A 230,686-nucleotide genomic window follows, 5' to 3' on the forward strand; every position below is an offset into this window, starting at 1 on the left:
GACCCGGCAGCTCACCGACGCCGACCGGGCCCGCATGGCACGCACCGGGCTGCTGCCCCTGTCCACCGCGACCGCGCTCGCCCACTTCGACGCCGCCCTGGCTCACGACGAACCCGTCGTGCTGCCCCTGAGCCTCGACACGCACGCACTGGCCGGGGCCGGGCCCGACGCACCGGCCGTGCTGCGCGGACTCGTGCGACACCGCGTCGACAGGCGCCGTACCGCCGCGTCGCTCACCTCGGGTGATGCAGGGCTCGCGGCGACATTGGGGCGGCTCGGGCCCGAGGAGCAGGGACGTGAGTTGCTCGGCCTGGTGCGCGGGCAGGTCGCCCGCGTGCTCGGGCACCGCCGTGCCGACGCCGTCGAGGCCCGGCGGCCCTTCCGCGAGCTGGGGTTCGACTCGCTCACGGCCGTCGAACTGCGCAACGGCATCGCCGCCACCACCGGCCTGCGCCTGTCCGCCACCCTCGTCTTCGACCACCCGACCCCCGCCGACCTCGCCGCGCATCTCCACGAGCGGCTGCTCGGCGGCCCGGTGGCCGCCGTGGACGTGGTCGCCCGGCCGGCCGCCGCCACTGACGATCTCGTGGCGATCGTGGGCATGGCCTGCCGCTTCCCCGGAGACGTGGCCTCCCCGGACGACCTGTGGCGCCTCGTGACCGACGGCGTGGACGCGATCGGCGACGTACCGGCGGAGCGCGGCTGGGAGGAGGCCAGGCGCGGCGGATTCCTCAGCCGCGCGGGCGACTTCGACGCCGACTTCTTCGGCATGAGCCCGCGCGAGGCGCTCGCCACCGACGCGCAGCAGCGGCTGCTCCTGGAGGTCTCCTGGGAGGCCGTCGAGGACGCCGGTATCGACCCGGTGACGCTGCGCGGCAGCCGCACCGGAGTGTTCGCCGGTGTCATGTACGGGGACTACGGCACGCTCCTCGCCGACGAGAGGTACGCGGGCCTGCGCGGCGCCGGCAGCGCCCACAGCGTGGCCTCCGGACGGGTGGCGTACACCCTCGGTCTGGAAGGACCGGCGGTCAGCGTCGACACCGCCTGCTCCTCCTCACTCGTGGCGCTGCACCTGGCCGCCCAGGCGCTGCGCGGCGGCGAGTGCACCCTCGCCCTGGCCGGCGGCGTGACGGTGATGGCGACCCCTTCGACCTACGTCGAATTCGACCGCCAGGGAGGCTTGGCCGCCGACGGCCGCTGCAAGGCGTACTCCGACACGGCCGACGGCGTCGGATGGGGCGAGGGTGTCGGCCTGGTCGTGCTGGAGCGGCTGTCCGACGCCCGCCGCAACGGGCACCCCGTGCTGGCGGTACTGCGCGGCTCCGCCGTCAACCAGGACGGCGCCTCCAACGGCCTCACCGCGCCCAACGGACCGGCCCAACAGCGCGTCATCCGGCAGGCGTTGGCCGCCGCCGGAGTCTCACCGGCCGACGTGGACGCCGTCGAGGGCCACGGCACCGGCACCCGGCTCGGCGACCCCATCGAGGCCCAGGCACTGCTCGCGACGTACGGACAGGAGCGGGCGCATCCGCTGTTGCTGGGTTCGGTGAAGTCCAACATCGGGCACACCCAGGCCGCCGCGGGAGTCGCCGGCGTCATCAAGACGGTCCTGGCTCTGCGACACGGCATCGTGCCGCGCTCCCTGCACACCGACACGCCTTCCACGCACGTCGACTGGGAGTCGGGCGCGGTGCTCCCGGTGCGTAGGGACACCGTGTGGCCGGAGACGGACCGGCCGCGCCGGGCAGCCGTCTCCTCCTTCGGCGTCAGCGGCACCAACGCCCACCTCATCCTGGAAGCCGCCCCGCCCCCGCAGCAGGAGGCCGAGCGGGAACCGGTCGCCGTGACACCGGCCGTGGTTCCGTGGGTGCTGTCGGCCCGCACCGCCGCCGCCCTCGACGCCCGTACGGCCCGACTCGCCCACCGCGAAGACATCCTGGACGTCGGCCTCACCCTGGCCGCCACCGCCCGCACCGCCTTCCCGCACCGTGCCGTGGCCCTCGCCACGGACACCGGCGGCCCCGTCGAGATCGCCCGCGCAGTAGCCGCCGAACCCGGCCCGACAGCATTCCTCTTCTCCGGCCAGGGCGCCCAACGCCTGAACATGGGACGCGAGTTGTACGACCGCTTCCCCGTCTTCCGCGCCGCCCTCGACGAGACGCTCGCACTGCTCGACCCAGGACTGCGGGAGGTGCTGTGGGGCACCGACGAGGCGGCGCTCAATCGGACCGGCGCCGCCCAGCCCGCCCTCTTCGCCGTCGAGGTCGCCCTGTACCGGCTGCTGGAGTCCCTCGGCCTGCGCCCCGATGCCGTCGCCGGGCACTCCGTCGGTGAGATCGCCGCGGCGCACGTCGCCGGCGTGCTGACCCTGCCCGACGCATGCCGCCTGGTCACGGCCCGGGCCACCCTGATGGACGCCCTGCCGGAAGGCGGCGTCATGGTCGCCGTCGAGGCCGCCGAGGACGACGTACGGCCCCACCTCGCCGCCGGCGCCTCCCTCGCCGCAGTCAACGGCCCCGCCGCAGTGGTCGTCTCCGGCGACCCCGTAGCCGTCGAGGCCACCGTCGCCGCACTCCCCGGCCGACGCACCACCCGCCTCCCGGTCAGCCACGCCTTCCACTCGGCGCACATGGACCCGATGCTGTCCGACTTCCGTGCCGTACTGGACACCCTGGAATTCCGGACGCCGCGCCTGCCCGTCGTGTCAGACCTGGACGGCGAGTTGACCGACCCCGGTCGCTGGGTACGCCAGGTGCGCGAGACCGTCCGTTTCGCCGACGCCGTCCGGAGCATGGCCGCCGCCGGGATACGGACGTATGTCGAGGTCGGCCCCACCGCCGCCCTGACGGCACTGGTCGAGTCGATCCTGTCGGAGCACGCCGGCACGCACACCGAGGGCGCCCCGGACGCGGTCGCCGTGCCGGTGCTGCGGTCCGGGCGGCCCGAGGAGGGCACGCTGGTCACCGCGCTGGCCCGGCTGTTCACGGCTGGTACGCCCATCGACTGGCCCGAGCTCTTCACCGGGACGGGCGCCCTGCGTACGCGGTTGCCCGGCTACCCCTTCCAGCACCGTCACTACTGGCCCGCAGCCGCAGCCACCGGCGGTGACGTCCGCGGCTCCGGACTCACGGCAGTGCACCATCCGCTGCTCGGAGCGGCGGTCCGCCTCGCCGACGCCGACGCCGCCCTGTTCACCGGCCGCGTCTCGACGGCGACCCATCCCTGGACGACGGGGCATAGAGTCGCAGGCCGGGTCGTCCTGCCCGGCACCGCCCTCGCCGAACTCGTCGCCCGAGCCGGCGTCGAACTCGGCCACGGCCGTATCGCCGAACTCACCCTCGAACAGCCCCTGTTCCTGCCCGACACCGACGCCCTGACCCTTCAGGTCTCGGTCGCCGAAGCCGACGACACCGGCCTGCGCCCGGTCACCGTCTCCTCCCGGCATGACGGCGACCCTGACGCGCCCTGGCTGCGACACGCAGTCGGCCTCCTCGCCGACGACACCGCCGCCGTACCCGCCACCGCCCCGGAACCGACCGGCACCGCCCCGTGGCCGCCGCCCGGCGCGGAGACCGTCGACCTCGACGCCTTCTACGCCGAACTGGCCGACACGGGCCTCACCTACGGCCCACCGTTCGGGGTGCTCACCTCAGTCCGGCGGCGCGGCGCGGAGGTGTTCGCCGAGGCCGCCCTCCCCGACGACACGGACACCGACGGCTTCGGCCTCCACCCCGCCCTGCTCGACTCCCTGCTGCACGCAGCCGCGTTCACGGGTGGGACGCCGGGGCTGCCGTTCGCGTGGCGTGACGTGGACCTGCGTCTGCACGGCAGCGCCACGGGCGCACGGGTGCTACGCGCTCACATCGTCCGCGACACGGAGACGGCTGGAGTCGCTGACGCTGTGCGGCTGACGGTTACCGACCCGTCGGGCACCCCGGTTGCGTCCGTGGGTTCACTCGTCACCAGGCCGCCGTCCCTGACCACGAGCGCCACGCTCCCCAACGCGCTGTTCCGACGCACCTGGGCGCCGGTGACGTACCCGGAGGCGTCGCGAACTCCTCGTCTCGCCGTACTGACCACAGGCTCCGTCCCGGCCTGGGCGCCACGGGACGCCGAGATCCTGCCCGGTCTCGACGGCAAATCGTCGGCTCCCGACCTCGTCCTCACGGAGATCACCGCCGGGGAACTGCACACCACACTCCGCCAAACCCTGGACCTCCTCCACACATGGCTCGCCACTGCGCCGTTCACGACGTCCCGCCTGGTCGTCGTGACCGCCGACGAGGAATCCCCGGTCGTCGAGGCGGTCAGGGGCCTGATCCGCTCGGCGGCGAACGAACACCCCGGCCGCCTGGCCCTGCTCACCCGCGACCCCAGCGAGCCCCAACTCCCGTTCCCGGCAGACCTCCTGAGCGCCTACGAGACCGGCGAGACGGAGCTCGCCGTACGCGGCACGGACCTGCTCGCACCCCGCCTGGCCCGACAAGAGCTCCGCACTCCGGAACACGCCCGGGACACCTGGACGGGCCCGGGCAGCGTGCTCATCACCGGCGGCACGGGCGGCATCGGCGCGGCCCTGGCACGCCACCTCGTCACCCACCACGGAGCACGCGAACTACTGCTCGTGTCCCGACGAGGGGAGGACGCCCCCGGCGCCGCCGAACTACGCACCGAGCTCATGGAGTTCGGCGCCCGAGTGGAGATCGCCGCCTGCGACGTGTCCGACCGCGGCGCACTGGCCGATCTGCTCACCGACCGCACCGTCGGGGCCGTCGTGCACACGGCCGGCGTCCTCGACGACGGCGTAGTCACCGCCCTGACCCCCGAACGTCTCTCCGCGGTCCTCCACCCCAAGGCCGACGCCGCCCGCCACCTGCACGAACTGCTTCCGGACGTACGGGCATTCGTCCTGTTCTCCTCGGCGGCAGGCACCTTCGGAGGCACGGGCCAGGCCAACTACGCCGCCGCCAATGCCTACCTGGACGGCCTCTCCGCCCACCGCCACGCCCTCGGCCTGCCCGCGACCTCCCTCGCCTACGGGCCCTGGGCGATGACCGACGGCATGACCGGCGAACTCGACCGCACCGACCGTGAACGCCTCGCACGCTCCGGCTTCCGTCCCCTCGATGTGGACGAGGGTTTGGCCCTGTTCGACGTGGCGACAGCCGACGAGAGCGCCTCACTGCTGCTGCCCGTACGACTCGACCACGCGGCACTTCGGTCGCGCGGCGACGTCCCGCCGTTGCTCCGCGGGCTGTTCCGGAGCCGTACGGCAACCGCCGGGGCGGGCGACCTTCGGCACCGCCTCGCCGGGAAGACCGCGGAGGAACAGCGGGCCCTGCTCCTGGCCGCGGTACGCGCTCGCGCCGCGGCAGTCCTGGGGCACGACGAGCAGGACTCCGCCTCTATAGAACCCCGACGTCCTTTCCGCGACCTGGGCTTCGACTCCCTGACGGCGGTGGAACTGCGCAATGCCCTCGCGGCGGCAACAGGGCTGCGTCTGCCCGCCACCCTCGTCTTCGACCACCCGTCGGCCGAGAAACTGGCCGCCCACCTGCATGAGCAACTGGTAGGCACCCAGTCGGCGCCGGAGGCGACTCCCACCGGGATGTCCCTCGCCGACGATCCGGTGGTGATCGTGGGGATGGCCTGCCGCTACCCCGGTGGTGTCTCGTCGCCGGAGGATCTGTGGCGGCTGGTGTCGGAGGGCGTGGACGCGGTGGGCGACTTCCCGTCCGACCGTGGCTGGGACCTGGAACGCCTCTACCACCCTGATCCGAACCACACCGGCACCTCCTCGACCCGGGCCGGTGGCTTCCTGACCGACGTCGCCGGGTTCGATCCGGAGTTCTTCGGGATGAGCCCGCGGGAGGCACTGGCGACGGACGCCCAGCAACGGCTACTGCTGGAGTCGGTGTGGGAGGCCGTCGAACGGGCCGGCATCGACCCGACGTCCCTGCGAGGCAGCCGGACGGGCGTCTTCGCGGGTGTGATGTACAACGACTATCGGGAGCTGTTGCCGGGGGAGGAGTTCGAGGCCTTCCGGGGCAACGGCAGCGCACCGAGCATCGCTTCGGGGCGTGTTGCGTATGCGCTCGGCTTTGAGGGGCCGACTGTCTCGATCGATACGGCGTGTTCGTCGTCGTTGGTCGCTCTGCATCTGGCTGCGCAGGCGTTGCGCGGTGGTGAGTGCTCACTGGCGGTGGCGGGTGGTGTGACGGTGATGTCGACGCCGACGACCTTCGTGGAGTCTTCCCGTCAGGGTGGGTTGGCGCCGGACGGCAGGTGCAAGGCGTTCTCGGATGCGGCTGACGGTGTCGGCTGGGCCGAGGGTGTGGGCGTACTTCTGCTGGAGCGGCAATCGGATGCAGTGCGCAACGGTCATCGGATCCTCGCCGTGGTGCGGGGTAGCGCGGTGAATCAGGACGGTGCCTCGAATGGGCTGACAGCGCCCAATGGTCCCTCCCAGCAGCGAGTGATCCGCCAGGCCCTCGCGTCGGCCGGGTTGTCGGCCGCCGAGGTGGATGCGGTCGAGGCGCACGGTACGGGTACGACCCTGGGCGACCCGATCGAGGCGCAGGCGTTGCTGGCGACGTATGGCCAGGATCGTGAACGGCCCCTGCTGCTCGGCTCGGTGAAGTCGAACCTCGGTCATACGCAGGCCGCTGCTGGTGTGGCCGGCGTCATCAAGAGCGTGCTGGCGATGCGGCACGGTGTCGTCCCGCGCACCCTGCATGCCGACGCACCGTCCTCGCACGTGGACTGGTCGGCCGGTGCGGTGGAGCTGGTCCGCGAGCCGGTTCCTTGGCCGGACAGCGACCGCCCGCGCCGGTCCGCCGTCTCCTCCTTCGGTCTCAGCGGCACCAACGCCCACGTCATCCTCGAAGCCGGCCCCGAGCAGGAGACTCCCGCCGACGATAATGAGCGCACAGTTCCTCTGGTCGTCACGGCACGTTCGGAAGCGGCACTGGACGCGCGAATACGGCAACTTCAGTCCTGCGAACCGTCGGTACACGCCGGATTGACTGCGGCGACCGGGCGGGCTTCGTTCTCTCACCGCGCGGTGTTGCTGGCGTCGGCGGAGGGTGTCTCCGAGGCGGCCAGGGGAGTGGTGGCCGAGGGGCCGCTGACGTTCGTGTTCTCCGGTCAGGGCGCTCAGCGTCTCGGGATGGGTCGGGAACTGTACGGCCGTTTCCCGGTGTTCGCCCAGGCTCTGGACGAGGCCCTGACTGAACTGGGTCCGGGTCTGCGTGACGTCATCTGGGGCGACGACGAATCCGTCCTGAACCGGACCGAGTTCACTCAGCCGGCGCTGTTCGCCATCGAGGTGGCGCTCTACCGTCTCGCCGAATCACTGGGCGTACGGCCGGACTTCGTGGCCGGTCACTCCGTCGGCGAGATCGCCGCAGCCCATGTCGCGGGCGTGTTCTCGCTCGCGGACGCCTGCGTGCTGGTGTCGGCACGTGCCCGGTTGATGCAGGCCCTGCCCGAGGGCGGGCTCATGCTCGCGGTCGAGGCCACCGAGGACGAGGTCACCCCGTACCTCACCGACGAGGTGAGCATCGCCGCGATCAACGGCCCGATGTCTCTGGTGCTGTCCGGCACGGAAGAGGCTGTCCTCGCGGTCGCCGCCGGCCTCCCCGACCGCCGCACCACCCGCCTGCGCGTCTCCCACGCCTTCCACTCCCCGCTCATGGACCCGATGCTGGAGGACTTCCGGGCCGCCATCACCGACCTCCGCTTCACCGAGCCCGGCATCCCCTTCGTCTCCAACACCAGCCCGGAGACCATCGACTACTGGGTCCAGCACGTCCGCGACACCGTCCGCTTCGCGGACAACATCCGCACCCTGACCGACCACGGCGTCACCCGCTTCCTCGAAATCGGCCCCGACGGCACCCTCACCCCCCTCATCGAACAGACCACCCCCGAAGCGGCCGTCGCGGTCGCCGCGCTCCGCAAGAACGGGCCGGAAGAAGAGGCGCTGGCCGTCGCGATGGGGCGGCTGTTCGTGCACGGTGTGCACGTCGACTGGGCGGCCTACTTCGCCGGAACCGGTGCCCGACTCACGGACGCCCTCCCCACCTACCCCTTCCAACGGCAGCGCTTCTGGCCTGAGCCGCGCACCGGCTTGGGTACCGGCGACGTACGGTCCGCCGGGCTCGTCCCGGCCGGGCACCCCGTGCTTGGTGCGGCGATGTTGCTCGCGGACGGCGACGGCGCGGTCTTCACCGGGCTCCTGTCGCCGCAGGCACAGCCGTGGCTCGCCGACCACACCGTGCTCGGCAGCACCCTGGTGCCCGGCGCGGCCCTGGTCGATCTGTTGATCCGGGCCGGTGACGAAGTCGGCGCCGGGTGTATCGAGGAACTGACGACGATCGCCCCTCTCGTGCTGCCCGACGACGGCGCTCCCGTCAGATTGCAGGTGCGGATCGGCGGCGCCGACGACGACGGGCGGCGCACCTTCGCGCTGCACGGACGACCCGAGCGGGCCGGTGCCGATGCCTCCTGGACGGCGTACGCGCACGGCATGCTCGCGCACGCCCCCGCCGAGGCGGCGACGCCGGGGACGGACGTGTGGCCTCCGGCGGGTGCCGAGATGATCGAACTCGGCGCTCACTACGACACGTTGGCCGACGCCGGGTTCGATTACGGCCCGTCCTTCCGCGCGCTGCGCCGGGCCTGGCGCAGGGGCGACGAAGTGTTCGCGGAGGTGTCCCTGGACGAGGCAGCCCTCGTGGATTCCGACTCGGGGTCAGCCGCGGCCACGCCCGTGGACACCGACGGATACGGCCTCCACCCGGCCCTCCTCGACGCCGTACTGCACGCCGCCGGCTTCACGGGCGCGGGCGGTGACGAAGGTGCGGCCCTCCCCTTCTCCTGGGAGGACGTGGCGCTCTTCGCCTCCGGTGCCAGGACCGTGCGGGCCCGGCTGGTGCGGACGGGCGAGCGAACCGTGCGTATCGCGGTCGCCGACACCGGGGGCGGGGCCGTCCTCAGCGTCGGTGGGCTGACCGTACGGCCCGTCGACGTCGATCAGATGGCTGGTGCCGGTGCCGGTGCCGGTTCCGGCGCCGCACCGGACGCGCTGCTGCGGACGGCGTGGACGGCGGTGGGCGAGCGCACGGCCGACGTGCCCGCCGAGGTCGCCGTGCTCGGAGAGCTGCCCGAGGATCTCGCGGGGGAGCTGGTCACGGCCGGCGTCAAGGTGGCGGCGTACGACGATCTCGCCGCCGTAGCCGGGCATCACGGCGTGGTGCTCGCTCCGGTGGGGGAGACCGGGGTCGATCCGGCCGGGTCCGCCCATGCACACGCGCGTGCGGCGCTGTCGCTCGCGCAGTCCTGGCTGGACGACGAACGCCTCGCCGGGGCACGGCTCGTCGCGCTGGTGCGAGGGGCCACGACAGGGGCGGAGCCCGGTGCCGCCGCGGCGTGGGGGCTGCTGCGGTCGGTGCAGAGCGAGCATCCCGGCCGGATCGGTCTGCTCGACGTGCCTGGGGATGCGGGCGGCGTGGCCAGTGCGTTGAACCTCGTGGAGCCGGAAGTTGCCGTGGTGGACGGCGAGGTGCTGGTGCCACGGCTGGAGCGGGTGTCCATGGACGGTCCTGATCGCCGGCCGGAGGACGATGCCTCGATCTCCCTCGGCGACGGGGGAGCCGTCCTCATCACCGGCGGTACGGGCGGTCTCGGTGCCCTCCTCGCCCGTCATCTCGTCGCCCGGCACGGCGTACGCGATCTGCTTCTGCTGTCCCGGCGCGGCGTCGACGCGCCGGGCGCCGGGGACCTCGTCGCCGAGCTGACCGGGCAGGGTGCCCGCGTCGAGGCGATGGCCTGCGATGTCGCGGACCGGGACGCGCTCGGTGCCGCTCTCGCCGGGCGTCAGGTCGGCCATGTCGTGCACGCGGCCGGCGTACTCGACGACGCGACCGTCGCGCATCTGACGCCCGAGCGGGTCGCCGCCGTGCTGCGGCCCAAGGCCGACGCCGCCCGGCATCTGCACGAACTGCTGCCGGACGTACGCTCGTTCACGGTGTTCTCCTCGGCCGCCGCTACCTTCGGCAACGCCGGGCAGGGCGCCTACGCCGCCGCGAACGCCTTCCTCGACGCCCTCGCACGGCATCGTCACCGGGCCGGGCTGCCGGGGCGGTCCCTGGCCTGGGGGCCGTGGCAGCAGGCGGACGGCATGGCCGGCACGCTGAGCGCACGGGACGTCGAGCGGATGCGTGCGTCCGGGTTCCCGCCGCTGAGCACCGAGGAGGGGCTGGCGCTCTTCGACCGGGCCGTCTCCGCCGCCGAACCCGTCCTGCTGCCGGTGCGGATCGACGTAGCGGCGCTGCGTGCCCGCGACGAGGTACCCGCGCTGCTGCACGGACTGGTGCCGGTGCGCAGGTCGGTGGCCCGGTCGACCGACCCGGGACTCGTGGCGCGGCTCGCCACGCTCGACGAGGACGAAGGGCGGGCGGCCGTACTGGAGTTGGTGCGGGAGCAGGCCGCCAGGGTGCTCGGTCACCGGCCCGGTGGCACCGCCGAGGTCGGGCCGGCGCGGGCCTTCCGTGACCTCGGCTTCGACTCGCTGATGTCGGTGGAGCTGCGCAACGCGCTGAGTACCGCCACCGGTCTGCGGCTGCCCGCCACGCTGGCCCTCGACCATCCGACTCCGGAGGCGGCCGCCGGGCATCTGTACGCGCTGCTCGCCCCGCAGGCCGAACGGACCGGGGCCGACGGCCTGCTGGCCGTCCTGGAGCGGGTCGAGCAACTGATCGCGGCCCTGCCGGAGCCGACCGCCGACGGAGCCGCGCACCGGCAGATCGCCGGACGGCTCGACGTGCTGCGCACACGCTGGTCGGCGCTGGCCGCACCGCACGCGGAAGCGGCCGTGAACGAACAGGAGAAGGCCGCGGAGTTCGACATGGACAAGCTGTCGGACGACGAGATGTTCGCCTTCCTCGACGACGAACTCGGCGACGGGTGACCGAGGGGTGGAGAGCTTCCACTGATGTCACCTGCCGCGCCCCGCCTAGCGTGGGCGAAACCGGTACACGAACGGCGGACCAGCGGCTCGGCCGGGTCCCTGAGCCGAAGAGGCGATGAGACGTGGGCATGGTCAAGACGGACGACGGTCCGGCCGTGGAGGTGCGTGATCTGGTGCGCGCCTATCGTGGCCGGGGCGGTGAACTCATCAAGGCCAACGACGGGTTGACGTTCAGCGTGCCGCGCGGGCAGGTGTTCGGCCTGTTCGGCGCCAACGGCGCGGGCAAGACGACGCTGGTCCTCCAGATGCTGGGGCTGGTGCGTCCGACGTCGGGCTCCATCACCGTGAACGGCATCGACGTGGTGCGCCACCCCGAGCTGGTGAAGTCCACCGTCGGGTTCCTGCCGCAGCGCGGCCTGTCGATGCGGCTGATCGAGGCCCGCCGGGCCCTGCACTACACGGGGCGGCTGCGCGGGCAGAGCGAGACCGACGCCCGCCGCCAGACCGACGAGCTGATCGAGGAACTGGGTCTCGGGCCGTACGCCGACCGGCAGGTGGAGCGGCTCAGCGGTGGCCTGATGCGGCTGGTGAACTTCGGCATGACCCTGATGGGCCGCCCCGAACTCATCGTGCTGGACGAGCCCACCAACGAACTCGACCCGCACAACCGGCGGTTGATCTGGGACATCGTGCAGCGCCGGGCCGCCGAGGACGGCACGACGATCGTCCTCGTCACCCACAACGTGCTGGAGGCGGAGAAGGCCGTCCACCGCGTCGCCGTCATGCACGGCGGCCGTATCACCGCCATGGGCACGCCCGGCGAGCTCAAGGAGCAGACCGGCGCCCAGGCGCGGCTTGAGCTGTTCGTCCGTGACGGAGGCAGTCTCACCGAGGCGGAGGCCGCGCGGCTCGGCCGGATCGGTGTCGTCTCTCCGGGCGACCGCAGCGGCAGCTACCTCGTCACCGCGCCGCCCGACCGGATCCAGCCCCTGCTGGAGGTCCTGGTCACCGATGTCGGCGTGACCCGCGTCGACGACTTCCGGTTCGCCCGGCCCACGCTGGAGGACGTCTACCTCAGCCTCAAGCCCGAACCCGGCGGCGAGCCGGAGAAGCCGGCCGAGCCCGCCCCGGCCCACCGGGCGCCCGATTCTTCCGAACAGCCGCCTCCTGTCAAGGAACTCGCCACCGTCGGTGCCCCCGGTGCCGAACCCGACGCCGCAGCGTTCGGTACTCCAGGTGCCGAACCCGAGGCCGCCGCGCCCACGACCACCCCGCCCGCCACCCGGCGCACCCCGCTGCCCGCCGCCCGTACTCCTCGGCCGGCGCCCTCGATCGCCCCGGCCCCCGCCCGGGTCCCCCGGCGCACCCTCGGGGCCCGGCTGGCCACCTTCGGCACGTCCTTCAAGTACCTGTGGTTCGAGCACATGCTGATCGTGCGGACGTCCTGGCACGTCCACATGGTCTTCGGCATCTTCATGCCCCTGACCATGGTGTTCGGGTTCTCCCGCATCGGCAGCGGCCTCACCGACCAGTCCAGCCTGCTGTACATAGCGAGCGGCTCCGGAGTGTTCTCCATCGCCGCGCTCGGGACCACCGCCATCGCCCAGCGGATCGGCGCCATCAAGGCCGAGGGCTCGATGATGTACTACGCCTCGCTGCCCATCAGCAAGGTGGCCTTCGTGACGGCGTTCGTCGCCGCCCGGCTGCTGCTCATCGCGCCCGGCCTGGTCACCTCACTGCTCGCCGTGGAGGTGCTCTACGACATCCAGCTCACGCTGTCGCCGACGCTGCTGTTCGTGTATCCGCTGACCGCCCTGCCGCTCGCCGCCCTCGGCCTCGTCATCGGCAGCCTCATCGACAAGATCGAGCTCATCTCCATCGTCACCTACATGCTCAACTTCCTTCTGCTGCTGGGCGCCCCGCTGCTCATCCCGCTGGAGTCCCTGCCGGTCGCGCTGCGCGTCATCAGCTACGTCATGCCGACCAGCTACGGCGCCGACGCCATCCGGCACAGCGTCACCGGCGACATCGACGGCACGTTCGCCCTGGACGTGGCCGTCCTCGCGGTCGCCTCGGTGGCGTCGCTGTGGATCGCCGACCGGGCGCTGCGCTGGCGCGCCTCCTGACGCCCGCGCAGGACCAGTGTTTTCCCCAGTGACCGCCTCACCGGGACGCCGATAGCATCCTTTCCGGATCCAGAGGGTGAATGTCCGACGGCCGTTCTCCGGGCCTGGTGCGAGACCGGAGAACGGCCGTACGGGTCCCTCGGAATCATTTCGGAGAACGGCAAGAACGGCACCGGAAAATCGGCTCGGCGCATTCGGGAAACCGGCGGGAACACCGGAAGAGGGAGCCGTCCCTTTTCATCTTCTCTTTCGTCTCCTTCCGGTCCTCCGGCTGTTCCGGGCCGGAGCGAACGGGAGCGACACCGGCATGAAATTCCAGGTGCTGGGCCCGCTGACGGTCCTCGGCGACAGCGGCCCGGTCGCGCTGAGCGGAGTCAAACAGCGCGCCACACTCGGCCATCTGCTGCTGCACGCCAACGAGGTCGTCGCGACCAGCGCCCTGATGCGTGCCCTGTGGGCCGGCGAACCACCGCCCACCGCCCGCAAGATGCTCCAGAACGCGGTCTCCGCCCTGCGCGGACTCCTCGCCGCCGACGACACCGAGGACGCCCACGGCGGCCCCGTACTCCTCACCCACGCCCCCGGCTATCTGCTGCGCGTCGACGGCGACGACCTCGACCTCACCGCCTACCGGGCCCTCGCCGACCGCGGCCGCGCCGACCTCGCCACCGGAGCCTGGTCCTCCGCCGCCCGTACCCTGCGCGCCGCCCTCGACCTGTGGCGCGGCCCCGTCCTCGCCGACCTCGCCGAGTCGGGCGCTGACTGGCCCGAACTGCGCACCCTCGCCCAGGCCCGCACGGCCACCCGCGAGGACCTGTACGAGGCCGAACTCGCCTGCGGACGGCACGACGACGTGCTGGCGGAACTCCGCACCCACGCCGAGCGCGAACCGGAGCGCGAGCGGCTGTGCGCCCAGCTGATGCTCGCCCTCTACCGGCGCGGTCACCAGTCCGACGCCCTCGACGCCTACCGCCGCACCAGGACCGCGCTGGCCTCCCGGCTCGGCCTGGAACCGGGCCGGGTGCTGCGGGCCGTGGAGCGCGCCGTCCTCGACCACGATCCCGTCCTCGGCCAGCCCGACGCGCTCGCCATCATGGCCCTCGACGGTGAACCCCGCCGCCCGCGGCCGACAGTGCGCACGCCCGGTCCGGCGGCCCTCGCCCCGGCCACCCCGGTCGGCTTCGACAGCCCTCCGGCACCCAGGCCCCCGGCCCCGCCGGCGCTCCCCGCACCGCAACGCGCGACCGCCTTCCCGTATCCCGCCGCGCCCGCCGGCGTCCTCACCGAGCAGCACAAGCAACTGTCGATGCTGCTCGTGCGGACCACCCTCGGAAAGGGACTCGGCGGCGACCCGGAGGACGCCGCCCGGCTCTCCGGAGAACTGGCCGCCGCCATCCGCGACGAGGTCGCCCGGCACGGCGGAAAGGTCTCCGGCGTCCTCGGACCCGTCACCTTCGCCCTGTTCGGCGTCGTCCGCACCCGCGAGGACGACGCCGAACGCGCGGTCCGGGCCGGCCGGGCGATCCTGCGCAGACTCCGCCAGTACGGCGCGGGCGGCCCCGTCCCCGTGCACGGCGGCTCCGCGCCCCGCGTGGCCGTGGCCACCGGCGACGTCGTCGTCACCTGCGCCGCCGACGGCACCGGCGCCGTACCGATCGTGAACGGCGCCGTACCGCAGAGCTGCGCCGACCTGCTTCGGACCGTGCCGCCCGGCGGCATCCGGGTGTGCGCCACGACCCGCTCCGGCACCGAACGCTCCCTCGTCTACGGCCCCGCCGGCCCCGACGGCGCGGCCGAACCGCTCGGCACCCGCACCGCCCGCACGGACACCCCGCCCGCCCTGGTGGGCCGGGACCGCGAATTGGCCCAACTGGGCGGAGCACTCGACGACGTGGCCCGCCGGCAGCGGCCCTGCCTGCTCACCGCACTCGGCGAACCCGGCGCCGGGAAGACCCGGCTCATGGCCGAACTCGCCCGGCTCGCCCGCCGCTCCCCGCACGGATACCGGGTCGTCACCGGCCACAGTTCCTGGTGCGACCGCGACCGGCCCCTCGCCCTCCTCGACCGCACCCTCGCCTCGGCCACCGGCACAGCCTTCGCCACGGCCACGGCCACGGCCACCGGCTCCGGCGACTGCGCCCGCGACGCCCTCGCCCGCACCGTCCACGCCCTCTTCGGCACCGGCGACCGCGGCACCTGGCTGCTCGACCGACTCGGCCCGCTCCTGCGCGCGGAGCCGCCCGTCCCCGCCGACTGGCCCGACCTCGCCACCGCCTGGCGGCTCCTGCTCGCCGGCCTCGCCGCCGAACGCCCCCTGCTCCTCGTCCTGGAGGACCTGCACTCCGCACCCGACCCGGTCCTGGACCTCGTCACCGAACTCGCCGACGCCGCCGGACCCGTACCCCTCCTCCTCGCCGTCACCGCACGCCCCGAACTCCTCGACCGCAGGCCCACCTGGGGCGGCGGCCGGCGCGACGCCCTCGCCCTCACCCTCGACCCGCTCGACGAGGCGTCCTCCGCCGCGCTGCTCGACGCCCTCCTCGCCGCCGGCGGCGCGCTCCCCGCCGAATCGCGGCGTGACGTCCTCGCCCGGATCGGCGGCAACCCCCTCTACGCCCTGGAGTACGCCCGGGAACTGGCCGGCGGTGCTCCCGGGCCTCCGGCGATGCCCCGTCATGTGCGGCAGGTCGTCGCCGCCCACCTCGACACCCTGCCGCCGCTCGCCAAGGCCGTCCTCGTGTGCGCCTCCGCCCTGGGCGGCGTCTGCTGCGCCGACGGAGTCGCCGCGGTCGGCGGCGTGGACCGTACCGAGGCCGCCCACTGGCTCGACCACCTGGAGCGCCGGGACTTCCTGCGCCGCTCCCGGCACCCCTCCGCCACCGGCGCCCTGCGCTACGCCTTCCGGCACCCGGCAACCCGCGAGGCCGTCGACGCGCTCGTGCCGCGCACCGTGCGCGAGGACCGCAGGCGCCGCGCCGAGGCCTGGACCGAAAGCACCGCCGCCCAGCTGACCGCGTGATCCGGATACCCGGCACGTCATTTTCCCGAACGACCGACAACGGCGGGGAATTCGTGTGCCCATTCCATCGAATTACCCGCCGATGGAAACACCCAACTGGGTCCATGTGCGCACAGCGCATAAGTTCGTCATCGAGCGGCGCGGAAAGCGCGCCGAAGACTCGGGAAAACACCGAGACCGGCGGCACATCATGACGTGTCCGGACGTCGCTTCCGCACGAAAGGAATGGTTGTGCGCATTCTCTGCAGCCTCGCGCTGTCGCCCTCCAACGCACGTGCCCTGCTGCCGCTGGCCCGAGCCGCGGCGGAGGCCGGCCACGAGGTCACCGTGGTCTCCCCGCCGGAGATGGCCGGTGTCTTCGAGGGCGAGGACATCAGCGTCCTGCCGCTGTTCACCGACATGGCCGAGATCGTGCTCAGCCTGCTCCAGCAGAAGCGCATCGACTTCGCCCCCGCCGACCCGTTCTCTCCGCAGACCCTCCTCGCCACGGCCTGCGGCCCGCACGTCACCGACGCCTACCGACAACTCCTCGACGTGGCACACGAGTTCAAGCCGGACGTGATCCTGCGCAGCGGCGTCGAGTTCGCCGGCTACCTCGTCGCTGAGACCCTCGGCGTCCCGCACGTCACCGCGCCCTCCGGCGGCGGCCAGTACCTCGACGCGAAGCTGGCCCTCACCGAGCTGAACCTGCGCCGCGCCGAACTGGGCCTGCCCGAAAGCGACTCGGCCGACGCGATCCACGCGCACGGCCGCTTCGACTGCATGCCGCCCGAGTACGCCTTCACCGCGCACGACATGGGCGGCACCTTCGCCTACCAGCAGCCGTCCGCCGTCGTGCGCGGCGAGACCGGCCCCGAGTGGCTGCGCGACCTCCCCGGCGACAAGCCGCTCGTCGTGGTCTCCAGCACCAACGTGTTCGCCTCGCTGATGCATCACTCCGTCTTCCCGCGCATCCTCGACCTGTTCTTCGACGGCGTCGTCGCCGGACACCTCTTCGAGGGCCTGGACATCGAGGCCGACCCGGCGCTCGTCGTGGGCGCGCTGATGCCCGGTGACGCCAACCCGCTCACCACCATCGTCAAGGGCCTGTCCCAGGTCGACTGCACGGCCGTCGTCGCCACCCGCGGCATGCCCGTCGACCCGGCCGCCGTCGGCGACAACGTGCACCTCTTCGAGAGCATCCCGCAGCCGCTGCTGCTGGAGACCGCCCAGCTGCTGTTCACGCACGGCGGCTACAACAGCGTCCGCGAGGCCGTCCGGGCCGGCGTCCCCATGGCCGTCCTGCCCGAACTCAGCGACCAGGCGCACAACGCGAGCCGCGTCACGGAGCTCGGGCTCGGCCTGCGCGTGCCCAGCGCGGGCGCCGACGACGTCGCCGGCACCGTCGAGCGCCTGCTCGGCGACCCGGGCCACACCCACGCGGCCCGCACCGCGCAGCGCCACATGCTCGCGCTGCCCCAGGTCACCGCCGCCGTCGACCACCTCGTCGCCCTCGCCGGCCACTGAACCGGAACCCAGACAGGAGCAGGAAGATGGACACGCAGTTCCTCCGGGCGTTCTACGACCTGGCCTCGTGGATCCGGCTGTCCCCGCTGCTGAACGGCCCCTACCTGCCGTTCTCCGCGTGGTCGCTGCGCCCCGGCGCCCTGATCAAGCTGCTCGACGACATCGCCCTGGGCGACCGCAAGGTCCTCGTCGAATGCGGCAGCGGCACCTCCACGATCGTCTTCGCCCGCTACCTCGCCCAGCGCGGCCACGGCAACGTGCTCTCCCTGGAGCACGACGAGAAGTGGGCCCGGTGGGTGAACGACCAACTGGCGCAGGAGGGCCTCACAGACGTCGCCCGCGTCGTGCACGCCCCGCTCACCGAACACCCGGCCGCCGTCAAGCGCGTCGAGTGGTACGAGCCCGCCGTCGTCGAGGACGAGGTCGGCGCCTTCACCGACAAGCACGGCAAGATCGACCTGCTGCTCGTCGACGGCCCGCCCGGCTGGGAGCAGGGCCGCAAGATGGCCCGCTATCCGGCCGTACCCGCCCTCAAGGACCACCTGGCGCCCGGCGCCACCGTGATGCTCGACGACGTCAACCGCTCCGAGGGCGTGGAGATCACCAAGCGCTGGGAGGACGAGTGCGGCCTCACCATGCAGCTCGACCCCTACGGCACCCGCACCGCGTTCGGCAACCTCCCCGGCTGACCGGCGCCACCTCCCCCGGAAGGAGAGGCCGATGCTCGCCCTGAACGGTGGGCCCAAGGTGCGGACGCAACCGTTCCCGCGCTGGCCCGAGTACGACGAGACCGAGAGCCTCGCCCTCGCCCGCGCCCTCCAGCAGGGCGAATGGGGCCGGCACGGCGGCAAGGAGGTCCAGGCGTTCGAGCGCGAGTTCGCCGAGTTCGGCGGCGCGCCCGCCGCGCTCGCCGTCACCAACGGCTCGCACGCCCTCGAACTCGCCCTGGAACTCGCCGGGATCGAAGCCGGCGACGAGGTCATCGTCCCCGCCTACACGTTCGTCGCCACCTCCACCGCCGTACAGCGGCGCGGCGGTGTCCCGGTGCCGGTCGACGTCACCCCGGACACCTTCTGCCTCGACCCGGCCGGCCTCGACGCCGCCGCCACCGACCGCACCCGCGCGGTGATCCCCGTCCACATCGGCGGCCACGTCGCAGACATGGACGCCATCACCGCCTGGGCCGCCGCCCGCGGCGTCACCGTCGTGCAGGACGCCGCCCAGGCCCACGGCGCCACCTGGCGCGGCAAGGGCCTCGGCGCCCTCGGCTCGATCGCCACGTTCTCCTTCCAGAGCACCAAGGTGATCACCGCGGGCGAGGGCGGCGCCCTGCTGCTGCCCGACGAGGAGACCTACGAGGCCGCCTGGACACGGCACAACTGCGGCCGTGACCGCGAACTGAACCTCGCCACCGCCTCCTCCAACTTCCGTGTCTCCGAACTCACCGCCGCCCTGCTGCGCGCCCAACTGGCCCGCTTCGCCGACCAGAACGCCCGCCGCGCCGCCCGGCACACCGAACTCGCCGCCGCGCTCGGCGAGATCCCCGGCATCCGCCTCCAGGGCCGCGACCCGCGCTGCACCGGCACCCCGCACTACATGACGACGTTCGTCCTCGACCAGGACGAGCTCGGCAGGCTCGACCGCGACACCGTCGCCCTCGCGCTGCTGATGGAGGGCATCCCCGCCTTCGGCAGCCACCAGCCCCTGCACCGCACCGACGCCTTCTGGACCGGCGCCACCGGTGGCGCCCGGCCCGAGGAACTCGCCGAACGCTGCCCCAACGCCGAACGCGTCGGCCGTGACGGCGTGCTCATCCCGCACCAGGCCCTGCTCGGCACCCGCCAGGACGTCGACGACGTCGCCACCGCCGTCGCCAAGGTCCTGGACGAACTGCCGCGCGACGGCACCTCCGCGGCCGGCTGACGCCGCCACCGACGACCCCGACACCGACTTCGCACACCCCGCGCCCGGCGCGGCGGTTCACAGGATGGGAACGAAAGCGATGACCAGCGACAACCCGGCCGGCCGGACCTTCGAGGTCCTCGTCGTCGGCAATGGTGTGCTCGGCCTGTCCCTGGGCCTGACCCTCGCCCGCCGTGGCACCAAGGTGGCCGTCCTCGGCCGCACCGACCGGCCCTGGGCCGCCTCCACCGCCGCCGGCGCCATGCTCGGCACCTTCGGCGAGGTCACCTCCACCCTCATAGCCAGCGAGCAGGGCCGCGCCAAGCTCGACCTCGGCGTCCAGGCCACCCGCCTGTGGGACGACTGGCTGGACCAGCTGGCCGAGGACACCGGCGAGCACGACGACCTGCGCTGCGCCGACGGCACCGTGATGCTGCTGAACTCGGTCGGCGTACCCGGCATCGACTCCGCCAACTACGCCGCCATCCGCAAGACCCTCGACGAGTACAAGGAGCCGTACGAGGACATCGACCCGGCCGAGCTCGGCTGGCTCGACCCCGACCCGCTGGCCCGGCCCCTGATGGGCATGTTCATCCCCGGCGAGCACGCCGTCGACTCCGGCCGGCTGCTGGCCCGCCTCCAGAGCGCCCTGCTGAAGGCAGGCGGCACCCTCCTCGACGGCTTCGGCGAGAGCCTGGTCACGGAGGGCGAACGCATCACCGGCGTCAAGCTCACCAGCGGCGACACCCTCACCGCCGGCCAGGTCGTCCTCGCCGCGGGTGCCGCCTCCCAGACCCTCCTCGACACCGTGCCCGCGCTCACCGGCAGCATCCCGCGGCTGTGCGCCGGCGTCGGCGTCTCCGTCGTCGCCCGCGTCGACCCGGCCGTGCCCGGCCCCACCAGCGTGCTGCGCACCCCCAACCGTGCCTTCGCCTGCGGCCTGCACCTCGTGCCGCGCGGCCAGGGCCACGTCTACCTCGGCGCCACCAACGCCATCGAGCCCGAGCCCGCCGACGTGCCGTCCATCCGCGACGCCACCTTCCTGCTCGGCTGCGCCCTGCGGCAGCTGCGCCGCGACCTCGACACCGCCGGCATCGAGAAGATCCAGGTCGGCAACCGGCCCGTCGCCTTCGACGGCTTCCCGCTGGTCGGCGCCGCCGGGCTCGACGGGCTGTGGATGATGACCGGCACCTACCGCGACGGCCTGCACCTGTCGCCGCTGCTCGCCGACGAGATGGCCCGCCGCATCCTCGGCGACGACACCCGCCACGACCTGTCCGTGTTCCAGCCCGTCCGCAGGCCCACCCAGGCGCACAGCCGCACCGACGTCGTCGAGACCGCCGTCACCCACCTGCTCGCCACCGGCTACGAGGACGAGTGGAAGATCCCCAACGCCTGGCCCGCCGTCATCGAGGCCCAACTGCGCGCCGGATTCACCAAGTTCGCCGACGCCCTCGACGACGAGTTCACCCCGCCCGCCGAGATCCTCGCCAAGGCCCAGATGAACCCGGCCTTCGCCCAGCAGGTCCGCGAGTATTACGCGGCGAGCCGCGCCGCCCACTGAGCGCACCGCGCGGGAAGTGCCGCGCCAGGTCGTCGGTCGTCCGCGGCCGCGTCGTGGCTGGTCGCGCAGTTCCCCGCGCCCCTTTGGGGCGCTGTCGTCACCCCCCACCGCAATGAACTGAAGGAGCGTCGCGTCACCATGAGCTGTCCCGAACTTCCGCCGACGGTCGACCTGCTCGTCGTCGGAAGCGGCCCGGTGGGGTCGGCCGTCGCCCGCCGTGTGTACGACGCCGTACCGCACGCCCGGATCCTGGTCGCCGACCTCGGGCCGCGCCTGACCGGGCAGGCCGGGCTGCACCTCGGCAACCTGCCCGCACCGGAACGGGCCGCGGCCCAGGCCCGTTCCCAGGGGCGCGATCCCGAGACCGCGCCCGGCGAGGACGGCGCCCTGGTGAAGAGGTACGCGGACCGCGGCACCCATCTGCTGCGGCCCCGCCGCGACGACGAACCGGAGCAGTTCGGCATGCCCGCAGCGGTCATGTCCAGCAACATCGGCGGGATGGGCGTGCACTGGGCCTGCACCGCCCCCCGCCCGCTGGACAGCGAACGGCTGCCGTTCCTGCCCGCCGGCGACCTCGACGCCGCCCTGTCCGTCGCCGAACACCTGCTGAGCGTCACCCGCGACGCCTACCCGGCCACCGAGGCCGGCGACCTCGTCCTGAAGACGCTCGGCCAGCTCTTCGACGGCGACTACCCGGCCGGTCGCGGCGTCGGCACCATGCCGCTGTCCTGCACCCCCCGCCCGGGACGCCGCCCGCTGTGGGGCGGACCCGACACCGTCCTCGGTCCGCTCGCCCACGCCGGCGCAACCGCCGGCGACGGACGGTTCCGAATCGCCGACGAGACCATGTGCCGGCGCCTGCTGTTCAGCGGACGCAAGGTCACCGGCGCCCTCCTCGAACACCTGCCGACCGGCACCGAGTTCGCCGTCCGCGCCTCCGCCGTCGCCGTGTGCGCCGACGCGCTGCGCACCCCGCAGCTGCTGTGGGCCTCCGGCATCCGCCCGGACGCCCTCGGCCGATATCTCAACGACCAGCCCAAGACCGTCAGTTCCGTCCACGTCAAGGACGGCCCGACGGCCGGGCTCGCCGCCCGCGGCACCGTCGAGTTCGGCGGCGACATCCGCGACCTGGAGACCGGCCGCTTCTGGGTGCCGTTCGCCGACCCCGGCCGCCGCAACCACGGCCAGGTCATGACCATCGACACCTCACCCCTGGAGGGTGTCGACCCGGCGCTGTTCGTCGGCATGGTCTGGTACGGCGCCAAGGAGATCCGGGCCGAGGACCGCATCGAGTTCTCCACCAGCGAGGCCGACGCCTACGGCATGCCCGACATGACCGTCCACTACGACCTCACCGAAGCGGACCTCGAAGGCGCCGAACAGGCCCGCGCCGACCAGGAAGCCGTGGCCGAAGCCCTCGGCGGCGAGTTCCTGGAACGGCCCGAACTGTTCCCCGCCGGCAGCTCCAAGCACTACCAGGGCACCGTGCGCATGGGGCCCGCCGACGACGGCACCTCGGTGTGCGACACCGACAGCCGCGTCTGGGGCTTCGACAACCTCTACGTCGGCGGCAACGGGGTCATCCCGACCGCCACCGCCGTCAACCCGACGCTGTACAGCGTCGCCCTGGCCGTCCGTGCCGCGGCGTCCATCAGCGCCCGGCTCATCGGCGTCTGACCGCAGCGAACCAACCGAGAATCGAGGTGGCTGCCGTGCACCGCCACACCATCGCCGTCATCGGCACCGGCTATGTCGGACTCACCGCCGGAGCCTGCCTGGCGTCGCTCGGACACCGGGTGGTCTGCGCCGACCTGGACCCGGTCAAGGTCGCGGAACTCAACCGCGGCGAAGTGCGCATCCTGGAGGACGGCCTGCCCGAACTGGTGCGGGCCGGTCTCGACGCGGGCCGGCTCCGGTTCGTCGTCGGCGCCCCCGACGCCGTACGCGGCGCCCGCACCGTGTTCATCTGCGTCGGCACCCCCACCGGACCCGACGGGCGCGCCGACCTCACCGCCGTCGACGCGGTCGTCGAGGAGATCCGGACCCTGCTGGAACCCGACAGCGTCCTGGTCACCAAGTCGACCGTGCCGGTCGGTACCGCCGCCCGCGTCACCGCCGCACTCGGCCGGCCCGACGTCGGCGTCGTCAGCAACCCGGAGTTCCTGCGCGAGGGCACCTCCGTCGCCGACTTCCTCCAGCCCGACCGGGTCGTCATCGGCTCCGCCAGCCCCTGGGCCGCCGCCCAGGTCGCCGAGCTGTACGCCGGTGTCGACGCACCCGTCGTCATCGCGGACGCCGCCAGCGCCGAGGTCGTCAAGTACGCCGCGAACTGCTTCCTCGCCGTCAAGCTGTCCTACGTCAACACGCTCGCCGAGCTGTGCGAGGAGGTCGGCGCCGACATCGGCCGGGTCACCGCCGCACTGGGCCAGGACCACCGCATCGGCGGCGCGTTCCTGCGCCCCGGACCCGGCTGGGGCGGTTCCTGCCTGCCCAAGGACACCCGCGCCCTGCTCGGCACGGCCGACGCGCTCGGCGTCGACTTCCCGCTGGTGCGGGCGGCCATCGACACCAACGCCCACCAGCGCACCCGTATCGCCGACCGGATCGCCCGCCTGTGCGGGGACGAGGACGGCTCCCTCGCCGGGGTCCGGATCGGGCTGCTCGGCCTCACCTTCAAGGCCGGCACCGACGACCTGCGCGACTCGCCCGCCCTCGCCCTCGCCGCCGAACTCGCCGGCCGCGGCGCCGAACTCACCGCCCACGACCCGGCCGTCCCCGCCACCCGGCACACCGAACTCCCAGCCGACATCAACGTCGTCGACGACCCCCACCAGGCCGCGAAGGGCGCATCCGCCCTGGTCCTGTGCACCGAGTGGCCGCACTACCGCGACCTCGACTGGCCCAGGATCGCCGCCGACCTGCACCACCCGGTCGTCGTCGACACCCGCAACCACCTCGACCCGGCCGCCCTCAGCGCCGCCGGCCTCGCCTGGCACGGCACCGGCACCAGCCCCGTCGAGCCCGCCCTGACCGCCGTATAGACCCTCCAGAGCCGCGAAGAAAGGTCCGTCACCATGCGGGTGCTGTGCAGCATCACCGGCTCGCCCTCCCACGCGCGCGCCTGCCTGCCGCTCGTGCGGGCCCTCGGCGACGCCGGACACGACGTCCTCGTCGTCACCGCCGACAAACTCGCGCCCGTCCTCGCCGGCGAGCGGGCCCGCGTCGAGGGCGTCTACACCGACATCACCGCCCAGGGCATGCGGCTGCTGTTCGAGGGCAAGCTGCCCATCCCCGAGGAGTTCAGCCGCTTCGCCCACGACCTGTGGGCCACCCTCGGCGCCGGACCCCAACTCGACGACGCCTACGACCTGTTGCTGCCGCTCGCCCGCGAGTTCCGGCCCGACGTCATCCTGCGCGACGGCTACGAGTTCGCCGCGCTCCTCGTCGCCGAGACCCTCGGCGTACCCCATGTCCCCGCGCCCTCCGGCTCGGGCCAGTTCCTCGACCCGGAACTGCTGCTCCCACTGCTGAACGAGCGCCGCCGCGCCCTCGGCCTGCCCGAGAGCGACGATCCGGTGGCCGTCTACCGGCACGGACGCCTCGACTGCATGCCCGCCCCCTACTCCTTCGCCCGCCCGCTCGCCCCCGACGCCGTCGCCTACCGCCAGCCCCGCACCGTCACCCGCGGCGAGAGCCTGCCCGACTGGTTCGACGAACTGCCCGCCGACAAGCCCCTCGTACTCGCCTCACTCGGCACGGGACTGCCCGGCACCGTCCTCGAATTCCTCGACAAGGCCCGCGAGTTCGGCGCCCCCATCCCCGTCTACGACCCCGCGGAACCCCTCGACACGGTCGTCGAGGCGCTCTCCGCACTGGACTGCGCCGCCGTCGTCTCCACGCTCGGCATGCCCGTGGACACCGCGAAGGCCGCGCCCCACGTCCGCGTCGTCGACCGCTTCCCGCAGCAACTCCTGCTCGAGCACGCCGCGTTGTTCGTCACCCACGGCGGCTACAACAGCATCCGCGAGGCCGTACGCGCCGGCGTCCCCATGGCGGTCCGGCCCATGTTCGGCGACCAGCAGTACAACGCGCTGCGTGTCGCCGGCCTCGGACTCGGCGAGCACATCGCGAACCGGGGCGCCGAACCGATGCTGGAGACCTGCCGCCGGCTCCTGGCCGACGAGAACGTCACCGACGAGGCCCGGCGCGCCCAGAAGGCGATGCACGCCCTGCCGGGCATCGACGCCGCCGTCACCCACCTGGAACGCCTGGCCGCCGACTGACGGCCCCTTCCGCAGATCCGCATCGACGCCGACGTGGCCCCCGTGGCCCCGTCGGCGTCGTCGTGATCGTGACGGGCGCGCCATCTCCTTGTGTTTCCCCCAGTCGTCCGTCCGAATAATCGAACCAGTTGGACGAACGGATCAGGCCACCCCCACTTCCCCGGCCGCCGCACGCCGACGCCCCCCACAGGCCCGGTCCAGCATCCGAAGACGTGGCGACGAGTCATCCGCGGGAGAGAACGTGTCCGATCAAGCTCGCTCCACCTCGGCCACCCGCCCGATCGCGGGCACCCCACGCCCCTGGCTCCTCACCGGACGGGGCACCCGGGCCGTACGGGAACAGGCCCGCATCCTGCGCGCCCTCGTCCACGACGGGGCGCCGGACGGGATCGCGGCCGCCCTGCTGCACGGCCTCGACCCGGCCCACCCCTGCCGCGCGGCCGTCACCGCGACCGGCCCCGACGAACTCGCCGCGGCCCTGGACGCCCTGGCCGACGGCACCCCCACCGACCGGGTCACCGAGGGCCGGACCACAGCCCGCGACAGCGGACCCGTCTTCGTCTTCCCCGGCCACGGCTCGCAGTGGCCCGGCATGACCCGCGAACTCCTCGACACCTCATCGGTGTTCGCCCGCCGTATGGACGAGTGTGCCGACGCCCTCGCCCCGCACCTCGACCACAACCCCGTCGACATCCTGCGCGGCGCACACGCGCTCACCACACCCGACGTCACCCAGCCCGCCCTCTTCGCCGTCATGGTGTCGTTGGCCGCGCTCTGGGAGAGCGTCGGCGTACGGCCCGCGGCGGTCGTCGGGCACAGCCTCGGCGAGATCGCCGCCGCCTGCGTCGCGGGCGCCCTCACCCTCGACGACGCCGCTCGCGTCGCCGCGAGCTGGGGCACCGCCCAGCTCGACCTGCACGGGCGCGGCGCCATGGTGTCCGCCCTGATGCCCGTCGAACTACTCCGCGAACGCCTCGCGCCCTGGCACGGCAGGCTCCACCTCGCGGCCGTCAACGGCCCCGACAACGGCGTGGTCTCCGGCGACACCGACGCCGCCGCCGAACTCCTCGCCGAACTGACCGCCGAAGGCGTCCGCGCCCGCACCGTCGACTACGGCGTCGCCGCCCACTCACCGCACATCGACGAGATCACCGACCGCATCCGCGCCGACCTCGCCGCCCTCACCCCAAGCCCGGCCCGCGTCCCCCTCTACGCCGCCTCGGCCGGCACGGCCCTCGACGGAGTGACCCTCGGCGCGGACCACTGGGCGGCCGCCCTGCGCGATACCGTCGAGTTCGTCGCCGCCGTCGGCACCGCGCTCGACGCGGGCCACCGCCACTTCCTGGAGATCAGCCCGCACCCGCTGCTCACCACCGGACTGGAGACCGTCCTCACCCGGGCGGGCGTCACCGGCACCGTCCACAGCACACTCCGCAGGGACGCCGGGAACGCCGACCGCTTCCAGCGCGCCGTGGCCGAGTACTGGTCCACCGGCGGCGACCCCGACTGGACCGCCCTGCACGACCCCGGCACCGTCCCGGCCGACCTGCCCGCGGAACTCGCCGCCGCGGCAGCCGTCGAGGACCCCGACACCACCGGCACACCCCTCGGGGTCCAGGCGGCAGCCCTCCGCGACCGTCTCGGCGACCTGCCCGAACCCGACCGGCGCGGCGCCCTGGTCGACCTCGTCCGCACCCGGCTCGCCGACCTGCTGGAACTGCCGGGCGGCGCGCCCGCGCACATCTCCTTCCGCGACCAGGGCGTCGAATCGGCCACCGCCGTCGCCCTGCGCGACCGGCTGCGCGCGGCGACCGGACTGCCCCTCGCCCCGACCGCCGCGTTCGACTACCCGACCCCCGCCGCCCTCGGCCACCACCTCTACGAACAGCTCTACGGCGCCACCGCCGACCCGGCCACCACCGCCGGGAACGCGCACTCCGACGAGCCGATCGCCGTCGTCGGCATGGCCTGCCGCTTCGCCGGCGACGCCGACTCGCCCGAGGCCCTGTGGCAGCTCCTGTCGGACGGCACCGACGCCGTCACCCCGCTGCCCGACGACCGCGGCTGGGACATCGAGGGACGCTACGACCCCAGCGGCACCGCACCCGGCGGCTTCCTCCAGCGCGAGGGCGGATTCCTGCGCGCCGCCGCCGACTTCGACGCCGCCTTCTTCGGCATCAGCCCGCGCGAGGCCCTCGCCATGGACCCCCAGCAGCGGCTGCTCCTGGAGACGACGTGGGAGGCGCTGGAGCGCGCCGGCATCGACCCGACGACGCTGCGGGGCACCGCCACCGGCGTCTACCTCGGCCTCATGACCGTCGACTACGACCGTGCCGCCGCGCACGCCTCCACCGACGTCGCCGGCCACGTCCTGACCGGCAACGCCGTCAGCGTGGCCTCCGGACGCATCTCCTACACGCTCGGCCTGGAGGGCCCCGCCCTCACCGTCGACACCGCCTGCTCCTCCTCCCTCGTCGCCCTGCACCTGGCCTGCGAGGCCCTGCGCAGCGGCGCCGCCAGCACCGCCCTCGCCGGCGGCGCGACGGTCCTGCCGAGCCTGGAGATGTTCGCCGAATTCTCCCGCCAGCGGGCCCTCGCCCCCGACGGCCGCTGCAAGGCGTTCTCCGCACGGGCCGACGGATTCGCGCTCAGCGAGGGCGCCGGCATGCTCGTCCTGATGCCCCTGTCCGCGGCCCACCGACAGGGCCACGAGGTCCTCGCCGTGATCCGCGGCAGCGCCATCAACCAGGACGGCGCCTCCAACGGGCTCACGGCTCCCAGCGGCCCCGCCCAGCAGCGCGTCGTCCGCCAGGCCCTCGCCAACGCCGGTCTGCGTCCCGCCGACGTGGACGCCGTCGAGGCGCACGGCACGGGAACCCGGCTCGGCGACCCCATCGAGGCACACGCCCTCGCCGCCGCCTACGGCCACGACCGCGAGGAGCCCCTGTGGCTCGGCTCGGTCAAGTCCAACATCGGCCACACCCAGGCCGCCGCGGGCGTCGCCGGCGTCATCAAGATGGTCATGGCCCTGCGCGCGGAACACCTCCCGCGCACCCTGCACGCCGACGAGCCGTCCGCCCACATCGACTGGTCGGACGGCACCCTGCGACTCCTCCGCGAAGACCGGCCCTGGACCCGCGGTGAGCGTCCGCGCCGCGCGGGCGTCTCGTCGTTCGGCATCAGCGGCACCAACGCCCACCTGGTCCTCGAAGAGGCACCCGGCACCGAGGACTTGACCTCCGAGGAACCGCTCACGCGGCTTCCCGTGGTGCCGTGGGTCGTGTCGGCGCGCAGCGAGCGGGCCCTGCGGGAGCAGCTGGACCGACTGACAGCACTCGACGCGGACCCGCTCGACGTGGCCCGGTCACTGGCCACCACCCGCGCGACGCTGGAATACCGCGCCGTCGCCCTGCACCCCGGCCCCGTCGTCTCGGGGACGGCCACGGAGGGCCGTACGGCGTGGATGTTCACGGGGCAGGGGAGCCAACGGCCCGGTATGGGGCGGGAGTTGTATGCCTCCTTCCCGGTGTTCGCGGCGGCGTTGGACGAGGTGTGCGGGCTGCTGGATGCGGAGCTCGGTTTCGATCGGCCGGTCAGGGATGTGCTGTTCGCGGAGGAGGCGGAGGACGGGACCGGGTTCGCGCAGTCGGCGTTGTTCGCCTTGCAGGTGGCGTTGGTGGCGTTGCTGCGGTCGTGGGGGACGGCGCCGGGTGTGGTGCTGGGGCATTCGGTGGGTGAGTTCGCCGCCGCGTATGCGGCCGGGGTGTTTGAACTCGCCGATGCTGTGCGGCTGGTGGGTGCTCGTGCCCGGCTGATGCAGGCGTTGCCCGAGGGTGGCGCGATGGTCGCCGTGGAGGCTTCCGAGGTCGAGGTCGGCGAGTGGTTGGTGGACGGTGCGGTGATCGCTGCCGTCAACGGGCCGTCCGCCGTGGTGGTCTCGGGGGCGGAGGTGGCGGTCGACACCGTTGCCGAGCGGGCCCGGGAGGCGGGACGGCGGACCAGCCGGCTGAAGGTGTCCCACGCGTTCCACTCACCGCTGATGGAGCCGGTGCTCGCCGAGTTCACGGCCGTGGCCGAACAGGTCCGGTTCAACCGGCCCACCGTGGCGGCCGTGAGTACGCTGACCGGTGCCCCGCTGTCCGAGGGCGACTGGACGAGTGCCGCCTACTGGGCCGAGCAGATCGTCAAGCCGGTGCGGTTCCACGACGCGTTGGAGTCGGCTCGCGCCCAGGGTGTCGCACGCTTCCTGGAGGTCGGCCCGGACCCGGTGCTGACCGCGCTGGCCGGGGACGTGTCCGCCGCCGCGACCCTGCGCAAGGACCGCCCTGAGACAGAGACGCTGCTGACGGGCATCGCCGAACTCTTCGTCCGGGGCGCCGAGATCGAGTGGGCCGCGCTGTTCACGGGGACCGGCGCGCGCCGGGTGGACCTGCCCACGTATGCCTTCCAACGGCAGCGGTACTGGCTCGGCGACCACGCCCGGCCGGCCGGGCGCGCGGAGGGTGTCGTCGACGGGGGGTTCTGGGAACTCGTCGACCAGGGGGACGCCGACTCCCTGGCGGAAGAGCTCGGCGTGGACAGCGGTGCTCCGCTGGACGCCGTCCTGCCGGTGCTCGCCGACTGGCGCCGCAAGCGCCGCGAGGAGTCAAGACTGGCCGGGCTGCGCTACCGGATCACCTGGCGGCCGGTCCGGACCCCGGCCCCGGGCCGCCTGAACGGCACCTGGCTGATCGCCGTCGACGAGAACACCCCCACCGAACTGGCAGACGCGGCCGCGGCCGCGCTGCGAGCCGTCGGCGCCGACGCGACAGTCAGGACCGGATGGGCTGTCGGCCCCGAGGCGGACGCGACGGCCTGGGCCGGATCGGCTGGCGATCCTGTGACGGACGCGACGGCCAGGGCCGGCTCGGCTGCCGATTCCGTGACGGACGCGACGGTCACGACCGGACCGGCCGCCGCCCCTGAGCCTCCGTACGCGGGCGTGCTGTCCCTGCTCGCCGACCCCGCGCACGTCCTGGCGCTCGCGCGGGCGCACCCGGAGAGCCGGCTGTGGTGCGTGACCTTCGGTGCCGTCGCGGTGTCCGGGCGCGAGGGGCCCGCACGTCCGGAGCAGGCCGCCGTGTGGGGGCTGGGCCGGGTCATGGCGCTGGAGCAGCCCGACCGTTGGGGCGGGCTCATCGACATGCCGGACGAACCGCGGGCCCGGCTCTGGCAGCGGGTCGCGGCCGTGCTCGCGGCCGGGGGAGCGGGTGAGGACCAGCTCGCCGTGCGCGCGAGCGGCGTCCACGCCGCCCGGCTGGTGCGCGACCGCTCCGCGCGGCCCACGCGGTCCTGGCAGCCGCGTGGCACCGTCCTGGTCACCGGCGCGACCGGCGCCCTGGGCGGACACCTCACCCGGTGGCTGGCGGCCGGCGGCGCGGAACACCTCGTACTGGTGTCGCGGCGCGGAGCAGACGCCCCCGGTGCCGCCGAACTCGGCGCGGAACTCCGCCGGTCGGGCACCGCAGTCACGTTCGTCGCGGGCGACGTCGCCGACCGGGAGACCGTCGCGTCGGTCCTGGACACCTACGCGCCGACGGCCGTCGTGCACGCCGCGGGCATCCTCGACGACGGACTCGCCGCCGACCTCACCCCCGAACGCCTCACCCGCGTCCTGGCCGTGAAGGCCGGGGCCGCCCGGCATCTGCACGAGCTGACCCGGGAGCGGGAACTGGACGCCTTCGTCCTGTTCTCGTCCGTCACCGCCGTCCTCGGCAACGCCGGACAGGCCGCCTACGCCGCCGCCAACGCCCGCCTCGACGCGCTCGCCCAGCACCGCCGCGCCGCCGGACTGCCCGCGACGTCCCTCGCCTGGGGCCCGTGGGGCGGTGCCGGCATGGCGGCCGACGAGACCGTCGCCGAACACTTCCGCCGCCAGGGCATACGGCCCCTGGAGCCGGCCCGCGCACTCGACGCGCTCAGCCGCGCCCTCGACGAGGACGTCACCTGCACGACCGTCGTCGACGTCGACTGGCAGCGCTTCGCCGCCGCGGCCTACACGCCGCGCCCGCTCCTCGCCGACCTCCCCGAGGCCGCCCCGCCCGCCATCGACGCCGGACCCGGCGCACCGGCGGCGGGCACCCTCGGCACCGAACTGTCCGGTCGCACAACCGCGGAGCAGGACCGGCTGCTGCTCGGCCTCGTCCTCGACCAGGTCGCTGCCGTCCTCGGGCACGCCGACCGGAGTGCCGTCGACGCCGGCCGTGCCTTCAAGGACCTCGGCTTCGACTCGCTGACCGGCGTCGCCCTGCGCCACCGGCTCGCCGCCGCCACCGGGCTGGCCCTTCCCACCACCCTCGTCTTCGACCACCCCACCCCGACCGCGCTCGCCGCGTTCCTGCGCACCCAGGTCCTCGGCGTCACCACCGACGAGATCGAGCGCGGCGGTCCCGCCCTCGCGCCGGTCGGCGCCGACGACGACCCGGTCGTCATCGTCGGCATGGGCTGCCGCTTCCCCGGCGGCGTGACCACCCCCGACCAGCTGTGGGACCTGCTCTCCTCCGCCACGGACGGCCTCACGCCGTTCCCCCGGGACCGCGGCTGGGACGTCGAGCGCCTCTACCACCCGGACCCCGGCCACTCCGGCACCACCTACGCCCGCGTCGGCGGATTCCTGCACGACGCCGCGGACTTCGACGCCGAACTCTTCGGCATCTCCCCGCGCGAGGCCCTCGCCATGGACCCCCAGCAACGCCTGCTGCTGGAGACCGCCTGGGAAGCCCTGGAGCGCGCCGGCATCGACCCGCTGTCCCTGCGCGGAACGGCCACCGGCGTCTTCGCCGGCACCAACGGCCAGGACTACCGCGACACCGCGAACGCCCCGGGCGAGGACGTCGAGGGCTACGTCGCCACCGGCTCGGCCGCCAGCGTCCTGTCCGGCCGCGTCAGTTACACCCTCGGCCTGGAGGGCCCCGCCCTCACCGTCGACACCGCCTGCTCCTCCGCGCTGGTCGCGCTCCACCTCGCCGCGCAGGCCATCCGGCAGGGCGAATGCCGCACCGCCCTCGCCGGCGGCGTGACCGTGATGGCCACGCCGGGCATCTTCGTCGAGTTCTCCCGCCAGCGTGCCCTGTCCGCCGACGGCCGCTGCAAGGCCTTCGCCGAGGGCGCCGACGGCACCGGCTGGTCCGAGGGCGCCGCCGTCCTCGTACTGGAACGCCTCTCCGACGCGCTCCGCGCGGGCCACCCCGTGCTCGCGGTGCTGCGCGGTTCCGCCGTCAACCAGGACGGCGCCTCGAACGGCCTGACCGCGCCCAACGGGCCTTCGCAGCAGCGGGTGATCCGGCAGGCCCTGTCGGCGGCCGGTCTGAACCCCGCCGACGTGGACGCCGTCGAGGCGCACGGCACCGGCACGAGCCTCGGCGACCCGATCGAGGCGCAGGCCCTGCTCGCGACCTACGGCCAGGACCGTGAGGAGCCGCTGTGGCTCGGGTCGGTGAAGTCCAACATCGGCCACACCCAGGCGGCGGCGGGCGCGGCCGGCGTCATGAAGATGGTCCTCGCCCTGCGCGCCGGGCAACTGCCGCCCACCCTGTACGTCGACGCCCCCTCCAGCCGCGTCGACTGGGACTCCGGCGCCGTGCGGCTGCTCACCGAGGCGCGACCCTGGGCACGCGGCGAACGCCCGCGCCGGGCCGGTGTGTCGGCGTTCGGGATCAGCGGGACCAACGCGCATGTGATCGTGGAGGAGGCGCCGCAGTCGGACACGGCGGCCCTTGGCGGCCCCGCCACCGAGCCACCGCGAGCGGGCACGCCGACCGTTGGCGCGCTTGCCGCCGGCCCGGACAATGCGCCGGTCGCCGGGGCAGGTCGAGCAGGCGTGCCGGCCGTCGACGCTCCCGACTACGAGGCATCGAACGCAGGCACTTCGACCGTCGCCGCCCCACCCAGCCCCGCAGGCGCCGTGGCCTGGATCCTCTCCGGCCGGACCCGTCAGGCCCTGCGTGCGCAGGCCGCCCGGCTCGTCGCGCACCTCGCCGAACGGCCCGGCCTCGACCCGGCGGACGTGGGCCGCACGCTGGCCACCGCCCGCGCCGCCCTCGATCACCGTGCCGTTCTGGTCGGCGACGACCCGGACGCCCTGATCGCGGCCGCCACCGCCCTCGCCGACGGCGACCCCACCGCCCCGGTCACCTCTGTCGCAGGCGAGGGCCGCACGGTGTGGGCCTTCACGGGGCAGGGCAGCCAGCGCCCCGGCATGGGCCGCGAACTGTACGACGCCCACCCGCTCTTCGCCCGCACCCTCGACGACACCTGCGCACTGCTCGACGCCGAACTCGCCGGCGCCGACGGCTTCGACACCCCACTGCGCACCGCGCTGTTCGCCACACCGGACAGCCCCGAGGCCGCCCTGCCGGCCCGAACCGGATACGCGCAGGCCGCGCTGTTCGCCCTCCAGGTCGCCCTCGCCGAACTGCTGCGCTCCTGGGGCCTCGCCCCCGACGCGCTGGTCGGCCACTCCATCGGCGAGCTGGCCGCCGCCCACACCGCCGGCGTCCTCGAACTCCCCGACGCCGTACGGCTGGTGGCCGCCCGTGCCCGGCTGATGCAGGCACTGCCCGAGGGCGGTGCGATGGCCGCCGTGGAGGCCGACCCCGAGGAGGTCGAGCCCTGGCTCACCGATGGCGCGGTCGTCGCCGCCGTGAACGGGCCCGCCGCCGTCGTGGTCTCCGGCACGGAGGCCGCCGTGGACGCCGTGCTGACCACCGCGCGCGAGCAGGGCCGACGCGTCACCCGGCTCAAGGTGTCGCACGCCTTCCACTCGCCGCTGATGGAGCCGATGCTGGCCGAGTTCGCCGCCGTGGCGAACGACCTCACCTACCGGCGGCCCCGAATACCGGCCGTCAGCACCGTCACCGGCCGGCCCCTCGCCGCCGACGACTGGGCGAGCGCCGACTACTGGGTACGGCAGGTGCGCCGGCCCGTCCTCTTCCACGACGCCGTACGCACCGTCATCGGCGAACTCGGCGCCACCCGCCTGCTGGAACTCGGCCCCGACCCGGTACTCGCCGCCCTCGCCCAGCGCACGGCCCCCGACCTGACCGTGGCGGTCGCCGCCCTGCGCTCCGGCCGGGCCGAGCCCGAGAGCCTGCTCACCGCCGTCGGTGAACTCTTCGTCCGCGGCACCCGTGTCGACTGGGCGGAAGTCTTCCGTGACACGGACGCCCAGCTGACAGACCTGCCCACCTACGCCTTCCAGCGCGAGCGCTTCTGGCTCCCGGACCGTGCCGCCCACCGCCCCGCCGACGATGGCTCCAAGGACGAGTTCTGGCAGCTGGTCGACACCGCCGACCCCGCCACCGTGGCCCAGGAACTCGGTCTGTCCGAAGGCGCTTCGCTGGACGCGCTGCTCCCGGCCCTGACGCACTGGCGACGCCGGCACGAGGAGCGCGCCGCGCAGGACCGCAGGCGCTACCGCGTGATCTGGAAGCCGGCGCCGTCACCGCGCACGGCGCGCCTCACCGGCCGCTGGCTGATCGCCGCCCCGGCCGGCGCACAGGACACCGACGCCTGCCTAGACGCACTGCGCACCGCGGGCGCCGACGCCGAGCTCCGCACCCTGCCCGCCTCGACGGAGACCGCGGAACTCGCCGCGCACATCCACGAGTACGGCCCGGACGGCATCGTCGTCCTCCCGGACACCGCCGATGCGCTCCCCACACCCCACCTCAACCTTCTCCAGGCGCTGGCGGCCGCCGAACTGAAGGTCCCGGTGTGGGCCGTCACCCGGTCCGCCGTAGCCGTCGCCGGGGAACCCCTCACCAACCCCGACCAGGCGCAGATCTGGGGCTTCGGCCGCACGGCCGCCCTCGAACTGCCCGGCCTGTGGGGCGGCCTGGTCGACCTCCCGGACGACGCCCGCCCCGACGACTGGCAGCGCCTCGCCGCCGTCCTCGCCGCCCCCGGGTGCGAGGACCAACTCGCCGTCCGCGCCTCCGGAGTCCACACCGCCCGCCTCGCCCACGACGAGGCGAACACCGGTGCTGTTCGCCGCCTCGCCCACGACCCGGCGAACAGCACCGGTGCCCCCGGACTGCCGGCGCCGCGCGGAACCGTACTGATCACCGGCGGCACCGGCGCACTCGGCGCCCATGTCGCCCGACGCCTCGCCGAGCGCGGCGCCCCACACCTGCTGCTGGTCTCCCGCAGCGGCGCCCACGCTCGCGGCGCCGACGCGCTGCGCGACGAACTCACCGCTCACGGCACCCGCGTCACCCTCGCCGCCTGTGACGTGGGCGACCGCGACGCACTGGCCGACCTGATCGCCGCGATCCCGGCTGAGACACCGCTGACCGGCGTCGTCCACACGGCCGGGCTCCCTCAGAACACCCCGCTCACCGACACCACCCCGAACAGCCTCGCCCAGGTGGTCTCCGCCAAGGTCACCGGGGCGGGGCACCTCCACGAACTGACCGCCGGCCTCGACCTCGACCTGTTCGTGCTGTTCTCGTCCGTCGCCGCCGTCTGGGGCAGCGGCGGCCAGGCCGCCTACGCCGCGGGCAACGCCTACCTCGACGCCCTCGCCCAGCACCGCCGCGCCCTCGGCCTGCCCGCGACCTCCGTCGCCTGGGGCCCGTGGAGCGGCGGCGGCATGGCAGCCGACGAAGCGGTCGCCGACCATCTCACCGGACGCGGCCTCGCCCTCCTCACGCCGGACAGCGCCCTCGCCGCCCTGGAGCAGGCGCTCCTCACGGACCGTACCTGCGTGACCGTCGCGGACGTGGACTGGGAACGCTTCGCCCCCACCTTCACCTTCACCCGGCCCAGCCCGCTCATCGCCGACCTGCCCGAGGTCGCAACCGCGCAGACCACGACAACCGACTCCCGCGACATCCCCGAGGGCGAACTCGCCCGCACCCTGCGCGACCTGCCCCCGGCGGAACAGCACCGCACCCTCCTCGACCTGGTCCAGTCCCAGGTCGCCGCCGTCCTCGGCCACGCCTCCCCGGCCGGCATCGACCCCGGACGCGCCTTCAAGGACCTCGGCTTCGACTCCCTCACCGCCGTAGACCTGCGCAACCGGCTCGCCGCGAGCACCGAGATCGCCCTGCCCACCACACTCGTCTTCGACCAACCCACCCCGAGCGCCCTCACCACCCACCTGCGCGACCGCCTCCTCGGCACGGGCGCAGGCCCGGACTCGACCGCTCCCGCAGCAATCGCCTCGGCGGACGACGAACCCATCGCCGTCATCGGCATGGGCTGCCGCTTCCCCGGCGGCATCCAGTCACCGGAAGACCTCTGGGACGTCCTGACCGCCGGCGAGGACCGCATGTCGCCGTTCCCGGACGACCGCGGCTGGGACGTCCCCGGCCTGCTGGAATCCACCTCGGCGGCCCTCGGCACCCCCTTCGCCGGACGCGGCGGCTTCATCCCCGACGTCGCGGGCTTCGACGCCGAACTGTTCGGCATCTCCCCGCGCGAGGCCCTCGCCATGGACCCCCAGCAGCGCCTGCTGCTGGAGACGGCCTGGGAGGCACTGGAGCGCGCGGGAATCGACCCGACCTCCCTTCGCGGCACGGCGACCGGCGTCTACGCCGGCGTCTCCGCCAACGGCTACGGCGGCTCCGTGCACGAGGCCGACGGCGACTCCGCCGGCTACCTGCTCACCGGAAGCACCCCCAGCGTCGCCTCCGGGCGCCTCTCCTACGTCCTCGGCCTCGAAGGCCCGGCCGTCTCCGTCGACACCGCCTGCTCCTCCGCCCTGGTCGCCCTGCACCTGGCCTGCCAGGCCCTGCGCTCCGGCGAGTGCGACACGGCCCTCGCGGGCGGCGCCACCGTCATGGCCAACCCCACGGCGTTCGTGGAGTTCTCCCGCCAGCGCGGCCTCGCCCCCGACGGAAACTGCAAGCCCTTCGCCGAGGCGGCCGACGGCACCGGCTGGTCCGAAGGCGCCGGCGTGCTGGTCCTGATGCGCCGGTCCGAGGCCGAACGCCGCGGCCACCGGATCCTCGCCCTCGTCCGAGGCTCCGCCGTCAACCAGGACGGCGCGTCCAACGGCCTGACCGCGCCCAACGGGCCTTCGCAGCAGCGGGTGATCCGGCAGGCCCTGTCGGCGGCCGGTCTGCGTCCCGCCGACGTGGACGCCGTCGAGGCGCACGGTACGGGAACCCGGCTCGGCGACCCGATCGAGGCGCAGGCCCTGCTCGCGGCCTACGGACAGGACCGCGACGAACCCCTCTACCTCGGGTCCGTGAAGTCCAACATCGGCCACACCCAGTCCGCCGCCGGAGTCGCCGGCATCATCAAGATGGTCATGGCGCTGCACGCCCAGCGCCTGCCACGCACCCTGCACGTCGACGCCCCGTCCTCGCACGTCGACTGGGAGGCCGGCGCGGTACGCCTGCTCACCGACGAGCACGACTGGCCGCGCGGCGAACGCCCGCGCCGCGCCGGCGTCTCCTCCTTCGGCATCAGCGGTACGAACGCCCACGTCATCCTCGAAGAGGCCACGCCCGCCCCGGCGGTGGAACCCGAGCAGGGGCAAAGCACACCGCCCGTCGTGCCTTTGGTCGCGTCCGCACGCACGGCCACCGCCCTCAACGCCCACATCGAACGACTGACCTCCCTCGACGCCGACCCCCTCCACATCGGCCTCTCCCTCGCCACCGGCCGCGCCACCCTCGAACACCGCGCGGTGCTCGGCCTGACCGACACGGCGGTCATGGGCTCGGTCGTCGAGGGCCGTACGGCGTGGATGTTCACCGGGCAGGGGAGTCAGCGTCCGGGGATGGGGCGGGAGTTGTATGCCGCCTTCCCGGTGTTCGCGGCGGCGTTGGACGAGGTGTGCGGGCTGCTGGATGCGGAGCTCGGTTTCGATCGGCCGGTCAGGGATGTGCTGTTCGCGGAGGAGGCGGAGGACGGGACCGGGTTCGCGCAGTCGGCGCTGTTCGCCTTGCAGGTGGCGTTGGTGGCGTTGCTGCGGTCGTGGGGGATGCGGCCGGACGTGGTGTTGGGGCATTCGGTGGGTGAGTTCGCCGCCGCGTATGCCGCCGGGGTGTTTGAACTCGCCGATGCTGTGCGGCTGGTGGGTGCTCGTGCCCGGCTGATGCAGGCGTTGCCCGAGGGCGGCGCGATGGTCGCCGTGGAGGCTTCCGAGGCCGAGGTCGGCGAGTGGCTGGTGGACGGTGCGGTGATCGCCGCCGTCAATTCGCCCACGGCGGTGGTGGTGTCCGGCACCGGGGCCGCCGTCCAGACGGTCGCCGAGCACGCGCGGGACGCGGGACGGCGGACGACCCACCTCAAGGTGTCCCACGCGTTCCACTCGCCGCTGATGGAGCCGGTGCTCGCCGAGTTCACGACGGTGGCCGAGCAGGTGACCTACCACCGACCGACCATCGCGGCGATCAGCACCCTCACCGGCGCCCCGCTGGTTGACGGGGACTGGACGAGTGCCGCCTACTGGGCCGAGCAGATCGTCAAGCCGGTGCGGTTCCACGATGCGTTGGAGTCGGCTCGCGCTCAGGGGGCCGCACGCTTCCTGGAGGTCGGCCCGGACCCGGTGCTGACCGCGCTGGCCGGTGACGTGTCCGCCGCCGCGACCCTGCGCAAGGACCGCCCCGAACCCGAGACGCTGCTCACCGCCTGCGCCGAACTCTTCGTCCGGGGCGCCGACTTCGACTGGTCCGCTCTCTTCGAGGGAACCGGCGCCCGCCGCGTCGACCTGCCCACGTACCCCTTCCAGCGGCAGCGCTACTGGCTCGAACCCACCCGTCCGGCCGTCGACGCCGGTGGGCTCGGTCTCGGTGCGATCCGGCATCCGATGCTCGGGGCCGCCGTACGGCTGGCGGGTTCCGACACCGCCGTCCTCACGTCGCGGCTGTCGGTGCGCACGCACCCGTGGCTCGGCGATCACACGGTCGACGGCACGGTCGTCGTCCCCGGCACCGCGCTGCTCGAACTCGCCGTCCAGGCCGCCGACCACATCGGTCTCCACGGCGTGGACGAGCTGACGCTGCGCGCCCCGCTGGTGCTCGCACACGACGCTGCCGTACAGGTTCAGACGTCGGTCGACCCGGCCGAGGCCGAGGGGACGCGCACCGTCCGGATCCACGCCCGGCCGGACCGAGCGCCCGACGACGAACCGTGGACGCTGCACGCCACGGGCACCCTCGGGGCGGCCCGGCCCACCGTGGCCGACTGGGATCTGCGCGTCTGGCCGCCCAATGGGGCCGAGCCCGTCGCGGTCGACGGCCTGTATACGCGTCTGGCCGAGACCGGGATGGTGTACGGCCCGGCGTTCCAGGGCCTGCGTGCGCTGTGGCGGGCGGGCGACGAACTGTTCGTCGAGGCGGAGCTGCCCGAGCACACGGCCGACGACGCGTCCGGCTTCGCCCTGCACCCGGCTCTCCTCGACGCCGTGCTGCACGCGCTCGGCATCGACGACACCGAGGCCGACACCCAGGCGGGGGAGGGGCGCCGGAAGGCGCTGCTGCCGTTCCTGTGGACCGGCGTGCAGCCGACGGCCGTCGGAGCGTCCGCCGTACGGGCCAGGCTGAGCGTCCGTGCCCCCGGCGAGGTCGGCCTGCGGATCGCCGACGCCGCCGGTGAACCGGTCGCCGACATCGCGCGGTTGGTACTGCGACCGGTGGCGGCCGGAGAGGTCGGAACCGGCAGGGCCCGGCATCTGTACCGGATGCTGTGGACGCCCGTGCCCGCGTCGCCGGCAGGCACGCCCAAGGAACTCGCCGCGCTCGGTGACGGCGGGTCCCTCACGGCCGCGACCGGGGTCACCGTCTTCCCCGACCTCGCTGCTCTCACCGCCGCCGAGACCGCCCCTGCGCTCGTCCTGCTGCCCGTACTCGCGGGGCAGGCGGCGTCCGAAGTGCTCGCCGCCCTCCAGGACTGGCTCGCCGAACCCGGCCTCGTCGGCGCCCGGTTGGCCGTCGTCACCACCGGTGTGCGCACCGAACCGGCGGCCGCCGCCGTATGGGGACTCGTCCGTACGGCGATCAGTGAGCACCCCGACCGGTTCGTGCTGGCCGACACCGACGGAACGCCCGAGTCGTGGAAGGCGCTCACCGAACGGCTGGGCGCGCTCGTCGACGCCGGAGAGACCCAACTCGCCTTCCACGACGGGCAGGTGCGCCGGCCCCGGCTCGGCCGGGTGACGGACACGGTGACCGGCGACCCGGGCTGGCCCGGCGACGGCACTGTACTGATCACCGGTGGCACGGGCGGGCTGGGCGCCCTGGTCGCCCGGCACCTGGTGACCGCACACGGAGTACGCGATCTGCTGCTGCTCTCGCGCAGCGGCGCCGAGGCGCCCGGCGCCGACGAGCTGGTCCACGAGCTCGCCGGCCACGGGGCCAGGGTCGCCGTCACCGCCTGCGACGTCACCGACCGCGCCGCGCTCGAAGCGACACTGTCCGGCGTGCCGTTGAGCGCCGTCGTGCACACGGCGGGCGTCCTCGACGACGGTGTGCTCACCGACCTCACCCCCGACCGGCTGGCGCGTGTCCTTGCCGCGAAGACCGAATCGGCCCTGCATCTTGAGGAGTTGACGGCCGACCGCGACCTGCGCGCGTTCGTGCTGTTCTCCGCCGTCGCCGGAGTCGTCGGCTCCGCCGGACAGGCCGCCTACGCCGCCGCCAACGCCGCGCTCGACGCCCTCGCCGCCCGCCGCCACGCGCGCGGCCTGCCCGCCACCTCCCTGGCCTGGGGCATGTGGGAACACACGGCCGGCATGGGCGGTCGCCTGACCGACGCCGACGTGGCCCGCATGCGCCGCCTCGGCTATCCGGCACTGGCCACCGACGACGCGCTCGCCCTCCTCGACGACGCGCTGCGCACCGGGGAACCGGCCCTCGTGCCCGCCGCCCTCGACACCGCCGCACTGGCCGCACGCGGCGACGCGCTGCCCGCCGTACTGCACGGCCTGGTCCCCGCGGCCCGCCGCAGGCGCCCGGCCCACCGCACCGCGGGCGGCGCGGACGTGCCGCTCGCCGCCCGACTGCGCGGCCTGCCCCGCGCCGAGCAGGACCGCGCCCTGCTCGACCTGGTGCAGACCCAGGTCGCCGCCGTGCTCGGCCATGTCGACGCCGCCGCCGTGGACCCCTCCCGCGCCTTCAAGGACATCGGCTTCGACTCGCTCACCGCGGTCGACCTGCGCAATCACCTCGGCAGCGCGACCGGCCTGCGCCTCCCGGCGACCCTCGTCTTCGACCACCCGAGTCCCAGCGCCCTCGCCGCGTTCGTGCACCGCGAACTCCTCGGCGGGGACCCGGCCGACGAGCCCGCCGCACGCCCGGCCGGCTCCGACGAACCCATCGCGATCGTCGGCATGGGCTGCCGCTACCCGGGCGGCATCACCTCGCCCGAGGACCTGTGGCGCCTGGTCGCCGACGGCGCCGACGGCATCACCGGCTTCCCCGCCGACCGCGGCTGGGACCTCGACGGGCTCTACGACCCCGACCCCGACCGACCGGGCACCGCCTACGTCCGCGAAGGCGGATTCCTGCACGACGCCGCGGACTTCGACGCCGAACTGTTCGGCATCAGCCCGCGCGAGGCCCTCGCCATGGACCCCCAGCAGCGGCTGCTGCTGGAGACCGCGTGGGAGGCACTGGAGCGCGCGGGCATCGACCCGACCTCGCTGCGCGGCAGCGACACCGGCGTCTACGCGGGCCTCATGTACCACGACTACGCCGCCCGGCTGCACACCGTCCCCGACGAGGTCGAGGGCTACCTCGGCAACGGCAACGCGGGCAGCGTCTTCTCCGGCCGCATCGCCTACGTCTTCGGGTTCGAAGGCCCGGCGGTCACCGTCGACACCGCCTGCTCCTCCTCCCTCGTCGCCCTGCACCTGGCCTGCCAGGCCCTGCGGTCCGGCGAATGCGGTACGGCACTCGCGGGCGGCGTGACGGTGATGGCCACCCCGCAGACCTTCGTGGAGTTCTCCCGCCAGCGCGGCCTGGCCGCCGACGGCCGCTGCAAGTCCTTCGCGGACGGCGCCGACGGCACGGGCTGGGCCGAGGGCGCAGGCGTCCTGGTGCTCATGCGCCTGTCCGAGGCCCGCCGCCGGGGCCACCGCGTCCTCGGTGTGGTCCGAGGGACCGCCGTCAACCAGGACGGCGCGTCCAACGGCCTGACCGCGCCCAACGGGCCTTCGCAGCAGCGGGTGATCCGGCAGGCCCTGTCGGCGGCCGGTCTGCGTCCCGCCGACGTGGACGCCGTCGAGGCGCACGGCACGGGCACCCGCCTGGGCGACCCGATCGAGGCGCAGGCCCTGCTCGCGGCCTACGGCCAGGACCGCGACGAACCCCTCTACCTCGGGTCGATCAAGTCGAACATCGGCCACACGCAGGCCGCCGCCGGAGTCGCCGGTGTCATCAAGATGGTGATGGCCATGCGCGCCGAGCGCCTGCCGCGCACCCTGCACGTGGACGAGCCGTCGTCGCACGTCGACTGGGAGGCAGGCGCCGTCGCCCTGCTCACCGAGGAACGCCCCTGGACACGCGGCGAACGCCCGCGTCGCGCCGGTGTGTCCTCCTTCGGCATCAGCGGCACCAACGCCCATGTCGTCGTCGAGGAACCCCCGCTCGCCGAGCGGACACCCGCCCCCAACGCCGGGCTCCCGCTCATCCCCTGGATCGTCTCCGCCCGCACGGCCGACGCCCTGCGCGCCCAGACCGAGCGCCTGACGTCCGCGACCGGCGACCCCCTCGACATCGGCCTCTCCCTGGCCACGACACGGGCCCGGCTCGAACACCGGGCCGTGGTTCTCGGCCCCGACAGCACCGCCCTGCACGCCGCACTCACCGATCCAGTGGTGAGCGGCGCGGCGATCGAGGGGCGCACGGCGTGGATGTTCACCGGGCAGGGAAGCCAACGTCCGGGGATGGGCCGGGAGTTGAATGCGGCCTATCCGGTGTTCGCGGCGGCGTTGGACGAGGTGTGCGGGCTGCTGGATGCGGAGCTCGGTTTCGATCGGCCGGTCAAGGATGTGCTGTTCGCGGAGGAGGCGGAGGACGGGACCGGGTACGCGCAGTCGGCACTCTTCGCCTTGCAGTCGGCGCTGGTGGCGTTGCTGCGGTCGTGGGGGATGCGGCCGGACGTGGTGCTGGGGCATTCGGTGGGTGAGTTCGCCGCAGCGTATGCGGCCGGAGTGCTTGAACTCGCCGACGCTGTACGGCTGGTGGCGGCTCGTGCCCGGCTGATGCAGGCGTTGCCCGAGGGTGGCGCGATGGTCGCCGTGGAGGCTTCCGAGGCCGAGGTCGGCGAGTGGCTGGTGGACGGTGCGGTGATCGCCGCCGTCAACTCGCCTACGGCGATCGTGGTGTCCGGCACCGAGGCCGCCGTCCAGACGGTCGCCGAGCACGCGCGGGACGCGGGGCTGCGAGCCAGGCGACTCAGGGTCTCCCACGCGTTCCACTCGCCGCTGATGGAGCCGGTGCTCGCCGAGTTCACGGCCGTGGCCGAGCAAGTGACTTTCCGCAGGCCGACCGTGGCCGCCGTCAGCACCATGACCGGTGCGCCGCTGTCCGACGGGGACTGGACGAGCGCCGCCTACTGGGCCGAGCAGATCGTCAAGCCCGTCCTGTTCCATGACGCGTTGGAGTCGGCTCGCGCCCAGGGGGCCGCACGCTTCCTGGAGGTCGGCCCGGACCCGGTGCTGACCGCGCTGGCCGGTGACGTGTCCGCCGCCGCGACCCTGCGCAAGGACCGCCCCGAACCCGAGACGCTGCTCACCGCCTGCGCCGAACTCTTCGTCCGGGGCGCCGACTTCGACTGGTCCACTCTCTTCGAGGGAACCGGCGCCCGCCGCGCCGACCTGCCCACGTACCCCTTCCAGCGCCGGCGCTACTGGCTCGACGCACCGGCCGCCGCCGCTGACGCCGACGGTCTCGGGCTGGCCCGCACGGACCACCCGTTGCTGGGTGCCGCGGTGCCGGTGGCCGGTTCGGACGCCGTACTGCTCACGTCGAGCCTGTCGGTGCGGACGCACCCGTGGCTGGCGGATCACGCGGTGGCGGGTTCGGTCGTGGTGCCGGGTACGGTCCTCGTGGAGCTCGCGCTACAGGCCGGGGAGCGGGTGGACGCCGGCCGGTTGGCCGAGCTGGCCCTGAGTGCTCCGATCGTGCTGCCGGAGCACGGCGCCGTACAGCTTCAGGTGGCCGTGGGAGCCGAGGAGGACGCCGGCCGCACGCTTCACGTGTACGCCCGTCCGCAGGAGGCCGGGCCCGACGAGCCCTGGACGCTGCACGCCACGGGCAGCCTCGACACCGTCGAACCTCCTGCCCCCGAATGGGACTTGAGGATCTGGCCGCCCGCCGGTGCCGAGCCCGTGGAGTTCGGGGACCTGTACGACCGGCTCACCGCGTCCGGCCTCGACTACGGTCCCGCCTTCCGCGGTCTGCGCCGGGTCTGGCGGCATGAGGGCCGGCTGTACGCGGAGGCCGAACTGCCCGAGCCCGTGGCCGGGGACGCCGCGTCCTTCGGCCTGCATCCGGCGCTGCTGGACACCGTCCTGCACGGCCTCGGTCTGGATACGGAGACCACCGACGGCTCGCTGCCCTTCCTGTGGTCCGGCGTCCGCCTGGCCGCCGTGGGGGCGGGCACCGTCCGGGCCCGGCTCACCCCGCGCGGCGCCGGGGACGTCGCCCTGCGGATCGCGGACGCGACCGGCGAGCCTGTCGCGGAGATCGACTCCCTCGTACTGCGGGCCCAGTCCCGGCGACACCTCACCGCCACCGGCCCCGACAACCTGTACCGGCCGCACTGGACCCTGGCCCCCGAGACGGCCGCCGTGCCCGAGCGGACGCTCTGGACGGTCGTCGGAAGTGCGCTAGACGGTGTCCCCGCCGTCGCCCACGCCGACTTCGACGCGCTGGCCGCGGCCGGCGACGTACCGGACACGGTGCTGCTGCCGGTCGCGGCGGGCGACGGAGATGACGTGGCGGCCACGGTCGCTCCCGTCCTCTCCCGGCTTCAGCAGTGGCTGGCCGACGAGCGGTTCGCCGCCTCGCGGCTCGTCGTGCTGACCGAGGGAGCCGTACGCGTCGAGAGCGCCTCGGACGGGGCGCCGGATGTCGCGTCGGCCGGTGTGTGGGGGCTGGTGCGTTCCGCGATCAGCGAGAACCCCGGGCGGTTCGCCCTCGCCGACACCGACGGCGACCCGGCCTCCCTGGACGCCCTCGCCGCGGTCCTGCGCGCCACCGACGAGACGCAGTTCGCGGTGCGTGGCGGCCGGGTGTGGCTGCCGCGTCTCGTCAGGATGGCCGCCGACGGAGTGCTCGCCCCGCCCGCAGGTGACGGTGACGAGTGGCGGTTGGACATCGTCGACCAGGGCCGCCTCGACGGCATCGCCCTCGTCCCCGAGGAACGGCGTCCGCTCGGCCCCGGCGAGGTCCGGGTCGCGATGCGGGCGGCGGGCGTCAACTTCCGCGATGTGCTGAACGTCCTGGGCATGTACCCCGGGGACGCCGGCCGGATGGGCCTGGAAGGCGCGGGCGTCGTCGTCGAGACCGGGCCCGGCGTGGAGCGACTTGCCGTCGGGGACCGGGTGATGGGCATGCTGGACGCCGCCTTCGGCCCCACGGCCGTGGCCGACGCCCGCACGCTCGCGCCGATCCCGAAGGGCTGGACGTACGAGCAGGCGGCGTCCGTGCCGATCGTGTTCCTGACCGCCTACTACGCCCTGGTCGACCTCGCCGGGCTCCAGGACGGCGAGTCCGTGCTGATCCACGCCGCCGCCGGCGGTGTCGGCATGGCCGCCGTGCAGCTGGCCCGGCATCTCGGGGCCGAGGTGTACGCCACGGCGAGCGAGGGCAAGTGGCCGGCCGTGCGCGAGCTCGGCGTCCCCGCCGACCGTGTCGCCTCCTCCCGTACGACCGAGTTCGAGCACCGCTTCCGCGCGGACGGCGGCGTCGACGTCGTCCTCGACTCGCTCGCCGGCGAGTTCGTGGACGCGTCGCTGCGGCTGCTGCGGCCGGGCGGACGGTTCGTCGAGATGGGCAAGACCGACATCCGCGAGGCGGCCGACGTCGCCGCCGAGCAAGGGGTGTCGTACCAGGCGTTCGACCTTGTGGAGGCCGGGCCCGACCGGATCGGCGAGATGCTCGGCGCCCTGCTGGAGCTGTTCGAGCAGGGCGCGCTGCGGCCGATCCCGGTGACCGCCTTCGACATCGCCCGCGCTCCCGAGGCGCTGCGGCTGCTCCAGCAGGCCAAGCACGTCGGCAAGGTCGTCCTGACCGTGCCCGCGCCATGGTCCCGGACCGGCACCGTGCTGATCACCGGCGGCACCGGCGGCCTCGGCGCGCTGCTCGCCCGGCACCTCGTAGAACGGCACGGTGTCCGCGATCTGCTGTTGCTGTCCCGCCGCGGCCCCGAGGCACCCGGCGCCGCCGAACTGCGCGCCGCGCTCGCCGAGTCGGGAGCCCGCGTCGATGTCGTCGCCTGTGATGTCAGTGACCGCGAGCAGCTCGCCGCCGTCCTGGACGGCGTCCCGCTGAGCGCCGTGGTGCACACCGCCGGCGTCCTCGACGACGGCATACTCACCGGCCTCACCGGCGAACGCCTCGCCCGAGTCCTGGCCGCGAAGACGGACGCCGCCCGGCATCTGCACGAGCTGACCGCCGGGCACCGCCTGGACGCCTTCGTGCTGTACTCGTCGGTCGCCGGAGTCATCGGCTCCGCCGGCCAGGCCGCCTACGCCGCCGCCAACGCCGCGCTCGACGCGCTGGCCGGCGCCCGCCGCGCGCAGGGACTGCCTGCGGTGTCCCTCGCCTGGGGCATGTGGGAGACCGAGGCCGGCATGGGCGGCACCCTGTCGCGGGCCGAACTCGCCCGCATGCGCCGCCAGGGCTTCCCCGCCCTGCCCGGCGACGAAGCCCTCGCCCTGCTCGACGCCGCCCTGCGCGTCAACGAGCCCCTCGCCGTGCCCGTCGCCCTGCGGCCTGCCGCGCTCGCCGAACACGCCGACGACCTGGCCGGCGTACTGCGCGACCTCGTGCCCGCCACCCGCAGGCGCAGGACCGCCGCACGCGACGCGTCCGGCACGGCCGAGAACCTCACCGCGCGCCTCGCCGCCCTGACCGCCCCCGAACAGGACCAGCTCCTGCTGGACCTGGTCCGCGCCCAGGTGGCCGCCGTACTCGGCCACTCCTCGCCCGCCTCCGTCGAACCCACCCGCGCCTTCAAGGACATCGGCTTCGACTCGCTCACCGCCGTCGACCTGCGCAACCGGATCGGCGCCGCCACCGCGCTGACCCTCCCGGCCACGCTCGTCTTCGACCACCCCACCCCCGAGGACCTGGTACGGCTCCTGCGCGACCGGCTCCTCACCGACACGGCCGCACCCGTGGCGGCCGACTCCGCCGACGAGGGCATCGACCCCCAGGTACGGGACCTGCTGACCGCGATCCCGACGGCCCGGCTCCGTGAGTCCGGCGTGCTCGACATGCTGCGCCGCCTCGCCGACCGGCCGGCCGCCGCCACCGGCCCCGACGACACGCGGCCCGCCACCAACGCTGAACAGCCCCGACAGCCCGAATCCCTGGACGCGATGGGCGCCGACAGCCTCGTCCAGCTGGCCCTGAAGCGAATGCAGCGACCGGCGTGACCCGAGATGCCGGCCGGTCCCGCACCGGCCGGCACCCGGCACGCCCGGCTCGTTCACCGCGACCGTGGAGAAGGACATGACTGCATCCTCCGAAGAGCTCGTCGAAGCCCTGCGCGAGTCCCTCAAGGAGAACGACCGGCTCTGGCAGCGCTACCAGGACCTCGTCACGGCGTCCCGGGAGCCCGTCGCCGTCGTCGGCATGGGCTGCCGCTTCCCCGGCGGCGCGAGCACGCCGGAGGCCCTGTGGGAGCTGGTCGCAGACGAACGGGACGGCATCACGGCCGTGCCCGAGGACCGCGGCTGGGACCTCAGCGCCCTCGGCGAGACCACCGCCGCCGGCGGATTCCTCCACGACGCGCCCCTGTTCGACCCGGACCTCTTCGGCATCAGCCCGCGCGAGGCCCTCGCCATGGACCCGCAGCAGCGCCTGCTGCTGGAGACCTCCTGGGAAGCGCTGGAGCGGGCCGGCCTCGACCCGACCTCGCTGCGCGGCTCCCGCACCGGAGTGTTCACCGGCGTCTCCGGCAACGGCTACGGCGGCCACCTCCACGAGGCCACCCCGGAGACCGAGGGCTACCTGCTCACCGGCAGCATCCCCAGCGTCGCCTCCGGCCGCATCGCCTACACCCTCGGCCTCGAAGGCCCGGCCGTCACCGTCGACACCGCCTGCTCCTCCGCGCTCGTGGCCCTGCACCTTGCCTGCCAGGCGCTGCGGTCCGGCGAGTGCGACGCGGCCCTCGCGGGTGGTGCCACCGTCATGGCCAACCCGGGCATGTTCCTGGAGTTCGCCCGACAGGGCGGCCTCGCGGGCGACGGCCGCTGCAAGTCCTTCGCCGACGACGCCGACGGCACCGGCTGGTCCGAGGGCGCCGGCGTCCTCGTCCTCGAACGCCTCTCCGACGCCCAGCGACTCGGTCACCCGATCCTCGCCGTGATCCGCGGCAGCGCCGTCAACCAGGACGGCGCCTCCAACGGGCTCACCGCCCCCAACGGCCCCTCCCAGCAGCGCGTCATCCGCCAGGCCCTGGAGGCCGCCGCCCTCACCACCGCCGACGTCGACACAGTCGAGGCGCACGGCACCGGCACCCGGCTCGGCGACCCCATCGAGGCCCAGGCCCTCATGGCCACCTACGGGCGCGACCGCACCGAACCCCTGTGGCTCGGCTCAGTGAAGTCCAACATCGGCCACACCCAGTCCGCCGCCGGCGTCGCCGGACTCATCAAGACCGTCATGTCACTACGGGCCGAACTCCTGCCCCGCTCCCTGCACTCCGGGACCCGCTCCACCCGGGTCGACTGGACCGAGGGCGACGTCCGCCTGCTCACCGAGTCCCGACCCTGGCCACGCGGCGAACGCCCCCGCCGGGCCGGCGTCTCCGCCTTCGGCATCAGCGGCACCAACGCCCACGTCATCGTCGAGGAGGCCCCGGCCCCCACCGAGCCCGTGCCCGAGCCGCGCACGGGGACCGCTCCGCCGGTCGTGCCCTGGGTACTGTCGGCCCGCAGCCAGGACGCCCTCACCGCCCAGGCCGCCCGCCTCGCCGCCCACGACGCCGACCACACCGACACGGGCCTGTCCCTCGTCACCGGCCGCGCCCGCCTCGACCACCGCGCCGTCGTCCTCGGCACCGACCCCGGCACACTGCGCGAACGCACCGCCGCCCTCGCCGCCGGCGACCCCACCCCCGGCACGGTCGGCGGAACGGTCACCGACGGCCGTACGGCATGGATGTTCACCGGCCAGGGCAGCCAACGCCCCGCAATGGGACGGGAGTTGTACGACGCCCACCCGGTCTTCGCGGCCGTCCTGGACGTCGTCTGCGAAACCCTCGACACCGCCCTCGCGGGCGCACCCGGCTTCGAACTCCCCGTCCGTGACGTCATGTTCGCCACCGAGGGCACCCCCGAAGCAGCCCTCCTCGTCCGCACCGGCTACGCGCAGACCACCCTCTTCGCCCTCCAGACCGCCACCGCCGAACTGCTGCGCTCCTGGGACACCCGTCCCGACATCGTCCTCGGCCACTCCGTCGGCGAGTACGCAGCCGCCTACGTCGCCGGAGTGTTCGACCTCTCCGACGCGGCACGCCTGGTCGCCGCCCGCGCCCGCGTCATGCAGGCCCTGCCCGAGGGCGGCGCCATGGCCGCACTGGAGGCCGACGAAGCCGAGGTCGACGACCTGCTCGACGGCACCGCGGTCACGATCGCCGCCGTCAACGGGCCCCGCGCGGTCGTCGTCTCCGGGACCGAGGACGCCGTCGAGCAGGTCATGAACGCCGCCCGCGAGCTGGGCCGGCGCGTCACCCGGCTGCGCGTCTCGCACGCCTTCCACTCGCCCCACATGGCCCCCGCCGTCGCCGAGTTCACCCGCGTCGCCGAGACCGTCACCTTCCGCCCGCCGACCCTCGCCGCCGTCAGCACCGTCACCGGCGCCCCGGTCACCGCCGCCGACTGGGCCACCCCCGGCTACTGGGCCGACCAGATCGTCCGCCCCGTCCGCTTCCACGACGCCCTCACCACCGCCACCGACCGCCAGGCCGCGAGCCGCCTGCTGGAGATCGGCCCCGACCCGGTCCTCACCGCCCTAGCCCGCACGACCGGCGACACCCCCGCCGCCGCAGTCCTGCGCAAGGACACACCCGAACCCGAGTCCCTGCTCACCGCGCTGGCCGAGATGTACGTCCACGGCGCCGCCGTCGGCTGGACCGCCCTGTTCGACGGCACCGGCGCACGCCAAGTCGACCTGCCCACCTACGCCTTCCACCACCGACGGTTCTGGCTACGGCCCACCCGCACCGTCACCGACGTCGGCCGCCTCGGCCTCGGCAGCGTCGGCCACCCCCTGCTCGGCGCCACCCTGCGCCCCGCGGGCACCGACACCGTCCTGCTCACCGCCGCCCTGTCGGCCGACACCCACCCCTGGCTCGCCGACCACACGGTCACCGGACGCGTCGTCGTGCCCGGCACCGCCCTCGTCGAACTCGCCGTACAGGCAGGCGACCAGGCCGACTGCGGCACCCTCACCGAACTCGCCCTGCACGCCCCTCTCGTCCTGCCCGAGCACGGCACCGCGCACGTCCAGATCGCCGTCGAACCGGCCGCGGCCGACGGCACCCGAGCCGTGCGCGTCCACGCACGCCCCGACGGCGCACCCGCCGACACGCCCTGGACGCTGCACGCCGCCGGCACCCTCGCCCCCGCGGGTCCCTCACCTTCCTGGGACCTGCGGGCCTGGCCGCCCGCCGGAGCCGAACCGCTCACACTGGACGGCCTGTACGACCGGCTCGCCGCGGCCGGTCTCGCGTACGGCCCCGCGTTCCGCGGGCTCACCGCCGCCTGGCGGCACGGCGACGACCTCCTCGTCGAGGCCGCCCTGCCGGGCGGCGCCGGAGACGCCACGGCCTTCGGCCTGCACCCGGCCCTGCTCGACGCCGTCCTCCACGCCCTCGCGCTGCCGCAGGACACCGCCGAGCGAACCAGGCTGCCGTTCCTGTGGAGCGGCGTACGCCTGCACGCCGTCGGCGCCGCCACCCTGCGCGCCCGCCTCACCCGGCAGACCGACGACACGGTGACCCTGTACGCAGCCGACGAGACCGGCGCCCCCGTCGCCGACGTCGAGGGCCTCGTCCTGCGCCCGCCGACCGCCGTCAGCGACGACACCCCTCGCACGGGCAGCCTCTTCCGGCTGGAGTGGACGCCGGCGGTGCTGCCGTCGTCGGACGGTGATCGCGAGGCCGCGAATGTCGTGGCCGGGACGCCGGTCGGGACGCCGTCGTCCGACAGCGCGGCCGAAGCCGCCCCCGTCGTCGCCGTACTGACCGACGACCCGTCCTCGTGGACCGCCGCCGACCCGGAGTTCGTGCACGGGGCCACCCTCGACGCACTCGCCGCGGCCAACCCGGCGACGGTGCTCCTCCCGGTCGACTCCGGCACGACCACCGACGTCCGGGCTGCCGACGTCAACGCGGTCGACGCCCCGGCCGCCCACGACCGTGCGGTCGCCGTCCTGGCCACCGTGCACGCATGGCTCGCCGACGACCGCTTCGTGCACGCCCGCCTGGTGCCGGTCACCACCCGGGCGGCCGGCGACGACGCCACCGACCCCGTCTCCGCTGCCGTATGGGGCCTGCTGCGCACTGCGGCGGGCGAACACCCCGGCCGCTTCGCCGTTGCCGACATCGACGGCACCCCCGAGGCGCACCGCGCCCTGCGCACCGCGCTGACCACCGTCGACGCGGACCAACTCGTCGTCCGCGGCGAGCAGGTCCTGCTGCCCAACGTCACTCGCACCCCCGGACCGGCGGACACCGAGCCCGGCGCCTGGCCGACGGAGACCGGGACCGTCCTCGTCACCGGCGGCACGGGTGGGCTGGGCGCGCTCGTCGCCCGGCACCTCGTCGCCGAGCACGGCGTGCGCGACCTGCTGCTCATGTCCCGCCGCGGCCCGGAGGCACCGGGAGCCGAGGACCTCGTCGCCGAACTCGCCGAGGCCGGGGCCCGCGCCCGGGTCGTCGCCTGCGACGCCGCCGACCGGAGTGCGCTCGCCGCCGCCCTGGACGACGTACGGCTCAGCGGAGTGATCCACGCGGCGGGAGTGCTCGACGACGGCCTGCTCACCGACCTCACCCCCGGCCGGCTGACCCGCGTACTCGCCGCCAAGGCGACCGCCGCCCTGAACCTGCACGAACTGACGGCAGACCAGGACCTGCACGCCTTCGTACTGTTCTCCTCCGTGGCCGGCATCTTCGGCAACCCCGGCCAGGCCGCCTACGCCGCCGCGAACACCGTGCTGGACGCGCTCGCCACGGCCCGCCGCGCCCAGGGCCTGCCCGCGCTGTCCCTGGCGTGGGGCATGTGGGAGACGGCCGACGGCATGGGCGGACGCACGGCCGAGGCGGACGTCGCACGCCTGCGCCGCCACGGCTTCCCTCCCCTGCCCACGGGCGACGCCCTCGCGCTCTTCGATGCCGCGCTGCGCGCCGAGCACCCGCTCGCACTGCCCTTCGCGCTCGACACGACGGCCCTCGCCGCACACCGCGAAACGGCCCCCGCCGTCCTGCACGGGCTGCTGCCCACCACCCGCCGTCAGGCCGCCGTCGGCACCGACATCGACACCGGCAACGCCCTCGCCCGCCGCCTTCTCACCCTGCCCACCGACGAACAGCACCGGCTGCTGCTCGACCTCGTACAGACGGCGGTGGCCGGAGTCCTCGGCCACACCGGCACGGCGGCAGTCGAACCCACCCGCGCCTTCAAGGACCTCGGCTTCGACTCCCTGACCGCCGTCGACCTGCGCAACCGCATCAAGACCGTCACCGGCCTCCAACTCCCCGCCACCCTCGTCTTCGACCACCCCAGCCCGCTCGCCCTCACCGCTCGGCTCCGCACCGAACTCCTCGGCGCGGCTGACCTCCCGGCCACCGCCGCCCACGCCGTGGCCGGCATCGACGAGCCGATCGCGATCGTGGGCATGGGCTGCCGCTTCCCGGGTGGGGTGGACTCGCCGGAGGCGCTGTGGGACCTGGTGTCGACCGGCGCCGACGGAGTCTCGGACTTCCCGACCGACCGCGGCTGGGACCTGACCGCCCTGCACGGCGAAGGCCCCGGCAGCTCCGCCACCCGCGAGGGCGGCTTCCTCCACGACGCCGCCGAGTTCGACGCCGAGCTGTTCGGGATCTCGCCGCGTGAGGCCCTCGCGATGGACCCGCAGCAGCGGCTGCTGCTGGAGACGTCGTGGGAGGCCCTGGAGCGGGCCGGCGTCGACCCGCTGTCCCTGCGTGGCTCGCGCACGGGCGTGTTCGCGGGCCTGATGTACCACGACTACCACGCCCGTCTGCACACCGTGCCCAGCGAGGTCGAGGGCCTCCTCGCGAACGGCAACGCGGGCAGCGTCTTCTCCGGGCGCGTCTCCTACGTCTTCGGCTTCGAGGGCCCCGCGGTGACCGTCGACACGGCGTGCTCGTCGTCCCTCGTGGCACTTCATCTGGCGTGCCAGTCGCTCAGATCGGGGGAGTGCGACACGGCCCTCGCGGGCGGCGTGACCGTCATGGCCTCGCCGACCACCTTCGTGGAGTTCTCCCGGCAGGGCGGACTCGCCGCAGACGGCCGCTGCAAGGCATTCGCCGACACGGCGGACGGCACGGGCTGGGCCGAGGGCGCGGGAGTGCTCGTGCTGATGCGCCTGAGCGAGGCACGCCGGCTGGGGCGGCCGGTGCTCGCGGTCGTCCGGGGCAGCGCCGTCAACCAGGACGGCGCGTCCAACGGCCTCACCGCACCCAACGGACCTTCCCAGCAAAGGGTGATTGGCCAGGCCCTCGCCAACGCCGGTGTCTCACCCGCCGAGGTGGACGCGGTCGAGGCGCACGGCACCGGCACCCGCCTAGGCGATCCCATCGAGGCCCAGGCACTCCTCGCCACCTACGGCCAGAACCGCGACGAGCCGTTCTGGCTGGGCGCCGTGAAGTCCAACATCGGCCACACACAGGCCGCCGCGGGCGCCGCCGGCGTCATCAAGATGGTCATGGCGCTGCGCGCCGAACGCATGCCCCGCACCCTGCACGCCGACCGGCCGTCCACCCACGTGGACTGGGAATCCGGCGCCGTGCGGCTCCTGCACGAGGAGCGAGCCTGGCCACAGGGCGACCGACCCCGCCGCGCGGGTGTCTCGTCGTTCGGCATCAGCGGCACCAACGCCCACGTCGTCATCGAGGAGGCCCCGGCCCCGCGCCCCGCATCCGCGCCCCGACCGGAGCACCGGCTGCCGACCGTGCCCTGGGTGGTCTCGGCACGCTCGGCCGACGCCCTGCGCGCCCAACTCGCCCGACTGACCTCGGCGGACGCGGACCCGCTGGACACGGGCCTGTCCCTCGCCACGACCCGCGCGGTACTGGAACACCGCGCCGTTCTGCTCGGCCCCGACCTGGACACCCTGCACGCGCAGCTCGCCGGACCCGGCATCACCGGATCCGTCACCGACGGCCGTACGGCATGGATGTTCACCGGCCAGGGCAGCCAACGGGTGGGCATGGGACGGGAGTTGTACGACACCAACCCCGCGTTCGCCGCCGCGCTGGACGAGGTCTGCGAGCTGCTGGACGCGCAACTCGGCTTCGACCGGCCGCTCAGGAAGATCTTGTTCGCGGACGACGCCGGGCTGCGGAACAGCGACGGGGACGACGCCGAGCTGTTGAACAGCAGGGTGGACGACGCCGGTCTGCTGAACAGCACCGGCTACGCGCAGCCCGCGCTGTTCGCGGTCCAGGTGGCACTGGTGGCGCTGCTGCGGTCCTGGGGAATGGCCCCGGAGGCCGTACTGGGTCACTCGGTGGGCGAGTTCGCCGCCGCCCATACGGCCGGAGTCCTCGAACTGCCCGACGCGGTACGGCTGGTCGCGGCCCGCGCCCGGCTGATGCGGGCGCTGCCCGAGGGCGGCGCCATGGCAGCCGTGGAGATCGCCGAGGCGGACGTGATCGGCCGGCTTCCGGAGGGTGCGGTACTCGCCGCCGTCAACGGACCCACGTCGGTGGTCGTCTCCGGCACGGAGGCCGCCGTGGACGCGGTCGTCGAGCGGGCGCGCGAAGAAGGACGCCGGGCGACCCGGCTGCGGGTCTCGCACGCCTTCCACTCACCACTGATGCAGCCGGTCCTTGCCGAGTTCACCCAGGTCGCCGCCGGGATCACCTATCGCACGCCGAAGGTCCCCGCCGTCAGCAGTGTCACCGGCGCCCCGCTCGGAAAGGACGACTGGACGACGCCCGCCTACTGGGCCGACCAGATCGTCCGCCCCGTGCGCTTCCACGACGCATTCACCGCAGCCCGGACCCAAGGCGCCGCCCGTTTCCTGGAGATCGGCCCCGACCCCGTCCTGACCGCGCTCGCCGATGACGTACCCGCCGCGGCGACCCTTCGCAGCGACCGCCCCGAGACGGAGACTCTGCTGCGGGCCGTGGCCGAGCTGTTCGTGCGCGGCACCACGGTCGACTGGGCGGCCGTCTTCGCCGGCACTGGCGCACGCGAGACACCCCTGCCGACGTACGCCTTCCAGCGCCGCCGGTACTGGCTCGACGCGCCGCGTGCCACCGTGGCCGCCGGTGACCTCGGCCTCGGCGCCACCGGACACCCGCTGCTCGGCGCCGCCGTGCCCGTCGCCGGCTCGGAAGCCGTCCTGCTGACGGCCCGGCTGTCCACCGCCGACCAGCCCTGGCTCGCCGACCATGCCGTGGCGGGCTCGGTGATCCTGCCCGGCACGGCCGTACTGGAACTGGCCCTGGCGGCCGGCGACCGCGTCGGCCTCGACCGCGTCGACGAACTCACCCTCCACGCCCCACTCGTCCTCCCCGACACGAGCCCGGTACAGCTCCAGCTCGGCATCGAGGCCCCCGGCACCGACGGCCGCCGACAGCTGCATGTGTACGGGCGCCCCGAGACCGACACCGACGACGCCTGGACGGTGCACGCCTCCGGCGTACTGGCCGCCGGCGAGGCTGCGGATGAGGAATGGGACCTGCGGGCCTGGCCCCCGCCGGGAGCCGAGGCCGTCGAAATGGACGGACTGTACGAGAGGTTGGGGACGGCCGGACTGTCCTACGGCCCGGCGTTCCGCGGCCTGGAGGCCGTGTGGCGCTCAGGTGAGGACTGGTTCGTCCAGGCCGCGCTGCCGGAAGCCGTCGCGGGCGGCACCGACGGATTCGGGGTCCACCCCGCCCTGCTGGACGCCGTCCTGCACACGCTGGGGCTCTGGGAACGCGACGACGCAGGCGCGCTGCTGCCGTTCCTGTGGTCCGGAGTCGAACTGTCGGCCGTCGGTGCCGGCGCGCTCCGCGTCCGGATCTCACACCGCGCCGACGACACCGTCACGCTGCACATGGCCGACGCGACCGGCGAACCGATCGCCCGCGCCGACGCCCTGACCCTGCGCCCCCTGTCACCCGGCGCGCTCACCACCACCGACAGCGCCTTCCGCGACAGCCTGTTCCGCCTGGACTGGCGGCCCCTGACGGAAACCGAGGCCGCGGCGAACGCAACCACCGAGGCGTGGACCCTGCTCGGCGACCCCGGCCTCCTGCCCGACACCCCCGCCCGCGTCCACGCCGACCTCGCCGACCTCACTTCGGCACTCGACACCGGGGAGGCGGCACCGCACACGGTCCTCGCACCCGTCGTCACGAACGACCGCTCCCTCACCGACGTGTCCTCGGCCGCCCTCGCGCTCGTCCAAGCCTGGCTCGCCGACCCCCGACTTGCGGACTCCCGCCTGATGTTCGTCACCTCCCGAGCCGTCGGCGACGACGTCACGGATCTCGCGGGCGCGGCCGTATGGGGCCTGGTGCGCTCCGCGTCCGGCGAGAACCCGGGCCGGTTCCGGCTCGCGGACGTCGACGGTTCGGCGGAGTCGTACCGGGCGTTGGCCGACTGTCCCGACCAGCCCGAACTGCTCGTCCGCCAGGGCACAGCGCGCGTCCCGCGTCTTGTCAGGGCGGTCACCGACGACGTGCTGCTCCCGCCCGCGGGATCGAGCGACGGGTGGCGGATGGACGTCGTCGCGCAGGGACGCCTGAACGGCGTCGCGCTCGTCCCGGAGGACCGACGGCCCCTGGAGCCGGGCGAGGTGCGAGTCGCGGTGCGGGCGGCGGGCGTGAACTTCCGTGACGTACTGAACGTCCTCGGCATGTATCCCGGCGACCCCGGCCGGCTGGGGCACGAGGGCGCCGGAGTGGTCGTGGAGATCGGTCCGGACGTGACCGGCCTGGTGGTGGGTGACCGGGTGATGGGGCTGCTGGACGGCGCGTTCGGACCGTCGGCCGTCACCGATGCGCGGCTGTTGGCGCGGGTGCCGGAGGGGTGGTCGTTCGAGCAGGCGGCGTCCGTGCCGATCGTGTTCCTGACCGCCTACTACGCCCTGGTCGACCTGGCCGAGCTGCGGGCGGGCGAGTCGGTACTGGTCCACTCCGCTGCCGGTGGCGTCGGCGTGGCTGCGGTTCAGCTGGCCCAGCACCTTGGCGGCGAGGTGTACGCGACGGCGAGTGAGCCGAAGTGGCCGGTCATGCGTGAGCTCGGGGTTGCGGAGGAGCGGATCGCCTCGTCGCGGACCACGGAGTTCGAGGAGCGGTTCCGGCCGGGTGTGGATGTGGTGCTGGACTCGCTTGCCGGTGAGTTCGTGGACGCGTCGCTTCGGTTGGTGCGGCCCGGTGGCCGGTTCGTGGAGATGGGCAAGACCGACATCCGCGATACGGAGCAGGTGCGCGCCGAGTACGGGGTGTCGTACCGCTCGTTCGACCTGATGGACGCCGGGCCGGACCGGATCGCCGAGATGTTCACGGCGCTGCTGGAGCTCTTCGAGCAGGGCGCGCTGCGGCCCGCCCCCGTCACCGCCTACGGGATCTCACGGGCGCCGGAGGCGTTGCGTCTGCTGGGGCAGGCCAAGCATGTCGGGAAGGTCGTGCTGCGGGTGCCGTCGCCCTGGGGCCGTGAGGGCACGGTGCTGATCACCGGCGGTACGGGCGGGCTGGGTGCGGAGGTCGCCCGGCACCTGGTCACCGAGCACGGGGTACGGGACCTGCTGCTCGTCTCCCGGCGCGGTCATGAGGCTCCGGATGCCGCCGAACTCACGGCGGAACTGGCGCAGTTGGGCGCCCGCGTTTTCGTGGCCGCGTGCGATGTGACCGATCGCGATGCGCTCGCCGCCGTCCTCGACGGGGTGGACCTGGCCGGTGTGGTGCATGCGGCGGGCGTGTTGGACGACGGCCTGATCGGTGACCTGTCGGCCGAACGGCTCGGCCGTGTGGTGGCCGCGAAGGCCGAATCCGCCCTGCATCTGCATGAGTTGACGGCCGACCGTGCGCTGTCGGCGTTCGTGCTGTTCTCGTCGTTCGCCGGTGTGGTCGGCAACCCGGGCCAGGCGGCCTACGCCGCCGCCAACAACGCCCTGGACGCCCTCGCGGCGGCCCGCCGAGCCGATGGACTGCCCGCCGTGTCGCTGGCCTGGGGCATGTGGGCGACCGGCAACGGCATGGGCGGAACACTGGACGCGGCCGAGCTGGAGCGGATGGCCCGGCAGGGCTACCCCGCGCTGGAGACCGGCCACGGCCTCGCCCTGCTGGACGCCGCGCTGCTGCTCGACGAGCCGACCGCCGTCCCCGTCGCCCTGCGCGTCCCCGCGCTCGCCGAGGCCGGACACGACACCCTGCCCGGAGTCCTGCACGACCTGGTCCCCGCCGCCCGGCGCCGCCGAGACGCCCACCGCCCGCTCGGCACCGGGAGCGGTGAACTCGCCGACCGGCTGCGCGGGTTGCGGCCCGACGAGCGGGAACGCCTGCTGCTCGACACGGTGCGCGCCCAGGTCGCGGCGGTCCTCGGGCACGCCTCGCCCGCGCAGATCGACCCCGACCGCGCCTTCAAGGACCTCGGCTTCGACTCGCTCACCGCCGTCGACCTGCGCAACCGGCTGCGCACCGCCACCGGCATCGCCCTCCCCGCCACCCTGGTCTTCGACCACCCCACGCCCGGCGCCCTCGTCGCCCACCTCCGCACCCACCTGCTGGGCGACGACGAGGCGCCCGGCAGGACCAGCGCCCCCGGGCTCGCCGCCACTGACGACCCCATCGCGATCGTGGGCCTCGGCTGCCGGTTCCCCGGCGGCGCGGACTCGCCCGAGGCGTTGTGGGACCTGGTCGTCACCGGCAAGGACGCGATCACCCCGATCCCGTCCGACCGCGGCTGGGACACCCGTGCCCTGGACGGCGTCGCGGCCGTCGGCGGCTTCGTCACGGAAGCCGGCGACTTCGACGCGGAGTTGTTCGGGATCTCGCCGCGTGAGGCGCTGGCGATGGATCCGCAGCAGCGGTTGCTGCTGGAGACGGCGTGGGAGGCGCTGGAACGCGCGGGCATCGACCCGACCTCCCTGCGGGGCACGGCGACCGGCGTCTACGCCGGTGTCTCCGCCAACGGCTACGGCGGCCACCTCCACGAGACGACAGCCGAGACCGAGGGCTACCTGCTCACCGGCAGCACCCCGAGCGTCGCTTCCGGCCGGCTGTCGTATCTGCTCGGACTGGAGGGTCCGGCCGTCTCCGTCGACACCGCCTGCTCCTCCGCACTCGTGGCGCTGCACCTGGCCTGCCAGGCCCTGCGCTCCGGCGAGTGCGACATGGCCCTCGCGGGCGGCGCCACCGTCATGGCCAACCCGGGCATGTTCCTGGAGTTCGCCCGACAGGGCGGCCTTGCCGGCGACGGCCGCTGCAAGTCCTTCGCCGACGACGCCGACGGCACCGGCTGGTCCGAGGGCGCGGGCATCATCGTCGTCGAACGCCTCTCCGACGCGCTGCGCAACGGCCACCGCGTCCTGGCCGTGGTGCGGGGCTCGGCGATCAATCAGGACGGTGCGTCGAACGGGCTGACCGCGCCGAACGGACCCTCGCAGCAGCGGGTGATCCGGCAGGCGCTCGCCGCGGCTCAACTCGATCCTGCCGAGGTCGACGCGGTCGAGGCCCACGGCACCGGCACCCGGCTCGGCGACCCGATCGAGGCCCAGGCCCTGCTCGCGACGTACGGACAGGCCAGGACCGACGACGATCCCCTCTGGCTCGGCTCGATCAAGTCGAACATCAGCCACCCGCAGGCCGCGGCCGGTGTCGCGAGCGTGGTCAAGATGGTGATGGCGCTGCGGGAGGAGACCCTCCCGCGCACGCTGCACGCCGACGAGCCCTCGACCCACGTCGACTGGGACTCCGGAGCGGTACGGCTGCTTACGAGCGAGCGGGCCTGGCCGCGCGGTGAGCGTCCGCGCCGAGCGGGTGTGTCGTCCTTCGGCATCAGCGGCACGAACGCCCACGTCATCCTCGAAGAGGCCCCGGCCGTCCAGGAACCCGAGCAGCGCACGGTGACGGCTCCGCCCGTCGTCCCGTGGCCCGTGTCCGGCCGAAGTGCCGAAGCCCTGCGCGGTCAGCTCGCGCGCCTCTCCCAAGACCTCGACGCACGCGAGCTCGACCCGGTGGACGTCGGGTTGTCGCTGGCCACGACCCGGGCCGCGCTGGAGCACCGGGCGGTGCTGCTTGGCCGTGATGGTGACGTGTTGGGGTCGGGGCTCGTGGTGAGCGGGGTGGTCAGTGAGGGCCGTACGGCGTGGATGTTCACCGGTCAGGGCAGTCAGCGGCTCGGTATGGGGCGTGAACTGCACGCCGCGTACCCGGAGTTCGCTCGTGCCTTTGATGCGACGGTGGCGCTGCTGGAGGCCGAGCTGTCGGGTGTGGACGGTTTCCCGCTGCCGTTGCGTGAGGTGCTGTTCGCGGATGAGGGTCTTCTCGACCGCACGGGTTACGCGCAGGCGGTGTTGTTCGCGGTCCAGGTGGCGTGCGTCGAGCTGCTGCGGTCGTGGGGTGTGGCGCCGGATGTGGTGCTGGGTCATTCCGTCGGCGAGTACGCGGCCGCGTATACGGCGGGTGTCTTCGAACTGCCGGATGCTGTACGGCTGGTGGCTGCTCGCGCTCGTCTGATGCAGGCCCTTCCCGAGGGCGGGGCCATGGCCGCCGTCGAGGCCGACGAGGCGGAGATCGCCGACCTGCTCACCGCCGACGTGACGATCGCCGCCGTCAACGGACCCACCGCCGTAGTGGTCTCCGGCACCGAGGAGGGTGTTGAGCGGGTCATGGCGGCGGTTCGTGAACGCGGGCGCCGGGTCACCCGTCTCCGTGTCTCGCACGCCTTCCACTCACCGCTCATGGAGCCGATGCTCGACGAGTTCACCACCGTCGCCGAGCAGGTCGAATACCGCACCCCGCGGTGCACGGCGATCAGCACCGTCAGCGGTGCCCCGCTCGGAGACGGCGACTGGACGAGCGCCGACTACTGGGTGCGGCAGATCCGGCAGCCGGTCCGGTTCCACGAGGCCGCCACCGAGGCGGTCACGGCCGAAGGCACCGTCCGGCTGCTGGAGATCGGCCCTGACCCGGTGCTGAGCAGCCTCGTCGAACCCGGTGCCGGAGGCACGGCGGTGTCCGTGCTGCGCAAGGACCGGCCCGAGGCGGCGACGTTCCTCGGCGCGGTGGCCGAACTGTTCGTCCGGGGCGCCGACGTCGACTGGGCCGCCGTCCTCGACGGGACCGGGGCGCGCAGGGTCCCGCTGCCGACGTACGCCTTCCAGCGGCAGCGGTACTGGCTGCGGCCCAGCCGGACCAACGCCGCCGCCGACAGCCTCGGCCTCGGCGACCCCGGCCATCCGCTGCTCGGTGCGGCGCTGCCCGTCGCCGGCTCGGACACCCTGCTGCTCACCTCACGGCTGTCCACCGACAGTCACCCCTGGCTGGCCGAGCACGTGGTCGCCGGACTGGTCGTCGTCCCCGGCACGGCCCTGCTCGAACTCGCCGTCCAAGCCGGTCACCGGGTCGGCCGCGACCATGTCGCCGATCTCGCCCTGCACGCCCCGCTCGTCCTGGCGGAGGGCGGCGCCGCGCAGGTGCAGATCTCCGTGGAAGCGCCCGAGGCCGACGAGAACCGCGCCCTGCGCATCCACGCCCGGCCCGAGGGAGCCGCCGGGGACACGCCCTGGACCCTGCACGCCACCGCCACCCTCGCCACCCGCCGGACCGAGCCCGACTGGGACCTGCGCGCATGGCCACCGGCCGACGCCGAACCGTTGCCGCTCGACGGCCTTCACGAGCGACTGGCCACGGCCGGACTCGACTACGGACCCACCTTCCGCGCACTCAGCCGCGCCTGGCAGCAGGGCGACGACCTCTACGTCGAATCCGTACTGCCAGAGCCCGGCGCCACCGAGGCCACCGCCTACGCCGTGCATCCCGCGCTGCTGGACAGCGTCCTGCACGCGCTCGCCCTGCGCACCGACGGCGACGACGGCGAGGCCCTGCTGCCCTTCCTGTGGTCGGGCGTCTCCGTCACGGCCGCCGGTGCCACGACCCTGCGTGCCCACCTCCACCCGACCGGCGACGGCGAAGTCGCCCTGCGTTTGGCCGACGCCGTCGGCGCCCCCGTGGCCGCCGTGGACTCCCTGCTGCTACGCCCGCTGTCCGCCGCCGCCCTGCGCACGCCGGCCGGCGCCGACCACCTGTACCGCCTTGCCTGGGCACCCACTGCCCACACCCCGGACACCGACGAACTCGCCCTCGGACAACGCCTGGTGCTGCTCTCACCGGACGTCCACGCCGAGCAGCCGTGGGCCGCCGCCGATGTCCAGATCACCCGGCACCACGACCTGGCAGCTCTCGTCGCCGCCCTCGACACGGGCGCGGAGGTGCCCGACGCGGTGATAGTTGCCATACCGGGCAACATGCGCGACGGCACCGCGTCGCGGCCGGAGATCACCGTCAACTCTGGTGAAGTCCTCAGCCCGATCGCTGGTCTCCTGGGGACCATGCGGACCTGCCTGGCGGACGAGCGCCTGACCGGAACGCGTCTGGTCGTCACGACCCACGACGCGGTCCCGGCCGGAGCTGCCCCGGACACGCACGGCACCGACCTGTCCGGCGCCGGCGCCTGGGGTCTGGTCCGGTCGGCGATCAGCGAGCACCCCGACCGGTTCCTCCTCGCCGACCTGGACGACGACCCCGCCTCCCACCGCACCCTCGCCCAGCACCTCGCACACGGCGAGGAACCCCAACTCGCCGTCCGCGAGGGCCGGATCCTGCTTCCGCACCTCACCCCGATGGCCTCGGACGGCCCGCTGGTGCCGCCGCCCGCGACCCCGGACACCACCTGGCGCGTGGAGGTCGCCGAGCAGGGCCGCCTGGACGGCGTTGCGGTGATCACCGAGGAGCGGCGAACGCTGCGGGCCGGTGAGGTGCGGGTGGCGGTACGCGCCGCCGGAATGAACTTCCGTGACGTGCTGAACGTGTTGGGCACCTACCCCGGGGACGCCGGACGGCTCGGGCACGAAGGTGCCGGTGTCGTCGTCGAACTTGGCCCGGAGGTGACCGGCCTCGCGGTCGGTGACCGGGTGATGGGTCTTCTCGACGGGGCGTTCGGCCCGCTGGCCGTCTCGGACGCCCGACTGCTGACGCGGGTACCTGAGGGGTGGTCGTTCGAGCAGGCGGCGTCCGTGCCGATCGTGTTCCTGACCGCCTACTACGCCCTGGTGGACCTCGCCGGGCTCAAGCAGGGCGAGTCCGTGCTGATCCACGCCGCAGCCGGCGGTGTCGGCATGGCCGCCGTACAGCTCGCCCAGCACCTCGGCGGCGAGGTCTACGCGACGGCGAGCGAGCCGAAGTGGCCCGTGCTGCGTGAGCTGGGGTTGGCGGAGGAGCGGATCGCTTCCTCGCGCACGACCGAGTTCGCGGACCGGTTCCGGCCGGGCGTGGATGTCGTACTCGACGCGCTCGCGGGCGAGTTCGTGGACGCCTCGCTTCGGTTGGTGCGGCCCGGTGGCCGGTTCGTCGAGATGGGCAAGGCCGACATCCGCGATGCCGAGGTGGTCCGGGCCGAGCACGGCATCGACTACACCGCCTTCGACGTCATGGACGCGGGTCCTGAGCGGATCGCCGGGATGTGGGCGGTGCTGCTCGATCTGTTCGAGCAGGGCGCGCTGCGGCCGGTGACGATGACTTCGTATGACCTCTGCCGGGCGCCGGAGGCGTTGCGTCTGCTGGGGCAGGCCAAGCATGTCGGGAAGGTCGTGCTGCGGGTGCCGTCGCCGTGGGGTGGCGGGGGCACGGTGCTGATCACCGGCGGTACGGGTGGCTTGGGTGCGGAGGTCGCGCGGCACCTGGTCACCGAGCATGGGGTACGGGACTTGCTGCTTGTCTCACGGAGCGGGCCCGAGGCTCCGGGGGCCGCTGAACTCCGTGATGAATTGGTGGAGTTGGGTGCTCGGGTGGAGGTGTGTGCGTGTGACGTCTCCGACCGCGCCGCACTGGCTGCCGTAGTGGATGGCGTCGAGTTGTCCGCTGTGGTGCATGCGGCGGGTGTGCTGGACGACGGTCTTGTGGGTGATCTGACGCCGGTGCGGCTGGCCGGCGTGATGGCGGCGAAGGTCGAATCGGCCCTGCATCTGCATGAGTTGACGGTCGATCGTGACCTGTCGGCTTTTGTGCTCTTCTCCTCCTTCGCGGGTGTCGTGGGCAATGCCGGGCAGGCCGCTTACTCCGCCGCGAACAACATCCTCGATGCTCTCGCCACCACCCGCCGCGCCCAGGGACTGCCTGCGGTATCGCTGGCCTGGGGCATGTGGCGGGCCGGTATGGGCGGCACCCTCGGCGGGCCGGAGTCGGAGCGGCTCGCGCGGCAGGGCTTCCCGGCGCTGGAGACCGGCGAAGGGCTGGCCCTCCTCGACGCGGCGCTCGCTGTGAACGAGCCGAATGCCGTTCCCGTCGCCCTGCGCACCTCGTCACTGGCGAGCGGTCAAGTTCCCTTCGTGTTGCGGAACTTGGTTCCGAGGACGCGGCGGCAGTGGGAGGCGGCCGCTTCCGGCGGTGCCGTCGACAGCGGCTTTGTCGAGCGGCTGCGTGGGCTGGGCTCGGTCGAGCGGGACCGCATGGTGCTGGACGCGGTGCTGGCGGAGGTCGCCGGCGTGCTGGGGCATGCCTCGGCCGGGGCGGTGGACGCGTCGCGGGCGTTCAAGGAGCTGGGCTTCGACTCGCTCACGGCCGTGGACCTGCGTAACCGGCTGAAGGCCGTGACCGGGCTGCAGCTGCCCGCCACCCTCATCTTCGACCACCCGACCGTGGCGGATCTCGCGGCCCGTGTGAGCGCCGAGTTCGACCGGGCCGAGGGCGGCGCCGCGCCGAGCCTCTCCGAGCTGGACCGGCTGGAGGCGGCCGTCCTGGCGATGGCCGAACAGGACGGAGCGGCGCGCAAGGAACTGCGCGACCGACTGCGGGCCATGACGGCCCGCCTCGACGACGAAACCGGCACAGCAGCAACCGAGCAGGACAACGACGACATCGACTCCGCCTCGCTGGATTCGATGTTCGCGATCATCGATCGGGAACTCGAGGGCTGACGCCGGGCCTTGGCGTGCCCCTCAGGTGACAAAGGGACAGGATTCGCGTGCCCACTGACGACAAGACTCTGACGTATCTCAAGCGGCTGACCACCGACCTTCGCCAGACCCGTCAGCGGCTGCGCGAGGTCGAGGCCCGGGACCACGAGCCGATCGCGATCGTGGGGATGGGCTGCCGGTTCCCGGGCGGGGTGGACTCGCCGGAGTCCTTGTGGGACCTGGTGGCGTCCGGCGGCGAGGGTGTGTCGGACTTCCCGGCGAACCGCGGCTGGGACCTGACGGGACTGTTCGGGGACGGCCCGGGCCGGTCGTCGTCGCGGCAGGGTGGCTTCCTGCACGACGGCGCCGATTTCGACGCCGAGTTGTTCGGGATCTCGCCGCGTGAGGCCCTCGCGATGGACCCGCAGCAGCGGCTGCTGCTGGAGACGTCGTGGGAGGCCCTGGAGCGGGCCGGCGTCGACCCGCTGTCCCTGCGTGGCTCGCGCACGGGCGTGTTCGCGGGGCTGATGTACCACGACTACGCCTCCCGCCTGCCGGCGACACCGGACGAGGTCGAGGGGCTGCTCGCCAACGGCAACGCGGGCAGCGTCTTCTCCGGGCGGGTGGCGTACGTCTTCGGCTTCGAGGGTCCGGCGGTGACCGTCGACACGGCGTGCTCGTCTTCGCTGGTGGCGATGCATCTGGCGTGCCAGTCCCTCAGGTCGGGGGAGTGCGACACGGCTCTCGCCGCCGGTGTGACGGTCATGGCCACCCCGGCCACCTTCGTGGAGTTCTCCCGGCAGGGCGGGCTGGCGTCGGACGGCCGGTGCAAGGCGTTCGCGGAGTCGGCGGACGGCACGGGGTGGTCCGAGGGCGCCGGTGTGCTCGTGCTGATGCGGCTGAGCGAGGCGCGCAGGCAGGGGCGTCCGGTGCTCGCGGTGGTACGGGGGACAGCCGTCAACCAGGACGGCGCGTCCAACGGCCTCACCGCGCCCAACGGGCCGTCCCAGCAGCGGGTGATCCGCCAGGCCCTCGCCAACGCCGGACTGTCACCGGCCGAGGTCGACGCGGTCGAGGCGCACGGCACCGGCACCCGGCTCGGCGACCCCATCGAAGCCCAGGCACTCCTCGCGACCTACGGTCAGGCCCGCGACGGCGACGCCGAGCCGGTGTGGCTGGGATCCGTGAAGTCCAACCTCGGGCACACGCAGGCCGCCGCGGGTGTCGCCGGTGTGATGAAGATGGTGATGGCGCTGGCCGCGGAGCGACTCCCGCGCACGCTCCACGCCGAGCGGCCGTCCTCCCACGTGGACTGGGAGTCGGGTGCGGTACGGCTGCTGACCGAGGAGCGGGCGTGGCCGCGAGGCGGGCGTCCGCGTCGGGCGGGCGTGTCGTCGTTCGGCATCAGCGGCACCAACGCCCATGTCGTCATCGAGGAGGCCTCGGCCGCTGCCGCCACGGCATCCGAAGTCACCCCGGAGCCCGACGAGTCCGCTGTCGAGGAGGCTGAGGCACCGGTCGTCCCGCCCCCGACGGTCGAACTGCCCGTGATCCCTTGGGTCGTCTCCGCACGCGGGGCCGACGCCCTGCACGCCCAGATCGAACGACTCGGCTCGGTCGACTCCGGCCCCCTGGACACCGGCTTCTCCCTGGCTGCCACGCGTGCCGCCCTCGACCACCGAGCAGTCGTCCTCGGCCACGACCTCACCGACTTGCGCGCACAGCTCGACGCACCCGTGATCAAGGGCACGGCGACAGAGGGCCGTACCGCCTGGATGTTCACCGGGCAGGGCAGCCAGCGCCCCGGCATGGGACGGGAACTCGCCGCCACCTACCCCGAGTTCGCCACCGCACTGGACGAGGTCTGCGCACTCCTCGACACCGAACTCGCCTTCTCGCAGCAGCCCCTGCGCTCCGTCCTCTTCGGTGACGACGAGAAGGCCCTCCAGGACACCGGCTACGCCCAGTCCGCCCTTTTCGCCCTGCAAGTCGCCCTCATCCGACTCCTGTGCTCCTGGGGCACCGAACCCGAGGTCGTGCTGGGCCACTCGGTGGGCGAGTTCGCCGCCGCCCACGCGGCCGGAGTGCTCGAACTCCCCGACGCGGTACGGCTGGTGGCGGCCCGCGCACGGCTTATGCGGGCCCTGCCCGAGGGCGGCGCGATGGCCGCGATCGAGGGCACGGAGGCGGAGGTAACCGAGCTCCTCACGGACGGCGTCGTCATCGCCGCCGTCAACAGCGCCACCTCGGTCGTCGTCTCCGGGCACGACGACGCCGTACGACAGCTGCTGGACGCGGCACGTCAACAGGGCCGCCGGGCCACGCCGCTGCACGTCTCGCACGCCTTCCACTCGCCGCTCATGGAACCGATGCTGGCGGAGTTCGCCGGCATCGCCGCCCAGGTGACCTACCACCGGCCCACCCTCCACGCGGTGAGCACCCTGACCGGCGCCGTGCTCGACGGCGACGACTGGACGACGCCGGACTACTGGGTACGGCAGGTGCGGGAGGCCGTACGCTTCCACGCCGCCGCCCGCACCGCCGTGGACGAACTCGGCGTCGCCCGCTTCCTCGAACTCGGCCCCGACCCCGTCCTCTCCGCACTGGTGGACACGGCCCCGGCGGCATCTGTGCTGCGCCGCGACCGCGACGAACGGGAGACGGCCCTCACCGCCGTGGCCGAGCTGTTCGTACGCGGCACGACGGTCGACTGGGCGGCCGTCTTCGCCGGCACCGGCGCACGCGAGGTGCCCCTGCCGACGTACGCCTTCCAGCGCCGCCGCTACTGGCTCGAAGCACCGCGCACCACCGCCGACGCCGCGGGCCTCGGCCTACGCCCCGTCCGGCATCCGCTGCTGGGTGCCGCCGTGTCCGTCGCCGACACCGACACGCTGCTGCTGACGGCACGGCTTTCCGTCGCCGACCAGCCGTGGCTGGCGGACCACGTCGTGGCCGGCACGGTGATCGTCCCCGGCACCGCGCTGCTGGAACTGGCGCTGGCCGCGGGGGAACGAGCCGGCTGCGACCGCATCGCCGACCTCACCCTCCACGCCCCTCTCGCCCTCCCGACGGACCGGCCGGTCGAACTCCAGGTGGGCGTGGAGTCCCCGGACGCCGCGGGACACCGAACCCTGCGCATCCACGCCCGCCCGCACGACACGGCCGACGAACTGCCCTGGACACTCCACGCCTCCGGCACCATCGCCGAGACCGGGCCGACGGGAGAGCCATGGGACCTGCGTGTGTGGCCGCCGCAGGACGCGGAGCAGGTCGAACTCAAAGGACTCTACGAGCGGTTGGAGTCGGCGGGCCTGTCCTACGGCCCGGCGTTCCGCGGCCTGGAGGCCGTATGGCGCTCAGGTGAGGACTGGTTCGTCCAGGCCACGCTGCCCGAGGCGGCCACCGACGGCGGCGAGGGATACGGCGTGCACCCGGCGCTGCTGGACTCGGTGCTGCACGTCCTGGGCCTGTGGGAGCACGACGGCACCCGACTGCCGTTCCTGTGGTCCGGCGTGGAACTGTCCGCCGTGGGCGCGTCCACGATCCGCGTCCGCGTGACGCCGCGAGGCGACGACACGGTCGAACTCCGCGTCGCCGACGCCACCGGCGAGCCGGTCGCCACGATCGACAGCCTCCTGCTGCGCCCGGTCGCCCTGACGGAGTCGGAGACCGGCGACTCGTTCGTCCGGGATGCACTGTTCCGCGTCGACTGGCGTCCGCTGGGCCGGACCGGGGACGCCCGGAGCACCGAATGGGCCGTCCTCGGCGGGGACACGGCCCGTTACGGCACCCGGTACACCGGCCTGGAGGCTCTGCGTACGGCACTCGACGCCGGCGCGCAGGCGCCGAACACCGTTGTTCTCCCGGTCACGACGGCCCCAGCACGCCCCCTCCGGGAGACCGTCACCGAGACACTCGGCCCCATCCAGGACTGGCTGGGGGAGCCGCGCCTCGCCGACTCCCGCCTGCTGATCGTGCTCTTGGGGCCGGCCGACGACGAGGGGCCCCTCACCGACCCGTCGGCGGCCGCCGTACGCGGCCTGGTCCGCACGGCCATGACCGAGCACCCGGGCCGTATCGCCCTCGCCGACCTCGACCTCGACCCCACCTCCTGGGAGACGCTCGCGGCAGTGCCGGAGACGGTGAGCGAGGTGCTGATCCGCCGGGGGAGTGCCCGGGTACCGCGCTTGGCCCGCCTCGCCGGCGGGGATGTGCTCATACCGCCGGTGGGCGTGGGTGCCGGCTGGCGGATGGACGTGGTCGCTCAGGGGCGGCTGGATGGTGTGGCGCTGGTGCCGGAGGAGCCGCGTGCGCTGCGAAGCGGTGAGGTGCGGGTCGCGGTGCGGGCGGCGGGCGTGAACTTCCGTGACGTCCTGAATGTCCTCGGCATGTATCCGGGTGATGCGGGGCGGCTGGGGCACGAGGGTGCCGGTGTCGTGGTGGAGGTGGGCCCGGAGGTGACCGGCCTTGCGGTCGGGGATCGCGTGATGGGGTTGCTGGACGGGGCGTTCGCTCCGACCGCTGTCACCGATGCGCGGCTGTTGGCGCGGGTGCCGGAGGGGTGGTCGTTCGAGCAGGCGGCGTCCGTCCCGATCGTGTTCCTGACCGCCTACTACGCCTTGGTGGACCTGGCCGGGTTGCAGGCCGGCGAGTCGGTGCTGGTGCATTCGGCCGCCGGTGGTGTGGGGATGGCTGCGGTGCAGTTGGCCCGGCACCTGGGTGGCGAGGTGTACGGGACGGCGAGTGAGCCGAAGTGGTCCGTGGTGCGTGAGCTCGGGGTTGCGGAGGAGCGGATCGCCTCGTCGCGGACCACGGAGTTCGAGGAGCGGTTCCGGCCGGGTGTGGATGTGGTCCTTGACTCGCTTGCCGGTGAGTTCGTGGACGCGTCGCTTCGGTTGGTGCGGCCCGGTGGCCGGTTCGTGGAGATGGGCAAGACCGACATCCGCGACGCCGACGAGGTGCGGGCCGAGCACGGCATCGACTACACCGCCTTCGATCTCATCGACGCGGGTCCCGACCGGATCGCCGAGATGTGGGCCGCGCTGCTGGAGCTCTTCGAGCGGAGTGCGCTGCGGCCGAACCCGGTGACGACTTTCGACGTGGGTCGGGCGCCGGAGGCGTTGCGTCTGCTGGGGCAGGCCAAGCATGTGGGGAAGGTTGTGCTGCGGGTGCCGTCGCCGTGGGGTGGCGAGGGCACGGTGCTGATCACCGGCGGGACGGGTGGGCTGGGTGCGGAGGTCGCCCGGCATCTGGTCGCTGTGCACGGTGTACGTGATCTGCTGCTGGTGTCGCGGCGCGGTGCGGCGGCTCCGGGCGCTGGTGAACTCGTGGCCGAGCTCGAACAGTTGGGTGCTCGAGTCGGGATGCGGGCTTGTGATGTGGCCGATCGTGAGTCGCTGGCCGCGGTCCTGGATGGGGTTGACCTGTCGGGTGTGGTGCATGCGGCGGGTGTGCTCGATGACGGGCTGATCGGTGATCTGTCGGCCGAGCGTGTGGGTCGTGTGGTGGCCGTGAAGGCCGAATCGGCCCTGTATTTGCATGAGTTGACGGCTGATCGTGAGCTGTCGGCGTTCGTGCTGTTCTCGTCGTTCGCCGGAGTCGTCGGTAACGCCGGTCAGGCGGCGTATTCGGCGGCGAACAATGTGCTGGATGCCCTGGCCCTGGTCCGCAGGGCCCAGGGTCTGCCTGCTGTTTCGCTGGCGTGGGGCATGTGGGCGAACGCCGATGGTATGGGCGGCACTCTTGGTGAGGCCGAGCTGGAGCGTATGGCGCGCCAGGGCTTCCCGGCGCTGGAGACGAGTGAGGGGCTCGCCCTCCTCGATGCCGCGCTGCTCGTGAACGAACCGGTCGCCGTCCCCGTAGCCCTGCGTACGTCGGCGCTCGGCGAGGTCGGCCACGGTGCTCTGCCAGCCGTCCTGCACGAACTGGTGCCGCTCCGGGCACGTCGTCGTGCTGTCGGAGCTGCTACCGCGGCCGGTGGTGAGCTGGCACGTCGACTCGGCGGGTTGGTGCCTGCTGAACAGCGCAGGGCTGTACTGGAGTTGGTCCAGGCGCAGGTTGCCGTGGCGCTCGGTCATGCGTCGGCTGCGTCCGTGGACGAGACCCGCAGTTTCAAGGACCTCGGGTTCGACTCCCTGACCGCGGTCGACCTGCGCAACCGACTCGGTTCCGCGACCGGCGTCACCCTCCCCGCCACCCTCGTCTTCGACCACCCGAACCCCAACTCACTGACCGACTACCTCCTCGAACAGGTCCTCGGCGAGATCACCGCACAGACCCCCTCGCAAGCGCGTGGTCATGCGGCGACGGCTGTCGATGAGCCGGTGGCGATCGTGGGCATGGGCTGCCGTTTCCCGGGTGGGGCGGATTCTGCTGGGGGGTTGTGGGATCTGGTTGCGGAGGCCAGGGACGGGCTGTCGTCGCTGCCGACGGATCGTGGCTGGGACCCGGCCCTGTTGGAGGGCCTGGCCGCGGTCGGTGGTTTCCTCGATGGTGCGGCGTTCTTCGACGCGGAGTTGTTCGGGATCTCGCCGCGTGAGGCGTTGGCGATGGATCCGCAGCAGCGGTTGCTGTTGGAGACGGCGTGGGAGGCGTTGGAGGACGCGGGGATCGATCCGTCGTCGCTGCGGGGCACCGCGACCGGCGTCTACGCCGGCGTCTCCGCCAACGGCTACGGCAGCGGCACGGTCGACGATCCGCAGGGCAACACCGAGGGGTATCTGCTGACCGGCAGCACACCCAGCGTCGCGTCCGGTCGCCTGGCTTACGCCCTGGGGCTGGAGGGCCCGGCGATGTCCGTGGACACCGCCTGCTCGTCGGCTCTGGTTGCCCTGCATCTGGCCTGCCAGGCGTTGCGGTCGGGTGAGTGCGATCTCGCGTTGGCCGGCGGCGCGACCGTCATGGCGACGCCGACGATCTTCCTGGAGTTTGCCCGGCAGGGCGGGTTGGCGGGTGACGGTCGGTGCAAGTCGTTCGCCGATGGGGCTGATGGGACGGGCTGGGCCGAGGGCGGCGGTGTTCTGGTCCTGGAGCGGTTGTCGGATGCCCGGCGGAACAACCATCCGGTGCTGGCGGTGGTGCGGGGCTCGGCGGTCAATCAGGACGGTGCGTCGAACGGGCTGACCGCGCCGAACGGACCCTCGCAGCAGCGGGTGATCCGGCAGGCATTGGCCGCCGCGGGGGTGGACGCCTCCGAGGTCGACGCCGTCGAGGCGCACGGCACGGGCACCCGGCTCGGTGACCCGATCGAGGCTCAGGCGCTGCTTGCCACTTATGGTCGGGCCCGCACCGACGACGAACCACTGTGGCTCGGCTCCATCAAGTCGAACATCGGGCATGCGCAGGCGGCTGCCGGTGTCGCGAGTGTGGTGAAGATGGTGATGGCGCTGCGGGAGCAGGTGCTGCCGCGGACGTTGCATGTCGATGAGCCGTCGTCCCATGTGGACTGGTCGGCGGGTGCGGTGGAGCTGCTGACGGAGGAGCGGGCCTGGCCGCGCGGCGAGCGTCCGCGTCGGGCAGGCGTCTCGTCCTTCGGTATCAGCGGGACCAACGCCCACGTCATCCTCGAAGAAGCCCCGGCGGCTTCTTCGCCGCGCAAGCCGGGCGCCGCGTCCGAACTTCCGGTGACGCCGTGGGTCGTGTCGGCTCGCACGGCCGACGCCCTGCGTGCTGCTACGGCACGGCTGGCAGCGCACGCCCATGACAGCAGTTCTGCGGACGTCGGGTTGTCGCTGGCCACGACCCGGGCCGCGCTGGAGCACCGGGCGGTGCTGCTTGGCCGTGATGGTGACGTGCTGGGGTCGGGGCTCGTGGTGAGCGGGGTGGTCAGTGAGGGCCGTACGGCGTGGATGTTCACCGGTCAGGGCAGTCAGCGGCTCGGTATGGGGCGTGAACTGCATGCCGCCTACCCGGAGTTCGCTCGTGCCTTTGATGCGACGGTGGCGCTGCTGGAGGCCGAGCTGTCGGGTGTGGACGGTTTCCCGCTGCCGTTGCATGAGGTGCTGTTCGCGGATGAGGGTCTTCTCGATCGCACGGGTTACGCGCAGGCGGTGTTGTTCGCGGTCCAGGTGGCGTGCGTCGAGCTGCTGCGGTCGTGGGGTGTGGCGCCGGATGTGGTGCTGGGGCATTCCATCGGCGAGTACGCGGCCGCGTATACGGCGGGTGTCTTCGAACTGCCGGATGCCGTGCGGCTGGTGGCGGCTCGCGCCCGCCTCATGCAGGCGCTGCCCGAGGGTGGTGCGATGGCAGCGGTCGAGGCCGATGAGGCGGAGGTCGCCGAGTTGCTCGCTTCCGACGTGACGATCGCCGCCGTCAATGGACCTACCGCCGTAGTGGTCTCGGGGAGCGAGGAGGGTGTCGAGCGGGTCATGGCTGCGGTTCGTGAACGCGGGCGCCGGGTCACCCGCCTTCGTGTCTCGCACGCCTTCCACTCCCCGCTCATGGAGCCGATGCTCGACGAGTTCACCACCGTCGCCGAGCAGATCACCTACCGTCGCCCCGTGCTCGCGGCGGCCTCATCGGTCACGGGTGAGGCCGTCGGCGAGGCCGACTGGACGACCCCTTCCTACTGGGTCCAGCAGGTGCGTCGCACCGTCCTCTTCCACGACGCTCTGGCCACCGCCACAGGATCGCTGGGCGCCGGACGGCTGCTGGAGATCGGCCCCGATCCGGTGCTGAGCGGGCTCGTGGACCCGGCGACCGCGCCGTCCTTCTCCGTGCTGCGCAAGGGGCGCCCGGAGGCCGAGACGCTGCTCACGGGACTCGCCGAGCTCTTCGTCCGGGGGACGCGCGTCGACTGGGCGGCCCTGTTCGAGGGCAGCGGCGCGCGCCGGGTGGCGCTGCCGACGTACGCCTTCCAGCGGCAGCGCTACTGGCTGGAGCCGTCCCGCGCCGCCGCCGACGCACGCGGCCTGGGCCTCGCCTCCGCGGAACATCCGCTGCTCGGCGCGGCCGTCACCGTCGCCGGGTCCGACACGCTGCTGCTCACGTCCCACCTGTCCGTCCGTACGCATCCCTGGCTCGCCGACCATGCCGTGGCCGGCGACGTCGTCGTACCGGGCACGGCGTTCGTCGAGCTCGCCCTCCAGGCCGGTGACCGTGCCGGTTGCGGGCGCCTGGCCGAACTCACCCTCCAGGCGCCCCTCGTCCTGCCGCCGGCCGGAGGCGTCACCGTCCAGATCACCGTGGAGCCCCCGGCGGCGCATGACGTGGATACGAGGACCCTCCGCATCTACGCCCGGCCCGACGACGCCGCCCCCGACCAGCCCTGGACCGCGCACGCCACCGGCCTTCTGGACGACGCGGCAACCACGCCTCCGGCCACACCCGAGCTGCGCGCCTGGCCGCCCGCCGGGGCCCGTGAACTCGACCTCGCCGGCCTCTACGAGCGACTTCACCAGTCGGGCCTCTCCTACGGCCCCACCTTCCGCGGCCTGGCCCGTGTGTGGACCTCCGGCGACGACCTGCTCGTCGAAGCCGCCCTTCCTGAGCCCGTCACGGGCGAGGCCACGGCCTTCGGGCTGCACCCGGCGCTCCTCGACAGCGTGCTGCACGCCCTCGCGTTGCGCGCGGGGGACGGGCAGGGGGCGCTGCTGCCGTTCCTCTGGTCCGGTGCCGCGTTCCACACCGTCGGCGCCGACGTCGTCCGGGCCAGGCTCACCCCGCGCGGATCCGACTCGTACGCGCTGTATGTCGCCGACGCGGCCGGCGTCCCCGTCGCCGTGGTCGACTCGCTGGTGCTGCGGCCCGTCTCGGTGGCCGACCTGACCCGCGCGGCCACCGGCCCGGACGGCCTGTTCCGCCTCGACTGGGTGCCGGCGCCCGCCACCGACCGACCCGAGACCGCGCGCACCAGTCACTGGGCCGAGACCGCGCACACCGGCCACTGGGCCGTGGTCGGCGACGGGGACACGGCCGCGTGGCGCGCGTCCGGCGTGCCGACCGAGCACTACGCCGACCTGGACGACCTCATCGCCGCCATGGAGGCGGGCCAGGCCCCACCGGCGGTCGTCGGACTGGTGGTCGCTCCCAACTCTGGTGAAGTCCTAAGTCCGGTTGCTGATCTCCTGGGTGCCATGCGGACCTGGCTCGCACACGAGCGATGGGCCGACACGCCCCTGGTGGCACTGACCACCGGCGCGGTCGCCCTGCACCACGCTTCCGGCACCGACGCCCTGGACCTGTCCGGCGCCGGTGCCTGGGGCCTGGTCCGGTCGGCGATCAGTGAACACCCCGGCCGCCTCGCCCTCGCCGACGTCGACGGCACCGCGGCCTCGTACCGCGCCCTCGCCGAACGCCTCACCCCCCTGGAGGAACCCCAACTCGCCCTCCGCGAGGGCGAAGCGTGGGTACCGCGCCTGGCTCGGATGGCTTCGGGCGGCGTCCTCGTGCCGCCGGCCGCGACCCCGGGCAGGACCTGGCGCATGGAGGTGGCCGGGCAGGGCCGCCTCGACGGCGTCGCACCGATCACCGAGGAGCCGCGTGTCCTCGGCCCCGGCGAGGTGCGAGTCGCCGTGCGGGCCGCGGGTGTGAATTTCCGTGACGTGCTGAACGTGCTGGGCACCTACCCCGGGGACGCCGGACGGCTCGGGCACGAAGGTGCCGGTGTCGTCGTCGAACTTGGCCCGGAGGTGACCGGCCTCGCGGTCGGTGACCGGGTGATGGGTCTTCTCGACGGGGCGTTCGGCCCGCTGGCCGTCTCGGACGCCCGACTGCTGACGCGGGTGCCGGAGGGGTGGTCCTTCGAGCAGGCGGCGTCCGTGCCGATCGTGTTCCTGACCGCCTACTACGCCCTGGTGGACCTCGCCGGGCTCAAGCAGGGCGAGTCCGTGCTGATCCACGCCGCAGCGGGCGGTGTCGGCATGGCCGCCGTACAGCTGGCCCGCCACCTGGGGGCCGAGGTGTACGCAACGGCGAGCGAGCCGAAGTGGCCGGTCCTGCGGGACCTCGGAATCGATGACGATCGGATCGCCTCCTCCCGGACGACCGAGTTCGAGCAGCGCTTCAAGTCGGGCGTCGATGTGGTGCTGGACGCGCTCGCCGGTGAATTCGTGGACGCCTCGCTGCGGCTGGTGCGGTCCGGTGGCCGCTTCATCGAGATGGGCAAGGCGGACGTACGCGACCCGGAACAGGTGGCGGCCACGCACCAGGGCGTCACCTACCGGGCGTTCGACACGTTCGACGCGGGTCCGGAACAGATCGCCGGGATGTGGGCGGCGCTGCTCGATCTGTTCGAGCGGGGCGCGCTGCGGCCGGTGACGATGACTTCGTACGACCTGTGCCGGGCGCCGGAGGCGTTGCGTCTGCTGGGTCAGGCCAAGCACGTCGGGAAGGTCGTGCTGCGCGTGCCGTCGCCGTGGGGCGGCGAGGGCACGGTGCTGATCACCGGCGGGACCGGTGGGCTGGGCGCGGAGGTCGCGCGGCACCTGGTCACCGAGCACGGCGTGCGAGACCTGCTGCTCGTCTCCAGGAGCGGGCTGGACGCCACCGGTGCGAACGAACTCCGCAATGAATTGGCGGAGTTGGGTGCCCGGGTGGAGGTGCGGGCGTGTGACGTCTCCGACCGCGCCGCACTGGCTGCCGTACTGGACGGCGTCGAGTTGTCCGCTGTGGTGCATGCGGCGGGCGTACTGGACGACGGTCTTGTCGCCGATCTGACGCCTGAGCGGCTGGCCGGTGTCATGGCCGCGAAGGTCGAATCGGCCCTGCATCTGCATGAGTTGACGGCCGATCGTGACCTGTCGGCCTTCGTTCTCTTCTCCTCCTTCGCGGGTGTCGTGGGCAATGCCGGGCAGGCCGCCTACTCCGCCGCGAACAACATCCTCGACGCCCTCGCCACCACCCGCCGCGCCCAGGGACTGCCTGCGGTATCGCTGGCCTGGGGCATGTGGGAGGCCGGTATGGGCGGGCGATTGCCGCAGGCTGATGTGGCGCGGTTGCGGCGTGGGGGACTGCCGCCGTTGGCCGCGCGTGAGGCGTTGGCACTGATGGACGCCGCGCTCGTCGTCAACGAACCGAACGCCGTCCCCGTCGCGCTGCGCGCCACGGCGCTCTCGGGGGGCCTGGTGCCTTCCGTGCTGCGGGACTTGGTGCCGTCGACGGGGCGGCGTTGGGGCGCCGCTGCGTCGGGTGGCGCCGCCGATGGTGGTGGCCTCGCCGAGCGGCTGCGTGGGCTGGGCTCGGTCGAGCGGGACCGAGTGCTGCTGGACGCGGTGCTGGCGGAGGTCGCCGGCGTGCTGGGGCATGCCTCGGCCGGGGCGGTGGACGCGTCGCGGGCGTTCAAGGAGCTGGGCTTCGACTCGCTCACGGCCGTGGACCTGCGTAACCGACTGAACGGCGTGACCGGGCTGCAACTGCCCGCCACCCTCATCTTCGACCACCCCACCATCCTGTCCCTGCGCGACCACCTCGGCGCGGAACTCGCCCCCGCCGACGACGGGGACACCACCTTCCTCATGGGCGAGTTGGACAAACTGCGGACGGTCCTCGCCGAGACCGCACCGGCCGCTGACGACGACGTGCGCGCCGCGATCGGCGACCGGCTCCAGCAACTGCTCGCCACATGGTCCGCGGGCGTCGGCGAAGGCAGCGGGCAAGACGCGGACAACAAGGTCGTACTCGACGAAGCCACCGACGACGAGCTCTTCGCCCTGCTCGACGACAAGCCCTGGGTCGCCGAATGACCGGCCCGCCGCTCCCCGCTCCGCCCCGCCCCGGCCGCCGGGCCGAGTCCCCCGACCCCGCCCCGGCCGCACTCCAGGCGCCCTGATTCGGCTCTCCGCGCTCTTTCGAAGGACAAGGAACAGATGGCGAACGAGGAAAAGCTCCGCGAATACCTCAAGCGTGCGATCGCCGACGCGCAGGACGCCCACCTTCGTCTGCGTGAGGCCGAGGCGAAGGACCACGAGCCGATCGCGATCGTCGGCATGGGCTGCCGCTACCCCGGCGCAGTCGCCTCGCCGGAGGACCTGTGGGGGCTGGTGAGCGGTGGCGGGGACGGCATCACGTCGTTCCCCACCGATCGCGGCTGGGACCTCGACGCCCTGTTCGCGACCGACGCGGAGCGGGCGGCCGGCACCTCGGCCACCCGGAAGGGCGGCTTCCTGCACGAGGCCGCCGAGTTCGACGCGGAGGTGTTCGGCATCAGCCCCCGCGAGGCCCTCGCGATGGACCCGCAGCAGCGGCTGCTGCTGGAGACGTCGTGGGAGGCCCTGGAGCGCGCCGGCATCGACCCGCTGTCCCTGCGCGGCACGGCGACCGGTGTGTTCGCCGGGCTCATGTACCACGACTACGCCTCCCGGCTCCAGGAAGTGCCGAAGGACATCGCCGGGTTCCTCGCCAACGGCAACGCGGGCAGCGTGTTCTCCGGACGTATCGCCTACGTCTTCGGCTTCGAGGGACCGGCCGTCACCATCGACACCGCCTGCTCCTCCTCCCTCGTCGCCCTGCACCTGGCCTGCCAGTCACTGCGGTCCGGCGAGTGCGCGACGGCGCTCGCGGGCGGTGTGACGGTGATGGCGGCGCCGACGACGTTCGTGGAGTTCTCCCGGCAGGGCGGGCTGTCCGGCGACGGCCGCTGCAAGGCGTTCGCCGACGACGCCGACGGCACCGGATGGGCGGAGGGCGCCGGCGTCCTCGTCCTGGAGCGCCTCTCCGACGCACGGCGCCTCGGCCATCCCGTCCTCGCCGTGATCCGGGGCTCCGCCGTCAACCAGGACGGCGCCTCCAACGGCCTCAGCGCGCCCAACGGACCCGCCCAGCAGCGCGTCATCCGCCAGGCCCTCGCGAGCGCCCGCCTCACGCCGGCCGACGTCGACGCCGTCGAGGCACACGGCACCGGAACCCGGCTCGGCGACCCCATCGAGGCGCAGGCCCTGCTCGCCACGTACGGCAAGGGACGGGACGGGACGAACCCCGTCTGGCTCGGCTCAGTGAAGTCCAACATCGGGCACACCCAGGCCGCGGCCGGCGTCGCCGGCGTCATCAAGATGGTCATGGCACTGCGCGCCCGCCATCTCCCGTCCACGCTGCATGTCGATGAGCCGTCGTCCCATGTGGACTGGTCGGTTGGCGCTGTGCGCCTTCTTGCCGAAGCGCGCCCCTGGCCTGACACCGGCCGTCCGCGTCGGGCCGGCGTCTCGTCCTTCGGTATCAGCGGCACCAACGCCCATGTGGTTCTGGAGGAAGCCACCCCCGAGGCGGCATCGACTCCCACTTCTGAATCGGAACTCCCGGCCCACGGCACCGCCCAGGAACCGCTCCACACTCTCCCGCACGTGCCCTGGGTCCTGACCGCCCGCAGCGCACCCGCCCTCGAAGCGGCGGCCGAACGCCTCGCCGCCCACGTCACCGACACCGACGCCTCACCCCTCGACATCGGCCACAGCCTGGCCACCGGCCGAGCCGTCCTCGACCACCGCGCCGTCGTCCTCGGCCCCGACCGCGACACCCTGCGCACGGCCCTCGACGCCGTCACCGGCATCACGGGCACCGCCACCACCGTCAAGGGCACGGTCACCGAGGGCCGTACCGCCTGGTTGTTCACCGGGCAGGGCAGCCAGCGCCCCGGCATGGGCCGCGAACTGTATGCCGCCCACCCCGTCTACGCCCGCGCCTTCGACGAGATCTGCACACTGCTGGACGCCGAGCTCGCCGGAGCCCCCGGCTTCGACACATCCGTGCGCGAGATCTGCTTCGCCGAACCGGGCACACCCGAGGCCGCGCTCCTCGACCGCACCGGCTACGCCCAGACGGCAATCTTCGCCGTCGAGGCCGCCCTCGTCGCCCTGCTGCGCGGCTGGGGCGCCGAACCCGACGTCGTCATCGGCCACTCGATCGGCGAGATCGTCGCAGCCCACGCCGCCGGAGCCATCGAACTCCCCGACGCCGTACGGCTGGTGGCGGCCCGCGCCCGGCTGATGCAGGCGCTCCCGGACGGCGGCGCCATGGCCGCGATCGAGGCCGACGAGACCGAGGCCACCGCACTCCTTGCCCAGGGCGCCGTCATCGCGGCCGTCAACGGCCCGCGCGCGGTCGTCGTCTCCGGCACCGAACAGGCCGTCGAGCAGGTCATGGAAGCGGCCCGCGAACGCGACCTGCGCGTCACCCGCCTTCGCGTCAGCCACGCCTTCCACTCCCCGCTCATGGCCCCCATGACGGACGAGTTCGCCGGGATCGTCGCCGGCATCGGCCACCGCCGGCCCGTCGTCCCCGCCGTCAGCACCCTCACCGGACGCACCTTGGACGGCGACGACTGGGCGAGCCCCGACTACTGGGTACGGCAGGTGCGAGACGCCGTACGCTTCCACTCCGCCGTCCGCACCGCCACCACCGAACTCGGCGTCACCCGCTTCCTCGAGATCGGCGCCGACCCCGTCCTCACCGGCCTGGTCCAGGCCGCCGACCCCGACACCACCGCCGTGGCCACCCTGCGCGAGGGCCGCGACGAGTGCGGCTCGGTGCTGACCGCGCTCGCCGAGATGTTCGTACGGGGTGCCGCCGCCGACTGGGCCGCGGTGTTCCACGGCACCGGCGCCCGCCGCACCGACCTGCCCACCTACGCCTTCCAGCGGCACCGCTACTGGCTCGACGCCACCCGGCCCACCACCGACGCCCGCGGCCTCGGCCTCGGAGTCGCCGGGCACCCGCTGCTGGGAGCCGCGGTCGCCGTGGCCGGCTCCGACAACGTCCTGCTCACCGCCCGTCTGTCCGTCGCCACCACACCCTGGCTGGCCGACCACCTCGTCGGCGGACTCGCCGTCGTCCCCGGCACCGCCCTCGTGGAACTCGCCGTCCAGGCAGGCCTGCGCGTCGACTGCGACCACCTCGACGAACTCACCCTCCAGGCCCCGCTGATCCTCCCCGAGCAGGGCGCCGCCCAGGTGCAGATCGGCATCGACGCCGCCACCGATGACGGCCGCCGCGCCGTACGCGTCTACTCCCGCGCCGACGACGCCGAAGTCGAACAGGCCTGGACCCTGCACGCCACCGGCACGGTCGGCGACGGCGCCCGCGCCACGACCGACGCCGCCTGGAATCTGCGCGCCTGGCCGCCCGCCGACGCCGAACCCGCCGACCTCACAGGGCTCTACGACCGCCTCACCGACGTCGGCCTCCTGTACGGTCCCGCCTTCCGCGGCATCACCCGCGTCTGGCGCGACGCCGACGACTGGTACGTCGAGGCCACCCTCCCCGAACCCCTCGCCGACGACGCCGGCTCCTTCGGCCTCCATCCCGCCCTCCTGGACACCGTCCTCCACGCCCTCGCCCTGCGCGGCGGCGACGACCGGACCGCACTCCTGCCGTTCCTGTGGTCCGGCGTCACACTCACGGCCGTCGGCGCCACCTCGGTCCGGGCCCGGCTCCGCATACGCGGCGAGGGCGAGATCGGCCTGCGGATCGCCGACACGACCGGCGACCCGGTCGCCACCGTCGACTCCCTCCTGCTGCGCCCCGTCTCCACCACGGAACTCGCCGCCCGGCGAACCCCCCAGGGCCCCGAGCACCTGTACCGGGTGGAGTGGACACCCGTCACCGCGCCGCCCACCGAGCACCGGATGACCGACATCGTCGTCATAGGTGATGCCGGGGATGTCCCGCGGCTGCACGCTCCCGACGCCGCCCCGACCCACCCGGACCTGGACACACTGCTCACCACCCTCGAAGCGGGCGCCCCCGCCCCGCCCCGGGTACTGCTGCCCATCGCCGACGGCCCGGTCGCGGACGTCCTCACCGAGACCCTCGCGGTGGTCCAACGCTGGCTCTCCGAACCGAGGTTCGCGGACTCCCGCCTGGTCGTCCTCACCTCGGGCGGCGTCGCCCTGACCCCGGACGAGACGCCCATCCCGTCCGCAGCCGGAGTCTGGGGTCTGCTCCGCTCCGCCATGAACGAGCACCCGGGCCGCTTCGCCCTCGTCGACACCGACGGGCCGAGTTCGGCCCTCCACATCGAGGACGACACGGACCAAGTCGCCCTCCGGGACGGCCAGGTGTGGGTGCCTCGCATGGTGCGGATGGCGTCGGGCGGGGTGCTCGTGCCGCCGGTGGGCGTGGGTGCCGGTTGGCGGATGGACGTGGTCGCTCAGGGGCGGCTGGATGGTGTGGCGCTGGTGCCGGAGGAGCCGCGTGCGCTGCGAAGCGGTGAGGTGCGGGTCTTGGTGCGGGCGGCGGGCGTGAACTTCCGTGACGTCCTGAATGTCCTCGGCATGTATCCGGGTGATGCGGGGCGGCTCGGGCACGAGGGCGCCGGCGTCGTCATCGAGGTGGCACCCGACGTGACCGGACTCGCCGTCGGCGACCGGGTCATGGGCCTGCTGGACGGGGCCTTCGGACCGGTGGCCACCACCGATGCCAGGCTGGTCACGCGGCTACCGGCCGGGTGGTCCTTCGAGCAGGCGGCGTCCGTCCCGATCGTGTTCCTGACCGCCTACTACGCCCTGGTGGACCTCGCCGAGCTTCAGACCGGGGAGTCGGTACTGATCCACTCCGCGGCGGGTGGCGTGGGTATGGCTGCGGTTCAGCTGGCCCAGCACCTCGGCGGCGAGGTGTACGGGACGGCGAGTGAGCCGAAGTGGCCGGTGGTACGCGGGTTGGGGGTCCCGGAGGAGCGGATCGCCTCGTCCCGGACCACGGACTTCGAGGAGCGGTTCCGGCCGGGTGTCGATGTCGTCCTGGACTCGCTTGCCGGTGAGTTCGTGGACGCGTCGCTTCGGTTGGTGCGGCCCGGTGGCCGGTTCGTGGAGATGGGCAAGACCGACGTCCGCGACGCCGGCGAGGTGCGGGCCGAACACGGGGTGTCGTACAGCTCGTTCGACCTGATGGACGCCGGCCCCGATCGCATCGCCGAGATGTGGACCGCGCTGCTGGAACTGTTCGAGCAGGGCGCGCTGCGGCCGGTGACGGTGACCTCGTACGACCTCTCCCGCGCACCGGAGGCACTACGCCTGCTCGGGCAGGCCAAGCATGTCGGGAAGGTCGTGCTGCGGGTGCCGTCGCCGTGGGGCGGCGAGGGCACGGTGCTGATCACCGGCGGGACGGGTGGGCTGGGTGCGGAAGTCGCCCGGCATCTGGCCGCTGTGCACGGTGTACGGGATCTGCTGCTGGTGTCGCGGCGCGGTTCCGCAGCGCCCGGTGCTGGTGAACTCGTGGCCGAGCTGGAGCAGTTGGGCGCCAGTGCCACGGTACGCGCATGTGATGTGACCGATCGCGATGCGCTCGCAGGTGTCCTCGACGGGGTTGACCTGTCGGGTGTGGTGCATGCGGCGGGTGTGCTCGATGACGGCCTGATCGGTGATCTGTCGGCCGAGCGTGTGGGTCGTGTGGTGGCCGCGAAGGCTGAATCGGCCCTGTATTTGCATGAGTTGACGGCTGATCGTGAGCTGTCGGCGTTCGTGCTGTTCTCGTCGTTCGCCGGAGTCGTCGGCAACGCCGGTCAGGCGGCGTATTCGGCGGCGAACAATGTGCTGGATGCCCTGGCCCTGGTCCGCAGGGCTCAGGGTCTGCCTGCTGTTTCGCTGGCGTGGGGCATGTGGGCGAACGCCGATGGTATGGGCGGCACTCTTGGTGAGGCCGAGCTGGAGCGTATGGCGCGCCAGGGCTTCCCGGCGCTGGAGACGAGTGAGGGGCTCGCCCTCCTCGATGCCGCGCTGCTCGTGAACGAACCGGTCGCCGTCCCCGTAGCCCTGCGTACGCCCGCCCTCGCAGCCGTGCGCGACAGCCTCCCCGGCATCCTGCAAGGGCTCGTGCCCGCCGACCGTCGGCGTCGTGCCGTCGGCCAGGTGGGTGCTGCGGCTGCCTCCGGGCTGGCCCGGAAGTTGGCCGGGCTCCAGCCGGCCGAGCAGGAACGACAGTTGCTGGACCTCGTGCAGGCACAGGTCGCCGCGGTGCTCGGCCATGCGTCGGCGGGGTCGATCGACACCTCCCGCGCCTTCAAGGACCTCGGGTTCGACTCCCTGACCGCGGTCGACCTGCGCAACCGACTCGGTTCCGCGACCGGCGTCACCCTCCCCGCCACCCTCGTCTTCGACCACCCGACGCCCTCCGCTCTCGCCGGCTTCCTCAAGGCCCAGCTGCTGGGCGCGGCGGACACCACGGACGACACCGTGACGGGCGCCGGCCGCACACGCACGGCTGTCGATGAGCCGGTGGCGATCGTGGGCATGGGCTGCCGTTTCCCGGGTGGGGCGGATTCCGCTGGGGGGTTGTGGGATCTGGTCGCGGAGGGCAGGGACGGGCTGTCGTCGCTGCCGACGGATCGTGGTTGGGACCCGGCCCTGTTGGAGGGCCTGGCCGCGGTCGGTGGTTTCCTCGATGGTGCGGCGTTCTTCGACGCGGAGTTGTTCGGGATCTCGCCGCGTGAGGCGCTGGCGATGGATCCGCAGCAGCGGTTGCTGTTGGAGACGGCGTGGGAGGCGTTGGAGGACGCGGGGATCGATCCGTCGTCGCTGCGGGGCACCGCGACCGGCGTCTACGCCGGCGTCTCCGGGAGTGGCTACGGCGGGAACATGCAGAGCCCGCAGGGCGAGACCGGCGGGTATCTGCTGACCGGCAGTACGCCGAGTGTGGCGTCGGGACGGCTGTCGTATGTGTTCGGGCTGGAGGGGCCCGCGGTGTCGGTGGACACCGCCTGCTCGTCGGCCCTGGTGGCTCTGCATCTGGCCTGCCAGGCACTGCGGTCGGGCGAGTGTGACCTCGCCCTGGCCGGTGGCGCCACGGTCATGGCGACGCCGGGCATCTTCCTGGAGTTCGCCCGGCAAGGTGGCTTGGCGGAAGACGGTCGGTGCAAGTCGTTCGCCGATGGGGCTGATGGGACGGGTTGGGCCGAGGGCGGCGGCATCCTCGTCCTGGAGCGCCTGTCCGATGCCCGCCGCAACAACCATCCGGTGCTGGCGGTGGTGCGGGGCAGCGCGGTCAATCAGGACGGTGCGTCGAATGGGCTGACCGCGCCGAACGGACCCTCGCAGCAGCGGGTGATCCGGCAGGCATTGGCCGCCGCGGGAGTCGACGCCTCCGAGGTCGACGCCGTCGAGGCGCACGGCACCGGTACCCGGCTCGGTGACCCGATCGAGGCTCAGGCCCTCCTGGCGACCTACGGCCAGGCGCATGCCGATGACGAACCCCTCTGGCTCGGCTCGATCAAGTCGAACATCGGGCACGCCCAGGCGGCTGCCGGTGTCGCGAGTGTCGTCAAGATGGTCATGGCGCTGCGGGAGCAGACCCTGCCGCGCACACTGCACGTCGACGAGCCGTCGTCCCATGTGGACTGGTCGGCGGGTGCGGTGGAGCTGCTGACGGAGGAGCGGGCCTGGCCGCCCGGCGAGCGTCCGCGTCGGGCAGGCGTCTCCTCCTTCGGCATCAGCGGGACCAACGCCCACGTCATCCTTGAAGAAGCTCCGATCGTGGGGTCCCCTCGCCGGCCGGAGTCCCCGACCCCGGTGCCGGTCGTCCCCTGGGCGCTGTCCGGTCGTAGCCGGCAGGCCATGGACGCCCAGTCGGACAGGCTCGCCACCTTCCTCGCCGAGCGGCCCGAGCTCTCGCCGCTCGACATCGGACTGTCCCTGGCCACGTCCCGCGCGGCGCTGGACCACAGGGCCGTCGTGCTGGGCCGGGACGCCGACGAGCTGCGGTCGGGGCTCGGCATGCCCGCCGTGACCGGCGTCGTCACGGAGGGCCGTACCGCCTGGATGTTCACCGGTCAGGGCAGCCAGCGTCTCGGCATGGGACGCGAACTGCACGCCGCCCACCCGCAGTTCGCCCGTGCCTTTGACGAGACGGCGGCGCTGCTGGAGGCCCATCTGTCGGGTGTGGACGGTTTCCCGCTGCCGTTGCGTGAGGTGCTGTTCGCGGACGAGGACTCAGAGGCCGCCGCTCTACTCGACCGCACCGGCTACGCACAAGCAGCCCTTTTCGCAGTCGAGACCGCGCTCGCGGCTCTCCTCGGCTCCTGGGGTCTGCGCCCCGATCTGGTGCTGGGTCACTCCATCGGCGAGTACGCCGCCGCGTACACGGCCGGTGTCTTCGAACTGCCGGATGCCGTGCGGCTGGTGGCGGCTCGCGCCCGTCTGATGCAGGCCCTTCCCGAGGGCGGCGCGATGGCCGCCGTCGAGGCCGACGAGGCGGAGGTCGCCGAGCTGCTCACCGCCGACGTGACGATCGCCGCCGTCAACGGACCCACCGCCGTGGTCGTCTCCGGCACCGAGGAGGGTGTCGAGCGGGTCATGGCGGCGGTTCGTGAACGCGGGCGCCGGGTCACCCGTCTCCGTGTCTCGCACGCCTTCCACTCACCGCTCATGGAGCCGATGCTCGACGAGTTCACCACCGTCGCCGAGCAGATCACCTACCACCGGCCGTCGCTGCCCGGCGTCAGCACCCTGACCGGCGCCACGCTCGGCGACGGCGACTGGACCACCCCCGACTACTGGGTGCGGCAGGTACGAGAGGCCGTCCGCTTCCACGACGCGGCGCGCACGGCCGCGGACGAACTCGGCGCCGTACGGTTCCTCGAAGTCGGCCCCGATCCCGTCCTGTCCGCCATGGTGGAACCGGCGTTCGCGCTCTCCGCGCTGCGCAGGAACCTGCCGGAGGCGGAGGCAGCCCTGCGTGCCGTCGCCGAGCTGTACGTCCGGGGCACCGCCGTCCACTGGCCGGCCGTGTTCGAGGGCAGCGGTGCCGCACGGACGGCGCTGCCGACGTACGCGTTCCAGCGCGAGCGGTACTGGCTGCGTGACGCGGGCTCGGCCGCCGACGCGCGCGGCCTGGGGCTCAGGGCCGCCGACCACCCGCTGCTCGGCGCGGCCGTCCCGGTCGCCGGATCGGACGCCGTGCTGTTCACCGCGAGGCTGTCGACGGCCGTCGCGCCTTGGCTCGCGGACCACGTCGTGGGCGGGACGGTCGTCGTACCGGGCACGGCACTGGTCGAACTCGCCCTGGCGGCGGCCGACCGTGTGGGCTGTGACCGCGTCGACGAACTCACCCTCCAGGCCCCGCTGATCCTCCCCGAGCAGGGCTCGATCCAGATCCAGATCGCCCTCGACGCCCCAGCCGGCACGGGCGCGCGCCCACTCCGCCTGTACGGCCGCGCCGACCGTGCCCAGGACGACGACTCCATCTGGACCCTGCACGCCGAGGGAACGGTCAGCGACGGCAAGGTACCGGCCGGGTCCGTCGAGCTGTGGACCTGGCCTCCCGCCGACGCCCAACGGATCGACACGACCGGGCTGTACGACAGGCTGGCCGAGACCGGGCTGCGTTACGGCAGCGCCTTCCGTGGCCTGCGGCAGGTCTGGGCCCGGGGCGAGGAGCTGTACGTCGAGGCCGCGCTGCCCGAAGGCCCGGACCCCGAGGCGAACGCCTTCGCCCTGCACCCCGCCCTGCTGGACTCGGTGCTGCACGCCCTTGCCCTGCGCGCCGACGAACAGCAGGGCGCGCTGCTGCCGTTCGCCTGGACGGGCGTGTCCTGCCACGCCGTCGGCGCCGGCATCGTCCGCGTCCGGATCGTCCCGCGCGGCTCCGGCACCTACGCCCTGCACGTCGCCGACGCCACCGGCGCTCCCGTCGCCGCCGTCGAGTCACTGCTGCTGCGCCCGGCGTCGCCCGCCCAGTTCGCCGCCGGTGCCGCCGCCACGAAGGCCGAGCACCTCTACCGGGTGGAGTGGACTCCGGCCGACGCCGAGCCCGTTGCCGCCGCCGGGCGGGTGCCGGTCCTGCGCATGCCGGACGACGCCGAGCCCTGGAACGAAGCGGGACTGGCCCTCGTGCCGTACGGCGGTGATGGCGACGCGTCCGTCACCGGCACCGCCCTGCTCCCGGTCCGCGGTGGGGCGGGCACGGTCGCGGTGACCGAGGTCCTGGCCGCCGTCCGCGAATGGGTGGCGGACGAGCGTTTCGCCGGTGCCCGCCTCGTGGTCGTGACCAACGGAGCCGTGGCCGTGCGGGACGGCGAGACCCCCGATGCCGGAGGCGCCGGAGTCTGGGGACTGGTGCGCTCCGCCATGAACGAGCACCCGGGCCGCTTCGCCCTTGTGGACGTCGACGACGACCCGGCCTCGTACCGCCGCGCCGCCGCCCTCGTCGACGACCAGCAGGTCGCCGTCCGTGCCGGTCAGCTCTGGGCGCCGCGAATGGTGCGCGTGACGTCGGGCGGGGTGCTGGTGCCGCCGGTGGGTGTGGGCGCCGGTTGGCGGATGGACGTGGTGGCTCAGGGACGGCTGGACGGGGTCGCGCTCGTTCCCGAGGAGCCGCGTGCCCTCGGCCCCGGCGAGGTTCGGGTCGGGGTACGGGCCGCGGGCGTCAACTTCCGTGACGTACTGAACGTTCTAGGCATGTATCCGGGCGACGCCGGCCGGCTCGGGCACGAAGGTGCCGGCGTGGTCGTCGAGACCGGCGCCGGGGTTACCGACCTGGTCGTCGGGGACCGGGTGATGGGCCTGCTGGACGGGGCGTTCGCACCGACGGCCGTGACCGACGGCCGACTGCTGACCCGGATCCCGGAGGGATGGTCGTTCGAGCAGGCGGCGTCCGTGCCGATCGTGTTCCTGACCGCCTACTACGCCTTGGTGGACCTGGCCGGCCTTGAGGCGGGGGAGTCGGTGCTGGTCCACTCCGCCGCCGGAGGTGTCGGCACGGCGGCCGTGCAGCTCGCCCGCCACCTCGGGGCCGAGGTGTATGCGACGGCGAGCGAGCCGAAGTGGCCGGTCGTGCGCGGCCTCGGGGTCCCGGACGAGCGGATCGCCTCCTCCCGGACCACCGAGTTCGAGCAGCGGTTCCAGCCGGGTGTCGATGTCGTGCTGGACTCCCTTGCCGGTGAGTTCGTGGACGCGTCGCTTCGGTTGGTGCGGGCCGGTGGCCGGTTCGTCGAGATGGGCAAGACCGACATCCGCGATGCCGAGGAGGTACGGGCCGAGCACGGCATCGACTACACCGCCTTCGACCTCATCGACGCCGGCCCCGACCGGATCGCCGAGATGTTCGCCGCCCTGCTGAACCTGTTCGAGGACGGCGCCCTGCGGCCCGCCCCGGTCACCGCCTATCCGATCTCGCGCGCACCGGAGGCGCTGCGTCTGCTGGGGCAGGCCAAGCATGTCGGGAAGGTCGTCATCTCGGTGCCGTCACCGTGGGGTGGCGAGGGCACGGTGCTGATCACCGGCGGGACCGGTGGGCTGGGCGCGGAGGTCGCGCGGCACCTGGTCACCGAGCATGGGGTTCGGGACTTGCTGCTCGTCTCCCGGAGTGGGCCCGAGGCTCCGGGGGCCCGCGAACTCGCGGCGGCGCTTGGGGAGTTGGGTGCTCGGGTGGAGGTGTGTGCGTGTGACGCCTCCGACCGCGCCGCACTGGCTGCCGTACTGGACGGCGTCGAGTTGTCCGCTGTGGTGCATGCGGCGGGCGTACTGGACGACGGTCTTGTCGCCGATCTGACGCCTGAGCGGCTGGCCGGTGTCATGGCGGCGAAGGTCGATTCGGCGCTGCATCTGCATGAGTTGACGGTCGATCGTGACCTGTCGGCTTTTGTGCTCTTCTCTTCCTTCGCGGGTGTCGTGGGCAATGCCGGGCAGGCCGCCTACTCCGCTGCGAACAACATCCTCGACGCCCTCGCCACCATCCGCCGCGCCCAGGGACTGCCTGCGGTATCGCTGGCCTGGGGCATGTGGCGGGCCGGTATGGGCGGCTCCCTCGGCGGGCCGGAGTCGGAGCGGCTCGCGCGGCAGGGTTTCCCGGCGCTGGAGACCGGCGAAGGGCTGGCCCTCCTCGACGCGGCGCTCGTCGTGGACGAGCCGAACGTCGTTCCCGTCGCCCTGCGTACGTCCGCCCTGGCAGCCGTACGGGACAGCCTGCCCGGCATCCTGCATGGGCTTGTGCCGGCCGCCGACCGGCGACGCCGTGCCGCCGGGTTGAGCGCGGCCGGGGGTGCCCTGGCCGGTCGGCTGCGGTCGCTGTCCGTGGAGGAGCAGGAGCGCGAACTGCTCGACCTGGTGCAGGCTCAGGTGGCGGCGGTGCTCGGGCATGCGTCCGCGGGGTCGGTCGACGCGTCCCGCGCCTTCAAGGACCTCGGGTTCGACTCGCTGACCGCAGTCGAGCTGCGCAACCGACTCGGCTCCGCCACCGGCGTCACCCTCCCGGTGACCGTCATCTTCGACCACCCGACGCCGGCCGCGCTGGCCGCGTCCCTGCGGCAGCAACTGGTCGGCGCGCCGGCCGACGACCCGACGGAGAAGTACGCCGCCGTACCTGCCGACGAGCCCATCGCCGTCATCGGCATGGGGTGCCGCTACCCCGGCGGCGTCGACTCGCCGGAGGCACTGTGGTCGCTGGTGGCGGACGGCGGCGACGGCATCACGCCGTTCCCCCTCGACCGTGGCTGGAACATGAAGGCGCTGGAGGGCCTCGCGGCGGTCGGCGGATTCGTCGACGGTGCGACGGAGTTCGACGCCGAGCTGTTCGGGATCTCGCCGCGCGAGGCCGTCGCCATGGATCCGCAGCAGCGGCTGCTGCTGGAGACGGCGTGGGAGGCCCTGGAGCGCGCCGGCATCGACCCGCTGTCCCTCCAGGGATCGTCGACCGGCGTGTACGCGGGTGTTTCCGCGAACGGGTACGCCAGCGGGCAGGAGGACGACGACGCCGACCCGGAGACGGACGGCTATCTGCTGACCGGCAGTACGCCGAGCGTGGCGTCGGGACGTCTGTCGTACGTGTTCGGGCTGGAGGGCCCGGCCGTGTCCGTGGACACCGCCTGCTCGTCCGCGCTCGTCGCCCTGCATCTGGCCGCCCAGGCGCTGCGGGCCGGCGAGTGCGACATGGCTCTGGCCGGCGGTGCCACCGTGATGGCGACGCCGGGCATGTTCCTGGAGTTCGCGCGGCAGGGCGGCCTTGCCGGGGACGGGCGCTGCAAGTCCTTCGCCGACAGTGCGGACGGGACCGGCTGGAGCGAGGGCGGGGGCATGCTCGTTTTGGAGCGGCTGTCCGATGCCCGCCGCAACAACCATCCGGTGCTGGCGGTGGTGCGGGGCAGTGCCGTCAATCAGGACGGTGCGTCCAATGGGCTGACCGCGCCGAACGGTCCGTCCCAGCAGCGTGTCATCCGCCAGGCGCTGAAGGCGGCGCGCGTCTCGCCCGCCGAGGTCGACGTGGTCGAGGCGCACGGCACCGGCACCCGGCTCGGCGACCCGATCGAGGCACACGCCCTGCTCGCGACGTACGGCCAGTCGCGCACCGACGACGAGCCGCTGTGGCTCGGCTCCATCAAGTCGAACATCGGGCACGCGCAGGCGGGCGCCGCCGCGGCGAGCGTCATCAAGATGGTCATGGCGCTCCAGCGCCGCCATCTGCCCCGCACCCTGCACGTCGACCGGCCCTCCGAGCACATCGAGTGGGGGTCCGGAGCGGTACGGCTGCTCACCGAGCCCCGGGACTGGGAGGCCGCCGGGCACCCGCGCCGGGCCGGCGTGTCCTCGTTCGGAATCAGCGGTACGAACGCCCACGTCATCCTGGAAGAGGCCCCGGACGGCGAGCGCGTGAGCGGGTACGAGCCGGGTGGCACGCGGGGAGTGGAGGGCGCGGACTCCGGTGCGCCGCTCGTGCCCTGGGTGGTGTCCGGCCGTACCGACCGGGCGACCCGCGCCCAGGCGGCCCGGCTGACGGGCTTCCTCACCGGCCCGGACGAGCCCGCGCACCCCCGCGACGTGGCGCACGCGCTGGCGACGAGCCGTGCCGTGCTCGACCACCGTGCCGTCGTACTCGGCTCCGGCCTCGGCCAACTGTGCGCCGGGCTGGACGCGTTGGCGGCCGACGGCGCCCCCGCGCCCGGCTCCGCCACGGTCGTCAGCGGCACGGTCGGCGACGGCCGTACGGCATGGATGTTCACCGGGCAGGGCAGCCAACGGCCCGGCACGGGGCGGGAACTGCACGCCGCCTACCCGGTGTTCGCGCAGGCCCTGGACGCCGTGTGCGAGCTGCTGGAAGCCGAACTGGGAGGAGACGAGGGCGGATTCGCCCACCCGCTGCGCGAGATGCTGCTCGCCGAACCGGGCGACCGACAGGACGACGCGAACCCGCTGAACGCCACCGGATACGCGCAGTCGGCCCTCTTCGCCCTGCAAGTCGCCCTCGTCGAACTCCTCAGGTCCTGGGGCGTCCGCCCCGACCTCGTGCTCGGCCACTCGGTGGGCGAGCTGGCCGCCGCGTACGCCGCCGGGGTCTTCGAACTCCCCGACGCGGTACGGCTGGTGGCCGCGCGGGCCCGGCTGATGCAGGCGCTGCCCGAGGGCGGCGCGATGGCCGCGGTGGAGGGCGGCGAGGCCGAGGTGACCGAGCTGCTGAAGGAACTGACCGGCAGCGGCCAGATCGCCGTCGCCGTCGTCAACGGGCCCTCGTCCGTGGTGGTTTCCGGTGACGAGGAACTGGTCGTCGAGGCGATGGACGTGGCGCGCGGGCAGGGACGCAGGGTGTCCCGGCTGCGGGTCAGCCACGCCTTCCACTCACCGCTGATGGACCCGATGCTCGCCGACTTCGCCACCGTCGCCGGCACGATCACCTACCGGCGCCCGACGACCCCGGCCGTGAGCACCGCCACCGGCGAGTCCGTCACCACGCAGTGGGCGTCCGCCGCCTACTGGGTGGACCAGGTCCGCCGCCCCGTGCGCTTCCACGACGCCCTCACCACCGCCACGGGCGACCTCGGCGCGACCAGGCTCCTGGAACTCGGCCCGGACCCCGTCCTCACCGCGCTCGCCCGTTCGGCTTCCGACGGACGCTGCACCGCGGCCGCTGCACTGCGGGCCGGGCGCCCCGAGGCCGAGACGCTGCTGACGGCCGTGGCCGAGCTCTTCGTCCACGGCATGCGGACCGACTGGGCCGCCGTCACGGCAGCCGCCGACCCCACCGACATCGGGGCCGCCGCACGCGTCGAGCTGCCCACGTACGCCTTCCAGCGGCGCCGCTACTGGCTGCGTGACCGCCGGGCACAACGGCCGGTCGCCGCACGGCGGCACGAAGCCGACGCCGGGTTCTGGAACCTCGTCGACGACGGAGACCCGGCCGCGCTCGCCGAGCGGCTCGGCGTCGGTGCCGACGCGTCCCTCGGCTCCCTGCTGCCGGTGCTGTCCGACTGGCGCAGGCGGCAGAGCGAAGCGTCCGAACTCGCCGACTGGCGCTACACCGTCACCTGGAAGCCGGTCGGCGTACCGGCCGCCACGCTCACCGGGAACTGGCTGGTCGTCGCCCCCGAACAGGTCACGGCCGACCAGGACGGCTTCGTCGAGCGGTGCGCGCGAGCCCTGCGGGACGCCGGTGCCCGGGTCACCGTACTGACCATCGGCAGCCACGACAGCCGCCCGGCACTCGCCACCAGGGTGCGTGAACTCGCCCCGGACGGTGCGGTGTCGCTCCTTGCGTGGGTGGATGAGCAGCAGGGCGGAGCCACGGCTGACGGGCGGCAAGCCGAAGCAACGGCTGACGGGCATCGAGCCATGGCCGACGGGCAGCACGCCGAAGCCACAGCCGACGGGCACCGAGCCACGCCCGATGGACAGCCGCCCGCCGCGACCGCTCTGACCCTTCTGCTCGCCCAGGTGTGGGCCGACGCGGCCGGTGGGACGGGTGCGCCGCTGTGGTGCGTGACCCGGTCCGCGGTGTCCGTCGGCACCGGGGACCCGCTCCGCCATCCCGCCCAGGCACAGATGTGGGGCCTCGGCCGCAGCCTCGCCCTCGAACACCCCGACATCTGGGGAGGGTTGACCGACCTTCCGGTCCGGCCCGGACACCGCGACCTGGCCCGGCTCGCCCAGCTCCTCGCCCACGGCCGCTCCGCCACCTGGTCCGAGGACCAGCTCGCCGTCCGCGCGGGCGGAGTCTTCGCCGCGCGCTTCGTACGGGACGACGCCCCCGGCGGCGTTCACCCCGACGAGCCACCGGTGGACGGCCTGGGCGGCACCGTACTGATCACCGGCGGCACCGGCGCCCTCGGCCGGCACCTCGCCCGACGGCTCGCCCGGCGAGGCGCCCGGCATCTGCTGCTCGCCTCCCGACGCGGCGCGGACGCCCCCGGCGCCACCGAACTGCGCGACGAACTAGCCGGGTTCGGCGCCCGTGTCACCCTGGCCGCCTGCGATCTCACCGACCGGGACGAGGTCCGTGCGCTGATCGACGGGATCCCCGAGGACGCCCCGCTCACCGGCGTCATGCACGCGGCCGGCATCCCGTCCAACGGCGTCCTCGCCGACCTCACCTCACGCCACCTCGCCGACGCCCTCGCCGCCAAGGCCCGCGCGGCCGACCTGCTGCACGAACTGACCGCCGACCGCGACCTCGGACTCTTCGTGCTGTTCGCCTCCGTGACCGGCGTCCTCGGCAACGCCGGCCAGGCCGCCTACGCCGCCGCCAACGCCCACCTCGACGCGCTCGCCCAGTACCGCCGTGCCGCCGGTCTGCCGGCCACGTCCGTCGCCTGGGGGCCCTGGGCAGGGGACGGCATGGCAGCGGACCGGGCCGCCGAGGAACGTATCCGCCGCTCCGGACTGCGCCCGCTGCCGCCCGAGCGCGCGCTCGCCGCACTCGACCAGGTGCTCGCCGACGACCGCCCCTGCACCTCCGTGGTGGACGTCTCCTGGGACCGCTTCGCGACCGCCTTCGCCCTCGCACGGCCCAGCGCCCTGCTCGCCGACCTGCCCGACGCGACCGCTGCTTCCCGCAACGGCGCCGGTACGCCGGGCGCCGAGGCCGGCGAACTCCTCGCACGGCTGCGAGCCCTGCCGTCCGGCGAACGGGAGCGCGCCCTGGGCGACTTCGTTCAGTCCCGCGTCGCCGCGGTGCTCGGCCACGAGACCTCCGCCGCGATCGACGCCGACCGTGCCTTCAAGGACTTCGGCTTCGACTCCCTCACCGCAGTCGACCTGCGCAACCAGCTGATGGCCGCGACCGGACTCCGGCTCGCGACCACCCTCGTCTTCGACCACCCCACCCCGGCCGCCCTCGGCCGCCACCTCCACACCGAACTCTTCCCCGACGACACCGCGGACACCTCCGCGCAGGACCTCACGGACCTGACGGACCTCGACGAGGCCCGCCTGCGCCGCATCCTCGCCGCCGCCCCGCTCAGCCGACTGCGCGACGCCGGCCTCCTGCCCGGCCTGCGCACCCTGCTCACGGAAGCCGAGGACGCGGAACGGCGCGCCGAGGAAGAGGGCGCGGCCTGGTCCGACAGCACGCCGGACGACGACACCACCATCGCCGACCTCGCCGTCGACGACCTCGTGAACCTCGCACTCGGCGACATCACCGACCCGACCGACGCGGCGGGCCCCTCGGCCGACGACGACTTCGGCTTCGACTCCGACCCACGAGACTGACAGAGGCATCGATGAGCGCACCGTACGAAAAGGTCGTCCAGGCTCTGCGCAAGTCCCTGGAGGAGACCGAGACGCTGAAGAAGCGCAACCGCCAACTCGTCGCGGCCTCCCGCGAACCCATCGCGATCGTCGGAATGGCGTGCCGTTTCCCGGGTGATGTGTCGTCCCCGGAGGAATTGTGGGAAATGCTCGCCGCCGGCCGCGACGGAATGGTCCCGTTCCCTCAGGACCGCGGCTGGGACATCGACGGCCTTTACGACCCCGTTCCCGGACAGCCCGGCCGTACCTACGCGAACTCCGGTGGGTTTGTGTCGGGTGTGGCGGATTTTGATGCGGGGTTGTTTGGTGTTTCGCCGCGTGAGGCGTTGGCGATGGATCCGCAGCAGCGGTTGTTGTTGGAGGTGTCGTGGGAGGCGTTGGAGCGGGCTGGTGTGGATCCGGTGTCGGTGCGGGGGTCGGTGTCGGGTGTGTTTGTGGGGACGAATGGTCAGGATTATTTGTTGGCGTCGCGGGGTGGGTTTGGTGGGGTTGAGGGGTTTGTGGGGACGGGGTCTGCTGCGAGTGTGATGTCGGGGCGGGTGGCGTATGCGTTGGGGTTGGAGGGGCCGGCGGTGACGGTGGACACGGCGTGTTCGTCGGCGTTGGTGGCGGTTCATCTTGCGGTGGGTGCGTTGCGTTCGGGTGAGTGTGGTCTGGCGTTGGCGGGTGGGGTGACGGTGATGTCGACGCCTGCTGCGTTTGTGGAGTTTTCCCGGCAGCGGGGTCTTGCGGTGGATGGGCGGTGCAAGGCTTTTGGTGAGGGTGCGGATGGGACGGTGTGGGGGGAGGGTGGTGGTGTTCTGGTTTTGGAGCGGTTGTCGGATGCCCGTCGTCATGGTCATCCGGTGTTGGCGGTGGTGCGGGGGAGTGCGGTCAATCAGGATGGTGCCTCGAACGGTCTGACCGCGCCGAATGGTCCTTCCCAGCAGCGCGTTATCCGCCAGGCATTGCGGAATGCGGGCGTGGGGGCCGCGGACGTCGACGTGGTCGAGGCGCACGGAACGGGGACCGCGCTCGGGGATCCGATCGAGGCGCAGGCCCTGCTGACGGCGTACGGCCGTGACCGGGGTGAGCACGGCGAGCCGCTCTGGCTCGGCTCCGTGAAGTCGAATCTGGGGCATACGCAGGCCGCGGCGGGTGTCGCCGGCGTGATCAAGATGGTGCTGGCGATGCAGCGTGAGTCGCTGCCTGCGACGCTGCATGTCGATCGGCCTTCCCCGTATGTGGACTGGGAGGCGGGACAGGTCCGGCTGCTCAAGGAGTCACGGGCGTGGCCGCGAGGCGAGCGGCCCAGGCGGGCCGGTGTCTCGGCCTTCGGTATCAGCGGGACCAACGCCCACGTCATCCTGGAAGAAGCACCGGCCGAGAAGAACAGCAGCACCGAGTCCGACGCCGATCTCGCCCCGGCCGTCCAACTCCTCATCACCCCATGGCTGTTGGCCGGTCGCGACGCCGACAGTCTTCGTGCTCAAGCCGAACGTCTCGCCACCCACCTCACCGCGCACCCGGTCTCTCCCACCGACCTCGGCCACTCCCTGGCCACCACCCGTGCCGTTCTGACCCACCGCGCCGTCGTACTCGGATCGGCCCTCGATGAGCTGAGCGAGGGCGTACGTGCCCTCGCCGACGGGGAACAGCACCCGGCGGTCGTCACCGGCCACACACTCAAGGGCCGTACGGCATGGGTGTTCACCGGGCAGGGCAGCCAGCGGCCCGGCATGGGGCGCGAACTACACGCCGCCTTCCCGGAGTTCCGCCGAGCCCTGGACGAGGTCTGCGATCTCCTGGACGCCGAACTCGGTGCGGACGACCCCGACCACATCTCCCTGCGCGAGACCATGTTCACCGGCGACCCGGAGACCCTGTACCGCACCGGCCACGCCCAACCCGCCCTCTTCGCCCTGCAAGTGGCCCTCATCGCTCTCCTCCGCTCCTGGGGCATGCGGCCGGACTCCGTCCTCGGCCACTCGGTCGGCGAGTTTGCGGCTGCGTATGCGGCCGGGGTCTTCGAACTCCCGGATGCGGTAAGGCTGGTGGCGGCGCGGGCCCGGCTGATGCAGGCGCTGCCCGAGGGCGGCGCGATGGCCGCGATCGAGGCCGGGGAGGACGAGGTCGCCGAGGTGCTCAAGCGGGACGAGGGCGCCGGGGACGTGGTGATCGCCGCCGTGAACGGGCCGCGGTCCGTCGTGGTGTCGGGCACGGAGGGTGCTGTCGAGGGCGTGGTCGCCGAGTTCCACGATCGTGGCTGCCGTACGAAGCGACTGCGGGTCAGTCATGCCTTCCACTCGCCGCTGATGGACCCGATGCTGGCCGAGTTCACCACCGTCGCGGCCGGTGTCACCTACCGCACGCCGACCCTGCCCGCCGTCAGCACCCTCACCGGTGGGGTGCTGCGCGACGGGGACTGGACGACCCCGACGTACTGGATCGAGCAGGTCCGCCGGCCCGTACGGTTCCGCGACGCGCTCACCACCGTCACCGGCCCCCAGGGAGCCGTCCGGCTTCTGGAGATCGGGCCCGACGCCGTCCTCACCGCGCTCGCCCGGGAGGACGGACACGACGCCGCGGCCACGCTCCGGGCCGGACAGCCGGAGCCGCAGGCCGTCCTGACGGCGGTCGCCGAGATGTACGTCCGTGGCGCCGACGTCCGTTGGCCCGCGCTCTTCGAAGGGACGGGTGCGCGGCGGGTGGACCTGCCGACGTACGCGTTCAGCCGCGAGCGGTACTGGCTGCCCGACCACGTCGTTGCGGAGCGGGGCACGGGGACCGGCCCCGACGGTGTCGAGGCACGCTTCTGGGACCTCGTGGAGCGGGGCGACGTCGACGTGCTCGCCGAGCGGCTCGGTGTGTCCGGCGACCAGGCACTGGACACCCTCGTGCCCGCGCTGTCCGCCTGGCGCCGGCAGGGCCGCCTGGAGCTGGAGCAGGCGGCCCGCCGTTACCGCGTTCGGTGGCGGCCCGTCCGTCCCGCCGCCGACCCGGCCGCCCTCCCGGGCCGCTGGCTGGTGGCCACGCCCGACCCGGACGACCGGGCCGCGGCGGACATCTCCGCGGCACTGCGCCGGGCCGGCGCCGAGGTCGACCTGATCACCGTCACCGCCGCCGACACCCGTGCCGACGTGATGCGTCGCATCCGCGACATCGGCCCGGAGCCCACCCATGCCCTGGCCCTGGTGCCGACGCCGGGTGCCGTGCTCGCCCTGTGGCAGGCCCTCTTCGACAGCGCCCCGTCCGCCCGCCTGTGGTGCGCCACACGTTCCGCGCAGTCGGTGGGCGCCGGCGACGCCCCGTTCCGGCCCGACGAGGCCGCCGTATGGGGCCTCGGGCGCACGCTCGCCCTCGAACAGCCCGACCGCTGGGGCGGCCTCATCGACCTTCCCGCGCACCCCGACGCCGACGACGCGCAGCGCCTCGCGCACCTGCTGGCCGAGCCCGGTGACGAGGACCAACTCGCCCTGCGCCCCAACGGAGTCCTCGCGGCCCGCCTCGTCCGCGACACCGGCGTGAACGGGCAGTCCACCGCCACCTCCGGCGGACAGTCACGCAGCGCCCGCTTCCACGGCACCGCCCTCGTCACCGGAGGCACCGGCGCACTCGGCCGGCACATCGCCCACTGGCTCGTCGACCAGGGCGCCGAGCACGTCGTCCTGGTCTCGCGGCGCGGTGCCGACGCACCTGGCGCCCAGGACCTGCGCGACGAGCTGCGTGACCGCGGAGCCGACGTCACGCTCGCCGCCTGCGACGTCGCCGACCGCACCGCCCTCGCCGGCCTCCTGGACGCCCATCCGCCCACCGTCGTCGTCCACGCGGCAGGCATCCTCGACGACGGCCTCGCCGCCGACCTCACCCCCGAACGGCTGGCCCGCGTCCTCGCCGCGAAGGCCGACGCCGCCCGGCATCTGCACGAACTGACCGCCGACCGTGCTCTCGACGCATTCGTGCTCTTCTCGTCCACGGCCGGCGTCACCGGCAACGCCGGCCAGGCCGCCTACGCCGCCGCCAACGCCCGCCTCGACGCGCTCGCCCAGTACCGCCGTGCCGCCGGTCTGCCGGCCACGTCCGTCGCCTGGGGGCCCTGGGCCGGGGACGGCATGGCCGCCGACCCGGTCGTCACCACGTACCTGGCCCGGCTCGGGATCCGGCCGCTCACCCCCGACACCGCCCTCGACGCACTCGCGCGCACCCTCGACGACGACCGCACCTGCGTCACCGTCCTCGACGCCGACTGGGCCCGCTTCGCCGAGACCACCGCCTACGCCCGCCAGGGCTCACTCCTGCGCGAACTCACCGCCCCCGCACAACAGGACGCCCGCACCGCCCACGACCCCGAGCGCGCCACCGCGGGGTCCGGCGAACTCGCGACCGCCCTGCACGGCCGCCCACCCGCGGAACGGGAACGCCTCGTCCTCGCCCACGTACGGTCGACGGTCGCCGAGGTCCTCGGACACGGCTCCGCCGCCGCGATCGCCGCCGACCGCCCCTTCAACGACCTCGGCTTCGACTCGCTCACCTCGGTCGAACTGCGCAACCGCCTCGGCGCCGCGACCGGGCTGCGCCTGCCCGCCACCCTCGTCTACGACCACCCGACCCCCGCCGCCCTCGCGTCCCACATCCGCGCCCAACTCCCCGGCGCCGAAACCGAAATCGAGGCCCGGGACACCACCGCGGGCATCGCCACGGGAGACGCCCTCGACGACGACGCCGTGGCGATCGTCGGAATGGCGTGCCGTTTCCCGGGTGATGTGTCGTCCCCGGAGGAATTGTGGGAAATGCTCGCCGCCGGTCGTGACGGGGTGGTTCCGTTCCCCGCCGATCGTGGCTGGGACATCGAGCGCGTCTACCACCCCGACCCCGAGAATTCCGGGACTTCGTATGTGAATTCCGGTGGGTTTGTGTCGGGTGTGGCGGATTTTGATGCGGGGTTGTTTGGTGTTTCGCCGCGTGAGGCGTTGGCGATGGATCCGCAGCAGCGGTTGTTGTTGGAGGTGTCGTGGGAGGCGTTGGAGCGGGCTGGTGTGGATCCGGTGTCGGTGCGGGGGTCGGTGTCGGGTGTGTTTGTGGGGACGAATGGTCAGGATTATTTGTTGGCGTCGCGGGGTGGGTTTGGTGGGGTTGAGGGGTTTGTGGGGACGGGGTCTGCTGCGAGTGTGATGTCGGGGCGGGTGGCGTATGCGTTGGGGTTGGAGGGGCCGGCGGTGACGGTGGACACGGCGTGTTCGTCGGCGTTGGTGGCGGTTCATCTTGCGGTGGGTGCGTTGCGTTCGGGTGAGTGTGGTCTGGCGTTGGCGGGTGGGGTGACGGTGATGTCGACGCCTGCTGCGTTTGTGGAGTTTTCCCGGCAGCGGGGTCTTGCGGTGGATGGGCGGTGCAAGGCTTTTGGTGAGGGTGCGGATGGGACGGTGTGGGGGGAGGGTGGTGGTGTTCTGGTTTTGGAGCGGTTGTCGGATGCCCGTCGTCATGGTCATCCGGTGTTGGCGGTGGTGCGGGGGAGTGCGGTCAATCAGGATGGTGCCTCGAACGGTCTGACCGCGCCCAACGGTCCTTCCCAGCAGCGCGTTATTCGCCAGGCATTGAAGACGGCCGGAATCTCGGCTGCCGACGTGGATGTGGTCGAGGCCCATGGCACGGGTACGACGCTCGGTGACCCGATCGAGGCGCAGGCCCTGCTCTCCACCTACGGCCAGGAACGCACCGATGGGCCCCTGTGGCTGGGGTCGGTGAAGTCGAACCTGGGGCATACGCAGGCGGCGGCGGGTGTCGCGGGTGTGATCAAGATGGTGCTGGCGATGCAGCGTGAGGCGTTGCCCGCGACGCTGCACGTGGATCGGCCTTCCTCGCATGTGGACTGGGAGGCGGGGCAGGTCCGGCTGCTCAAGGAGTCACGGGCGTGGCCGCGAGGCGAGCGGCCCAGGCGGGCCGGTGTCTCGGCCTTCGGTATCAGCGGGACCAACGCCCACGTCATCCTCGAAGAAGCCCCCGAACCGGAGCAGCCTGCCCGGCCTGCACCGGAGGCTTCGCTCCCGCTCGTGCCCTGGGTGCTGTCCGCCCATCGCCCCGAGTCGCTCACCCGGCAGGCAGCCCGTCTCGCGACGGCCCTCACCGACGACCACGCGGCACACGACATCGGCCACTCCCTTGCCACCACCCGCGCCGCCCTGGCCCACCGCGCAGTCGCCCTCGGCCCCGACACCCCGACGCTGGCCGCCGCCCTCACGTCCTTCGGCACTGGAGCCACGCCCCCGGACATCGTCAGCGGCACCGTCACCGAGGGAGACACGGTCTGGTTGTTCACCGGCCAGGGGAGTCAGCGTCCGGGTATGGGGCGGGAGTTGTACGCCGGGTTCCCCGTGTTCGCGCGGACCTTCGACGAGGTGTGCGCGCACCTCGACGGGGAGTTCGACGGAGCCGCCGGATTCACCGCGGGCGTACGGGCCGTGGTCTTCGCTCCCGAGGGCTCGGCGGAGGCCGCGCTGCTGGACCGTACCGGCTATGCGCAGGCCGCTCTGTTCGCCGTACAGGTGTCCCTGGTGGAGCTGCTCCGCTCCTGGGGCACCGAGCCGGATTGCGTGGTCGGACACTCCGTGGGCGAGTTTGCGGCTGCGTATGCGGCCGGGGTCTTCGAACTCCCGGATGCGGTAAGGCTGGTGGCGGCGCGGGCCCGGCTGATGCAGGCGCTGCCCGAGGGCGGCGCGATGGCCGCGATCGAGGCCGGGGAGGACGAGGTCGCCGAGGTGCTCAAGCGGGACGAAGGTGCCGGGGACGTGGTGATCGCCGCCGTGAACGGGCCGCGGTCCGTCGTGGTGTCGGGCACGGAGAGCGCCGTAGAGGCCGCGCTCGCCGAGTTCCGGGAGCGGGGGTGCCGTACGAGCCGGCTCCGCGTCAGTCACGCCTTCCACTCACCCTTGATGAAGCCGGTGCTCGACGACTTCGCCGCCGTGGCCGACGGCATCACCTACCGCACGCCGGCCGTGCCCGCCGTCAGTACCGTCACCGGGCAGGCGCTGCGGGGCGGCGACTGGACGACCGCGCGCTACTGGGCGGACCAGATCGTCGCGCCGGTGCGCTTCCACGAGGCGCTCGCCACCGTCACCGCCGACCAAGGGTCCGGCCGGCTCCTGGAGATCGGCCCTGACCCGGTACTCAGCGCGCAGGCGCCCGCCGGGACGGCCGTGGCCGTGAGCGTCCTGCGCCGCGACCGGGCGGAGGTCGCCGCACTGCTCACCGCCCTCGCCGAAGTCTTCGTCCATGGCACGGAGGTCGACTGGGGTGCCGTGTTCGCCGGGACCGGCGCGCGCCGCGTCGACCTGCCGACGTACGCCTTCCAGCGGCGGAGGTACTGGCTGCCCGACCGCGCGGGTGAGGACGGCGCGATGGGCTTCCTCGGCATTCCGGAGGCTCCGCGAGAGCTGCCCTTCCGCGAGCCTCTGCCCGCTGCCTACGAACAGCCGACTCCCACAGTGCCCGTCAACCGCCTCCGCTCGCTGCCCCCGGCCGAGCGCGAGAGCGCGGTACTGGAGCTCGTCGTCGCCCAAGTGGCCCGGATCCTCGGGCACTCCGACACCGGAGAGGTCGGCGCCGCGCAGCGGTTCCTCGAACTGGGCTTCACCTCACTGTCCCTGGCCGACCTCCGCAACCGCGTCGCACGCGCCTGCGGCGTGGAACTGCCGACGTCCGCCCTCTACGAGCACGCCACGCCGCGTGCCCTCGCCGCCCACGTCGGTGGGCAACTCGGGGACAGGCAGCGGCAGTCGGCCGTATCCGCCGACTCCGTGACCGCGCTCGTGCGGTACGCCTTCGAGCGGGAGCAGTACGACAGGGGACTGGACATGCTGCACCTCGCGGCCGCGATGCGTCCGGCGTTCGGCCTGCCCGACACGCCGGACGGCACGACGCCGGGAACGCCGCAGGACACGCCGTCCGGCGGGGCGCCCCAGCCGGACGCCCGCCCAGGCGCGACCGCCCCCGCGCCGCGCCCAGTCCGGCTCGCCACGGGCGGCGAGGGCGAGGCCCTCCTGTGCCTGCCGTCGCTGGTCGCACCCGTCACCGCCTACCAGTACTCCCGGTTCGCCGCCGCCCTGCACGGCAGCCGTGACGTCTGGGTGCTGCCCGCGCCGGGCTACGCGGCCGGCGAGGCACTGCCCGACAGCCCCGAGGCCGCCGCCGCCCGGCAGGCGGAGGCCGTCCTCGCCGCCTTCGGGGACAAGCCGCTCACCCTCGTCGGCTACTCCTCCGGCGGCTGGCAGGCCCACCTCCTGGCCGCCGTACTCACCGATGCGGGCGCACCCCCGCGTGCCCTGGTGCTGCTCGACTCGCCGGAGACACCCGAGGAGAACCTCGCGCTCGCCATGGTCGCCACCTCCTGCCGTCTCATGCGGGAACACCCGGACGTCCCCGTCGTCGCCGACCAGCTCACCGCGACCGCCCACTACGGCCGCCTGTTCGACGGATGGCGGCCCGTGCCCGCCGCCGAGGCGCCGCGGACATTGTTCGTGTCCGCCGCGCACCACGACCCGGCGCTGCTCCTGGGCGCCGACCGGCCCGAGTGGCCGCTGCCGCACGAGGCAGTCGAGGTGCCCGGCACCCACATCAGCCTGTTGGACGGCGACGCCGACACCACCGCACGCGCCGTGCACGCCTGGCTGCTGGGGCGCTGAACACGGCGAGGGCCGCCGCGCGGTGTGCGCGGCGGCCCTCGCCGTGGTGACGCCGTTCGGCGACGATGGTCAGTCGTCGAGCAGCCGGATCGGGTCCTCCTGCTCGTACCAGCCCAGGAACGGCGGGCACAGGCCCCAGCCGAGCAGCCGCTGTAGCTCCTCGGGGTACTCACGGACGATCTCCCGCGGCACGGCCAGATACTGGTTCTCCTCCTGGCGCAGATTGCCGCGCACCAGCGCGAGCGTGAGGCCGGTGCGGGCGTCGTCGGCGAGGTTCGCGCCGCCGCCGTGGAACAGGCCGCCCACCCAGATCAGGCAGGACCCCGGATCCATCTCCGCCTGTACCGCCTCCTCCGGGCGCGGCGCCCGCTCCGCCTCCCACAGATGGCTGCCCGGGTAGACCATCGTGGCGCCGTTCTCCTCGGTGAACTCGCTCATCGCCAGCATGATCTGCACCCGGTTCGTCGGGCCGGGGCTGGGCAGCAGATGCGCGATGTCGTCGCGATGCGGCGGCTGAGCGGTCTCGCCGGGCCAGATCTGGATCAACTGGGTGATGCTGACCTGGACGTTCGGGGCGAGATCCGTGCGCTGCCGGCCGAACCAGTTCGTCGAGGGGCGCTCGATCAGGTCCCGGGCGGTGCCCAGGTACAGCGGATCGAGCGCGATGTGCTCCATGTGCCGGGAGCGGGCGAAGAGCGAGCTGAGCCGCTTGGTGCGCTGGCCGGTGAACGAGCTGTCGCCGTAGCCGACGCCGTCGAGCGCGGGGCCGAGGTCGTCCCACAGACCCTTCAGGGTCGTCTCGTCGACGAGGTTCTCCACGATCACACCGCCGTCGCGCTCCAGGACGGCGGTGACGTCGGACACCGTTGCGGTGGCGGGAAGCCGGGTCAGGTCTGCGGGCATGCGGAATCCTGGTTCTGTGGGTTTCGGTCGGCAAAGTGCCCCGGCCGGAGTCGCACGAAGCGGCCGGGTGGCCGGAGGGTCACCAGCGCACCGGGAGTTCGGCGAGCCCGTACAGCACGCCGTTGTCCTTGTGGCTCAAGTCCTCGACAGCGCAGTCCAGCCGGATGCCGGGCAGTCGCTCGAACAGCACGCGGTAGGCCAACTCCATCTCGACGCGCACGAGATGCTGGCCCAGGCACTTGTGCCGGCCGTGGCCGAAGGCGACATGGCCCTGGGCCGAGCGGCCGGGGTCGAAGGCGTGCGGGCAGGCGAACCGGCCGTCGTCGTAGTTCGCGGCGGCCACCAGCGGTGCCACGCCCTCGCCCGCCCTGATGAGCTGGCCGCCTATCTCCACGTCCGCCACGGCCACCCGCAGCGGCACCAGATCGGCGACGGAGTAGAACCGCAGCAGTTCGTCCACGATGCCCGGGTCGCCGATCCACTCCGGATGCGTCATGAGGGGCACCGCGCCGAGGGCGATGTTGTTGGCGGTGGTCTCCTGGCCGGCGATGAGCAGCAGCAGGGCCGCCCCGCCGACCTCCATCGGGGCGAGTTCCCCGGAGGCGAGCATCGTGCTGATCATGTCGTCGCCGGGCCGGTGCCGCTTGATGATGACCATCCGGCCCAGATAGCGCAGGAGTTCCGTGGTCGCCCGGTCCCGTTCCTCGTCGGTGGCGGACAGGGTGACCAGGACCGAGATCCGGGACTCGAAGAAGGCCCGGTCGGCGTTGGGCACGCCCAGCAGCTCGCAGATCACCAGCGACGGAATCGGTACGGCGTAGTCGGCGACCAGATCGGCCGGGCTGCCCTTGGCGACCAGCGACTCCGCGCAGTCCTCGACGACCTTCTGGATCCGGGGACGCAGCTCCTTCATCCTGCGTGCGGTGAAGTCCTGCATCAGGATCTTGCGGTAGCGGTCGTGCTCGGGCGGGTCGAGGGTGGCGAACCAGCCGGGAATCTGGGTCTGCGCCGGCGGTCCGCCGGTACGGCCCGGGGTGGGGAACCCCTCGTTGCGGGAGTCCGAGCTGAGGTGCGGGTGGAGCAGGGCCTCGCGCACGTCCTCGAACCGGGTCAGCAGCCAGACGCGCTGGCCGCCCGGCATCATCGACCAGGCCAGCCCGTCCCGCCCGCGCAACTCGGCGTAGCCGGGCGGGGGGAAGGGCTCGCCGGGCCGGCGGAACGGGAAGTCGACCTGCCGTGCGGCGTCGTCCCTCATGTCGGTCGCTGTCACGTGCCGTCCCCTCTCACCGGGAGGTGCACCGGGACTTCCGGACCCCGATGTGAGACGAAGGATGGGCCGCTCACGGCGGGCAAATCCCTAGTTCTGGTAGGGGATCGGAAGCCCCGGTGCGGGGTCGGGGTCGGTACTGACGGTCATGAGGTGGCCGACGGGCGGTGGTGGTTCGCTACCACCGCACCGGCAGCTCCGCCGGCCCTCCGACGAGCCGCCCGGCACTGGTCATGAGCTGCTCGTGCGGGACCACGGGACGCAGCTGGGGCATGCGCGTGAACAGTGCGGTGAACGCCTCCGCCAGCTCGATCCGGGCCAGCGAGGCGCCGAGGCAGTGCCAGATGCCGTGCCCGAACGACAGGTGCGGGTTGGGCGCCCGGCGCGGGTCGAACTCCCCGGCCTGCTCGAAGACACGGTCGTCGTGGTTGGCCAGCGCGAAGTCCAGCAGCACCAGGTCGCCGGCCCGGATGGTGACGCCGGCGATGTCGATGTCGGCGGCGGCGTAGCGGGGCAGGACGGAGCCGGACTGCTTGCCGTTGCGCAGGACTTCCTCCACGAGCCCGGCCATCGCCTCCGGGTCATCCAGCGCCGTCCGCAGCCGCTCCGGGTGGCGGCTGAGCAGCGCGACGCCCAGGGTGATGAAGCTCGCCACGCTCTCCAGGCCCGCCATCAGCAGCGTCGCGGCGAGCGCGGCGGCCTGCTCGGTGGGGACGCCGGCGGTGACGAGACGGGTCAGGACGTCGTCGCGCGGTGCGGTCCGCTTGGCCTCGGCGAGCGCCCCGAAGAGGGCGAACAGCGGGCCCGGGCCGGGTGCGGCCTCCCCGTCCTTCCCTATCCGGCCGATGTCGGCGAGGAGTTGCGTGGCGCGTTCCCGTTCATCGGCGGGGACGCCGATCAGCTCGTGCAGGATGCTCAGCGAGTACGGCAGCGCGAAGTGCCCGTGCAGATCGGCGGGTTGCTCACGGCCTGCGAAGGTCTCGGCGATCGCCCGCGCGGCGCCGGCCACTCGGGGTCTCAGCTCCTGCATGCGGCGCGCGGCGAACTGCGGGCCGAGCAGGGCACGGGAGCGGCGGTGCATCTCACGGGCCGTGTCGGCGTCGTCGATGATCAGCATCTGGACGAGCGGGCTGTCGACGTACTTGGGCGCGGTCGTGGGGGCGGGGTGGAAGCGGCCCAGCCGCTCGTCGTGGAGGAGGGCCTTCGTCTCGGCGTGCCGGGTGACGAGCCAGGCCTCGTCGCCGGCCGGGGTCCGCACGCGGCGGACGGGCGCCTCGTCCCTCAGCGCCCGCAGCGGGCTGGGCGCGAACACGGGGCGCGAGTCGGTGTCGAGCACGGGTAACGGCGGTGTGTGCGGCATGGGGCCGAGCCTGCCGCCCCCGCACTGACGATTTCCCGAGAGTTCGGAGCGGGGCTCACCACTCCACTCATGTGTGGTGCGCCACACTCAAATGTGAATGCGGCTCACCTTCCTTGCTGCGTGCATCGAATGAACCGGAACATGCAATTCCGGTCAACCTCCTGACCGGCGGAAGGGCGCTGTGAGGTGACCTCGGGTTGGCATTCGTAAACGTGTGAATGTGGCCCTTGGGGGCGCGCGACCGCATCGCGCGCGGGCGAGGATCACCCCTGCTCGTGCGTATGATCGGACGAGAAAACGGTCGTTCGGTTCGTACATTCCGCCAACTGTTCCGAGTGGCGGCGCAATACAGGAGACGCGGTGGCTTTAACCTCCGGCCTCAAGTCGGAAGACGAGCCCACGCTCGTCGGTCGAGACCTGGAACTGGCCCTGATCCGTGAGCACCTCCACGGACTGGGCGAAGGCCGTGCGGTCCTGCTGCGCGGCCCCGCCGGAATCGGCAAGACCCGGCTGATGCACGAGGTGCTCACCGACCTGGACTCGGACGCCCGTGTCCTCACCGTCAAGTGCCAGGCGAGCGGCGGCGCCGCCTACGCCGCCGTGCGCGGACTGTTCGCACCCCTCGGACTCACCGACGGCGACCCCGCCCGGCATCCACTGCTCGCCGGCAGCTCCGCGCTGGCGGGCAGCGCCGCCCTCGCCCTGCCCGCCCTCACCACGGACGGCGACCCCGAAGGCCGGCCGGCCGACATGTACGGCGTCATGCACGGCCTGTACTGGCTCACCGCCTCGCTCGCCGCGGAACGTCCCGTCGTCCTGGCCGTCGACGACCTCCAGTGGTGCGACGAGGCGTCGTTGAGCTGGCTCGGTTTCCTGCTGCGACGGGCCGAGGGCCTGCCGGTCTCCCTGCTCCTCACCCTGCGCACCGAGGTCGAGCCCGCGCGCCTCGACGTGCTGGACGAGATGGCCGACGCCCCCTCCTGCCTCACCGTCGACGTCGAACCGCTCACCGACCACGCCGTGCGCGACATGCTCGCCGCGTCCCTCGCCGTCGCACCCGACGCCGCCGTCGTCGCACGCTGCATGGAACTGACCGGCGGCACCCCCTTCCTCGTCCAGCTCCTCGTGCGCGAGCTGAAGGGCCGCGCCCGGGATGCCGCACTGGACGCCGACGCACTGCACGACGGCCTCGGGCACGGCACCATCGCCCGCTTCCACCTCGACCGGCTCACCCCCGAACGACTTGCCGTCGCCAAGGCCCTCGCGGTCCTGGAGTCCGACGACATCGAAACCGTCGCGGCCCTCGCCGGCACCACCCCCGGCCCCGCCGCCGGCGCCGTCGACGCCCTGCGCGCCGCCGGGCTGCTGTACCCCGACTCCCTCGCCTACCGCCACGACCTCATGCGCCAGGCCGTCCTGGACGCGACACCGGCCGAGCAACGCCTCGCGCTGCGCGAGCGCGCCGCACGCCTGCTCAACGACTCGGGGCACCCCAGCGACCAGGTCGCCGTCCAGCTGATGCACCTGCCCGAGGTGCCCGAGCCCTGGATGGTCACCGTCCTGCGCTCCGCCGCGCTCGGCGCCGAGCAGCGCGGCGCACCCGCCACCGCGGGTCAGTACCTCTCCCGCGCCCTGCGGCACGACCTCGACGACATCGAGCTGCTGTCCGCCTCCGCCCGGGTCCTCGCCCACTCCGACCACCCCACCGCGCTCAGCCGCCTGGAACACGCGCTGACCCTCGCCACCGACCCGCGTCTGCGCTGCCGACTCGTCCTCCAGTACGTCATCACCTCCCTCGGCGCCCAGAACTCACTGCGGGCCTTCGAGTTGGTCGGCGAGACACTCCCCATGGTCGAGGCCGAACTGGGCGACGCCCCGGACGAACAGGCCCTGCGCACCCTCGTCGAGGCGATGGCGCTCGTCTCCGGGCTGGACGAGAAGTCCACCGTGCGCCGCGTCAGCGAACGGTTCCGCGACCACACCCTGCCGCCCGGCGAGACCGCCGAGGAACGGCTGCTGCTCGGCATGCTGTGCGCCCTCGGCACCCTGGAGGGCCGCCCCGCCGCCGAACTGGTCCCGGCCGCCGAACGGGTACTGCGGGTGGGTGACGTCTCACTGGGCGGCTGGGGCGCCCTCGGCGCGAGCCTCACCCTGTACCTGGCCGACGAGATCAGGCCCGTCGAGCTGGTGCTCACCACCCTGCTCGAACACGCCCAGAAGCGCGGCCAGGCCTGGAACAGCGCCCTCGTCTCCACCACCCGCGCCCAGGTGCACATGTGGGCCGGCAACATAGCCCAGGCGCTGTCCGACGCACAGCTCGCCTTCGACCTCGTCCACCGCGACCTGCATGTGAAGAGCGCCGTCGGCCCGCACTGCACCCTCGCGGACGTCCTGGTCCTGCGCGGCGACGCCCGCAAGGCCGAGGAACTCCTCGATCTTGTGCGCCGGCCCCGCCTGGACCAGTTCACGCTGGAGTCGCACACCTACATGATGAGCCGGGCCCGCACCCGCGCCGCGCTCGGCGACCTGGAGGGCGCCCTCGGCCATCTCCTGCGCTGCGGCGACAGCCTCGCCGAGGCGGGCATCGGCAACCCCGTGCTGGCGCCCTGGTGGTACGACGCCGCGCAAGTGCTCGCCGACCTCGGCCGGTTCGGCGAGGGACGGGACATTCTCGACCGGGTGGCGCCGGCGGTGCTGCGCTGGGGCACACCCCGGGCCCAGGGCATGCTCGCCGTCTCCCGCGGTGTCCTCACGCCCGGCGACACCGGCGTCGACGAACTGACCGAGGCCACCCGACTCCTCGACGGCAGCCCCGGCCGCCTGGAGCACGCCCGCGCCGAGTACCTGCTCGGCCGACGGCTGCTGGAGCGCGGCGACGCCGAGGGCGCGCGCGAACGGCTGCGCCGTGCCATCGACATCGCCGTACTGTGCGGTGACCGGCAACTCCTCGACCAGGCGGTGCCCGCACTCGGCGCGGCCGGCGGCCGCCTGCGCAGCGGCACCGAGTCGCCCACCGACGCGCTGAGCGGCAGCGAACGCCAGGTCGCCGAGCGGGCCGCCGCGGGAGCCACCAACCGGGAGATCGCCGAGGCCCTCTTCCTCACCCAGCGCACCGTGGAGTTCCACCTCACGAGCGTGTACCGCAAGCTCGGCATCCGCGGGCGGGGCGAACTCGCCGCCGTCCTCGCCGCCGAGCGCAGGCCCGTCGGCTGAGACGCAGACAGCGCCGCGCCCGGACCGGTCGCGGCGCCCCACCTCGGCGGCGAAGTTTAGGGTTTTGCAGGTGGCGCCTTGCGTTCAATGGGCGGCGACGGCGGGCCGGTTGCCGCCGCCGCACCGACGAAAGCTCTGGAAAGGACGCCCATGTCGCGTATCGCCGACGACGCCACCACGGCGTGGATCCGCCGCTACCACCCCGCCGCCCCCAGCGCCGTACGGCTGGTCTGTTTTCCGCACGCGGGCGGTTCGGCCAGTTTCTTCCACCCCGTGTCGGTGCGCTTCGCCCCGGAGACCGACGTGGTCGCGCTCCAGTACCCGGGACGCCAGGACCGGCGCACCGAGCCGTGCGTCGAGGACATCGGCAAGCTCGCGGACCTGCTGTGCGAGGAGATCCGCGAACTGAGCGACAAGCCCACGGTGTTCTTCGGCCACAGCATGGGTGCCGTCCTCGCGTTCGAGACCGCGCTGCGGCTGGAGGAACTCGGCGCCAACCCGCCGCGCGCCGTCATCGCCTCGGGCCGGCGCGCCCCTTCCTCCCACCGGGACGAGCAGGTGCACCAGCAGGACGACAAAGGGGTGATCAACGAACTGCGGCTCCTCAACGGCACCGACGCGGCCGTCTTCGGAAACGACGAACTGCTGCGGATGGCGCTGCCCGCGATCCGCGGCGACTACCGGGCCATCGAGACCTACACCTGCCCGCCCGAGCGCCGGATGCGCGGGCCGCTGACGGTGCTCACCGGCGACTCCGACCCGCGAACGACTCTCGCGGAGGCCGAGGCATGGCGCGACCACACCGAAGGCGCCTTCCGGATGCGGGTCTTCCCGGGCGGCCACTTCTACCTCACCGGCCACCTGAACGAGGTGTACGCCGAGATCCTCACGGAGCTCGACGCGGCCCGTGCGGCCGGCTCCTGAAAAGCCCCGAAGGCCCCGCCGGCGAAAACGGCGGGGCCTTCGAAGCGGTGAACCGGTCGCGGTCACTCGGACACGAACTCCGGGCGTACCCGCGGTGGCCACTGACCGACGGCGAAGACACCGAGGGAATAGCTCTTCGATATCAACGCCGGCCGGTTGGTCACTTTCAGCTTCCGCAGTAGAGAGGAGACGTGATACTCGACCCCGCCGCGGCTCAGGAACAGTTTCGTGGCGAGCTGTACCGTCGACTCGCCTGATGCCACTCCCTCCAGAATTCGAGCGTGCATCGGGCTGAACAGTTTGCGCCGTGCGTTGGCGATCTGCGGACCGTTCTCGGACTCCTCCGGGTCGACCAGCACCAGTATGCGGTCCACCCGGCCGACACCGCTTCGTACGGCGATTCCGGTCATCTCGCCACGGAATATGGCGTCCTGCGCGCCCAGCGCGACCAAGTGGTCCGCGAACCGGGGACTCTGACCGTCCGCCAGACGGATCAGCTCGTTCTTCAGCTTGCCCTGCACACTGGGGTGCAGGAGTTCACAGAAGTCCCTTCCCGCGCCCTGCCCTGGGCTCCAGGCGAATTGCTGGGCGAAGGACTGGTTGGCCTCCATTATCCGGAATTCCAGATCGAGGTTCGCGATGCAAACGAGGGACTGCTCGAAAAGCGCCAAATAGTTGTCGCGATACGGTTCCGGAGACCAGTTCCGCGGTGCGTCGGGGAGGATCTCTGCGGAGTCTAGGCCGGCGTTTTTCATGGGGGGTGGGCCACTCTCTCTCAGCGCTCATGACCAGTGGTGCATCCCGCAGCGGGGAGTGTTCCTTCACCTATGACATTGCCATCGAGAGAAAATACATGTCAAGGCATACAGGGTTCGCAAGGCCCTATTCACCGTTAAGACTGCGGTACCCACCGGCGGTGGTTCGGTGCGCATTGCGGTCCCGTATGCGGATGCCTTTGAGTACCGTTCGGTAACCGGTGAACGTGACCTGCAGACGATGCAGATGTGGGCAACTGTGCACGTCAGGGGACTTGCGCGGCCACCGGCGGGCTCGGTGGAGTGTGCGGTGGCGAAGATGATGGAAAAAGTGCGACCTTGAGTTCCCGGGATTCCGTGAACACAATGAACAAAACTCCGCGCAGGTCGGCAAGCATGGATCAATGCCGTCCTGGGCAGGTTAGCGGGTCGCGTCCATTCCCATGGCGTGGGCCAGTTGTTCCCGGCCGGTAATGCGGAATTTGCGGTAGGAGCTCGTGAGGTGTCTTTCGACGGCCCGTAGACTCGTTTCGAGTTCCTCTGCGATCTCTCTATTGCTCAGTCCGCGTGCCGCGCGTTCCGCGACTCTCGTCTCGGCCGGGGTGAGCCCGGCCGTGAGGGCCTGCTCGGTGCGTGCCGGGCTGCCGGTCCCGGCGCCCACCGGCGCGTTGGCCAATTCGGCGGCCAGCCGACGGCCGCGCCGGAAGAGCCGATCGCCCTCCGGGAGGGATTCCCGTCGCAGACGTCTGCCCAATTCGGTGAGGGAGTGGGCCAACTCCAGCCGGCTGCCTTCCGTTTCCACGATGTCCACGGCCTGGCGCAGCAACTCGATTCCCGGCGTTCCCTCGGTGACCATGCCGAGCAGACGCAGCGCCCGGCTCAGCGCGGTCGGCGCGCCCCAGGCGAGCGCACGCTCGTGATGGGTGCGGGCGGCGGCGAGGGCGTCGGCGGTCCGGGCCGCGCGGTGATGGATCAGGGCGACCCTGACCTGCCAGTGCGCGAACGCCGGGTTCACCCACCCGGCGCGTTCCAAAACCCGCCCGCAGTCCAGGTAGTGCGCGAGGGCCACCGGCAGATTCCCGCGGTCCTCCGCGAGCATCCCCTTCAGTGCCCCGAACAGGGCGAACATCCGCAGGTCGGCGGCCGGTTCGGCGCCTTCGAGGAGCCGCTCGGCAAGAGCGGCGTCGCTCACCGCGAGGGCGACGTGGCCCTGGACGAGAGTGGCGTGCACCCGGTCCCTGGGCGTCCCGCCCCCGGTCAGCGCGAGCGCGCGCACCCCGCACTCACGGGCCGCGCCGACCTCGCCCCGCGACAGCAGCGCGAGCCCTTGCACCGCCTCGATCCGGGACAGCGTCGTCGCGTTGCCCTCCTGCGCGGCGTGCAGACGGGCCGCGGCCAGCCAGGACGCGACGATCTGCGGGCTGTCCGTGCAGTAGAGCACCGGAGGCAGCAGTTCGAGTGCCAGACCGGACAGGGCGCTGTGCGCCGGCTCCTCCTCCAGGACCTGCCGGGCCATCCCGGCCACCGTCCGGTGGTCGCACTGCCCGCCCATGGCGGCCGAGAACACGAGGACGGTGCGCAGTTCGCGTTCGGCCGCGGAGGCGACGTGGCGCTGTTCGTCGAGGTCGAGCAGCCGGCGCGTCGCCGATGTCACCAGGCCGGGATCCTCCAGCCCCGCGTACCGGGCGCGGGCCTCAAGGCGCATCGCGAGGTAGCTGCCCTGCCGGTCGCCCTCCCGCGGAGTGCCGAGACCGGCGGCGGTCTCCCTGACCAGCGCGGCGACCTCGGGATCGCTGCGCACGATGTCCATCGGGGTGCTGGAGACGACCTCGGCGCGACGCCGCAGCCTCGGCATCAGTCGCGCTGCCTGCACGAAGTGGCGCCCGGCCACCGGGGACTCGAGGTCCAGCTCGGTGACCCCGAGCTCGTACAACAACTCGGCACGAACGTGACTGCCGGCCGGTACGTCGACGAGGGCGCGGCCGAGATAGCGCACGGCCGTCTCCGGCGCGCCCCGGCGGCGTGCGGCAGCGGCGGCGGCGCGCAGCTGGTGGATCTCCCACGGGTCGCCGAGCCGGTCGACGTGCAGCAACGGCAGCGCGACCTCCTCCGGTCCGGCGCCGCACGCGTCGAGCACGGCCGATGCCTGCCGGTGGCGGCGGGAACTCTCCTCGTCACCCATGGCCTGGAGTACGACGGCGCAGGCCGCGCGCGTATGGGCGGCCCGGTCCCGGCCGGGCTCGGGCGGCCAGGTGTGCGTGAGGACTTCACGGGCGTACGCGCACTGCTGCCCGGTCAGACCCGCGAGCCGGGCGACGAGGTCGTCCGTGGCCTGGTCGGCGAGCACGGCGGTGGCCTTGAGGAAGGCGTCGAGGACGGGTTCGCGCCGCAGCATCGAAAGCAGCCGCTCGCGGCGCAGCGACTCGCCCAGCCCGCGCAGGCGTTGCGTGTGCCAGTGGGGTGCGCCGAGCCGCCGCAGCCGGGCCCGGTCGCACAGCACCCGCAGGTCCTTGGGCCTGCCCCCGGTGATGTCGTGGCAGGTCCGGCGGAACTCCTCGGGGCAGCCGTCCCCGAGATGACGGGTCACCAGAGCCGCGGTGCCGCGACGGGACAGGCCGCAGGCCCGGACGCGGTGGGTGGCGGCCGCCGTGATCTCGCCGACGAGCGGGTCGCGGGTGCCGAGGCCGTCCTTGCGGACCACGGCCAGCAGCATGCGCAGGCCGTCGAGGCGCGCCGCGAGATGGGCGAGGGCCTCCAGGGAGTCGTCGTCGACCCAGCCCAGGTCGTCGACGGCGAGGACCACGGACCGTTCGGCGCTGAGGCCGGCGAACAGGATGTGCAGCCAGTGGAGCGTGTCGGCGCGCACGACGGCCCCCGCCTCGCCGTCCGGGCCCGGGTGGTCCGGGCCGGCGGCGATGGGCGGTACCGCGGTGAGCAGGGGGGCGGGCAGGTCGCGTTCGGCGACCAGCGGAAGCACGAGCCGGCGCAGCACGCCGAAGGGGACGGTGCGTTCGGCGGGGATGCCGCCGGAGCGCAGTACCAGGGCGCCGGTCGCCGTGGCCCGCTCGGCCAGCCGGTTCAGCAGGGCCGTGGTGCCGGCGCCGGCCCCGCCCTCGACGACGACGAGGACGCCGGTGCCCGCCCGGGCCTCGGCGACCGCCTCGTTGAGTACGGACAGCTCCTGCTCGCGCTCCAGCAGCATGGCTCAGCCGTCCTCCTGCCGGGCACGCAGATGTGCTACGAGGGCGGCACGGCCCTTCACGCCGAGCTTTCGGTAGGTGTGCGTCAGCCGGAGCTCGACCGTGCGGGTGGCAAGGCCCAGACGGCGGGCGATCTCACGGTTGACGAGCCCGGCCAGGACGAGGTCCGCCACGTCGCGCTCGGACGGCGTGAGCGGGTCCGGCGCCGGGGCGGTCGCGTCGGGCAACGCTGCCGGAGCGTTGCAGGAGGACCGGGGCGAGGGGATGGACCCGGCGTATGCCCATGGGACTTCGACGCCGTTGCGTGCCAGCGCCTCAAGGGTGCGGGCGCGCAACGCCGTGAAGGCACCGGGCGTGCCCCAGCGCTCGGCGACCTCGCGTTCCTTCACGAGCAGGTCGTCCGCGGTGGCGGCGGCGCCCAGGTGGTGGTGGGCGACGGCCGCGGCGCTGCGCCACGGTATGAGCATGGGGTTGCGCCAGCGCTTGGCCCGCAGCATGCGGCCGCACTCCTCCAGCAGGAGCAGCGCACGGGCCGCGTCCCCGTCGATGAGGGCGAGTTCGGCACGGGCGTACAGCAGGAAGGCCGTGGTGACGCTGTGGCCCTCGGGCCTGTTCCGGGCGCGTTCCGAGGCGCGCCGGGCCTCGTCCACGCGGCCGCAGCGGAGCAGGGCGAGGACCTCGGCGGCGGCCAGGCGCGGGGCGAGGAGGCTGTGCCACGACGCCGGTGGCAGGGCCCGCGTGGCGGCGGTCAGCTCGCGCAGCGCCTCCTCGCCGTGACCGAGACGTATCTGCTCCTCCGCACGGCTCAGCAGGGCCTGGGCGGCCGCCGCGAGGGCGTCGGCGCCACGCGCGTCCGCGGCGACGGCGTCCAGACGATCGAGGCCGGCCGGTGTGTCGTCCGCGCTCAGCAGGGCCCGCGCAGCGGCTATGCGGCACATGAACGGCACGGTCGCGGGTTCGTCGAGCGCCGTGCGGGCGAGCTCGAGGACCCGGTCCCGCTCGTCGCCGCGGGTGGCGAGGGTCCAGGCGAGCACGGCCGACTGGGCGGGGTGCCCGGTCCGGTCGGAGTGGACGGGGGGCGGGGCGACGAGCGGCAGGCCGCCCTTCTCCTTGTGGGCGAGCCGGCCGAGGGCGCGCAGCGGGCGCAGCTCCTCGTCGGGGATCTTGGTCAGGGCCCGCTGGTGCACGTCGGCGATCACCCAGCGCGCGGTCTCGGCGTCGCCCCGGCTGAGCAGCAGATCTGCGGCGTTGAGCACGTCGGGCCAGGTCTCGCGGCTGAGGTGACGGAGCATCACCTGACGCAGCCGGCCGTCGGCGGCCTGCGGGGCCGTGACCGCCTCGGCCGCGGCCAGCCGGATCAGACGCCGGGCCCGCTCGGCCTCGGTCACCGGCTCGCACAGCGAGTGCCGCAGCGACGCGGTGGTGACGTCGACGGTGTGCCGGGGGCGGGAGGACGCGGCGAGGTCCGAGGCGGTCCACGAGCGCACGAGCGAGGTGACGTCGCCGAGCATGTCGGCCACGGTGCCCACGCGCGCCCCCTCCTGGCCGTGCAGCGACGCCGCGCGACGGTGCAGCCGGTCGCGCTCGGGCCCGGTCATGCCTGCCAGGACGTCGTCGGCGAACCAGGGGTGGCGCAGCCGGGGAATGTCGGTGTCGGCGAGCAGCCCGCACGCCCGCAGGGCGTCCACGGCGTCGGCGAACGCGGTCGCGTCGAGGCCGGCGAGGGCCGCGAGCCGGGCCGGCTCCAGTTGGTGTCCGCCGACCGCCGTGGCCCGCAGCAGGGCGACCACGTTCTTGGGCAGGCCGTGCAGAGTGGTGAGGGCGCGGGTGGACCAGGCGGTGCGGGCGGCGGCGATGAGCTGCGGCACCGCGTCGGTGTCCAGGGGGCGTCCGAGCCCGGTGATCCGGTCGGCGACGGCGTGCAGCACGGCGGGGGACCAGCCGGCGACCCCGGCCACCGTGAGCACGGACCGCTGCACGGGGTGGCCGACGCGATCCTCGACCACGCTGCGCGCCTCGGCGGTGGTGAGCGCGTCGAGGCGCAGGGTGTGCACCGAACTGGGCGCCGCGGGCCGGGCGCCCGCGGCGTCGAGGACCTGACGGACCGGCACGGGGGAGGTGACGAGGCCCAGCACCGCGCCCTGCCGGGCGCGGTGGATCAGGTCGACCAGGCGGCGCAGGGAGTGGGGGTCGGCGAGATGCAGGTCGTCCACGGCCAGCAGCACGGGCCGGCCGGCCGACAGCGTCAGCAGGGTGTCGCACATCCGGGCCACGGTGTCCGTGGGCCTGCTCGTGGGGCCGATGCCGGAGGCGAGAGCACCGATCCTGGAGGGCCGGCACAGGGTGCCCAGGAGCTGGGTGATGGCGCCGTACGGGAGCTGGGACTCACGTGGTGAACAGCGGGCGACCCCGACGGCGAGACCCGAGGCACGGGCCCGGTCGACGACCCGGTCGAGGACCGCGCTGCGGCCGGAGCCGACGGGACCGGTGACGACGGCGATGTCGGAGACACCGTCCTCCAGTCGTCGCACGAACCCGTCGAGGGTGTCGAGCACGGCCTGCCGGCCGACGAGTTGAGCGGGGACGAAAGCGGGTGTGGCGGTCATGGGCGACCCTGGTGGGGGGTCGCGGCACGCACCAGGTGGGGGGCGGTGGGGGGTCGGTCGGCGAGCCGCGGACGGTTTCGCATGCGCACCTCTCGTCTGATGACAGTGGGTGACCTGCTCTTCCTTCGAATCGGAGATTAGCGAGCCACGCACCCCCATTACAGGTTTACCCGGGGATCCCTGAGCTTTTTTTGAGGTTACTGAGGAATCAACACGCGTTGATAAGTGGAACGGCGCCGACGGAACGGGTTGGTTGAATCCCGCGGCGGCCCTCCGTCGTTACTCTCCGGCCAACCGGGCTGTTCAGGACGGGCACTTGGTCCCGCTCCAGCCATCGACGGGTCATCTGCGAGAAACTGGCCGGTAACTCGGGTGAACACTGGATTCCCGCTCCGGGGGCCATAGTTGGGGCTTCATCTGTACCCAGTGGAGTTAAAACGAATCCAGGCAGCTCAGGGATGGATTTCTGACATCCGTTCAGTTGACTTGGATTCCAATTCCCCGGACGGATACCTGGCGGGCGGCCCTGCGGCGCCTTGGGGCGTCCGGGCGGCCCCCTTGTGGGGACCCGCGCGACCGGATCCCGCGCCTGTTGAACATGTGGCGTATGCGCCCTGTGGGAAAAGATGCGCGCTTTGTGACTGTGTGGTGCTCTTGGTTGTGGAGGCTATGGCTGACCCCAGAGGAGATGGTGATATGCCTTCCATCAAGGCGATCGAGGAAACGACCGGCGTGCGGACCGACCTCGAAGCGGCACTCGACCCGGCCGAACCCGACGGCGTCTTCCGCGACAGCCGCGAGTGCGCAGCACTGGCGCTGCTCTCCGCGGACACCAAGCTGCTGCTGTCCCCGCCGACCCCTCGCCCCAAGAAGGGCTGAGCGGACGAACGGGAGCGACTGAATGGAGCAGTCAGGCACTTCGGCCCTCTTGCAGGGCGCTGTGCAGGACATTGCGTCCGACGTGGTCTCCGCCCTTCGGGGCGGAGACCACGTGCGCATGTCAGGCATCGCGGCGATGAACGACGTCGAAGGAGGCATGGCCCTCGCGGCCGTACGCGTGGTGGGAGCGGATCTGCTGCTGCCGCACGTCCTCTTCCCGACTCCGCCCGCCCCGGAGGCACTTGAGACGTTCCGCAGAACGGTGGAGGCCTTCCCGCCGCGTCCCGACGCGGCACCCACCGTGATGTGGAGCCACTGGGCCATGCGCCGCACCCTGGTGCGGCTCGACCCACCCCCGACCAGTGACCACGACACCGAACCCGGAGCCGACTGGCTCGACGAGGCGCCGTGGCAGACACTGACCCACCAACTCGCGGTCCTGGCACCCCTCGCGCTGCCCGGCGAGGACTGCGCCGTGGCCCGCGCGGCCCGTCGTCGTCCGGTCGACGTGGCCCGTGGCTTCGTGAGGGCGGTACGCCGCAGGGACTGGCAACAGGCGGCCGGCGCCGGGCGCTGGCTGACCCTGCTGGACGGCGTACCGGACACGCTGGGCCTCGAAACCGGCCTGGACTTCGTGGAGTTGATGGGCGGCAGCGATCCCCGGGTGACCCTCCAGGTGCAGGCGGCACGGGTCATGCGGGCGGCCGGAGCACTCGTATGACGGCGACGGCCATGGGCGTCGGGGACATCCGAGAGGTGGGCGCCGCCGCGTTCGCCTGGCTGTCCGCGCACACCGCCGACTTCGCGCTGGACGAGGACGCGTTCACCGAGGACGCCCACGTCGACGTCACCTGGAAACCACTCGGGGAACTGGCCCAGACCTGCCAGAGCGTACGGACGCACCTGCCGCCGTCGGACCCGCTGCACGGGTGCGCGTCGGACCTGCTGCGGTTCGCCTGGCAGCAGACCGGCCGCGGCGAACTCTTCCTCCGCCTCCAGCGGTCGGAGCCCTTCGCGACCTACCCCCTGGAGGTCTACTCGGTGTTCGCCGCGGCCGGGCTGCGGCACCCCGGGTACGAGGCGGCCGCCGCCACTACGGCCCGCACCCGGGGCTGGCGGCTCACCGAACAGGACCCCACCCGCCGCCTCGGCGTGCTGAAGGCCGAGCGGCGCAGCGGCATCGAACGGCCCGACGAGTCCGCCCAGGTGCTGCGGCGCACCTGGCTGGGCGGCCTGCCGGAGCCCTGGACGTTCGAGCGCTCCTCGGGGTACGCGCTCACCCACGTCGTCTTCCACCTCACCGACTGGGGCCGCGTCCCGACCGGTGTCCCCGCCGACCTCGCCGCCTATCTGGGCCACTGGCTGCCGTCCTGGCTCGACACCTGCCTGGACGCCACGATGTGGGACCTGAGCTGCGAACTGCTGGTCGTGGCCGGTAGCCTGCCGGCCCCGCCCGACCTGCCGACCTTCCGGTCCGCCTGGACCCGCATCGCGCGGGCCCAGCACGACTCCGGCGCGCTGCCGCAGGAAGGCCCCGGCGCCGACACCGCCGGCCCCGAGCCGGACTTCCTGCGCTGCTACCACTCCACCCTGATGGCCGCCTTCGCGGCGGCACAGACCGTCAAGCGCCTCACCGGCGAGGGCGACGACGACATCGACGCGGGCGGTGACGGTCACCGATCGCGAGCGGGCCGCGCGCGGACCCGCCACGACGGACAAGGAGTGCCCGGATGACCGACACCCGTCTGATGCACACCGTCGGCGTGCGCGCCCTGGAGTGGCTGTGGGCCCACCGCGACGGGTTCCGCCTGGAGCCCGACGTCGATCCCGAGATCGGCTTCCTGGAACGCTTCAAGCCCGTCGGTGAACTCGCCCTGATCTGCCGGGTGCTGTTCCGCGAGGGCGTCGCCGGGTCCCGGCAGGCCGACCTGGCCCGGCGGCTGCTGGACCACACCTGGCGGCACACCCTGGACGGCGGTCGCATGCTGGCGCGCGGCCAGCGCATCGAGCCGATGTCGCCCATCCCCTTCGAGGTGTACCTGCCGTACAAGGAACTCGGGTACAGCGAGCCCGAGGTGGAGCGCGCCACCGTGCTCTACCACCGGCTCGAGAGCTGGGCGGCCCTCGAACTCGACCCGACCCGGCGCCTGGGACTTGCCGCGTTCCAGCGCCGCTTCGGCCTCACGCCGCGCCCGCCCGAGTCGGCCCTCGTGGCTCCGACCTGGCTCGCCCGCCGGCCCGAGCCGTGGACGGTCAGCGGGCACATCGCCTACGACGTCACGCACACGGTGTTCCACCTCACCGACTGGGGCGCGCACCCGGAGGCGCTGCCGCCGGAGATCGCCGACTACCTCGCCACCTGGCTGCCGGTCTGGATCGACGACTGGCTGGACCTGAAGCGCTGGGACCTGCTCGGCGAACTCCTCGTCGTCGACGCCTGTCTGCCGCGGCCCACGCTGGACGAGCGGGCCTGGGAGGGCTTCGCCGCCGCGCAGCAGCCCGACGGCGCCATGCCGGCCGTACGGTCGATGCCCGAGGGTGAGCCGGACGAACTGTTCGACATGGTGTACCACCCCACCCTGGTCGCCGCGTTCGCCTCGTTCCTGGCCACCTCGCGGGCCCTGTCCGAACTGACCCACGCGACGACATGACCGCCGGTCCGCCGCCCTGGCCGGGCATCGACGACGACATGGACGCGGCGGCCGAGGGCGGCGTCCTCGGCAACGCCGGTACGGGCCGGGCCACTTCGGCCGACGACGAGGACGCCCTGCGCGAGCGTGCGGCGCGGGCGGTGGAGGCCATCGACGCGCCCGACGTGGTCTTCGCCGTCTCCCGCAACGGCCGGCGCACCCTGCACTGCGGTGGCAGCACCCCGCACCCTCCCGTGCCCCGGGAGGACCTGCGGTACGAGATCGGCTCGGCCTCGAAGACGTTCACCGGGCTGCTGCTGGCCCGGCTCATCCGGCGCGGCCTGCTCACCGGGGGCGAGCCGGCCGCCGCCTGGCTCGACCCGGGGCGCCGCACCGGCGCGTCCCCGGCGACCCTCGCGCACCTCCTCACGCACACGGCAGGACTGCCCACGCTGCCCGCCGACTTCTACCGGCGCGCACTGCCCGCCTGGCGCACCAACCCCTACGGCCGCTACCCCGCCGAGCGGGTGGTCGACGCCTTCCTGCGCCACCGCCCCCGGCACCGGCCCGGCACCCGCTGGCAGTACTCCAACTTCGGCGTCGCCGTCCTCGGCCACGCCCTCGCCACCGCGGCAGGCACGGCGTGGGAGGAACTCCTCGGCACGCATGTGCTGCGGCCGCTCGGCCTCGACGGCACCGCGCTGCGGCCGGAGGACCCGAAGACCGACGCCGTCGGTCACGGCAAGGACGGGCACACGCCCGCGCTCGCCTTCGACGCCGGAGGCTTCGCGGCGGCCGGCGCCGTCCGCGCGACGCCGCACGATCTGCTGACGTTCCTGGAGGCCCACCTCGACCCGGCCGGCTCCCCGCTGGCCGGAGCCCTGAGTGCGGTCCGCACCCCTGTACTGCGCCGTGGCCTCGGTCACCGGCACGTGCACACGATGGCCTGGTTCCGGCACCCCACGGACAACGGGCCGCTGTACTTCCACAGCGGGGCGACCCTCGGCCAGCAGGCCTTCCTGGGCTTCAGGCCCGACACGGGCACCGCCCTGGCCGCGCTGTGCACCCGCCGCTTCCGCTCCCGCGACACCTTCATCGCCACCGCGTACGCCTTACTGGCCGACCAGTGACCGGGCCGCACCGTCGGAAAGACGGACGGTGCGGGGCTCGCGCCCCGCACCGGAAGCCGTACGACTTCTGCATCCGCCTACAGCCGCTGCCACAGGGCCGGGGTGGCACCCGGCGACCAGCGGCCCTGCGCCTGGTGGCTCTGGAGGCACTGGTAGCGCACGCCCGCGTGGGTCACCGTGGTGCCGGCCTCGTAGACCCGGCCCGCGGCCCATGCTGTGGCCGCTCCGTTGTCCGTCGGCGCCGGGGAGCCGGCCTGCGCGGTCGCGGTCTTCAGGACCAGGCCGAAGTCGCTGAGGATCGGGTTGATCGGCTGATAGAAGGTGGTCCCGCCGCTCGTGCAGTCGCCCGAACCGCCCGAGGTCACGCCCTGCGCCTGGGAGCCGGAGATGTACGGGCCGCCGGAGTCACCCGGCTCGGCGCACACCGTCGTCTCGGTGACGCCGTCCACGGTGCCCTGGGAGTAGCTGACACTCGTGTCGTGCTGCTCGATGGTCCCGCAGTGCCAGCCGGTGGTGGAACCGGAGCGGCAGATCGACGCGCCGACGAGGGCCTGGACCGAGCCGGTGACCTGCGTCCGCTGACCGCCCTCGCCCTTCACGTCCGCCGTGGCCGTCCAGTTGCTGTTCACGCTCACCCACGACATGTCCTTGCCGGGGAACGTGGACGCCTCGAAGGTGCCCTGCGCCGCCATGTTGAACCCGGTGGTCGAGTCGTCGGCGTTGCCGCAGTGGCCCGCCGAGGCGAAGCCCTGCTGGGTGTCCTTGGTGACGGAGAAGCCGATGGAGCAGCGCGCCGAGCCCTCGATGTAATAGGCCTCGCCGCCGACGACGTCCGCCAGCGGCCGCGGCCGTGCCGCCGAGACCAGGACGGTCACGCCCTTGTCCTGGACACCGGCGGCCTTGATGAACGCGGTCGCGGCCGGCTTCTTGACCGCCTGGACGACCACCCGGTTCGTCGGCACGTCGACGTACCAGACCGGTGTGTCACGCGTGTTGGCGCCGTTCGCGGCCTTGTCCAGCTTCTCCTTGACGGCCTGGAGTTCGCTCAAGGGGTGCTTGACGACGACGGCCTTCGCGCCCTGCGCCTGAATGGCGGTCACGTCGTCGGCGTGCGTCGTCGCGACCGCGAGCTCGGCGGAGGTCGCGCCCCGCAGCCAGGCGCCCGCGAAGCGCTTGCCGAGCGAGTTGCGCAGGCGCCCCGCGCGGACCCCGGCCTCCGCCTCGTTGACGAGCCGCTCCGCCGCCTGTCCCGGCTTCAGCTTCAGGTCACGCTCCATGGCGCGCACCACCGCGGCCGGCGGCCGGTCGGCACCGAGCGTCTGCGCGGCGGTGGACGCGGGTGCCGGCGGCGGCGCGGCCGTGGCGGCCGTGGTGACGCCGGTGAGCGCGAGGGCGCCGAGAGCGGTCAGGGCGGCGCGGCGACCGGCCGCGGTATGTCTGAGGAGCATGCGATGTGCCTCCATCGAGTACGCGTGGGATTCCGACCAGATGGAGGCCTTGACGCAAAGACATGCGCCAATGTCAGAAAAGATGATTTTTAGCGCTTTGGGGGGTGCCGTTGGCTGCCATGTGCGCCAGCGGGGCGATCACCAGAGTTTCATCGTTCGTTTTCTTGAATCGTTCGTGTTTACAGAGGTAGGTTGGCCGCATGACCGCATCCCAGACTCCGACCCCCGCCGAGGAGCTCCGCGGTGCCGGCCTGAGGGTGACCGCGGCGCGTGTCGCGCTGCTCGACGCCGTCCGGGCCGGCGACCACCTCGGTGTCGAGGCCATCGCCTCCGGGGTGCGTGATCGCGTAGGTCATGTCTCCCTGCAAGCCGTGTACGAGGGCCTCCACGCGCTCACCGCGGCGGGACTCATACGTCGTATCGAACCGGCCGGGAGTCCGGCCCGGTTCGAGGGGCGCGTCGGCGACAACCACCACCACATCGTGTGCCGCTCCTGCGGTGTCGTCGCCGACGTCGACTGCGAGGTCGGCGAGGCGCCCTGCCTGACCGCGTCCGACGACCACGGCTTCGCGATCGACGAGGCCGAGGTCATCTACTGGGGCCTGTGCCCCGACTGCTCCACCGCCAACAGTGCACCCCGAGCACTGTGATCCACCTAGTTCGGAAGGTTTCCCATGGCTGAGAACCCCGATGCGATCGTCACTGACGCGAAGACTGAGGGCACCGGTGGCTGCCCCGTCGCGCACGGTCGCGCCGCGCACCCCACGCAGGGCGGCGGCAACCGTCAGTGGTGGCCGGAACGGCTCAACCTGAAGATCCTCGCCAAGGACCCCGTCGTCGCGAACCCGCTCGGTGCGGACTTCGACTACGCGGAGGCGTTCAACGCCCTCGACCTGGCGGCCGTGAAACAGGACATCGCCGAGGTGCTGACCAACTCGCAGGACTGGTGGCCCGCGGACTTCGGCAACTACGGCCCGCTGATGATCCGCATGGCCTGGCACAGCGCCGGCACCTACCGCATCAGCGACGGCCGCGGCGGTGGCGGCCGCGGTCAGCAGCGATTCGCGCCCCTGAACAGCTGGCCGGACAACGGCAACCTCGACAAGGCCCGCCGTCTGCTGTGGCCGGTCAAGAAGAAGTACGGCCAGTCCATCTCCTGGGCCGACCTCATGATCCTCACCGGCAACGTCGCCCTCGAGCAGATGGGCTTCGAGACCTTCGGCTTCGGCGGCGGCCGCGCCGACGTCTGGGAGGCCGACGAGGACGTGTACTGGGGTCCCGAGACCACCTGGCTCGACGACCAGCGCTACACCGGCGACCGTGAGCTGGAGAACCCGCTCGGCGCCGTCCAGATGGGTCTGATCTACGTCAACCCGGAGGGCCCGAACGGCAACCCGGACCCGATCGCCGCGGCCCGCGACATCCGCGAGACGTTCCGCCGCATGGCGATGAACGACGAGGAGACCGTCGCCCTGATCGCCGGTGGCCACACCTTCGGCAAGACCCACGGCGCCGGCCCGGCCGACGCGGTCGGCAACGACCCCGAGGCCGCCGACATGGAGCAGCAGGGCCTGGGCTGGAAGTCGACCTACGCCTCCGGCAAGGCCGGTGACGCGATCACCAGTGGTCTGGAGGTCACCTGGACCACCAGGCCCACCCAGTGGAGCAACGACTTCTTCGACATCCTCTTCGGCTACGAGTGGGAGCTGACCCAGAGCCCCGCCGGCGCCAACCAGTGGGTGGCCAAGGACGCCGAGGCGATCATCCCCGACGCCCACAGCGACTCGAAGAAGCTGCCCACGATGCTCACCACCGACCTCTCGCTGCGCTTCGACCCGATCTACGGCCCCATCTCGAAGCGCTTCCACGAGAACCCGGCCGAGTTCGCGGACGCCTTCGCCCGCGCCTGGTACAAGCTCACCCACCGTGACCTGGGCCCGAAGTCCCTGTACCTCGGCCCGGAGGTCCCGGCCGAGACCCTGCTGTGGCAGGACCCGCTGCCCGCCGCCGAGGGCCAGGCCATCGACGCCGCCGACGCGACCGCGCTCAAGGCCAAGATCCTCGACTCGGGTCTGACGGTCCCGCAGCTGGTCAAGGCCGCGTGGGCGTCCGCCGCCACGCACCGCGCCAGCGACAAGCGCGGCGGTGCCAACGGCGGCCGTGTCCGCCTGGAGCCGCAGCGCGGCTGGGAGGTCAACGACCCGGACGAGCTCGCCCAGGTCCTGCGCACCCTGGAGAACATCCAGGGCGAGTTCAACTCGGGCGCCAAGAAGGTCTCCCTGGCCGACCTGATCGTCCTCGGTGGCTCCGCCGCCGTGGAGAAGGCCGCGAAGGACGCCGGTGTCACGGTCGAGGTGCCGTTCACCGCGGGCCGTGTCGACGCGACCGAGGAGCACACGGACGTCGAGTCGTTCGCGGCCCTCGAGCCGGCGTACGACGGGTTCCGCAACTACCTCGGCAAGGGCAACCGCCTGCCGGCCGAGTACCTGCTGCTGGACCGCGCCAACCTGCTCGCGCTGAGCGCCCCCGAGATGACCGCCCTGGTCGGCGGTCTGCGAGTCCTGGGTGCCAACCAGAACGGGTCCAAGCACGGCGTCCTCACCGAGACCCCGGGCAAGCTGACCAACGACTTCTTCGTCAACCTGCTCGACCTGGGCACGACGTGGAAGTCCACCTCCGAGGACCAGACCACGTTCGAGGGCCGTGACGCCTCGGGCCAGGTCAAGTGGACCGGCACCCGTGCCGACCTCGTGTTCGGCTCCAACTCCGAACTGCGCGCCCTCGCCGAGGTCTACGCGAGCGACGACGCGAAGGAGAAGTTCGTCAAGGACTTCGTCGCTGCCTGGGCCAAGGTCATGGACCTGGACCGGTTCGACCTCGTCTGATCAGTCCCCGCAAGACGTCCGGGCCGGCCCGCTGGGGTCGGCCCGGACGTCTTTCACAGAACGCACACCCCGCACCATCAATTATTTAGATTTCAAGCTATAGGCTCGCCGAATCCGGACAGAGGCCGAACGAGGTTTCAGGAGACTCGGCGTGGTTGACGGCGACGTAGTGGTGATCGGCGGCGGCTATGCCGGCGTCCGTCTGGCCAAGCGGCTGGACACGACCGCGCGGGTCACGCTGGTGGACCGCAAAGAGGTCTTCTTCCACCGCATCGCCGCCCTGCGCGCCGGAGTGCGTCCGGACTGGTCGCACAGCCCGTTCATCCCCTACGACCGGCTGCTGCGCCACGGCCGCGTGGCCGTGGGCAAGGCGGTCCGCATCGACACCGGCGAGCGACAGGTCGTCCTCGGCACCGGTGAGCGGCTCCGTTACGACGTGCTGGTGATCGCGACCGGCGCCGACTATCCCGAGCCGGCCCGCTTCAGCGGCACCACCACCGAGGAGGCGGCGAAGTCCTTCGCCACGCACCAGCAGCACATCGCCACCGCCGAGCACGTCCTGGTCGTCGGCGGCGGGCCCTCCGGCGTGGAGCTCGCCGCCGAGATACGCCTCGCCCGGCCCGACGCCCGGGTCACCCTTGCGCACTCCGGGCCGGAGCTGCTGCACGCCACGGGCAGCGCGCGGGCCGGCCGCAAGGCGCGGAGCTGGCTGGAGTCCCACGACGTACAGGTGTGGCTGGACGCCTTCATGTCCCCGGGCAACGACTTCGGTACCTACCGCGACGCCCGCGGCAACATCATCGAGGCGGACCGTTCCTTCTGGGCGACCGGCACCACGCCCAACACCCTCTGGCTGCGGCTCGCCGGACACGGTGACTGGCTGAACGGCACGGGCCACGTCAAGGTCGACGAGGCGCTCCGCCTCCGTGGCCGGCAGGACGTTTTCGCGGTCGGCGACGTCAACGACGCGACCGACCTCAAGATCACCCCGGCCGCGCTCGCCCAGGCCGACCTGGCCGCCCACAACATCCGCGCCTACCTCAACAGCAACGGCAGGCACCGCAAGCAGCCCCGGTTCTACCGGCCGATGCACCGCACCCCGCTCATCGTCCCGTTCGGCGCGGCCGACGGCGTGACGGTCCTGCCGGTGCCGGGCGGCGAATCGGCCGTCCTGGGCAGCCGCACCACGACCGTGGCCAAGGCGAAGAACCTGATGACGCCCTACATGAGGCGTCAGCTCGGATACAGCGCAGCATGAGCGCCGTCGGCCGGGCGGCCTGAACACGCCGGCCCGGTGTGGGGGAGACCACGCCGCCGGTGAGATCGCGGGCATGTTCCGCGCCGGGGCGGCCGGGTTACCGTTTTTGGGATCCCCCTTCCCCTGATGGCCTTCGCCCATCGCCAGTACCTCGGACGGTCCGGCAGTGCTCGCAGACCTCTCCCCGCTCATCGCGGCGACCACCCAGTGGCTGACCCGCTCCTACCCGGCATACGGCGGTGCCCTGGCCGCCGCCCTCGGCGAGGTGCAGGCCCGCCAGGCGGTCACGGTCGCCGCCTGGCTGCGCTACCCCACGCCGACCGACGCCGCGCTGGTCCGGATGGCGGGCCCCGGCGGTTCGGCCGGACTGGACTGGATCACCGGCGCGGACACCGCCGCGCACGAGGATCCGGACGACTTCGCCTGGCGCACCTGGGTCGACGAGGTCGTCGCTAGCTGGGCCGCCTGCCTGCTCATCGACGCCGACCTGGCCGGGCTCGCGGTCGCCACCGTCGCCGACGGCGGCCTCGCCGCCGCCCCGGTCGAATTCCGGCGCCTGCTGTCCCCCGACGCCGACGACCGCCGGGCGGCCGCCCTGCTGCGCCACCCCGACCTCCTCGCCCCCGTGGCGGCCCTGCACCGCACGGCACTGGACGAACTCCTCGGCCCGGGACAGGCGCTGATCGCCTGAGACGGAAGCACGGCGCCCACGGAGGACGCGAGTTCACGCCGCGTCGGATCCGGAGCGCGCCTCAGGGCTTCTTGCCGCGGCCCGTCAGCGCGTCGCGCAGGCGGTCGACCAGACCGGCACCGGGCGCCAGCAGCTTGTTGGCCGGCGGCTTGTCCGGGGCGGCCGGGTGCGGTCGGGTCGGCGCGACCTTCTTGGCCTGGCGCACCTTGTCGCCGAGGTCGTCGAGCGCGTCCGGCGGACATGCCGCCCGGAGCTGTGGGAAGAGGTTCTGCTCCTCGTCGGCGATGTGGGAGCGGACCTCCGACATCAGCATCCCGATCAGCCGGTCGAACTCGGGATCACCCGCGTCGCACCGCTCCAGGTCCTTCATGATGCGCTCGGCCGTGGAGTGGTCCTCGATCTCCCGGTCGGCGATGGCGTCGCCGCCCGCCACGTGCCGCCGCACGGCCGGGTACAGATAGGCCTCCTCGGCCACCGAGTGCCGCACCAGCTCCATCGTGACCTGGTCGGCGTACAGCTTGCGGTCCGCGCTGCCGGGCGTGAGCCCCTCTATCCGGCCGAAGAGCTCCTCGACCTCACGGTGATCGGTCATCAGCTCGTCGATGACGTTCCCGCCGTGACCCATGTTCGCCACCTCCAGTCCCGGTCGGCGGCCCGGACGGGCCCGCCGTGGGCATCGAGTGCCCGCAGGGGACGGGCTCACACGACCCCCGCCCCGAGCGCCGGCGCCGCGCGGCCTAGGGTGCGGGCATGAGCTCGCAGGCATACCTCTCCGAACTGTTCTCGCTGGAAGGCCGGGTCGCCGTGGTGACCGGTGGCAGTTCCGGCATCGGCCGCGCCATCACCGAGGCACTCGCCCGGGCGGGCGCGAGCGTCGTGGTCGTGGCCCGCAGGGAGGCGGAACTGGCCGCGACCGTCGGCGAGCTGGAGGCCGCGGGCTGCCGCGCGGCCCGGGTGAGCGCGGACCTGGGCACCCGCGACGGCGTGCGCGCCGCGGCCGAGGCCGCCGTGGAGGCGTTCGGCGAGCCCGACATCCTGGTGAACTGTGCCGGGATCAACCTGCGGCCCCCGATGGGCGAGCTCCGCGAGGACGTCTGGGACAGCACCATGGCCCTCAACCTCGACGCGCCCCACCTGCTCGGGCAGCGGTTCGGACCCGGCATGGCCGAGCGCGGCTTCGGGCGGATCATCCACATCACCTCGCAGCAGGCGCACCGCGCGTTCGTCCAGAGCGGCGCCTACGGCGTCTCCAAGGGGGCGCTGGAATCGCTGGCCCGCTCCCAGGCGGAGGCGTGGTCGCCGTACGGCGTCACCTGCAACACGCTCGTGCCCGGCTTCGTCATGACGCCGCTCAACACCCGCCTGTCGTCCGACCCGGACAAGGTGGCCGCGCTCGCCGCGCGCACCATGGTCGGGCGCAACGGCCTCGCGGAGGACTTCGCGGGCGCGGCCGTGTTCCTCGCTAGCAGCGCCTCCGCGTACGTCACCGGACAGTCGATCTTCGTGGACGGCGGGTTCTCGGTCCACTGAGCCCGTGCGGCCCCGGCCCGTCAGCGCAGGTCGAGCCGCATCAGGATCCGCGGATGACCGGCCAGCACCGAGGTCGTGTCGGCGACATGCACGAACCCCGCGCGCTCGAAGTTCTTGCGGATCCCGGCGTAGGCCATCGTCAGGTCGACCCGGGCGTCGCCGTTGTCGAGCGGGTACGCCTCGATCACCGGAGCGCCCCGGTCGCGGGCGAACTCGACCGCTCCGGCGATCAGGGCGTGGCTGATGCCCTGCTTGCGGTGGCCGGGGCGGACGCGCACGCACCACAGCGACCACACCGGCAGGTCGTCGACGTGCGGGATCTTGCGGTTGCGGGCGAAGGACGTGGCCGAGCGCGGCGCCACCGCGGCCCAGCCGACCGGCTCGTCATCGTCGTAGGCGAGCACCCCCGGCGGGCGATCGGTGTGGCACAGCTCCGCGACGTACTCGCCGCGGGCCGGTCCGCGCAGCTCGTTGTTGAGCTTCGAGGGGATGCGGTAGCTCAGGCACCAACAGACGTTCGCGGTGGGCGACTTCGGGCCGAGTACCGGACGTACGTCCTCGAAGACGGATGCCGGGCGGACTTCTATGGCCATGGCACCACCCTTTCACGCACCCGCGCGGGCGCCGAAGCCGACGCGGCGACGCGTCAGGCCGTGGCGTGGAACGCGTGCAGTGTCTTCGTGATCTGCAGGTCGGGGACCTGACCGAAGTCCTCGTACCACTCGCCGACCACATGCAGGCCCGGCGGCTGTTCGAGGCACACGAGGTCGTCGCTCTCGGGCCGCATGGCGCTGACGGTCCGCGCGGCGCCGACGGGGACCGCCAGGACGAGCCGAGCCGGGCCGTGGCGGCGCAGGAAGCGCAGCGCGGCCGTGGCGGTCAGGCCGGTGGTCAGGCCTTCGTCGACGAGTACGACCGTGCGTCCGCCCACGGACGGGGGCGGACGGCGGCCGCGGTAGAGGTATTCGAGGCGGTGCAGCTCGTTGCGCCGGTGCACGACGACGTCACCGAGCCGGTCCTCGGACAGATGCATCATGGCCAGGCTCCGCCGGTCGTACAGCGGCGGGTCGTCGGCGACGATCGCACCGATCGGCGTCTCCGGCCGGATCGGGGTGCTGATCTCGCCGGCGATGAGCACGTCCAGCGGGGCGTGCAGGGCACGTGCGACTTCGGAGGCCACGGGCACGCCGCCCGGCGGCAGGGCCAGCACCAGCACATTGTCGAGGTCGTCCGACCCGGCCCACTCGACCAGCCGCAGGCCGAGCGCCTGTCCGGCGTGGGTACGGTCGCGGAATGGCACGGGACTCCTCCCTCCCGATCTGCGCAGCCGCCGAGTGCCCGGCCCGACCTACCGCGAAACGGGCGGCACCGGGGAAAGCAGCCGACTTCCGGAGCGGTATCCCGACCCGAACGCTCCTCGACGGCTCTGCACCCGTACGCCGAACTCCGACAACCCAAATTGATGACGATTCAACTGTGGCCGGTACGCCGGGCTGCGTACACGCCACTCAGAGCGCATGGTGGTGGCATGAGCACGCGTCCCCCCGTGGTGGTGTCGCCGCCGGAGCCGGACGGCGGGCGTCAGGTGACGATCCGTGACGAGCCGACGGGCACCGCCTACAGCCTGTTCGACGTCATGGACCTGGTGCACCGCGCGGGCCTGCCCACCGAGGACCGGGCCGTCGACGACCCCGAGCTGATCGAGTGGCGCGGCGGCGGGCCGTACGACTGGAACAGCCCGGACCCCTCCGACAAGACCAAGGGGTGAGGGGCGAGTGCCACCCTGAGGCCCCCGCGCAGGCGGCCGGCACCGTCGACTGCGACGGCTGGGTGCACAGCAACAACCCTGAAGACGGCATCGCCGGCTGGACCATCCGGTAGGGGGCCGATTCCGGTGGGGTGTCCGATACCGGAGCCCTGGGTACGCGGCGACGGACGGAAGGGGAGCCCCATGCGGTTCCGTGACCGCGCCGAGGCCGGGCGGGAGCTGGCGGAGCTACTGCGCATCCGTCAGGACAAGGGGGAGCTCCCGCACCCGGTCGTCCTCGCACTGCCTCGCGGCGGCGTCGCTGTCGCCCGGGAGATCGCCGAGGTCCTTCAGGCCCCTCTCGACGTGCTCGTCGTGCGCAAGATCGGGGCGCCGTTCCACGAGGAGTTCGGGGTCGGCGCGCTCGCGGGCGGGGACCCTCCGCTCTTCGACGAGCAGACCCTGTTGCGGCTGGGGCTGAGCGAGGCCGACCTCGCGCCGGTCGTGGAGCGTGAGCGCAAGGAACTGCGGCGGCGCGAGGAACGCTATCGGCAGGGCCGCCCGGCGCCGGGGCTGCGCGGCCGTACCGCCGTCGTCGTGGACGACGGGGTGGCGACCGGCAACACCGCACGCGTCGCGGCGCGCGCCGTACGCAACCGGTCGCCCGAGCGGCTGGTCCTCGCCGTGCCCGTCTGCGCACCGGAGGCGGCCGAGGAACTGCGCCGGGAGGTGGACGAGTTCGTCTGCCTGCACGAGCCGCGGCTGTTCAGCGCGGTCGGCGAGTGGTACGAGGACTTCCGGCAGCTCACCGACGCCGATGTGCTTGAGGCGCTGCGGGGTGACTGAGGCTCACTCCAGGGCGGCCGGCTTGCCGAGCACGAGCGCGCCGTCCGGGCCGAGGGTGACGTGGACGCCGTAGCCGATGCGGTCGAGGGTCGTGTGCAGCCAGCCGCGGGCCTCCGCCGGCGCCGGCTCCAGACGCATACGGCGGGCCAGCAGGGGCTCCATGCGCAGCCCGGCGAGTTCGCCCGTGTCCGCCGCCAGGGTCACGAAGTAGGCGATGCGCAGGTCGTCCCGGTACTGCTCGTAGCCGGGGATGCCCTCGTAGTCGTCGATGAAGTCCCCGCAGCCGTGCAGGATCAGCCGGCCCCCGTAGACCTCGACGGCGCGCGGATGGTGCGAGGAGTGGCCGTGGACGACATCGGCGCCGCCGTCCACCAGGGCGTGGGCGAAGCGCCGCTGTTCACGGGGGACCGGGTAGCCCCAGTTGGAGCCCCAGTGCACGGACACCACCACGAGGTCGCCGGCCCGTTTCACCTGCCGTATCCGCCGGACCGCCGCGGCGGCCGTGGCCGGTGACAGCTCGGGGACGTAGGCGACACCGGGCCGGTCCCCGGTCGCCGCCCAGCCCGCCGGGATGCCGCTGTCGGCGGCGCCGAGCGCGAAGACCAGCACACGGCCGCCGTGGGGGAGTGGCAGCGCAACGGGCGCGTACGCCTCCTGCGCGCCGCGTCCCGCGCCGGCCGTGCGCAGGCCCGCCCCGTGCAGCACGTCGAGCGTCTCCTTCAGGCCCACGCGGCCGAAGTCCTGCACATGGTTGTTGGCCAGGACGCAGACGTCGGGCCGGGCCGCCGTGAGAGCCGGCAGGTTGGCCGGGTGCATGCGGTAGTGGACGGCCTTGCCGGGCTCGAACGCGTCACTGCGGGTCACGGACGTCTCCAGGTTGACGATCCGCACGTCCGGACCGGCCGCCTCCAGCAGCCGCAGCGCCTCGCCCCACGGCCACGCCGCGTCCACGGGAGCCGGGATCGAGCCGCTCACCGACTCCGCCATGTTCACGTAGGCGCGGGCGTCCGTGATGTACCCCTCCCGCAGCACCGGGTCGCCGGGCCTGGCCAGGATCTGGTCGACACCGCGTCCGAGCATCACATCGCCGCAGACGAACAGCGTCACCGTGCCGCCGCTCATGCCTCCACGGTACGAGCCCCGCGAGCCGCCGCCGACCCGTACCCCTCACACGTCCACGGTCACCGCGCAGGACCATCCGTACGGATCCGGTCCGATGTGCAGCCCGTGCCAGGAGACGCCCCTGGGATCGATGCCGGTGACCCGCACGTCGGTGAGTTCGGCGAGGGCGAGCCGTACGTCGAGTTCGCCTTCCGCGGCTTCGGCCTCCAGGTCCACCGTCACCCGGTCGTCCTCGTCGAGGCGTACGGCGACCTCGTCGAGGAGCGCCGTCAGGAGCCCCTCATCGGTGTCCTCGGCGAGCCGCACCCGCTCCACGGAGGTGGGTCGTACCGTGGTGACGTCGGCGAAGCACTCCACCATCCCCAGCGCGGCCTCCACCAGACACCGCTCGCGACTCACCCCCCACGCCTCGATCCGTACGTCGTCCGGGTGCGGCACGGCCCGATGGCCGCTCTCGCCGCGCCGCCGCGCCTGAATGACGTCGTCCGTGTCGCCGACCATCGGTACCACCTGACCCAACGAGTCGTCCCCGATCAGTGCTACACGGACAGGGGTACCCGACACGGGGCACGGCGTACCGCCGCCGAGGCCGAAGGAGCCGACATGCCGGACATGGAGCAGGACGAAGCACGCACGCGGTTCGCCGCGGCACAGGTCGCACGGCTGGCCACGGTCGACCCGGAGGGCCGGCCGCACCTGGTGCCGGTCGTGTTCGCGGCGGACGGCGACGAGATCGTCACCGCCGTGGACGCCAAGCCGAAGCGGTCGAAGGGGCTCAAGCGGCTGCACAACATCGCCGTGCGCCCGGCCGTCTGCCTGCTGGCGGACGAGTACGACGCCGACTGGGACCGGCTGTGGTGGGTCAGGGCCGACGGCGGCGCCCGGGTCCTGCCGCCCGACGCGGCGGACGAGGCCACCGGCGCCGAGTACGCCGAGGCCGTGGAGCTGCTGCGGCAGAAGTACCCCCAGTACCGGCAGGAGCCCCCGGAGGGCGCCGTCATCGTGATCACCGTCCTGCACTGGAGCGGCTGGCGGGCCGTGTCGGGCGGCGCGTGACCCCACCCCGCGGCAATCCGCGGCGGCAGACCCATTGACCTTGGCCATCCACGAACATAATCTCCGTCTTCATATGTAGACGACGTCTTCATGTGAGGACCCCATTCAGTGGGGTGAACGTAAGCGGCCGGCGTTCAAAGGAGAACTGACATATGCCGCTCGTGGTGGTCGGGATCAGCGTCCTGGTCCTGCTCGTCCTGATGACCAGGCTCAAACTGAACGGCTTCGCGGCCCTGCTCCTGGTGGCCGTGGGCGTCGCCCTGGTCCAGGGCATCGCGATGGAGAAGATCCCCGACGTCCTGGCCGAGGGTATCGGCGGCCAGATAGGCGACACGATGCTCACCATCGGGCTCGGCGCGATGGTCGGCCGGGTGCTGGGCGACTCCGGCGCCGCCCAGCGAATAGCCGGCCGGCTCCTCGAAGTGTGCGGGCCGCGCTGGGTGCAGGTGGCCATGGTGCTGACCGCCATGCTCATCGGCGTGACGATGTTCTACGAGGTGGCCTTCGTCATCATCGTCCCGATCGCCTTCACCCTCGTGCGGGTCACCCGCGCGAACCTGCTGTGGGTGGGGCTGCCGATGTCGATCGCCCTGTCCACCATGCACAGCTTCCTGCCGCCCCACCCCGGCCCCACCGCGGTGGCCGCCACCTTCCACGCCTCCGTCGGACTGACCCTGTTCTACGGCCTGTTCATCGCCGTCCCGGTGGGTGCGTTCATCGCGCTGCTGTGGCCGCGCCTGCCGTTCGTGCGGGCCATGAACCCCACCATCCCCAAGGGCCTGGTCAGCGAACGCGTCTTCGAGGACGACGAGATGCCCGGCATGGGCTGGTCCCTGTCCGTCGCCCTGCTGCCCGTCGTGCTGATCGCCGGGGCGGCCGTGGCGGACCTGGCCGGGGCCGGCGACGGCGGCCCGATGCACTTCGTGGCGTTCATCGGCTCCGCGCCGATCGCGCTGCTGCTCACCCTGCTCGTCGCGATCTGGGCGTTCGGGCCGCGCATCGGCCGCAGCCTTGCCGAGGTCAGCGCCTCCTGCAAGGAGGCCGCCCAGGCGATGGCGATGATCCTGCTCGTGATCGGCGCGGGCGGCGCCTTCAAGAACGTCCTCGTCGAGGGCGGGATATCCGACTACATCAAGGACGCCACCGACGGCTGGTCGATCTCCCCGATCATCCTCGCCTGGCTGATCGCCGCCATCCTGCGCGTCGCCCTCGGCTCCGCGACCGTCGCCGTCGTCACCGCCTCCGGCGTCGCGCTGCCCCTGCTCGCGGGCGGCGGCGTCCACCCCGAGGTCATGGTCCTCGCCGTCTCCTGCGGCTCGATCGCCCTGTCCCACGTCAACGACCCCGGCTTCTGGATGTTCAAGGAGTACTTCAACCTGTCCGTCCTCGACGCCATCAAGGCCCGCACCACATACACGACGGTCCTCGCGATTCTCGGCCTCGGCGGCGTACTGGTCCTGGAACAGGTCCTCGACGCCCTCAAGGTCTGACCCACCTCCCGCCCTCACGAGAACGGCAACTCCCGCCATGAGCCAGCCCGTCGTCACCCGCTTCTCCGTGTACCCGGTCGCCGGCCGGGACTCGATGCTCCTCAACCTCTCCGGCGCCCACGCCCCGTACTTCACCCGCAACGTCGTCGTCCTGGAGGACTCCGAGGGCCGCACCGGCCTCGGCGAGGTGCCCGGCGGTGAGAAGATCACGCGGACCCTGCGCGACGCCGAACCCCTGGTAGTCGGCGCCCGCGTGGGCGACCACAAGAACGTCCTGCGGGCGATCGGGGCCACGTTCGCCGACCGCGACGCGGGCGGTCGCGGCGCCCAGACCTTCGACCTGCGCACGACGGTGCACGCGGTCACCGCCGTCGAGTCCGCCCTGCTCGACCTGCTCGGACAGCACCTGGAGGTCCCGGTCGCCGCCCTCCTGGGCGACGGCAAACAGCGCGACGCCGTACGGGTGCTCGGCTACCTCTTCTACGTCGGTGACCCGGACCGCACCGACCTGGACTACGTCCGCGCACCCGACGCGGACGTCGACTGGTACCGCGTCCGGCACGAGGAGGCGCTGACCCCCGAGGCGATCGTCCGGCAGGCCGAGGCCACCTACGACCACTACGGCTTCCGCGACTTCAAGCTGAAGGGCGGCGTCCTGGCCGGCGAGGAGGAGGTCAAGGCCGTGACCGCCCTCAAGGAACGCTTCCCCGACGCGCGGATCACCCTCGACCCCAACGGCGCCTGGTCCCTGCGCGAGGCCGTCGAGCTGTGCCGCCCCCTCCTGGGCACCCTCGCCTACGCCGAGGACCCCTGCGGGGCGGAGGGCGGCTACTCCGGCCGGGAGATCCTCGCGGAGTTCCGCCGCGCCACCGGCCTGCCCACGGCCACCAACATGATCGCCACGGACTGGCGCCAGCTGACCCACGCCCTGGCACTCCAGTCGGTGTCGATCCCGCTCGCCGACCCGCACTTCTGGACCATGCAGGGCTCGGTCCGCGTCGCCCAGCTGTGCAACGCGATGGGCCTGACCTGGGGCTGCCACTCCAACAACCACTTCGACATCTCGCTGGCGATGATGGCGCACTGCGGAGCCGCCGCGCCCGGTGAGTACAACGCCCTGGACACGCACTGGATCTGGCAGGAGGGACGGGAACGGCTCACCGTCGAGCCGCCGCGCATCACCGGCGGCGAGGTCGCCGTACCGGACACACCCGGACTGGGAGTCGACCTGGACATGGACCGGCTCCTCGCGGCGCACGAGCTCTACCAGGACAAGGCGCTCTCCGGCCGGGACGACGCCGTGGGCATGCGGTACCTGGTCGAGGGCTGGACCTTCGACGCCAAGCGGCCCTGCCTCGTGCGCTGAACCGCTCCCGGACCCCCGTCAGAGGCCGAAGACGCGGCGGGCGTTGCCGTGCAGGAACAGCTCCCGCGTCTCCTCGTCCAGACCCAGGGTGTCGAGGTGCTCAAGGGCCCGACTCGGCGTGATCATCGGGTAGTTGGAGCCGAAGAGCACCTTGCGGCGTCCCCGTCCGCGCAGGTACTCGACCAGCTCCGGCGGATAGCGGTGGACGGTGTAGGCGCTGGTGTCGATGAAGACGTTCTCGTGCTTGTCGGCGACCGCGATCATCTCCGTCGTCCACGGGTAGCCGATGTGCCCGCACACGATCGTCAGCTCGGGGAAGTCCAGCGCCACCTGGTCGATGTACGGGATGGGCCGCCCGGTCTCCGACGGCCGCAGCGGGCCGGTGTGCCCGACCTGCGTGCAGAACGGCACACCGAGGTCCACGCACGCGGTGTACAGCGGGTAGTACAGCCGGTCGGTGGGCGCCAGTCCCCACAGCCACGGCATCACACGCAGCGCCACGAAGCCCAGCTCCTCGACGGCGCGCCGCAGTTCCCGCACCGCCGCCATCGGGCGGGCGAGGTCGGCGCCCGCCACCCCGCGCAGCCGTCCGCCGGCCTGTTCGACGAAGCCCGCCACCTCGTCGTTGTCGACCAGCGGCCCCTGCGGCCCGTACCAGGCGGACGCGAGACCGACCTCGACGTCCGCGGCCTCCAGCGCCGCCACGGTGACCTCGACCGGCAGCGGCTTCTCCAACCGCTCCATGCCGGTCCAACGGCGCAGCGACTCGAACATCTCGTGGTTGGCGTGGCGCGGGGTCGGGTGCTGCATCCAGGCGTCGACGACGGGCATGGGGCGGCCTCTCTGCGCGGGCACGGGAGCGCGGAGTCCCCGCGCACGACCTCACTTCACCAGTGAAGTGAGCATGGCGCCGCCCCGTCGGGTCTGTCAACATCGGTCCATGTCCGAGCCCGATCAGCGTCTGTACTTCCTGCTCCAGCGCGCGGCACACCAGCTGCGTGTCGCCTCCGACCGGCGCCTGGTGGCTGCCGCCGGGATCACCACGGCCCAGCTCGGCGCGCTGTACGCGGTTCGTGACGAGCCCGGCGTCACTCAGCAGGGACTGGCCCGGGTCCTCGGGCTGCGCGAGTCCGCCGTCACCGGACTGGTCGGCCGGCTCACCGCGGCCGGCCTGATCGCCAAGCGGCCGCACCCGCGTGAACACCGCGCTGTGGTGCTGGAGTTGACCGACGTGGGCACCGCCGCACTGGACGCCGCGCAGCCGGAGGTCGACCGCTTCAACGCCGAGGCGCGGGCGCTGCTCGGGGAGGACGGGTTCGCACAGACCGCGGCGGCGATGCGCGCGCTGGCCCAGTGGGAGTCGCCCGACGCGGGCGGGTGACCGGGTACGGGGGACACGCGGAGGCCGGCTGCGCCGCCGTTATCGTGAGCCCATGAACTCGACGCGAGTCTCCCGGCACGTCGACGCCCCGCGTGCGGCCGTCTACCGAGCCCTGCTGGACGCGGATTCCGTCTCCCGCTGGCGGGTGCCGGACGGCATGACCGCGCGGGTGCACGAGTTCGACGGCCGGGAAGGCGGGGCGTTCCGTGTCTCCCTCGTCTACGACCTGCCCACCGACACCGGCAAGTCGGACGCGCAGACCGACACCTACCACGGGCGCTTCGTGCGGCTGGTCGCGAACGAGCTGGTGGTCGAGGAGGTCGAGTTCGAGAGCGACGACCCCGCCCTGCACGGCACGATGACCATGACGACCACCCTGGCAGACGCCGCGGGCGGCGGCACCGACGTCACGATCGCGCACGAGGGCCTCCCCGACGTCGTGCGCCCCGAGGACAACGAGACCGGCACCCGCATGGCCCTGGCCAACCTCGCCCGGCTCGTGGAGAGCACACCGCCGTCTTCGTTTACGTGATCTTCGCCCGGAGTTCGCCGAGCGTACGAAACCGCTCGCTTCCATGCGGAAGTATGGACACCGAACTGCTGTCAGGGCTGCGCGTCGACTACACCGACCAGGACGACCCCGTACTGATCAGGCCGGACGGCAGCCCGGTGGACACCTGGCGCGAGAACTACCCGTACCAGGAACGCATGGAGCGTCCCGAGTACGAGTGGCACAAGCGGCTCCAGCAGATCGAGCTGCTGAAGCTCCAGAGCTGGATAAAGGATTCCGGCCGCCGGCTCGTCATCGTCTTCGAGGGACGCGACGCGGCCGGCAAGGGCGGCACCATCAAGCGTTTCACCGAGCACCTGAACCCGCGCGGCGCCCGGGTGGTGGCGCTGGAGAAGCCGACCGAGCGGGAACGCGGGCAGTGGTACTTCCAGCGGTACGTCGAGCATCTGCCGACCGCGGGCGAGATCGTGCTGTTCGACCGGTCCTGGTACAACCGGGCCGGCGTGGAGCGCGTGATGGACTTCTGCACCGACGACGAGTACCGGCGCTTCATGCGGCAGGCCCCGGCCTTCGAGCGGATGCTCGTGGACGACGGCGTCGACCTGGTGAAGTTCTGGTTCTCGGTCTCCCAGGGCGAGCAGCGCACCCGCTTCACCATCCGCCAGGTCGACCCCGTACGGCAGTGGAAGCTCAGCCCCATGGACCTGGCCTCGCTGGACCGCTGGGACGACTACACCGCCGCCAAGGTCGCCATGTTCCGTGAGACGGACACAGATCACGCGCCCTGGACGGTGGTGAAGAGCAACGACAAGAAGCGGGCCCGGGTCGAGGCCATGCGCAGCGTGCTCGCCCGCTTCGACTACGACGACAAGGACGAGGAGGTCGTCGGCGCCCCCGACCCCCGCATCATCGGTGCCGCCGCCGGTCTGCTGGAGGCGGGCGAGGACGACACCGGAGACGGGAGCTGACCCCTAGCCGCGGGGGAGCACCGTCACGCGACGGAAGTTGCAGGTCTTCCCCGTCGGCTGCTCGGCGGGGGCGGGCCGCTGCTGATGGGCCTTGAGCGCGGCACTGACCAGGCTCATCAGCAGATCGACGTCCGTGTCGCAGTCGAGGTGCACGGTCACCCAGTCCGAACCCGGGACGAGCCGGATCGCGGTGGAGACCTGAAGGTCGTCGCGCAGCCGCCGGATGGCGGGCACCGTCAGGTGCAGGTCCACGTCCCTCTCGGAGTGGAAGTGCACGATCTCGCTGTGGACGGTGCGCAGTGCCCGCCCGGTGCCGCAACCGGCCGGGCCCGAGCTGAGGTCGGGCCAGGCTTGCAGTTGTTCGATGGCACGTTGGGCCGGTGTCATGGCCCCATAGTCACCCGATCACCGCTTCGCAACCAGAGGTTGAGCGATTCGTAACCGGTGTGTGAGGTGTCTGACAGCCACCCGCCGTCCGCTGTGAGCAGCTCCTATTCCGGCGGTGTCGGGGTGTCGGGGGTGCGGTACATGGCCTGTACGTCCAGCTCCAGCTGGACCGTCGGCCCGACCACCGCGATGCCACGGGCCAGCATGCTGCGCCAGTTCAGGGTGAAGTCCTCCCGGTGCAGCTCGGCCTTCGCCAGTGCCGCGCACCGCAGCTCCTCGCCGTAGCCGCCGTTGACCGAACCCAGGTAGGTGGTGTCCAGATCCACGGAGCGGCTGACGCCGTGCATGGTCAGCGAACCCTGCAGCGTCCACTTGGCGCCGCCCCGGTAGGCGAAGCGGGTGCTGGTGAAGTCGATGTACGGGTAGCGCTCGACGTCCAGGAAGTCGCCCGAACGCAGATGGGCGTCCCGGGTGTTGTTGCCCGTCGTGATGCTGGCCGCGTCGATCCGCACGGACACCCTCGACTCGGCCATGTCCGGCGCCACCCGGATGCCGCCCGTGAACCGCTCGAAGCGGCCGTGGACATGGGCCATGCCGACGTGCTTGGCGATGAACCGGATCGCCGTGTGCGGCGGGTCGAACAGCCAGGTGCCGGGCGTCGGCAGCTCCAGCTGCCGGGCCGACGCGAGCTGGACCCGGACGGCGGGCCGGGCCGGATCGGCGACCACGTCCAGGGGTTCGCGGTGCGGCGACAGACCCTCGGCCGTGATCATGAGGCTGTAGCGGCCCGGGGGCAGGGCCGCGAAGAAGAGGCCGTACGGGTCCGTCGTACCCGACGCCACGACCTGGTGCGAGTCCAGCGCGGTCACGGTCACGTCGGCGCCGCGCATCGGCAGCCCCATCGGATCCACGACCTCGCGGCCCACGACGCCCGCTCCGGGCGGCACGGGCAGGGGAACACCCGGGGCTCCTCGGGAGCGTCGACTCCTGAGCAGACCGAGGGGCATGCTGATCACCTTTTCTTCCGGCGTGGGGGGAACTACGAACGGTGGGGGGTGGGTTCGGGGGAGGGTCAGCCGGCGACCGTGGCCGGCGGTGCGCCCTCGTGGGCGGCCCGCAGCACGGCGAGCACGCCGTCGGCCGTCACCGGCCGGGGGTTGGCGTACGCCTGGTTCGTGACCTGCTCGGCCGCCGTCGCCAGGTCGGCCTCGGTGAGGCCCAGTTCGGCGAGCGAGCGGGGCGCGCCGAGGCGTCCGGCCAGCTCCCGCAGGGCCGCCGGCGCGTCGGCGGCGTCCAGCGCGTGGGCCACGGCGGCTGCCGCCTCCGGGGCCGCCGAGGCGTTGTACGCCAGGGCGTACGGCAGCACCACCGTGTGGGTCTCGGCGTGCGGCAGCCCGAAGGTGCCGCCCAGGACATGGCACAGCTTGTGATGCAGGCCCATGGTGGTCGTGCCCAGACAGGACCCGCACAGCCAGGCCCCGTACAGCGCACGCCCGCGCGCCGCACGCGACGCCGGGTCCGAGGCCACCGCCGGGAGCGCCCCCGCCATCGCCCGTACGCCCTCCTCGGCCATCAGCGCGATCAGCGGCGAGGTGTCCGGCGCGTACAGGGCCTCCACGGCGTGCGCGATCGCGTTGACGCCGCTGGTCACCGAGAGCGGTACGGGCAGCGAGAGGGTGAGCTCGGGGTCGTAGACCACGCTGCGGGGCAGCACCTTCGCATCGCGGCCGGTGCGCTTGGCGCCGTGCTCGGTCAGGCCCCACACCGGGGTCATCTCCGAGCCGGAGTACGTCGACGGCACGGCGATCAGCGGCAGGCCGGTGCGCAGCGCGATCGCCTTGCCCAGCCCGATCGACGAACCGCCGCCCACGGCCACGCACCCGTCAGCGCCGACCGCGCGAGCCGCCTGCACGGCAGCGTCCGCGACCTCGGCGGGCACGTGCATCCGGGCCCGGTCGTGCAGCCCGGCGCACGCCGGACCGAGCGCGTCGGCGACCGCCCGCGCGGTGTTCGCGCCCCGCGTCCCGCACACCACCAGCACCCGCCGCAGCCCGAGCCGTTCCACCTCGCCGGGCGTGGCCGACACGGCCGCGCCGGCGCGGAAGACGACCCGTCCGGGCCGGCTCTCGTAGGAGAAGTCGAGGGCGTTCGTCACGACGGCTCCAGTACGAGGTCGAATCGAGCCTGCCGGAACGGGTTGGCCACGCCGAACTCCCCTGCCGCGGACGGGTCGTCGACGGGGGCGAAGTCGGTGACGAGGCCCGGTTTGACGGCGAACACCGCGTCCGAGTCCAGGTAGTCGCTGCCCGCGACGAAGATGTGCGTGGTCACCGGGGCGTGTCCGGCGGCGGAGGCGATGAAGTGGATGTGCGCGGGCCGGTAGGGGTGCCGCCCGGTGGCCCGCAGCAGCCCGCCGACCGGACCGTCCGTCGGGATCGGATACGGGCTCGGCACGCAGGTACGGAACCAGAACCGGCCCTCGTCGTCCGCGGTGAACAGACCGCGGCCGTTGCCGGGGGGCTGTACGTCCGGCTGCTGCACGTCGTAGAAGCCGTTGCCGTCGGCCTGCCAGACATCGACCACCGCGCCGGGCAGCGGGGTGCCGTCCCGGGACAGCACCTGCCCGCTGACCACGCACGCCTCGCCGCCACCCACCAGGTCGATGTCCGTGCCGAGCTCGCGCACGGGCGAGGCGGTCATGTGGAAGGGGCCCAGGACCGTCGACTCGGTGGTGCCGGGGCCGTGCCGGTCGTTGATCGTCTCCACCAGCATCGACAGGCCGAGCACGTCGGACAGCAGGATGAACTCCTGCCGCGTGTCCGTGCACATCTGCCCGGTCTCCGTCAGGAAGCCGATCGCCCGCTCCCACTCCTCCTGCGTCAGCCCCGTCTCCCGGGCGAAGGCGTGCAGATGCCGCACGAGTCCGGTGAGCAGCTCCCGCAGCCGCGGATCGCCGGTGTCCCGCAGAGCGGCGACGACCTCGTCGGTGACCGTCGGCTCGTCCGCCATGTCCGCTTCCTCTCCGTCTTCCCGTGCACCCGTCCCATCCGTGCCCGAATCCTTCGCACTCATCCCAGCCGCACGCATCCCGGCCGTGCCTCTCAACCGTGCCCGAGGATTCGCCGCAGCGCGTCCGTGAGCAGCGGTTCGGCGTCCGGGGGCGCGTCGGCGTGCCGGAACGCCACATAGCCGTCGGGGCGGACGAGAAGAGCGCCCCCGTCGGAGATCCCGCTCAGGGCGGCCCAGTCGCCGTAGGGGTCCTCGTACTCCTGCCCGGGGCCGACGACGACCGTCGCGATGTCGAGGGGCTGGGCCCCGGCGGCCCGCAGCCATGCCTCGCCGCCTATGCCGGTGAGCAGCGTGAAACGGCCCTTGCCTACGGTGTCGAGGGTGGACAGCGAGCGCGTCCCGGAGGTGATCCAGGCGTGCGGGAGCTTCGCGCCCGGGCGGGAGGTGGGCTGGTGGTGCAGCTCGGGATCGCGGGCGGAACCGGGGTCCGGGGTGCCGTCGGGGACGATCGCGGCGGACGTGTAGCGCTGGTTGAGATCGACGCCGTGCGCGTTGAACTCGTACACCTTGAAGGCGATGGCCTCACGCAGCGCGGCCCGCTGCCTCGCGGCGGCCTCGGTGGCGTCCTTGCGGGCGGCGATGTTGGCCCACAGCTGCTCGGGCGTCTGCGGGGACAGCCCGTCGAGCGCCTCGAAGATCGGCGCGGTCTCGGCGATGGACTTGTTGGCGCGCGTCACGATCTGCCTGCCGACCGGCGCGCGCTCCGCGGTGTAGGTGTCGAGGAGCCGGGGCGAGGCCTCCCCGCCGAGGACGAGCTTCAGTTTCCACGCCAGGTTGTAGGAGTCCTGGACGGACGTGTTGGAGCCGAGCCCGTTGGACGGCGGGTGACGGTGCACGGCGTCCCCGGCGCAGAACACCCGCCCGTCGGAGTACGTCTCGGCGTACATCTCGTTGACCGTCCACGCCGAGGACGACTTGATCGTCACCGGGATCTCGTCGTCGCCGACCAGCTGCCGTACGACGGACAGGGCGTACTCCTCGGTGAGGTCGGGGGCGCCCGCCGTGACGTCGTAGCCCCACACGATCAGCCACTCGTTCCAGGGCCGCACACAGCGCACCAGGCCCGCGCCGATGCCGCCGACCGTGGCGCCGGGCGCGAGCACCCAGTACAGGGTGGAGGGGCGGTGCGCGGTGTACTTGCCGAGGTCCGCGTCGAAGACGATGTTGATGCTGCCCGCGACACCCATCTGACCGCCCATCGGCAGCCCGGCGTCCTCGGCGACCTGGGAACGTCCGCCGTCGGCGCCGATCAGATACCGGGCGCGGATGCTGTACTCGTCGCCGCGCAGCCGGTCCTCGACGGTGACCGTGACGCCCGAGTCGTCCTGGACGAAGGACTTGTAGACCGTGCTGAAGCGGAAGTCGGTGCCGCGGGCGATCGCCGCGTTCACCAGCACCGGCTCCATCAGATGCTGCGGCATGTCGCACATCCGGGTCGGGCTGGCCAGCTCGTGCGCGGCCTGCACGAGCGGATCGTTGCCCCACGAGCGGACGCGGCCGAGCTCCTCGCCGGCCAGGCTCGTGCAGAACGTCGTGTTGCCCATCAGATGCTGGGGCGTCGCCCGCGCGATCACGTCCTGCTCGACGCCCAGATCCCGCAGCACCTCCATGGTGCGCTGGTTGGTGATGTGCGCGCGGGGCGTGTCCGCGAGGCTCGCGTACCGCGTGACGACCATGTTGCGCACGCCGTACGTGCTCAGCGCCAGCGCGGCCGACGCGCCCGCCGGGCCGCTGCCCACGATCAGTACATCGGTCTCGACGGTGTGCACGACAGAACGCTCCAGGAAACGGGAAACGGGAAACGGGAAACGGGAAGCGGGAACACCCCGGCCTTTCAAGATCATGGAGGGGAGCGGCCGTTCGTGGGTGTCTCATTACGAGACAACCCGCCGTCCCCACCCGTGCGACGACCCGGATACGGTGAGGGCGCCATGACCACCGCGGAACAATCCCCTGCCCTCGCCCCGCTGCGCCAGGCCCGCGAACGGTTCCTGACGGGGCGCCCCCTCCCGGACGGCGTACCGGACGACGTCGTGGCCGCCTGGCGGCGCGCCCGCTTCTTCGGCGTACGCCCCGATCTCGACGGCCCCGTACGGGAGTCGGCCCAGCCGGCCGACTCGCCCCTGCTGGAGGCCGCCCGCCCCGCGCTCACCCGGATCGCGCCCGCCCTCGACGCCGGCCGCACGGCGCTCGTGCTCACCGACGAACGGCTCAGGGTGCTCTGGTCGACCGGCAGCGCGCCCGGCGACGACACCTGTGCCGACCTGTCCGAGCGGGAGGTCGGCCACAACAGCGCCGCGCTCGCCCTGCGCACCCGGCGCCGTGCCGAGGTGCACGGTCCCGAGCACTTCCTGGACGTCTGGCAGGACGTCTCCGCGGTCAGCGTGCCGCTGTTCTCCCCGGAGACGGGACAGGTGCTCGGCACGTTGACGGTGGCTCGCGCCCTGTGGGCGGGCTGCCGGCCACATCCGGGCGCCGCCCTCGCCGAGGCGGCCGCCGCCGCGGTGGAGGCCGAACTACGGGCACGCGCGCGTACCGCGGAACGGGCACTGCTCGACGCCTACGAGCGGGCCGCGCGGGGACGGGAGCGGGCGGTGGTCGCACTGGACGGCCGCAACCGCCTGATCAGCGAGGCGGCGGCCGGCCTTGCCTCGCCGCAGGTCCTGGAAGCACTGGAGCGCGGCGCTCGGACCCGGGGGAGGGACACCGGGGAGTCGTACGGCGTCCCGCTGCCCGACGCCGCCGGTGAGTCGCACGGCGTCCCGTTGCCCACGGACGCAGGCGAGTCCTACGACGTCCCGCTCCCCGAGGACGCCGGCTGTACCGCCGAGATCACTCCGGTACGGCACGAGGGCCGCGTCCTCGGCCTGGTCGCCGTGCTCGCCGCGCGTCCCGTGGAGCCGGAGCCGTCGACGCCGGTCCCCGGGGGCGCGCTGGTCGGAGGCTCGGTGGCCTGGCGGCACGCGGTCGCGCGGGCGACGGAACTGTTCCGCACGCCGGGACCCGTGCTGGTGACTGGCGAGCGGGGGACGGGCAAGACGGCCCTCGCCCTCGAACTCCTCGACGGCACGGACCCGCTGGTCGTGGACGCCGCCGAGTCACCCGAACTCGGCCTCAAGGACGGCGAGTGGGAGGTCCCCTCGGCCGGGCATCGCGGGAAGGCCGGCGCCCGCCCCCTCCTCCTGCGCCACGCCGAACGCCTCTCCCAGCCGGACGTCGCCGCCCTCAACTCCCTCCTGGAGGAGCGCCCGGATGCCCGCCTGATCGCCACCCACACTCCCGGAACCTCGCCGGGCCCCTGCCTCCAGCGCCTCCTGGACACCCTCGCGGCCCGCTCGGTGACCCTGCCCGCGCTGCGCGAACGCCCCGAGGACATCAGGGAGTTGCTGCCCGTCCTCACGCCCGGGCCCGCCCCGGGCAGCCCACCGCTCACCTGGACGCTGGACGCACTGCGCGCGCTGGAGCAGCATCCATGGCCCGGAAACGTCACCGAACTCGCCCATCTGGTGCGGGCGTTGGCGGGCCGGCGCCGGGTCTTCGGGCCGGTGCGGCGCGGCGAACTGCCCGATCCCGTGCGTGAAGGGCCCGCGGGACGCACCCTCAGCCCGATGGAGCTGGCCGAACGGTCCGCGATCCTGGAGGCACTGCGCCGCCACGGCGGCAACAAGGCACGCGCCGCGACAGCGCTGGGAATCGGCCGCGCGACCCTCTACCGGAAGCTGCGCGAGTACCAGGGCCGGGACGCCCCGGACGGTCCGAGGCCCTGAGCGTCCCTGACCTGTGGGGTGTTCAGCGGGCTCCGGTCCAGTTGTGCGCGACGTCGATGACGACGCGACCGGACGCCACCCACACGCGGAACGGCAGCCGCGCGCGGACGCCGAGCCCGATCTGCGTGTCCCCTTCGAAGCTGCCCACGAACCGGGCGTCCCGGAACGTGCGGTACCCCGTGAGGTTCACGCCCGTCAGACGCTGACCGGCCTTCGCGGGATAGGTGGGCTTCCCGGTGTCGGGGTCGTACGCGGGCGCCGTCACGCGCACCTCGAGGACGGCGCCGCCGCCGACGGTGATCTGCCGGCCCGAGCCGTCCTGGTAGAGACGGCTGACGTACCGGACGGAATAGCCGAGTTCACTGCTGCCCGCGCCGGGTACGTCGACGACCATGCGGTCGAAGCAGGCATGCCGGCCGGTCCTGACGTTCGTCAGCGGCTCCAGCGTGCCCGCCGAGCGGGTCTCGGCCTGGCTGCCCCAGCCGGTCGGGCAGGCCGTGGCCTGCGTGGTGGTGGTGCCGGCGGTGGCTTGGGCCGGGACCGCTGCCACGCCCAGCGTGGCGACCATGAGTGCTGCCGTCGCCCAAGCGGTTCTGTTTCGTACCATTGCGTCCCCCGAGAGGTGATGTGCCTGATATTAGGGGAGACAACCGTCTTGGCCCAATGGTTGCACGGTTACGGAGCCCGGTCGTCCGGACTTTTCCGCGATCGACGGCTCGCTCGGGAACCGGTGCCGGACCTGGGACGTTCTACGAGGGACGGCCGCGATCAGCGGGCGCGGAGGATCTGTGCGGAAACCTGTCAGGGGGCAATGTGACGCGGTTACTGGTCGTAGGGGGCGGAATCGCCGGCACCGGGGCGGCACTCGCCCTGCACAAGGCCGGACACGACGTCGCCGTGTACGAGGCGCACCCGGACTCCGCTGAGGACATCGGCGCCTTCCTCACCCTCGCCGGCAACGGCATGCGCGCGCTGGCGGAGGTGAACGCCTCGGCGGCGGTCACCTCGATCGGCTTCCCGCTGACCTCGATGCGCGTCCTCGACGACACGGGCGCCGAGGTCGCCCAAGTGCCCCTCGGCGAAGCCGGAACACCGCATCTGCGGTACCGGTGCGTGCGGCGAGGTGACCTCAACGCCGCCTTGCAGGCCGAGGTGACCGGCCGCGGGATCGGCATCCGGCACGACATGCGCCTGGTCTCGGTCGACGACGGCCCCGACGGCGTCACGGCCCACTTCGCCGACGGCACCACGGTGACCGGCGACCTCCTCATCGGCGCCGACGGCCTCAACTCCACCGTCCGCGGACTCACCGCCCCGGACCGGCGGCCGGTCTACTCCGGGCAGCAGGTCTTCTACGGCTACACCCGCCAAGCGCCCCCGGCAGCCCGGCCCGAGACCATCACCATGGTGCGCGGCAGCGCCGTCGCCTTCGGGTACGCGGTCTCGCCCGAGGGGGAGACGTACTGGTTCGCACGCGTCGCCGGCGAACCCCTGGCCGCGGACGACATCGAGCACGCCACCCCGGCACACCTGCGCGACCTGCTGCTGCCCCTGCTCGGCAAGGACACCACCCCGGCCGCGGACCTCGTCGCCGCCACCTCCGACGACCTCATGGTCACCAACGCCACCGAACTGCCCACCGGCACACCCTGGCGCTCAGGCCGGACCCTGCTCATCGGTGACGCGGCGCACGCGGCGTCCCCGGCCACCGGGCAGGGCGCGTCGATGGCGCTGGAGGACGCCGTCGTCCTCGCCAAGTCCCTGCGGGACACACCGGACACGGACGCCGCGATGTTCCTCTACGAGACCCTGCGCCGCCCCCGGGTGGAACACAACGTCACCGTCAGCGGCAACATCTCCCGAGGCACCCACAACCCGTCCGAGCGCCGCCCCGGAGGCGGCGCCCCGACCCGGCCCGGTGACGACGAGCTCGCGGCGCACCTGGCATGGGACACCGAGCTGCGGCTGCCCGCGACCTAAGTCGATGCAGTGGCCAACCGGCGCAACCCCGCAGCGCACAGGCCCCTCATAGAGGTCGAACCACCCCGGGTTCGCCGAGAGGAGCACCTGTTGGCCCGTCAGTTGTCCCGTCGACAGTTCGTGGTCTATTCGCTCGCGGCGACCACCCTGACCGTCGCGGCACCGCTCGGCTGCGACGGCTCCACCGCCGAGGGCGCCGAGAAACCCGCCGACGGCGCGGACGGCGCACGCCGCTCGTCCGACGTCCTGGTCACCGGAACCGACGAGGAAATGCTGGTCCTGGAGGTCACCCAGGCCAACAAGGTCGTCGTACGGCTGCCTCGCGTCGAGGTCGGCCAGGGCGTCACCACCGCCGTCGCCATGATGATCGCCGAGGAGCTCGACGCCCGGCTCGCCGACGTCGAGATCCCGCTCGCGGAGGCCCGCAGCAAGGGCAACCAGTACACCGGCGGCTCCAGTTCGGTCAGTTCGCTGTACGGTCCGGCCCGGCAACTCGCCGCCATGGCCCGCGCCAAGCTGGTGACCGCGGCCTCCCGACGCTGGCACGTCCCCGCGCGGACCCTGCGCACCCGCGGCACCCGGGTCATCGCACCGGACGGCCGCATGGCCACCTTCGGATCGCTGACCAGGAGCGCCGCCCCGATCACCAGACCCACCGTGCCGGCCACGCCCAAACCGGCGTCCCAGCACCGGCTGATCGGCCGGCCGACGAACCGCATCGACGCCCGCGACATCGTCACCGGGAAGGCCGAGTACACCGGCGACCTCGCGGTGGCCGGAGCGAAGCCGACGGTAGTGGCCCGGCCGCCGACGCTCGGCGGGAAGATCGTCTCGGTCGACTCCACGACCGCCCGCGCCATGCCCGGCGTCCACGCGGTCGTCCGGTTCGGCGGCGGTGTCGCCGTGGTCGCGGAGACCTTCCACCACGCCTTGCAGGCCCGCGACGCGCTGCGCGTCAAGTGGGCGCCGGGACCGCTGGCCGGCGTCTCCGACAGCCAGATCCGCTCCCGGCTGCGCACCGCCGTCCCGAAGCTGGGGAACCCGCCGAGCGGATCGGCGCAGACCGAGGCCGAGTTCGAGTTCGCCTTCGTCAGCCACGCGCCGATGGAGGTCCTCACGGCCGTGGCGGACGTACGGCCGCAGCGGGCCGAGATCTGGTTCTCCTCCCAGACGCCCATGTCCGCGCGGGAGGACATCGCCTCCACGATCGGCGTGCCCGCGTCGAAGGTGCGGATCCATGTGATGCGCGGCGGCGGCTCGTTCGGGCGCCGGCTCAACCACGACGCCGCGATGGAGGCGGCCGTCATCTCCAAGAAGGCGCGCCTCCCGGTGAAGCTGATGTGGAGCCGGACCGACGACATCCGGCACGGCCGGATGCGCCCGGCCTCCCACCACCGCGTCCGCGCCAGCCATGCCCAGGGCCGCGTGGTGGCCTTCGCCCACGCGACGGCCTCGGTCAGCGAGTCCTTCGACGCCCGGGGCCTGTCCGCCCAGGGCGGTGCCCGCTCCGCCGTGCGCGCCCCCGCGGCGGCACCGCTCCCCAGCGAGAGCGGCCTCTACAACTTCGGCCGCCTCTCGGGCGATTCGGGCTCCGTCGAGCTGGCGGTGCCCCTGGGCGCCTGGCGCTCGGTGGACTCCGGCACCGTCCGCACCGCCGAGGAGATCGTCGTCGACGAGGTCGCCCGCGCCCTCGGAAAGGACCCGGTCGCCTTCCGCCGTACGACACTGCGGAGCAAGGCGGTCAAGGCCGTACTGGACAAGGTCGCGACCGCCGGGAAATGGGGCCGGAACCTGCCCCGAGGTCATGGCCAAGGGGTCGCCGTGCACGAGGAGTACGGCTCCTGCGTGGCCTGCCTGGTCGAGATCGACGCCGTCGACCCGAAGAACCCGAGGGTGACCAAGGTGGTGATGGCGGCCGACGTCGGAACCGCCGTCAACCCGCGCGGACTCGAGGCCCAGCTCATGGGAACCGCCGTCGACGGCATCTCCACCGTGCTGCGGGCCGGGCTGCACATCGACAAGGGCGCCGTCCGCGAGAGCAGCTTCGCCGACTTCCACTACGCCCGCCAGCGGCACGCCCCGCTGCACTTCGAGGCGCACATCCTGCCCTCCCGGCGCGAGCCCGGCGGCGCCGGTGAACTAGGCGTCCCCGCCGCGGCCGGAGCCGTCGCCAACGCCTACGCGCGGGCGACCGGCACCAAGCCGCGCCGCTTCCCCCTGAATTTCTGAGCCACCCGAAGAGAAGGTCCCCATGCCCTCCTACTCCTTCACCCTCAACGGGAAGCGGGTCACCGTCGAGGCACCCGCAGACATGCCCCTGCTGTGGGTGCTGCGCGACCTGCTGAGCGTCACCGGCCCCAAGTACGGCTGCGGCGTCGGCGCCTGCCGTGCCTGCACCAGCCACCTCGACGGCGACGAGATCCAGCCCTGCGTCGTCAAGGTCGCCGACTGTGCCGACCGCGAGGTCACCACCATCGAGGGCCTCGCCGACGGCGACCGGCTGCACCCCGTGCAGCAGGCCTGGCTCGACTGCGACGTCGCCCAGTGCGGCTTCTGCCAGCCGGGTCAGATCATGGCCGCTGCCGCCCTGCTGAAGAAGACGCCCAAGCCGACCGACGCCGACATCGACAGGATCGAGAACGTCTGCCGGTGCGGCACCTACTCCCGGATCCGCGAGGCGATCGAGAAGGCCGCCGCCAACGGCTGACCCCGCCGAGTCCCCGGGCCGCCGTACGCTGGGGCCCGTGCACAGCAGCTCCGAAGGCCCGGGTGCCATGGCGGCGCGGCTCACCGGGAGCGCGGTGACCGGGGAACGCCGTCTGTCCGCGTCGCTCGCCGAAGTCACCCTCGACGACGGCCGGGTGGTCATGGTCAAGCGGGGCGACGGCGACCGGGCCGCGCGGGCCGAGGCGGCCGGGCTGCGCTGGCTGGCCGAGGCCGGCACCGTGCATGTCCCCGCGGTGCACGGCCAGGACGCCGGGTGGCTGGTCACGGACCGGGTGGCGACCGGCCGGCCCGATGCCGGGTCGGCCCAGGGGTTCGGCCGTGAACTGGCGGCCCTGCACGCCTGTGGGGCACCCGAGTTCGGCGCCCCACCGCCGGGCGGCCCCGAGGACGCGTACATCGGTCTCGCCCCGATGCGCAACGTCACCGGCCCCGACTGGCCCCGCTGGTACGCCGAGCACCGGGTGCTGCCGTATCTGCGCTGCGCGGTCGACGACGGCACGATCCGCGGTGCCGAGGCGCCCGTCATCGAGCGGGTCTGCGAACGGCTCCCCGAACTGGCCGGCCCCGCCGAGCCGCCCGCGCGCCTGCACGGCGACCTCTGGAACGGCAACGTCCTATGGGGCACCGACGGCCACGCCTGGCTCATCGACCCGGCCGCGCACGGCGGGCACCGCGAGACCGACCTGGCCATGCTCCACCTCTTCGGCTGCCCCCACCTCGACCGGATCCTCGACGGCTACCAGGACGCCGCGCCCCTCGCCGCCGGCTGGGCCGACCGCATCGCCCTGCACCAGCTGTTCCCGCTCCTGGTGCACGCCGTGCTCTTCGGCCGCGGCTACGCCGAACAAGCCCTCGCGGCAGCCGGATCGGTCCTGAGGAACTGACCGAGCAGGGAGTCGAGAAGGCGAGTCACTCGGCGCCGCGCACGGGGCGGCCGGTGAACGCGTCCAGCAGGATCCGGTCGCCGAGGGGCCGGTCCAGTTCGACCGTCACCTTCTTGGCCAGCAGCTGCGCCGTGCAGATTCCGTCCTTCGTTCCGACCATGTAGCCGGACAGCACCACGCTGTCGTCCGTCTCCAGCACGTCCACGGCCGGTCCGTCGTCGCATGCCCCGTGGTGGGCCCGCACGGTGACGGACCGGCCGTCTGCGCTCACCGCGACCACCCGGTTCAGCTCCCACAGCTCGTTCGTGGGGGAGTCGACCGCGCTGATGGGCGACTTGGGCGGCTTGGACGGGCCGAGCGCGACGCGCTTGAGCGGTGTGTCGTAGCCCTCGATCGTGAACAGCCAGGCCGGGACGGTGGCCGGGCCGCGACTGGTCGCCACTGTCGTCTCGCCCAGCTTCGCCCCGGTCACCGTGAGACGCGGACCGGGACCGTCGCCGCCGCCCAACTTGTCGTACGCCGCGTGCGCGTCCATGAGGGGGAGGGTCAGGGAGTCGCCGTCCCGCCAGGTCACCTTCGCCTCCTTCCGGGAGGTTTCTGGAAGGTCGCCGCGCAGGGCGAAGTTCTGGCTGAGGTACGCCTCCTTGTCGGCGCCGCTGTGGAAGGCCCCGTCGGGCAGTTGCACCGGGTCGCCCAGCGGGTAGTAGCCCGCTCGCCAGGTCTCGGCGGCCGACGAACCGTCCCAGGCCCTCGCCACCTCGAGCGCGCGGGGCCTGGTGTGCGCCGACTTGGACGCGCCGGAGCCCGTCGGCTCGGACGCGCCCGAGCCCTTCGAGTCGTCACCGCACCCGGTGACTAGCAGACCGAGGGCGGCGAGGGACAGGACGGTGCGGAAAGCGGTCGTACGCATGGAAACCCCCGAGTGGACGGCGACGGGCCGGTCGGGGCGGTGTCGGCGCGCCGCCCGGCACTGAGACGCACGAAGCGCGCGCCGCGTTCGGTCAGACCAGGGACTGCGTGCCGAGCACGGACAGCAGCGCGAGGCGCTCGGCGTCCTCGGTGCCGGGTGCGGCCGTGTAGACCATCAGCCGTAGATCGCTGCCCGCCACGGCGAGGATGTCGCAGTCGAGGGTCAGAGGTCCGACCTCCGGATGTTCGATGATCTTGTGGCCGGTCTCGTGACGACCGACGGTGCCCGTGTCCCACAGCTCCGAGAAGCGCGGGCTGTTCGCACGCAACTCCGCTATCAGCCGCCGCAGTTGAGGGTCCGACGGGTAGCGGCTCGCGGTCGTGCGCAGGTCGGCGACGAGGCTGGCCTCGAACGCGGCCCTCTCCTGCGGGGTCTGCCGGGCCCGGCCGCGGGGGCCGAGGAAGGCCCGCCACACGCCGTTGCGTTCGAAGCCGCGCCAACCGGACGGGTCGCCCATGAGCGCGGCGTAATGGGGATTGGCCAGCAGCAGCGTCCAGGCCGCGTCGTAGACCCCGACGGGAGTGCCGTGCAGCCGGTCCAGCAGGCGCTGCACGCTCGGCGTGATGTGGGCGGGGACCGCGTCCGGGCCGGGCGGCGCCAGACCGGCCAGCCGGAACAGGTGCGCGCGCTCGTCCGCCGACAGCCGCAGCGCCCGGGCCAGGGCCTCCACGATCTGCCCGGACGGACTGCTCGCCCGGCCCTGTTCGAGACGCGTGACGTAGTCGACCGAGATCCCGGCCAGCAGCGCCAGCTCCTCCCGGCGCAGCCCCGCCGCACGCCGGTGCCCACCCGAGGGGAGACCCGCCGACCCGGGCGGGACCCGGTCGCGCCAGCGGCGCAGGGCCTGTCCGAGTTCCGTCGCCGTCATGCTCCCCAGTGAACACCGTCGGGCAGACGCGTGCCTGGTACCGGCAGTCCCAGGAAGACGGGACGGCTGGTCGGCCCGCGCGCGGCGCAGCACGCTGAGGACATGACGACAACACTCATCACCGGAGCGAACAAGGGACTCGGCTTCGAGACCGCACGTCGGCTCACCGAAGCGGGTCACACCGTCTACATCGGCGCCCGGGACGCCGAGCGCGGCCGCCGCGCCGCCGAAGAGCTCGGTGCCCGGTTCGCGCAGCTCGACGTCACCGACGACGCCTCCGTCCAGGCAGCCGCGAAGACCATCGAGGCCGACGGCGGACTCGACGTCCTGATCAACAACGCCGGTATCGAGGTCAGGGGCGAGAACAACAGCATCCCCGCCGCCGCGGACACCACCGCCGACGAGATACGCACGGTCTTCGAGACGAACGTCTTCGGCGTCGTCCGAGTCCTGCACGCCTTCCTGCCGCTGCTCCAGCGGTCCGGGGCGCCCGTCGTGGTGAACGTCAGCAGTGGCCTCGCCTCGCTGGCCACACTGTCCGACCCGGACTCGCCGGCCCACTTCTACCAGGCCGTCTCGTACCCGACCTCGAAGACGGCGGTCAACATGATCACCGTCCAGTACGCGAAGGCGTTCCCGCGGATGCGGATCAACGCCGTCGAGCCCGGCTTCACCAACACGGACCTCAACGGGCGCACCGGCACCCAGACCGTCGCGGAGGGCGCCGAGATCATCGTCCGGATGGCACAGGTCGGCCCGGACGGCCCGACCGGCGGCTACCTGGACGTGAACGGGCCGATTCCCTGGTGACGTGGCCGGCCCGTCGGTGACGTGGCCGGCCCGCCGGTGACGTGACCTCTCAGACGACGGCGTCGGCGCGCAGGGCCGCGATCTCCTCGCCGGTACGGCCGAGTTCGGTGAGGATCGCCTCGGTGTGCTCGCCCACCGCCGGCACCGGGTCCATGCGCGCGGGCACCCCCGCGAGGTCGGCCGGCGGCAGCAGGGCCCGCGCCGTCGCACCACCGGGCACCACCACGTCGCGCCAGCGGTCACGGCCGGCCAGGACCGGGTGGTCCAGGAACGCGGCGACGTCGTTGACCCCGGCACAGGCGATGTTGATGGACTCCAGGTCCTTGAGGATGTCGTCGGCGTCGGAGCGGGCGCAGCGCTCGGCGACGACGGCGTTGAGCGCCTCGCGATGGGCGACACGGGCCGAGCTGGTGGCGAAGCGCGGGTCGTCGGTCAGGTCGGCCCGGCCGAGGAACTCCGCGCACAGCACGGCCCACTCCCGCTCGTTCTGGATGGAGAACAGCACCTCCTTGCCGTCGGCGGCCGGGTAGGCGCCGTACGGGGCGAGGGTGGGGTGCTGGGTGCCGAGCCGGGGAGGCTGGGTGCCGCCGTACTCCGTGTAATAGGCGGGCTGGCCCATCCACTCCGCCAGCGCCTCGAAGAGGGACACCTCCACCGGGTGGGCCGTACCTGTGGTGGCGCGTGTGAACAGGGCCGTGAGGATGCCGCTGTAGGCGTACATCCCGGCGGCGATGTCGGCGACGGAGATGCCGACGCGTGCGGTCTCCTCGGCGGTCCCCGTCAGGGAAACGAGCCCGGTCTGGCACTGCACCAGCAGGTCGTACGACTTCCGTCCTGCCCACGGCCCGGACGTGCCGTACCCGGAGATCGTGCACGGGATCAGCCGCGGCCACCGCTCGCCGAGCGCCTCCACACCGAGGCCGAGACGGTCGGCGGCGCCAGGGGCGAGGTTCTGCACGAACACGTCCGCGGTGTCGAGGAGCCGGTGCAGGATCTCCTGGCCCCGCGGGGCCTTCAGGTCCAGCGTGAGCGACTCCTTCGACCGGTTGAGCCAGACGAAATAGCTGGACTGCCCGTGCACCGTCGTGTCGTACCGGCGGGCGAAGTCCCCGTCCCCCGGCCGCTCGACCTTGATCACCCGCGCCCCGAGGTCGGCCAGCTGCCGGGTGGCGTACGGGGCCGCCACGGCCTGTTCGAGGCTGACGACGGTGATGCCGGACAGAGGGAGACGGGGCGTGTTCATGAGGCCATTCGTACGGCCCCGGCCAAGATCCCGTCAACGGTGACCGGGGAAGACCGTGAACGGTGACCGGCGAACACCGCGACACGTGCATGTGAGTGCATCTATTGCGCAGGCGGGTAACACTCGTGTGGTTACATGGGTGCCATGAAGGCCATCACATTGCAGCACTACGGTCAGCCCGAGGATCTGAAGCTGGTGGAGCACCCCGACCCCAAGGTCGCTCCGGGTGAGGTTCTCATCCGCGTGAAGGCCGCCGGGGTCAACCCGGTGGACTGGAAGCTCGGGGCGGGCTACCTCGACCCGCTCATGGAGACGCACTTCCCCCTCATCCCCGGCTGGGACGTCTCGGGCGTGGTCGAGCGGGTCGGACCGGACGTCGCCGAGTTCGCGCCCGGCGACGAGGTCTACGGCTATGTCCGCAAGGACTCCGTACAGCTCGGCGCCTACGCCGAGCTGGTGTCCGCGCATGTGCGGATGCTGGCCCGCAAGCCGGCCTCGCTGACCTGGGAGCAGGCCGCGGGCGTGCCGCTCGCGGGGCTTACCGCCTATCAGTCGATCAAGCGCGTGGGGGTGCGCGAGGGCGAGACCGTCCTGGTGCACGCCGCGGCGGGCGGGGTCGGCATGTTCGGCGCGCAGATCGCCGCCGCGCTCGGCGCCCGCGTCATCGGCACGGCGAGCGAACGCAACCACGACTTCGTGCGGCGGCTGGGCGCCGAGCCCGTCTCCTACGGCCAGGGCCTGGTCGACCGGATCCGCGAGCTGGCCCCGGACGGCGTGGACGCGGCCCTCGACTTCGTCGGCGGCGACGCGGTGGACGTCTCCCAGGCGGTTCTGAAGCAACGGGACCGGGTGGTGTCCATCGCCGACCAGGACGCCCTCGCGAAGGGTGCCCATCTGCTGTGGGTGCGCCCCGATCCGGTCGATCTGACGGCCCTGGCCGAACTCGCCGACGCGGGCCGGCTCGCCGTGCACGTCGAGCGGGTGCTGCCGCTCGCGGAGGCGGCCGAGGCGTGGCGGATCAGCCGTGAGGGGCGGGTGCGCGGAAAGCTGGTGCTGTCGGTCGGGTGACCGGGGCGGCGGTGGACGCGGTGCCGCGGGGTGACCCGGGGCGACGGCGGGTGCGATGCCGCGGGGTGACCCGGGGCGACGGAGGGTGCTGTGACCCGGGGCGACGGCGGGTGCGATGCCGCGTCAGACCGGCACGCGAAGCGTCTCGACGGCCCGGACGAGCGGCGCCAGTTCGGGATCCTCGGCTGCCGCGTCCAGGGCCTCGCGCAGCGCCGACTCGTTCGTCGGACGGGCCTCTTGCAGCAGCTTGAGGCCGGCTTGGGTGACGTCGGTGTAGATGCCGCGGCGGTCGGTGGGGCAGAGGTAGCGCGAGAGCAGCCCGCGGTCTTCCAGCCGGGTGACGAGGCGGGTGGTGGCGCTCTGGCTGAGGACGACGGCGTCGGCGACCTGCTTCATCTGGAGGTGGCCGCCTTCGCCGTTGTGCTGGCGGCTGAGGACGTCGAGCAGGGAGTATTCGCGCACGCTGAGGTCGTGGCCGGCCTGTAGGGCGCGCTCGATGTGCGTCTCGATCCTGCCGTGCAGCAGGGAGAGCGCGCACCAGCCCTGGGCGAGCGCGGTCAGCGCGGGATCCGTCGCGGTCATGGCGCCGGTGTCCTCCGTCCGATGTGAATGACCTTCAGGATAGGGCATCTGCGAAATTTCCAGCGATTGCGTGTAGACCGCGCTTGCAAGGATTGGAGCGCTTGTCGGCCCGACCGTGCCGGCCTCCCGCGCCGGCATCCGGCGCGGCTAGCCCCGTGCGAGGTGCCTCATCGCCAGTGCCAGGCCCAGCCTGAATCGGCCTTGCGGTGTGCGCAGTGGCCAGCCCAGCAGGTGCTCGGCGTGTGCCAACCGTTCCTGGAGCGTGGAGTGGTGGACGTTGATCTCGGCCGCCGCCGCCCGCAGGCTCACCGTCGAGGCGACCGCGTGCAGCGTGCCGAGCAGCCAGGGCGCCGCCGCCGAGGCCGCCTCCAGGGCCTGTACGTCGGGCGGCGGCTCGGCGCCCGGTACGACGAGGTCGGCGAGGAGCGCGATACCGCCCAACTCGTCGGCGTGGACGACACCGGGACCCGGGTCCTGAGCGGTGCCCTCGGCCGAGAACCGCAGGGCGACGCGGGCCTCGGACCAGGAGCGCGGCAGTTCGAGCACCGGGACCGCGGGTCCGACGCCGACGCGACCGACGGGCGGCACGGTGCCGGGGTACGCGGGGACGACCACCGGACGGCCGTCCAGCGGGGCCAGGACGCGGGCCGGGGCGGCGGGGTCGAGGCCCAGGCCCCGTGCCGCGTGCAGCCGCGCCGCCTCCGGCGCCGAGGCGTCGAGGACGGTCTCGACCAACGCCGGATCATCGGCGGGTGCCCGCCCACGGGTCCGGTCCAGCACGACGCGGATGACCCCCGCCGCCCGCTCCAGGATCACCGCGTCCACGACACTCGGCTCCGCCTGCCCGGCCCGCTCCAGCCACAGCGCGGCGACACCGCCCGGCGTTAGCGCGACCGACGGCCAGGCGGGGTCGGCCGCCACATCGCTCTCCCGACGCGTCCCGTCCGCCTCGACCCGGACACGCACCCGCCGCTCCACATCCACCAGCCGCGCCGGCACCCCCGCCAGCACGGCAGCCCCACGCACCAACGCCTCAAGCCCGGCCCGCCCTTCAGCAAGCCGATCAAAGTAGGCGATGACCCGAACAGCGGCCCCCGCATCCGGATCCAGCGCAGTCAAACGCCCGGCCAGCTCTTTCATAGGCCAATGGTGCGGCACGCGGTCAAGCCCCGAAGCCTTAGCCGACCTGAAGGGGCGCGGGGAACTGCGCGACCGGCCACGGAAAACCCGCACTCGAAAGGCCACCGAACGCGGCAGACGAGTGGTCGCAACCAAGCCGACCTTCACGTCTCAGCGGCATGCGCTCACACGCACCGACCTAGCTCCTCACGCCGGCCACAGCGGCCGACCGGAAGGGGCGCGGGGAACTGCGCGACCAGCCACCCACAAACCGCACCCACCCCGTCACTCACCGCCCCAACAACCGCCGCAACCACCCCACATGCGCCCCCCGACAGGCCCGAGACACCCCCGCCTGCGGAGCAAACCCGTCGAACCCATGGAACCCCCCGGGCCAGACATGCAGCTCGGCCACGCCCCCCGCCTGCCAGATCCGCGACGCGTAGGCCACGACCTCGTCCCGGAACGTCTCCGCCGAACCGACGTCCAGAAACGCCGGCGGCAACCCGGACAGATTCTCGGCCCGAGCCGGCGCGGCGTACGCGGAAACGTCGGGCCCACCCCGCCGCTCCCCGAGCAGCGCGGTCCACCCGGTCTCGTTCGCCGTCCGGTCCCACACACCGAGCCCCGCCATCTGATACGTGGACGGACTGTCGTTCCGGTCGTCCAGCATCGGACACATCAGCATCTGCCCGATCACCTCGGGCCCCTTACGGTCCCGTGCCAGCAATGCCAGCGCGGCCGAAAGCCCCCCACCCGCACTGGCCCCCGCCACCACGACCCGCCCCGCGTCACCACCGAACTCGCCCGCGTGGGCCGCCGTCCACTCCAGCCCGGCGTACACATCCTCGATCGGCGCCGGATGCGGATGCTCGGGCGCCAGCCGGTACTCCACCGACACCACCACCGCGTCCAGCTCCTTCGCCCACGCCAGGGGAGCGTCCACGCCGACACGGTTGTTGCCGATGATCATCCCGCCGCCGTGGACGTGATAGATCACGGGCCGCGGCCCGGCGTCCACCGGCGCGGCCGGCCGGCAGATCAGCAACGAGATCTCGGGCGCACCGACGGGACCCGGCACCGCACGGTCCTCGACCTCGAAGTACCCGTCCATCGTCAGGTCCAGCTCGGCCAGCAACTGGATCCCCGCACCCTGACGCACCTCGGCTATCTCGTCCATCGTCAGGCCGGGTGAGATCACGTCCTTGATGAGCTCCAGCGCGGCGGCGAGCTCGGGATCGAACGGGGGCGGGGTCAGTGGCATGGCTACTCCTCACACAGGGGGCACTCGCGTGCCTCGCGGCTCTGTGGTCAGCATCCGCGCACCGACCCCGCCCGCGGGGGCCGCCGGACGGCGGAAGCTGCCCGCCGTCCGGCGGGTGGCACACCCGTGACCGGGAGCCTGCCAGGCCATGACCCGCTCAGCACCCCCTTCTCGCCGGGCTTCATAGCGCTCGGGTCCGCCGCGGTCACGACGGTGACCAGCCTGCGCGCTTCGAGGAGGCGGCAGCGGGCAACGGCCGAACCCGTATGCGCAGATGGCGTCCCAGCGCCACTGCCGTCAGCACAGCGACCAGCGCGCAGACACCGAGCCACCCGAAGTCGCCGTAGGCACGCGCCCCCAGCCACGAGCCCGCGGTGCCGCCGAGGTAGGCGCAGGTCATGTACGCGGTGCTCAGCCGGGCGCGGACATCAGCGCCGAGGCCGTAGATCCGGACCAGGTTGGCCACTTGGCCGGACTGCATGCCGACGTCGAGCAGCAGCGTGCCGACGACCAGCGCGCTCAGGCCGGCGACGCCGCCGAGGCCGCCGAGGGCCAGGACCGGCACCGCCGCGCCGACGATGAGCAGGCACACGAGGGTGACGCGGTCCGGGCCGTGGCGGTCGACGAGTCGTCCCGCGACCGGTGTGCACACCATCGTCGCCGCGTTGACCAGGGCCAGCAGTCCGGCCGCCGTCGCGTCGAGGCCGTACACCGGGCCGGTGAGCAGTAGCGCCACGCCCGTCCACACCGCGGAGAACCCGGCGAACACCATGGCCTGGTACAGGCACGAGCGGCGCAGTTCGGGTTCGGTGCGCAGCAGGCGCAGCGGCGCGGCGAGCAGCGCCGGGTAGGGCGCCGCGGTGGACGGCGCCGGCGACGGCAGCGTGCGGGCGAGCAGCACGGCGACCGTGAGGGAGAGCACGGCGGCGACGACGTACGGCGCCCGCCAGCCCAGCCAGTCGCCGAGGGCGCCGCCGAGCGCGCGGGACAGCAGCATGCCGGCGAGGCAGCCGCTGAGCAGGGTGCCACCGACCACGCCCTGCCGTTCGGCGGGCACCAAGCCGGCCGCCAGCGGGCCGGCGAGCGGGGCGATCACCGTCGCCGTGCCGACCAGGACGCTCGCGGCGACGAGCGGCAGCAGCGTCTGCGCGGTGGACGCGGCGAGCAGTCCGGCACCGGTCACCGTGAGCAGGGTGACGAGCAGCCGGCGGGGCCGCAGCCGGTCCCCGAGCGGGACGAGCAGGAAGATTCCTGCCGCGTAGCCGAACTGAGTCGCCGTCACCACCGTGGTCGCCGCGTCGGGGGAGACACCGAGGCCGGAAGCCACCAACGGGCCGAGCGCCTGCGGGAAGTAGACATTGCCCACGGCGACCCCGCAGGCGAAGGCCAGCAGCGCGACCGCGGAGGTAGTCTGCCGTTGGTTGAGATCCGTCATGTACCGAAGTCCACGTCGGCGACGGTCCGTTGCCAAAGGATGTAGCCCGGGGCTTAATGATCAGCTTCCTGCTCGACGTCGACGACCTCGCGGACACCCGGTTCGCGATCTCGCCGCTGCGCGAGGTCATGGGCAGCCTGCGAGCCCTTCGCGCCCCCGCCCTCTTCCCCCTGCACACCTCGTGGCGCCGCGCGGTGCTCGACCGACTCGACCCCGCCGACGCGCGGCTGCTGCGAGCCCTGGTCGGACAGACCCTGGTCCTGCCCGACTTCCTCACCCCGCGCCCGACGACCTTCGCGCCCGCCCTGGAGGACCAGCTCGCCGTCGTACGGGCGACGCCACCCGAACTGGTACGGCGCGACCTGCTCGCCACCCACGCCCCGCACCCCCTGCCCGACGCGCTGCGGCAGAGCACCGCACCCGGCGACGGTCCGGTGACGGAGCTGCTGGAGGAGCTGTCCGAACTGCTGCTGCGTTACTGGGAGTCGGCCATCGCCCCGCACTGGCCGAGGATGCGGCTGGTACTGGAGGCCGACATCACCCACCGCGCCCGGCAGCTGGCCACCGGCGGCGCCCAGCTCCTCTTCTCCGATCTGCACCGCAATGTGCGCTGGCGGGACGGAGTGCTGCGGGTCGGGCAGATGATCGGCCGGCACGAGGTGGACGGATCCGGTCGCGGACTGCGCCTGGTGCCGTCCCTCTTCGCCCACAAACCCGCACCCCCGGTCAGCGCCGACGAACCGCCGATGCTCGCCTACCCCGGCCGGGGCGCCGCCACCCTCTGGGAACCGAGGCCCGACCCCGACGTCTCCGCGCTCACCGCCCTGCTCGGCGCACCCCGCACCACCGTCCTGCGCCTCCTCGCCGAACCGCTGCCCACGATCGAACTCGCCCGCCGCCTCGGTGTGACGCCCAGCGCGGTCTCGCAGCATCTGAAGGTGCTGTACGCGACGGGGCTGGTCACCCGGAGCCGCGACGGACGGCATGTGCTCTACCGGCGCACCGGACTCGGCGACCAGTTGGCCGACCGGGCTTGACTTCGAGAGCGCTCCAAGTCCTAGCGTCGTCAGGGACGGGGCAGGAACCGGGCGAACGGAGACAGGACATGCGGGTCGGCGTGCACATCAACCGGTTCGACCATCCCGGAGGAGGTCCCGCGCTCGGCGCCGAGCTCGCCGCCGCGGGTGCCGCGGCCGAGGCGGCGGGCGTGAGCTGGCTGTCGGTGATGGACCACTACTTCCAGATGGAGTTCAACGACCGCGCCGAGGATCCCATGCTGGAGGCCTACACGACCCTCGGGTTCCTCGCCGGGCACACCTCCACGGTCCGCCTCGGCGCGCTGGTGACCGGTGTGACGTACCGTCACCCCGGTCTGCTCGCCAAGATCGCCACCACGCTCGACGTGCTGTCCGGCGGCCGCGCCACGCTCGGCATCGGCGCCGCCTGGTACGACCGGGAGCACGCGGGCCTCGGTGTGCCGTTCCCGCCGGTCGCCGAGCGGTTCGAGCGGCTGGAGGAGACCCTGCGGATCTGCCTGCAGATGTGGGACCCGGCGACGAACGGCCCGTTCGAGGGCAGGCACTACCGGCTCGCCGAGACCCTCGGCATCCCGGCGCCGGTCAGCACCCCGCACCCCGAGATCATGATCGGCGGAGGCGGGGAGAAGAAGACGCTGCGGCTGGTGGCCCGGTACGGCGACGCGTGCAACCTGTTCATGACCTCGCCGGAGGAGGTCCGGCACAAGCTCGACGTGCTGCGCGGCCACTGCGACAGCGAGGGGCGCGACTACGACGAGATCCGCAAGACCGTCGTCTACTCCGGCGAGGCCGCCATCAAGGGCGACCTCGACGCCTTCACCCGCGAGATCGCGGGCTACACCGAGCTCGGCATCGACACGGTGATCCTCGGCCCTCGTACGGGGGAGCCGGCGGCGTTCATCGAGAACTTCGCGGCTCCCGCCGTACAGCGGCTGGCCGGGCTCGACTGAACCCCGGCGGCTACCCGCACGGTGTGCTCGACCGGGGGGTGTCCGCGTCGGCGGGGCGGCTGCGGGAGACGATCCGCATCCCGCGGGCGTCGACGACCCGGACCTGCAGCGAACCGCAGCCGCACCGCGTCCACATCGTGCTGCCCGCCGCCGTGTTGTGCCGGGAGATGATCCGGAAGGGCTCGGCGCCGTCGGGCCATCCGCAGTGCGGGCAGACGGCGCCGGTCGTGCTGGTCATGGTGGACTCCTCGCTCCTCGAATGGCTGATCGACCGTCGCGACACCATCAAGGGTGCGGTGAGCCTTCGTACACGTCCAGGTTGACTTTCTGGACCTCACCTTGAAGCGTGGGCTTCATGATTGACCTGCGCCGACTGCACGTACTCAGAGCCGTGGCGCACTACGGCACGGTCACCGCGGCCGCCGGCGCCCTGCACTTCACGACGTCCGCGGCCTCCCAGCAGATCCGGCAACTGGCCCGGGAGCTGGGCGTCGACCTGCTGGAACCGCAGGGCCGCGGGGTGCGGCTCACCTCGGCGGCCGAGAGCCTGTTGGCGCACGCCGACGCGATCCAGGCGCGCTGGGAGCAGGCGGAGCTGGATCTGCGGGCCGACCATGGCGCGCCGGCGGGGCTGTTGCGCGTGAGCGGATTCCCGGTGGCCGTGTCGGTGCTGCTCGCGCCCATGGCGGCCCGGCTGCGCGAACGACACCCACGGCTCACCGTCCGGATGCGGGAGGCGGAGGCGCCGACCGGCTTCGACCTGCTCTTCGAAGGGGAGGCCGACCTGGCCGTCGTCGAGGCGACGATCTTCAACCCGCCCCTCAGCGATGACCGGTTCGACCAACAGCCGCTTCTGGACGACCCGTTCGACCTCGTCGTCCCGGAGGGTCATCCGCTCGCCGGACGGGACCGCGTCGACCTCGCGGAGGCGGCGCGCGAGGACTGGATCGCGCCGGTGCCGGACAGCCCCTGCCGGCCTCATGTGCTGTCGGCGTGCGGTGCGGCCGGCACGCCGGACATCGTCCATCACGCCAGGGACTGGAACGTCATGGCCCACCTCATCGCCCACGGGCTCGGCGTCGCTCTCGTCCCGCGCCTCGCCCAGCTCACGCCCCACCTGCCGATCACCCGGGTCCGCTGCACGGGCGACCCGCACCGCAAACTCCTGACCTGCACCCGGGGCGGCGGGCACGCCCGTCCCGCGGTGGCGGCGGCCCTGGCGGAACTGCGCGAACTGGCACCGAAGGCGGTGGCCTAGACACGGGAAAGGGCCGGAGCGTGAGGCTCCGGCCCTTCGTGGCCACCCGTGGTGGGGTCAGGCGGCGACCGCCTCGCCCGCGTGGCCGTGAACGCGCGCGATGACCTCGGTCAGCTGCGCGGCGACCTCGGCGTCGTCGGCCGGGTGGGTCTCGGCGAAGCGCGTCACCGAGCCGGGGATGGAGAGCTTGACGTCCTCGAGCACCTTGCCGCCGGCGATGCCCACGGCCTTGCGGGTCTCGTCCTGCGCCCACACGCCACCGAACTGGCCGAAGGCGGTGCCGACCACCGCGACGGGCTTGCCGCCGAAGGCGCCGGAGCCGTAGGGGCGGGACAGCCAGTCGATGGCGTTCTTCAGGACGGCCGGGATCGTGCCGTTGTACTCGGGGGAGAAGAGCAGGAACGCGTCGGACGCCTGCGCGGCCTCACGCAGCTTCGCGGCGGCGGCCGGGACACCGCCCTCGACGTCGATGTCCTCGTTGTAGAAGGGGATGTCGGCGAGGCCCTCGAAGAGCACGACCTCGGCGCCCTCGGGAGCGAGCTTGACGGCCGCCTCGGCCAGCTGACGGTTGTGCGAACCGGCGCGAAGGCTGCCGACGAGCGCGAGGATGCGAACAGACATGCGAACTCCAGGGGGATGAAACACTGCCGTTACGAAACCGGACCGAGGTCCGCTTACGTTTCTAGCATCCTAAGCGGACCGCGGTCCAGTTTCATTCCCGATGCTTTACGCTGGCTTCATGTCCGCCGCCCTGCCCCCCTTCCCGAAGCCCGAGGAGCCCGACGGCACACCTCGGTTGCTGGAGGTCGGTTCCGCCGCCGACGAGCCCTGCCTGCGCGCCGACGCGGCCCGCAATCGCGCCCGGCTGCTGGAGGCCGCCTCCGAGCTGATCGCCGAGCACGGCGCGGCAGGGGTCACCATGGAGGCGGTGGCGGCCGCGGCCGGCGTGGGCAAGGGGACCGTCTTCCGCCGCTTCGGGGATCGCACGGGCCTGCTGACGGCGCTGCTGGACCACTCCGCGCGCAAGCTCCAGGGTGACTTCCTGGGCGGACCACCGCCGCTGGGCCCCGGGGCACCCCCGGTCGACCGGCTGCGCGCGTTCGGCGTGGCGGTGCTGTACCGCTCTGCGGAGCAGCTGGACCTGCAACTGGCGGCCCAGCCCGAGCCGACCCGCCGGTTCAGCCACCCCTCGGTCACGGCACTGCACACCCACGTCACGGTGCTGCTGCGGCAGATACAGCCGGAGGCCGACTGCGACCTCCTCGCCCAGACCCTCCTGGCCTATCTCGACCCCGCCCTGATACACCACCTGACCAGGCAGTGCGGTATGTCCATGGACCGGCTGGAGACGGGCTGGCTCGACCTCGTGGACCGGGTGACAGGCACACAGGTGTGAACGTTCCGGGGGTCCCCGGAACACATCAACAGGGCGGCTACGGACCCTAATCGGAACCGTGCGCACAGGTTCTGCAAAGATGCCGTACGTCATGGTGCAGATACCGAAAACGCCCGCGCCCGCTTCCCCCGCACAGCGCTCGGTACCCACGAGCGCCGATGTGGCCCGCCTGGCCGGCGTCTCGCGCGCGACCGTCTCCTACGTCCTCAACAACACCAGTGCCGTCCGCATCAGCGAGCCCACCCGCCGCCGCGTCCACGAGGCCGCCAAGGAACTCGGCTACGTCCCGCACGCCGCCGCCCGCAGCCTGCGCGCCGGGCACAGCCGCATGGTCCTGATGCCCGCACCCAGCTTCACCGTCGGTTCCCTGTACAGCCGCTTCCTCAGCGACCTCCAGCTGGCCCTCGGCCGCCTCGACTACACCGTCGTCCAGCACGGCAGCGTCGGCCTGCACGGCGACGAGGCCGCCCGCGCCTGGGCCGAGCTGCGCCCCGTCGCCGTGCTGGTGTCGGGCGCCGGCCTCGGCCCGAAGGGCGTGACGGTCCTCAAGCGCTCCGGCGCCCGGGCCGTGGTCACCCTCGGCCCCGAGTCCGTCGACGGGGCGCACGCCCTGCTCATGGACTACGAGGCCGTCGGCCACTGCGCGGCCCGTCATCTCTACGACCGCGGCAGGCGCCGTATCGGTGTCGTCGTGCCCGAGGAGGAGGGCCTGGAGTCCTTCTCGGCGCCCCGCCTGCAAGGCGTGCGCCGCGCCCTGTACGGCACCGACGCCACCCTCACCGAGCTGCCCCTCGCCTACGAGGAGGAGTCCGCGGCACGGCTCGCCGCCCGCTGGCGCGACCTGGGCCTGGACGCCGTGTTCGCCTACAACGACGAGTACGCGATGCTGCTGACGCGCGCCCTCCAGGACGAGGGCGTCCGCGTCCCCGCCGACACCGCCGTCATCGGCGCCGACGACCTGATGCTCGGCCGGCTGCTGCGGCCTAGGCTGAGCACCGTCCACATCGAGCTGCCGTCCGGCCGGGACCTCGCGGAGCTGGTCGACCGCGCGGTGCGCAACCCCGGCACCGCGCCCGGGACGCACAAGGTGCTGGGGGCGACGGTGGTGCACCGCGAGTCCAGCTGAGGCCGCAGGGCCCCCGCCGGGGCATCCCGCCCGCGCCCCGGTCTCCAGCAGGCCCTGACCGGCCCGGCCGACGTACCGTCGAACTCAGGGAGGCGTGGAATGCGCACGACGGTCGGCATCATCGGCGGTGGCCCCGCCGGGCTGCTCCTGGCCCGGCTGCTGCACCGCGCGGGCATCGACTGCGTGGTCCTGGAGGCCAGGACCCGCGAGTACGTCGAGGCACGCCAGCGGGCCGGCATGCTGGAGCAGGGCACGGTCGACGCGCTGCGCGAGGCCGGCGCCGCCGAGCGGCTGACGGCCGAGGGCCTGGTGCACCAGGGCATCGAGCTGCGCTTCGACCGGGAACGCCACCACATCGACTTCCCGGCCCTGACCGGCGGCCGTACGGTGACGATCTACGCGCAGACCGAGATCGTGAAGGACCTCGTCGCCCTGCAACTCGCCGACGGGCCACCGCTGTTGTTCGAGGCCGAGGCGCTCGCCGTCGAGGAACCGGAGAGCGCCACGCCCGCCGTGCGGTTCGTGCACGAGGGTCGCGAGCACACCTTGACCTGCGACTGGATCGCCGGCTGCGACGGCTTCCACGGAATCGCCCGCGACGTCTTCCCGGCCGGAATCTGCCGCTCGTACGCGCACGAGTACCCGTACTCCTGGCTCGGCATCATGGCCGAAGTGGCCCCGTCCGGCGACGAGTTGATCTACGCGCGCGGTGACCGCGGCTTCGCGCTGCACAGCATGCGTTCGCCGTCCGTCTCCCGGCTCTACCTCCAGGTCCCCAACGGCACCGCCCCCGACGACTGGCCCGACGAGCGCGTCTGGGACGAGCTCGCCGCCCGCTTCGCGATCGACGGCGACTGGACCCTGGAGCGCGGACCCATCACCGCCAAGTCGGTGACCTCGATGCGCAGTTACGTCCACGAACCGATGCGGCACGGCCGCCTGCTGCTCGCCGGGGACGCCGCGCACATCGTCCCGCCGACGGGCGCCAAGGGCCTCAACCTCGCCGTGTCCGACGTGCGGGTGCTGGCCCGCGCCCTCATCGAGCTGCACCGCACAGGGGACACACAACTCCTCGACAGATACTCGGAGTTGTGCCTCCAACGGGTGTGGCAGGCCACCCGGTTCTCGGACGACATGACCAGGATGTTGCACGCTCAACCAGATGGGGACGCGTTCGACCACCGGATGCAGCTCGCACGTCTGCGCCGGATCACCGCATCCCGCCACGCCGCCGCCGAACTGGCGGTGAACTACTCGGGACTTCCGCTCCCGTTGTGAGTCCGCCGGTGATCGAACGGAGAGTCGCCATGCCGTTGCTCGACCCCAGCACCTGGCAGTCCCCCTCCCTGTCGGGAGGCGAGTACGCCGTCACCGAGCCCGCCACGGGCGACAGGCTCGGCACCGTCAACCTGGCCACCGCCGAGGACGTCGGCACGGCGGCTCAGGCCGGCCGAGCCGCACAGACGGAATGGGCCCGCGCCCCGCACTTCGTCCGGGCCGCGGTACTGCGCAAGGCCGGCGACCTGTTCACGGCGCACGCAGACGAACTGCGCGGATGGCTCGTCCGGGAGTCCGGCTCCATCCCCGGCAAGGCCGACTTCGAGCTGCACGTCGCCGCCCAGGAGTGCTACGAGGCCGCCGCCCTCGCCTCCCGCCCGGCTGGACAGGTCCTGCCCAGCGAGGCACCCCGGCTGTCGTACACGCGCCGGGTCCCCGTCGGCGTCGTCGGCGTGATCGCGCCGTTCAACGCGCCGCTGATCCTCTCCATCCGCTCCGTAGCCCCGGCCCTCGCGCTCGGCAACGCCGTGGTCCTGAAGCCGGACCCGCGCACGGCGATCTGCGGCGGCCTGTCGCTCGCCGCGGTCTTCGCGGAGGCCGGCCTGCCGGAGGGGCTGCTGCATGTGCTGCCGGGCGGCGCGGAGGCGGGCCAGGCGCTGGTCGCGGACCCGTACGTGCCGGTCATCTCCTTCACCGGCTCCACGGCCGCGGGCCGTGCCGTCGGAGAGGCCGCCGGACGCCACCTCAAGCGCGCACACCTGGAACTCGGCGGCAACTCGGCCCTGATCGTGCTGGAGGACGCCGACCTCGACGCCGTGATCTCCACCGCCGCCTGGGGCTCCTTCTTCCACCAGGGCCAGATCTGCATGACGACCGGCCGCCATCTCGTCCACCGGTCGCTGTACGAGGAGTACGTCGAGCGGCTCGCCGCCAAGGCGGACGCCCTCGCCGTCGGCGACCCGCACCGCGCCGAGGTCCACCTCGGCCCGCTCATCGACTCCGGCCAGCTGAACAAGGTGCACGGCCTGGTCGAGGCCAGCACCTCACGGGGCGCCAAGCTGGCCGCGGGCGGCACCCACGAGCAGCTCTTCTACCGGCCGACCGTGCTCGCCGGGACGGACGACGAGAGCCCCGCGTACGCCGAGGAGGTCTTCGGTCCGGTCGCGCCGGTCCGTTCCTTCGCGACAGCCGACGAGGCCGCGGCCCTCGCGGCGGCGAGTGCCTACGGCCTCTCTCTTGGCATCGTCACCCGGGACACCGCCCGGGGCCTCGACCTGGCCGAACGGATTCCGACCGGCATCGTGCACATCAACGACCAGACCGTGAACGACGAAGCCGTCGCCCCCTTCGGAGGCGTCGCCGCCTCCGGGACCGGCGCCCGGTTCGGCGGCGAGGCCAACCTGGAGGCGTTCACCGACGTGCGCTGGACGACGGTGCGCGGTGACGTGGCGCCGTACCCCTTCTAGCCGTAGCCCTTCTGGGCCCGGCCCCTGGAGGCCGCCCGCCGGATCCGGTTCCCGCCGTTCCTACTGGCCGTCCTGCTCCGCCTGCGCCTGCTGGGCGGCGACGGCCTGGCGGACCTCGTCCATGTCGAGCTTGCGGGCCTGCCCGATGACGTCCGTGAGGGCGGCCTCGGGCAGGGCACCCGGCTGCGCGAACACGGCGACACGATCACGCACGATCATCAGCGTCGGGATCGACTGGATACCGAAGGCGGCGGCCAGCTCGGGCTGCGCCTCGGTGTCGACCTTGCCGAACACAAGGTCCGGGTTCTCCTCGGCCGCCTTCTCGTACACGGGGGCGAACTGACGGCAGGGCCCGCACCAGGACGCCCAGAAGTCGATCAGCACGAACTCGTTGTCCGTGACCGTCTCGTCGAAGTTCTCCTTGGTGAGCTCCACGGTGCTGCTCATGGCGAATTTCCCTCTTCCTGGTGTCGGGGGCGAAGCCGTCGGCGACAACACGACCGTACGGTCACGTATTCCGCGCGCGTACCCGTGTGGCCACGCCGCACACCACCCGTAAGACTGACCCCATGACGGAAACGGATTCCATCGCTTACGACGTCGTGGTGCTCGGTGCAGGGCCTGTGGGGGAGAACATCGCGGACCGCACCCGTGCGGCCGGTCTGTCCACCGCGGTCGTGGAGAGCGAGCTCGTCGGCGGCGAATGCTCGTACTGGGCCTGCATGCCCAGCAAGGCCCTCCTGCGCCCCGGCCTCGCCCAGGCCGACGCCCGCCGCCTCCCGGGCCTCTCCCAGGCCGTGCAGGGCCCGCTCGACGCGGCCGCTGTCCTCGCCCGGCGCAACGGATTCACCGGGGACTGGAACGACGACGGTCAGGTCCGGTGGCTGAGCGGTATCGGCGCCGACTTCTACCGTGGCCACGGCCGCCTCGCCGGACCCCGGACGGTGGAGGTGACCGGCGCGGACGGCGCCCGGCACGTCCTGACCGCCCGGCACGCCGTCGCCGTGTCCACCGGCAGCCGGGCCGTCCTGCCCGACCTGCCGGGACTCGCCGACATCAAGCCCTGGACCAGCCGCGAGGCCACCAGTTCGCAGACCGTGCCCGGCCGGCTCATCGTGATCGGTGGGGGAGTGGTCGCCACCGAGATGGCCACGGCCTGGCACGCCCTCGGTTCCAAGGTCACGCTCCTCGTGCGTGGCAAGGGCCTGCTGAACCGTATGGAGCCCTTCGCCGGTGAAATGGTCGCCGAGGCGCTCACCGAGGCGGGCGTGGACGTTCGCACCGGCACCTCGGTCACCTCGGTGACCAGGGAGAACGGCACCGTCGTGGCCGTCACCGACAGCGGCGACCGCATCGAGGCCGACGAGATCCTCTTCGCCACCGGCCGCGCCCCGCGCACCGACGACATCGGCCTGGACACGATCGGCCTGGCACCCGGCTCCTGGCTGGAGGTCGACGACAGCCTGCGCGTCACCGGCAGCGATTGGCTGTACGCGGTCGGCGACGTGAACCACCGCGCGCTGCTCACCCACCAGGGCAAGTACCAGGCCCGTATCGCCGGCGCGGCCATCGCCGCCCGTGCCTCCGGCGTGTCCCTGCTCGACTCTGACCCGTGGAGCGCCCACGCCGCCACCGCCGACCACTCCGCGGTCCCCCAGGTCGTCTTCACCGACCCGGAGGCCGCCGCCGTCGGCCTGTCCCTGGCGGAGGCGGAGCAGGCCGGGCACCGGGTGCGCGCCGTCGACTACGACCTCGGCTCGGTCGCGGGCGCCTCGCTGTACGGCGACGACTACCGCGGCCGCGCCCGCATGGTCGTCGACCTGGAGCGGGAGATCCTGCTCGGCGTGACCTTCGTCGGTCCCGGCGTCGGCGAGCTCATCCACTCGGCGACGATCGCGGTCGCCGGCCAGGTGCCGATCAGCAGGCTCTGGCACGCGGTCCCCTCGTATCCGACGATCAGCGAGGTGTGGCTGCGGCTGCTGGAGTCGTACCGCGACAACTGACGCGCCCGCCGAGCCGGCCGGGGCTCACTCCGGCAGCGTGAAGCCGAGGGCCCTGGCCGCCCCGTCCGGAGCCGGCTGGGCCCAGTACTCCGCCATCGCCTGATTGGACGACAGGGAGCGAAGTTCGGCCCGGTCCAGATAGAGCACACCGTCGAGGTGGTCCGTCTCGTGCTGCACGATGCGGGCGGGCCACCCCGAGAACACCTCGTCGACGGCGTGCCCGTGCTCGTCCTCGCAGGTCAGCCGCACATCGGCGGGCCGCGCCACCACCGCCTGATAGCCCGGGACGCTCAGACAGCCCTCGAAGAACGCGGCACGGCCCTCGCCCACTCCTTCGTACGACGGGTTCACCAGCACCCGGAACGGCTGCGGCACCCGCCCGCGCAGCAGTCGTACCTCCTCCGGCACCGGCGCCGGATCCTCGATCACCGCGATCCGCAGCGACACGCCCACCTGCGGCGCGGCGACGCCGACGCCGGGCGCCGCGTGCATGGTGATCCGCAGGGCCTCCACGAAGCGGGCCAGCAGCGCGGGGTCCAGCTGACCGTCGAAGCGCTCGGCGGGGCGCCGTAGCACGGGATCGCCGGCCGCCACGATGGGCAACGGGCCCTCGGTGGCCAGGAGTTGCTCGACCTGCTCGGCGAGCGGTGCGCGATGGTTCGGAAGTGCCATCGCGCCAGAATGCCACGGCGCCCGCGCGACGGGTGGACTTCCTTGTGGCGTACGTCACTTGAGGTGCCGGGAACTCGGCGGTCCCGCGCTCCGACTACTGGACCGCCACAGCAGAGAAACTCCCCACTCCCCGGAGAAGCCGCCGATGTCGACCGCTCCCACCACCACCGAGGCGGAGGCGTCCCCACCCGACGCCCCGGCGTCGTCGCCCCGCAGATGGGCACCGCTGCGCCCGCTGATCCTGCGTCTGCACTTCTACGCCGGAATTCTCGTCGCGCCGTTCCTCCTCGTCGCCGCGACCACCGGATTCCTGTACGCCGGGGCCTTCCAGGCCGAGAAGCTCGTCTACTCCCACGAGATGACCGTCCCGGTCGGCGACACGAAGCTGCCGATATCCGAGCAGGTCGCCGCCGCACGCAAGGCCCACCCCGAGGGCACGATCTCCGCGGTACGGCCCTCCCCGGCCGACGACGAGTCCACCCGGGTCATGCTGTCGGGGGTCGAGGGCATCGACGCCGACCACGCGCTGGCCGTGTTCGTCGACCCGTACACCGCCGAGGTGCGCGGCGCCCTCGAACAGTACGGCTCGACCGGCGCGTTGCCACTGCGCACCTGGATCGACGAGTTCCACCGCGACCTCCACCTCGGTGAAACCGGCCGTCTCTACAGCGAGTTGGCGGCCAGCTGGCTGTGGGTGATCGCGGCCGGCGGCCTGGTGCTGTGGTTCTCCCGCCGTCGCGCCCTGCGCAAGGTGCGCGGCACCAGCGGCCGTCGCCGCACGCTCGGACTGCACGGCACCGTCGGCGTATGGGCCGCGCTCGGCTTCGTCTTCCTCTCGGCGACGGGCCTGACCTGGTCGACGTACGCGGGCGCCAACATCGACGAGCTGCGCACCTCGCTCCGCCAGGCCACCCCGTCCATCTCGGCCTCCGCGGGCGGCGAGCACGGTGGGCACGGCGGCGCCGCGGGCGAGGGCGGGAGCGGCGACCACGGCGTCGGCCTCGACAAGGTACTGTCCGCCGCGCGCGCCGAAGGTCTGGGCGATCCGGTCGAGATCGTGCCACCCGCGGACGCCTCCTCCGCGTACGTCGTGAAGCAGGTGCAGCGCAGCTGGCCGACCAAGGGGGACACGGTCGCGATCGACCCGGCGACCGGTGAGGTGACCGACGTGCTGCGGTTCGCCGACTACCCGGTGCTCGCCAAGCTGACCCGCTGGGGCATCGACCTGCACACCGGAGTCCTGTTCGGCCTGGTCAACCAGATCCTCCTGATGGCGCTCACGCTCTCCCTGATCCTGCTGATCGTGTGGGGCTACCGCATGTGGTGGCAGCGCGGCCGCGACTCCGCCTTCGGCCGGCCCATCCCGCGCGGCGCCTGGCAGCAGGTGCCACCGCAGATCCTGGTCCCGCTGGTGGCGGTCGTCGCAGTGATCGGCTACTTCGTGCCGCTGCTCGGCATCTCGCTGGCGGCCTTCATCGCCGTGGACGTCGTGCTCGGCGAGGTCTCCCATCGGCGGGGCAAGCGGACTCCGGCAGACGTGAGCTAGCCCGAAGGCACGGAGAAGGGGCCCGGTTCCAGGAGGAACCGGGCCCCTTGCGTCGCCTGTTCGGCCCTCGCCGATCAGAACTGCTCGAAGTCGCCCGTCAGCGCGGAAGCGAGGCGCATGTGCGGCTCCGCCTCCTCGTCGCGTCCCTGACGCTGCAGGGTGCGGCCCAGCATCAGCCGGGCGTACTGCTCGACGGGGTCGCGCTCGACGATCACGCGCAACTCGGCCTCCGCGCGCCGCAGTTGGGCCGAGTGGTAGTAGGCGCGCGCCAGCAGCAGCCGCGGACCCGTCTGCTCCGGCACCTCCTCGACCAGCGTGCCGAGGACCCGCGCGGCACCCGCGTAGTCCTTGGCGTCGAAGAACAGCTGCGCGCGCTCCCAGCGCTCGGCCGGTGTTCCGTGGTCGTAGTACATCGTCTCCACTCTGACCTCCTTCGTCGCGCTCAACGAAGGCCAGTGGTTCAATATTCCACTACTTGGTGGCAGGGGCTGTCATGGCGGCGAACTCGGCGTCGGCGCGCTGGGTGATGAGGGTCAGCACCCGTCCGGCGACGGCCAGGTCCTCCTTCGGGATGCCGTCGTAGACACGGGCGGTGATGGGGGCGGTCGCGGCGGACGTGCTCGCCCAGCGCTCCCGTCCGGCGTCCGTGATCCGAACCGCGGACGGCTCCTCGGCGGCCAGCAGCCCAGCCGCGATCAGCTCGTCGACGACGGAGTGGGCCTCCGCCGCGTCGATCTTCAGCGCGCCGACGACGCCCTCGACCAGGGCGCCACGCTCGACCGGCCCCTCGGCCACGGCGACGAGTCGGAGCGTGACGGACTGCTGGAAGGTCGATCCGTGGCGCGCCAGCACGTTCTCGAGCAGCGCGCGGCCGGCGTAGTGGGCCAGGGCTATGACCCGCGGGTCGACCAGAGGGGCGACCGGGGGAGTGGTGGTGGTCATGACTGCTCCTTGTCGGACGGGTCAAGGGGTACGTCGAGCAGGGTCGTCAACTCGCGGGTGAACTCCCGCGTGCGTGCGCTGTCCAGCCCGCCGAGCGGTGCCAGCAGCTGTTGCAGGAGCCCCTGGACGACCTCGATCGCCTGCCGGGTCCGCTCCTGCCCTTGTTCGGTCAGCGCCAGCTGTACGGCGCGCGGGTCGCGGGGGTCCCGGGAGCGTTCGAGGAGGCCGGCCGATTCCAGGGATCGCGCCAGCTTTGAGACGTACAGCGGTTCCAGGCCGGTGTGGTCGGCGAGGCGCCGCTGACTGGGGCGCTCTCCGTGGCGCTGCATGCCGTACAGCGAGGCCACCAGCGCGTACTGCGCGTGGGTGAGCCCCAGTGGGGTGACGGCCCGGTCGACCGCGACCCGCCACTTCGTGGACAGGCGCCACACCAGGAACCCGGGTGAGACGTTCTCGGAAGCCTTGCTCATGACGAATAAAGTACATGGCTATTATAGCCATGGCTACTATTTCCGCGAACGCATCGAGCCAGCCCCGGGTTACGGACTGACGAGGCGGCCCCGGCAGGGCTAGGTTGGGCCTCATGAGCAATCTTGATCGCGAAGCGGTGCCCGCCGTCTGCGGCGGCCGCGGCTTCGTCGTGGCGGAGCCCGTACGCGAACTTCTCAGCCCTCGCCGCGTCAAGCTCGGCGAATCCACCGAAGTCCGTCGCCTGCTGCCCAACCTGGGCCGTCGCATGGTCGGCGCCTGGTGCTTCGTCGATCACTACGGACCCGACGACATCGCCGAAGAGCCAGGCATGCAGGTGCCGCCGCACCCTCACATGGGCCTTCAGACGGTGAGCTGGCTGCACGAGGGCGAGGTGCTGCACCGCGACTCGACGGGCAGCCTCCAGACGATCCGCCCGCGCGAGCTGGGCCTGATGACCTCCGGCCGGGCGATCAGCCACTCCGAGGAGAGCCCGAAGTCGCACGCGCGTCTCCTGCACGGCGCACAGCTCTGGGTCGCCCTCCCGGACAGCCACCGGCACACCGACCCACACTTCGAACACCACGGTGAACTGCCGACCGTCACTGCACCGGGCCTGAACGCCACGCTGATCCTCGGCAGCCTCGACGGGGCGACCTCGCCCGGCACGACGTACACCCCGATCGTCGGCGCGGATCTGGCCCTGGCCCGCGGCGCCGACGTACGCCTCCCGCTGGAACCGGACTTCGAGTACGCCGTCCTGTCCATGTCCGGCGAGGCCCACGTGGACGGCGTGCCGGTACTGCCCGGCTCCATGCTCTACCTCGGCTGCGGCCGCACCGAACTCCCGCTGCGCGCGGAGTCGGACGCCGACCTGATGCTCCTCGGCGGCGAGCCGTTCGACGAGGAACTGATCATGTTCTGGAACTGGATCGGGCGCACCCAGGCGGAGATCGAGCAGGCCCGCGAGGACTGGATGCGGGGTTCCCGCTTCGGCGAGGTGAAGGGCTACGACGGGGATCCGCTGCCGGCCCCCGTTCTGCCGGCGGTTCCGCTGAAGCCGCGGGGGAGGGTTCGCTGACCTGCGGAAAAGGCTGAATGGGTGGGGGGTGCCGCTGTGGCTCGCCCCCTGCCCCGGCCCAGCGCAGGACCCGGCGACGCCGCCGGTACGGCCGAAGTATCTCCGACCGATACCGGGAATCAGGCCGCGACGAGCTCCTGCTCGCGGTCCGGCGTCTTGACCTTGGGCTTCTTGTTCGGCAGCGAGAGCCGGAAGACCTTGTGCCACGCGGAGAACACCTGCTTGGGCAGCGGGCCCGTGACGTACTCCAGCTCGTACTTGTCGAACAGCGCGCGCACCTTCACCGCGACCTCGGCGTACCGGTTGCTCGGCAGGTCCGGGAACAGGTGGTGCTCGATCTGGTGCGAGAGGTTGCCGGTCATGAAATGCATGGCCTTGCTGCCGCTGATGTTCGCCGAGCCCATCATCTGGCGCAGGTACCACTGGCCGCGCGTCTCGCCCTTGATCGACCGGCGCTCGAAGACCTGCACGCCCTCGGGGAAGTGCCCGCACATGATCACCGAGTGGGACCAGATGTTGCGGACCAGGTTCGCGGTGAACGTGGCGGCGAGAGTGGTGAGGAACGACGGGCCCGACAGCAGCGGGTGGATCACGTAGTCCTTGAGCACCTGCTTGCGGATCTTGCGGCCCACGGCCTTGGCCCGCGCGCGGAACTCCGGGTTCTTGCGGCGGCGCTTGTGCAGGTTCTTGCCGAGCTCCAGGTCGTACGCGGCGATGCCGTACTCGAAGAAGCAGGCGTTGATGAAGTTCCACAGCGGCTGGCCGAGGTGGATCGGGTGCCACCTCTGGTCCTCGTCGACGCGCATGATGCCGTAGCCGAGGTCGTTGTCCTTGCCGATCACGTTGGTGTACTTGTGGTGCAGCTCGTTGTGGGAGTGCTTCCACTGGTCGGACGGCGAGACGTGATCCCACTCCCAGGTGGTGGAGTGGATCTTCGGGTCCCGCATCCAGTCCCACTGGCCGTGCAGGATGTTGTGACCGATCTCCATGTTGTCCATGATCTTCGCCACGGACAGCCCCGCGGTGCCGATCAGCCACGCGGGCGGGAAGAACGAGAACAGCAGCACGCCCCTGCTGACCAGCTCGAGCTTGCGCTGCGCCGAGATGACCTTGCGGATGTAGGCGGCGTCCTTCTCGCCACGGCTGGCGATCACTTCGTCGCGGATCGCGTCCAGCTCGCGGCCGAGCTCCTCGATCTGCTCCGCGGTCAGGTGGGCGGTGGGGTCGATGGCGGTCAAGGTGCTCCTACCGTTCGATGTCGCAGGGGCCCGCGGCGGCGGACACGCAGGTCTGGATGAGGACGCCCGGTTCGGCCTCGGTGATCTCGCCGGTGCGAAGGTCGCGGACGGCGCCCGCCTTGAGCGGCGAGGTGCAGCCGAAGCAGATGCCCATGCGGCACCCGGAGGGCATGAGCACGCCGGCCTCTTCGCCGACGTCCAGCAGCGGCGTGGCGCCGTCCGCGTCGACGGTCTTGCCGGTGCCGCTGAACGTGACCTCGCCGCCGTCGCCCGCGACGACGACGCTGGGGCGGAAGCGTTCGGTGTGCAGGCGCTCTGGGACGCCGTGCTCGCTCCAGTGCTCCTCGGCGGCGTCGAGCAGGCCCGCGGGCCCGCACGCCCAGGTCTCGCGCTCGGCCCAGTCGGGCACGAGTTCGTCGAGACGGGCGATGTCGAGCATGCCGTCCGTGTCGGTGTGCACCTCGGTGAGTCGCAGCTTCTTGTCCGCGACCAGGTCGTGCAGTTCGTCGCGGAAGATCACGTCCTGCGGCTGTGGCGCGCAGTGGACCATGACGACGTCGTCGAACTCGGTGTCGCGCAGCATGCCCATCACGGGCGTGATGCCGCTGCCGGCCGTGAGGTAGAGCACCTTGGCGGGCTTGGCGGGCGGCAGTACGAAGTCACCGGTCGCCTGGTCGAGGTGGATCAGCGTGCCCGGTGTCGCCCTGCGAACCAGGTGGTTGCTGACCTTGCCCTCCGGGATCGACTTCACGGTGATCGTGACGCGGCCGTCCTGCCGGTTCGTCGGCGAGGTGAGCGAGTAGGCACGCCACAGGCGCACCCCGTCGACGTCGACCCCGATCCGCACGTACTGACCGGCTGTGTGACCGCGCCAGCCCCGCCCGGGCCTGATCACGATGGTCGCGGCGTCACCCGTCTCGGGGTGCACGGCCTCGATACGCCCCCGCAGGTCGGCGCCCGCGCGCAGCGGGCTGACCAGGTCGAGGTAGTCCGACGGCAGCAGTGGCGTCGTGACCATCTCCAGCAGTTTCCAGGCCCTGCTGCGGAGGGCTGTACTCGTCATGGCTCCAGCTTGCTGCGCCTCAGGGCGTAAAGTCCTGACCGTAGGACGTAAATCTGATCGGCTGAATTGTTCGCAGGGAATAAAAAGTGAGCCATGTGATCCGGAGGGCCAGCGAACTGGCCTTGGATGAGACGACGGTCACAGCAGTTCGGGCTGCGCTGAGGGCCACCGCCGACGAGGTCGTCCAGGCGATCATCGACGAGGTCCCTCCCTATGCCAACGCCCTCTCGGGCCGCATGGGTGGCACCATCCGCCGAGCCGTCCGCACTGCTCTGGGGCACTACCTGGACCTCGCGAGCGGGAACGCCACGGGCGCCGACGGCGGTGACGCGGCCTACGAGCTGGGCCGCGGCGAGGTGCGCGACGGCCGTTCGATGGACGCCCTGCTCAGCGCCTACCGCGTCGGTGCCCGCGTGGCCTGGCGATGCCTGGCAGAGGGTGCCGTATCCGCAGGTCTGCCCGCCGCCGAGGTCGCCAAGTTCGCCGAGCTGACCTTCGCCTACATCGACGAGCTCTCCGCCGCGAGCGCAGCGGGCCACGCCGACGAACTGGCCGCCCGGGGCAGGGCCCACGAGCGCCACCTGGAACACCTTGCCCGCGACCTCCTCGCCGGCGCGAGCCCGGACGCGCTGCTGGTCTCCGCTCAACGGGCCGGGTGGCATCCTCCGGGTTCGCTGACCGCGGTCCTGCTGCCCGCCGCCCAGGCCCGGCCTGCCTACCGCGCGCTCGACCCGAGCACCCTCGTCCTCGACGATCTGCCGGACGCCACCGGTGTGCTGCTCGTCCCCGATGCCGACCGATCACATCTCTTGCGGCAGCTGACCGGCCGCGCCGCCGTGGTAGGTCCGGCCCGGCCGTGGACTCGCGCGTCCGCCTCGTACGCACGAGCCGTACGCGCGCGCTCCCTCTCCCCTGACATACGCGACACCGAGGAGCACCTGCCCGAGCTGCTGCTGAGCGCCGACGCGGACGCGTTCGCAGACCTGCGTGCCCGAGCCCTCGCACCGCTGCGGACCTTGCCCGTCACGACCGCACGGCGGCTGGAGGAGACGTTGCGGGAGTGGCTGCTGCACCAGGGCAGGCGGGACGAGGTGGCGGCGGCGTTGTTCGTCCATCCCCAGACGGTCCGGTACCGGATGTCGCAGCTGCGCGAGCTGTTTCCGGATCTCGCATCGCCACACCGGGTCCTTGAACTGACGCTGGCGGTGGGTCTTCGGGCCGGCTGACACGTACTTCGACCGGACGAGGGATGCGGCTTGCCGCGGCATCGGCACGGCGCCGATTACTGATGAGGCTCCTGCCTTCGGCAGGATGGGGGCTATGAGCGAGATCCGCACCCCCCGACTCCTCCTTCGCCGCTGGCATGACGACGACCTCGTGCCCATGGCGGACATCAATTCGGACCCGCAGGTCATGCGCTGGATCGACGACGGCGCAGTGCGCGATCTGGATCACACGGCCGAGGACATCGAGCGGTGGGAGGAGGAGTGGGACGAGGAGGGCTTCGGCCTCTTCGCCGTCGAGCTGCTGGCTTCTGGTGAACTGGCCGGCTTCACGGGGCTGTCCGTGCCTGAGTTCCTGCCGGAGGTACTGCCCACCGTGGCGATCAGCTGGCGGCTCGGCTCACAGTTCTGGGGCCAGGGATACGCGTCCGAAGCAGCCCAGGCCACGCTGGAGTTCGCGCTCCAGGACCGCGGCCTTGACCGCGTCATCAGCATCAACCAGATCGGTGACAATGCCTCCGAGAACATCAGCCGCAAGCTCGGCATGGTGCCGGAACAGGTGACGGCACACCCGGTGTACGGCTATCCGCTGCGCGTTCACAGCATCGATCTCACCGAGTTCGAGGCATGACCCGGCTGCTCTCGGACGAAGCCACGGTCAGATCAGAGAGCTGCATCACCTCCGGGCGAATTCGGTTCGGCCCAGCCGGAACAATGGCGTACAGTTCACCGTACCGACGCGGGGTGGAGCAGCTCGGTAGCTCGCTGGGCTCATAACCCAGAGGTCGCAGGTTCAAATCCTGTCCCCGCTACTCACACGTGAAGGCCCGGTGCACACCGGGCCTTCACTGCGTCTGCATCCGGCCGAACGAGCTACCCACTCCGGTTTCAGCTTCGGTCCAGTTTTCGTACAACCTTTCGGGCGCTGTCGGGAGTCTCACACATCACCGACACGCGAGGCGCTTCAAGGGGGAACACGCTTTGTTACGTGTCCACTTCACCGCCGAGGATCTGGCAAGAGTCACCGTCGCGACGAGACTGGACCCGCTGTGGGAGACGATGCTCGGCGTCCAGCAACTGGCCTATTCCGTGCAGGTGATGCCTGCCATGCAGGGCTGGCGGCGGCGCGCCAGGAGCGTCGTCGGGCAGGGTGGGCCCCTCGGGTCCCTGCGGATGCTCGGCGCGCTGTTGCCGGCCCGCGGCTATTTCCCGGACTTCCTCACCCCCACCGCGGCCGAGGAGGGCCTCGACGTCGGGCTGGAGGCGATCCGCGGCACCCCGCCCCGGAGACTCAGGGACGAGCTGGTGCAGCTCACCGGCAGCGGTCCGGTCCGGCGCCGCTCCGCGCCCGTCTGGATGAGGAACCTCGCCGGTGGCGACCGCGACCGGATGGCCGACCTCACCGGCGCCATCCGTACCGTGCACGACAGCGTGATCGTCCCGGAGTGGACGGAGGCCGAGGCCCGCGTCGAAGGAGACCGCGCCCGTCGTGCCCGGACCGTGCGGGACGCCGGAGTGCACGGGCTGCTCGGTTCCCTCGGCCCGCTCGTGCGGTGGCAACCGCCCGTGCTGCACGTGGACTACCCCGTCGACCGCGACCTGAGCCTCGGCGGCCGCGGGCTGCGGCTGATCCCGTCGTACTTCTGCCGCCGCACGCCCATCGCGCTGGCCGATCCCGAACTGCGCCCGGTGCTGGTCTACCCCGTCGACCACAGCACCGTCCGGCCCTCGGCCGACCCGTCCGGCACCAAGCCGCAGGCGCTGTCCGCCCTCCTGGGCCGCACCCGGGCACGTACGCTGGCGGCTCTGCACGGCACGGCCACCACGGGCGAACTCGCGCGCAGGCTACGGATCTCACCCGCCTCGGCCAGCCAGCACGTGCACGTCCTCGCCGCCGCCAACCTGGTCCGCAGCCAGCGCGTCGGCAATCAGGTGCTGCACACGCTGACCCCGCTCGGTGCGGCCCTGCTGTCCGGCAACCGCATGCCGTCGGAGATCTCACCTGGAAGTTTTGGCCTCCGCTGAAACCCTTGGCTCGTCCGGTGTGCCAACCCGCAAGCTGTGAGAGACGCATGGGGGCCTGACCGCCCCCCACGCCGTCGGGCACGTCGCCCGTGCCGGCCCGCGCGTCCGGCCGGACGCGCGGGCGAGGCCCACACCACTGCCAGAGGCCACACCAATCAGGGGGAAACCGCCATGGCCCTGCGCCGACTCGTCACCGTCCTGTCCTCCGCCGCGATGATCGCCGCGGCCTCGCTGGCCGGCCTGGGCGGCACCGCCCAGGCCGCCGCCGGCTGCACGTCCATCGGGGGCGGCAAGTACAACTGCAACGTCTGGAAGACGGCGTCCACCTGGTGGTGCACCACGACCGACCAGACCGACAGTTGCAACGGCGTCCCGGCCGGAATCCTCCGCGCGGGCACCAACTACTTCTACTGCCAGCAGTGGGGCCACGAGTACCGCTACGGCAGCTACTACAACCACTACTGGGCGCAGACCGACGACGACAGCGGCAACAAGCGGGTCTGGCTGCCCGTCGTCTACATCAGCGGCGGCGTGAACGACGGCCGTATCCCCGGCCTCCCGCTCTGCTAGAGCTCACGCCAGGCACCTGCCCCCACCGAAGGAACGCATCCAGATGGCAGACGAATACGTCCTGCGCGCCCAGAGATTCGTCAATCAGACCTACGGCGGCAAGATCGGTGTCACCGTCGAGGAGAACGGCAGGACCGGGTGGAGCACCATGTACGCGCTCACCCGCGCGCTCCAGTGGGAGCTGGGCGTCAGCCCGGTCGCGGACTCCTTCGGCCCCACCACCCTGCGGACGCTGACCCAGAAGTTCCCCCGGCTCAATGCCGACACGGTTCCGACGCCGGACTTCTGCCGCATCATCCAGGCCGCGATGTACTGCAAGGGCTACGACGGCGGCGACCTGGACGGCGTCTACAACGCGACCGTCCAGGCCGGTATCACCCGGCTCAAGCAGGACATGGGTGTCGACGGGGTCTACCCCGGCTCCGACCTGACCCCGAAGGTCTTCAAGGGCCTGCTCAACATGGACCCCTACGTAGTCGTCCGGTACGGGGACCGGCCCGGCGACGAGGACGTCCGGGCGATCCAGCGCTGGCTCAACGGGCGGTACATCCACCGCCAGGACTTCTTCGTGATGCCCTGCGACGGCCATCACTCGCGCGATGTCGCCAAGTCGATGCTGTTCGCCATCCAGTACGAGCTGGGCATGGCGGACGGCGTCGCGACCGGCTCCTTCGGTCCGGCGACCCAGGCCGGCCTCAAGCAGCACACGCTCACGGTCGGCTCCACGGGCACCTGGGTGAACCTGTTCACCGCCGCCATGATCCTCAACCAGCGGCCCCACATAGCGTTCAGCGGCACGTTCACGTCCGAGCTGTCCTCCGCGGTCTTCGAGTTCCAGGACTTCGTCGGGCTCTCCGTGAACGGCGACGGCGACTACCGCACCTGGGCGTCCCTGCTGATCTCCTACGGCGACCAGTCCCGCCCAGGCGCCGCCTGTGATTGCATCACCACCATCACGGCGGCCCGCGCACAGGCGTTGACCAGCGCCGGATACGTCTACGTCGGCCGCTACCTGTGCAACGTCCCCGGCGGCCGGGACAAGATGATCAAGCCGGGCGAGCTCCAGACCATCGCGTCGAACGGCATGCACTGCTTCCCGATCTACCAGACGTCCAGCGACGGCGCCTCGTACTTCACCTACAACCAGGGCACCCGCGACGGCCTCGACGCCATCGACTGGGCGAAGTACCACGGCTTCAAGGACGGCACCCGGATCTACTTCGCCGTCGACTACGACGCCTACGACCACGAGGTGACGTCCAACATCCTCCCGCACTTCAGGGGGATCTCCCGGGCGGTGCTGGAGAACTCCCGCTACCGGGTCGGCATCTACGGCCCGCGCAACGTGTGCCGCCGGGTGCGCGAGGCCGGGTACACCGACGCCGGCTTCGTCTCCGACATGTCCAGCGGGTTCTCCGGCAACCTGGGCTTCCCGATGCCCGGCGACTGGGCCTTCGACCAGATCGCCACCGTCTGGGTGGGCAGCGGCGCGGGCGCCATCGAGATAGACAAGAACATCGCGTCCGGCCGCGACATCGGGCAGAACAGCTTCGACCCCGGCGCCGACATCGCCGGTCTGGACGTCGACCTCAACCCGGCGTACCGCGACGCCATGCTCGGGGAGGTGCGCTCGTACCTGGAGTCCATCGGCGTGCCGGAGACCGGCGGCGACGGCTGGACCGACACGGACTGGGCGACCCTGGGCGGCATCTCCAACACCAAGGCGTTCGAGCTGGTCGTCTCCGCCGACTGGCTGTTCACCTCGCTCGCCCGCCAGCTCAGGCTCCGCAAGGCCCTGATCCAGACCCCGGTGCTGTGGGAGCTGCGCAAGCTGAACCCGCTGGACTTCGCCGCGGACACGGCGGTGAAGACCGGACTGGACGACGACTGCAGCACAGGCTGGGGACAGATCTTCGCCTGGGTGGCGATCGAGGCCAGGAACCACTGCGTACGGCAGGGCATCATCAACGGCCAGATCCTGGACAGGGGGCAGGATCTGGACGCGGTGTGGACCCAGCTGAACGAGGACCCGATCTACAACATGAAGACGGCCGCGTACCTGACCATCTTCAACGCCCACCAGATCGGCCACCCGCGCCCGGGTCTGGAGACCTCCGACTCCGCCTCGGAGCTGCTCCTGGCCCGCTACAACGGCCCGCTCATCGTGGACGGCGAGCCGAACGGGCCCGCCCTCGATTACGGCAGGCAACTCCTCGGCCTCTACCGGGTGCTGGAGAAGTACTACCGCCTCTCCCGGAACCAGTGACGTGAAAGGGACCACGAGGTGACCACAGGCATGACAGGCATGACAGGCATGACAGGCATGGCAGGCATGACAAGACGCGACGTCGTCAGACGCACCGCGGTCCTCGGTACGGTCGCACTGGCCGGCGGCGGCTCACTACTGGCCCTCCCCACCGCGGCGTCGGCCGCCGAACACTCCGGGCCCGACGGCACACCCGGCCGGCCGACATCGCCCAACGGCTGGGAGATCGAGGAGAGGGCCAACGACGTCTCCACGGTGTGGACCCGCAGGATCCCGGGCACTCCCTGCGACCTGGACGTCCGCCTCGGCGACGCGGCGACCGTCCTGACGCATGTCGTACGCCGCTTCCACTACGAGATCGACGAACTGCGCACCGGCGACCTGACCGGCTGGCGCGCCCCGTCCCGTGTCCGACTGGACCGATCGGAGGGCAACCAGGCCTCCGGTACGGCCGTCGCGATCCGCCCCGGCTCCTACCCGCCCGGCGCGCGCGGCGGCTTCTTCCCGGTCCAGCTCGCCGTGGTCCGCGACATCCTCGCGGAATGCGACGGAGTCGTCCGCTGGGGCGGTTACGACGACCGCCCCTACGAGGCCCTGTTCTCCATCGACGTACCACCCGACCACGAGCGCCTGACCATGCTGGTGGCCAGGCTCCGCGGCTGGGCCGACGACCCCGGCGCGGGACCCGGAACCCCGGTGGACGTCACGGACGACGGACGCCGCCGGGCGGCCGAGGCCCTGGAACGCCGCCAGAAGTCGGACTGACCGCCGACAGGTTGGCGCCGATTGTGTGCGGCGTCTCCGCTGATTTGCGCGATTCATGCACGTGATACCGGTGCGCAGAAGGCCGGTTCAGCCACCTGATCCCGGTGGTGGTGGCGTCGATGGACTCGCCGGCATCGGGACACTCGCTGCCGGCAGTTGACCAGGTCCCTGTTGCTCGGCCAGGAGCAGTGCGCTCGACGGCACCGTGGAGCGCAGTTCGTGTAAGGCGAGCAGAGTGGCGTGCAGTCGTTCCGCGCCCTCGTAATTTTCGCCCTGCGCTGCGCGCGTCTCGCGCCGATCTGTCACCAGTGCGGACGCCCCGACGTCCGGAGGCCGCTCGGTCACCAAGTGACTCAATGGCGATATTCGGGTCCAGGTGGAGTCCGGCGAGGCGGAAGGTCGCGGTTCCGCGTATGCCGAGGCGTTTACGGAGTGTGTTCGACTCGTTGATCGGGACTTCGAATTCGGCATAACCTCACGGAATGGTGCAGAGCAATGCAGTCGACGTCGACGGTTACCTGACCGAGGCCCCCGAGGGCCGCAGGGACGCGCTGGCCAAGATGCGGCAGCTGTGTCGTGACGAGCTGGTGGGCTTCGACGAAGTCATGGCCTACGGGATGCCCGCATACGAGCGCGACGGTGCCTGCGAGATCGCGTTTGCCAGCCAGAAGCAATACATCTCGTTCTATCTCATGCGCGGTGACGTGCGCGAGGCATTCGAGGAACGGCTGGCGGGGCAGGACATGGGCAAGGGCTGCCTGCGATTCCGTAAGGCTGAGAACATCGACTTCGACCTGTTGCGGGATCTCCTCAAAGCCACTGCTGCCCGACCCGGCGAGGTGTGTTGAGACCGTAGGACGCCCGGGCTGGACGACCCAGCGATGCTGACGCTCGGCCGACCGGAGCGCCGCTGACCGGTACGGATAGGCGCATGGTTTTTTGATCCCTGAGGGTGTTTATCCCCGCCGCTCAGGATCACGCGACCAGTGGGCATGAGGCAGTGCCCCCCAGGAAGCGCGACGTCACTGCTGGCGCACCACGAAAGGCAGACTCATGACGGAGATCCGACCCGCCACCACGACCGACTCCGGCGCGCCGGTGGAGAGCGACGAACACTCACTCACCGTGGGCCCCGGGGGGCCGATTCTGCTCCAGGACGCCTACCTGATCGAGCAGATGGCGCAGTTCAACCGGGAACGGATTCCCGAGCGCCAGCCGCACGCAAAGGGAAGCGGTGCGTTCGGCCGCTTCGAGGTCACGCACGATGTCAGTGCCTACACGAAGGCGGCCCTGTTCCAGCCGGGCACCCGCACCGACCTGGTCATCCGCTTCTCGACCGTCGCCGGCGAGCGTGGCAGCCCGGACACCTGGCGTGACCCGCGCGGCTTCGCGGTGAAGTTCTACACCAGCGAAGGCAACTACGACATGGTCGGCAACAACACGCCGGTCTTCTTCGTGAAGGACCCGATGAAGTTCCAGCACTTCATCCGGTCCCAGAAGCGCCGCGCGGACAACAACCTGCGCGACCACGACATGCAGTGGGACTTCTGGACCCTCTCCCCGGAATCCGCCCACCAGGTCACCTGGCTGATGGGCGACCGGGGCATCCCGCGGACCTGGCGCCACATGAACGGCTACACCTCCCACACCTACATGTGGATCAACGCCGCCGGCGAGCGGTTCTGGGTGAAGTACCACTTCAAGACCGATCAGGGCATCGAGTACTTCACCCAGCACGAGGCCGATCAGATGGCCGCGGCCGACACGGACTACCACACGCGGGACCTCTTCGAGCACATCCGGGACGGCGATCACCCGAGCTGGACCCTGTACGTGCAGGTGATGCCGTACGAGGAGGCCGCGGGCTACCGGTTCAACCCGTTCGACCTCACCAAGGTGTGGCCGCACGGTGACTACCCGCTCATCCCGGTCGGTCGCATGACGCTCGACCGGAACCCCACCGACAACCACGCCCAGATCGAGCAGGCGGCCTTCCAGCCCAACAACTTCGTCCCCGGCATCGGACCGAGCCCGGACCGCATGCTGCTGGCCCGGTTGTTCTCCTACGCGGACGCCCACCGCCACCGCATCGGCGGCAACTACCAGCAGCTGCCGGTGAACGCCCCCGTCGTCGACGTCCACACGTACTCCAAGGACGGGGCGATGGCCTATCGGAACACCACCGACCCGGTGTACGCCCCGAACTCCAAGGGCGGTCCCGCCGCGGACACGGAGCGTTACGGGTCCCCGCCCAGCTGGACGGCCGACGGCGAGATCACCCGCGCCGCCTACGTCTCCCACCCGCAGGACGACGACTGGGGGCAGCCCGGCACCATGGTGCGCGAGGTCCTGGACGATGCCGCACGGGACCGTCTGGTCGACAACGTCGTCGGACATCTCCTCAACGGAGTGAGCGAACCGGTCCTCGAGCGAGCCTTCGCGTACTGGTCCAACATCGACGAGACCATCGGCAAGCGCATCGCCGACGGCGTACGGGCCAAGGCCGACGAGAAGGACCCCAAGGCCGCCGAACAGGGCAACCCCGCAAGGCGCTCCATGCAGCACAAGGCGTGACGGGCTCCGCCGTCGCACGAGCGGAGCGTTCTCGAAGGCCGGATCCCGATGTGACCGCTCCGCCCCACCGGCAACGCCTCCCTCGGCGTCCGGTGCGCTGCACGGGTTGCGGTCCGGTGTGCTCGCGACGGGGCACAGGGCCAATCAGGGCCATGCGTCACCTGATGCGGTGAGCCGTCGTCGGTGCGGTGAGCTTTGCGTACGCGACTGATTACGGTTTGTTCTCATGTCGGCCGTGTCAGCTCCGCTACACCACCGCTCCGCGCCACGGACCGGAGCGGTGCTCGTGCTGCTGCTGGCCGCGCTCCTGCATGTGCTGGCCTGCGCCCACGGCCCGACCCTCGCGGGCGGGGCGCGCGCGGACACCCCGCTCGTCGCCGCTGCCGCCTGCGGACAGACACCGCACGACCAGCAGCGGGCCGGTACCGGGCAGTCGTCGCCGTATCACGACGGCGGCGCGCACTGCTGGGGCGGGGACGAGCCGACGGTGCAGCCTCCGCGTGACGTCACGCTGGCGCTGCCCGTGGTTCATGACGCCATGCCCGGCGGACACGCGGTCGTCCTCGCACCTCCCTCGCGCCCCAGTCCGGCGCCTCCGGCATCCGGCGGACCGTCGGCCGGTCACGCGCGGGCCCTCTTCGGCGTGTGGCGGACCTGATCGGCCCCGCTGCCGACCCCGATCCCTGATCCGGGCGTACGGCAGCCGATCAGCACCCGCGGGCCCCTGGGTCCGCCGATCAGCTCCGCCCCTTCCCCGAGCACACGGCCGACGGCCTTTCATGGCACCGGCCGCAGGAGAAGCACGTCATGAACCACCCCAGCCGTACCTCCGTCCCCCTTTCCCCGGCCCAGCTCCTGGCCGACGCCAAACGTCCGATGCACACCGTCGCCGGACTGGTCGGCGACACCCCCGTGTTGTGGATCGGGGAACCCTTCACCGCCGCCGGCCGTGGCTTCTGGGTGAAGCTCGAAGGCCACAATCCCGGCGGCATCAAGGACCGCACCGCCCTGTACATGGTCCGGGCGGCCCGTGAACGCGGCCTGCTGCTGCCCGGTGCCCGGATCGTGGAGTCCACCTCGGGCACGCTCGGCCTCGGCCTGGCCCTCGCCGGCGCCACCTTCGGTCACCCCGTCACCGTCGTCACCGACCCGGGCATGGAACCGCTGATGACCGGCCTGCTCACCGCCTACGGCGCCGAGGTCGAACTCGTCGACACGCCCCACCCCACCGGCGGCTGGCAGGAGGCGCGCCGCCGACGGGTCGAGGAACTCCTGGCCGGCCGGCCCGACGCCTGGTGCCCCGACCAGTACAACAACCCGGACAACGTCGCCGCCTACGCCCCGCTCGCCCACGAGATCGTCGCCCAACTCGGCCGCGTCGACAGCCTCGTGGTGTCCGTGGGCACGGGCGGTCACTCCGCCGGGATCGCCTCCGTCCTGCGGGGATTCTTCCCCGACCTGCGGGTGGTCGGCGTGGACACCACGGGCTCGACGATCTTCGGACAGCCCGCCGCGCCCCGCATCATGCGGGGACTGGGCTCCAGCATCTACCCCCGCAACGTCGCCTACGACCTCTTCGACGAGGTCCACTGGGTCGCCGCGCCGGAGGCGGTGTGGGCCGCGCGGCGGCTGGCCCGCGACCACTACGCCACCGGCGGCTGGAGCGTCGGGGCGGTGGCGCTCGTCGCCCGCTGGCTGGCCCGCGTGCTGCTCCCGGAGGAACGGATCGTCGCCGTCTTCCCGGACGGCCCGCAGCGCTACGTCGGCACCGTCTTCGACGACCCCTACTGCCGTGAACACGGCCTCCTCGGGCATCCGCCGGCCGACCACCCGGACGAGATCGCCCACCCCGGCGAACGGACCGTCACCCGATGGACCCGCTGCACCCAGGTGACCGACCCCCTCGCCACGGCTCGTCCCTCGGGGCTGACGGGAGCCGCCCGATGAGGACGCTGTGGCGGCAGACCCGCTCCTTCCCGCCCGCCGTACGGCTGCTGATGGCCAATCAGTTCGCCATCAACCTCGGCTTCTACATGCTGATGCCCTACCTCGCCGCCCACCTGTCCGACGGAGTCGGCCTGGCGGCCTGGGCCGTGGGACTGGTGCTGGGTGTACGCAACTTCTCGCAGCAGGGCATGTTCCTCATCGGCGGCACCCTCGCCGACCGCCTCGGCCACAAGATCCCGATCATGGCGGGCTGCCTGCTGCGTACCGTGGGCTTCGCGCTGCTCGGCTGGGTCGACAATCTCGGCGCCCTGATCGTGGCGTCCGCCGCCACCGGCTTCGCCGGCGCCCTGTTCAACCCGGCGGTCCGCGCCTATCTCGCCGCCGAGGCGGGCGAGCGGCGGGTGGACGCGTTCGCCGTGTTCAACGTCCACTACCAGGCCGGCATGCTCCTGGGGCCGCTGGTCGGACTCGCGCTGCTCGCCGCCGACTTCCGGCTCGTGTGCACGACCGCCGCGGCCGTCTTCGCCGCGCTGACCGTGCTCCAGTGGCGCCGCCTGCCCGCCCGTCCCGGTCATACCCCGGGCACGGTCCGCCGGGAGGGAGTGCTCTCGCAGTGGCGAACGGTCGCCGCCAATCGGCCGTTCCTGCTCTTCGCCGCCGCGATGATCGGCTCGTACGTGCTGACCTTCCAGGTCTACCTGGCACTCCCGCTGGCGGCCGCCGACGCCCTCGGCGCCAACGCCACCGCGGCCACCAGCGGACTGTTCGTCGTCTCGGCCGCGGTCGCCGTCGTCGGCCAGTTGCACCTGACCGCATGGGCCGGACAGCGCTGGCGATCCGACCAGGCGCTGACGCGGGGACTGGCCGCGATGGGGCTGGCCTTCCTGCCGCTGGCGCTGGTCCCGCGCGGCTCCTCGACGGCGGCGCTGGCCGCACTGGTCGTCGCGGTGGTCCTGCTCGCGGTGGGCTCCGCCGTGGTCTACCCGTTCGAGATGGACACCATCGTCGCCCTGTCCGGCAACCGACTGGTCGCCACCCACTACGGCCTCTACAACACCATCTCCGGCCTGGGCATCACGCTGGGCAACCTCGTCACCGGAGCACTGTGGGACTTCGCCCAGCGGCACCATGCCCTCTGGCTGACCTGGACCGCCCTGGCCGCCATCGGCCTCGCCTGCGCCGCCGCCGTCACCGCCCTCGCCCACACCGGCAGGCTCGCCGCCGGGCGCCGGCCCGAGCCCGCCCCCGTCTGATCGGCGCGGGCCCCGCGCTGAGCGCTCACCGCGTGGGGCGGTCCCCGGTGTCCGGCTGCTCCAGGTGGGAGGCCAGGACCGCGGCCTGGACGCGGCGCTGGACGCCCAGCTTGGCCAGCAGCCGCGAGATGTGGTTCTTGACGGTCTTCTCCGAGAGATAGAGCTTCTTGCCGATCTCGCGGTTGGTCAGGCCGTCGCCGATCAGGGCGAGAATGTCCCGCTCGCGCGGCGACAGGCTCGCCAGCTCCGAGGGCACGGACGGGGTCTCGGCGGGGTCGGCCCGCAACGAGCGCATCAGCCGGGCCGTGGTCGCGGGGTCCAGCATGGACTGGCCCGAGGCGACGGTGCGCACCGCCGAGACCAGGTCGGAGCCCCTGATCTGCTTGAGGACGTAGCCCGACGCGCCGGCCATGATGGCGTCGAGCAGGGCGTCCTCGTCGTCGAACGACGTCAGCATCAGACAGGCCAGCTCCGGCATCTGGCTGCGCAGCTCACGGCAGACCGTGATGCCGTCGCCGTCCGGGAGTCGTACGTCGAGCACCGCGACGTGCGGGCGCAGGGCCGGACCGCGGACCAGGGCGTGCTCGACGGTGTCCGCGTCGCCGACCACGGAGATGTCCGGTTCGGCGTCGAGCAGGTCGGTCAGGCCCCGACGTACGACCTCGTGGTCGTCCAGCAGGAACACGCGGATCGGGTTCTGCTCCGTGAAGGTGCCTGGCCCTGTCATGACGACCCCTTCTTCCCCGGTGTGGCTTCTCATGACGATCATCGCTCGCCGGGGCCGGTCGCACTAGGGCCGACCGGCCCTGGTGCACCCCGAGAAGCGTCCCGATCGGCCCGGGACGTTCCCTCACCGGCCCCAGGCGGCGCTCTCACCTGCCGCTATGGGGGACTCCAGGGCGAAGTCCACGTCCACCACGCCTTCGACGGCACGGACCAGACGGGCGGCGACCGGGATCAGGGACGTGTCCCGGACCCGCCCGGCGAGGTTCACCACGCCGTCGTGGACCTCGACCCGGATCGCAGCGGACGACATGGGGAAGAGGTGGGCGACGACCTCGCGCCGCACCTCCTCGGCGATCTCGTCGTCCTCTCGCAGGAACACCTTGAGCAGGTCGGCCCGGCTGACGATGCCCTCCAGCATGCCCAGCTCGTTGACCACCGGCAGCCGCTTGACCTTGGCGCGGGCCATGGTCCGGGCGGCCTGGGCCAGCGTCGCGTCCGGGTGGGTGGTGAGCGCGGGGGAGGTCATCAGCTCCTCCGCGCCGACCGCCCCGGCCTTCGCCAGGTCGGACAGGCGGCGCAGCTGGGTGTACCGGTCGGGGTCGCTGTCGCGGAACTCCTCCTTGGGCAGCAGGTCGGCCTCGGAGACGACGCCGACCACCCGGCCCTCGCCCTCCAGCACGGGCAGGGCACTGACCTTCCAGTCCTGCATCAGCCGCACGATCTCCACGAACGTGGCCCGGCGGCCGACGGCGGCGACCGTGTGCGTCATGACGTCGCTGACGATGTGCGGGTTGCCGAGCATGACGGCTCCTCCTCACTTGCCCTCGTGGGCGGTCAGACGGGGCTGCCGGCGCCGTACGGGGCGTACAGGTCCAGCAGCCGGGTGCGGGCCGAGCGCAGCCGGTGTGCGAGCACTTCGCCGACCCACCGGGCGAGGGCGTTGCCGAGCGCAGGGTCCTCCCGGCACATCGTGCGCACGGTCGTCGCGTCGAACTCGTACGCCCGTACCGGGGTCGTCGCCTCGGCGCCCAGGTGCCATACGTGCGGGGTGAACAGCCAGGACCAGCCGACGAGTTCGTTGTGCCGAAGGCTCTCGATGACCGCCGGCCGGCGGCCCGGCACACGCATGTCGAGCTCGACGGTGCCGGTGCGGATGATCCAGAACCGGTCCGCCCTGTCGCCCTCCTCGAACAGGCGCGTCCCCTCCGGGAAGGACACCTCGCGTGCCATGTGCATGAGCCGGTGCCGGTGCTCGGCCGGCAGCGCGCGCAGCATGCTGGGCGTGGGTGTGGTGATCATGGCGTGCCTCCCGACGGATACAGGGACTTCCACTGCCAGCGTCCGCCCGCCGGCCACGCCGGACCATGGGCCACCCGGCCCCTCGCGCCGGGCCACCCGGCTCCCGCGACCGCGGCGCCGCCTACCGCTCGCCCGACCACTCCCGGTACGCGGCAACGGCGGTCGGCAGGGTCGGAAAGATCCGCTCCGCCCCCACGGAGTCCGCGAGGCCGTACGCCTGGAGCTCCTCCCTGAGGTCCTGCTTCACACGGGCGAGGGCGAACACGATGCCGCGGTCCGTGAGCTCCTGGCGCAGTTCGTCGAGGGCGTCCAGCGCGGTGATGTCGACCTCCACGTTGGCCTCGGCGTTCAGGACGAACCAGCGGACGGACGCGGTCTGCTCGTCCACGGCGGCCAGGGCGCGGCGGCGGAAGTCCTCGGCGTTGGCGAAGAAGAGCGGGGAGTCGTAGCGGTAGACCAGCAGCCCGGGGATCGTGCGGGCGGTCGGGTAGTCGTCGACGTCGTGCATGCCGGCGATGCCGGGCACCACACCCAGGACCGCGTCGTGCGGCCGGGCCACCCGGGTCAGCAGCTCGGCCACCGACAGGCCGACCGCCACGAGGACGCCGTACAGGATGTCCAGGGCGAGTACGCCGACCAGGCAGCCGAGGGCGAGCAGGAGTTCGCGGCGGCGGAAGGACGCGAGGCGGCGGAAGCCCGCGAGGTCGATCATGCGGACCGCCGCGTACACGACGAGGGCGCCGAGGACGGCCGACGGCGTCCGGCTGAGCAGCGGGCTGAGGAACAGCAGGACCGCGAGGACCACGACCCCGGCGATCAGCGAGTACAGCTGACTGCGGGCGCCGGACGAGGAGGCGAGCGCCGTCCGGCTCGCGCTGCTGCTGACCGGGAAGCCGTGCAGGGCGGCGGCACCGAGGTTGGCCGCGCCCAGCGCCAGGAACTCCTGGTTGGCGTCGAGGTCGGGGCCGTCGTCCGCGTCGTCGGCGCGGCCGGAGAACGCCCGCGCGGTCAGGATGAAGTCCGTGTACCCGACCAGGAGTACGCCGAGGGCGGGCAGCACCAGACCAGGCACCTCGGTCCAGTCCGGGTGGGCGAGGCCGGGCAGACCCGAGGGGACGTCGCCGATCACTTTGACGTCGTACCGCTCGTCGAGGTCGAAGAGCACCACGGCGAGCGTGCCGAGGACCACGGCGAGCAGCGGACCGGGCACGGCACGGACGTACTTCGCCATCAGGAACAGCAGCACGAGCGCGGCGGCCGACAGCACGACGGTGGCCCCGTGCGCCTCCGTCACACCGGCCGCGAACGACCACACCTGCGGGAAGAACCTGGACCCCGTCGTCTCGACTCCGGTCAGCTTGGTCAGCTGGTCCGCCATCATGATCAGCGCCACGCCCGCCATGTAGCCGATCAGCACCGGGCGCGAGAGCAGATCCGCGAGGAAGCCGAGCCGCACTGCCCGCGCGACCAGGCACAGCAGGCCGACGGTGACCGCGAGGGTGACGGCCAGGGTGGCGTACCGGTCGGGGTCGCCGGCGGCGAGCGGGGCGACCACCGTGGCCGTCATCAGCGCGGTCGTGGACTCCGGGCCGACCGACAGCAGGCGCGAGGACCCGAACACCGCGTACAGGGCGAGCGCGGGCAGGATCGCCCACAGTCCCGCGACCGGCGGCAGCCCGGCCACACCCGCGTACGCCATCACCTGGGGGACGAGATACGCCGCCACGGTGACGCCGGCCAGGACGTCGCCGCGCAGCCACGAGCGCCGGTAGCCGAGGAGGGCGACGACTCCCGGCACCAGGTGGCGCCACTGCGGAACGTGCCCGCGCTTGCCCTGCTCCATCGGCCACCCTTCTCCGTCGGGCCTCAGGATCCACCGCCGTGCCCGCGGCCGCGACAGGTGAATGAATCGATTCCGGCCGAGCATGCACCCCAACGGGCCGTTCGGGCACCTCCGTTCAGCCCACGGGATCCCGAAGCGGCCAGGGCCGGTCGGCCCCTTGCAGGGACTTGCGGCCCCTGCCGGGCACGCGGTCCGGGGGCGAGGCTCGTATCGGGACCCCCGACTCGGGACCCCCGATTCAGGAGGTGGAACCATGACCCGCACCGTCACTCTCAGCGTGACCGCCGGGCTCGACGGCTCGCGCGAGAGCCGCGCGGCGGCCGAGTGGGCGGCTCGCGAAGCACAGTTGCTCGGTCTGCCGCTGAAGCTGATCCAAGTGTGGGAGCCCGTACCGGAGCCCATGGCCCAGGCGCCGCTCCTCGGCGTCGAGACCCAGCAGCACTGGAGCGAGAGAGTGCCGCGGGACGTGGCCGAAGGCATCCGAGCGCGGCACCCCGGACTCGACGTGACGGTCGAGCAGTTGCCCGGGCGGCCCGCCGAGGTGCTGGCCGACGAGGCCAAGGACGCCGAACTCCTCGTCCTCGGCTCGCGCGGACTCAGCGGCATCGCCGGCTTCCTCGTCGGCTCGGTCGGCCTCGCGGTCGTGGCCCACGCCGACCGGCCCGTCGTCCTGGTCCGCGCCGAGGAACAGGCCGCCGACGAGCACGAGAGCGACCCCGTCGGCATACCGTCCGCAGCGACCGCGTTCCGGCCCGTCGTCCTGGGTCTCGACATCGACAGCCCCGACCGTGAGCTGATCGAGTTCGCGTTCGCCGCCGCTGCCCGCCGGGGCACCACCCTGCGGGTCGTACACGGCTGGAACCCGCCCCCGTACTACGCTTACGGCCTGTCCGCGGACCTCGAACTCCACGCGTCCCTCGCACAGCGCGAGACCACGGTCCTCACCGAGGTCATGCGCCCGTGGCGCAAGAAGTTCCCGGAGGTCGAGGTCACCGAGGAATCCCACTACGGCACCCCCGGCAGCCATCTCGTCGACGCCTCCCGGGACGCCTCCCTGGTCGTCGTCGGACGCCGGATCCGCCGCAGCCCGTTCGGTGCCCACATCGGCCCCGTCACGCACGCCGTGCTCCATCACGCCATGGCCCCCGTCGCCGTCGTACCGCACAACTGACGGAAATCCGGAGGAGTTGAAACATGAACGCGATGGACCTGCCGATCGTCGTCGGTGTCGACGGCTCCGAGCCCAGCCTGCGGGCCGTCGACTGGGCGGCCGACGAGGCCGCGCTGCGCGGCCTGCCGCTTCGGCTGGTGTACGCCTCGCTGTGGGAGCGGTACGAGGGCGACGCCCTCGCCCACGAACTGGGCAGGCCGTCCGAACGGGTGCGGGCCGAGGACATCGTGACCGCCGCGGCCCGGCGCGCCCATCGCCGCCGGGCCGACGTGAAGGTGCTGACCGATTCCCTGCCCGAGGAACCCGAGTACGCGCTGGTGCGGGAGAGCCGCACCGCCGCGCTGCTGGTGACGGGCACCCGTGGCCGCGGCGGCATGGCGGAGGCGCTGCTCGGCTCCGTGTCCCTGACCGTCGCCGGGCACGCGCACTGCCCGATGGTCGTCGTGCGCGGCGGCCACGACAACGCGGTCCGGCCCGGCGGCCGGATAGTCGTGGGGGTCGGTGGAGGGGCGCCCGTCCGGTTCGCCTTCGAGGAGGCACGGCTGCGCGGAGCGGCGGTGGAGGCCGTACGGGCCTGGCGCTCCCCGGCGCGTGAGACCACCGATCACCCGCTGCTCGCCGGGGAACCCGCCCGGCTGCACGAGCAGGAGGCGGCGCAGGCCCTGGAGAAGGCCCTGCGGGGAGTGCCCGCCGATGTGGAGGTGCACCGGCGGGTCGTGGAGGGCCACGCCCGGACCGTGCTGGCGGACGCCTCCCGCGACGCCGACCTGCTCATAGTCGGGGCCCGGCGCCGTCCGCGGCACTTCGGGCTCCAACTGGGGCGTGTGGCGCACGGGGTGCTGCATCACTCCGTCTGCCCCGTCGCGGTCGTCCCCGAGCACGACGCATGACGTGCGGTGGGGTACCCGGCCGGACGGCCCCGATGACCGACCGGCCATCCCCATCGACCGACTGAACCTGAAATCACGGCAGTTCGAAGTACCGACGACTCCGGAGTCGCCTTCATGTCCAAGGCCGAGCACCAGGACGCCACCGAACTCTCCGCCGACGAGCTGCGCGAACTCGACGCCCACTGGCGGGCCGCCAACTACCTGGCCGCGGGCCAGATCTATCTGCTCTCCAACCCTCTGCTGACCGAGCCGCTGAAGCCGGAGCACATCAAGCCGCGGCTGCTCGGCCACTGGGGCACCTCACCGGGCCTGAACCTCGTGTACACCCACCTCAACCGGGTGATCGGGGCGCGCGGGCTCGACACGCTGTGCGTATGGGGGCCGGGGCACGGCGGGCCGTCCGTGCTCGCCGGGTCCTGGCTGGACGGCAGTTACAGCGAGATCTACCCGGACGTGCCGCGGGACGGCGAGGGGATGGAGCGGCTGTTCCGGCAGTTCTCCTTCCCGGGCGGCGTGCCGAGCCATGTCGCCCCGGAGGTCCCGGGATCCATCCACGAGGGCGGCGAGCTCGGGTACTCCCTCGCCCACGCCTACGGCGCCGCCTTCGACAACCCGGACCTGCTCGTCGCATGTGTGATCGGCGACGGCGAGGCCGAGACCGGCCCACTGGCCGCCTCCTGGCACTCCAACAAGTTCCTCGACCCGGTGCACGACGGCGCCGTCCTGCCGATCCTGCACCTCAACGGCTACAAGATCGCCAACCCGACCGTGCTGTCCCGGCTGCCCGCGGCCGAACTCGACCAACTGCTGCGCGGCTACGGCCACGACCCGCTCCACGTCACCGGTGACGACCCCGCCGCCGTCCACCGCGCGCTGGCCCGCGCCCTCGACGAGGCGCTGGACCGGATCGCCCTGATGCAGAGGTCGGCCCGCGAGGGCGGTGTCGCCGGGCGTGTGCACTGGCCGATGATCGTGCTGCGCACACCGAAGGGCTGGACCGGCCCCGCCGAGGTCGACGGCCTGCCCGTGGAGGGCACCTGGCGCGCCCATCAGGTCCCGCTCGCCGGCGTGCGCGAGAACCCGGAACACCTGCGGCAGTTGGAGGCGTGGCTGCGCTCCTACCGGCCCGAGGAACTCTTCGGCCCGGACGGCCGGCCCGTCGCCGACGTCCTCGCGTGCGTCCCCGACGGCTCCCGCCGCCTGGGCGCCACCGCGCACGCCAACGGCGGGCTCCTCGTCCGCGACCTGCCCATCGCATCCCTCGACTCCTTCGCCGTACCGGTCGACAAGCCCGGCACGACCATGCACGAACCGACCCGGGTCCTCGGAGACCTGCTGCGGCAGGTCATGAAGGACACCCGCACGCGCCGGGACTTCCGGGTCGTCGGCCCCGACGAGACCGCGTCCAACCGGCTCCAGGCGCTCTACGACGCGAGCGGCAAGGCGTGGCAGGCTCAGACCCTGCCGGTCGACGAACACCTCGACCGGCACGGCCGCGTGCTGGAGATCCTGTCCGAACACACCTGCCAGGGCTGGCTGGAGGGCTACCTCCTCACCGGACGGCACGGACTGTTCTCCTGCTACGAGGCATTCGTCCACATCGTCGACTCCATGGTCAACCAGCACATCAAGTGGCTCAGGACGGCCCGGCGGCTGCCCTGGCGCGCGCCCATCGCCTCCCTCAACTATCTGCTGACCTCGCACGTGTGGCGGCAGGACCACAACGGCTTCTCCCACCAGGACCCCGGGTTCGTCGACCACGTCCTCAACAAGAGCCCCGAGGTCGTCCGGGTGTATCTGCCGCCGGACGCCAACACCCTGCTCTCCGTCGCCGACCACGCCCTGCGCAGCCGCGACTACGTCAATGTGATCGTCGCCGGCAAGCAGCCCTGCTTCGACTGGCTGTCCATGGACGCCGCCCGCGCCCACTGCGCCCGCGGCGCCGGCATCTGGGACTGGGCCGGCACGGAGAACGGCGACGAACCGGACGTGGTGCTCGCCTGCGCCGGTGACGTGCCCACACAGGAGGTGCTGGCCGCCGCGCAACTGCTGCGCCGGCACCTGCCGCAGCTCGCGGTCCGCGTGGTCAACGTCGTCGACATGGCCCGGCTCATGCCGCGCGAGGAACACCCGCACGGCATGACCGACTTCGAGTACGACGGCCTGTTCACCGCCGACAGGCCGGTGATCTTCGCCTACCACGGCTACCCGTGGCTGATCCACCGCCTCGCCTACCGCCGCACCGGCCACAAGAACCTGCATGTGCGCGGCTACAAGGAGTCCGGCACCACGACCACACCCTTCGACATGGTCGTCCGCAACGACCTCGACCGTTTCCGCCTGGTCATGGACGTCATCGACCGCGTCCCCGGCCTCGCCGTGCGCGCCGCCGCCGTACGCCAGGAGATGGCCGACGCCCGCACCCGCCACCACGACTGGATCCGCGAACACGGCACCGACCTGCCGGAGATCGCCGACTGGACCTGGAGCACCTGAACCCCGGAGGGGACCGGCGCCGCCGATCGCCGGTCCTCTTCGCCCAGGCCCGTCGCGCAGGCGCGTTCCGGGGCCGAACGGCCCCCGGGTCGGTCCCGGGCAGCCCATGGGATCGGGCGGTCGGGTGTCGCACGGTGGGAGTGGAGGAGGCGAACCGTCATGACCGACAAGGTGCTGGTTGCCTACGGAACGACCAATGGATCGACCGCGCGGATCGCCGAAGCCGTCGCCGACGCCCTGCGCAAGGACGGGCTGGCGGTGGACACGCTGCCCGCCCGGTCCGTGCCCAGTGTGGCCCCGTACGACGCCGTCGTGATCGGCGGCGGACTGTACGCCGGACGCTGGCACAAGGACGCCCGCCGCTTCGTGCGGCGACACGGCCGGGCGCTGACCGAGCGCCCGCTCTGGCTCTTCAGCAGCGGACCCCTCGACGCCACGGCCTCCGAGCGGGACATCCCGCCCGTGCCAGGGGTGAAGAAGACCATGGCACGGCTGGACGCCAGGGACCACGTCACGTTCGGCGGCTGCCTGGAGGAAGGCGCCAAGGGCTGGGTCGCCGGAATGATTCTGCGCTCCGGCAAGGGCGGGGACTTCCGGGACTTCACCGCGATCGAGGCGTGGGCGGAGCGGGTGGCCGCCGAGCTGAGGAACGAGGCGTAGCGAAAGGGCGCCGTACGAAGGGCACCCCGTCCGGCCCCGCGAGGGTCCCGTCCGGCCCAAGCGGGGTCCGGGCATCCGCGCCAAGCTGGACGTGCGGGGCAATTCCGGCACCGGGGTGCCGGCCGGCGCGAACCGCCTGCGGGACCCCACCGCCGGGCCCGCGCTCCGCGACACGTCGAGTGGGGTGAGGAGCGTCATGAAAGGCTACGTGTTCCACGGCGCCGGAGAGTCCGCCTGGGAAGAGGTCCCGGACCCGGCCATCAAGGAGCCCACCGACGCGATCGTGCGCGTCGGAGCGGTCACCATCTGCGGCACGGACCTGCACATCCTCAAGGGCGACGTGCCCGAGGTACAGCCAGGCACTGTCCTCGGCCACGAGGCGGTCGGCGAGGTCGTCGAGGTCGGCAGCGACGTGCGCACGGTGCGGCCGGGGGACCGGGTCCTGGTCTCCTGCATCACCTCGTGCGGGCGCTGCTCCTACTGCCGTCAGGGGGCGTACGGCCAGTGCCGGGGCGGTGGCGGCTGGATCCTCGGCCATCTGATCGACGGCACGCAGGCCGAGTACGTCCGGGTGCCGTACGCCGATCTGTCCGTGCACCCGCTGCCGGGGGCCATGGACAGCAAGGACGCGGTCCTGCTGGCCGACATCCTGCCGACCTCCTACGAGGTGGGCGTACTCAACGGAAACGTCCGGCCCGGCGACACCGTGGTCGTGGTCGGCGCGGGCCCCATCGGACTGGCGGCCGTCGCCACGGCCCGGCTGTTCTCCCCCGAGCGGATCGTCGCCGTCGACCTGGCACCCGCCCGTCTGGAGGCCGCCCGGCAGCTCGGCGCCGACGCGGTGGCCGACGCCCGGGAGGCTCCGGAACAGCTGGTCACCGACCTCACCGACGGGCTCGGTGCGGACGTCGTCATCGAGGCGGTCGGCGTGCCGGAGACCTTCGAGCTGTGCACCAGGATGGTCCGGCCCGGTGGGCACGTCGCCAACGTCGGCGTGCACGGCGCCCCCGCGACCCTGCACCTCGAAGACCTGTGGATCAAGAACATCACCATCACGACCGGCCTGGTCGACACGTACTCCACCCCGACCCTGCTGCGGATGACGGCCGCGGGCCGGCTGCCCACCTCCGAGCTGGTCACCCACACCTTCCCGCTGGACCTCATGGAGGAGGCGTACGACGTCTTCGGCCGCGCCGGCGACACCGGCGCCCTGAAGGTCGTGCTGGGGGAGGAGCGGCACCAGGAGGTCGTCCCCGTGAGCAGCGCCTGACAGCCGGGTGCGGGTCAGGACGCCGGGCGCCGCCGGTGGGGGTTCAGGCGGCGCCCGAGCAGTCCTCCGCGGTGAGCATGACGGGCTTCCGTCGGGGTGCGTTGCTCATGGACGAGGTCGGCGATGCGCAGTTTCGGTGCGGTGTGCACAGCCACGGAGCGACACCGCGGGGGATCGGTGCCGCTCCTCCTTCCACCATCTCTCGTGTCACCGCCGGGTGCCAGGGCCGATGGGCCCCGATCACGGTCCGGACGGCCCAGGCGCGTCATATCGGCCAGGTTCCGGCCCTCGCCGCCCGACGGGTCTACGGGCCCGCGGCGCGCGGCGGTGCGGATTCGGACCGTCGCAGCGCTGGTCCGGCGCGGGGCGGTGCCGGTGACGAGGAGTTCCGGACCGTTCGGCCTGTCGGGGTGATCGGACCCGACGGAAAGCGGCTCTCCGCCTTCCACACCGTCGTGATCGCCGAGGAGCAGATCGTCAGGGCCGCTCCCCCGGCACCGTCCCCTCCCAGCCCGTCCAGCGTTTGAGGACGAGGCCGTCAAGGCCGACTGCGGGGTCTGGGGCGGCAACCCCAGGAGCAGTCCGGGGTGCCCCGCCACCGGGACCGCCTGGTTGGGCCGAACGTCCTTCCCCTGTGCCCCGTCCGCCTCTCCTGGCCGCCTCCGTCGGGTGCGACGCTGGGATCGGAGCAAGAGGTGGTGAGGACGATGACACTCCCCCTGGTCGTTGGCGTCGACGGATCGGACGCGAGCCTGCCGGCCGTCGACTGGGCGGTGGACGAAGCCGCCCGCGGTGACCGTCCGCTGCGGCTGGTGTACGCCTCCCTCTGGGAGCGCTACGAGGGCGCCGTACCGTCGACCGGACGTGAACGCCCCTCCGAGCGCGTGCTGGCCGAGCACATCGTGGCGTCGGCCGCCGAACGCGCCGCACTGCGCCGGCCGCAGGTGCCGGTGACGACCGGCATCGTCCCCGCGGACCCGGTCGACGCCCTCCTGCACGAAGGCAACAACGCCTTCGCCCTGGTGACGGGCGAGCGCGGCCGCGGCGAGCTCAAGGGACTGCTCCTCGGATCGGTGAGCCTGGGCGTCGCCGCCCGCGCGCACTGCCCGGTGATCGTGGTCCGGGGCGACGAGACAGGACTGGTCGGCCTGCACGAGCAGATCCTGTTCGGTGCCGGTGACCTGGCCACCGGCGTGCAGGCCGTGCGCTTCGCCCTGCGCGAGGCCGAGGAACGCGGCTGCGCAGTGGACGCCGTACGCGCCTGGCGCCGGCCCGCACCGGAGGGCGCGGCCGTGTTCACCGAGGACGCCGCGCACGAGCCCGAGGAACGAGCGGCGGCCCAGCTCGACGAACTGCTGGACGAGGCCATGGCCGAACGCCCCGGCGTCCGGGTACGCCGGACCACCGTAGAGGGCCCGGCCCGCCGGATCCTCGTGGATCGCTCGGCCGACGCCGACCTCGTCGTCATCGGAGCGCGCCACCGGCACGGGCACTTCGGCCTGCAACTCGGCCGTGCCGGCCACACCCTGTTGCACCACGCGCACTGCCCGGTGGCGATCGTGCCGCAGATGACGTGAATGTCCCTGGCCCGTCAGGCGCCCGGCACGTCCGGTCGTGGCCGCCGGAACCCACCGGCGGCCACGGCGATCGTTCCGATCAGGGCGATCAGTACCGCCGTGGCGAGCAGTTGATAGCTGATCACCGGTTCGAAGAGCTTGGCGAGCACCTCCCGCGGGCTGGGGCCGCTACGTATCGCAGACGCCAGCCAGCCGGCCTCCGGGGCCGGCTCGGCGAAGCCGGACCCGCCCACCACGTCCGGATTCCCGGTGAGGTCGCGCAGCCGGTACGGCAGCAGCAGGAACGGGATGTAGGCGAACAGGGAGGCGAACTGTGTGAGCAACGGTGCGAACCAGAGCTTGCGGGGCAGCCAGAACGCCGCGATCACCGTGAGCACGTCGGCGAGGTAGAAGTACCGCTCGTGCATGTTGGGCAGCAGGAACGGCACGAGCAGCGCCGACACCGTGGCCGCCAGCACCAGCTGCAGGTGCGTCAGGTCAGGCCGGCGCAGCACTGCCGCGCCGACGAGTCCGAGCACCGACACCCCGGTCAGCACGATCCCCAGGGTCTGAAGGGCCTGTGGCGTCGAGTCGAGGTACTGGAAGGCGTTGGGCGCCGTCACGATGAACTCGCCGTGCAGCAGCGAGGCCTGGTCGAGGTAGACGGTGAGCAGCTTCCCCGGCTCGGCGCCCAGCAGCAGCGCCGGGGCGTCGAGCAGCAGATACATGCCGGGAACGGCGAGCAGGCACTGCCAGGGCAGCTTGCGGCGCAGCACCATCAGCAGCAGGACCGGGAACAGGAAGACGGCCTGGAGCTTGAAGGCGAACGCCGCGCCGAACAGGGCGCACGCCGTCCACGACCGGCCCCGCATGAGGTGGTACAGCCCGCCGATCGCCAGGGCGGCGTAACCGGAGTCGCACTGACCCCACATGGAGCTGTTCAGTACGACCGTCGGAAGCAGTACGACCACGAGCGCCGCCGCGAGCGGGAGCCGGCCGGTCGGGTACCTGAGCCCGGTGATCCGGTACACGTACCAGCCGAGCAGCACGTCGAAGGCGATCGGGATCAGCTTCACCGCGACCAGCGAGGGGATCTTCAGCCACACGGTCGTCGCGAGCAGATACAGGTAGGGCACGTTGTAGTTGGAGAACTGGTGCCGCAGCGCGCGGTAGCCCCCGTTGTCCTCGATGAACTGATACCAGCGCCGGTAGAAGTCCACGTAGTCCTCGGACCTGTGGTCCAGGAAGGCGAACCGGGCGATCACGGCGACGACGGCGATCGTGGCGACGACGAGGAGCGAGGAGCGGTGCCGCGTCCACCGGTCCGCGACGGACGGCGACGGCTTCACCGCCCGGTCCGTGTGCGCTGCCATTTCCTGACTGGACGTCATGTATTGACTCGATTCGGGGAGGGGACGCAGGGGCCGGTGAACCGGGACCGCTCAGGAGGCGCGGCACAGAGCGACGAGCGAGACGCCGAACGGCGGGTCGACGTGTGACAGCAGCCGGGCCTCGGAGGCGAAGACCCCGAGCAGGAGCCGGTTCACCGGTGGGGAGGGCAGGGCCAGATGCGGATCGACGCGCTCGGCCACGCGGGGCGACACCCGGCGCCGCCAGCGGCCCGCCGACCTGGCCGCGAGGGCCGGCAGGAACAGCAGCGAGTTGAAGTAGGCGAGGCGTTCGACCTGGAAGCCGCCGGCCCGCTGCACGAGATCCCGCAGCTGGGCACGGCGGTAGCGCCTGACGTGCCCGGCGTAGACGTCGTGGTGGCTCCACAGCATCTGGTAGGCGGGGACGGTGAGCGCCATCCGGCCACCCGTGGGCAGTACTTGGCGGAACGCACGCAGTGCCGCCAGGTCGTCGGTGAGGTGCTCGACCACGTCGAAGGCGGTCACCAGGTCGAACAGCTCGCCGCGGGGCAGATCCTCGGGGATGCTGCCGTGCCGGGCCGACACACCCTCGGGCAGTCTCTGCCGCAGGTAGTCGATGGCGTGCGGGGAACTGTCGAGCGCGGTGACGCTCCCGAACTCACGCAGCATCTCGACCATTTCGCCCGTCCCCGACCCGACGTCGAGGATGTCCAGACCACCGGGCTTCGCTCGCCTGACGTCCCTCAGCTGGTCCCGCAGCAGCGCGGCGACGATCCGCCGACGCCCCTGGAACCACCAGTGCCGGCTCTCCACCGCGGCGAACGCGTGGTACATGGAGGTGTCCATGACCGTCACCCCAGCCGTTCCATGACGATGTACAGAGGACGCTTCTTGACCTCGTGGTAGATCCGCGCGATGTAGGCGCCGACCATGCCGATGGTGGTGAGCTGGGCTCCGCCGACGAGGAGGACCACGGAGATCGTGGAGGCCCAGCCCACCGGCAACGACAGGGCGCTGAGCCGGGCCAGCAGCACGAGGACCACCATCACCGCTCCGGCGGCGGCGGTCGCGAGGCCGAGCGTGGACACCAGCCGCAGCGGGACGCTGGAGAACCCGAGCAGTCCGTCCGCCGCCAGCTTGGCCAGCCGGCGCAAGGTGTACTGGGACTCGCCGGACGGCCGCCGGGCGCGGTCGTACTCGACGGCGGCCTGCCGGAACCCCGACCAACTGCGCAGCCCGCGCAGGAACCTGCTGCGCTCCGGCATCGAGCGCAGCACTGCCACCACCCTGCGGTCCAGGAGCGCGAAGTCCCCGCTGGACAGCGGCACTTCGATGTCCGCGAGGTACCGGAAGACCCGGTAGAAGACTGCGTACGCAAGGCGCTTGAGCGGCCCTTCCTTGCGGTTCCTGCGGACCATGTAGACGACCTCGTGGCCCGCCCGCCAGCGTTCGACGAGGTCGCCGATCAGCTCGGGCGGGTCCTGGAGATCGGCGTCCAGCATGACGACCGCCGAGCCGCGGGCGACGTCCAGCCCGGCGCTCAGGGCCGCCTGCTGGCCGAAGTTGCGCGACAGCCGGAGCAGCCGGACCGACGGGTCCTCGCGGTGCAGTTCGCCGATGAGGTCGGACGAGCCGTCGCTGCTGCCGTCGTCGACGAACAGGATCTCGAAGGTGCCGATCGGGGTGAGCGCCCCGCGCAGCCGGCGGTGCAGTTCACGCAGGGTGGTCGCGTTGTTGAAGACCGGGACGACCACCGACAGCAGCGGCTCCCGGGCTCCGGGAGGGCCGGGTGCCGGGTCGGCCGGGACGTCGACGCGTGAGCGCACCAGGTGCAGCATCTCGTCGGCGGAGAATCCGGCGGTCCGGGCGGCGATGTGCAGGGGGGTCCGGCCCAGCACGTAGTCACCCAGGGCGAGCGCGCGATACAGGTCGGGCGTGTCGTGCGTCTGGGGCGTTTCGGCGTCGGTGCGCATACGGCTCCTCTCCCGCGCCGTCGTCGAGTGCTCGGGCCGGCTCAATCGAGGACCGCGACAGCGCGTGCCCAGCCCGCTCCGGCGCGGGCGATCCGCACCGGGAAGCAGACGACCGAGAAGCCGGAGGAGGGCAGGGCGCCGAGGTTGGCCAGCCGCTCGATCTGGCAGTACTCCCGCTCCCGGCCCGCGAAGTGCGCCGGCCACAGCAGAGTCCGGTCCCCGGTGTCGGCGTAGCGCTCCATGATGTGGGTGAACGGGGCGTCGAGGCTGAACGCGTCCGTGCCGATGACCCGGACCCCCAGGTCGAGGAGGTAGTGCACGGCCGACCCGTCCAGCCCGGTGAAGTCAGTGAAGTAGCGCTGGGTACCGCTCCATTCCTCGGCCCCCGTGCGCAGCAGCACGATGTCGTACGGCCGCACCTCGTGCCCGACGCGGTCGAGCTCGGCGGCGATGAAGCGGGCGTCGACGCTGCCCACGCCGGCCGCCGTGAGGTCCAGCACCACGCCCGGACGGTAGAACCACTCCAGCGGTACCTGGTCGATGGTCTTGGGCTGCCCGTACGCCGCCGTCGAGCCGTAGTGGGTCGGGGCGTCGACATGGGTGCCGACGTGGGTCGTCAGGGTCAGCGTGTCGTTGTTGAGGAACTCGCCGTCCGGCAGGTCGTCGGGGTCCAGGGACAGCCCGAAGTGCTGCTCCATCTCCGCGACCAGGTGCCGGGCCCCCTGCGCCGGAGTCATGACCGAGTGCTCGATCGGGTCCGGCTCCCATGACGTGGCGTCGACCGGGGAGGACAGGTCGATCAGGCGCATGAGCCCTCCTCGGCGCCGGCTTCGAGGGCCTCGGCGTACGCCTTGGCATGCTCGAGCGTCACCGTGCTGTTGCGGCCGAGGGCCCGGCGGACGAAGTCCCGCGCGGTGGCGAGGGTGGCGTCCGGGCCCAGCACCTCGCGCACCCGGTCCGGGGCCAGCAGCACCGTGTGGCGGGACGTGGCCAGGGTGCGCTCCGGGCCTGCCGTGATGTGCCAGGAGCCGGTGTGGGCGGTCATCAGCAGCGGGGTGACGACCTGTTTGTAGACGATCCGGTCGGGGGGAAGGCAGATCCGCACCGAGGAGGTCGTGTGCACCGAGCCGTCGGCGGTACGGGTGTCCATGTCCATGTGCTGCACCCCGGCGTCCTCGGTCAGCTCCAGCCGGTCCACGTGCGGGATGCGCCGCGGCCACTCGCCCGCGTCGCGGAGGAAGTCGTGGACGGCCCCGGCGGGTGCGGCGATCTCGACCGAGTCCTCGAAGGAGAGCAGGAGTTCGTCGATACGGCCGGCCAGTTCGGCGGCGCTCCCGAGCCGGGCCAGCTCCTCGGTGCTGTTGCTGTCGACGGCCCGGTCGATCCACCGCAGCGACTGCGGATCGTCGTCGACGGCACCGTACTCGTGCAGGAACGTCACGCGGGTGGTGTGCGCGTCGAGGGGCGTCATACGCCACTCGCCGCTCATGAAGGCCACCGGGGGAGCGGGGACCTCCTGACGGAAGCGCACGCTCAGCGCGCTCGGGTCCAGGACGCGGTGGGACGTCCAGCACTTCACCTCGCCGTTGGCGATGGCCCAGATGCGCAGGCGTTCCTCGGAGCCGCCGGACTCCAGGACCTCGACGTGCAGGGTGGGTGTGAAGTGGTGCGGCCAGTCGGCGGCGCGGGCCACGATGTCGTACACGCGCCGGGCCGGAGCCGCCACGGTGATCGAGTGCTCGGTGGAACGCATGGTCGGTGCCGTCATGGTGTCGCCCCTTTCCGGATCAGTAGTTGCCGAGCCCGCCGCACACGTTGATGGCCTGCGCCGTGATGGGCGCGGCGGAATCGGTCACCAGATATCCGACGATTCCGGCGACCTCGTCAGGGGTCGTGTAGCGGCCCAGGGGAATACGGCTCTCGAATCGTTCGAGGACTTCGGCCTCGGTCGTCTCCCATGCCGCCGCGTATCCCTGCCGTACGCGTTCGGCCATCGGTGTCTCGACATATCCGGGGCACACCGCGTTCACCGTCACACCGGTCTTGGCGAGTTCCAGTCCCAGGGCCTTGGTGAATCCCACGACACCGTGCTTCGAGGCCGAATAGGGGGCGCCCAGCACCACGCCCTGCTTTCCGCCGGTGGACGCGATGTTGATGACGCGGCCCCACCCCCGTTCCAGCATTCCGGCGTTGACCAGCACCTCACGGGTCAGCCGGAACACGCTGGTGAGGTTCGTCTCGATCACGTCGGACCACAGCTCGTCGGTGATCCGGGCCGTGACCCCGCCGCCGCTGCGACCGGCGTTGTTGACCAGCACGTCGACCCCGCCGAACGCCGCGACCGCCCTGCTCACCAGGGCCTCGATGTCCTCGCGGTCACGTACGTCGGCCTGGGCCCCGTCGGCCCGCGCCCCGAGGTTGCGCAGTTCCTTCACCGTTCGCGCGACGTCGTCGGCGTTCCGGGAGCAGATGAAGACTCGCATCCCACGAGCCGCCAGTGCACGCGCGGCCGAAATCCCTATTCCACTGGTGGCGCCGGTTATCAGCGCGGTACGCGAGGCGTCCTCGGTCATCTGCCATCCTCCTGTGCCCGCGGGCAGGTCTGGGGTTCGGGTCGGTCGAACTTTTCCAACAGGGCCTCGAGGACGGGTCGAAACGAGGCGGAGGGAATTGAGTGGGGTCATTGCCGACGGCGCGTTCCACTCGTCATCGAGGCGTGTTCGAGCAGGGGCGGGAAGGCTGCGCAGGGAAAGCCAGACGTCCCGAGTCGAGGAGAGGCCCGAATGACCGAGACCGTGGTGCCGGAAACCATCGGCGAACTGCGCGCCCGAGTCGAGCAGTTCTACGCCGCACAGATGCGGCTCCTCGATTCGGGGGAGGCCGAGGCATGGGCGGACACGTTCACCGAGGACGCCGTCTTCGCGGCCAACGGGCGCAGCGAGCCCACGCGCGGGCGCACGGCCATCGCCGCAGCGGCGCGTCTCACGTCCGCCGAGCTGAGCGAGGCCGGTCGGATCCGGCGGCACTGGATCGGCATGTCCGCCGTGGAGCCCGCGGCAGACGGCACGGTGCTAGTGGGGAGCTACGCGTTGATCATCGAGACGGAGATCGGCGGCGCACCGAAGGTGCTCATGTCGACCACGTGTGACGACGTCCTGGTGGACGACGGCGGCCTGCGTGTGCGGCACCGCGTCGTCGCGCGCGATGACATCGCCTCCTGACGGCGGCGCCGTACAGGGCCCGCCGGCAGGCCGACGGCACGCGCCGCTCGTCGGTGAACTCGCCCGCTTCGGGGTGATGGGAGTCGTCAACTCCACGGTGGCGATAGCCGGCACCAGCGTGCTCCACGTCGGCCTGAAGGTGGGCCCGCTCACCTCGAACGCGATCGCCACACTGCTCGCGACGACCCTCTCGTTCGCCGGGAACCGCTGGTGGACCTTCCGGCACCGCAGGCGGAGCAACCTCGTGCAGGAGTACGCCGTCTTCTTCGTCCTGAACGGCGTCGGCCTGCTGATCCAACTCCTCGCCATCGCCCTCGCCGTGCGGGTACTGGACCGGGACGACCCGGTGTCGTACCACGTGGCGCTGCTCGTCGGGGTTGCCGTGGCCTCGCTGGTCCGCTTCCTCAGCTACAAGAAGTGGGTGTTCCTCCCGCGGGAGCGGCCGGTCCGTGCGGGTGCGCGCAGGCCCGGCTGACTGTGGAACGCGGAACGCGGAACCCGGGGCCCGGGCGGTCGGGGGGATCTCCCTCGAACGCCCGGGCCCCGGAGCGGTTCTCAGGCCGCCGCGTTGTCCAGCCTCGGGTCGGAGGCGAGGACGGACTGGTGCAGACGCTGGAGCCTGGGCGACGGATCGATGCCGAGCTCGTCCACGAGCGACGAGCGCAGACGCTGATAGACGTCCAGGGCCTGGTGCCGCCGGCCGGACCGGTGCAGCGCCACCATCAGCTTCTCGTGCAGCCCCTCGTGAAAGGGATGCTGCGCGACCAACGAGGTCAGTTCGCCGAGCAGTTGATGGTGCCGGCCGAGCCGGAGGTCGGCGCTGATCCGGTCCTCCAGGATGCCGAGCCGGTCCTCCTCCAGACGCATCACCTCCGCCTCCAGCAGCGGACCGATGGGCACGTCGGCGAGCGGGGTACCGCTCCACAGGGCCAGCGCCTCGCCGAAGCGGGCGGCCCCGCGCTCGATCTGCCCTTCCTCCAGGGCACGCCGGCCGTCGGCCACCAGCTTGTTGTACACATGCAGGTCGACCGTCCCGGGCGAGATGCTGAGCATGTAGCCGTTGGTGTGTGTGGTGAGCACGTTCTTGGCTATGTCAGGCAGATCGATTTCCCATAGGGCGCCAAGTGCCTTGCGCAGGTGCAGGACATAGGTCTGCAAGGTCGTGGTCGCGCTCTTGGGCGGGGTCTCGCCCCAGAGCTCGGTCATGAGTGAAGCAGTCGATACGATCTTGTTCGCGTTGAGGAGCAGCAGAGCCAGGATCTTGCGTGGCTTGGGGGCGAGTCGAGTGCTCACCGTCCCGATCGGTTCGATGGATATGGGGCCGAGTATTCGTATCTCCAAGCCGACTCCAGGTGCACGGTGCGGAAAATAGTTTCTCCGCCGGTATTCTTACGCCGCGGTCCGGTGGTTTTAAATACGCGGACCCGGTCAGGATGGTCAACTTCGTCAGGAGAGTGTTCGGTTCCGGTCAGCGGCCGTCTGATCAGTGCAGACGGCAAGCAGCCGGCGACTTTTGCGCTTCAGTACTGGTATCCCCGCGATTCGGCCGATCGGTCAAGGCCCCTTCGAGCACATTTCGAGCAGCTGCTGTGCATGCTCGGTCCGCATGATTCGAATGATCGGGATGGCGTGCGCCTGAGCTGCGAGTGTCTCGCAGTCCGCCCTTTTCCAATGGGCCGCACTTGTCGGCTCGAGAGGATTTCCATGGACTACTGTGTGGCGATAACCGGAATCGGAGTCCGGGCGCCAGGGGGAATCGGCACCAATGCGTTCTGGGAACTCCTGACGTCCGGTCGTACCGCAACACGCGCGATATCTTTCTTCGACCCCTCCCCGTTCCGGTCCCGCGTCGCGGCCGAGTGCGATTTCGACGCGCGCGCCGAGGGCTTCACGCCCAAGGAACTGAGGAGGATGGACCGCGCCGCGCAACTGGGCGTCGCGGCCGCCCGCGAGGCCCTCGCCGACAGCGGCCTGGGTGGCGGCGGGTTGGATCCGGCGGACGTGTCCGTCACGGTGGGCAGCGCCGTCGGCTGCACCACGGGCCTGGAACAGGAGTACTCGACCGTCAGCGACGGCGGCCGGCAGTGGCTCGTCGACCACACCTACGCCGTTCCGCACCTGTACGGCTACTTCGTCCCGAGCTCGCTGGCCGCCGAAGTGGCCTGGGCCGTGGCGGCCGAGGGACCCGTGTCGGTCGTCTCGACGGGATGCACCTCCGGGCTCGACGCGATCGGCCATGCGTGCGGGCTGCTGCGGGAAGGAGCCGCGAAGGTCGCCGTGGCCGGTGCCACCGACGCGCCGATCTCCCCGATCACCGTCGCCTGCTTCGACGCCATCAAGGCCACCACGGCACGCAACGACGACCCGGAGCACGCCTCCCGGCCCTTCGACCGCAGCCGGGACGGCTTCGTCCTCGGCGAGGGGAGCGCGTTCTTCGTCCTGGAGCCGCTTCAGGACGCACGGCGCCGAGGCGCCCATGTGTACGCCACGATCCGGGGGTTCGCGTCCCGGTCGAACGCCTATCACATGACCGGTCTGCGGCCGGACGGCCGGGAGATGGCGGAGGCGATCACCGCGGCACTCGGACAGGCGCGGTTGCGGCCCGACGACATCGACTACGTCAACGCGCACGGCTCCGGCACCAGGCAGAACGACCGGCACGAGACGGCGGCGGTCAAGCGCAGCCTCGGCGCGCACGCCTTCGACGTCCCCGTCAGCTCCATCAAGTCGATGATCGGGCACTCGCTGGGCGCCATCGGGGCCATCGAGATCGCGGCGTGCGCGCTGGCCATCGAGCACGACGTCATCCCGCCCACGGCCAACCTGGAGGAACCCGACCCCGACTGCGACCTCGACTACGTTCCCAAGACCGCGCGCGAGCAGCGGACCGACGCCGTGCTGACGGTGGGCAGCGGATTCGGCGGATTCCAGAGCGCGATGGTGCTCGCCGCTCCGGAAGCCGCCGCCCGATGAGTGCCAGGGTCGTGGTCACCGGGCTCGGCGTCGCCGCACCCAACGGGCTCGGCACACGTGCCTATTGGGAGGCGACACTGCGCGGCCGCAGCGGGATCGCCCCGCTGAAGAGGTTCGACGCACAGGGCTACCCCGCCCGGCTCGCCGGCGAGGTACCCGGCTTTGAACCGGCCGAGCATCTGCCGGGCCGGCTGCTGCCGCAGACGGACCACATGACCAGGATGGCGCTGGTCGCGGCCGACTGGGCCCTGGCGGACGCCCAGGCCGACCCGGAGCGGCTCGCGGAGTTCTCGATGGGGGTGGTGACGGCCAGTTCCTCCGGAGGCTTCGAGTTCGGACAGCGGGAGCTGGAGAAGCTGTGGAGCAAGGGCAGCCGGTACGTCAGCTCGTACCAGTCCTTCGCCTGGTTCTACGCCGTCAACACCGGCCAGATCTCCATCCGGAACGGCATGCGCGGCCCGAGCGGCGTCCTGGTGAGCGACCAGGCGGGCGGGCTGGACGCCGTGGCGCAGGCCCGCCGGCTGGTGCGCGACGGGCTCGCGCTGGTCGTCTCCGGCGGCGTGGACGGAAGCCTGTGCCCCTGGGGCTGGGTCGCGCAGCTCAGCACCGGCCGGCTCAGCACCGGCGACGACCCGCTCTCGGCGTATCTGCCCTTCAGCGCCGCGGCGCGTGGCTACGTCCCCGGCGAGGGCGGCGCGATCCTCGTGCTGGAGGAGGCGGGTGCCGCCGCTCGGCGCCGCCCGGATGCGCCGTACGGCGAGATCGCGGGCTACGGCGCGACGTTCGACCCGCACCCGGACAGCGGGCGGCCGCCGCGGCTCAGGGACGCCATCGAGATCGCGCTCGGCGACGCCGGGCTCGACCCGTCCGACGTGGACGTCCTCTTCGCCGACGCCGCAGGACTGCCCGACCTGGACCGGGTGGAGGCCGAGGCGATCAACGACGTCTTCGGGCCGGGCGGCGTCCCGGTCACCGCCCCCAAGACGATGACCGGACGGCTCTACTCGGGCGGCGCCGCCCTGGACCTGGCCGCGGCCCTGCTCTCGCTGAACGAGGGTGTCGTCCCGCCGACCGTCAACGTGGGGCGGCCGGCCCCCGAGTACGCGATCGACCTGGTCGTACGGCCGAGGCCCGCCCCCTTGCGTGTCGCGCTGGTGCTCGCACGCGGGCACGGCGGCTTCAACGCCGCGATGGTCGTCCGCGCTCCCCACGCCCGCGACTGACGCGCGCGGCGGCACCGGCGCACCGATCGGAACACCCCACAACCGAACGGCGAGGTGATCAACGCATGAGTGAACTGACCCTGGAACAACTCCGGACGATCATGACGGAGTGCGCCGGCGCGGCGGACGGCGTCGCACCGGACGAGGACATCCGCGACATCGAGTTCGGGCTCCTCGGATACGACTCGATCGCGCTGCTGGAGACCGCGGCCCGGCTGGAGCGCGACTACGGCATCAGCTTCGAGGACGAGGCCGTCGGGCAGGTCCGGACCCCCCGGGCCCTGCTGGACCTGGTCAACAACGCCCTCGCCGACGCCGCCTGACGAAGTAGGACCGGCCCCGGCAGCCGGGCCGGGGCCGGTCGACGGCACCCGACCACCCATGGAGAGACGTATGCGCATCCTGGTCACCACCGCCCCGAGCCCGGGGCACTTCTTCCCACTCGTCCCCTTCGCATGGGCGTTGCGTGCCCGGGGGCACCAAGTCCTGGTCACCATGCCCGAGCAGTTCATCGCCGAGGCCGGCCGGTCCGGTCTCCCCGCGGTGGCCTCGGTACCGCCGATCGACCTGCGCGCCGCGATGGACTCGGGAGAGGGACCGCACCCGTCGCAGCGCGAGGGGGCCCGGGACGCCTCCGTGGAGCACATCGGCCGAGGCTTCGGCCGACTGTCGGAGCTGACCGTCGAGGGCACCGTCGCCGTCGCCGGACGCTGGGCTCCCGACCTCGTCGTGTCGGAGCCGACCGAGCACTCCGGGGCGGTCGCCGCGGCCCACCGCGGAGTTCCACTGCTCCGGCACAACTGGGGGCTCGAACTACCGCCGGAGACGGAGGAGATCGCCGCGGACCAGATGGCCCCCACCCTCGCCCGCCTCGGCCTGCCCGCGCCGGCGAAGGCCGAACTACGGGTCGACATCTGCCCGGAGAGCCTCCAGAGGCCGGGAGCCCGACCGGCGCAGCGGATGCGGTTCGTGCCCTACAGCGGGGCAGGCGTCACACCGCCCTGGCTGCTGGAGGAGCCCGACCGTCCCCGGGTCTGCGTGACGCTCGGCAGCGTCGTGCCGATGATCCACGGCGTGAAGGTCCTCAAGGAGCTGGGGGAGGAACTCTCCGGCGACGACGTGGAGACGGTCATCGCCGTACCGGACCGCTTCGCCGACGAACTCGGCGCGCTTCCCCCGGGCGTGCGGGCGGCCGCCTGGCTGCCGCTCGGTCTTCTGTTCACCCACTGCACGGCGGTCGTGCACCACGGCGGCATCGGCACCGCGCTGACCGCCCTGGCGTTCGGACTGCCCCAGGTCGCCCTGCCCCACATGGGCGATCAGCACGCCACCGCCGACCGTCTCGCGGCGGCGGGGGCGGCGGCGGTCGTACGTCGTGAGGACATCACCCCCGCCGCCGTGGCCGAGGCCCTGCGCCGGGTCCGCACCGAGCCGGGATACGCCGAGGGCGCCCGCGCGCTGCGGGCTGAGAACACCGCCGCGCCCGGCCTCGACGAAGTCGCGTGCCTTGCCGAGCAGTTGGCCGGCGCCCATCGGAAGTGACCGTCCGTGCCGGGTATTTCCGTACGACCGGGAATACCCGGCACAGCCGTCCATTCATTCCCTGCTTCCGACGCGCTGTCCCCGGTTCTGGCCTTCCACCCGTGTCCGAGACAAGTTCAAGTGGCCCCGATGAGTATGAGGTGCGTGAGCCGAATAGCGCGGAAAACGCGTATCACGCTACCCGACAGTCGATAGGGGCAAGCTGTGAAGGCATTGGTTCTCGCCGGGGGAATGGGTATCCGGCTGCGCCCGTTGAGCCACACCACCGCGAAACAACTGATACCGGTCGGCGGTGAACCCGTGGTCCGGTACAGCCTCGACGTCATTCGCGAGGCCGGGATCACCGAGGTCGGAATCGTCGTGGGAGACCGCGGCGACCAGTTCCGGAGAATTCTGGGTGACGGCCGCGACATGGGTCTGCGCATCACCTACATCGAACAGGAACGACCGGATGGACTGGCCCATTGCGTGCTGATCGCCCGGGAATTCCTCGGATCCGACGACTTCCTCATGTGCCTCGGCGACAACGTCGTACTGGAAGGCGTCGGTCAACTCGTCTCGGAGTTCCGGTCGAACCGGGCCGACGCGATGCTTCTGCTGGGGAAGGTCGACGACCCGTCGGAGTACGGCGTCGCCGTGGTCGACGACGCCGGACGCATCCAGCGACTGGTGGAGAAGCCCGAGACCTACGTCGGCGATCTCGCCGTCGTCGGCGCCTACGTCTTCTCACCGGCGATCCACCGGGCGGTGCGGGCGATCAGGCCCAGCGCCCGCGGCGAGCTGGAGATCACCGAAGCGATCCAGTGGCTCGTCGACACCGGCCGGCGCGTGGTCGGTCACGAGTGCCCGGGCTACTGGAAGGACGCCGGGCGCCTCACCGATCTGCTCGCCTGCAACCGTGTCCTGCTGGAACGGCTGACCACCGACATCACCGGACAGGTGGACGAGGAGTCCACCATCCGCGGTCCGGTGGTCGTGGCGGAGAACGCCACCGTCAGCGGATCCGAACTCGTCGGCCCCGTACTGGTGGCGGCCGGCGCGGTGGTGCGGGACAGCAAGCTGGGTCCGCACACCGCCGTCGGCCCCGGCTGCCGCATCACGGAGGCCGAGATAGCCGACTCGATCCTGCTGGAGGACGCCACCGTCCACGGCGTGAGCGGGCTGTCGGGCTCGGTCGTGGGCCGCTCGGCCAGCGTCCGGGGCGGCGGGGCCGGGGCCGAGGTGTTCCTCGGTGACGACAGCAGTGTGGTGATCGCCTCATGAGCGGACCGGGAAAGGAGCCGGACCGGGCAGCGCCCGCGCGACGGCCCGCCCTGGTGGTCGGTGCGGGCGGGCTCATGGGCCGGGCGCTGTGCGAGCGCCTGCGCGCGAGCGGAGCCGAGGCCGTCGCCGCCACGCGCGACACACCCCCGCTGGTCCGGCCCGACGGAACACCCGCCCCGGCGCTGCGCGCCGCCGGCGTCGTCCATTACCTCGCGACGAGCGTGACCCCGGGCCTCGCCGAGACCCACCCCGAGCGGGTGGCAGCCGACCACGAGACGTTCGTGCGGACGCTGGACGCGCTCGCGACCGTCGAGAACCCGCCGCTGGTCGTGCTGGCCAGCACCGGCCTGACCGTCAGTGAGTCCGGCGACGGCAGGCCGTGCACCGAGGACGCGGAGGCCCTGCCCAAGTCGGCGTACGCGAGGGCCAAGCTCGCCCTGGAGCGGGAGCTGCTCTCCCGCTCGCCGCTGGTGCCGGGGATGGTCGTGCGGATGACCAACGTGTACGGCCCGGGGCACGCGCTGCGCCGCGGGTACGGCGTCGTCGCCCACTGGCTGGCCGCCGTCGCGCAGGGACGCCCGCTGGAGCTGTACGGCGACCCGGACACGACCCGGGACTACCTCTACGTCGGTGACGCGGTGGCCGCGCTCGCCGGGCTGGGCCCGGAAGCGGCCGACCTGCCGTTCGACGTCGTCAACATCGGGTCGGGGGAGGCGACCACGCTCGGCCGGCTGCTCGGTGTCATCCGTGAGGTGACCGATCGGGAGCTGACCGTCCGGCTGTGCCCCGGCAGGGGGTTCGACCAGCCCGCCAACCTCCTCGACGTCGACCGGGCACACCGGCGGCTCGGCTGGCGGGCGCGCACACCGCTCGCCGTGGGCCTGGAACGCACCTGGCGTGCGCTGAACGGTACGGCGGTGGCCCGGTGAACGTCCCGGCGGGCGGCGACCGGAGCGCGGCGACACGCCGCTCGTGGTCCTGGCCGGGCGTGCCGCAGCCGCTGGAGACCGTGTCCGACGCGGCACCCGCGCCGGATCTCGGCGACTTCCGGTCCGCCCACGCCCCCGCCGACGGACTGACCACCCTGGCCGGACTCGTACGCGAGATCCTCACCCGCCCCCTGTGCCAGGCGCCCGGCCCCCGGCGGACCGGCCGGGGAGAGCGCATCGATCCGACAGAAGGCCGTCGACCATGAGAGAGAAGCCGATGCTCGTCTTCATCAACCGGTTCACCGTCAGCGGCGATCCGCTCGAGTTCGAGCGCGCCTTCGCCGAGACCGCGGCCCACCTCGCGCGACAGCCGGGGTTCATCCGGTACCGCCTGGTCCGCTCGACGCAGGACCCGCACTCCTACGCCAACGTGGCCGAATGGGAGACGGCGGCCGCCCTGCGCGAGGCCCTGCGCGGGCCGGAGTTCGACGACCACGCGCGCCGGCTGCGTGAACTGGCGTGCAGCGAGCCGCAGTTCTACGACGTGGTCACCGAGACCGACGCGATCCGATCGCGGTGCTGACATGACGCGCATGCTCGTGACCGGCGGTGCCGGCTTCATCGGTGCCAACTTCGTGCACCACACGCTGACCACACGACCCGAGTTCGAGATCTGTGTCCTGGACGCGCTGACCTACGCCGGCAACCGCGACAACCTCAAGGCCGTGGCCGGCGACATCCGCTTCGTCGAAGGCGACATCTGCGACACGGAACTCGTCGACCGCCTCGTCGCCCACGCCGACCTCGTCGTCCACCTGGCCGCCGAATCGCACGTCGACAACTCGCTGCGCGACCCCGAACCGTTCGTCCGCAGCAACGTCATGGGGACCTACGTCCTGCTGGAGTCCGTGCGGCGGCACGACCGGCGCTTCCATCACATTTCCACCGACGAGGTCTTCGGCGACCTCCCGCTCGACTCCGAGGAGAAGTTCACCGAGGCGAGCCCCTACAACCCGTCGAGCCCCTACTCGGCGACCAAGGCGAGCTCCGACATGCTGGTACGGGCATGGGTGCGCTCCTTCGGGGTGGCGGCGACGCTGTCGAACTGCGCCAACAATTACGGGCCCTATCAGCACGCGGAGAAATTCATCCCGCGTCAGGTCACCAACGTGCTCACCGGCCGGCTGCCGAAGTTGTACGGGACCGGCCGCAACGTCCGGGAATGGACGCATGTCGAGGACCACAACGAGGCGGTCCATCTCATCCTGGAAAAGGGCGGGATCGGTGAGACCTATCTCATCGGATCCGGTTGCGAGATGAGCAACAAAGCGATTGTAAAAATACTCCTCGAACTCATGGGGAAACCGGTGGACCGGTATGAGGAGATACTCGACAGACCGGGCCACGATCTTCGCTATGCGAACGACTCGTCGAAGCTGCGGACCCGGCTCGGCTGGCAGCCGCGTCATCGGAGCTTTCGCTCCGGGCTCGCCGCGACCATCGACTGGTATCGCGAAAACCCCTGGTGGTGGGCGTCGCGCAAGGACGCCGTCGAGAGCGCGTACGACGCACGGGGCGGGTAGCGGTCGCCCTCCCTCGGCGGGCCCGGGTCTTCAGCGCGTCCTCGACGCGCGGACCGGGGCCCGCGACGGCCTGTCGTTTCGAGTCGAACTGTTCAAGTCAGTGTTCCCGATCATGGGTTGATGCAGAGCACGGCTGGAAACACTGGCCAGAGATCATTTGCGTCATTAGGGGGAAACGATGACCGTCCATGAGACGTCTTCATTGCTCGCCTCGTGCTTGACCAGACTTCGCTGGTCTCCGGAACATTTGGCCCTGGAGATCAACAAGAAGTGCGGAGCGGGAACAATCAGCAAAAAGGCCCCGTACAATTGGTTGAAAGGGGCACGACCCCGTCGGCATTTGCCTCATGTGGTGGCCGAGATCCTCGCCGAGCGACTGGGCGAGCCGATCACGGTGGAGGCACTGTGGCCCGGGTTCCCGCCGACCAACCGGGTGCTGGGCCGGGCCGCCCGCATCCAGACCGTGTCCTCCGTTCCGAGCCTGCCGGTGGCGATGGCCGATCTGACCAATGTGGCTGTCGCCTGGCTGGTGGAGGACGAGCCGGCGCTTCCCGTCCGGCTGTACGGGGACGAAGTACCGGAAGTGGCGATCCAGATGCTGTCCGCCCGCCTCCAGCAACTGCGCAAGGTGGACGAGATCTCCAGCACCAGACTCGCCATGGACTGGGCGCTCCAGGATCTGCAACTCGCGCGCAAACTGGCCGCGGACCATGCCTACGACGAGCCGACCGGTGTGCAACTGCACCGCCTCATCGCCGAACTGGCACAGCTGGCCGGCTGGCTCGCCGCCGAACTGGGACTGCTCCGTCTCGCCCGGTCCTGCCTGCTGACCGGGCTCGCCGCGGCCCGTATCGCCCGGGATCGCTCGCTGGCCGCGTACATCCTCTCCGGCATGAGCTACCGGTCGATCTGGGAAGGCGAGCCGGAGGCCGGGCTGCGGCTCATCCGTATCGCACGCAAGGGGACGGACCGCGACGACCGCGGCATCCACCAGGCGCTGCTGGCGACCCGCGAGGCACGGGTCCGTGCGGCTCTCGGCGACCGGGCGGGCTGCGAGCACGCCATCGCGGAGGCGGCGGAACTGAGCCTCGATGCCGAACCGGCGTCAGCGAAGCCTTGGGTCCAGTGGGTGAACCGGGCCGTCATACTCGCCGACGCCGGCCGGTCCTGGCTGGAGCTCGGCTGCTTTCGACGGGCCGAGAGCTATCTGGCGCACGGGCTCGCGCTGTTCGGAGACTGCCAGCCCCGCAACCGGATGCTGCACGCCGCCTCGCTTGCCGAGGCCCGGCTCGGCCGCGACGAGATCGACGGAGCCGCCGAGGCCGCCGAGGAAGCCCTGTCGCTGGCCGGGGTGATGGTCTCCCAGCGTGCCCGCGTCCGGCTGTCGGGGCTGCGCCGGCAGTTCCTGCGCAACGACCCCGCGATCGCCCGGGAGACCTCCCGGAGGATCGCCGAGTTCCTGTCCAGGGACCGATTACTGCAGGAGACCTGACCGATTCGGTGCGAACGGGGCCGTCACCCGAAGCCTGCCTCCGGGTGACGGCCCCCGTGCACCCCGCCCCCGGCGACCGCGGCTGCGCGCGGTCCGCGGGCGGGTGACGTCTACGCCCCGCCGCTGCCGTAGGGCCGGGTCATGATCTCCATGTTGTGCCCGCTCGGATCCTCGAAGTAGACCCCGCGCCCGCCGTCCCGGTCGTTGATCCGGCCGGGTTCCCGGTGGTACTGGTCCGCCCAGTGCTCGATGCCGCCCTCGCGAATGCGCCCGAAGATCTGGTCGAACTCCTCGTCGCTGATCAGGAATGCGCAGTGTCCCGGAACTATGTCGCCCTCGCCCCGGAAGTCCATGAAGTCGATCGACACGTCGTTGGCGAGTTGGAGTACCGCGAACGGGCCCATCTCCTTCGGCTTCGGCAGGCCGAGAAGGTCGGCCATGAACGTTGCCGAGGCGTCCTTGTCCTTCACCAGGACGATGGTGTGGTTCAGTTCCACGGCCATGTGTAATTCCCCTCTCTGTCGGGAGCCCGGCGGCGATTCGGCTCGCCGCCGAGGGCTATTGGGAGTCCTGCCGCTCGGCCGTCCCCCAGCCGCGCACGTCGGAGCCGACCATGTCCAACTCCCGCAGCATCGGCATGTAGTTGATGACATCCCAGTGCTCGACGACCTTGCCGTCGACGAAGCGGAACTCCTCCGCGGTGTGCCAGGTCACCGTCCGGTTCGTCGGAGCGATGTCCATGAACGGGCCCTTGTGCGTGGCGGTGACGCTGATCCGCATGCTGACCCGATCGTCCTCGGCCAGCACACTCCTGACGTCGAGACGCACATCGGGGAACGCCGTCAGGCCGGATTCCATGCGAAGGACCATTTCCTCGTTCGGCACGATCCTTTCCTCGGAGTGATGGACGACGTCCGGTGACCAGTGCGCCGTGACTCCGCCGAGCTCCCCGCGATTCCATGCGTCGACCATCTCGAGACAGCGCTTCTTGTTGTCGGCCGCAGTCAACTCTCGTTACCTCCTTCGGCTCCGGTGCTGGTTCCAAAGTCTTGCGACCGCTCCTTGAGAACACATCAAGGAGCGGTCGCAAGACTCACGGCGAGGACATGGCCATCGGCGAAAGGAGGTCGGGCGGCATGACGTATCTGGTGACCGGCGCGTCGGGACACGTCGGCAGAGAGGTGACACGGCAATTGGCGGCGGCGGGGCTCGAAGTGCGGGCGATGACCCGTACACCGGGGCGGACCCCCGCCCCCGACGACGTACAGGTGGTCGCCGGCGACCTGACCCGGCCGGACAGCCTGGACGAGGCATTGCGGGGGATCGAGCGGATGTATCTGTTCCCGGTGCCGGAGACGGCGCCCGAGGTCGTCGCACGGGCGGTGCGGGCCGGTGTGCGGCGCATCGTGGTGCTGTCGTCCAGCTCCGTGCACGACGAGACCACTCACAGCGGGGCCCACCACCGGGCAGTGGAACGCGCCGTCGAGGACAGCGGCGTCGAGTGGACCTTCGTACGGCCCGACGAGTTCGCCAACAACCTGCTGTGGAAATGGGGGCACTCGATCCGCACCGAGGGTGTGGTCCGTGCTCCGTATCCAGAAGCCCGGCGCGCGCTGATCCACGAGAGGGACGTGGCGGCGGTGGCGGCCGCGGCCCTGATGACGGACGGTCACGCCGGCGCCCGCTACGAGCTGACCGGACCGGAGCTGCTGGACCAGCCGGAGCAGGTCGCCCGGATCGCCGCGGTCACGGGCACCGGCATCCGCTTCGAGGAGGTGACCCCGCGGGCCGCGCGGGAGGAGATGATCCGGTTCATGCCCGAGCCCGTGGTCGACATGGTCCTCGGCTACCTCGTCGAGTCGGTCGCCAACCCGCCGGCGCCGCTGCCCACGGTCGAGAAGGTCACCGGCCGACCGGCGACCCCGTTCGACCAGTGGGTGCGCGACCATCGGGCCCAACTCGTCGGCTGAGCACACGCACGCGCGGCCCCGGGGCCATCAGCCCCGGGGCCGCGTACCGCTCCCGGCGTCAGTCCCGCCAGCCTGCCGCGGTCGGCCACGGCTCGTCGAGCTGCCGATACGTGCCGAGATAGTCCGGCCAGTCACGGTGGTCCCGGATCCTGCCGTCGACCAGCTTGATCAGATGGATCTGCTCCCCGGAGAAACGACGGCCCGTCGCGGGCATCCCCACCAGCTCGCCGACATGGCGGCCGTACAGGGCCAGATAGGCGCGCACCCAGTCGCCGCGCTCCTCGTACCGGATCTCCTCCAGGCGCACCTCCTCGGAGAAGGTGGCCCGTAGCCACTTCACCGCCATCGCGAACACCGCCGGTCCGCGCCAGTTCTTGTCCGCCATGTGTTCCAGGGAGGCGGGGTTCAGATAGTCGGGGTGAATGTACTGATCCACATCACTGGTGTCGCCGGTGTTGTAGGCGCGCACCATCCTCCGTACGACGTCGACGTTGCTGCTCACGGCCGTTCCTTTCAGAAGGGCACCTCGGGGCATGGACGGAGGCGCAGGGGGCTCACGTGACCGACAGCGCGCCGTCCACCGGTATCACCGCGCCGTTGAGGTATCCCCCTTCGGCCGAGGCCAGCGTGACGATCCACCAGGCGATGTCCTCCGGAGCGCCGACCCGGCCGAGCGGGATCTCCGCCCGCATCCGCTCCATGAACGCCTCGTACTGGGCCGGGGACACACCGGCCCGCAGCGCCACACCGGTGTCGGTGACACCCGGCGCGACGCCGATGACCCGGATGCCGCGCGGGGCCAGCTCCACTGACCAGGTGCGGGTGAGCACATCCAGGCCCGCCTTCGTGGCGCAGTACACCGAGTTGTCCGGGATGGTGCGCAGCCCGATCGACCCGGCCGAACTGATGTTGACGACGAGGCCGCCGGTCTCCTCCAGCGGGTCCAGGGCCTGCTGGGTGAGCAGGATCGGCGCGATCAGGTTGGTCCTGATCTGCGCTTCGACCGAGGCCGGTGCCAGCGAGCCGAGGCCGGCGAAGCTCGCGATCCCGGCGTTGTTGACGAGCACGTCGAGCCGCCCGAGCTGACGTCGCGCGGTGTCGACGACGACGGCGGCCGCGTCCGGCTCGGTCAGGTCGAGCGCGAGGGTGTGGATGCGGTCCCGGCCCTTCGCGGTCTCGGCCAGCGTGTCCGCCGACCGCCCGACGATCAGTACCGCGTCGCCGGCGTCGGCGAACGCGTGCGCGGCGGCACGGCCGATGCCCGTGCCGCCGCCGGTGATGACGATTCCTCGCATGCTGCTGCTCTCTCCTCTTTCTCGCGGACGGGGCATCTCAAGGTGCCGGGAGCGCCTAGAAAACGACTTGAAGCGGCCTCATCGCATTGGCTGCGGCTCATTCGGCTTTCCATTCCGCCTCGAGTGCGGCGCTAGGCCGGGCTGCGAACTTGGGCCCATGACGGACAACATCGAGCGGACAGCCATCGTCACCGGGGCGAGCAATGGAATCGGCCGGGCGATCGCCGCCACACTGGCGGCGGAAGGCGTACGTGTCCATATCTGCGGCCGGGACGCCGAAACCGTCGAGAAGACGGTGACCGAACTGCGGGCGGACGGAGGCCAGGTCAGTGGCCAGGCGTGCGACGTCACCAAGCCCGACCAGGTGACCGCGTTGGTGGCCGACTGCGTCGCACGGTACGGGCCGGTGGACATCCTGGTGAACAACGCCGGCCGGCCCGGCGGAGGAATCACCGCGAACATCGACAACGAATTGTGGTACGCCACCATCGACACCAATCTCAACGGTGTTTTCCTGATGTCCAAATCCGTGCTCAACGAAGGGCGCATGACGGAGCGGCAGAACGGCCGCATCATCAACATCGCCTCGGTTTGGGGAAAGCAGGGAACGATCGGAGGCGCGCCCTACGCGGCCGCCAAGCACGGCGTCGTCGGATTCAGCCGCTGCCTCGCGCTGGAACTCGCGAAGACCGGGATCACGGTCAACGCGGTGTGCCCCGGATATGTCGAGACGCCGATGTCGGTCAACGTACGCGCCTGCCAGGCGGGCATCTGGCAGGTGGACGAGGAGGAGGCCCTGCGCCGACTGGCCTCCGACATCCCCATCGGCCGGTACAGCGAGCCGGAGGAGGTCGCCTGGATGGTCTCCTACCTCGCCTCGCCCAAGGCCGCCTCGGTCACCGGCCAGGCCCTCAACGTGTGCGGCGGCTTCGGTGTCCACTGACCCCCGCGCCTCCCGGGTACGCGACCGTCGCGCCGCCGAACAGTGGGGAGGCGGGGGCCGATGGCGAACGTCGCGGTGATCGGCGCGGGGACGGGCGGACTCTGCCTGGCCCAGGCACTCCGCACGGCCGGCATCGAGGTGACCGTCCACGAAAGGCACCGCACCCCGACCGACGCGCTGCACGGCTACCGGGTCCGCATCAACCCGACCGGAGCCCGCGCCCTGCGCCGCTGCCTGCCGGCCCCGGTGTGGGAGACGTTCCTGTCCCGGGCCGGTCGGATCGGGCAGGAATTCGGCTTCCTCACCGAACGGCTGAGGGAACTCGCCGTCCTCGACGGCGGACCGGACGCCGAACCGCACTACTCCGCCGAGCGCGGCATGCTGCGGGAGGTCCTGCTGACGGGGCTGGAGGACGTGGTCCGGTTCGGCGCCTGCTTCGAGAGGTACGAACACACCCCGGACGGTCGGTTCGAGTGCCACTTCGCCGACGGCACCAGCACCACGGCCGACCTCGTCGTCGGCGCGGACGGCGCCAACTCCCGTGTCCGCGCCCAGTATCTGCCGCACGCGCGCCGCGTCGACATCGGGATGGTCTCGATCGTAGGCCGCCTGGCCCTGCCCGTCGCCGAACGGCTGCTCCCCGAGCGCCTGAGCTCCCGCCCCAACTCGGTCGTCGCGCCGGGAGGCACGGGGATGTTCGTCGCACGGCACGAGCCCGGCGCGGACGAGGGCTACCTCATGTGGGCGTACGGCGCCGCAGCACACCGCTATCCAGCTCACGTCGAGACCCTGCCGGGCGATCAACTCGCGGAGCTGGTCGACGGGTTGACCAGCTCCTGGCACCCGGCGCTGCGCGCGATGGTCCGCGAGACCGACCCGGGCACGGTCAACGCGGTGCCCATCCGCACCTCGGTTCCCCCGGACCCCTGGCCGGCGACCCGGGTGACCCTCCTCGGCGACGCCATCCACAGCATGACGCCACTGCGCGGCGTGGGCGCGAACATGGCACTCAACGACGCCGCTCTCCTCGCCCGCGAACTCACCGGCAGCGCGGACACACGCCTGGCCGTGGGCCGGTACGAGGACGCGATGCGGCGGGACGGCTTCCGCGCGGTCTCCGAGTCGCTGCGCGCCGCCCGGATGTTCGTGTCCGAGAGCACGACACAACGCCTGCTGTTCAAGACGGTGCTCCGGACCGCATCCGCCGTACCCCGGCTCCGCAAGGCACTCTTCGCCAAGCTCGCCTGACCGGCACACGGAACCCACTCGACAGCGGACGCGCCCCCGGCGTCCGCTGTCGAGCATGCGCCGAGGCCGGGCAGAACACCGGCCGTCGAACGCGCGGACGGGGATGCGAGCGGACATCGCGCCCACCGCATCCCCACCGCGCAGCCGGACCCCGTCAGGAGCCGACGCGAGCGGTGACGAACCGCACCGGCGTCTCGATCACCAACGAGCCGTCGGGGCCGCTCAGTTCGGACAGCCCGGCGATCAGCGAATCACGCAGCTCCGCGGCGACCGGCACCGGAAGCCGCTCCCACAGCAGCCGCATGCCCTGTGTGTGCGACCAGTCGACCCACGCGGCCGACGACTCGGCGGTCATGGGTACGGCCTGGTCCCGTACGGCCACGTCGGTGAACCCGGCCTCGCCGAGGGTCGCTCGGAGCAGCTCGACGTCCGACAGCCAGCCGTTGTAGCGACGGCGCAGCTCGCTCGGCTGCCAGTCGGGGGGCAGGGCCGCGGGCACCGACGCCGGGATCATCGGGGTGAACACGGGCGGGAGGAACGGGAAGCTGTCCGCCTCGAAGACGGGGCAGGTGAAGGCGAGCCTGCCCGCGGCCGTCATGACGCGTGGGTAACGGGCCAGCGCGGCGGGCGCGTCGGGCAGGAACAGGATGCTGTAACTGCCGAGAACGAGATCGAAGGAGCGGCGCGCGAAGCTCGGCCGCTCGGCGTCCATGACCAGCAGCTCGACGTTGTCGGCGCCGGCCCGTGCCGCCTCGGCCCGCGCGGCCTCGATCATGGTGTCGGCGATGTCGATGCCGACGGCCCGCCCCGTGGGCCCGACGGCCCGCGCGGCCGGGAACAGCGCGGCTCCCCGGCCGCAGCCGACGTCGAGCACCCGCTCACCCGGCTGCGGCGCCGCGAGTTCGACCAGGCGGTGGCCCATGGGGGTGAAGAACCCGACCCCGCCCCGGTCGTAGGAATCGGCGGCGTTCTTGAAGGCGTTCGTCACTCCGGACTTGTAGGCAGTCGAATCCATTCTTCCTCCGCATCTTCGGTTCTCCTGAGAGATAAGCGGTCGACGCTGGAGCGCCGCATGAGTGCGGGTCGAGAATTTCTCGAGTCGCGCTCTCGGAATTGCCGCGCGCGGTACGGGGAGGTCTTGTGGTCCGTGTTCTGCGGGACAAAGATGGCCGCGACGAATGAATCGTCTGCCGAGACGGAAAGGGAGAGGGAGATGAGCGAGGCCATAGATGTGGTCCGTCGCATGGTCCAGGCATTCGCGACGGGAAAGACCGACGACGCGTCCGACTACATCCACTCGGAATACCTCAACCCGGCGACACTGGAACGCTCCGCCAAGCGCGG

Annotated in this window: 135 protein-coding genes, 1 tRNA gene and 1 pseudogene (2 of these 137 running past the window's edge); 86 read left to right on the forward strand and 51 right to left on the reverse strand. The window is 72.4% G+C overall.

Annotation, left to right across the window (positions count from 1 at the left end; genetic code table 11):
* The 15 genes and pseudogenes from PGH47_RS38050 to PGH47_RS38120 all read left to right on the forward strand — a co-directional run.
* A protein-coding gene (locus PGH47_RS38050) for a type I polyketide synthase (protein ID WP_271667217.1) crosses the window boundary here: on the forward strand, positions 1 to 10,972 show its 3' portion. The gene continues 9,668 nt to the left of window position 1, outside the view; 10,972 of the gene's 20,640 nt are visible here — the last part of the coding sequence; its start codon lies off the left edge, out of view; it ends in the stop codon at positions 10,970 to 10,972.
* A gap of 128 nt (positions 10,973 to 11,100) precedes the next feature.
* Positions 11,101 to 13,098 carry an ABC transporter ATP-binding protein/permease gene (locus PGH47_RS38055; RefSeq protein ID WP_271667218.1) on the forward strand — a complete coding sequence of 666 codons (1,998 nt, stop codon included), beginning with the start codon at positions 11,101 to 11,103 and terminating at the stop codon, positions 13,096 to 13,098.
* 307 nt (positions 13,099 to 13,405) lie between these two features.
* Entirely contained in the window at positions 13,406 to 16,117 is a 2,712-nt protein-coding gene (locus PGH47_RS38060; protein ID WP_271667219.1) for a BTAD domain-containing putative transcriptional regulator, read from the forward strand.
* Between the two features lie 231 nt (positions 16,118 to 16,348).
* The gene (locus tag PGH47_RS38065) at positions 16,349 to 17,623 is read left to right on the forward strand and encodes a glycosyltransferase (RefSeq protein WP_271667220.1); all 1,275 of its coding nucleotides are present in this window, start codon (positions 16,349 to 16,351) and stop codon (positions 17,621 to 17,623) included.
* Between the two features lie 26 nt (positions 17,624 to 17,649).
* Positions 17,650 to 18,312: a class I SAM-dependent methyltransferase gene (locus tag PGH47_RS38070; RefSeq protein ID WP_271667221.1), complete on the forward strand. Its 663-nt coding sequence runs from the start codon at positions 17,650 to 17,652 to the stop codon at positions 18,310 to 18,312.
* 31 nt (positions 18,313 to 18,343) lie between these two features.
* Positions 18,344 to 19,546 carry a DegT/DnrJ/EryC1/StrS family aminotransferase gene (locus tag PGH47_RS38075; protein WP_271667222.1) on the forward strand — a complete coding sequence of 401 codons (1,203 nt, stop codon included), beginning with the start codon at positions 18,344 to 18,346 and terminating at the stop codon, positions 19,544 to 19,546.
* Positions 19,547 to 19,625: 79 nt separating this feature from the next.
* Positions 19,626 to 21,089, forward strand: a complete 1,464-nt coding sequence (locus tag PGH47_RS38080) for an NAD(P)/FAD-dependent oxidoreductase (RefSeq protein ID WP_271667223.1) — start codon at positions 19,626 to 19,628, stop codon at positions 21,087 to 21,089.
* A 138-nt stretch (positions 21,090 to 21,227) separates the two neighbouring features.
* Positions 21,228 to 22,766 carry a GMC oxidoreductase gene (locus tag PGH47_RS38085; RefSeq protein WP_271667224.1) on the forward strand — a complete coding sequence of 513 codons (1,539 nt, stop codon included), beginning with the start codon at positions 21,228 to 21,230 and terminating at the stop codon, positions 22,764 to 22,766.
* A gap of 35 nt (positions 22,767 to 22,801) precedes the next feature.
* A complete protein-coding gene (locus PGH47_RS38090; RefSeq protein ID WP_271667225.1) occupies positions 22,802 to 24,130 on the forward strand; it encodes a UDP-glucose dehydrogenase family protein in 1,329 nt (442 codons plus the stop codon).
* A gap of 33 nt (positions 24,131 to 24,163) precedes the next feature.
* A complete protein-coding gene (locus PGH47_RS38095; RefSeq protein WP_271667226.1) occupies positions 24,164 to 25,372 on the forward strand; it encodes a glycosyltransferase in 1,209 nt (402 codons plus the stop codon).
* A gap of 241 nt (positions 25,373 to 25,613) precedes the next feature.
* On the forward strand, positions 25,614 to 47,972 hold the full coding sequence (locus PGH47_RS38100) for a type I polyketide synthase (RefSeq protein ID WP_271667227.1): 22,359 nt from the start codon (positions 25,614 to 25,616) through the stop codon (positions 47,970 to 47,972).
* A gap of 76 nt (positions 47,973 to 48,048) precedes the next feature.
* Complete coding sequence (locus PGH47_RS38105) at positions 48,049 to 65,916, forward strand: type I polyketide synthase (protein ID WP_271667228.1); 17,868 nt, start codon at positions 48,049 to 48,051, stop codon at positions 65,914 to 65,916.
* 83 nt (positions 65,917 to 65,999) lie between these two features.
* Positions 66,000 to 78,575 (forward strand): annotated as a pseudogene (locus tag PGH47_RS38110) (type I polyketide synthase); the annotation flags it as partial.
* Between the two features lie 123 nt (positions 78,576 to 78,698).
* The gene (locus PGH47_RS38115) at positions 78,699 to 96,227 is read left to right on the forward strand and encodes a type I polyketide synthase (protein WP_271667230.1); all 17,529 of its coding nucleotides are present in this window, start codon (positions 78,699 to 78,701) and stop codon (positions 96,225 to 96,227) included.
* Positions 96,228 to 96,283: 56 nt separating this feature from the next.
* Positions 96,284 to 104,920: a type I polyketide synthase gene (locus PGH47_RS38120; RefSeq protein WP_443048629.1), complete on the forward strand. Its 8,637-nt coding sequence runs from the start codon at positions 96,284 to 96,286 to the stop codon at positions 104,918 to 104,920.
* A gap of 69 nt (positions 104,921 to 104,989) precedes the next feature.
* Here the strand turns inward: PGH47_RS38120 and PGH47_RS38125 are convergent, their stop codons facing one another.
* From PGH47_RS38125 to PGH47_RS38135, 3 genes are all read right to left on the reverse strand, one after another.
* Positions 104,990 to 105,823, reverse strand: coding sequence for a phytanoyl-CoA dioxygenase family protein (locus tag PGH47_RS38125; RefSeq protein ID WP_271667232.1), 834 nt, complete (start codon positions 105,821 to 105,823; stop codon positions 104,990 to 104,992).
* A gap of 79 nt (positions 105,824 to 105,902) precedes the next feature.
* Complete coding sequence (locus PGH47_RS38130; protein ID WP_333938186.1) at positions 105,903 to 107,093, reverse strand: cytochrome P450; 1,191 nt, start codon at positions 107,091 to 107,093, stop codon at positions 105,903 to 105,905.
* Between the two features lie 175 nt (positions 107,094 to 107,268).
* Complete coding sequence (locus PGH47_RS38135; RefSeq protein WP_271667233.1) at positions 107,269 to 108,450, reverse strand: cytochrome P450; 1,182 nt, start codon at positions 108,448 to 108,450, stop codon at positions 107,269 to 107,271.
* 360 nt (positions 108,451 to 108,810) lie between these two features.
* Between PGH47_RS38135 and PGH47_RS38140 the strand changes: the two genes are divergently transcribed.
* Positions 108,811 to 111,663 carry an ATP-binding protein gene (locus tag PGH47_RS38140; protein WP_271667234.1) on the forward strand — a complete coding sequence of 951 codons (2,853 nt, stop codon included), beginning with the start codon at positions 108,811 to 108,813 and terminating at the stop codon, positions 111,661 to 111,663.
* A 150-nt stretch (positions 111,664 to 111,813) separates the two neighbouring features.
* Positions 111,814 to 112,587: a thioesterase II family protein gene (locus PGH47_RS38145; RefSeq protein WP_271667235.1), complete on the forward strand. Its 774-nt coding sequence runs from the start codon at positions 111,814 to 111,816 to the stop codon at positions 112,585 to 112,587.
* Between the two features lie 62 nt (positions 112,588 to 112,649).
* On the opposite strand, the gene PGH47_RS38150 is transcribed toward PGH47_RS38145, so the two are convergent.
* From PGH47_RS38150 to PGH47_RS38160, 3 genes are all read right to left on the reverse strand, one after another.
* The gene (locus tag PGH47_RS38150; RefSeq protein WP_271667236.1) at positions 112,650 to 113,342 is read right to left on the reverse strand and encodes a LuxR C-terminal-related transcriptional regulator; all 693 of its coding nucleotides are present in this window, start codon (positions 113,340 to 113,342) and stop codon (positions 112,650 to 112,652) included.
* Between the two features lie 421 nt (positions 113,343 to 113,763).
* A complete protein-coding gene (locus tag PGH47_RS38155) occupies positions 113,764 to 116,544 on the reverse strand; it encodes an AAA family ATPase (RefSeq protein WP_271667237.1) in 2,781 nt (926 codons plus the stop codon).
* Positions 116,545 to 116,547: 3 nt separating this feature from the next.
* Positions 116,548 to 119,148, reverse strand: coding sequence for an AAA family ATPase (locus tag PGH47_RS38160; RefSeq protein ID WP_271667238.1), 2,601 nt, complete (start codon positions 119,146 to 119,148; stop codon positions 116,548 to 116,550).
* 696 nt (positions 119,149 to 119,844) lie between these two features.
* On the opposite strand from PGH47_RS38160, the gene PGH47_RS38165 reads away from it, so the two are divergent.
* Genes PGH47_RS38165 through PGH47_RS38185 form a run of 5 tightly spaced genes read left to right on the forward strand, consistent with a single transcriptional unit; the run spans position 119,845 to position 123,787 of the window.
* Complete coding sequence (locus PGH47_RS38165; RefSeq protein WP_030958898.1) at positions 119,845 to 120,027, forward strand: hypothetical protein; 183 nt, start codon at positions 119,845 to 119,847, stop codon at positions 120,025 to 120,027.
* 22 nt (positions 120,028 to 120,049) lie between these two features.
* Positions 120,050 to 120,748: a hypothetical protein gene (locus tag PGH47_RS38170; protein ID WP_271667239.1), complete on the forward strand. Its 699-nt coding sequence runs from the start codon at positions 120,050 to 120,052 to the stop codon at positions 120,746 to 120,748.
* A complete protein-coding gene (locus tag PGH47_RS38175; protein ID WP_271667240.1) occupies positions 120,745 to 121,761 on the forward strand; it encodes a DUF6895 family protein in 1,017 nt (338 codons plus the stop codon). The genes PGH47_RS38170 and PGH47_RS38175 overlap by 4 nt, the downstream gene beginning before the upstream one ends.
* Positions 121,758 to 122,678: a DUF6895 family protein gene (locus PGH47_RS38180; protein WP_271667241.1), complete on the forward strand. Its 921-nt coding sequence runs from the start codon at positions 121,758 to 121,760 to the stop codon at positions 122,676 to 122,678. Before PGH47_RS38175 ends, PGH47_RS38180 begins: the two co-directional genes overlap by 4 nt.
* On the forward strand, positions 122,675 to 123,787 hold the full coding sequence (locus tag PGH47_RS38185) for a serine hydrolase domain-containing protein (protein ID WP_271667242.1): 1,113 nt from the start codon (positions 122,675 to 122,677) through the stop codon (positions 123,785 to 123,787). Before PGH47_RS38180 ends, PGH47_RS38185 begins: the two co-directional genes overlap by 4 nt.
* Before the next feature lie 77 nt (positions 123,788 to 123,864).
* On the opposite strand, the gene PGH47_RS38190 is transcribed toward PGH47_RS38185, so the two are convergent.
* The gene (locus PGH47_RS38190; protein ID WP_271667243.1) at positions 123,865 to 125,235 is read right to left on the reverse strand and encodes an alpha-lytic protease prodomain-containing protein; all 1,371 of its coding nucleotides are present in this window, start codon (positions 125,233 to 125,235) and stop codon (positions 123,865 to 123,867) included.
* Between the two features lie 200 nt (positions 125,236 to 125,435).
* Here PGH47_RS38190 and PGH47_RS38195 point away from each other — a divergent pair, with 200 nt between their 5' ends.
* The 4 genes from PGH47_RS38195 (at position 125,436) to PGH47_RS38210 (ending at position 130,069) form a co-directional block, all read left to right on the forward strand.
* A complete protein-coding gene (locus PGH47_RS38195; protein WP_093748167.1) occupies positions 125,436 to 125,885 on the forward strand; it encodes a Fur family transcriptional regulator in 450 nt (149 codons plus the stop codon).
* A 24-nt stretch (positions 125,886 to 125,909) separates the two neighbouring features.
* Complete coding sequence (katG, locus tag PGH47_RS38200; RefSeq protein ID WP_271667244.1) at positions 125,910 to 128,120, forward strand: catalase/peroxidase HPI; 2,211 nt, start codon at positions 125,910 to 125,912, stop codon at positions 128,118 to 128,120.
* A 151-nt stretch (positions 128,121 to 128,271) separates the two neighbouring features.
* Positions 128,272 to 129,378, forward strand: coding sequence for an NAD(P)/FAD-dependent oxidoreductase (locus PGH47_RS38205; RefSeq protein WP_271667245.1), 1,107 nt, complete (start codon positions 128,272 to 128,274; stop codon positions 129,376 to 129,378).
* A gap of 166 nt (positions 129,379 to 129,544) precedes the next feature.
* Positions 129,545 to 130,069, forward strand: coding sequence for a hypothetical protein (locus PGH47_RS38210; protein WP_271667246.1), 525 nt, complete (start codon positions 129,545 to 129,547; stop codon positions 130,067 to 130,069).
* A 61-nt stretch (positions 130,070 to 130,130) separates the two neighbouring features.
* Here the strand turns inward: PGH47_RS38210 and PGH47_RS38215 are convergent, their stop codons facing one another.
* Positions 130,131 to 130,694 carry a hemerythrin domain-containing protein gene (locus tag PGH47_RS38215; RefSeq protein WP_271667247.1) on the reverse strand — a complete coding sequence of 188 codons (564 nt, stop codon included), beginning with the start codon at positions 130,692 to 130,694 and terminating at the stop codon, positions 130,131 to 130,133.
* A 125-nt stretch (positions 130,695 to 130,819) separates the two neighbouring features.
* On the opposite strand from PGH47_RS38215, the gene PGH47_RS38220 reads away from it, so the two are divergent.
* Positions 130,820 to 131,599 carry an SDR family NAD(P)-dependent oxidoreductase gene (locus PGH47_RS38220; RefSeq protein ID WP_271667248.1) on the forward strand — a complete coding sequence of 260 codons (780 nt, stop codon included), beginning with the start codon at positions 130,820 to 130,822 and terminating at the stop codon, positions 131,597 to 131,599.
* Between the two features lie 20 nt (positions 131,600 to 131,619).
* Here PGH47_RS38220 and PGH47_RS38225 read toward each other — a convergent pair whose 3' ends face one another.
* Positions 131,620 to 132,192, reverse strand: coding sequence for a GNAT family N-acetyltransferase (locus tag PGH47_RS38225; RefSeq protein WP_271667249.1), 573 nt, complete (start codon positions 132,190 to 132,192; stop codon positions 131,620 to 131,622).
* A 53-nt stretch (positions 132,193 to 132,245) separates the two neighbouring features.
* The gene (locus PGH47_RS38230) at positions 132,246 to 132,899 is read right to left on the reverse strand and encodes a phosphoribosyltransferase (RefSeq protein ID WP_271667250.1); all 654 of its coding nucleotides are present in this window, start codon (positions 132,897 to 132,899) and stop codon (positions 132,246 to 132,248) included.
* Positions 132,900 to 133,127: 228 nt separating this feature from the next.
* Between PGH47_RS38230 and PGH47_RS38235 the strand changes: the two genes are divergently transcribed.
* Positions 133,128 to 133,367: a hypothetical protein gene (locus PGH47_RS38235; protein ID WP_271667251.1), complete on the forward strand. Its 240-nt coding sequence runs from the start codon at positions 133,128 to 133,130 to the stop codon at positions 133,365 to 133,367.
* A gap of 183 nt (positions 133,368 to 133,550) precedes the next feature.
* A complete protein-coding gene (locus PGH47_RS38240; RefSeq protein WP_271667252.1) occupies positions 133,551 to 134,192 on the forward strand; it encodes a phosphoribosyltransferase in 642 nt (213 codons plus the stop codon).
* A 3-nt stretch (positions 134,193 to 134,195) separates the two neighbouring features.
* On the opposite strand, the gene PGH47_RS38245 is transcribed toward PGH47_RS38240, so the two are convergent.
* Both PGH47_RS38245 and PGH47_RS38250 read right to left on the reverse strand, forming a co-directional pair.
* On the reverse strand, positions 134,196 to 135,314 hold the full coding sequence (locus PGH47_RS38245) for a CapA family protein (RefSeq protein WP_271667253.1): 1,119 nt from the start codon (positions 135,312 to 135,314) through the stop codon (positions 134,196 to 134,198).
* A gap of 45 nt (positions 135,315 to 135,359) precedes the next feature.
* A complete protein-coding gene (locus PGH47_RS38250) occupies positions 135,360 to 135,815 on the reverse strand; it encodes an archease (protein ID WP_271667254.1) in 456 nt (151 codons plus the stop codon).
* A 102-nt stretch (positions 135,816 to 135,917) separates the two neighbouring features.
* Here PGH47_RS38250 and PGH47_RS38255 point away from each other — a divergent pair, with 102 nt between their 5' ends.
* From PGH47_RS38255 to PGH47_RS38265, 3 genes are all read left to right on the forward strand, one after another.
* Positions 135,918 to 136,370: a TIGR03668 family PPOX class F420-dependent oxidoreductase gene (locus tag PGH47_RS38255; RefSeq protein ID WP_271667255.1), complete on the forward strand. Its 453-nt coding sequence runs from the start codon at positions 135,918 to 135,920 to the stop codon at positions 136,368 to 136,370.
* Between the two features lie 152 nt (positions 136,371 to 136,522).
* The gene (locus PGH47_RS38260; RefSeq protein WP_271667256.1) at positions 136,523 to 137,860 is read left to right on the forward strand and encodes a gluconate:H+ symporter; all 1,338 of its coding nucleotides are present in this window, start codon (positions 136,523 to 136,525) and stop codon (positions 137,858 to 137,860) included.
* A 37-nt stretch (positions 137,861 to 137,897) separates the two neighbouring features.
* A complete protein-coding gene (locus PGH47_RS38265; protein WP_271667257.1) occupies positions 137,898 to 139,226 on the forward strand; it encodes an enolase C-terminal domain-like protein in 1,329 nt (442 codons plus the stop codon).
* Between the two features lie 18 nt (positions 139,227 to 139,244).
* Here the strand turns inward: PGH47_RS38265 and PGH47_RS38270 are convergent, their stop codons facing one another.
* Positions 139,245 to 140,057 carry an amidohydrolase family protein gene (locus PGH47_RS38270; RefSeq protein WP_271667258.1) on the reverse strand — a complete coding sequence of 271 codons (813 nt, stop codon included), beginning with the start codon at positions 140,055 to 140,057 and terminating at the stop codon, positions 139,245 to 139,247.
* 109 nt (positions 140,058 to 140,166) lie between these two features.
* Between PGH47_RS38270 and PGH47_RS38275 the strand changes: the two genes are divergently transcribed.
* From PGH47_RS38275 to ppk2, 3 genes are read left to right on the forward strand one after another with little or no spacing between them, the layout of a single operon-like run.
* A complete protein-coding gene (locus tag PGH47_RS38275) occupies positions 140,167 to 140,607 on the forward strand; it encodes a MarR family winged helix-turn-helix transcriptional regulator (RefSeq protein WP_271667259.1) in 441 nt (146 codons plus the stop codon).
* Between the two features lie 52 nt (positions 140,608 to 140,659).
* A complete protein-coding gene (locus tag PGH47_RS38280; protein ID WP_271667260.1) occupies positions 140,660 to 141,139 on the forward strand; it encodes an SRPBCC domain-containing protein in 480 nt (159 codons plus the stop codon).
* A gap of 53 nt (positions 141,140 to 141,192) precedes the next feature.
* On the forward strand, positions 141,193 to 142,086 hold the full coding sequence (gene ppk2, locus PGH47_RS38285; RefSeq protein ID WP_271667261.1) for a polyphosphate kinase 2: 894 nt from the start codon (positions 141,193 to 141,195) through the stop codon (positions 142,084 to 142,086).
* A gap of 3 nt (positions 142,087 to 142,089) precedes the next feature.
* Here ppk2 and PGH47_RS38290 read toward each other — a convergent pair whose 3' ends face one another.
* The 5 genes from PGH47_RS38290 to PGH47_RS38310 all read right to left on the reverse strand — a co-directional run bounded on the left by PGH47_RS38290 (position 142,090) and on the right by PGH47_RS38310 (position 147,311).
* Positions 142,090 to 142,473: a luciferase domain-containing protein gene (locus PGH47_RS38290; RefSeq protein ID WP_271667262.1), complete on the reverse strand. Its 384-nt coding sequence runs from the start codon at positions 142,471 to 142,473 to the stop codon at positions 142,090 to 142,092.
* Positions 142,474 to 142,577: 104 nt separating this feature from the next.
* Entirely contained in the window at positions 142,578 to 143,480 is a 903-nt protein-coding gene (locus PGH47_RS38295) for a YceI family protein (protein WP_271667263.1), read from the reverse strand.
* 65 nt (positions 143,481 to 143,545) lie between these two features.
* Positions 143,546 to 144,628, reverse strand: a complete 1,083-nt coding sequence (locus tag PGH47_RS38300; RefSeq protein WP_271667264.1) for a maleylacetate reductase — start codon at positions 144,626 to 144,628, stop codon at positions 143,546 to 143,548.
* Positions 144,625 to 145,482 (reverse strand): intradiol ring-cleavage dioxygenase, encoded by an 858-nt coding sequence (locus PGH47_RS38305; RefSeq protein ID WP_271667265.1) that lies wholly within the window; start codon positions 145,480 to 145,482, stop codon positions 144,625 to 144,627. The genes PGH47_RS38300 and PGH47_RS38305 overlap by 4 nt, the downstream gene beginning before the upstream one ends.
* A 92-nt stretch (positions 145,483 to 145,574) precedes the next feature.
* Positions 145,575 to 147,311 carry an FAD-dependent oxidoreductase gene (locus tag PGH47_RS38310; protein WP_271667266.1) on the reverse strand — a complete coding sequence of 579 codons (1,737 nt, stop codon included), beginning with the start codon at positions 147,309 to 147,311 and terminating at the stop codon, positions 145,575 to 145,577.
* A 162-nt stretch (positions 147,312 to 147,473) separates the two neighbouring features.
* On the opposite strand from PGH47_RS38310, the gene PGH47_RS38315 reads away from it, so the two are divergent.
* A complete protein-coding gene (locus PGH47_RS38315) occupies positions 147,474 to 149,309 on the forward strand; it encodes a sigma-54-dependent Fis family transcriptional regulator (RefSeq protein ID WP_271667267.1) in 1,836 nt (611 codons plus the stop codon).
* Between the two features lie 22 nt (positions 149,310 to 149,331).
* Here PGH47_RS38315 and PGH47_RS38320 read toward each other — a convergent pair whose 3' ends face one another.
* On the reverse strand, positions 149,332 to 149,916 hold the full coding sequence (locus PGH47_RS38320; RefSeq protein WP_443048598.1) for an AMIN-like domain-containing (lipo)protein: 585 nt from the start codon (positions 149,914 to 149,916) through the stop codon (positions 149,332 to 149,334).
* 206 nt (positions 149,917 to 150,122) lie between these two features.
* Here PGH47_RS38320 and PGH47_RS38325 point away from each other — a divergent pair, with 206 nt between their 5' ends.
* The 4 genes from PGH47_RS38325 (at position 150,123) to PGH47_RS38340 (ending at position 154,900) form a co-directional block, all read left to right on the forward strand.
* On the forward strand, positions 150,123 to 151,289 hold the full coding sequence (locus tag PGH47_RS38325) for an FAD-dependent oxidoreductase (RefSeq protein WP_271667269.1): 1,167 nt from the start codon (positions 150,123 to 150,125) through the stop codon (positions 151,287 to 151,289).
* A 120-nt stretch (positions 151,290 to 151,409) separates the two neighbouring features.
* A complete protein-coding gene (locus PGH47_RS38330) occupies positions 151,410 to 153,518 on the forward strand; it encodes a xanthine dehydrogenase family protein molybdopterin-binding subunit (RefSeq protein ID WP_271668253.1) in 2,109 nt (702 codons plus the stop codon).
* Between the two features lie 22 nt (positions 153,519 to 153,540).
* Positions 153,541 to 153,996: a (2Fe-2S)-binding protein gene (locus PGH47_RS38335; protein ID WP_271667270.1), complete on the forward strand. Its 456-nt coding sequence runs from the start codon at positions 153,541 to 153,543 to the stop codon at positions 153,994 to 153,996.
* A 67-nt stretch (positions 153,997 to 154,063) separates the two neighbouring features.
* On the forward strand, positions 154,064 to 154,900 hold the full coding sequence (locus PGH47_RS38340; RefSeq protein ID WP_271668254.1) for a fructosamine kinase family protein: 837 nt from the start codon (positions 154,064 to 154,066) through the stop codon (positions 154,898 to 154,900).
* Positions 154,901 to 154,925: 25 nt separating this feature from the next.
* On the opposite strand, the gene PGH47_RS38345 is transcribed toward PGH47_RS38340, so the two are convergent.
* Positions 154,926 to 155,810, reverse strand: a complete 885-nt coding sequence (locus PGH47_RS38345; RefSeq protein ID WP_271667271.1) for a hypothetical protein — start codon at positions 155,808 to 155,810, stop codon at positions 154,926 to 154,928.
* Positions 155,811 to 155,901: 91 nt separating this feature from the next.
* Entirely contained in the window at positions 155,902 to 156,738 is an 837-nt protein-coding gene (locus PGH47_RS38350) for a helix-turn-helix transcriptional regulator (RefSeq protein ID WP_271667272.1), read from the reverse strand.
* A 102-nt stretch (positions 156,739 to 156,840) separates the two neighbouring features.
* On the opposite strand from PGH47_RS38350, the gene PGH47_RS38355 reads away from it, so the two are divergent.
* Positions 156,841 to 157,548, forward strand: coding sequence for an SDR family NAD(P)-dependent oxidoreductase (locus PGH47_RS38355; RefSeq protein WP_271667273.1), 708 nt, complete (start codon positions 156,841 to 156,843; stop codon positions 157,546 to 157,548).
* A 49-nt stretch (positions 157,549 to 157,597) separates the two neighbouring features.
* On the opposite strand, the gene PGH47_RS38360 is transcribed toward PGH47_RS38355, so the two are convergent.
* The gene (locus PGH47_RS38360; protein ID WP_271667274.1) at positions 157,598 to 158,791 is read right to left on the reverse strand and encodes a CaiB/BaiF CoA transferase family protein; all 1,194 of its coding nucleotides are present in this window, start codon (positions 158,789 to 158,791) and stop codon (positions 157,598 to 157,600) included.
* 144 nt (positions 158,792 to 158,935) lie between these two features.
* On the opposite strand from PGH47_RS38360, the gene PGH47_RS38365 reads away from it, so the two are divergent.
* A complete protein-coding gene (locus PGH47_RS38365; RefSeq protein ID WP_271667275.1) occupies positions 158,936 to 159,859 on the forward strand; it encodes an NADP-dependent oxidoreductase in 924 nt (307 codons plus the stop codon).
* Between the two features lie 123 nt (positions 159,860 to 159,982).
* Here the strand turns inward: PGH47_RS38365 and PGH47_RS38370 are convergent, their stop codons facing one another.
* The 4 genes from PGH47_RS38370 to PGH47_RS38385 form a co-directional block, all read right to left on the reverse strand.
* Positions 159,983 to 160,441 (reverse strand): MarR family winged helix-turn-helix transcriptional regulator, encoded by a 459-nt coding sequence (locus PGH47_RS38370; RefSeq protein WP_271667276.1) that lies wholly within the window; start codon positions 160,439 to 160,441, stop codon positions 159,983 to 159,985.
* Positions 160,442 to 160,588: 147 nt separating this feature from the next.
* Positions 160,589 to 161,581, reverse strand: a complete 993-nt coding sequence (locus PGH47_RS38375) for a helix-turn-helix domain-containing protein (RefSeq protein ID WP_271667277.1) — start codon at positions 161,579 to 161,581, stop codon at positions 160,589 to 160,591.
* Positions 161,582 to 161,849: 268 nt separating this feature from the next.
* The gene (locus tag PGH47_RS38380; protein ID WP_271667278.1) at positions 161,850 to 162,824 is read right to left on the reverse strand and encodes an alpha/beta hydrolase; all 975 of its coding nucleotides are present in this window, start codon (positions 162,822 to 162,824) and stop codon (positions 161,850 to 161,852) included.
* Positions 162,825 to 163,029: 205 nt separating this feature from the next.
* A complete protein-coding gene (locus PGH47_RS38385; protein ID WP_271667279.1) occupies positions 163,030 to 164,259 on the reverse strand; it encodes an MFS transporter in 1,230 nt (409 codons plus the stop codon).
* A gap of 56 nt (positions 164,260 to 164,315) precedes the next feature.
* Between PGH47_RS38385 and PGH47_RS38390 the strand changes: the two genes are divergently transcribed.
* Both PGH47_RS38390 and PGH47_RS38395 read left to right on the forward strand, forming a co-directional pair.
* Positions 164,316 to 165,296, forward strand: a complete 981-nt coding sequence (locus PGH47_RS38390; RefSeq protein ID WP_271667280.1) for an ArsR/SmtB family transcription factor — start codon at positions 164,316 to 164,318, stop codon at positions 165,294 to 165,296.
* Positions 165,297 to 165,364: 68 nt separating this feature from the next.
* Complete coding sequence (locus tag PGH47_RS38395) at positions 165,365 to 166,246, forward strand: LLM class F420-dependent oxidoreductase (protein ID WP_271667281.1); 882 nt, start codon at positions 165,365 to 165,367, stop codon at positions 166,244 to 166,246.
* Positions 166,247 to 166,256: 10 nt separating this feature from the next.
* On the opposite strand, the gene PGH47_RS38400 is transcribed toward PGH47_RS38395, so the two are convergent.
* Positions 166,257 to 166,484 carry a hypothetical protein gene (locus tag PGH47_RS38400; protein WP_271667282.1) on the reverse strand — a complete coding sequence of 76 codons (228 nt, stop codon included), beginning with the start codon at positions 166,482 to 166,484 and terminating at the stop codon, positions 166,257 to 166,259.
* A 117-nt stretch (positions 166,485 to 166,601) separates the two neighbouring features.
* On the opposite strand from PGH47_RS38400, the gene PGH47_RS38405 reads away from it, so the two are divergent.
* Positions 166,602 to 167,504: a LysR family transcriptional regulator gene (locus tag PGH47_RS38405; protein ID WP_271667283.1), complete on the forward strand. Its 903-nt coding sequence runs from the start codon at positions 166,602 to 166,604 to the stop codon at positions 167,502 to 167,504.
* Between the two features lie 57 nt (positions 167,505 to 167,561).
* Here the strand turns inward: PGH47_RS38405 and PGH47_RS38410 are convergent, their stop codons facing one another.
* A complete protein-coding gene (locus tag PGH47_RS38410) occupies positions 167,562 to 168,125 on the reverse strand; it encodes an NAD(P)H-dependent oxidoreductase (protein WP_030960260.1) in 564 nt (187 codons plus the stop codon).
* A 100-nt stretch (positions 168,126 to 168,225) separates the two neighbouring features.
* Between PGH47_RS38410 and PGH47_RS38415 the strand changes: the two genes are divergently transcribed.
* The 4 genes from PGH47_RS38415 (at position 168,226) to PGH47_RS38430 (ending at position 172,770) form a co-directional block, all read left to right on the forward strand.
* Positions 168,226 to 168,900: a TetR/AcrR family transcriptional regulator gene (locus PGH47_RS38415; RefSeq protein ID WP_271667284.1), complete on the forward strand. Its 675-nt coding sequence runs from the start codon at positions 168,226 to 168,228 to the stop codon at positions 168,898 to 168,900.
* Positions 168,901 to 168,991: 91 nt separating this feature from the next.
* Complete coding sequence (locus PGH47_RS38420) at positions 168,992 to 170,026, forward strand: LacI family DNA-binding transcriptional regulator (RefSeq protein WP_376060679.1); 1,035 nt, start codon at positions 168,992 to 168,994, stop codon at positions 170,024 to 170,026.
* A gap of 99 nt (positions 170,027 to 170,125) precedes the next feature.
* The gene (locus tag PGH47_RS38425) at positions 170,126 to 171,304 is read left to right on the forward strand and encodes a 4-hydroxybenzoate 3-monooxygenase (RefSeq protein WP_271667286.1); all 1,179 of its coding nucleotides are present in this window, start codon (positions 170,126 to 170,128) and stop codon (positions 171,302 to 171,304) included.
* Between the two features lie 29 nt (positions 171,305 to 171,333).
* Positions 171,334 to 172,770, forward strand: a complete 1,437-nt coding sequence (locus PGH47_RS38430; RefSeq protein WP_271667287.1) for a benzaldehyde dehydrogenase — start codon at positions 171,334 to 171,336, stop codon at positions 172,768 to 172,770.
* A 60-nt stretch (positions 172,771 to 172,830) separates the two neighbouring features.
* Here the strand turns inward: PGH47_RS38430 and trxA are convergent, their stop codons facing one another.
* A complete protein-coding gene (gene trxA / locus PGH47_RS38435) occupies positions 172,831 to 173,217 on the reverse strand; it encodes a thioredoxin (protein ID WP_271667288.1) in 387 nt (128 codons plus the stop codon).
* Positions 173,218 to 173,339: 122 nt separating this feature from the next.
* Between trxA and PGH47_RS38440 the strand changes: the two genes are divergently transcribed.
* Positions 173,340 to 174,773, forward strand: coding sequence for a dihydrolipoyl dehydrogenase family protein (locus tag PGH47_RS38440; RefSeq protein WP_271667289.1), 1,434 nt, complete (start codon positions 173,340 to 173,342; stop codon positions 174,771 to 174,773).
* A gap of 24 nt (positions 174,774 to 174,797) precedes the next feature.
* On the opposite strand, the gene PGH47_RS38445 is transcribed toward PGH47_RS38440, so the two are convergent.
* Positions 174,798 to 175,445, reverse strand: coding sequence for a peptide deformylase (locus tag PGH47_RS38445; protein WP_271667290.1), 648 nt, complete (start codon positions 175,443 to 175,445; stop codon positions 174,798 to 174,800).
* A gap of 145 nt (positions 175,446 to 175,590) precedes the next feature.
* On the opposite strand from PGH47_RS38445, the gene PGH47_RS38450 reads away from it, so the two are divergent.
* On the forward strand, positions 175,591 to 176,991 hold the full coding sequence (locus PGH47_RS38450) for a PepSY-associated TM helix domain-containing protein (protein ID WP_271667291.1): 1,401 nt from the start codon (positions 175,591 to 175,593) through the stop codon (positions 176,989 to 176,991).
* 74 nt (positions 176,992 to 177,065) lie between these two features.
* Here PGH47_RS38450 and PGH47_RS38455 read toward each other — a convergent pair whose 3' ends face one another.
* The 3 genes from PGH47_RS38455 to PGH47_RS38465 are packed head-to-tail and all read right to left on the reverse strand — an operon-like array spanning position 177,066 to position 178,403.
* Positions 177,066 to 177,413, reverse strand: coding sequence for a tetratricopeptide repeat protein (locus PGH47_RS38455; RefSeq protein WP_126896961.1), 348 nt, complete (start codon positions 177,411 to 177,413; stop codon positions 177,066 to 177,068).
* Between the two features lie 49 nt (positions 177,414 to 177,462).
* Entirely contained in the window at positions 177,463 to 177,933 is a 471-nt protein-coding gene (locus tag PGH47_RS38460; RefSeq protein WP_271667292.1) for a MarR family transcriptional regulator, read from the reverse strand.
* Complete coding sequence (locus PGH47_RS38465) at positions 177,930 to 178,403, reverse strand: MarR family winged helix-turn-helix transcriptional regulator (protein ID WP_271667293.1); 474 nt, start codon at positions 178,401 to 178,403, stop codon at positions 177,930 to 177,932. Before PGH47_RS38465 ends, PGH47_RS38460 begins: the two co-directional genes overlap by 4 nt.
* A 113-nt stretch (positions 178,404 to 178,516) precedes the next feature.
* On the opposite strand from PGH47_RS38465, the gene PGH47_RS38470 reads away from it, so the two are divergent.
* Positions 178,517 to 179,482, forward strand: a complete 966-nt coding sequence (locus PGH47_RS38470) for a pirin family protein (protein ID WP_271667294.1) — start codon at positions 178,517 to 178,519, stop codon at positions 179,480 to 179,482.
* A gap of 119 nt (positions 179,483 to 179,601) precedes the next feature.
* Here PGH47_RS38470 and PGH47_RS38475 read toward each other — a convergent pair whose 3' ends face one another.
* Both PGH47_RS38475 and PGH47_RS38480 read right to left on the reverse strand, forming a co-directional pair.
* Positions 179,602 to 180,720 carry a fatty acid desaturase family protein gene (locus tag PGH47_RS38475; protein WP_271667295.1) on the reverse strand — a complete coding sequence of 373 codons (1,119 nt, stop codon included), beginning with the start codon at positions 180,718 to 180,720 and terminating at the stop codon, positions 179,602 to 179,604.
* 7 nt (positions 180,721 to 180,727) lie between these two features.
* Complete coding sequence (locus PGH47_RS38480; protein ID WP_271667296.1) at positions 180,728 to 181,783, reverse strand: ferredoxin reductase; 1,056 nt, start codon at positions 181,781 to 181,783, stop codon at positions 180,728 to 180,730.
* A gap of 86 nt (positions 181,784 to 181,869) precedes the next feature.
* Between PGH47_RS38480 and PGH47_RS38485 the strand changes: the two genes are divergently transcribed.
* From PGH47_RS38485 to PGH47_RS38540, 12 genes are all read left to right on the forward strand, one after another.
* On the forward strand, positions 181,870 to 183,009 hold the full coding sequence (locus PGH47_RS38485; protein ID WP_271667297.1) for a PucR family transcriptional regulator: 1,140 nt from the start codon (positions 181,870 to 181,872) through the stop codon (positions 183,007 to 183,009).
* Positions 183,010 to 183,103: 94 nt separating this feature from the next.
* On the forward strand, positions 183,104 to 183,637 hold the full coding sequence (locus PGH47_RS38490) for a GNAT family N-acetyltransferase (RefSeq protein WP_271667298.1): 534 nt from the start codon (positions 183,104 to 183,106) through the stop codon (positions 183,635 to 183,637).
* Positions 183,638 to 183,744: 107 nt separating this feature from the next.
* Positions 183,745 to 183,818: transfer RNA gene (locus tag PGH47_RS38495), tRNA-Met, on the forward strand.
* A 169-nt stretch (positions 183,819 to 183,987) separates the two neighbouring features.
* On the forward strand, positions 183,988 to 185,031 hold the full coding sequence (locus PGH47_RS38500; RefSeq protein WP_271667299.1) for an ArsR/SmtB family transcription factor: 1,044 nt from the start codon (positions 183,988 to 183,990) through the stop codon (positions 185,029 to 185,031).
* Between the two features lie 171 nt (positions 185,032 to 185,202).
* A complete protein-coding gene (locus PGH47_RS38505; protein ID WP_271667300.1) occupies positions 185,203 to 185,601 on the forward strand; it encodes a hypothetical protein in 399 nt (132 codons plus the stop codon).
* A 43-nt stretch (positions 185,602 to 185,644) separates the two neighbouring features.
* The gene (locus tag PGH47_RS38510) at positions 185,645 to 187,867 is read left to right on the forward strand and encodes a glycoside hydrolase domain-containing protein (RefSeq protein WP_271667301.1); all 2,223 of its coding nucleotides are present in this window, start codon (positions 185,645 to 185,647) and stop codon (positions 187,865 to 187,867) included.
* Positions 187,868 to 187,933: 66 nt separating this feature from the next.
* A complete protein-coding gene (locus PGH47_RS38515) occupies positions 187,934 to 188,632 on the forward strand; it encodes a hypothetical protein (protein WP_271667302.1) in 699 nt (232 codons plus the stop codon).
* A gap of 482 nt (positions 188,633 to 189,114) precedes the next feature.
* Positions 189,115 to 189,480 carry an iron chaperone gene (locus PGH47_RS38520; protein ID WP_271667303.1) on the forward strand — a complete coding sequence of 122 codons (366 nt, stop codon included), beginning with the start codon at positions 189,115 to 189,117 and terminating at the stop codon, positions 189,478 to 189,480.
* A gap of 205 nt (positions 189,481 to 189,685) precedes the next feature.
* The gene (locus tag PGH47_RS38525) at positions 189,686 to 191,206 is read left to right on the forward strand and encodes a catalase (protein WP_271667304.1); all 1,521 of its coding nucleotides are present in this window, start codon (positions 189,686 to 189,688) and stop codon (positions 191,204 to 191,206) included.
* 235 nt (positions 191,207 to 191,441) lie between these two features.
* Positions 191,442 to 191,864: a hypothetical protein gene (locus PGH47_RS38530; protein WP_271667305.1), complete on the forward strand. Its 423-nt coding sequence runs from the start codon at positions 191,442 to 191,444 to the stop codon at positions 191,862 to 191,864.
* Positions 191,865 to 192,013: 149 nt separating this feature from the next.
* On the forward strand, positions 192,014 to 193,153 hold the full coding sequence (locus tag PGH47_RS38535; RefSeq protein WP_271667306.1) for a PLP-dependent cysteine synthase family protein: 1,140 nt from the start codon (positions 192,014 to 192,016) through the stop codon (positions 193,151 to 193,153).
* Positions 193,150 to 194,406 carry an MFS transporter gene (locus PGH47_RS38540; RefSeq protein WP_271667307.1) on the forward strand — a complete coding sequence of 419 codons (1,257 nt, stop codon included), beginning with the start codon at positions 193,150 to 193,152 and terminating at the stop codon, positions 194,404 to 194,406. The genes PGH47_RS38535 and PGH47_RS38540 overlap by 4 nt, the downstream gene beginning before the upstream one ends.
* A gap of 25 nt (positions 194,407 to 194,431) precedes the next feature.
* Here the strand turns inward: PGH47_RS38540 and PGH47_RS38545 are convergent, their stop codons facing one another.
* The 4 genes from PGH47_RS38545 to PGH47_RS38560 all read right to left on the reverse strand — a co-directional run bounded on the left by PGH47_RS38545 (position 194,432) and on the right by PGH47_RS38560 (position 198,274).
* The gene (locus PGH47_RS38545; RefSeq protein ID WP_271667308.1) at positions 194,432 to 195,133 is read right to left on the reverse strand and encodes a response regulator; all 702 of its coding nucleotides are present in this window, start codon (positions 195,131 to 195,133) and stop codon (positions 194,432 to 194,434) included.
* Positions 195,134 to 195,256: 123 nt separating this feature from the next.
* Positions 195,257 to 195,934: a CBS domain-containing protein gene (locus tag PGH47_RS38550; protein ID WP_271667309.1), complete on the reverse strand. Its 678-nt coding sequence runs from the start codon at positions 195,932 to 195,934 to the stop codon at positions 195,257 to 195,259.
* 32 nt (positions 195,935 to 195,966) lie between these two features.
* A complete protein-coding gene (locus PGH47_RS38555) occupies positions 195,967 to 196,431 on the reverse strand; it encodes a cyclic nucleotide-binding domain-containing protein (protein ID WP_271667310.1) in 465 nt (154 codons plus the stop codon).
* Positions 196,432 to 196,552: 121 nt separating this feature from the next.
* Positions 196,553 to 198,274 carry a SulP family inorganic anion transporter gene (locus PGH47_RS38560; RefSeq protein ID WP_271667311.1) on the reverse strand — a complete coding sequence of 574 codons (1,722 nt, stop codon included), beginning with the start codon at positions 198,272 to 198,274 and terminating at the stop codon, positions 196,553 to 196,555.
* Between the two features lie 253 nt (positions 198,275 to 198,527).
* Here PGH47_RS38560 and PGH47_RS38565 point away from each other — a divergent pair, with 253 nt between their 5' ends.
* From PGH47_RS38565 to PGH47_RS38590, 6 genes are all read left to right on the forward strand, one after another.
* Entirely contained in the window at positions 198,528 to 199,445 is a 918-nt protein-coding gene (locus PGH47_RS38565; protein WP_271667312.1) for a universal stress protein, read from the forward strand.
* A 32-nt stretch (positions 199,446 to 199,477) separates the two neighbouring features.
* Complete coding sequence (locus tag PGH47_RS38570; RefSeq protein ID WP_443048630.1) at positions 199,478 to 200,335, forward strand: universal stress protein; 858 nt, start codon at positions 199,478 to 199,480, stop codon at positions 200,333 to 200,335.
* Between the two features lie 114 nt (positions 200,336 to 200,449).
* Positions 200,450 to 202,831, forward strand: coding sequence for a phosphoketolase family protein (locus PGH47_RS38575; protein WP_271667314.1), 2,382 nt, complete (start codon positions 200,450 to 200,452; stop codon positions 202,829 to 202,831).
* A 159-nt stretch (positions 202,832 to 202,990) separates the two neighbouring features.
* Positions 202,991 to 203,491, forward strand: a complete 501-nt coding sequence (locus PGH47_RS38580; protein ID WP_271667315.1) for a flavodoxin domain-containing protein — start codon at positions 202,991 to 202,993, stop codon at positions 203,489 to 203,491.
* A 196-nt stretch (positions 203,492 to 203,687) separates the two neighbouring features.
* Positions 203,688 to 204,761 (forward strand): zinc-dependent alcohol dehydrogenase family protein, encoded by a 1,074-nt coding sequence (locus tag PGH47_RS38585; RefSeq protein WP_271667316.1) that lies wholly within the window; start codon positions 203,688 to 203,690, stop codon positions 204,759 to 204,761.
* Between the two features lie 707 nt (positions 204,762 to 205,468).
* Positions 205,469 to 206,338: a universal stress protein gene (locus PGH47_RS38590; RefSeq protein ID WP_271667317.1), complete on the forward strand. Its 870-nt coding sequence runs from the start codon at positions 205,469 to 205,471 to the stop codon at positions 206,336 to 206,338.
* A 14-nt stretch (positions 206,339 to 206,352) separates the two neighbouring features.
* Here PGH47_RS38590 and PGH47_RS38595 read toward each other — a convergent pair whose 3' ends face one another.
* The 6 genes from PGH47_RS38595 to PGH47_RS38620 all read right to left on the reverse strand — a co-directional run bounded on the left by PGH47_RS38595 (position 206,353) and on the right by PGH47_RS38620 (position 212,233).
* A complete protein-coding gene (locus PGH47_RS38595; protein ID WP_271667318.1) occupies positions 206,353 to 207,690 on the reverse strand; it encodes a hypothetical protein in 1,338 nt (445 codons plus the stop codon).
* 69 nt (positions 207,691 to 207,759) lie between these two features.
* Positions 207,760 to 208,533, reverse strand: a complete 774-nt coding sequence (locus PGH47_RS38600; protein WP_271667319.1) for a class I SAM-dependent methyltransferase — start codon at positions 208,531 to 208,533, stop codon at positions 207,760 to 207,762.
* 5 nt (positions 208,534 to 208,538) lie between these two features.
* Positions 208,539 to 209,660, reverse strand: a complete 1,122-nt coding sequence (locus PGH47_RS38605) for a glycosyltransferase family 2 protein (RefSeq protein ID WP_271667320.1) — start codon at positions 209,658 to 209,660, stop codon at positions 208,539 to 208,541.
* Between the two features lie 41 nt (positions 209,661 to 209,701).
* A complete protein-coding gene (locus PGH47_RS38610) occupies positions 209,702 to 210,469 on the reverse strand; it encodes a cyclase family protein (RefSeq protein ID WP_271667321.1) in 768 nt (255 codons plus the stop codon).
* Positions 210,460 to 211,428, reverse strand: coding sequence for an aromatase/cyclase (locus PGH47_RS38615; protein ID WP_271667322.1), 969 nt, complete (start codon positions 211,426 to 211,428; stop codon positions 210,460 to 210,462). The genes PGH47_RS38610 and PGH47_RS38615 overlap by 10 nt, the downstream gene beginning before the upstream one ends.
* Positions 211,429 to 211,447: 19 nt before the next feature.
* Positions 211,448 to 212,233, reverse strand: a complete 786-nt coding sequence (locus PGH47_RS38620; protein WP_271667323.1) for an SDR family NAD(P)-dependent oxidoreductase — start codon at positions 212,231 to 212,233, stop codon at positions 211,448 to 211,450.
* A gap of 210 nt (positions 212,234 to 212,443) precedes the next feature.
* Here PGH47_RS38620 and PGH47_RS38625 point away from each other — a divergent pair, with 210 nt between their 5' ends.
* Together PGH47_RS38625 and PGH47_RS38630 are read left to right on the forward strand one after the other, a co-directional pair.
* Positions 212,444 to 212,881 (forward strand): nuclear transport factor 2 family protein, encoded by a 438-nt coding sequence (locus PGH47_RS38625; protein WP_271667324.1) that lies wholly within the window; start codon positions 212,444 to 212,446, stop codon positions 212,879 to 212,881.
* Positions 212,865 to 213,356, forward strand: a complete 492-nt coding sequence (locus PGH47_RS38630) for a GtrA family protein (protein ID WP_271667325.1) — start codon at positions 212,865 to 212,867, stop codon at positions 213,354 to 213,356. The genes PGH47_RS38625 and PGH47_RS38630 overlap by 17 nt, the downstream gene beginning before the upstream one ends.
* 80 nt (positions 213,357 to 213,436) lie before the next feature.
* Here the strand turns inward: PGH47_RS38630 and PGH47_RS38635 are convergent, their stop codons facing one another.
* Positions 213,437 to 214,174, reverse strand: a complete 738-nt coding sequence (locus PGH47_RS38635; protein ID WP_333938187.1) for an AfsR/SARP family transcriptional regulator — start codon at positions 214,172 to 214,174, stop codon at positions 213,437 to 213,439.
* A gap of 411 nt (positions 214,175 to 214,585) precedes the next feature.
* Here PGH47_RS38635 and PGH47_RS38640 point away from each other — a divergent pair, with 411 nt between their 5' ends.
* From PGH47_RS38640 to PGH47_RS38685, 10 genes are all read left to right on the forward strand, one after another.
* On the forward strand, positions 214,586 to 215,854 hold the full coding sequence (locus tag PGH47_RS38640; RefSeq protein WP_271667327.1) for a beta-ketoacyl-[acyl-carrier-protein] synthase family protein: 1,269 nt from the start codon (positions 214,586 to 214,588) through the stop codon (positions 215,852 to 215,854).
* A complete protein-coding gene (locus tag PGH47_RS38645) occupies positions 215,851 to 217,077 on the forward strand; it encodes a ketosynthase chain-length factor (protein WP_271667328.1) in 1,227 nt (408 codons plus the stop codon). The genes PGH47_RS38640 and PGH47_RS38645 overlap by 4 nt, the downstream gene beginning before the upstream one ends.
* A 65-nt stretch (positions 217,078 to 217,142) precedes the next feature.
* The gene (locus PGH47_RS38650) at positions 217,143 to 217,400 is read left to right on the forward strand and encodes an acyl carrier protein (RefSeq protein WP_107906488.1); all 258 of its coding nucleotides are present in this window, start codon (positions 217,143 to 217,145) and stop codon (positions 217,398 to 217,400) included.
* Between the two features lie 70 nt (positions 217,401 to 217,470).
* Positions 217,471 to 218,619: a nucleotide disphospho-sugar-binding domain-containing protein gene (locus PGH47_RS38655; protein ID WP_271667329.1), complete on the forward strand. Its 1,149-nt coding sequence runs from the start codon at positions 217,471 to 217,473 to the stop codon at positions 218,617 to 218,619.
* 204 nt (positions 218,620 to 218,823) lie between these two features.
* Positions 218,824 to 219,882: a glucose-1-phosphate thymidylyltransferase gene (locus PGH47_RS38660; RefSeq protein ID WP_271667330.1), complete on the forward strand. Its 1,059-nt coding sequence runs from the start codon at positions 218,824 to 218,826 to the stop codon at positions 219,880 to 219,882.
* Positions 219,879 to 220,811 carry an NAD-dependent epimerase/dehydratase family protein gene (locus tag PGH47_RS38665; RefSeq protein WP_271667331.1) on the forward strand — a complete coding sequence of 311 codons (933 nt, stop codon included), beginning with the start codon at positions 219,879 to 219,881 and terminating at the stop codon, positions 220,809 to 220,811. The genes PGH47_RS38660 and PGH47_RS38665 overlap by 4 nt, the downstream gene beginning before the upstream one ends.
* A complete protein-coding gene (locus PGH47_RS38670) occupies positions 220,808 to 221,077 on the forward strand; it encodes a hypothetical protein (RefSeq protein ID WP_271667332.1) in 270 nt (89 codons plus the stop codon). The genes PGH47_RS38665 and PGH47_RS38670 overlap by 4 nt, the downstream gene beginning before the upstream one ends.
* Positions 221,074 to 221,394: an antibiotic biosynthesis monooxygenase family protein gene (locus tag PGH47_RS38675; protein WP_271667333.1), complete on the forward strand. Its 321-nt coding sequence runs from the start codon at positions 221,074 to 221,076 to the stop codon at positions 221,392 to 221,394. The genes PGH47_RS38670 and PGH47_RS38675 overlap by 4 nt, the downstream gene beginning before the upstream one ends.
* Before the next feature lies 1 nt (position 221,395).
* The gene (gene rfbB, locus PGH47_RS38680) at positions 221,396 to 222,394 is read left to right on the forward strand and encodes a dTDP-glucose 4,6-dehydratase (RefSeq protein WP_271667334.1); all 999 of its coding nucleotides are present in this window, start codon (positions 221,396 to 221,398) and stop codon (positions 222,392 to 222,394) included.
* A gap of 352 nt (positions 222,395 to 222,746) precedes the next feature.
* A complete protein-coding gene (locus PGH47_RS38685) occupies positions 222,747 to 223,886 on the forward strand; it encodes a hypothetical protein (protein ID WP_271667335.1) in 1,140 nt (379 codons plus the stop codon).
* A 110-nt stretch (positions 223,887 to 223,996) separates the two neighbouring features.
* Here PGH47_RS38685 and PGH47_RS38690 read toward each other — a convergent pair whose 3' ends face one another.
* Both PGH47_RS38690 and PGH47_RS38695 read right to left on the reverse strand, forming a co-directional pair.
* Complete coding sequence (locus tag PGH47_RS38690) at positions 223,997 to 224,389, reverse strand: VOC family protein (protein WP_093748219.1); 393 nt, start codon at positions 224,387 to 224,389, stop codon at positions 223,997 to 223,999.
* A 55-nt stretch (positions 224,390 to 224,444) separates the two neighbouring features.
* A complete protein-coding gene (locus PGH47_RS38695; RefSeq protein ID WP_271667336.1) occupies positions 224,445 to 224,894 on the reverse strand; it encodes an ester cyclase in 450 nt (149 codons plus the stop codon).
* A gap of 128 nt (positions 224,895 to 225,022) precedes the next feature.
* On the opposite strand from PGH47_RS38695, the gene PGH47_RS38700 reads away from it, so the two are divergent.
* Positions 225,023 to 225,856 carry an NAD(P)H-binding protein gene (locus tag PGH47_RS38700; RefSeq protein WP_271667337.1) on the forward strand — a complete coding sequence of 278 codons (834 nt, stop codon included), beginning with the start codon at positions 225,023 to 225,025 and terminating at the stop codon, positions 225,854 to 225,856.
* A 58-nt stretch (positions 225,857 to 225,914) separates the two neighbouring features.
* On the opposite strand, the gene PGH47_RS38705 is transcribed toward PGH47_RS38700, so the two are convergent.
* The gene (locus PGH47_RS38705; protein WP_030956395.1) at positions 225,915 to 226,358 is read right to left on the reverse strand and encodes an ester cyclase; all 444 of its coding nucleotides are present in this window, start codon (positions 226,356 to 226,358) and stop codon (positions 225,915 to 225,917) included.
* Between the two features lie 52 nt (positions 226,359 to 226,410).
* On the reverse strand, positions 226,411 to 227,151 hold the full coding sequence (locus PGH47_RS38710; protein WP_271667338.1) for an SDR family NAD(P)-dependent oxidoreductase: 741 nt from the start codon (positions 227,149 to 227,151) through the stop codon (positions 226,411 to 226,413).
* Between the two features lie 157 nt (positions 227,152 to 227,308).
* Here PGH47_RS38710 and fabG point away from each other — a divergent pair, with 157 nt between their 5' ends.
* Together fabG and PGH47_RS38720 are read left to right on the forward strand one after the other, a co-directional pair.
* Positions 227,309 to 228,094 (forward strand): 3-oxoacyl-ACP reductase FabG, encoded by a 786-nt coding sequence (fabG, locus tag PGH47_RS38715; protein WP_271667339.1) that lies wholly within the window; start codon positions 227,309 to 227,311, stop codon positions 228,092 to 228,094.
* A gap of 60 nt (positions 228,095 to 228,154) precedes the next feature.
* Positions 228,155 to 229,342, forward strand: a complete 1,188-nt coding sequence (locus PGH47_RS38720) for an FAD-dependent oxidoreductase (RefSeq protein WP_271667340.1) — start codon at positions 228,155 to 228,157, stop codon at positions 229,340 to 229,342.
* Between the two features lie 154 nt (positions 229,343 to 229,496).
* On the opposite strand, the gene PGH47_RS38725 is transcribed toward PGH47_RS38720, so the two are convergent.
* The gene (locus PGH47_RS38725) at positions 229,497 to 230,357 is read right to left on the reverse strand and encodes a class I SAM-dependent methyltransferase (protein WP_271667341.1); all 861 of its coding nucleotides are present in this window, start codon (positions 230,355 to 230,357) and stop codon (positions 229,497 to 229,499) included.
* A gap of 198 nt (positions 230,358 to 230,555) precedes the next feature.
* On the opposite strand from PGH47_RS38725, the gene PGH47_RS38730 reads away from it, so the two are divergent.
* Positions 230,556 to 230,686, forward strand: the 5' portion of a protein-coding gene (locus PGH47_RS38730; RefSeq protein ID WP_271667342.1) for a SnoaL/DnrD family polyketide biosynthesis methyl ester cyclase. Its footprint extends 286 nt past the window's final position; only the first 131 of its 417 coding nucleotides appear in the window; it begins with the start codon at positions 230,556 to 230,558; its stop codon lies beyond the right edge, outside the window.

It is taken from the genome of Streptomyces sp. HUAS 31 (assembly GCF_028198125.1).
Taxonomy (GTDB): domain Bacteria; phylum Actinomycetota; class Actinomycetes; order Streptomycetales; family Streptomycetaceae; genus Streptomyces; species Streptomyces chartreusis.

What these genes read in the sequence shown, in the direction of transcription:
- PGH47_RS38055 (WP_271667218.1), top strand. Translation starts at nt 11,101, where the DNA reads ATGGTCAAGACGGACGACGGTCCGGCCGTGGAGGTGCGTGATCTGGTG.
- PGH47_RS38060 (WP_271667219.1), top strand. Translation starts at nt 13,406, where the DNA reads ATGAAATTCCAGGTGCTGGGCCCGCTGACGGTCCTCGGCGACAGCGGC.
- PGH47_RS38070 (WP_271667221.1), top strand. Translation starts at nt 17,650, where the DNA reads ATGGACACGCAGTTCCTCCGGGCGTTCTACGACCTGGCCTCGTGGATC.
- PGH47_RS38075 (WP_271667222.1), top strand. Translation starts at nt 18,344, where the DNA reads ATGCTCGCCCTGAACGGTGGGCCCAAGGTGCGGACGCAACCGTTCCCG.
- PGH47_RS38080 (WP_271667223.1), top strand. Translation starts at nt 19,626, where the DNA reads ATGACCAGCGACAACCCGGCCGGCCGGACCTTCGAGGTCCTCGTCGTC.
- PGH47_RS38085 (WP_271667224.1), top strand. Translation starts at nt 21,228, where the DNA reads ATGAGCTGTCCCGAACTTCCGCCGACGGTCGACCTGCTCGTCGTCGGA.
- PGH47_RS38095 (WP_271667226.1), top strand. Translation starts at nt 24,164, where the DNA reads ATGCGGGTGCTGTGCAGCATCACCGGCTCGCCCTCCCACGCGCGCGCC.
- PGH47_RS38105 (WP_271667228.1), top strand. Translation starts at nt 48,049, where the DNA reads ATGACTGCATCCTCCGAAGAGCTCGTCGAAGCCCTGCGCGAGTCCCTC.
- PGH47_RS38115 (WP_271667230.1), top strand. Translation starts at nt 78,699, where the DNA reads ATGGCGAACGAGGAAAAGCTCCGCGAATACCTCAAGCGTGCGATCGCC.
- PGH47_RS38125 (WP_271667232.1), bottom strand. Translation starts at nt 105,823, where the DNA reads ATGCCCGCAGACCTGACCCGGCTTCCCGCCACCGCAACGGTGTCCGAC.
- PGH47_RS38135 (WP_271667233.1), bottom strand. Translation starts at nt 108,450, where the DNA reads ATGCCGCACACACCGCCGTTACCCGTGCTCGACACCGACTCGCGCCCC.
- PGH47_RS38145 (WP_271667235.1), top strand. Translation starts at nt 111,814, where the DNA reads ATGTCGCGTATCGCCGACGACGCCACCACGGCGTGGATCCGCCGCTAC.
- PGH47_RS38150 (WP_271667236.1), bottom strand. Translation starts at nt 113,342, where the DNA reads ATGAAAAACGCCGGCCTAGACTCCGCAGAGATCCTCCCCGACGCACCG.
- PGH47_RS38155 (WP_271667237.1), bottom strand. Translation starts at nt 116,544, where the DNA reads ATGCTGCTGGAGCGCGAGCAGGAGCTGTCCGTACTCAACGAGGCGGTC.
- PGH47_RS38160 (WP_271667238.1), bottom strand. Translation starts at nt 119,148, where the DNA reads ATGACCGCCACACCCGCTTTCGTCCCCGCTCAACTCGTCGGCCGGCAG.
- PGH47_RS38165 (WP_030958898.1), top strand. Translation starts at nt 119,845, where the DNA reads ATGCCTTCCATCAAGGCGATCGAGGAAACGACCGGCGTGCGGACCGAC.
- PGH47_RS38170 (WP_271667239.1), top strand. Translation starts at nt 120,050, where the DNA reads ATGGAGCAGTCAGGCACTTCGGCCCTCTTGCAGGGCGCTGTGCAGGAC.
- PGH47_RS38175 (WP_271667240.1), top strand. Translation starts at nt 120,745, where the DNA reads ATGACGGCGACGGCCATGGGCGTCGGGGACATCCGAGAGGTGGGCGCC.
- PGH47_RS38180 (WP_271667241.1), top strand. Translation starts at nt 121,758, where the DNA reads ATGACCGACACCCGTCTGATGCACACCGTCGGCGTGCGCGCCCTGGAG.
- PGH47_RS38185 (WP_271667242.1), top strand. Translation starts at nt 122,675, where the DNA reads ATGACCGCCGGTCCGCCGCCCTGGCCGGGCATCGACGACGACATGGAC.
- PGH47_RS38190 (WP_271667243.1), bottom strand. Translation starts at nt 125,235, where the DNA reads ATGCTCCTCAGACATACCGCGGCCGGTCGCCGCGCCGCCCTGACCGCT.
- PGH47_RS38195 (WP_093748167.1), top strand. Translation starts at nt 125,436, where the DNA reads ATGACCGCATCCCAGACTCCGACCCCCGCCGAGGAGCTCCGCGGTGCC.
- katG (WP_271667244.1), top strand. Translation starts at nt 125,910, where the DNA reads ATGGCTGAGAACCCCGATGCGATCGTCACTGACGCGAAGACTGAGGGC.
- PGH47_RS38215 (WP_271667247.1), bottom strand. Translation starts at nt 130,694, where the DNA reads ATGGGTCACGGCGGGAACGTCATCGACGAGCTGATGACCGATCACCGT.
- PGH47_RS38220 (WP_271667248.1), top strand. Translation starts at nt 130,820, where the DNA reads ATGAGCTCGCAGGCATACCTCTCCGAACTGTTCTCGCTGGAAGGCCGG.
- PGH47_RS38225 (WP_271667249.1), bottom strand. Translation starts at nt 132,192, where the DNA reads ATGGCCATAGAAGTCCGCCCGGCATCCGTCTTCGAGGACGTACGTCCG.
- PGH47_RS38235 (WP_271667251.1), top strand. Translation starts at nt 133,128, where the DNA reads ATGAGCACGCGTCCCCCCGTGGTGGTGTCGCCGCCGGAGCCGGACGGC.
- PGH47_RS38240 (WP_271667252.1), top strand. Translation starts at nt 133,551, where the DNA reads ATGCGGTTCCGTGACCGCGCCGAGGCCGGGCGGGAGCTGGCGGAGCTA.
- PGH47_RS38245 (WP_271667253.1), bottom strand. Translation starts at nt 135,314, where the DNA reads ATGAGCGGCGGCACGGTGACGCTGTTCGTCTGCGGCGATGTGATGCTC.
- PGH47_RS38250 (WP_271667254.1), bottom strand. Translation starts at nt 135,815, where the DNA reads ATGGTCGGCGACACGGACGACGTCATTCAGGCGCGGCGGCGCGGCGAG.
- PGH47_RS38255 (WP_271667255.1), top strand. Translation starts at nt 135,918, where the DNA reads ATGCCGGACATGGAGCAGGACGAAGCACGCACGCGGTTCGCCGCGGCA.
- PGH47_RS38260 (WP_271667256.1), top strand. Translation starts at nt 136,523, where the DNA reads ATGCCGCTCGTGGTGGTCGGGATCAGCGTCCTGGTCCTGCTCGTCCTG.
- PGH47_RS38265 (WP_271667257.1), top strand. Translation starts at nt 137,898, where the DNA reads ATGAGCCAGCCCGTCGTCACCCGCTTCTCCGTGTACCCGGTCGCCGGC.
- PGH47_RS38270 (WP_271667258.1), bottom strand. Translation starts at nt 140,057, where the DNA reads ATGCCCGTCGTCGACGCCTGGATGCAGCACCCGACCCCGCGCCACGCC.
- PGH47_RS38275 (WP_271667259.1), top strand. Translation starts at nt 140,167, where the DNA reads ATGTCCGAGCCCGATCAGCGTCTGTACTTCCTGCTCCAGCGCGCGGCA.
- PGH47_RS38280 (WP_271667260.1), top strand. Translation starts at nt 140,660, where the DNA reads ATGAACTCGACGCGAGTCTCCCGGCACGTCGACGCCCCGCGTGCGGCC.
- ppk2 (WP_271667261.1), top strand. Translation starts at nt 141,193, where the DNA reads ATGGACACCGAACTGCTGTCAGGGCTGCGCGTCGACTACACCGACCAG.
- PGH47_RS38290 (WP_271667262.1), bottom strand. Translation starts at nt 142,473, where the DNA reads ATGACACCGGCCCAACGTGCCATCGAACAACTGCAAGCCTGGCCCGAC.
- PGH47_RS38295 (WP_271667263.1), bottom strand. Translation starts at nt 143,480, where the DNA reads ATGCCCCTCGGTCTGCTCAGGAGTCGACGCTCCCGAGGAGCCCCGGGT.
- PGH47_RS38305 (WP_271667265.1), bottom strand. Translation starts at nt 145,482, where the DNA reads ATGGCGGACGAGCCGACGGTCACCGACGAGGTCGTCGCCGCTCTGCGG.
- PGH47_RS38315 (WP_271667267.1), top strand. Translation starts at nt 147,474, where the DNA reads ATGACCACCGCGGAACAATCCCCTGCCCTCGCCCCGCTGCGCCAGGCC.
- PGH47_RS38320 (WP_443048598.1), bottom strand. Translation starts at nt 149,916, where the DNA reads ATGGTACGAAACAGAACCGCTTGGGCGACGGCAGCACTCATGGTCGCC.
- PGH47_RS38335 (WP_271667270.1), top strand. Translation starts at nt 153,541, where the DNA reads ATGCCCTCCTACTCCTTCACCCTCAACGGGAAGCGGGTCACCGTCGAG.
- PGH47_RS38340 (WP_271668254.1), top strand. Translation starts at nt 154,064, where the DNA reads ATGGCGGCGCGGCTCACCGGGAGCGCGGTGACCGGGGAACGCCGTCTG.
- PGH47_RS38345 (WP_271667271.1), bottom strand. Translation starts at nt 155,810, where the DNA reads ATGCGTACGACCGCTTTCCGCACCGTCCTGTCCCTCGCCGCCCTCGGT.
- PGH47_RS38350 (WP_271667272.1), bottom strand. Translation starts at nt 156,738, where the DNA reads ATGACGGCGACGGAACTCGGACAGGCCCTGCGCCGCTGGCGCGACCGG.
- PGH47_RS38355 (WP_271667273.1), top strand. Translation starts at nt 156,841, where the DNA reads ATGACGACAACACTCATCACCGGAGCGAACAAGGGACTCGGCTTCGAG.
- PGH47_RS38360 (WP_271667274.1), bottom strand. Translation starts at nt 158,791, where the DNA reads ATGAACACGCCCCGTCTCCCTCTGTCCGGCATCACCGTCGTCAGCCTC.
- PGH47_RS38365 (WP_271667275.1), top strand. Translation starts at nt 158,936, where the DNA reads ATGAAGGCCATCACATTGCAGCACTACGGTCAGCCCGAGGATCTGAAG.
- PGH47_RS38370 (WP_271667276.1), bottom strand. Translation starts at nt 160,441, where the DNA reads ATGACCGCGACGGATCCCGCGCTGACCGCGCTCGCCCAGGGCTGGTGC.
- PGH47_RS38375 (WP_271667277.1), bottom strand. Translation starts at nt 161,581, where the DNA reads ATGAAAGAGCTGGCCGGGCGTTTGACTGCGCTGGATCCGGATGCGGGG.
- PGH47_RS38380 (WP_271667278.1), bottom strand. Translation starts at nt 162,824, where the DNA reads ATGCCACTGACCCCGCCCCCGTTCGATCCCGAGCTCGCCGCCGCGCTG.
- PGH47_RS38385 (WP_271667279.1), bottom strand. Translation starts at nt 164,259, where the DNA reads ATGACGGATCTCAACCAACGGCAGACTACCTCCGCGGTCGCGCTGCTG.
- PGH47_RS38390 (WP_271667280.1), top strand. Translation starts at nt 164,316, where the DNA reads ATGATCAGCTTCCTGCTCGACGTCGACGACCTCGCGGACACCCGGTTC.
- PGH47_RS38395 (WP_271667281.1), top strand. Translation starts at nt 165,365, where the DNA reads ATGCGGGTCGGCGTGCACATCAACCGGTTCGACCATCCCGGAGGAGGT.
- PGH47_RS38400 (WP_271667282.1), bottom strand. Translation starts at nt 166,484, where the DNA reads ATGACCAGCACGACCGGCGCCGTCTGCCCGCACTGCGGATGGCCCGAC.
- PGH47_RS38405 (WP_271667283.1), top strand. Translation starts at nt 166,602, where the DNA reads ATGATTGACCTGCGCCGACTGCACGTACTCAGAGCCGTGGCGCACTAC.
- PGH47_RS38410 (WP_030960260.1), bottom strand. Translation starts at nt 168,125, where the DNA reads ATGTCTGTTCGCATCCTCGCGCTCGTCGGCAGCCTTCGCGCCGGTTCG.
- PGH47_RS38415 (WP_271667284.1), top strand. Translation starts at nt 168,226, where the DNA reads ATGCTTTACGCTGGCTTCATGTCCGCCGCCCTGCCCCCCTTCCCGAAG.
- PGH47_RS38420 (WP_376060679.1), top strand. Translation starts at nt 168,992, where the DNA reads ATGGTGCAGATACCGAAAACGCCCGCGCCCGCTTCCCCCGCACAGCGC.
- PGH47_RS38425 (WP_271667286.1), top strand. Translation starts at nt 170,126, where the DNA reads ATGCGCACGACGGTCGGCATCATCGGCGGTGGCCCCGCCGGGCTGCTC.
- PGH47_RS38430 (WP_271667287.1), top strand. Translation starts at nt 171,334, where the DNA reads ATGCCGTTGCTCGACCCCAGCACCTGGCAGTCCCCCTCCCTGTCGGGA.
- trxA (WP_271667288.1), bottom strand. Translation starts at nt 173,217, where the DNA reads ATGAGCAGCACCGTGGAGCTCACCAAGGAGAACTTCGACGAGACGGTC.
- PGH47_RS38440 (WP_271667289.1), top strand. Translation starts at nt 173,340, where the DNA reads ATGACGGAAACGGATTCCATCGCTTACGACGTCGTGGTGCTCGGTGCA.
- PGH47_RS38445 (WP_271667290.1), bottom strand. Translation starts at nt 175,445, where the DNA reads ATGGCACTTCCGAACCATCGCGCACCGCTCGCCGAGCAGGTCGAGCAA.
- PGH47_RS38450 (WP_271667291.1), top strand. Translation starts at nt 175,591, where the DNA reads ATGTCGACCGCTCCCACCACCACCGAGGCGGAGGCGTCCCCACCCGAC.
- PGH47_RS38460 (WP_271667292.1), bottom strand. Translation starts at nt 177,933, where the DNA reads ATGACCACCACCACTCCCCCGGTCGCCCCTCTGGTCGACCCGCGGGTC.
- PGH47_RS38465 (WP_271667293.1), bottom strand. Translation starts at nt 178,403, where the DNA reads ATGAGCAAGGCTTCCGAGAACGTCTCACCCGGGTTCCTGGTGTGGCGC.
- PGH47_RS38470 (WP_271667294.1), top strand. Translation starts at nt 178,517, where the DNA reads ATGAGCAATCTTGATCGCGAAGCGGTGCCCGCCGTCTGCGGCGGCCGC.
- PGH47_RS38480 (WP_271667296.1), bottom strand. Translation starts at nt 181,783, where the DNA reads ATGACGAGTACAGCCCTCCGCAGCAGGGCCTGGAAACTGCTGGAGATG.
- PGH47_RS38490 (WP_271667298.1), top strand. Translation starts at nt 183,104, where the DNA reads ATGAGCGAGATCCGCACCCCCCGACTCCTCCTTCGCCGCTGGCATGAC.
- PGH47_RS38505 (WP_271667300.1), top strand. Translation starts at nt 185,203, where the DNA reads ATGGCCCTGCGCCGACTCGTCACCGTCCTGTCCTCCGCCGCGATGATC.
- PGH47_RS38510 (WP_271667301.1), top strand. Translation starts at nt 185,645, where the DNA reads ATGGCAGACGAATACGTCCTGCGCGCCCAGAGATTCGTCAATCAGACC.
- PGH47_RS38515 (WP_271667302.1), top strand. Translation starts at nt 187,934, where the DNA reads ATGACAAGACGCGACGTCGTCAGACGCACCGCGGTCCTCGGTACGGTC.
- PGH47_RS38520 (WP_271667303.1), top strand. Translation starts at nt 189,115, where the DNA reads ATGGTGCAGAGCAATGCAGTCGACGTCGACGGTTACCTGACCGAGGCC.
- PGH47_RS38525 (WP_271667304.1), top strand. Translation starts at nt 189,686, where the DNA reads ATGACGGAGATCCGACCCGCCACCACGACCGACTCCGGCGCGCCGGTG.
- PGH47_RS38535 (WP_271667306.1), top strand. Translation starts at nt 192,014, where the DNA reads ATGAACCACCCCAGCCGTACCTCCGTCCCCCTTTCCCCGGCCCAGCTC.
- PGH47_RS38540 (WP_271667307.1), top strand. Translation starts at nt 193,150, where the DNA reads ATGAGGACGCTGTGGCGGCAGACCCGCTCCTTCCCGCCCGCCGTACGG.
- PGH47_RS38545 (WP_271667308.1), bottom strand. Translation starts at nt 195,133, where the DNA reads ATGACAGGGCCAGGCACCTTCACGGAGCAGAACCCGATCCGCGTGTTC.
- PGH47_RS38550 (WP_271667309.1), bottom strand. Translation starts at nt 195,934, where the DNA reads ATGCTCGGCAACCCGCACATCGTCAGCGACGTCATGACGCACACGGTC.
- PGH47_RS38555 (WP_271667310.1), bottom strand. Translation starts at nt 196,431, where the DNA reads ATGATCACCACACCCACGCCCAGCATGCTGCGCGCGCTGCCGGCCGAG.
- PGH47_RS38560 (WP_271667311.1), bottom strand. Translation starts at nt 198,274, where the DNA reads ATGGAGCAGGGCAAGCGCGGGCACGTTCCGCAGTGGCGCCACCTGGTG.
- PGH47_RS38565 (WP_271667312.1), top strand. Translation starts at nt 198,528, where the DNA reads ATGACCCGCACCGTCACTCTCAGCGTGACCGCCGGGCTCGACGGCTCG.
- PGH47_RS38570 (WP_443048630.1), top strand. Translation starts at nt 199,478, where the DNA reads ATGGACCTGCCGATCGTCGTCGGTGTCGACGGCTCCGAGCCCAGCCTG.
- PGH47_RS38575 (WP_271667314.1), top strand. Translation starts at nt 200,450, where the DNA reads ATGTCCAAGGCCGAGCACCAGGACGCCACCGAACTCTCCGCCGACGAG.
- PGH47_RS38580 (WP_271667315.1), top strand. Translation starts at nt 202,991, where the DNA reads ATGACCGACAAGGTGCTGGTTGCCTACGGAACGACCAATGGATCGACC.
- PGH47_RS38585 (WP_271667316.1), top strand. Translation starts at nt 203,688, where the DNA reads ATGAAAGGCTACGTGTTCCACGGCGCCGGAGAGTCCGCCTGGGAAGAG.
- PGH47_RS38590 (WP_271667317.1), top strand. Translation starts at nt 205,469, where the DNA reads ATGACACTCCCCCTGGTCGTTGGCGTCGACGGATCGGACGCGAGCCTG.
- PGH47_RS38595 (WP_271667318.1), bottom strand. Translation starts at nt 207,690, where the DNA reads ATGGCAGCGCACACGGACCGGGCGGTGAAGCCGTCGCCGTCCGTCGCG.
- PGH47_RS38600 (WP_271667319.1), bottom strand. Translation starts at nt 208,533, where the DNA reads ATGGACACCTCCATGTACCACGCGTTCGCCGCGGTGGAGAGCCGGCAC.
- PGH47_RS38605 (WP_271667320.1), bottom strand. Translation starts at nt 209,660, where the DNA reads ATGCGCACCGACGCCGAAACGCCCCAGACGCACGACACGCCCGACCTG.
- PGH47_RS38610 (WP_271667321.1), bottom strand. Translation starts at nt 210,469, where the DNA reads ATGCGCCTGATCGACCTGTCCTCCCCGGTCGACGCCACGTCATGGGAG.
- PGH47_RS38615 (WP_271667322.1), bottom strand. Translation starts at nt 211,428, where the DNA reads ATGACGGCACCGACCATGCGTTCCACCGAGCACTCGATCACCGTGGCG.
- PGH47_RS38620 (WP_271667323.1), bottom strand. Translation starts at nt 212,233, where the DNA reads ATGACCGAGGACGCCTCGCGTACCGCGCTGATAACCGGCGCCACCAGT.
- PGH47_RS38625 (WP_271667324.1), top strand. Translation starts at nt 212,444, where the DNA reads ATGACCGAGACCGTGGTGCCGGAAACCATCGGCGAACTGCGCGCCCGA.
- PGH47_RS38630 (WP_271667325.1), top strand. Translation starts at nt 212,865, where the DNA reads ATGACATCGCCTCCTGACGGCGGCGCCGTACAGGGCCCGCCGGCAGGC.
- PGH47_RS38640 (WP_271667327.1), top strand. Translation starts at nt 214,586, where the DNA reads ATGGACTACTGTGTGGCGATAACCGGAATCGGAGTCCGGGCGCCAGGG.
- PGH47_RS38645 (WP_271667328.1), top strand. Translation starts at nt 215,851, where the DNA reads ATGAGTGCCAGGGTCGTGGTCACCGGGCTCGGCGTCGCCGCACCCAAC.
- PGH47_RS38650 (WP_107906488.1), top strand. Translation starts at nt 217,143, where the DNA reads ATGAGTGAACTGACCCTGGAACAACTCCGGACGATCATGACGGAGTGC.
- PGH47_RS38655 (WP_271667329.1), top strand. Translation starts at nt 217,471, where the DNA reads ATGCGCATCCTGGTCACCACCGCCCCGAGCCCGGGGCACTTCTTCCCA.
- PGH47_RS38665 (WP_271667331.1), top strand. Translation starts at nt 219,879, where the DNA reads ATGAGCGGACCGGGAAAGGAGCCGGACCGGGCAGCGCCCGCGCGACGG.
- PGH47_RS38675 (WP_271667333.1), top strand. Translation starts at nt 221,074, where the DNA reads ATGAGAGAGAAGCCGATGCTCGTCTTCATCAACCGGTTCACCGTCAGC.
- rfbB (WP_271667334.1), top strand. Translation starts at nt 221,396, where the DNA reads ATGACGCGCATGCTCGTGACCGGCGGTGCCGGCTTCATCGGTGCCAAC.
- PGH47_RS38690 (WP_093748219.1), bottom strand. Translation starts at nt 224,389, where the DNA reads ATGGCCGTGGAACTGAACCACACCATCGTCCTGGTGAAGGACAAGGAC.
- PGH47_RS38700 (WP_271667337.1), top strand. Translation starts at nt 225,023, where the DNA reads ATGACGTATCTGGTGACCGGCGCGTCGGGACACGTCGGCAGAGAGGTG.
- PGH47_RS38710 (WP_271667338.1), bottom strand. Translation starts at nt 227,151, where the DNA reads ATGCGAGGAATCGTCATCACCGGCGGCGGCACGGGCATCGGCCGTGCC.
- fabG (WP_271667339.1), top strand. Translation starts at nt 227,309, where the DNA reads ATGACGGACAACATCGAGCGGACAGCCATCGTCACCGGGGCGAGCAAT.
- PGH47_RS38720 (WP_271667340.1), top strand. Translation starts at nt 228,155, where the DNA reads ATGGCGAACGTCGCGGTGATCGGCGCGGGGACGGGCGGACTCTGCCTG.
- PGH47_RS38725 (WP_271667341.1), bottom strand. Translation starts at nt 230,357, where the DNA reads ATGGATTCGACTGCCTACAAGTCCGGAGTGACGAACGCCTTCAAGAAC.